Here is a 228,882-nt window from a genome sequence, read left to right on the forward strand (position 1 = left end):
GGGCAACAGCCCGGGGGGGGGGCGCCCCCCCGGGGGAAAAGCGGGGGGGGGGGGGGGGGGGGGGTTGTGGGCCCGGCGGTGGGGGGGCGGGGGGGCCGCGCCCGAGGGCTTTTACTGGCGCGGCAAAGCCTACCTGCTGGCCAGCAAGCTCAATACGCCGGCCGACGCGGCTCGCGTGCTGCACCACGAAGTGCTGGGCCACCATGGCCTGCGCGGCATGTTCGGCCCGGAGCTGAACAAGATCCTCAACCAGGTGGCCACCATGCGCCAAGCCGAGGTTGCGGCCAAGATCAAGGAATACGGCCTGCCGGGCGTCACGGACCTGAGCCGGCGCCACGCGGCCGAGGAAGTGCTGGCCGAGATGGCCGAGAAGACGCCGCAGTTGCATTTCGTGCGCCGCGCAGTGGCCGCCATCCGCAACTGGCTGAGGGCCAACGTGCCTGGGTTCAGGGGGCTGAAGCTCTCGGATGCCGACATCATCCAGGGCTACATCCTGCCGGCGCGCGATTTCGTGGAGCGCGGGCAGCGCGCCGTGTCCGACCGCGTCGAGCCTGTGTTCAGCCGCTCCGACTCGCCGTCCATCACGCCTGACGCAATCATTGGCAGCACGCTGGGCAGCGCATCGAAGCACCCGGACTACGCGGCGGCGAAGGGGGGGGATGTCGCAGCGGCTACACGGCTGGCTGTGGACCTCGTCACACCCGAGATGGTGGCGAAGGTCGCTGCTGCACTGGGTGGCGCCCGCCCGCGCGTGTTGCCGGTGGCGGCCGAAGAGGCCTCGGGGCGCAACAAGATCCCGCGCGCCGTGTCCGAAGTTCTGGCAGCGCGCCTGGGCCTGGAAACGGCGACAGGCATCGTGCAGGCGAACCGCGCGCGTCGCACCGGCCTGGATGGGCTGGACCGCATCTTTGCGCCCGTCGATTTCGCGGGCGCCGTGGAGCCTGGCGACTATCTGCTGGTGGATGACACTCTCACCCAGGGTGGCACGTTCGCGGCCCTGGCCAGCCACGTCCGCGAGGGCGGTGGCAACGTGGTGGGCGTGGTTGCGTTGACCGGCAAGCAGTACAGTGCAAAAATCCAGCCCTCTCCTGAAATTCTCGCAACTCTCCGGCAAAAACATGGTGACCTCGAAGACCAATTCCGTGCAGCCACAGGCTACGGATTCGACGCGCTCACCGAGTCCGAGGCCCGATACCTTGCGCGATTCGAACCGGCTGAGCGACTCCGAGATCGAATCGCTGAAGAAGGACGACGCGGAAGCGAGCGCGCAGATCAAGGCAATCCTCGCCAAGGCGATGACGCCGACGATCTGAGCTTCAGCCGCACGCGGCTTTCGGCGATCAAGGACAGCGCTCTGGACCAGCTCCAGAAGACGATGTCCCACCCGGGCAAGATCTCTGTCTGGGACAAGACCATCGGCACCATGCGGCACCTTGCCGAGCGCGTGCCAGAGTTCAAGCCCGTCTACGAGACTGCGCAGCAGAACATCGATGATGTGTCCATGCTGGCCAACGATGCGGCCGACCGCGCGCCGCGCCTGCTGCCGCGCGTGGACACCATCGGCGATCTGGTGGGCAAGAATCGCAAGACGCCCGTATCGGCTGCCGACAACAAGGCCGTGGCCAAGCCGCTGTTTGAAGGCACGCTGCTCTGGGGGCGTGACGTGGACGGCAAGGCCGTGCTGGTGGACGAGCTGGCCAAGAAGTACGGTAACCTGCCCGCCGACGACAAGGCCCAGTTGCTGCTGCGCGCCGGGCGGCTGGACGACCGCATGCTGGGCGCCTGGCGCGGCCTGCCGCTGGCCCAGTACGAGGCCAACGTGAATTCCCGCTTCGACAGCAAGATGCTGAAGGCCGGCACGGTCTGGACCGATGCCGAACTGCAGACCATGTTCGGCGCGACGCCCAACCAGATCGCGCTGTACCGCGAGGCCCGCGCGGCCATCGACCGCTCCATCGACATGACCGCTCGGGCGGACATGATGCGCGCCCTGGGCGACGAGTACGCCCCGATGCGCGACATGGTGCTGGATGCCCCCAAGCTGTCGGACGCCCTGGAACTACTGACCACCACGCTGCAGCACGATGCCAAGGCCAAGCCGGAGCTGGCCGACCGGTTGCTGCAGTTGAACAACCTGGTGGTGGACCGTGCCGCCACGGCCAAGGATCTGCAGGACGCCGGGTATGCCCCGCTTTCGCGCTTCGGCCGGTACACGCTGGACGTGGTGGATCAGGATGGCAACCGGCAGTATTTCGGCATGTACGAGTCCATGAAGGACTCCAACCTGGCCAAGATCCAGATGGCCCAGGCCTTCCCTGGCGCCGTCATCACGCAGGGAACCATGAGCCAGCAGTCCTTCAAGCTGTTCGCAGGCATAACGCCCGAGACGCTGGAGATCTTCAAGGACATGGTGGTGGGCAAAGAGGCTGACGCGGCCACGCGCAAGGTCTACGACGAATACCTGAAGCTGACCAAGAACAACCACAGCGCGCTCAAGCGCCTGATCCAGCGCAAGGGCATCGAGGGCTACAGCCAGGACGTGGGCCGCGTGGTGGCCAATTTCGTCTACAGCAATGCACGCCAGGGCGCGGCGGGCCTGAACGCGGGCACGATGGACCGCGCCATCAACGACATCCCGAAGGACCAGGGCGAGCTGAAGGACCTGGCCATGGGCCTGCGCAGCTACATCCGCGATCCGCAGGAGGAGGGCCAGGCTGTGCGCGGCATGCTGTTCGCGCAGTACCTGGGCGGTTCCCTTGCCTCGGCCTTCGTGAACATGACCCAGCCCTTTGCGGTCACGCTGCCATGGCTGAGCCAGTTCGGCGGCATCCGCGCGGCCAGCGGCCAGATGACACGGGCACTCAAGGACATGGGCACGCGCGGCATGAAGTACGAGACGGACCTGGCCCATGCCCTGAAATCGGCGGAGGACGATGGCGTGGTGTCGCCGCAGGAAGTGCACCAGTTGATGGCCCAGGCGCGCGGAGCGGGCGGCCTGCGTTCGGGCGACGGCACGCGGGCTGGCGATGCGCGCGCGGCGGCGGGCAATGCCTGGGAGCGCGCCAAGGTGGCATGGGGGCAGCCCTTCGCGTTGGCCGAGCAGTTCAACCGCCGCTCTACCTTCATTGCTGCATTCCGGATCGCCAGGGCCCAGGGCATGCCCGATCCCGGCGCTTTCGCGCGCAAGGCGGTGCTGGAGACGCAGTTCGTCTACTCGAAGGCCAACAAACCCCAGTGGGCTCGCGGCGCCGTAGGCGGCACGCTGTTCACCTTCAAGACCTATTCCGTCAGCTACCTGGAGTTGATGCAGCGCATGTGGAAGCAGGGCGGGCCCGAGGGCAAGCGCGCCGTGGGCTGGGCCCTGGCCATGCTGCTGCTGATGGGCGGTGCCGGCGGCGTGCCCTTCGCCGAGGATGTGGAGGACCTGATTGACGGCGCGGGCCAGCTGATGGGCTACAACATCAGCAGCAAGCAATGGCGCAAGCAGGCGCTGGCGGGGATCGTGGGCAAGGAGCTGGGCGAGTTCATGGAACAGGGCCTGTCTGGTCTGCCGGGCGCGCCCATCGATGTGTCCGGGCGCCTGGGCATGGGCAACCTGATCCCCGGCACTGGACTGTTCCTGACCAAACAGAGCCGCGAGCGCGACCTGCTGGAAGTGGTCGGCCCTGCCGGCGATCTGGTCGCGCGCGGTTTCACTGCTGGCCGCAAGGTTCTGACGGGCGACGTGGCAGGCGCGGCGCTGGAAGTGTCGCCCACGGCGCTGCGCAATCTGGCCAAGGGTGCAGACATGGCCACCACCGGCATGTACCGCGACCAAAAGGGCTACAAGGTGATCGACACCACGCTTGCAGAGGCGGCGGCCAAGGCCATCGGCTTCCAGCCCAAGAGCGTGGCCGAGGTCCAGGAGGCCAATAGCTTCATGCAGCGGTCCAAGAGCTTCTATACCCAGACCTCTTCGGACATCAAGGCGCAATGGGCCCAGGCTGTCTTCGAGAAGGATGACGCCGGCCTGCAGCGCGTGCGCGACCGGCTGGCCGATTGGAACAAGAACAACCCCGAGCAGCCCATCGTGGTCAAGATCCCCGACGTGATGAAGCGCGTGCGCGAGATGAACAAGGATCGCGCGGATCGGATCGCGGACACATCGCCCAAGGCTCTGCGTCAGCAAATGCGCGAGATGGCTGCGACCGTGGGGTGACGCTCCGGGCAGGGTGTGACTCGGACAGCATGCCTTGCCAAAGTCCTCGGCATGGCTGCAATCCGCTACTTCCGAGGCTTGAACAACGTCACCGATCCCATCCGGCTCGGCCTGTCGTGGTTCACCCGCGCCGACAACGTCGATGTGACGGAGTCGGGCGGGGTGCAGGTCCGCGTCGGCCGCTCGCTGGCGATGGCATGCACGCCCACTGGCATCTACTCCACGCGCGATTTCAGCCGCCTCTATGTGATCGACGGCGGCGAGCTGAGGCAGGTGCTGGATGACATGACGGTGCGCCCCCTAGAGCAGGGCCTGGGCCGCGATGCTTGGTGGGCTGAGATCAACGACCAGGTGCTGTACGTGGCCGGCGACGCGGCCGGGATCATCACTGCCGAGGGCGAGGTGCTGCCCTGGCGCCTGCCCGTGCCGGCCGAGCCGCGCGTGGTGGTGGGCGAGGGCGGCCAGTTGCCGGCGGGCCAGTACCGTGTCTGCGCCACCTTCATCCTGCCGGACGGCCGGGAGACACCGGTCAGCACGGCGGCCGAGGTTGTGGTGGAGCAGGGCGCTGCGCTGCAGATCAGCGGCATCGAGCAGCTGCCCGGCTGCGTGACGAGGGTCTACGTGGCGCCGGCCGACAGCACGGTGTTTCAGCTGGCCTTCGGTGCTGCTGGTCCTGTTGCCGTCTGGGCGCAGCCGCCCGAGGCCCTGGGCCAGGAGCTGCTGACCGATGGGCTGGACCCGCTGCCGCTGGGCGTGGACGTGATCGCCGAATGGAACGCCCGCATCTTCGCCGCCCAGTACCTGCCCGAGGACGACAAGACAGTCGTGTGGCGCAGCGAACCTCTGGCGGCGCACCTCTGGAATCTCTCCGAAGGCTTCTTCATGGTGCCCGGCCGCGTACACGCCCTGGCACCGAACAAAGCCGGGCTGGTGGTGGCCACCGACCGCGCCATGCATGCCCTCACGTCCGAAGGCATGGACCTGCTTGCCGACTACGGCACGGTGCCAGGCCTGCCGTGGGCTCTGGATGACAAGCGCACCTTGATCTGGTCGCAGCGTGGCCTGTGCCAGTTCCCTGCATTCACCAATCTGACCGCCTCGCACGTGAGCGTGGCGCCCGGCCTGCAGGCTGGCGCGGCCGTGCTCGAGATCGACGGTCAGACCCGTTTCCTTGCCTGCCTGAACGCGGGCGGCACTCCTTTCAATCAACGACGCGAGGTATCTCCATGACCGTCAAACTCTCTACCGGCCTGCGCAACGCCATGGCCGGCCTGGTCGGCTTTGCCGGCGCAATCAATGGCGGCGTGATCGAGGTCTACACCGGCCCCCAGCCGCTGACCGCTGATGCAGCTCCCACGGGCACGCTGCTGGGCCGAGCCACGCTCAACGGCGCAGCCTGGAATGCGGGTGACCCCACGAACGGCCTGGTGCTGGATGCGGCCGCGGGCGGCGGTGTGGCCAAGCCTTCAGGAGCGACCTGGAAGCTTGTGGGCCTGGCCGCAGGCAATGCGGGCTGGTTCCGCTTCCGCGCCAATGCCGTTGATGACGGCTCTGTCTCCACCACGCTGGTGCGCATCGATGGCGCCATTGCGGTGGGTGGCGGCGATGCGAAGTTCAGCACCGTGGCCATCACCGTTGGCCAGCCGGTCACCATCGACGTCTTCTCGTTCTCGATCCCCGCCCAGTAAGGCCTGCGCCATGGGAGCCGAGCACCTGCTGCTGGACAGCGCCGAAGCCGGGCAGGCCTTGCCCTTCGCGCGCGGCCGTGTTGTCGCACTGCGCGCGGCCGGCTTCCAGTATGTGACCCAGCGCTACGAGCTGTTGGGCCTGCAGGTGCGCGTGACGCTGCAGGGCGAGGATGCCTACATCGAGATCCGCGGCGGCCGTTGGGACTATCTGGTCTGGCCGACCAGCCTGGAGCACCCCAAGGGCGTGATCCTCAAGGAGGGTAAGGCCGTGGAGCCGCTGGCCGCGCTGACGCTCACCGGATCGGACAAGGGCCTGCGCCGCAAGGAGAACGTGGATCTGGTGGCCGGGCCGCACGACTGGATCAGCGCCGACCACAAGACGGTCCTCACCTATGACCACGGCCACGGCTTCCGCTATGCGCTGCAGGGCGCATATGAGGCGCCGCAGCCAAAGGCCGAGATCTGCCGAGCCGGCGCCCGTATCCGCGTGGCGCATGGTGTGCGCGGCTGCACCTTGTTCAAGGGCGAGCGCCCTGGCGGCGGCGCCGTGGAACACCTGGTCTATGCCGCCTACGAATTCCACCCGGATGATGCCGGCGACACGGTGGTGGTGCTGTACCGCGTGGATCCAAGGGACAAGGATGACGAGGGCGTGGCCGCTGGGGCGGAGTTCGCCCGGTGGCAGGCGCCCACCGACCTGGTGCTGGCCCAGCCGGTGTTTTTCGATGGCACGGGCCAGCGCTGCGTGGCCGTGCTGGAGACCGTGACGACCAGCGGCAGCCCGCCGGATGAGGTGGTGAACTTCGGCGCGCCCCGGTACGCGCTGCGCGGCACGCTGACCCTGGACAACAGCGGCCAGTTGCAGGCTCAGTTCGACCTGCAGCCGCTGGCCACCACGCCCAGCGAAGACGTGAAGACCGTGAACGAGCAGCGGCACAACCCTGCCGACGCCTTCTTCACCTGGGGCAGCCTGGCCAATGACTTCTACGACTACACCGACCAGTGGCCGAATCCCGACACGCGCGTAACCCACATGCGCAGCAGCTCGTCCGGCTATTCGCGGACGACCACGACGCAGCGCACTGCGCGACTGGTGGGGTTGGACATGGCGCCAGACGGTACTGAACTGCTGATTGAGCGGATCACCGACAGCTACGCCCAGACCTATCGGGAGGAAACCGAAGCGCTCGGGCACGACGACACCATGCTGTTCAACACGGACCCGGAAGACCGGTCTGTGGTGCTGTATTCGGGCAGCTCCTTCTACACGGACGTCCGGCGCGATGGCGGTGTGTCCAAGGTCACGCAGCGGTTCCTGGTCAATGGCGCGCTGCTGCATGCGCTGGAGGCCATGGAGGAGTCCAGCGATTTGACGGAGACGCGCAGCTGGACGCTGGCGTATGGGCCCACAGAGCATCCGCCGAGCCCGCCGCCGGCCACCCTGGTCACCACCAGTTCAGCGTCTACGGCACGGCGCACGTTCAGCCTGCGCGACATCGATGCCCGGTGGCAGGCCTTGGCCGCCGTGATCGGCGTACACCCGCAGCCCTTTGACGGCGCCCTGCGCGACTACACCGTCTCCCTGCACGGCCAGGCCCAGGGCCAGCAGTTCGACCGGGTGATTTTCGACGGCCAAGTCCATGACGCGCCGCCTGGCGCCACGCTGGACCGCATGCGCTACCGCTGTATCGCGTCTCGGCGCCCTGATGAGTTCGTGATCTGCCTGTCGCCAGAGCAGGGGCCCCATCAGGAGCCGGCCGACACCGAGTTTTTTGACCACCTGGCCCAAACCGGCGCGCCCGACCGCGCACCACTGCTGGTGATGCGCCGCAAGGGCAAGACCATCGCCCCCGGGCCCGACAAGTTTTCCATCGGCGAGGAGCCAGGCTTCCGCCTCGATCCCGTTCATCTCCTCTGAAAGGACCTTCCCATGACATACCGAGTTTCGACGGGCCTGCGCAACTACATGCTGGCGACAGGCTCCATGCGCCAGGCGCTGCAAAACGGCAAGATCATGCTCTACACCGGCCCTGAGCCCGCGAGTGCTGATGACGCTGCCACGGGCACGCTGCTGTGCACCATCGACAAAGACGGCGCAGGCGCAGGATTCACGCTGGACACCACCGCCGTGGGCGGCGTGATTGCCAAGGTGCCGGCTGATGTGCTGCGCGGCACGGTAGCGGCAAGCGGCACGCCGGGCTATTACCGCCATGTCGGCTCCGGCGATACAGGCGCTGCCTCGACCACCGAGCCGCGCGTGCAGGGCCGCATTGCCCAGTCGGGCGCCGAAGGCAACATCACAAACCTCCCCCTGGTGTCAGGTGCGACCCAGGATGCCGACGAGTACAGCATCGCGCTGCCCACGTTCTAAGGCTGGCAGATGGCAAACCTCGCGGGCTACATCTACTGCAGCCGGGCCGAACGCTGGTACACGCCTGCGGGCGACCCGGAGACCTGGCCTGCCCAGGTGCATGTGCATGCGGCCTATGACGATGGCACGAACAGCTATCTGGGCGTCGCCACCTATACGGCCTCCTATTCGGACTATTCCGGTATTGGCAATGGTTACCGCACAGAGCCCGATCTGGAGAGCCGGCCAGGCTATTACGACCTCGTGCCGCCAGCGCTGCGCCATGTCTCGCTGCCCCCAGAGGAGCAGCGGACTTATCGCTGGCACTCCAATCGCACCGGCGCGGACATTCTGGCCGCAATCGGCGATGAATTCGAGCTTGCCGACACCAGCGGCATCGACCCTGACGCGAACTATGCGATTTGGGTTTTCTGGGTGCCGCCCATTGACGAATATGGCTATTTTCAGCCGCCACACCGCATTGCCGCCCTGATACCGATCACGACGGCGCTGTGGCAAGGCATGCCTGTGAATGAGGAAGGGCATCGCTTTGCCTATGCTTCCGACGCGGGCGGCACGCCCTTGGCGTTCTGGACGGATCGCGTGGGCGTTCAGGAGGTGATCTGATGGCAAATGACCTGCTGAAGATCAGCGGCATCAAACTCACGCCCGAAGTGGCTGCTCAGGCTGCGCAGCCCTACCAGCCAGGCCGCGCCGCATGGACCGAGGTCAAGACCGAACGCATCTGCGAGCTGGTGACGACGCCCACTGGCGGCATGACGGCGGGCGTGGTCAAGGTGGTGTACTGGGAAGGCGGCAAGGCGACCGTGCGCTGGGAGTGGCAGCAGGCCACGCCACCCACCTACGTGACCACCCGGGTCTGCCGAGATACCCAGGTCACGATCTACCATCCGGCCCAGCCCGAGCAGAAGGCCCAGGAGGCCGTGGACTATCAGCCGCCTGGCGTGGTCGAGAACTTCCGCGTGGGCTGGAATGCTGGCGCCCGCTCCATCGACTTCTTGGCCGGCAGCGGCTATGCGGAGTTCTCGCTGCAGGGCATCGGTCTGGCTGTAGGCTTCAGCGCCCAGCCCGAGGGCACGCTGTGGACCGACATTGAGCACGCCTTCTACGCCACGCGGCGCACGCTCAAGATTGTGGAGCGCGGAGTCGAGAAGTTCGCGGCCGGCAGCTTCGAGGCTTCAGACGTGCTGCGCATCGAGCGCACTGGCGACCGGATCGAGTACCGCAAGAACGGCACGCTGCTCTACAAGAGCCAGCGCCCCAGCACCCGTCCGGTGTATCTGGACGCATCGCTGTACTCGGGTGGCGACACCGTGTCGAGCCCCCAGCTCAAGAGCACCACCAACAGCAATGGGCGCTTCGTGGCATCCATGCGGCCGCCGGCCGGGCTGCTATCGGACCGACCCTATGCGATCTTCAGGGCGGAAATGGCGGCGCTCACTGGCGAGCTGTCGGCGGTCCGCACGCGGTTCGCCGGCACCATGCGGCCTCTGGAAAGCATGTGGGCTGACCGGCCCTATGCGCGCTTCCATGCCAGCCTGCATCCCCTGACTGGGCAACTGGCCACCGGCCTTCCGCCCCCGGCCTACGCGTTGTTCACGGCCCAGATGTATCCGCTGCAGGGTGCGATGCACATCCTGTCCGGCGGGCTGTTCCGCGCGCACAACGTGATGACGCCGCCGGCCACCCTGTGGGCAGACCGCCCCTATGCCGCATTCCATGGAGAGATGTGCCCAGCCCTGGGGTCCTGGTTTGACTCGGGCTGGACGCAGAGGCCAGTCGTCCGCTTGCCGCGTGCCGGCCTGGTGCTGGCCGCCGGCACGCGCTTCGAGCTGGTCGGCCCGCGCGCCCAGATGCAGGTGGAGGCGCAGGACGTCTCCAGCCGTGTCGAGCTTGTGATGCCGGCTGCGTCGCTGCAGCTGCAGACAGGCGCCCAGGCGGCTCTGGCGGCTCCCGCTGCCCGGATGGCTCTTGAGGCGGACGTCGCTGCCATCGCGCGCTTCGAGCTCACCAGCCCGGCGGCCAGCATGCACCTGGAGGCTGTGGTTGACGCCCTGGTTGAGATCACCATGCAGGCGCCGGCCATCCGCGCCGAGATCGTGACGGGCGGCATGATCACCATGCAGGGCCCTGTGCCCACCATGCACGCGGAGGCGACCACCGAGGTGCTGGCCGAGATCAGCATGGTGGCGCCCGCCGCACGCCTCACCCTGGAAGCCCAGGGCGAAGCCACGGCGGAATTCGTGCTGCGCTCCCCGGCCATGGTGGCGAATGGCTGGGTTGAGGCGGTGCTGTTCATGCCGTTGGCGCGGGCTCGGCTGGAGGCCACGGTGGTGGTCCCAGTCTCCTACGAGGCCTATGCCATCAACCTGCGCACGCAGCTGGAGACCGGAGGCAATGAGGTCACGCGCTACACGGCGTTCCCGTTCACGCGCATCGTGCGCTGGCGCGGCCGCTACGTGGCCATGGCCGCCGATGGCCTGTATTTCCTCGGTGGCGACACGGATGCGGGCCAGCCCATTGCCTGGCACCTGCACACCGGCACCACCGATTTCGGCTCGGCCCAGCGCAAGGCCTGGATCAGCTGCTACGTCGGCGGCCGCATGCCGCCCTGCAGCCGCTTCACCGTGGCCGCGGGCGAGAAGTGCCAGGAGCGCTACCCCTACGACACGCCACGCGGTGCGACGGCGCAGAACTACCGCCAGAAGTTCGGGCGCGGCATGGATGCCCGGTACTACGCCCTGGAGCTGTCCGGCAGGGGCGCGCTGACCATTGATGACCTGGATTTCGAAGTCATCGCCAAGACACGGAGGATCTGAACATGGCGACCGCAGAAGAACTCATTGACGACGCCCGAGGCTATGCCCAAGGCGTTCTGACCGAAGCCCAAGCTGCGCTGGCTTCGGCCACGAGCACGATCACAGGCATCGGCTACGTCTCCCCGAACGTGGACGCCCCGACGCTGGACCAGCCGCTGGACCTGCCGGTGATCCGGTCGGTGCCGCAGATGTCGGATGTGGTGTTCGACCTGCCGACCAGCCCGGGCGAGGCGCCGGCTTATCAGGACATCGGCGCCATCGACATCAACGGCGCGCCCACCAGCACGGCCTCAGCACCATCGCTGATCATGCCGTCAATGCCCGCCAGCATGGAGGCGTTCCAGGGGCAGCTCCCCATGGTCTTCACGGCCATGTCCTTCCCGGATGCGCCAGACCAGCTCACCAACCCGCCGCCCAGCGAGCCCACCATCGTGGAGCGTCAGGCGCCCACGGCCCCCAACATCGTGCTGCCCACGTTCGACGCGGATGCGCCGATCTTCTCGGCCGTGGCGCCTACGGACCTGGCCGGCAAGATGGAGCAGACCTACTACGGGGCCAGCCCGGCCATGGTCAGCATGCTGGACGGCCAGGTCGATGCGCTTCTCGCCAAGTACTGCCCCGGCTACCAGGTCGGCATGGCCGCCATGGAGTCAAAGCTGGCCCAGCTGATGGCAGGCGGCTCGGGCTTCACGCCAGATGTGGAGCGCGCGGTCATGGAGCGCGCCAAGGACCGGAACCTGGGCGAGTACCGGCGCACGCGCGACGCGGCCTGGGCGGACGCTGCTGACCGCGGCTTCACGCTGCCCACCGGCGCGCTGCTTTCCGTGACCGCCAAGGCGCGCCAGGCCGCCGCCGACAACAACGCCCGCGCCAACGTCGAGCTGGTGGCCAAGCAGGCCGAGCTGGAGCAGCAGAACCTGCAGTTCGCCATCAGCACCTCGCAGGCACTGCGGCAGGGCGTGCTGTCGGCCATGCTGGGCTTTCACGGCAACCTCATCCAGATCAACGGCCAAGCCCTGGAGCACGCACGCAGTGTTGCCGGCCTGCTGTTGGAGACCTACAACACCCAGGTGAAGGCCTTTTCCGCGCAGCTGGATGCCTGGAAGGCAGAGGCCGGGGTCTACGAGGTGCGCCTGCGTGCCGCCACCGCGCTGATCGACGTCTACAAGGCCGAGATCGACGCATTGCAAGCGCTGTCGCAGTACGACATGGCCAAGGTCAACGTCTACCGCGCCCGCATCGACGGCATGCAGGCCCTGGCCAATGTCTACCGGGCCCGCATCGATGCCGTGGTGTCGCAGGCCCAACTGGAGCGCGTGAAGATCGACCGCTTTTCCGCTCAGGTACAGGCATACAGCGCCCAGGTGCAGGCCAAGGCAAACGAGTGGCAGGGCTACCGCGCCGCACTGGACGGCGAGCAGCTCAAGGTCCAGATCTTCGACAGCCAGGTGCGCGCCGAAGGCCAGGCTGCCCAGGTCTGGAAGACCAAGGTGGAGGCCATGGGCGAGGCAGTGCGCGCGGCAGCCCTGACCAATGACGCCCGCGCCCGCCAGTACGAAGTCCGGTGGCGCGCCTACACGGCCGAAGTGGCCGCGAAAGGGGAGGTGGCCCGTACGCAACTGGAGAGCGACCGGCAGCAACTGCTGGCATTCCAGGCTGAGACGCAGGCTGCCAGCACGTATGCGCAGGTCCAGGCCACGCATTACAAGGCCAAGGCGGACGTGGAGATCAGCTACATGGGCATGAAGCTGCAGGCACAGATGGGCCAGATCGACAGCATGCGGAACTTCCAAGGCACGCTGGCCGGGTTGTCCAATGCCAACGCGAGCATGAGCGGTCAGCTTGCCTCCATGTCGCTCAGCGGCATCAACACCCTGGCGTTCAAGGACAACTGACCGCCCCCCGGCTAGGGTTCGCGTCCAGCGAACCTGCCGGGAACACTGCGGGGCATGACAACCCCGGCCTGCCTCGACTACACCATCTACCAGGGCGCGACCTTCCGCACCGCCCTGGAGCGCTACAGCGTGGCCTATCCGGTGCGCGAGGAATGCGATGGGGTGGTGAAGGCATGCAGCGGCGAACCGGTGCCGGACGCCGACAAGGTGCCTGAGGATTACACGGGCTGCACGGCCCGCATGCAGCTGCGGCGCGAGATCGATGACCCGGAGGTGCTGCTGGAGCTGAGCACGGCGACCGGCGGGATCGAGTTGGACGGTGCTTGGCTGCGCCTGCTGATGACTGCAGAGCAGACCGCAGCCTTTGTGTACGGACCCATTGCGCCAGGCTGGACCTCCTGCATCGGCCAGATCGAGATCACGCGCCCGAATGGTGACGTGGAGCGGCAGTACGAGTTGCGCTTCGCCCTGTACCCGGAGAGCACCCGGTGACCACCTTCGTCTCTTCCGAACCCTCGGCCGCCGTCATTGAGCGGCAGACCTCGGTCGTGGTGACGCGCGAGGGTGGCAAGACCCATGTGGTTCAGCAGCCGGCGCCGCCCGCTGTCGTCGTGACGCGGGGCATTCCTGGCCCCCAGGGCCCCCAAGGCCCGCCCGGCGGCGGCGCTGGCGCGACATACACCCACACCCAGAGCGTCGCAGCAGCCGTCTGGACCGTTGCCCACAACCTGGGGCGCTACCCCTCCATCACCGTCGTGGACAACCTCGGCGGCCAGCTCTACCCCGATGTCCGCTACGTGGACGCCGACATCGTCCAGATCACCCACAGCGTGCCGCTGACCGGCCGCGCCTATTGCAACTGAGGGCCCAGCCATGAAGATCACGAACAACCTTGACGCCTCGGGCAACCGGGTCATCAACCTGGCCGACGCGGTCAACCCGCAGGATGCTGTCACCAAGGCCCAGCTCGACGCGGCAGTGCAGGGCTACAAATGGAAGGAGCCGGCGCGCGCGGCCACCACGGCCAACATCACGCTGTCGGGCGCCCAGACCATTGACGGCGTGTCCATCGTGGCCGGCGACCGGGTGCTGGTGAAGAACCAGACCACGGGCTCTGCCAACGGCGTGTACTTGGCCGCCTCCGGCGCATGGACACGGGCCACAGACTTCGATGCCGCCAGCGAGGTGTTGGGCGCCGCGGTCTTTGTCTCCGAGGGCACGACGCAGGGCAACCAGGTCTGGCTGATGACCACGGACGCGCCCATCACCATCGGCACCACGGCGCTGACGTTCGCCCAGGTCGGTGGCGGTGCAAGCTACACGGCTGGACTGGGCATCAGCATCAGCGCCGGCGTCATCGCTGTTGATACCGGCGTGGTGGCGCGCAAGGCCTCGGCCACCGTGGGCGATGGCACAGCCACGACCATCACCGTGACCCACAGCCTCAACACCCAGGACGTGGTGGTCAGCGTGCGTGAGACCGCGACGAATGCCGGCGTGCTGTGTGACTGGGTCGCCAACGGGGTGAACACAGTGCAGCTGACTTTTGCTGTGGCGCCGACCACGGGCCAGTACCGGGCCACTATCACGGGCTGATTCCATGAAGCACGTTGGCCGACGCACAGATGCCAAGGACATCGCATCCCAGGATCAGCTTGTTTTCCGCGAGTTGCTCACCGCCGCGCGCACCTACTACGTCCGCACCGATGGCAGCGACAGCAATGACGGCCTGAGCAATTCGTCGGTCGGGGCATTTGCAACAATTCAGAAAGCAATCGATGTGGTTGGAGGACTCGACGCAGGCATCTTTGCAATCACAATTTCTGTGGGGGCTGGGACATTCGCAGGACTGCTTCTGAAAGACCCATTAGGTGCCGGCAGTGTTACGATTCAGGGCGCAGGAGCTACGCAAACGATTCTCGAGACGACATCGACGCATACCATAAACACAGGCCTGTCTCGCAAGTACCAACTCATCGGGTTCAGAGTACAAAACTCTGGAGGAATTGCCCGAGGTTTGTTCTGCGGCCCTGGATCATCAGTGATTATAAATGGGCTGGATTTTGGGGCATGTGCTGCTTATCACATCGATTGCAGTGGAGGCATAGTCACGGCTGCAAGCTATTCGATTAGTGGGGGTGCTCTGATCCACTGGTATGCGGCCAATGGAGGGGCGATTGTATGTGCCGGGTATACCGTGACACTTACGGGATCCCCGAACTTCTCCTCTGCCTTTGCTGCGTGCGACATTGCGGCCATCCTACGCGTTAATACAAACACATTCGCCGGTATTGCAACAGGAAAGAGATACACCGTTGCTAACGGTGGGGTAATTTATGTTGCGGGGGCCGGAGAAAGTTATCTCCCAGGTAATTCGGCGGGGACTGTTGGTGTCGGAGGTCAATACGCATGACCACATACAAGCTCACAGGGGAGGGCTTCGTTTACCGCTTGCGCGACGGCGTGCGCGCGACTATCCCGCTTGCGGACGATCCGGGCCTGCCACCGAATCCCGATGCAGTCGAATACCGCGCCTGGCTCGCGGCCGGCGGCGTGCCGCTACCTGCCGAACTGCGGCCTGCTGCCGAAATTGCTGCGACCCTGCGTCAGGCCCTGGCCGTAGAGTACCGGCGCCGCATGCAAGTCATCGCTGCGGGCTACCCGCTGAGCGAGCGGGAATCCTGGCCGGTACAGACGGAAGAGGCGAGGGCGTTGGAGGCCGACCCCGCAGCCGCAACGCCCTGGATCGATGCCGCAGCGCTGGCGCGCGGGCTGGACCGCCTGGTGCTGGCCGAGCGCATCCGCGAGAAGGACGACAAGTACCGGCAGGTGCACGGGCTGCTGACTGGTACTCGGCAGCGGATCGAGGACCAGATCGACGCCGCCGCCGACGACGCCCTGGCGCTGTCGCAGATCGATGTCGCGGCCGGCTGGCCTTCGTCTGCCCCCGTCTAGGGTTCGACGGCGAGAGGGGGGCTCGGAAAACTCCGGGACATGTTTCAAGAACCCCTCCCGCTGGCCACCGTCAGCATCCAAGTACGGAGCTGACATGGACCGCGAAACCATTGTGCGAACCGCCCTCGTCGAAGGTGCGAAGGCCGCCCCTCCCGTCACCGTGGTGGCCAACAGCGTGGCGAATGGCTGGACCATGACCCACACGGCCACAGCGCTGACCATCCTCTACGTGCTGCTGCAGGCGGCATACCTGCTGTGGCGCTGGAGCAATGAGCGCGAGGACCGCCGCGCCAAAAAGGTGCGCGATCTCATCGACCAGGCCGAAGCCTGCAAGGTTCAGCCATGAGCGGGAGCCGAGTGCCTGCCGCAGGCCTGGGCATCGGCGCCGCCATCCTGGCGTCCTGGATCGCGGCCGAAGGGTTCAGCGCCGCGCCCATCATCCCGGTGCGCGGCGATGTGCCCACCATCGGCCATGGCGCCACGCGCTACGAGGACGGCACGCGCGTGACCATGGCCGACCCGCCCATCACCCGCGAACGGGCGCGCGAACTGGCCATCAACCTGCTGGAGCAGCAGTACGGGTCCTGTGTGCGCGATTCTCTGGGCGACGCGCTGGTGCACTCGACCGAGTTTGCCCAGGCCGTGGACTTCGCGGGCCAGTACGGCTGCGGCGCATGGCGCGGCTCCTCGATGCTGGCGCGCACACGGGCTGGGGACTATGCCGGGGCCTGCAATGCCTACCTGGCCTATCGCTACATGACCAGCGCCCAGCCGCTGCAGGGCTACAGCGCATACCAGTGGGATGCAGCTGGCCGCCCCAAGCGCTGGCGCTACGACTGCAGCACCCCAGGCAACCGCGTCTGTCGAGGCGTCTGGACCCGTCAACAGGCGCGGCATGCCGCGTGTATGGAGGCCCAGCAATGAACCCGATCCTCTGGGCAATGTGGTGGTACTGGTGGAGGGGCGGGCGGTGATCGGCATCACTCCGAAACTGCTTGCGGCCGCTGTCCTCGCGCTGCTGGCCAGCCTACTCGGCAACGCGCTGCTGGCCAGGGCCTACCTGGGCCAGCGCGACGCCGCCACAGCCGCGCGCGCCAGCGTGGGCGAGATGACCCAGCAGCGGGACGGCGCCCGCGACCTGGCCGCCGCCTGCAGCGATGCCGTCGATGACCTGCGCGATCTGGCCGACCGGCGCAAGAGAGAGGGCGATGCCGCGCGAACCAGCGCCGCCGCCCAGGCGCGGACGCACGAGCAGCGCGCCGACCAGATCCTGGCCGCTCCGCCGGCCGTGCCCGGCGATGCCTGCACGAGCGCCCAGCACCGGGTGGACAACTGGCTGCAGGGGAGGGCGAAGCCGTGAAATTGACAAATTGCTCAATTCGTCAATTCGCGGTGCTGGCTTCCCTGCTGGCCCTGGCCGGCTGCCAGACCGCGCCGACGCGAGTCGAGCTGCAGCGCGTGAATGTGCCCGTGCCCGTGGCATGCGACGAGCCGGTGCCAGAGCGCCCGGCCATGCCCACCGAGCAGCTGCGCCCAGGCGCCACGGTGGACCAGTTCACGCAGGCCGCCCAGGCCGAGATCGAGCGGCGCGAGGCCTACGAGATCAAGCTGGCCGCGGCCCTGGCCAACTGCCGCCGCCCCGTTTCCCCGAGCCTGCCGGCCGCAGGCACCACCCCCAACCACTGACATGGCATCCACCACCATCAAGTATTTCGCCCACGCTCACCTGCCTCCCAAGCTGCAGGCAGTGAGCCAGCCCGTGGGCCTGCTGGCCGAGCTGCTGGAAAAGCAGCTGCCCGATGGCCCCGAGAAAAGCGCCGGCATGCGCAAGCTGCTGGAGGCCAAGGACTGCTTTGTCCGCGTAGCGCTGGATATGCCCGAGCCGCTGGCCAGCACGCTGGCGCAGAAGAACGTGCTGGACCAGAAGATGGACTGCGACCAGGACATCAGCCGCCTGGACACGTTCATCCGCGAGAACGCCGCATTCCCCGCGCTGCCCGCCGACGAGCAGGCCCGCCTGCGCCGACAGCTGGACGTGATGCACGAGCTGTCCGCGATCCTGGGCGAGCGCATCGCCAGTTTCTGAGCCAGCTGGCCCGCACCGGCCGGCTGCCGGAAACTGGAGTACGCATGACCTTTCTGAAAAAACACTGGCAGGCCACTGCCATCGTGGTAATCGCCGCGCTCTTGACCATCTTCGGCTGGCGCATGTTCAGCCAGTCCGCCCAGATCATCGATCTCGGGATTTTCATGCTGCTGGGCACAGCGTTTCTGCTGATGCCGATTGCCGGTCTGGCTGAGCAGATCCTCCGCAAGCTCGGGGAGCAGACCGCTACCGCGCCACCGCGCGAGCGCACGCACCGCCAAGAGCTGGAGCTTGCGATGGCGCACGGCATGGGGGCATTGGTGGCCAATCCCAGCTACGCGGGCAAACTAGTGGGCAGCAACATCCGCGAGGCACTGGACGCCATGGAGCTGCAGGCTGCTTCGGCTGTCAGTTGCAAGGGGGCATATTGCGGCGCGACAGACGGCCGCCACTCGCGCGAATGCATCGCCGAAGCAGGTGCGACGCAAGGCTGGATTCCTACGGACGCCGACTATGCAAGCTGCAGCCCGTCGCGTGTGACTCCAGCTGACATCGAGGCCGAGATCGCTCGTGAGCACTATTTCACCGCCGAGCAGGGCGCCAAGCATCCTGACGCAGACGCAAAGCCCTACGACTTCGGCGATGTCTGGAAGAGCAGCAACCTGGGTGCCTTGACCTTCTGCGTGCTGGTCCTGAAGAACGGCACCAAGGTGGTCGGCATCAACTACGGCGCCATCGACCCGGCGCAGCACGACGCTGCCCGAGGCCGCCAAGAGGCACGCGCACAGGCCGTGGAGAAGGTCTGGGAACTGCTGGGCTTCCGGCTGCGCGACAAGCTGGCGGCCGGCGCCTAAGCTGCAGGCGCCGGCTGATCCGGTGCTATCGACACCACGGTCCCGTCGATCGCCACCATCTCGCCCTTGGTTGCGGGGTCCGCATCAAGCGGCACGCCCCACATCAGGCCTGGGTGCTCGCCCTTGTGCATGACGTGGTCCAGGTGATAGAGCTCCTCGGGCGGCAACTTGAACCGCTGGGGGTACTTGTCGCCGTGGGCCTTCCAATGTCCCATGAAGCCAGCGACGACGCGCTGGTGAACTGTGTGTTTTGGGTTTGTGGGATCGATTGCCATGTGCGGCATTGTGCCGTGCTCAATCCTCCGGGCATCGCTCCATGGCCCAGTCCAGTGCCGCCTCGGCCGTGTCGTGCGGCCCGTCGAATGCCCTGATGCCGCGCTCATCGTCCCAGAGGGCGCCTGTCCAGCGCCGGGCAGCAGGGAAGGGCAGGCGGCCGTAGTCCACCACGACCGCATACCAGCCCGGCGCCGTGGGGTGGCCGCCCCAGATCAGACTGTCAGCCATGGTGGGCAGGGAGGATCTGTACAGGCCCGAGGCCGCTGTGCACTATCCCCCCACTGGGGTCGCGCACCACGAACCAGTCCTTCGCCTGCTGCTCAACTCGGTAGTCCTCTGGTCGGCCTGGCAGCAACTCTTCCTCTGGCTGGCCGAACCAGGGGTGCATGCGGAGAATCGTCGGATAAATCAGCGGCGGGTGCATGACTGTCTCCTATCAGCGTGTGAACGGCATCTCGCGCCCTTGCTCTGCATACCACTGCGCGGCAACGCTGGGCGTCTCGGATCGAGGTGGGAGAGTGGCGGGCAGCTTCGGTGAAAAGCGGGTGGCATCGAACTTCGTCAGCGCAGGAGCATCCAGGGATTCCAGGGGGCGGATGAGCCACATCTGCTCATACTCGGCAATGCCCTCTTCGGTGCGAGCGCAGACATGGCCCCGCCAGAGCATTGCATCGCCCAGGACATCCAGCAGCACGGGCTCAAACATACGGGGGCCAGGTATGTGGTGGCCACTCCACTCGACCCAAAGGGACGCGACGCGCATGTTGCGCCTGCTGTTGTTTGTCTTGCCGTCGTCGTATGCAATGCGCAGGTCTCCCCGGACCGGCTCAGGCCAGTCTTTGGGTGCCAGACGGAGGCCAGCGCGACGGAGTTCGATGAGTTCGCAAAACACTGTGCAAATATACAGCTATAGGATTGGCATCGGAAAAGTTAGCATCCACTTATGTGCAATCGATATAAGTCGCCCCGCGAAGATGAGATCGAACGCATGTGGCGTGTGGGCCGCCAGGATCCGAACCGCTGGTGGGATGCCGATGTGTTCCCGCGAGGCACAGGGGCGTTCATCCGCAGGGCGCAGGACGACACGGGCTACAGCCGCGAGCTTGTCGCTGGGCAGTGGGGTCTCATCCCGTGGTTCGCGAAGGAGCCAAAGCTCAAGTACCCGACGAACAACGCGCGCTCCGAAGAACTGGCGGCCAAGGCCAGCTACAAACACCCGTGGGCACGCGGGCAGCGCTGCATCATCCCCGCGATGACGTTCGACGAGCCATGCTGGGAGAGCGGGAAAAACGTGTGGTGGAGGTTCGCCCGCGCCGATGGTGACCCGTGGGGGCTCGCCGGGCTCTGGAACTTGTGGGCCGACCCGGGCACGGGCCAGGTATACGAGAGCTACACGATGCTGACGATCAACGCCGACGACCACCCGCTGATGAGCCGCATGCACAAGCCTGACCCGAAGCTGCCGGCTGACCGCCAGGACAAACGAAGCGTGATCCCCATCGAGCTGGCCGACGTGGACCAGTGGCTTGCGGGGACAGTGGCCGAGGCCTCTGAGCTGCTGCGTGTGGCACCGGTCGAAGTGTTCAACGCCGGCCCTGTTGCCTAAGATTTGCGCGCCAGTCCCAGGGCGCCGTGGGCTCGGGATCAGACCACAGGCCCACGCGCTTGGCCTTGGCCTCTGTCTCCGCGAATTCGTACTGCCCGCGCTCCTGGGCAGACTGCTCGCGGGAGTAGTAGCGATACCACCATGCCATCCCCTGGGTGACCATGGCCAGGCCAGCGTCAAGCGTGCGCGGGCCATTGGGCGACGATGCCGGCGCGACCCAAACGCTGCAGACGTGGCGCTTGTACCTGTCGATCTTGTTGCAACGCAGCTCAGCCTCTTTCCGGTACGTCAGGTCGCTCAGGGCCTGCTTGGCACGCGCTCCGTGGGGCTGCCGGCTCTCCGGCGCATCAATGCCGCCCAGGCGGACCTTGACCTGCTGATATTCGCCCGGCTGGCCGCAGCGTGCAGTGAGGGTATCGCCGTCGCTGATGCCGACGACAAAGCAGAGGAGGGTAGCTGCGAGCATGCTGAATTCTGGGATGAATGACGCTTACAAAATGATGCAATAAGTCCGCAATTTCTGCAGCGCCGAGCAGATTGCCATAGGTTGCCACGGCTTGTTTTTAGAAATTGGGAAATTCACACCGGATTCACGCAGCCCAGCCACAAGGCGCGTGGATATTGGGTCGGACGCGGGTTCAATTCCCGCCAGCTCCACCATCCAAGACACCGCCACACACTGATGACCTCAGCGTGTGGCGGTTTTTTTTGTCTTCAAGTGTCCTGCGGTGTCGTCGGAATCGCACGGATTTCGCACGAGCTACGGGAAAGGGCTCGGCAAGGAGGCTGGCCCAGGGTTGATTCAGCTGCTGCCCATGTCGGGCATGGGCTGTTGCGACAGTTCCTGGATCAGCGTGAGGCGGAAATGCGCCAGGGCCTTGGCGCCGTGCTGTATGTGGTGCAGGTCTGCCACCCCGCCGATGCCCGAGACCAACAGCTCTGGTTTGTTGGACAGGATGACTTCTATGAAGTGGTCAGCCAGTTCTGCTGCCAACAGGGTTTCTGTGCTCTGTTTGCTCATGTGCGTTTCCTCCTTGTGTTGGAAATCGCATGGTATGGCAACGCGGCGAAATAGGGGGCGCCGACTGGGGGGCATGGCCGGCGCCCGGTGTCGATTCTCAGATGGCGAGGCTTGCGCGGTCCTTGCCTTCTATCCACTTGGGCGGCTTGCCGCGGCCTGTCCAGGTGGCGCCGGTTTCTGGGTTGCGGAATTTGGGCTCTCCCACGCTGTGCTTGCCGGGCTTGCCGGATTTGCTCTTGGCGGAGGGGAAGACATCCTCCTTCGTCAAACCATATTGCTGCACCATCGCCTTTGCTTCAGCGATCGCATCGGTTTTCGCGTGCTGGATGAGTGCGTCGATTTTTTTCTCAAGCTCGGCTTTTTGTTGCAGCAGGGCCTTGTAGTCGGATGTCATGGCAATGATGATTTTCAGTGGGAGATGCGCGTGTATATCACGGGTATGAATATTTTGTAAGTTATCAGTAAGAAAAAGAGTGTGCGAATGCAGGAACGGTCACCAGCGACGTGGCGCGTTCAGAACAGGTGATGGTGATGGTTGGGGCGATGAGGTGCGCCCAAGAAAAAGGCCAGCGCCTTGCGCTGGCCTGGGAAGAAAGAGCCGGTGCTTTTTGAAAGCTTCCTGGGGGAATGAGAGGGAGGGAGGAGGAAATGCCCCAGACCCGGCAATGAAACGGTGCAGAAACTGAAGGCGATGATGCCTGCCGTGCGCAGGCCGGCCGATGGGTGAGAGGCGAGTCTGCACGTAGGACAGGGGAGCATCTGCCGAGTCACAGGCTGGTCATCTCCATGCGCGATAAACCGGGAGTTGCGCAACCATGGGGGGGAGCGCATTGTTTTTTTATTGCGCATCCATGTCCATTGCTGCCACGCTGATTCCATTTGTTTTCAACCCGGCCAATCCGATGAGTGCGCCATTGCAGCGCCATCGTTGGCGCCTGTATGGTGCGGGCCTGCTTCTTTCGGCGTCTGCCGGGGTATGGGCGCAGGTTCCCTTCAACGGCACCTACACGCAGGATTTCGACACCCTGGCCGCGTCCGGGGCGGGGTTGGCCTGGGCCAATAACAGCACCTTGCTGGGCTGGTTTCTCTTCAACAAGAGCCTGGCATCCATCACCTCTTATGTGGCTGGCAATGGTGCCTCCAACACCGGCAGCTTCTACAGCCTGGGGCTGAGCGCGGACCGCGCCTTGGGGGGCGTGGCATCAGGCGGGGCCTACTTTGGCAGCCCGGCCCAGGGCGCTGTAGCGGGTTGGATCGCGCTGGCGGTGCGCAATGACACGGGTGGCTCGGTCGATGGCATCACCTTGCGATTCAACGGCGAGCAATGGCGCAATGGTGGCAATACGGAACGGCAGCCCATGGTGCTGGAGTACGGCATGGGAGCCACCTTTGCCGACGTGCCTGAATGGCTGCCTGCCGGCGCGAACTTCAATTGGCAATCGCCTGTTGCCACCGGCACTGCTGCCGCCGTGGACGGCAATGTGGCCGGGCGGGTGAACAATGTGGGCGGGGATCTGCGCGGCCTGGGCTGGGCGCCAGGTGCCACGCTGTGGCTGCGTTGGGTGGAACTCAATGATGTGGGCAACGACCACGGCCTGGCCATTGATGACGTCTCCATCACCCTGGCGCTGCCCGACACCACGGCGCCCACGCTGCAGGCAAGCATTCCCGCGGCGGCGGCGACCGGGGTGGCGCTGAATCCCGAAATCAAGCTGAGTTTCGATGAGGCGGTGAAGCCCGGTAGCGGCAGCTTCGAACTGCGCCAGGGCGGCACGGTGGTGGCAACGCTGCAGGCTGGCGATGCGGCGCAGGTGAAATTCAGTGGCTCGACCATCACGCTCAACGCGGGTGTGCGGCTGGCGGTCAATACGCCCTATAGCCTGGTTTCCGTGGGCGAGCCGGTGCTGGATACCTCGGGCAATGCGTGGACCGGCACGACGCTGGGCTTCACGACGGGAGGCGAGCCGCCGGTCACCAGGATTTCTGCGGTCCAGGGCTCTGGCGATCAGTCTCCGCTGGTGGGGCAGAAGGTGACGGTGAGTGCCGTGGTGACGGCCTATATGCCTGGACTGAGCGGCTTCTTCGTGCAGGAAGAGGCGGCAGACTCCGATGGCGATGCTGCTACCTCGGAAGGCATCTTTGTCTACTACGGCAACGCCAATCCTGGCGTGGATGAGAGCACGGTGGGCAAGCTGGTGCAGATTTCCGCCTCGGTGAGCGAGTTCCGCAATCAGACCCAGCTCAGCGCCATTACGGACTTCGTGGTCCGCGGCGCGGCGGCCTTGCCGGAGCCGGTGCGCATCACACTGCCTGTCAGCGACATGGGGCAATGGGAACGTCTGGAAGGCATGCGTGTGGAGGTGGCATCCGCCACCGCAGGCGGCAAGCTGGTGGTGAGCGACAACCGCACGCTGGGCCGCTACGGCAATGTCACACTGTCTGCCGATACGCCGTTGGCGCAGTACACCGAAGTCAACGCTCCCAGCGTGGCGGGCTATGCAGCCTACGTGCAGGCGCTGCAGCGCAGCCAGATCATTCTCGATGATCGCTCCGGGGCCCAGAATCCCGAGTTCGTGCCGGGTCGTGGCGGCTTGCCGCTGTCGGCGTCCAACACGCTGCGCGCTGGCGATGGCGTGGACCGCGTCATCGGCGTGCTCGACCAGTTCTTTGATGCTGCCGCCAGCGAGCCCTATCTGACCAGCTACCGCGTGCAGCCCACGCAGACGCCGCAGTTCACGGGAGCCGCGCGACCTTCAGCCGCCGAATTGCAGCAGGCCGTGGGAGCGGCCACGCTCAAGATCGCATCGGCCAACGTTCTCAATTTCTTCAACCTGACCGGCGCCACAAGCGGCTCTTCCCAGGTGATGTTCAACACGCCGCTGGGCAACCAGCAGGGCATTCGCGGCGCCAACAGCATTGCCGAGCTGGACAGGCAGCGCGCCAAGATCGTGGCCAATCTGCTGGGGCTGGGCGCCGATGTGTACGGCCTGATGGAGGTGCAGAACAATGGCTTTGGCCCGGGCAGCGCCATCCAGGATCTGGCCGACGCCTTGAATGCGAGTGCCGACAAGCCTGCCGGTGCCGTGTATGCGGTGGTCAAGGCGCCCTTCAGTGAGGCTGCAGGCACGGTGCCAGGTGCGGGCACGGTGCCAGGTGCGGGCACGGATGCCATTACCGTGGCCATCGTCTATCGCAGCGACCGCGTCACGCCGATGGGCAGCGCAGCGGCACCCAATGTCTCTACCTACGATGCCTTCAACGGAAGCATCGGCGGAGCCCGGGTGCCGATTGCGCAGACCTTTGCCGTGGGCGGCAGCACGGAGCAGTTCACGCTGGTGGTGAACCATTTCAAATCCAAGGGCAGCGTGCTCGGTGGCGCAGGCAATGCGGACGTGCTCGACGGCCAGGGCGCCAACAACGCGGCGCGCGTGAAGACGGCCCAGCAACTGAGCAACTGGCTGGCAACCCGGCCCACAGGCGCGACCAGCCCCCACGTGGTGCTGGTGGGCGATTTCAACGCCTATGCGAAGGAAGACCCCATCACCACGTTGGAGACCGGCGGCTATGTCAAGGTCTCCCAGGGGCTGTCCTATGCATTCGACGGAATGTGGGGTTCGCTGGACCATGTGCTGGTGAGCACCAGTCTGCAGCCCAGCGTGGGGCGTGCGGTCAAGTGGGCCATCAATGCCGAGGAGCCCGAGGTGCTCGACTACAACGTCGAGTTCAAGTCGCTCGATCAGCAGGCCAGCTTCTATGCGCCCACTGCCTATCGTTCCAGTGACCACAACCCCATTCTCCTGGGCCTGAATTTCGGTGGCCGGGCGCCCTCGTTCAGTGGCGTGCCTGCCAATGCGCAGGTCGTGGTGGTGGGGCAGGCGGCCGATCTGGCGGACGTGGTGGTGGCCGATGCCGACAGCCCCGTCGTCACACTGTCCATCGTCGCCAGCGGCGGACAGGTGCTGGGCCTGGAGGATGCAGATGCTGCACAGCCCGGCATACAACTGCGCGGCAGCCCCGAACAGGTGTCGCAGCAATTGCGCGCCGCCATGTACATGGCTTCGGTGGCCGGCCCGGCCAGCCTGCAACTGAGCGTGAGCGATGGTGTCCATGCGGCTGTGACGGCCACCTATCCGCTGCTGGCGACCGCAGCGGGCGCGGTGGACCCGGCCAATCGATTCAACATCACCGGAGCAAGCCAGATTGCGGTTGCGGGCGAGGTCGTGGGCGGTGGCGCCAACTGCCGCCTGACCGAGCCGCCGCAGGTCGTGGCGGCACCGGGTACTCCACGTCCTGGGGCCGTGGTGCCACACGGGCTGCTGAAGCTCAATACCGATGGCTGTGATGCGGGTGCGCTCGTGACGGTCAGGCTGACCTATCCGAACGATTTGCCCAGTGGTGCTGAATACTGGAAGTGGGGCCGCACGGCAGATAACACCACGCAGCACTGGTACCGCATACCTGCAACGCTGCAGGGGCGCGTCGTCTCCTTCGTGCTGCGCGATGGCGGCCTGGGCGATGACGATCTTCTGGCCAATGGCCGTGTGGAAGACCCTTCGGCCCTGGTGCTGCCTGCAGCGGTCGGTGGCGGTACGCCGGCGGCGATTCCGTCACTGAGCGAGTGGGCGGTCGCGCTGCTGAGCCTGATGATGGGTGGGCTGGCCATCCGTCTGCGCCGCCGCAACCCTTGATGCTGCCGTGAAAAAGGCCCGGTCTGCACCACGTGCAGGCCGGGCTTTTTGCATAGGGGCAGGGGAAACTGCGGACAGGCATTTTCCTGACTGCGTGCAAGAGGGATAGGTGGGAGAGGATCTTGGTGTGCAGCCGCAGGCCGATGCTTGATGATGGCCGGGTTGGGTGCAAAAGTGGCGCGTCTGCTGCTGCTGGCGCCGTCTCGGTGCAAGGAATGAGAGAGATATCCAGAAACGATCGTGCTTGAAAAAGAGCCTGGCTAACCGGCATACCGCTGGCTGGCAAAAACGACTGCAGGCTGAACTGGCCTGACGAGTCGCCCCACGATGAAACTGAACTGCTGCAACACCATGAATGCTGCAGCATGGGTTGAATGATATACGCAAACAAGAATCATTCTCAAATAAGCCCAGAACTTCTCTGGAATTAGAAAAAGCTTGTGTTTTGCGGTTTTCGCCTGCTGGGCTGGTATCTGACGTGGTGCCGCTCAAGAAAAAACGCCCCGGCTGCGGAGGCGGCCGGGGCGCTGAATGGAGCGTTCCATGCGATCAATCCAGGAAGGACACATGCTAGGGGTTTTGAATGAGAGCGCTTGCGTCTGCGTCTCCGGTCCTTCCTGGTTGTCAAGTGTAAATTGAAACAAGGTGCTTGATGGGGTCAAAGCAGCCGAAGTTGCATGCATCTGAGCCGTAAAGCTGTTTTTTTGTATTCCGATGCGACCGCCTCAAGCCAAATGCGCCGTGCAATGCAAAAAGCCCGCTGTGGAGCGGGCTTTTTTTCTGGGAATGTGGACGATGGCTCTTACGCGACCATCGTTTTACGGCAGAACGTCTCTGCGGCTGTCACCGTTGTTTTTTTCGTCGTAGTGCACGACGCGCCGGCGTGAGATACAGCATTGCCTGCGCAGACAACCACGAGATTATAGCAGAGGCAGAATTTGCCGCTGGAGCCATGGGCCTGTGTTGCCGCAGAAGGGGTTTGAAGATGAATGAAATGACGCAAAGGCTTGAGGGCCTGCTCGCATCCGGCAAGGACTCGGCCTTGTTGCGCTGTACCTTGGGCAAGACCTATCTTGAAAACGAGGCGCCTGAGGTGGCCCATTCACACCTGGAGCGGGCCATTGAGCTTGATCCCGGCTATTCGGTGGCGTGGAAGCTGCTGGGCCGGGCATTGCTGGCGCTGGGCGACGCTGCTGGAGCGCGGCGGGCGTGGAATACGGGATTGGCCTGCGCGCAGCAGAAGGGGGACGCCCAGGTCGTAAAGGAGATTGGGGTGTTCCTCAAGCGCCTGGACAGGCAGCAGGCGGCCTGAGTCGAGACGCTGCGCAAGGGTGGGTGCGGGTGCGGAGCGGGATTTACCCCTGCAAAAGAGCTTCCCTGGCCAGGGCGTCGGCCTCGGTGTTGCGGTGGCGGGGTATCCAGCGCAGTTGCACGTGCTCGAACCCGGTCAGCATGGTGCGGGCCTCGTCAAAGAGGTCTGCCAGGCGCGCGATGGGCTTGATGGGGCGTGGCGATGGAGTCAACTGCTCCACCAGGATGCTGCTGTCCGTGAAGATGCTCAGGCGGCGCGCCTGCAGGGCTTGCAGGGCCTGCAGCGCGGCCATCAGGGCGCGCAGTTCGGCTTCGTTGTTGCAGCCTCGCTCGGGGCAGGGCTCGGACAGAAGGTGGCGGCGTCCGTCGGGTGCGGTGATGACGGCGCCCATGGCCATGCGTCCGGGGTTGGGTACGGCGCTTGCATCGATGTAGGCAGTCCAGAGGTCGGCATCTGAGAGCGCGGGGTCGCAGGCGCTTGGGCGTGATGGGGGCTTTTCCAGAGGCATGCCTGCATCATGCGGCAGCGGTGGAGGTTCGGTCGCATTTCTTGTCGGATGGCGCGGGACAATGCAGGTCTGCAAATCACCGAAACTGAAGAAGGCAGCGAATGATCAGGATTCTGGGCAAGTCATCGTCCATCAATGTGCGCAAGGTGCTGTGGCTTTGCGTGGAGTTGGGAATTTCTTTCGACCAGGAGGAATGGGGTTCAGGCCATCGATCGACGCAAGAGCCGGGATTTCTGGCGCTCAATCCGAATGCGATGGTTCCCGTGCTGCTTGATGGACCGCTGGTGCTGTGGGAGTCCAATACCATCTGCCGCTACCTGGCGGCCCGCCATGACCGGCAGGACCTGCTGCCGGCAGCGCCCGCCGAGCGCGCGCTTGTCGAGCAGTGGATGGATTGGCAGGCCACCGAGTTGAACAATGCCTGGCGCTATGCCTTCATGGGATTGGTGAGAAACAGCCCTGAGCACCAGGACCCCGCGCAACTGGCTGGCAGCATGGCGAACTGGCATCGCCACATGCGCATTCTGGAGGACCAGTTGTCGCGCACCGGCGCCTTTGCTGCTGGCACGCAATTGAGCCTGGCCGATATCGTGCTGGGTCTGTCCACGCACCGCTGGATGTCGGCGCCCATGGAGCGCCCTGAATTGCCTGCAGTCCGCGCCTACTACGAACGGCTTTGCGAGCGGCCGGGCTTTCGCCTGCACGGCGCCAACGGCATGCCTTGATGGTGGTCTGGCGCCCTGCGTGACAAAGCCCGCCAGGTTTCCTGCGGGCTTTGGTTGTTGAAAGCGTGGGGTCAGGGGGCGACGCGCACCAGCATCATGTCGGCCTTCGAGCCTGCACCACGGGTCAGGACCGGGTGGACGGTGTCATTGATGAAGATGAGTTGGTTACCCTGGGTAATGCGTGAGGTGACCGTGTACTGCGAGGCAGGATTCAGGCGGCTGGGCTCGACGGGCAGCTTGAAGCTGTAGGGCGGCTTGAGGCCTTCGAGCCGCATGGACTGCTGGGATATCACCGGGGCGGGAGCATCGGCGCGCGAGGTGTCCTGCAATTCGACAACCAGCACGGCATCGGGCGCAAGCGGAGCGGGCTCCCTCAGGTCAACCGTTCCCATGACCGCAGTGACGGGCGCATTGGGCGCCGGCTGGGTCTGAGCGCATGCACCCAGCAGTGCTGCGGACATCACGAGGGCCAGGGCTGTGCGGCGCTGAAGGCTGTTGGAATTCATTGGAGCTCCTTCTTGATTTGGGAGTCCCAGTCTGGCCTGGCGTGGCTTGCGGGGCTGTAGGAGCAGGCTCAACGCAAGCTGCTGCCATTTCCCAAAGTCGCATGGGCCGATCTGCTGGCTGGTTGCCAGTCTTGGAGGCAAGGGTGTGAAAGGTTTGTGCCCGTGCTGTGGGCGCTGCGCTGGCGACGCTCGGTTGAACACTTGCGATCTGGATAGACAAAAGCCCCTGGCTCTTTCGAACCAGGGGCTTGAATCATTTGGTCGGAGCGGCGGGATTCGAACTCGCGACCCTCTGCTCCCAAAGCAGATGCGCTACCAGGCTGCGCTACGCTCCGACTAAAACGCTATTGTAGCGTCAAAAAAATGGGTATTTTCGCAATGGGCGAATTTTTTGCTCAACGCGAGCCAGGTCCCGGGCCGCGGTTGGCCAGGTGGCGGAAGGTGATGCGGCCCTTGGTCAGGTCGTAGGGCGACATCTCCAGCGATACCTTGTCGCCAGCCAGGATGCGGATGTGGTGCTTGCGCATCTTGCCGCCGGTGTAGGCGATCAGCTGGTGTCCGTTTTCCAGCGTCACACGAAAGCGAGAGTCAGGCAGGACTTCCGTGACGGAACCCTGCATTTCAATCAGTTCTTCTTTGGCCATGTGTTCAATCTCTCAGGTCTGGGTCGGTTGCGGCACTCACTTGTCGGAACCACGAAGGCCTTGCCTGGCCCACAGAACATGGGGTACGTGGGCCGAGGCTGAAAAAGCAGTGGATGTTCTGCGCAAGAGGCGCAGACCGAACGGAAGGCCAGGTCACAATGGTGTCGCAAAGGCAAAGCCCGGCAACAGCTAAACCTCCCAATTCTACAGCGTTGCATTCCTGCGCGTGCGCGGCCCAATGCGGCCGTCGCACGCAAAACACAGGTTGGATTTTTGCTGGAACGGTGCTGCCTTTGTCATCTGCGTTTCATCCGCGGCCTCCGGAAATCGTGCGCTTGGCTTCAAGGCGGGCGTGACAAGTGCTGAAAGCGGCGGGAGGAGTGGAGGGCGAAGGGTGTGGGTTGGCTAGAATCCGCCCACAACTTCTATTACTTTCATAGCAAAACCTCGATGTCTGATCGACTTGCCGTTCTCTCCCAGTATCTTTTGCCCAAGCAGGCGCTGACTGCCGTCATGGGGCGCCTGGCCCAGGCGCGTGCTGGCGACCTGACCACGGCAGTCATCCGGCGCTTCATTGCACGCTATGGCGTGGACATGTCGGAGGCGGCCGATTCCGATCCTGCGGCCTATGCCAGCTTCAACGAGTTCTTCACGCGGGCGCTCAAGCCCGGTGTGCGGCCGCTGGCTTCGGCCGACTGGGTCTGTCCGGTGGATGGGGCCATCAGCCAGATCGGCGCCATCGAGGGCGAGCAGATCTTCCAGGCCAAGGGACACAGCTACAGCGCCACGGCGCTGGTTGGCGGCGATGCGCAGTTGGCGCGGCAGTTCGACAACGGGCATTTCGCCACCATTTACCTGAGCCCGCGCGACTACCACCGCATCCACATGCCCTGTGCAGGCCGGCTGCGGCGCATGATCTATGTGCCGGGCGAACTGTTCTCGGTCAACCCGGTCACGGCGCGCGGCGTGCCGGGCCTGTTTGCGCGCAACGAGCGCGTGGTCTGCGTTTTCGATACCGACCACGGTCCCATGGTGCTGGTGCTGGTGGGGGCCACCATCGTGGGCAGCATGGGAACGGTGTGGCACGGCATCGTCAATCCGCCCCGTCCTGGACGCATCCAGGACTGGCGCTATGACGACCAGTCCATCGTCCTGGGCCAGGGCGAGGAAATGGGGCGCTTCCAGCTGGGCTCCACCGTCGTCATGCTGTTTCCCGCATCGGCAGGGCTTCGCTTCAACGAGCAGTGGACGCATGCTGCGCCCGTGCGCCTGGGCCAGAAGATGGCAGGGCGCAACGAGGCCTGAGCCTGGATGGATGATCGATGAAACCGGGCCCAGGCCCGGTTTCTTTCAAAGGATCCAGCTCAGGGCTTCAGGGCGCCGCTGTGTGGTGAACATCGAAGGCGTGATGCTCAGCCGTTCAGGCCTGACGGGGTCTTCATGGCCGACCAGGTAGACCATCAGTTCGCGGCGGCGCAATATCACGTGGCTGACCTTCTCGGCCTTGCCGTTTTGCGTGACATGCGTGCCGGGGCGAAACAGCGGCATCTGGAAGGTGAAGCTGCGCGGATCGGCCGGTGGCGCGATCGCGGTGCTGGGAGGGGCTTCGAGTGTGGCAACCATAGGCTTGATGTGCATGAGTGGACGCTGCCAACTCTATCGACACTGCCGCGCCAAACTGTAGGGCCGCCGGGGTGCGGCCACGAGCAATCATGTCTGCGGGTGGGAAACGCCGAGGATGGCGTGCAGACGTGCGCTGGTCGTCGTGTACTGCAGCAGCGGTTTTTCGCCCTGCAGATACTCGGCGGCGGCAAAGGCCGCCATGGTGGCTTCATGGAAGCCGCACAGGATCAGCTTGTGCTTGCCCGGGTAGCTGACGATGTCGCCAATCGCATAGATGCCTGGCGCATCGGTGGCCTGGGTTGCAGGGTTCACCAGCAGCTGCTTGCGTTCCATGGCCAGGCCCCATTCGGCGACCGGGCCCAGGCGGGGGGAGATGCCCAGGCAGACGACCAGTTGCTGCGCCGCCAGTTCGTGCTCCTGGCCTTCGCCATCCATCCATTGGACGGCGCGCAGTTGGCCTGCATCGGCATGCAGTTGCGTTATCTGGCCGATCACCACGCGGATGGCGCCGCTGTCGCGCAGCTCCTGCAGGCGCTCCAGCAGTGCGGCCGAAGCCTGGAAGGCGTCGCGGCGGTAGAGCAGGTAGGTGGCCTGGGCCCTGTCGGCGCAGGCAATGGCCGCGGCCACGGCCTCTTCGTCGCCACCGTGGACGATGGCGGTCTGGCCGCGCACCATTTCCAGATCGGCAGGATGGTAGTGAAGCTGGCCAGCAGCCAGCAGCTCCACGCCGGGCACCTTCAGCGCCTTGGGCACAAAGGCACCCACGCCAGCCGCAATGAAGACGCTGCGCGCGTGCAGTTCAAGGCCTTGCGAGGTCTGCGCCAGCCAGCGGCCATCGTCCATGCGCTGCAGCTGGGCGACCTGCTGGGAAAGGTGCAGTTGCGCATCCATGGGCGCGATCTGCCGCTGCAGCAGCTGGACCAGTTCATAGCCCGTGCATACCGGAATGCCCGGGATGTCGTAGATGGGCTTGTCGCCGTACAGCTGCGCGCACTGCCCGCCCACATGGGGCAGGGCATCGACGACATGGCAGCGAATGCCTTGCAGGCCCAGCTGAAACACCTGGAACAGGCCCGCCGGGCCCGCGCCTATGACGAGGGCATCGGTCTGGATCGGTTGCGTGCCGGAGGTGTCTTGCATGGGCTGCGCGGCTTCAGCGTTCGAGCTGGTCCAGCTTGCCGGGCTTGCCGTTCCAGTCGTCGGCGTCGGGCAGCGAGGCCTTGCGCTTGGTGATGCTCTTCCAGCCCTTTTCCAGCGACAGCTCGGCATTGAGCTTGATGAAGGCCAGTTGGTCGGCGGGGACGTCTTCCTCGGCAAAGATGGCATTGGCCGGGCATTCGGGAATGCACACGGCGCAATCGATGCACTCGTCAGGGTCGATCACGAGGAAGTTGGGGCCTTCGCGGAAGCAGTCCACGGGGCAGACATCCACACAATCTGTGTATTTGCACTTGATGCAGTTTTCGGTGACGACGTGAGTCATGGGAGTCTTTTATGGCAGTGTGAATGTCGGTATCAACCCGGGATTCTAAAATTTTTCAGGAGCCAGTCCCGCACATGGCAAGGATTCTGGCGCGGACTGCTGCGGTTTTCCGAAAGCCCACGAGCCGGCATGTGCCGGCTCGCGAAGCGGGACTGTCCAGTTGCTCAATCCAGCAGTGCAGCGCCTGCGGTAGCGTGGCTGGCCGTGTCCACAAGGATCAGCGCACCCAACTGGCGGGCCTGGGCGAAGGGCGCTGCGGGAATGCTTTCCTGCAGCAGCAGCTCCACGCGGCCGATGGCGTTGGGCTCCAGCTGGGTGGCCTCTTCCTGGGCCAGCGTGTGGATGTTCAGGCGGTGCACCACGCGGCGGGCCTTGGCCTTGATCCAGCGGTGGCCGTGCAGCGCCAGGTAGGTGCGGCCGGGGACCAGCGGCTGCTCGTCCATCCAGGCCACGGTGGCAGTCAACTCGCGCTTGCTGGGCCATGCGGGCTGCGCTTCCTGGGCGTCGAAGTCGTCATCGGCAGCGGCCGCTGCAGCCGCAGGGGCTGCGACGAGCCAGTCGCCGCGCGAGACATCGACCTCGCGGTCCAGCGTGATGCCGGCCGACAGGCCTGCGTCGATGGAGCCGGGAACGCGGGCATGGTCCAGCACCTGGGCAATCACGGCCTGCTGGCCGCTGGGCAGGATCTGCACGGCGTCGCCCACGCGTGCGCGGCCTGCGGCCACGCGGCCCCAGAACACGCGGCGGCCCTGGCTGGTATCGGCCGAGGACGAGAATTTCTCCACCCACTGCACGGGAAAGGCCAGCGCCAGGCCGGTGTCGGTCGGCGTGTTGGGCAACTGCTCCAGCAGTTGCAGCAGGCTGGGGCCGTCGTAGCCGGCCCAGCCGGGCTCGGCGTTGACCACGTTGAAGCCCTTGAGGGCCGAGACGGGTACGGTGGCTGCGGAGGCAATGCCGGCCTCGGCCGTGAAGCGCTCCAGCGCGCCGCGGATGTGGACGAAGGCCTGTTGCGGGTCTTCGACGGCGTCGAGCTTGTTGACGGCAAACACCAGCGAGTGCACGCGCAGCAGGTGGGCCAGCAGGCTGTGGCGGCGCGTCTGCGGCAGCAGGGTGAGCTGCGGGTTCTTCCAGTCGAGCTTGGTGGCATCGACCAGCACCACGGCGGCGTCGGCGCTGCTGGCGGCGGTGACCATGTTGCGCGTGTACTGCTCATGGCCCGGCGCGTCGCCGATGATGAACTTGCGGCTTTCGGTGGCGAAGTAGCGGTAGGCCACGTCGATGGTGATGCCCTGCTCGCGCTCGGCCGACAGGCCGTCGGTCAGCAGCGCCAGGTCGGTCTCGCCGCTCTTGGTGACGCCGGCCAGCTGGTCCTGCAGCACGGCGCGCGTGTCCACCAGCAGGCGGCCTATCAGCGTGCTCTTGCCGTCATCGACGGAGCCGCAGGTGATGAAGCGCAAGGCCGAGGCGTTGGCGGCAGTCTGCTGTGTGGCCTGGCTGGCCTGGCTGGCCTGGGTGGCCGTGGAATCCGCGACGGATGCGTCGGCGGCAATGCTTGCGGTGGTCATCAGAAATATCCGTCCTTCTTGCGCTTTTCCATGGAGGCGTCGCTGGTCTTGTCGTCCATGCGCGTGGCGCCGCGTTCGCTGACTTCGGCGGCCAGGGTTTCGAGCACGATGTCGGCCGCCGTGGCGGCTTCGCTTTCCACGGGGCAGGTGCAGGTGATGTCGCCCACGGTGCGAAAGCGCACGTCGCGCACCACGACTTCCTCGCCGTCGCGCGGGGGCGTGAGTTCGGTCACGGGCACCAGCAGGCCGCGGCGCTCCACCACTTCGCGCTTGTGCGTGTAGTAGATGCTGGGCAGGGCGATCTGCTCGCGCTCGATGTATTGCCAGACATCGAGTTCAGTCCAGTTGCTGATGGGGAACACTCGGAAGTGCTCGCCGGGGGCCAGACGCGTGTTGAACAGCGTCCACAGCTCTGGGCGCTGGGCCTTGGGCTGCCATTGGCCGAAGCTGTCGCGGTGGCTGAAGATGCGTTCCTTGGCGCGGGCCTTTTCCTCGTCGCGGCGCGCGCCGCCGATCAGGGCGTCGAAGCGGAATTCATCGATGGCCTCCAGCAGCGTTACCGACTGGTGGACGTTGCGGCTTTCGCCCGGATGGGCCAGGCGCACGGTGCCGCGTGCCATGGAGTCCTCGACGCTGCGCACGATGAGTTCGGCGCCGAGCTCCTTGGCACGCAGGTCGCGGAAATCGGTCACTTCCGGGAAGTTGTGGCCGGTGTCGATCATCAGCAGCGGGTAGGGGATGCGGCCCTTGCCGAAGGCCTTCTCGGCGCAGCGCAGCATGACCAGCGAGTCCTTGCCGCCCGAAAACAGCAGGGTGGGGCGCTCGAAGGCGGCGGCCACTTCGCGCAGCACGAAGATGGTTTCCTCTTCAAGGGCGTCGAGGTGGCGGTTGCTGAGATGGCTCAGCACGGAGGTGTCCACACGGGCATTCATTTCTTGGTTTCCAATCAGATCGGTGTCAAACCCTGCAGGCTTCACTTCTTGGCATGCAGGCCGCATTCCTTGGCCGCTTCATCCTCCCACCACCAGCGGCCGGCGCGGAAGTCCTCGCCAAGGCTGACGGCGCGCGTGCAGGGTGCGCAGCCAATGCTGGGATAGAACTGGTCGTGCAGCGGGTTGTAGTCCACGCCGTGGCTGGCGATGTAGTGCCAGACATCGCCCTGGGTCCAGTCGGTCAGCGGGTTGAACTTGGTCAGGCCCTTGGTCTCGACCTCGCTGCGGTCCACGGCGGGCACGTCGGCGCGGGCATTGGACTGCTCGCGGCGCAGGCCCGTGATCCAGGCGCTCTTGCCAGCCAGCGCGCGCGCCAGCGGCTCCATCTTGCGCACGCCGCAGCAGGCCTTGCGCAGCTCGATGCTGCGGTACATGGCGTCCTGGCCGTTGTCGCGGATGAAGTGGATCACCGATTCGAGCTGCGGCCGGTAGACCTTGACGCTCAGGCCGGGCAGCGCCTGGGTGCGTTCCAGCAGGGCCAGGGTTTCGGTGTGCAGCGCGCCGGTGTCCAGCACGAAGACGGGGATGTCCAGGCCCAGGCGGTGGATGATGTCGGTGATCACCACATCCTCGGCGCCCAGGCTGGAGGCCTGCGTCACGGCCTCGGCGCCCAGCGCCGCAGCCTCGCGCAGCAAGGCCTCGGTGGCGGCCAGCTTGTCGGCAAAGCCGCTGCTGGCACGGCCGTTGACCTCGGTGGCCTTGGCCGATGCCTGTCGCGACAGAAAGCTTTGCGCACCCATGTCAGGCCGCCTTGACGAAGTGGGGCTCGGGATGGACGGCATCACCCTGGTAGAAGCCGTGGAAGCGGTCGAGCTGGCGCTGGGCGTCGGCGATGTCCACGCCTTCGCGCAGCACGGCCACGTCGAAGCCGCAGCGCTGCATCTGCACCAGCTGGTCGATCAGCACGTCGCCCGTGGCGCGGATCTCGCCCTGGAAGCCCAGGCGCTTGCGCAGCAGGCGGGCCTGGCTGAAGGCGCGGCCATCGGTGAACTTGGGAAAGTTGAGGTCGATGCGCTGAACGCCGGTCAGATCCAGCGTGAAGGGATCGGCGTCATTGGCCGGGGCGATGATGGTCTGCTGGCCTTCGGCCGGGCTTTGGTGCTCTTGGGCGGCGATGATTTTCATGGGGATCTCCTGCGGCTCTCACCTGGGGTCAGGCGGCCGCTTCCTCGGTGTGCTTGGCGGGGTGGCGGGCGGCATTGCCGGCGGCCTTGAACGGGTCGATGCCCACGCGGCGCACGGTGGCGAGGAAGGTCTCGAAACGGCCGCCTTCGCTTTGGCGCTGCTCGCGGTAGGTGGCCAGCAGGGCTTCGATCACGCCGGGCACTTCGGCGGCGCTGAACGAGGGGCCGATGATCTTGCCGGGCGTGGCCGGGCCGGACAGGTGGGAGCCGTCGGCGCCGCCCAGCGTGATCTGGTACCACTCCTTGCCGTCCTTGTCCACGCCCAGGATGCCGATGTGGCCGCTGTGGTGGTGGCCGCAGCTGTTGATGCAGCCGCTGATGTGCAGGTCGATCTCGCCCAGGTCCCACAGCTCGTCCAGGTCCTGGTAGCGCTCGGTGATGGCCTCGGCAATGGGCAGGGAGCGTGCATTGGCCAGCGAGCAGAAGTCGCCGCCGGGGCAGGCGATCATGTCGGTCAGCAGGCCGATGTTGGGCTTGGCCAGGCCCAGGGCCTTGGCCGCCTTGTACAGCTGGGGCAGCTGGTCGCGGCGCACCCAGGGCAGCAGCAGGTTCTGCTCATGGGTGACGCGCATCTCGCCGGCCGAGAACTGGTCGGCCAGCGCGGCGGCGGCATCCATCTGGTCGGCCGTGGCGTCGCCCGGCGCGTAGCCCAGGCGCTTGAACGACAGCAGCACGGCGCGCAGTTGCGGGTGGCGGTGCGGGCGCACGTTGCTGATCAGCCAGCGGCCGAAGTCCTTGTCTTCCTCGGCGGCCGTGCGCAGCAGGGCCAGGGTCTCGGCCTCGGCATTGGCGGGCGACAGGTCCAGCTCGGGCTCGCGGAAATTGGCGGCCACGCGGTCGTACTCGGCTTGCGTGATGGTGTGGGGACCACCCTCGACTTCGACGATCTGGCGGAATTCCTCATCGACCTGGTCGATGAAGTTCTGGCCCTCGGACTTCACGAGGATCTTGATGCGCGCCTTCCAGGCGTTGTCGCGGCGGCCGTAGCGGTTGTAGACGCGGATCACGGCTTCCAGGTAGTTCATCAGCTGGTTCCAGGGCAGGAACTCGCGCAGCACCGGGCTGATGGTGGGCGTGCGGCCCATGCCGCCGCCCACGCGCACCTTGAAGCCCAGCTCGCCAGCCTCGTTCTTGAGCAACTGCAGGCCCACGTCGTACCAGCCCAGCGCGGCGCGGTCTTCCTCGGCGCCGCTGATGGAGACCTTGAACTTGCGCGGCAGGAAGCTGAACTCGGGGTGCAGCGTGCTCCACTGGCGCAGGATTTCGGTGAAGGGGCGGGGGTCGGCGATCTCGTCGATGGCAATGCCCGCCAGCGCGTCGCTGTTGATGTTGCGGATGCAGTTGCCGCTGGTCTGGATGCCGTGCAGGTTGACGCTGGCCAGCAGGTCCATCACGTCGGCGGCCTTGGACAGCGGAATCCAGTTGTATTGGACGTTGGTGCGCGTGGTGAAGTGGCCGTAGCCGAACTTCAGGTCGGAGCCGATGCGGCGGCCGTCGTGCAGCGGGATGTCGCCCAGCCGGTCCTGGGTGGCGCGGGCCTCGGCCAGCAGGGCGGCGTCGGGCTGGTCGTACTCACGGGCCACGCGGGCCAGCACGCGCAGCTGGGCGCTGGACAGTTCGCCGTAGGGCACGGCCACGCGCAGCATGGGCGCGTAGCGCTGCACATACCAGCCGTTTTGCAGGCGCAGGGGCTTGAACTCATCCTCCGAGAGCTTGCCGGCCTGCCAGCGTTCGAGCTGGTCACGGAACTGCTCGGCGCGCAGGCGGATGAACTGTTTGTCGAATTCGGTGTATTGGTACATGGCGCTTCGGATGTGGGGTCTTCGACTGCCGCCAGTGGCGGCGGTGCAGGGGTTCATTGCGTGGCACCGAGGCACTTGCGGGAAACGCGCGCAGAACCCTGCATGGACGGAAATGTAAGCAATGGCCTTATAGAAGCAAACGATTGTTTTGTCCTGCAAGTATGTGGATATGGATATAAGTGAATGGCAGCAGGCTTTGTGGGGCTGGGCATGCCAAACGCATGAGCGGCCGATATGCTTTTCGGCCAGAGGGAGGATTTCAGAATGCGAAACCGTTGTGCCGCCATCGGGCTGGCCTTGGCATTGGCAACTGCTGCTCAGGCGCAGGCCCAGAAGCCGGCACAGCCGCCGTCTCCGTTGTCAGCAGCGCACACAGCTGACACGCCTGAACCCGACGAATCCGCACAGGAATCGGCCTGGGATGCGTATCTGCATCGCGTGGCGGCGCAGTTGGCCGGTTCCGGCAGCGGGCGCGATCTGGCCTTTGCGGCCATCCTGATCAATCTGTCGCCCCGCGACAAAAGCGCTGTCAGCCAGGCCGAGGGCTGGCGCCAGGACGCGCTGGAGTGGGCAGGGCAGGATGCGCTGGCCTACCAACTGCTGGCCTCCAAGGCCCCTGAGGACGAAGGCGAAGTGCGCTCCGAGGCTGCGCGCCGCTGGCTGGCGCTGGAGCCCAGCAATTTCTCTGCGCTGATGCAGCAGGCGCTGGGACCGCAGGAACTGCTGGTTGCAGCGCGCGAAAGCCGCTACGCGGACCTGCACATGTATGACGGCGTGCGCTGGATGCAGTCCGCTTTGCTGCGCCATCCGCCCACGCCACAGGAGCTGCAGGCGCTGGGTGGCAGTCCGAACTACCGGCTCGAGGAAGGCGCGGTGATCACTGCAATAGGTATCTGGACAGCCTTTCCCTTGACGGGCTACAAGACGCTGCTGGATGCCAGCAAACCCGAAGCGATGGGCAAAACCCCGGCGCGCGAGGCCGACTGCCTGCATGTAGCCCACCTGCTGACGCAGCGCTCATCGACCGTGCTGGACGAGGGCTTTGGGCTGGCGATTCAACGCCGGCTGGCCAAAACCCCGACCGAGCGCGCCGCGGCCCAGGCCCGGCGCCGCCAGTTGGAGTGGCTGATGCAAGCGTCCGCCCCGCTCGGCATGCAGGACGGAGGAGCCCGGTTTGCCCGGCTGCTGGCCGATCCTTCCATCCACAGCGAGCAGCAATTGCTGCAGCGCTTGCTCAAGGATGCAGGCCGGCCCTTGACGCCACCGCCTTGCTGGAAGTGGCGCCCGCCCAGACCTTAGGGATTGCCGGCAGCCGCGCCGCCACCGCCGCCTCGCTCACCCCATAGAGCGCAGCGAGCGCGGCCGGTGTCGCCACTTGCGCCGCCGCACCGCAGGCCTGCAGGCCGCCGCGGCCCAGCAGGGCGATGCGGTCGGCCACCTGCAGCGCATGCTCGGGCTGGTGGGTGGACAGCAGCACGGCCATGCCGCGTGCACGCAGCGCGGCAATCTGGTCCAGCACGCGGATCTGGTTGCCGAAGTCCAGGCTGGCCGTGGGCTCGTCCATGACCAGCAGCGCGGGCTCCTGGGCCAGGGCGCGTGCGATCAGCACCAGCTGGCGCTCGCCGCCGCTCAGCTCGGTATAGGGGCGCAGCGCCAGATGGGCGATGCCCAACTGCTCCAGGCAGCCCAGCGCCAGGGCGCGGTCGGCACTTGAAGGCCGGGCCAGCGCAGGCAGGCGCGCGGCACGGCCCATGAGCACCATGTCCAGCGCTTCGAAGCCGAAGACGCCGGCCTGCGCCTGGGGCACATAGCCCACGCGCCGCGCAAACTCGGCACGCGGCCAGCTGTGCACGGGCTGGCCCTGCACGCGCACCTCTCCGGCCAGCGGCGCCAGCAGGCCCAGCACGGTGCGGAACAGCGTGGTCTTGCCGCAGCCGTTGGGGCCCAGCAGGCACAGCACCTCGCCTGCGGCAATGGCCAGGTCAAGCCCCTGGCTGACGCGCCGGCGCCCATGGCCCGTGGCCAGGGCCAGCGTCTGCAGCACGGGTGGGGCCTGCACTTCAGTCATTGCGCCCCGTGCGCGACAGCAGGTAGAGAAAGAAGGGCGCGCCGACCAGGGCCGTGAGAATGCCCAGCGGCAGCTCGATGCGCGTCGCGCTGCGCGCCAGGGTGTCGGCCGCAACCACGAAGCCCGCGCCCAGCAGCGCCGAGGCCGGCAGCAGGCGCACGAAATTGGGCCCGACCAGCAGGCGCGCCACATGCGGCACCACCAGCCCCACCCAGCCGACGATGCCGGCCAGCGACACGGCCGCCGCCGTGCCCAGCGTGGCACAGGCCACCAGCAGCAGGCGCAGGCGTGCCACGGGCACGCCCAGGGCCAGCGCCTCCTCGTCAGGCAGGCCCAGCAGGTTGATGCGCCAGCGCAGCAGCATCAGGGGCAGCAGGGCGCACAGCATCACGGGTGCCGTGGCACCCAGCTCGGGCAGGGTCACGGCGCTCAGGCCGCCCATGAGCCAGAAGGTGATGGATGGCAGCTGCGTATTGGGGTCGGCCAGCGTCTTGACCAGGGCGATGCCCGCGCCCAGCAGCGCGCCCAGCGCAATGCCGGCCAGCACCAGGACCAGCACCGGGTCATGGCGGCGCACGCTGGCGCTGATGGCCACCACCACGGCCACGGCGGCCAGCCCGCCGCCAAAGGCCAGGGCCTGCACGGCCGCCATGGTCCAGCCCAGGAAGATGCCCAGCACCGCGCCCAGGCCGGCACCGGCCGAGACGCCCAGGATGTCGGGCGAGACCAGCGGGTTGCGGAACATGCCCTGGTAGGCCGCGCCTGCCGCCGCCAGCGTGGCGCCCACGGCCAGGCCTGCGGCGATGCGCGGCAGGCGGATGTTCCAGAGCACGGTCTCGGCGCTGGCGGACAAGGGGGACGCCGTGCCCGTGGCGCGCGCCAGCAGCGACTGCCACAGCTGCTGCGGCGCGATGGAGAACTGACCTGCCGCCAGCGCCCACAGCAGCACGGCGGCCAGCAAGGCCAGCGCGAGCACCCACCCCATGCGGCCGCCTGTGGCAGGCATCAACGCGCAGTCTCCATCAGCCTGCCCAGCGCTGCGGGCGACAGGTCGGCGCCGTAGAACAGGCGGTAGAAGTCGCGCACCTCGCGTTCCAACGGCGGCAGTCCCTGCAGGGCCGGCGCCTGTGGGTGGAGTTTTTCCAGCAGCCAGCGCACACCGATCAGCCGGTTGACGCCGGGCGGCCCGTCCAGCCAGCCGAAGGGCCAGACCGGCGCGCAGTGCACGCGGCCCGAGCGCACGGCGGCCACGCCGCGCCACAGCGGGTCCTGGCGCATGCGCTCGGCAAGGCCGGGTTCCTGCGTGACGATGACCTGCGGGTCCCAGGCCAGGATCTGCTCCATGGACACGCGCGTGAGCCCGCCGCGCCCTGCATCGGCGGCCACATTGCGCCCGCCCGCGTACTCGACGGCTTCCACATTGATGGAGCCCGCCAACCCTGTTTCCAGCCCATTGGCGCTGCGCGCGAAATAGACGCGCGGGCGCTCGGCCGGTGCCATGCCCTGGGTGGCACGCTGCGCCAGCGCCGCCACGGCATCGGCATGGCGGGCCAGCGTCTCGCCACGCGCAGCCTCGCCCAGCAGGGCGCCGACCTCGCGCAACTGGCGTGCGTGGTCGGCCAGCGAGCCCTGGATCAGCACGCAGGGCAGGCCGGTCTGGCGCGCCAGCCGCTCGGTGGCCGAGATATAGGTGGCATCGGCCGTGCCGGCGTCCAGCACCAGGTCGGGCTGCAGCTTCAGCAGCGACTCCAGCGGCATGGTGCTGCCGCGCCCGGACAGGCGGCCCAGATGCGGCAGCGCCTGCAGTGTGGGCCCCAGATAGGCGCGCGAGACATCGTCCAGCTGCTGGGGCCAGCCCAGCAGCTTGTGCGGTGCCAGCGTGGCCACGAGCACGCCTGCGGGCGGTCCGGCCGCGAATACGCGGCGCAGCTTGGCGGGGTCCGGCATCTGCCCCATGCGGGCGGCAATCGTGGTTGCCTGGGCATGGCCGGGAACAAGAGCCGATGAGGCCAGTGCCGCCATGGCCTGGCCCAGCCAGCGGCGGCGGGTGAACAGAAGATCGGTCATGAAAATCAGGGGATGGGGCTGGCGCAGCCACGGCGCTCAAGCTGTGCCTGGCACCATTGCTCTATCTGCACCTCATCGGCTGCCAGCTCGGCATGCAGGCTGCCGGTGTACCTGCGCCAGTCTTCAAGATGGCGGGCTGCGACGGCCGTGAGCACGGGCGTGCCGGCCTCGACAAAGGCCGCGAATTCGGCGGCAAAGCCCTGGCCCGAGGCCTCGACGATGCCGAAGCGGTTGATGACCACCAGATCCACGCCATCGTCCAGCGCCTGGCGCAGCACGGCGCTGGCTTGGGCCAGGGCCTGGGGGTTGAGACTGCAGGCGCGCGAGGCGCAGCCCAGGTCCTGGGACAGCTCGAATTGGCGGTCACTGCGCAGGTCGAACAGCTGCATGCGCTTGTTGCCGTTGGCATAGCGGTCCTGGCGATGCACCAGGCCGCCCACGCGCCAGCCCGCGCCTTGCAGGCGGCGTGCCACGCGTTCGAGCAGCAGCTCCATTGCATGCTCGTCGTCGGGATGGACCAGAGCGGCCAGGGGCAGGGTGGCAGGTGAGTTCATGGCATGCGGTGCTTGTGGAATCCAGGCAGGTTTTTACTCCTGGCCGCCGCCGGTGTCGTTGACCAGGGGCATGCTGTCGCGCCCGAAGATCCAGGGACCTCCGGCTGCCACATTGGCCAGCGCCAGTTCCTGCTGGCCCGGTGCGGACAGCAGATGCTCGGCCAGCCGTTGCGCGCTGCGGCGCTGGCCAGCGTCGGCCGGATGGCGCGGCCCGGGCGTGAGCAGCACATAGGGCCGGCGCATCAGCGGGTCGCCGTGCAGCAGCAGCTCGATGCCGGGCGCGCCCATCTTGCCGAAATGCAGCGGGATATGGCCGACCACGGCATAGGCCTGGAGCTCGGCCGCCAACTGCAGCACGGCCTGGGGGCGCGGCCCGGTGTCGGCGCGCAGCCAGCGGGCGTCCGGCCGTATGCCGGCGCGGCGCCACAGGCGCTGGACCACGGTATAGCTGCCGGGGTCGCGCAGCGCGATGAAGGGCGAGCCGCTGGCAACGATGCGGCGCATGGCCTCCACGCCATCGGCCGCGCCGCGCACCCCGGCCGGATCATGCGCTGGGCCGGCGAACACATGCTCGTTCCAGCCCCAGACCCGCGCGGCCGATGCCAGGCCGGCAGCCTCCAGCGACATGGCTTCGTCGCTGGCGTGGATGAGCAGCAGCTGGGCGCGGCCCTGGGCCATGGCGGGAATCACGCCCTCCTTGGGCGCGGCAACGGCGGTGCGCACGGACAGGCCCAGGCTGCGGCCCGCCATGTCGGCCAGGCGCGGCCAGACGCCGCACAGCGACAGGCCGCCGACCACGGCCACGTCGACGCTGACAGCTTCTGCCGGCAGGCTGGCGCAGCCGCTCAGGGCGGCCAGCGCGGGCAGGGCACCCAGCAGGCGGCGGCGAGGGTGGCAGATCGGTTCCATGGAATCGGGCACGGGCACAGTCTCCGACCCGGCTTCAGAAGCGATAGCCCAGGTTGACATACCAGCTGCGGCCCGGCATGGGCAGGCCGTCATCGAACTGGTACCACTTGTCGCCGATATTGGCCACGCCAAAGTCCACGGTGATGTCGCTGCGCGGCTTGTAGCGTGCGCGCAGGTTGGCAATGCCGTAGCCCGACAGTTTGAGCGTCTGCAACTGGCCGCTGCCTGACAGCGGCACGTAGCGGCCCTTCTCGGTCTCGACCTCGGCATTGAATTCCCACTGCGCCAGCGGCCGCCACTGGACACCGGCCAGCAGGCGGTGGCGCGGCGTGTTGGTCAGCGTGATGCTGGAGTCGCTGGTGTTGCGGCGGTTCAGGTAGGTGTAGCCGGCGTTCACGCCCCATTGCGCGGACAGTTGCTGGGCCAGGGACAGCTCCATGCCGATGTTGCGCGTGCGCCCCACGTTCTGCGCCTGGTTGCAGGTGGTGCCGCCGCATTCGGCCGAGGCCACGACCACGGTCTGGATCTGGTTGCGCACGCGGCTGTAGAACAGCGCGGCCTGGCCCTGGCCGCCCTGCCAGGGCGAGCCGCTGACGCCCAGCTCCAAGTGGTTGGCCGTCTCGGGCTGCAGGTCGGGGTTGACCAGGGCCGTGCCCATGCGTGCCGAGTAGCGGTCCTTGATGGTGGGAAAGCGCGTCTTGTGCGAGGCGATGAAATACGCCTCGCTGCCGCCGCCCAGCGCATAGCCGAGCTTGGCCACGCCATTGGTGGCGCTGGCGGAGCCCGTGGGCCACTGGTAGACCTCGCGCGCATCGCGCTGGTCGTGGCTGAGCGCCAGGTTCAGGCTCCAGCGCTCGGCCAGGGAGATCGTGTCCTCGATCACCAGCGAGCGCGTCACGTCGCGGTAGTGCTTGCTGGGGTCCTTGGCCGAGGCGGCATCGGTGTGCTCGTCGATCTTGTAGTGCGCGCCCAGGCGCAGCGCATGGCCCTTGAAACTGTAGTTGGCCCACTCGATGCTGGCGCCCTGGCTCACGTCCTTGTAGCTGCTGGTGGGGTCATGGCGCGTGTAGCTCGCGTCCGTGTACATGTCCAGGCCGTTTTGGTAGGTGTCGTGGTAGATGCGCGTCTTGAGCAGGTTGTCGGCATTGATGCGCGTGGTGCTCAGAAAGTACACGCTGTCCTTGTCCCAATAGGGCCAGCGCCAGTAGCGGATGACGTTCTTGCCCGTGGCGCTGCCGGTATACACGGGGTTGCCCTTCTCGCCTTCCTGGCGCACATAGCCCAGCGCGTATTCGTCCGTGGCATTGGGCGTCAGGCCCAGCTTGAATGACAGCCGCTTGTCCGTGCGGTAGGCGTTGTCGCGGTAGTTGCCCGTGTCGGTCGGCTGCTTCTTGAAGTCCCTGAAGCCCTTGGGCAGCGGAAAACTGTCCGCGTCCAGGTAGGAGGCGCCAAGCTGGTAGTACCAGGTGCCCAGGTTGCCGCCCAGGTTCACGGCGGCCTTGCGTTCGCCGCCTGCGCCTGCGCCGATGCGCGCATCGCCCTCGAAGGATTTGACCGGCTTGCGCGTGACCAGGTTGATGGCGCCGCCCAGCGTATTGGGGCCATACATCAGCGAGGCGCCGGCCTTGGCCACGCGGATCTCGGACAGGTCGAAGGTGGTGAAGCGGCCGAAGTCCACATAGCCGTCATAGGGCACGTACAACGGCACGCCGTCCACGAAGACCGGCACCTGGCGCGGATCGAAGCCGCGCAGGTAAATCATTTCCTCGTTGCGATTGTTGCGCGACAGCGTGGCGCCCGGCAGCAGGCGCACGGCGTCGGCCACGGTGTCGGCATTGCGCTGGCGCATCTCGGCGGCGTCCAGTCGCTGTTCATCGCCGGATATGGCCTCGGCTTCATCACGCGCACCGTGCACATCGACCGTGCCCAACTGGAAGGTCTGCGAAGCCGGTGCTGCAGGCGTACCCGATTGGGCCTCGACCTGGGCTTGCGCCTGCGTGCTGGCGGCCAGGCCTGCGAGCAGCAGGGCGTGTGTCAGCGTGGAACGAAGGCGGAACGAGGGTGAGCAGAGGGCGGGTGAGGATGCGGGAGCGCAGGAGCGGGGCTGGCGGGTCACGGTTTCAGGTTCTTGTGTGGTTGAACGCGGGGAGCGGCTGGTTGTTTCCTTTTGAAAACAGGTTCCGGATTCTAGCGATATGCATTAACAAACATAACGAGTGACAAAAAACCGTCTGCGGGAAGACTCGGGTTTTCTTTCAGGCCGTTGTACCGCCCCGCCGGGGCAAGGGGGCGCGGGGAAACAGGGAACCCCCCCCCGCCGGTCCCCGGGGGGGGGGTAACAACGGCTCAGCGCCTGCGGCCCAGGCGCTCGCTGGCCAGGGCAGCCGCCAGCCTGGCGTCCAGGGGCAGCGGTTCGTCGTGCAGGCGTGCTGCCAGCAGCTCGCCGCACAGCAGCGACAGGGTGAGCCCGCGCGAGCCCATGGCCGTCATCGCCCACAGGCCGGGAGCCTGATCGGACACCGGTCCGACCACGGGCAGCCGGTCTGGCGAGGCCACGCGCACGGCGCCCCAGGTGGCGCGCGGTGGCGCGTCGAAGAAGCCTTGCAGGCCCTGGTAGGCACCTGGCAGCAGCTGCGCCAGCTTGGCGCCATTGGCTGCATGGGCGGCGGCCTGGTCTTCGGCACTGGGCGGCAGCGCGGTCTGGTCGCGCTCGAAGGTCGATCCCATGACCCAGCCTGGCCCGGCTGCATCGCCGGGCAGCGGCATGGCAGGCACCAGGTTGCCATGGCCGTTGATGGGAAAGGGCGGCATGGCCTGCGCGCTGGCCGGGGTGTGCACATCCCAGCTGACCTGGCCGCGAATAGGCTGCAGCGGCCAGGCGGCCTGGGCGCCCAGGCTGTGCTCCAGCAGCGTATTCGTTGCGGGGCCCAGTGTGAGAACGACCAGTTCAGCCTCGGCCAGCAGATTGCCCTGTGCATCCAGGGCCTGCCAGACGGGCGCGCCACCGGCTGTGTCGATGCATGCAAGACGCGCCACGCAGGCACGGCCCTGCCAGCGCACGCCGGGCAGCGCCAGCTGCGCCTGCACCAGCCGCGCCGGGCGCACCCAGCCGGCCTGCACATGCCAGCAGGCCGGGGCGTCGGCGGGCAGGCCGGCCGCCGAGAGTTGATCGGCGCTTGCGGGCCGGCTCCAGTGGTCGCCCGGGCCGGGGGATTGCCAGTCGCGCGGCAACCGCGGGGCGGCTTCCACGCCGTGCTCCAGCACGCCGGTATCGCACCAGTCCGTGCCCGGTTGCAGCAGGCCCTGGCCGGAGAGCATTTGCAGCTGCGCCAGGGTCAGGCGTGCGCCGTCGCGGCTCAGGCGGGACAGCAGGCTGTCATCGGGCGAGACATGGGGGCAGAACAGGCCTGCAGGCAGGGCGGAGGCGCCCGCTGCAGGCGTCTCGGCAGCATCCAGCACGGTGACCTGCCAGCCACGGCGCGACAGGCTGGCGGCAGCGGCCGCGCCGGCGATGCCTGCACCCAGCACCATGCAGCGCCGTGGGGTGATGGGTTCCTGCGGCTGTGCACGCGGCCCGCGCGGTTGCCAGGCCGGGTCAAACACGGCATGCAGGTTGTGGCGCTTGGGGCGCACGCCATCCACCTTGCGCACCTGAAAGCCGTGCTGGGCCAGGGCATCGCGCACCGTGCGTGCCACGCACCAGGTGGACAGCTGCGTACCGCGCCGGCAATGGCGCGCCAGCGCGCGCAGGGTGTCAGCACTCCAGAGGTCGGGGTTGAGTTCCGGCGTGAAGCCGTCCAGGTAGATGCTGTCGGCCGTGAGCTGCTGGCGCCGCAGCATGGCCTGGGCATCGCCGATGTACAGCGTCAGCAGCACGCGGCCCTGCTCGAAGGCGAGGCGGTGCACGCCGGGCAGCAGGCCCTGGAACCGGGTGGCCAGGTCTTCGGCCAGCAGGCGCAATCCTGGCTCGTGCGGCATGGCCTGGCGCATGGCGTCGGCACTGACGGGAAAGGCTTCGGCCGAGACGAAATGCAGCAGCCTCGGGCGCCGGGGATCGGCCTTCCAGGCTTCCCAGGCCACGAGGAAATTCAGCCCGAACCCGAAACCGGTCTCCAGGATGCGCCATTGCGGCGCATCGGCCCAGGCCGCCGGCAGGCCGCAGCCGCCCAGAAAGACGTGGCGGGCCTGGTCCAGGCCGCCGAGTTCGCTGTGGTAGCGGTCGCCGAAGCGCGGGCTGTAGGGCGTGCCATCGGGCAGCCAGTCAATGGGTTCGGACATGGGCAAGGGGCAGAACTACTCCTCCCAGCGCTGCTGGTAGGAGAACACGGGCAGCCGCCACTTGAAGCGGATGGCGGCCAGGCGCAGCGTGAGTCCGCCGGCAAAGCAGACGACGGTGCTGAGGTTGGAGCCCACTTCCAGCGTGCGCAGTCCCAGGAACAGCAGGCACACGGCCAGGGACACGCTGGCGTACAGCTCGCGCCGGAAGACGACCGGCACCTGGTTGCACAGCACGTCGCGCAGAATGCCGCCGCTGATGCCGGTCAGCATGCCCGACATCACCACCACCACGGGCGGGTAGCCCAGCTCCAGCGCCACGTTGCAGCCGATCAGCGAGAAGGCGATCAGCCCCATAGCGTCCAGCAGCAGAAAGACCTGCTTGAGATGGTGCATGTGGCGTGCCACGACGATGGTCAGCAGCCCGGCCGAGATGACCAGGTAGACATATTCAGGGTGCTGCGTCCAGCCGATGGGGTAGTGGCCCAGCACCATGTCGCGGATGGTGCCACCGCCCAGCGCGGTGACGAAGGCGATCACGGCCACGCCGAAGATGTCCATGTTGCGCCGGCCCGCCGCCAGCGCGCCCGACATGGCTTCGGCCGTGATGGCCACGAGGTAGATCACCAGCATGACGGTGAACTGCGATGCCTGGAACGATTCCAGCAGGGAGACGGATGGAAGCACGGAAAACCTCGGGTGAAGACCGGCCCGCGCCGCAGGGTGTGCGGCCACTGCGCCGTCCAGCGCAAGAAGGCGGGCATTGTAGGCGGTCTCTGGGCGGCGGCCGTTTGCGGTGCCGCAAATGAAACCGCCCCCGGCGCGGTGCGACGGGGGCGGTGAAAGGGCGCGAAGCGGCTCAGGCCGAAGGAGGCACGTAGCCGGCCGCAGCATCGGCGCCGCCGCCGAAGAAGTGGTTTTCCATCTGGCGGGCCAGGTACTGGCGGGCGCGTGCGTCGGCCAGGTTCAGGCGGTTTTCGTTGACCAGCATCGTCTGGTGCTTGAGCCAGTCGGCCCAGGCCTGCTTGCTCACGCCTTCGAAAATGCGCTTGCCCAGCTCGCCGGGGTAGGGCGGGAAGTCCAGGCCTTCAGCGTCAACGCCAAGCTTGATGCAGTGAACGGTACGTGCCATGGGGAATTGAGTCCTTGTCTTGTGGAGATTCAGATGTTTTGGGAATAACAAACTGAAATCTTATTGGTTTGAGTTTTAAGAGTTGGCTTTGAGAATGCTTTCCACGGCACCAGACCGTCGTCTCCACTCTCTACCGACACTCCAATGAAAATTCGCCGCCACTTTATCAAGTTTCCTGTCGCCGCCGGCCTGATCGCGGGCTTGACCCTGTCGGCTCTGCCGGCGTTGGCCCAGTCGGTGCAACTGCTCAATGTCTCCTACGATCCGACGCGCGAGCTGTACGTGGAATACAACCAGGCCTTCGCCAAGCACTGGAAGGCCAAGAGCGGCCAGGACGTGAGCGTCAAGCAGTCGCATGGCGGCTCGGGCAAGCAGGCGCGTTCCATCATCGACGGCATCGACGCCGACGTGGCCACGCTGGCGCTGGCCGGCGACATCGACGCCCTGGTCAAGAACGGCAACCTGCTCAAGGCCGACTGGCAAAAGCGCCTGCCGCACAACTCGGCGCCCTACAGCTCCACCATCGTCTTCCTGGTGAAGAAGGGCAATCCCAAGAACCTCAAGGACTGGGACGACCTGGTCAAGCCCGGCGTGCAGGTGATCACGCCCAACCCCAAGACCAGCGGCGGTGCGCGCTGGAACTACCTGGCCGCCTGGGAATTCGCCAAGCGCAAGTACGGCGGCGACGCACAGGCCAAGGACTTCATCGGCAAGCTGTTCAAGAACGTGCCCGTGCTGGACACCGGCGCGCGCGGCGCCACCATCACCTTCGTGCAGCGCGGCGTGGGCGATGTGCTGCTGGCCTGGGAGAACGAGGCCTTCCTGGCACTCAAGGAGTTCGGTCCCGAAAAGTTCCAGATCGTCGTGCCTTCGCTGTCCATCCTGGCCGAGCCTTCGGTGGCCGTGGTCGACAAGGTCGTGGACAAAAAGGGCACGCGCGCCGTGGCCGAGGAGTACCTGAAGTACCTGTACTCCGAGGAAGGCCAGCGCATCGCCGGCCGCAACTACTACCGTCCCACCGACGCCAAAGTCAAGGCCGAGTTCGCGGACAAGTTCCCCAAGCTGGAGCTGGTCACCATCGACCAGGCCTTTGGCGGCTGGGCCAAGGCCGACAAGGACCACTTTGCCGATGGCGGCAGCTTCGACCAGATCTACACCAAGAAGTGAGTGCGGCGCGCCGGCCCGGCCGGCGCCCACCCACTGAATTCACCCGCTTTCCCAGACCCCTGCCAACTACCACGATCCGCCATGTCCATCTTCCTGACCTCCCGCCACTCTTTGCAGGCCGCGCGCCGCATGGCGCAGGCAGGCGTGCGGATGCACAAGGCAGGAGTGGCAGGCAACGCAGGTGTGGCAGGCGTGGTGGCATCCAGCTCTTTTCTTCGCTTCGAGACCGTGGCCTTCGCCAGCCGGCGATGTAGCACCTGACGACTCCGTGCGGCGCGTCTGCAGGCCTGGTCCTGCAGGCGGCCGCCCCTTGCTCCGCCTTCCCTTTTTTTGTTTTCTGGCTGCATGCCGCGCGCATGCATGGGCAGCGCTTTGTCTGCGCCACGCACCACGCACCACTCTTCCAAGGATGTCCGTCATGGTCTCGTTTGATTCTTTCCCCCGACACACAGCCAACTGGCGCCGACGCCAACTGCTGGGCGCGGGCCTTGCCGCAGCAGTCGCCACGGTGGGCGGCCCGGTCCTGGCCCAGGACAAGGCGGGCGACCGCGTGCTGCGCGTGGGCCACCAAAAGGGCTGGCTGTCCATCCTGAAGAGCCGGGGCACGCTGGAAAAGCGGCTGGCGCCGCTGGGCGTGTCGGTGCGCTGGATCGAGTTCAACGCCGGCCCCGTGCAGCTGGAGGCGCTGAACGTGGGCTCCATCGACTTCGGCGATGTGGGCGAGGCCCCGCCCATCTTTGCGCAGGCCGCAGGAGCACCCCTGGTCTATGCGGGCGCCACCGTGCCGCGCCCCGGGCTGGAGGCGGTGATCGTGCCCAAGGACTCGCCCATCCGCAGCGTGCAGGACCTCAAGGGCAAGCGCGTGGCCTACAACAAGGGCTCGAACGTGCAGTACTTCCTGGTCAAGCTGCTGGAAAAGCATGGCCTGAAGTACGGCGATGTGCAGTCCGTCTTCCTGGCGCCGGCCGATGCGCGTGCCGCCTTCGAGCGCGGCTCCGTCGATGCCTGGCTGATCTGGGACCCCTTCCTGGCTGCCGCGCAAAAGACGCTGGACGCCCGCCTGCTGGCCGATGCGACGGGCGTGGTTAACAACCGCGCCTACTACTTCACCTCGCGCGATTTCGCCACGCGCAATGCCGATGTGCTGCGCATTGCCATCGAAGAGGTCGATGGGATTGACCGCTGGGCCTCGAAGAACCAGACGGCGGCGGCCGCCGAGCTGTCCAGCATCCTGGGGCTGGACAAGTCCATCACCGAGCTGTACCTGAGCCGCGCACGCTTCGGCACCTCGTCCGTGACGCGCGAGATCCTGGCCGAGCAGCAGCAGATCGCCGACACCTTCTTCGAGCTCAAGCTCATCCCCCGCAAGCTCAACCTGCTGCATGCCGCGCCGGTGGACCTGATCGCGTCGCGTCCCTGAGCCCACTGCAAGGAGTCCGCACCATGAACGCCATCCCCAAGAAGCCCCGCCTGGACCGCGTGCGCCGCCAGGCCCTGCAACTGCTGGGCACCACCGCCTTCAGCTGGAGCCTGGCCGGCCAGTACGCACGCGCCGAGACGCCGGCCGCCGTGGCCGGGCCCGAGCAGTTGCGCATCGGCTACCAGAAGTCGGCCGTCAACCTGGTCATCCTCAAGCAGCAGGGCGTGCTGGAAAAGCGCTTTGCGGGCACCAAGGTCAGCTGGCTGGAGTTTCCGGCCGGTCCCCAGCTGCTGGAGGCCCTGGCCGCAGGCAGCCTGGATTTCGGCCTGACCGGCGATTCACCCCCGGTCTTTGCCCAGGCCGCGGGCCGCGACCTGCTGTACGTGGGCGCCGAGCCGCCCAAGCCCGAGAGCTCGGCGATTCTCGTGCCATCGGACTCGCCGCTGCGCGCCCTGGCCGACCTCAAGGGCCGGCGCGTGGCGCTGCAAAAAGGCTCCAGCGCCCACTACCTGCTGGTGCGCGCGCTGGACAAGGCGGGCCTGGCCTGGAACGAGATCCAGCCCGTGTACCTCGCCCCGGCCGATGCGCGCGCCGCCTTCGAACGCAAGAGCGTGGACGCCTGGGCCATCTGGGACCCGTTCTACGCGGCCACCGAGCTGGCGATTCGCCCGCGCGTGCTGGCCAATGGCGAAGGCCTGTCGGGCAACGCCTCGTTCTACCTGGCCGCGCGCGGACTGGTGGAGCGTCATCCGCAGGTGCTGCGCGCGCTGTTCGACGAGCTCACGCGCGCCGATCGCCTGGCCCAGAGCGCGCGCCAGGAGGCCGTGGCCCTGGTGGCCGGCTTCAGCGGCCTGGATGCGGCGGTGGTCAGCCGCTTCATTGCGCGCCGGCCCAGCTCCCCCGTGGGCCTGCTGGCTGCGCAGACCGTGGTGGACCAGCAGCGCGTGGCCGATGCATTTTTTCGGCTGGGCCTGATTCCGCGCCAGGTACAGGTGGCCGACATCGTCTGGCGGCCCTCGGCGGCCGAGTACGCGCGGCTGGCCGAGCCTGCGGCGGCGCGGCCTTCTTCCGCCCTTTGATTTCCTTCCTCGATTCCGTCCCCTGACTGGAGCAGCGCATGCAGGTTTTCTGGTTCATTCCCACCCACGGCGACAGCCGCTACCTCGGCACGGCCGAGGGCGCCCGCCCGCTCAGCCACGACTATGTCAAGCAGGTCGCCATCGCGGCCGACAGCCTGGGCTACGAGGGCGTGCTGATTCCCACGGGCCGCTCCTGCGAGGACCCCTGGGTCGTCGCCTCCAGCCTGATTCCCGTTACCAAGCGCCTGAAGTTCCTGGTCGCCGTGCGGCCCGGCCTGCACCAGCCCAGCCTGGCGGCGCGCATGGCGGCCTCGTTCGACCGCCTGTCGGGCGGGCGGCTGCTGATCAACCTGGTCACGGGCGGCGACCGCGCCGAGCTGGAGGGCGACGGCGTCTTCCTCGACCATGCGCAGCGCTACGAGCAATCGGCCGAGTTCATCCGCATCTGGCGCGAGATCCTTGAGCGCAGCCATGAGGGCGGCACGCTCGACTACGAAGGTGAACACCTCTCGGTCAAGGGCGCCAAGCTGTTGTTCCCGCCGCTGCAAAAGCCGTATCCGCCCGTGTACTTCGGCGGTTCATCCGAGGCCGCGCACGACCTGGCCGCCGAGCAGGTCGATGCCTACCTGACCTGGGGCGAGCCCCCGGCCGAGGTGGCCAAAAAGATTGCCGATGTGCGCGAGAAGGCGGCGCGCCATGGCCGCAGCGTGAAGTTCGGCATCCGCCTGCACGTCATCGTGCGCGAGACCGAGGACGAGGCCTGGGCCGATGCCGATCGCCTGATCAGCCGCCTCAAGGACGAGACCGTGGTCCAGGCCCAGGCCGCCTTCGCGCGCATGGACTCGGAAGGCCAGCGCCGCATGGCCGCCCTGCATGCCGGCGGCAGCCGCCGCACGCGGGCCGAGCTGGAGATCAGCCCCAACCTCTGGGCCGGCGTGGGCCTGGTGCGCGGCGGCGCGGGCACGGCCCTGGTGGGCGATGCGCAGACCGTGGCCGACCGCATCAAGGAGTACGCGGACCTGGGCATAGACACCTTCGTGCTGTCCGGCTATCCGCACCTGGAAGAGGCCTACCGCTTTGCCGAGCTGGTCTTCCCGCTGCTGCCGCTGTCCGTGCGCGACAGGCTGGCTGGCGGCGTGGGCGGGCCCCTGGGCGAGACCGTTGCCAACCTGTACTCGCCGCGCGCGTCGCAAAGCTGAGGGAGCCACGCATGTCCGATGCACGTACCGTTACTGCGCTGCCGGCCTCTTCGGCCACCCCGGCCGGCGATTCCTGGTCGCCGCTGCTGCGCTTTGCGGCCGGCGTGGGCCGCCGCCTGGTGCCCTGGCTGGTGCCGCTGGCGCTGATCGCCGTCTGGCAGGCCGCCTCGGCCTTCGGCTGGCTGTCCACGCGGGTGCTGCCCGCTCCGCTGGATGTGCTGCGCGCCGCGCAGGCGCTGGCCGAGTCGGGAGAGCTGCTCAAGCATGTACAGGTGAGCGCGGGCCGCGCGCTGGGTGGCCTGGCCATCGGCGGCGGGCTGGGGCTGGCGCTGGGCCTGCTCACGGGCTCGCTGCGCTGGGCGGAGACGCTGCTGGACTCCACCATCCAGATGGTGCGCAACATCCCCGCGCTGGCGCTGATTCCGCTGGTCATCCTGTGGTTCGGCATCGACGAGAGCGCCAAGCTGTTCCTGATCAGCGTGTCGGTGTTCTTTCCCATCTACCTGAACACCTTCCACGGCATACGCAATGTGGACCCCGCGCTGATCGAGATGGGGCGCAGCTACGGCCTCACGCGCTGGCAGCTGTACCGCGAGGTCATCCTGCCGGGCGCGCTGTCCTCCATCCTCGTCGGCCTGCGTTTTTCGCTGGGCCTGATGTGGGTGATCCTGATCGTGGCCGAGACCATCTCGGCGCAGTCGGGCATCGGCTACCTGACCATGAATGCCCGCGAGTTCCTGCAGACCGACGTGGTGCTGGTCGGCATCCTGCTGTATGCCCTGCTGGGCAAGCTGGCCGACTGGTTTGCGCGTGCGCTGGAGCACTGGTGGCTGCGCTGGCATCCGGGCTACCAGCCCAAGTGACACAAGGAGCACGACATGAGCCGATGGAACCGTATGAAGACCACGCTGGCACAGGCCGTGGAGCTGAACACCACCGCGCCGGCGATGGCCTGGGAGGCCTCGTTCGATGCCGATGGCCTGGACGTCAGCGACCGCTTGGCCCAGAACGACGATGCGCCGCAGTCCGCATCCCCCCAATCCGCACCGCGCCGTGGCGTGCGCCTGCAGGCCGGCGGGCTGACCAAGCGCTACGGCCAGCGCGAGGTGCTGCACGAAGTGCAGCTGCAGGTGGAGCCTGGCGAATTCGTCGCCATCGTGGGCCGCAGCGGCTGCGGCAAGAGCACCTTGCTGCGCCTGGTCGCAGGCCTGGAGCAGGCCACGGCCGGCACCTTGCTGCTGGACGGCGAGCCCGCCCGCGCCGTGCAGGGCGCGCAAGGCGGCACGCGCATCATGTTTCAGGACGCGCGCCTGCTGCCCTGGCGGCGTGTGCTGGCCAATGTGACGCTGGGCCTGCCCGCCTCGGCCCAGGAGCGTGGCCGCGAAGTGCTGGCCCAGGTCGGCCTGGCCGACCGCGAGGGCGAATGGCCGGCGCGCCTGTCCGGCGGCCAGCGCCAGCGCGTGGCCCTGGCGCGCGCCCTGGTGCACCGCCCGCAACTGCTGCTGCTGGACGAGCCGCTGGGCGCGCTCGATGCGCTCACCCGCATAGAGATGCACCGCCTGATCGAAGGCCTGTGGCAGCGCCACGGCTTCACGGCCCTGCTGGTCACGCATGACGTGCAGGAGGCCGTGGCCCTGGCCGACCGCGTGGTGCTGATCGAGGACGGCCGCATCGCGCTGGATGAACGCATCGCTCTGCCACGGCCGCGCGTGCACGGCAGCGTGGCGCTGGCGGCCATTGAACAACGCATTCTCGACCGCGTGCTGCAAAAGCCCGCCGCCGAGCCCGAATCCAACCCGCTGACCGACACCACGGCCTGGCCCGGCGTACCGGCCCATGGCCTGCGCTGGGCCGTCTGACTTTCCGTTTTCCCCAACCTTCCTTTGATTCCTTTTGATCCCCAGGAGAAAAACATGTCCATTCAAGCCATCAACGTGCGCAACCAGTTCAAGGGCCAGGTGCGCGAAATCATCCGTGGTGACGTTGTCTCCGAAGTCGATGTGCAAACGCCCTGGGGCGTGGTCACCTCGGTGATCACCACGCGCTCGGTGGACGAGCTGGGCCTGGTCGTGGGCTCCGACGTGGTGGCCCTGGTCAAGTCCACCGAAGTGTCCATTGCCAAGCTCTGAGGCCAAGCTCTGAGGCCAGGCACTGAAGGCACTGCCGATGCTCAGCCGCCCCAGAGCATCGGCTTGTTGACCATGAGGTAGTAGGTCACGGCCATTGCAATGAAGGCCGGGTAGCCCAGTGCCTCCCAGCGCCGGGCGTAGACGGCATACAGCGCGGGCAGGGCGGCCTGCGCTGCGTGCGCGCCGCGCGCCATGGCGGCCATGCGCACCTGCAGCCAGACCACGGGCAGCCAGCAGGCGCCGGCCAGCAGGTACAGGCCCAGCGACAGTGCCAGCCACGGCGTGGTCAACGGCCAGCCCGCCATGTGGGCCAGGGCAATGCCGCTCAAGGGCTGTATGACCACGCAGGGCGTGGTGAACCACCAGTCCGCACGCACCACCAGGCGGCTGACCACGGCCTGGGCAGCGACGCTGCCGCTGCGGTTGGCGAAGAACATGTAGAAGGCCGAGCCCAGGCCGGTGCCGACCAGCAGCACGCTGGACGCGATATGCAGAGTCTTGAGCAACAGGTAGAGATTCATGCGGACTCCTTCGGGGTGACAGGTGCCGACATCAGGTGCAGCAGCATGGCTGCGATCGGCAGGTTCTTGAGCAGCGGCCCCAGCGGATGCAGCCACAGCGTGGGCTGCAGCACCGTGGCCAGCACCGTCATTGCAGCCATCAGCAGCAAAGCCGCCAGATAGCTCTCCCGGCCCGGCCGCAGCCACAGCGCCAGGCCCACGGCCAGGTCGGCGAGCAGGCCGCTCCAGATCAGGAATGTCTGCCAGCGCGCATCGTGGATGCCGGCGTCGGCAAGCACCTGCACGCTCAGGCCCCGGTGCTCGATGGCACTGACCAGGGCCGTGCCCAGCCAGACGGCGATCAGGCTCAAGTGCATGGTGCGCAGTGGCGCTGGAACAGGGCGGGAGCGGCGCTCATCCATGGCGCAAGGTGGACAGCAGTTGGGAGGGCGTAATGCCGTGCCGGCCCAGCAGGCCTTGCAGACCAGCCGGATCGGTGACGTTGTCGCTGGCCAGCAGCGCCAATGTCTCGCTGCACCAGGGCGAGGCGCTGACCCAGTCGCCAGCGCGTGCGCTGGCGCGGCTGAGCCAGCCGGGCAGCGTGCCCACGCGGGCGGGGGCGCGGCCCATTTGCGCGCGCAGGCTGGCAATCAGCGCGGCCAGCGGCAAGGGCAGGGGGCCACCGATCTCGATCACGCCCACGGGCTCGGGGCGCGTCACCAGGCCGGCCACGGCCTCGGCCAGGTCGCGCACGGCCACCGGCTGCACGCGGGCCTGCAGCACGGGGCGCGGCAGCAGCAGCGCCGGCAGGCGCGCCATGGACAGGAACATCTCGCTGCTGGCCCCGCCGGCGCCGAACACCACGCTGGGGCGCACCACGCAGCCTTGCAGATGGCCGGCTGCCGTGAGTGCCAGCAGATGCTCGTCAGCGGTGCGCTTGGTGGTGGCGTAGCGCGTGGCACTGCCCTCTATGCCCAGGGCCGATATCTGCACCACGCGCCGCACGCCGGCCGCCGCGCAGGCATCGAACAGGGCGATGGGGGCCTGGGCGTGCATTGCATCGATGGGCCGGGAGGCGCTGTCGCGCAGCACGCCCACGGCATTGACCACGGCATCCACGCCCGCCAGGTGCGGCAGCCAGGCGTCGGGCGTGGTGGCCTTGGCGTAGTCGAGCGCAGGCAGGGAATGGCGGCTGCGCGCCACGGGATCATGGCCGGCCAAGGCCAGCAGGTTGACGATATGGCGGCCGATGAAGCCGTTGCCGCCGCAGACCAGAATGCGCATGGTGACCTCCAGTTTCTCTTGTGACGGAAATTTCAGGCTCGGCGCCCGCGCTTGACGCGGGAGTCAGCGGCCTCGGAGCGCACGAAGCGCTGCACGCTGGCGCCCAGGCGCAGCAGCTTGTCCAGCGTGGAGGGCGACAGCCGCAGCATCTCGTCGGTCCAGATGCCCAGCGATTCCATGAGGCGCAGCGTCTCGTGCACGCGGTCCTGGGTGTCGGGGGATTCGGCATCGAAACCGGGCTCGGCGATCAGTTCTCGCAGCATCTCCGAGGTCGGGTCGAACTCGCGCTGCTTGCGCTCTCGCACGATGGTGCGCAGCAGCTCCCAGACATCGGACGAGGTCTCGAAGTAGTCGCGGCGGTCGCCAGGCCTGCGGCTGGTGCGGATCAGCTCCCAGCCTTGCAGTTCCTTGAGGCTGTTGCTCACGTTGGAGCGAGCGGCGCCCAGCGTGTCGGCAATCTCTTCCGCGTTGAGCGGGCGGCCATGGAAGAACAGCAGGGCGTGGATCTGGGCGACCGTGCGGTTCACCCCCCAGGAGCTGCCCATGTCGCCCCAATGGTGGATGAAACGGTGTGCGATGGGACTCAGTTGCATGGCCTCAGTGTCTGCAGGCCTGAAATTTCTGTCAAGAGAGAAATTTGAGAAAGCTGAAAAATCAAAACCGGCTGCAGCGCGGAGGCGGCGCCTGGCGGGGCGCGGCACGTGCTGCTCCATAATGCTGGGCAGCCTGGCCTGCCACCCAGTACATACACAGGCGGGCCGCCGTTTTGAGGGGAACACCATGACTGCTGTGCAAAACCTGCGTGCCATCACCGTGCTGGCCGCCTGCGCGCTGGCGCAGGCCGCGTCTGCCGCCTGCTATTCCGTCTACACGCCCGAGCAGGAACTGATCTACCGCTCCAACCGCCCGCCGGTGGACCTGACCTTGCCGCTGCACCAGACCGTGGACAAGATCGAGCGCGGTGCCACCATGGTGTTCACGCTGGACGAATTCAACTGCATCACCGAAATCAACCTGCTGGCCGAACGCGAGCAACTGGCCCGGGCGCGCCAGGAGCGGCAGCGGGACCTGGGCCGCAGCAGCACTCCGCGCTCCTGAGAGGCAAAAGCGAGTTGGGGGCTTTTTTGGGGAGCCGCCAACAGGGCAAGGGGAGAGCCTGAGACAATCGTGCCCCATGAGTGAACCCCGCGACAACAAGATCCCCGACAACCTGCCCGAAGCCGACATCGACGCCCCTGCACTGCCCGAAGGCTGGCTGCAGGTGCTGTCCATGGATATGGACGCCCAGGGCGTGGCCCGCAAGAGCGATGGCAAGGTGGTATTCATCGACGGCGCCCTGCCTACCGAACTGGTCAGCGCCAACACCCATCGCAAGAAAAACAACTGGGAAGCCGCCAGCCTGACGGCCATCCACCGCGAATCTTCCCAGCGCGTGCGCCCCGGCTGCCCGAATTTCGGTCTGCACGCCGGTGCCTGCGGCGGCTGCAAGATGCAGCATCTGCACGTGGGCGCCCAGGTGGCCATCAAGCAGCGCGTGCTGGAAGACAATCTCTGGCATCTGGCCAAGGTCAAGCCCGAGACGCTGCTGCGCCCCATCGAAGGTCCGTCCTGGGCCTACCGTTTCCGCTCGCGCCTGTCGGTGCGCTATGTGGCCAAGAAGGGCAAGGTGCTGGTGGGCTTTCACGAGCGCAAGAGCCGCTACATCGCCGACATGGAGACCTGCAAGATCCTGCCGCCCCATGTGGACGCCATGCTGCTGCCCATGCGCGCGCTGATCGCCTCCATGGATGCGCGCGAAACCTGCCCGCAGATCGAGGTTGCCTGCGGCGACTCCGTCACGGCCCTGGTGCTGCGCCATCTGGAGCCGTTGTCCGAGGACGACCAGGCCCGTCTGCGGGCCTTCGCAGTCGAGCACAACGTGCAGTGGTGGCTGCAGCCCAAGGGCCCGGACACCGTGCACCTCATGGAGCAGGGAGGCGCCCAGCTCGACTATGGCCTGCCCGATTTCGGCATCACCATGCCGTTCAAGCCCACGGACTTCACCCAGGTCAATCCGCACATCAACCGCGTGCTGGTCACGCGCGCGCTGCGCCTGCTGGATGTCAAGAAGGATGAGCGGGTGATCGACTGGTTCTGCGGTCTGGGCAACTTCACCCTTCCCCTGGCCACGCAGGCGCGCGAGGTGCTGGGCATCGAGGGCAGCGATACCCTGGTCAAGCGCTCCCATGAAAACTACGCGGCCAACAACGCACAGCGCGCAGAGGGCGACAAGCTCGCGCCCACGCGCTTTGTGGCGCGCAACCTGTTCGAGATGACGCCCGAGATGCTGTTCGCCGACGGCGTGGCCGGCAAGTGGCTGGTGGATCCGCCGCGTGAAGGCGCGTTTGCGCTGTCCAAGGCCCTGGCCGACATCCACCAGGCGCGCATCGGTGCCGAAGGCGCCGAGCCCCTGCCGGCAGGGCATGAGGCCTGGCGCTTTCCCGAGCGCATCGTCTATGTCAGCTGCAATCCCGCAACGCTGGCGCGCGATGCCGGCCTTCTGGTGCACCTGGCCGGCTATCGCTGTGTATCGGCAGGCGTGGTCAACATGTTCCCGCACACGGCCCACGTGGAGAGCATGGCGGTGTTCGAGCGCTGCGCAGACTGACGGCCTGGCTGCCTGCGCCATGAAAAAAGCCGTGGAGCCCTCGGGCGGCCACGGCTTTTTGACGGGCGGATCCAGATCTCAAATCCGGATCTCAAAAGGGGTCAGCTGCGATTGCGGCCTGAGGTCGGCTCGGCAGGCGCCTCGTCCTTGTCGCTGCGGCGGCGGTCGCTCTGGCCCAGGACCGAAGGCGTGCCTTCCATCTTGTTGGCGCGCATGTACTCGTCCATATCTTTCCAGCCTGCAAACACCAGGGCCTTGGACGATTTGGGGTTGAGCGTGTAGCAATCCTCCAGCCCGCGCAGGGCATGGCGGCACGCCCCGCCGATGGCCTTGGCCTCGGCCTCCTTGGCGACGGTGCGGGGGTCCGGTCCCAGGCCCGGAATATCATCCAGCTTGCAGCCGGCGAGCAGCGTGGGCAGCAGCAGGATGGCGAAGGTGCGGGGAAGATTAGGCATGGTCATCTTGAGGAGATTATCGGCAGGCCTCGGAAGAAGTTGAGTCCGCTTTGCACAAATGATGATCCCGGACATGCAAAAGGCCTCCCGAAGGAGGCCTTTGGTGTTGTGCAGCAGGGAAGGCGAAGCCTTCCGCGTGCGGCATCAGTCGCGTTCGCCGCCCATGATGCCCAGCAGGGCCAGCAGGCTCTGGAACACGTTGAACAGGTCCAGGTACAGAGCCAGCGTGGCACTGATGTAGTTGGTCTCGCCGCCGTCCATGATCTGCTTGAGGTCATAGAGCATGTAGGCGCTGAAAATGCCGATGGCCGCCACCGAGATCGCCATCATGCCGGCCGTGGAGCCGATGAAGACGTTGATGATGGAGCCCACGAACAGCACCAGCACGCCGACGAACAGGAACTTGCCCATGCCCGACAGGTCGCGCTTGATCACCGTGGCCAGCGAGGCCATGACCAGGAACACGCCGGCCGTGCCTGCAAAGGCGGTCATGATCAGCTCGGAGCCGTTCTTGAAGCCCAGGATCATGCCGATCATGCGCGACAGCATCAGGCCCATGAAGAACGTGAAACCCAGAAGCACGGGAATGCCGGCTGCCGAGTGCTTTGTCTTCTCGATGGCGAACATGAAGCCGAAGGCGCCGCCCAGGAAGACGATGAGCCCCAACCCGCCGCTCAGCGAGCGCGTGATGCCCGTGGCCACGCCCAGCCAAGCGCCCAGCACGGTGGGGAGAAGACTCAGGGCCAGCAGCCAGTACGTGTTGCGCAATACGCGATTGCGCTCTTGCTGCGAGACACCGTAGCCCGCAGAGCCCAGTGTGGTGACTTGATCATTCATGTGGCCAGTCCTCCGAAGGAGTGTTGTTGCGACTTGCCCATTCTAGGTGGCGGCTTGCGCGCGACTTGCAATACCCCGAGCCGCCGCCATGGTTTGGTTTCGAATGTTTTGTTCTGCGCATGCATTGTCAGTCCTCATACGATTGCTATGCTTATAGGACATTTGTGATGGAATGGATAATTGGAATCTTATGAAGACCAAGCATGAACTCGAACTGGCCGACGTGAAGGCCATTGCCGCCGCCGCAGAAGCCGAGGCGCTGAAGAACAAGTGGGCCGTGACCATTGCCATCGTCGATGACGGCGGCCACCTGCTGTGGCTGCAGCGCCTGGATGGCGCCGCTGCCGTGTCGGCCCACATCGCTCCGTCCAAGGCCCGCTCGGCGGCTCTGGGCCGCCGCGATACCAAGGGCTATGAAGACATGATCAACAACGGCCGCACGGCCTTCCTGAGCGCGCCCACGCTGGACGGCCTGCTCGAAGGTGGCGTGGCCATCATGAAGGACGGCCAATGCCTGGGCGCCGTGGGCGTCAGCGGCGTCAAGGCCAGCGAGGATGCGCAGGTTGCCAGCGCTGGCATTGCTGCTCTGGGCCTGTAATAGCTCCTGATGCACCCATGCTGCATGAATCGGTCCCTGGGGACTGATCCATGCAGCCAAGAAAAAGCCCCTGTGCCGATGGACAGGGGCTTTTTCTTTGGTCAATCTGCGCTGCAGCGTGGGAAAAAAATGCTTGGCTACGCAAAATCCGAAGATTTTGTTGGCTGGCTAATCGACCTCTGAGACTGGAAGTCCCAAGGTCGCCCCACGATGAAACGAAGAAGCCGCGGGTCGGGCATCCGACGACGGCCGGAATCTTGCTTATTTGGTCAGGATGAGCTTGCCCAGCTTGGTGGCCTGCAGGCGGTAGGGCGTGCCGTTGTGCACGATGGTCACAGCCTTTTGTCCATTGAGCAGCAGGGTGCTGTCGAGTCCGCTGGCGGCCCCGGTCAGGGCTGCAGATGCTGCGGCCTGCAGCGCTGCAAAGGCCTGGGCGTTGGAGTTGCCGGACAGATGCGAGGTGGCGGCGGAAGTGGCAGACATGCAGGGAATTCCTCAAAAATTGGAAAGTTTTGTGAATGATAACAATTCTCAATTGAAAATCAAGTGAGACTTACTCGCATTGTGGTTTCTGGGACCAGTCCTATCCCTGCGACTCGATGCACTGCCAGCGTAAAGAGAATGAAAAACGGCCCCGAAGGGCCGTTGTCGTTGATCGCCAGGCAAGGAATGCCTGCCACGGCCTACTTGGCCGGGTCCGTCACGAAGCCGATCTTGCGCACGCCTGCACGCTGTGCGGCGGCCATGGCCTGGGCCACGCGCTCGTAGCGCACTTCCTTGTCGCCCTGGATATGCAGGTCAGGTTGCGGCTCCTTGGCCGCCTCGGCCTTGAGGTTCTCCTCGAACTGCGTATCGCTGACGGCAACGCCATTCCAGTGGTACTGGCCATCGGCGGAGACGGCCAGGCGCACGGTGGCGGGCTTGACGTCCTCGGGCTGGTTGGTGGCGCGGGGCAGGTCCACGTTCACCGAATGCTTCATCACCGGCACGGTGATGATGAAGATGATCAGGAGCACCAGCATGACGTCGACCAGCGGCGTCATGTTGATCTCGTTCATCACCTCTTCGCCGTCATCGTCCATTGTTCCGAATGCCATGGCTTACGCGCCTTTCTTCAGCGGCAGCACGTTGCCGGCTTCCTTGCCGTCGATGGACACGCGGGCGCCGGTCACGAAGTAGGCGTGCATGTCGTGGGCAAAGCTGTTGAGGGCGTTGAGGATGGACTTGTTGCCACGCACCACGGCGTTGTAGCCGAGCACGGCGGGAATCGCCACGGCCAGGCCCAGGGCGGTCATGATCAGCGCTTCACCGATGGGGCCCGCGACCTTGTCGATCGAGGACTGGCCGGACAGGCCGATGGCGACCAGCGCGTGGTAGATGCCCCAGACGGTGCCGAACAGGCCGATGAAGGGAGCGGTCGAGCCCACGGAAGCCAGAATGGCCAGGCCCGATTGCAGGCGGGCGGTGAATTCGCTGATGCCGTTGCGCATGCAGCGGGTCACCCAGTCGCTGATGTCCAGCGTGTCATGCAGGTGGGCGCTGGTCTTGCGGTGGTGGGCGGTGGCTTCGCGGCCTTCGAGCACCAGGTAGCGGAAGGGGTTGGAGCGGTCATCGCCCAGCTTTTCCAGGCCGCTGGCCAGGTCGGGGCTGTGCCAGAAGTCCTGGGCGTTGCGCGCCAGCTTCTTGAACTTCACGATGTCCAGGGCCTTGATGATCATCACGAGCCAAGAGGCCACCGACATGGCCAGCAGGATGATGGCGACGGCACGGGTGACGAAGTCTCCCTGCGTCCAGACGTGGGCAATGCCGAATTGGGAATCCATGGATACTCCTGAGAATCAATTGAGGGTGAATTTGACCGGGACGGTGACCCACATGGGGGTTGGCGTGCCGTTGCTCTTGCCGGGGACGAATTTCCAGTTCTTGACGCCGTCCACGGCCTGCTGGTCCAGACGGTCGTAGCCGCTGGATTTGCTGACCTCGATCTTTTGAGGCAGGCCTTGCGCGTCCACGAAGATGCGCAGCGTGACCGTTCCCTGTTCCCCCATGCGCCTGCTGATGGCGGGGTAGTTGGGGGCCGGGTTGTTGAGGTAGGCCGCGTTGTTGGACGGCAATTCGATCTTGGGCGGAGCCGGTGGCGCCGGGGGAGCGGGAGGCGCTGGCGGCGCAGGAGGGGCGGGCGGTGCCGGCGGTGCTTCCACCACGGGCTTGGGCTCGTCGTCCAGCGTGCCGCGCGGCGCCGCAGGTGCGGGCTTGGGGTCGGCTATGGCCTTGGGCAGCGGCGGTGCCTTCTTCACGACCGGCTGCGGTTTGGGAGGCGGTGGCGGAGGAGGGGGCTTGGGTGCCTCGGGCTCGGGAGCGGGTGGCGAAATGAATTCCGCAATCACCTGGGCTGGCACGATGACCTCTTCGGGTGCGCGCTGGAGCAGTCCATGCTGCATCGCCCAAAGGGTTGCTGCATGCAAGACCACGACCGAACCCGCGATGGCCACGTTACGGCCAAGGCCCCCGGGGGGGCCAAAACGATCAGACTGGGACATAGAGACAGAAGGAGCGGTCAGCGTATGGGAGCCGGGTGCTGTCGCTCGGAAGACGGAGTATCAGCTGCGCAGAATCCACCAGGTGCATGTAACGACGAGGATCAGGCTGCCGACAAGTGCTGAGAGGAGGACCATGCTTTGCTCTCCAGAATGTTGTTGGCAAGCTGGACTGTCTGGGCCGCGACCTCGTTGTGGATGGCCGCCACGGGCTGGCTGGCGCAGCATTGCGCCACCACATCCCGGGCGCAGCTCTCGCAGCGGCCGCACTGCATGGCGATACCCAATTCGAATTGGATCTCGTCAAAGCTCATGCCCGCATGAGCGTGGCGTGCGATCTCACGGTCGGAAACCCGGCGGCATACACAGACGATCATGGCTACAGGCAGTAGTGGCTGGCTATTGATAGGATGAAAAATTATAAATGAGAATTCATCGCATTTGCAATTCTTGGTTGTCTGTAGGGCTGTATGGCGCTCGGCTTTACTCGGTATCCAGTAGTTCCACAGTGGCCTGGGCAAGGGTGGCACACCCTGTCAGCGCCATGGCGATCTCCAGTTCATCGCGCAGCAACCTGAGCACATGGGCCACGCCGGCGGCGCCCGCATTGGCCAGCCCCCAGAGTACGGGGCGGCCTATCAGAACCGCCGTCGCACCGAGGGCGATCGCCTTGAGCACGTCTGTGCCGCGCCGTATGCCCCCGTCGGCCAGCAAGGGGAGCTCGTGGCCCGCGCCGCGCACGGCCCTGGCCACGCGGGCTAGGGCTGTTGCCGTGGCCGGTGCGGTGTCCAGCGTGCGCCCTCCATGGTTGGAGACGATGATGCCCGCGACTCCCAATCTCGCGGCCTGCAGCGCATCGGCCGGGTGGAGCACTCCCTTGAGCAGCAGCGGCAGCCGTGTCTGCTGCTGCAGCCAGGCGACGTCATCCCAGGTGGGTGCATGGTGCAAAAGGCCGTCGAACAGGGGGCTCTGGCCTGGTGCAAGTTGCATGGCTGCAAGTGGCGCCATCCCCTGCAGATTGACGGCAGACACTCCCGGCGGAAGACAAAAGCGCGCGCGGCGTTCACGGTCCCGCACACCGCTGGTGGGCGCGTCCACCGTCAGCACCAGCGCTTCGTAGCCTGCGGCCTCTGCGCGCTTGATCAGTTGCGTGGTGAAGCCTCGGTCATGCTGCAGATAGAGTTGGAACCACAAAGGGCCATGGCCCGGCGTGAGCCGTGCGGCCTGTGCCACTGTCTCCAGCGGCAGGCTGGCCTGTGTGCTGAGCACCATGCCCGCCCCTAGCGCCGCTGCGGCATAGGCCGTTGCAAGCTCTGCATCCGCATGGGCCATGCGCTGAAAAGCCATGGGGGCCACCAGCAGCGGGCAGGTCAGCTCCCTGCCCAGCAACTGCAGCCGGGTATGACCGCCTGCAAGGGGGCGGAGCACGCGCGGCCACAGTGTGAGCGCGTCCCAGGCGCTGCGGTTGGCCGCAAGACTGCGCTCATCGGCCGCGCCGCCCGAGAAATAGGCCCAGGCGTTGTCGTCCATCCGCTGCCGCGCATGCGCCTCGTGGTCGGCCAGATTGATGATGCCGTCGGGAACGGCTTGCAGCGCGGGCACTTGACTCATGGCATTGGAATGTTGTCGGTGTGCAGCATCTCCGGCAAGAAGAGGAGATGGCATCCCGGAAAAAAGAAAAGCCGGCCCAGGGGCCGGCTTTCATCCGTCGTGGCGCGGGCCCGAGGATTACTTGACGTGCTTGCCGATCAGGCCAGCCATCTCGAACATCGAGACTTGGGGCTTGCCGAACACTTCCTTGAGCTTCGCGTCGGCGTTGATCATGCGCTTGTTGGCAGCGTCTTGCAGCTTGTTGGCCTTGATGTAGACCCACAGCTTGCTGATGATCTCGGTGCGGGGCAGGGGAGTGGAACCCACCACGGCAGCCAGAGCGGGGCTGGGGGTGAGGGGTTTCATGAAGGCGGCGTTGGGAGTGCGCTTCTTTGCGGGAGCTGCCGGAGCAGCCGTTGCCTTCTTTGCAGTTGCCATGTTGCTTGTTCCTAGTATGGAGTGGATTCTTTACCAGCGAAAAACCGTCGCTATCCACTGGCAGGCTGATGCTAATGGGAAAAAAACGCTCTTCCAAGCTTACCCGTCAAATTTTTGCCTCGATTTGTTGCTGTGGCGCTGTTTTTTGAGGAGTTTTTGCATTCTGGCTCGCTTTCGAGGGCCGCACTGGCAGGTTGGCCGTCGGCGGCAGCGTTTTCAGAAGGGGCTGGCACCGCTCGCGGAAGGGTGTTGTGCAAGGCGTTTTCTGCCCGGCCAGGTGGCCACGAGAATGCCCAGCAGGGCGATCGCAAAGGCCAGCGACTGCATGGATGTAACCCGTTCGCCCAGCACGCACATGCCGACCACGGCAGCGCTGATCGGCAGCAGTACCGTAAAGGTGCCGGCCTGGGAGGCTGGCACGTTGCGCAAGCCTGTCATCCACAACCACACGGTCCACACGCAGGCGGCAAGGGCGTAGAACAGCAACAGACCCCAGATGCTCCATGCCACGCTGCCGAAGTCGAAGCGCCACGCCAGATACAGCCCGAAGGGCGTTGACAGCGCAAATCCCCAGAGATTGACGATGGATGTGATGCGCTTGGGCCCCAGGGACGTGGTCAGGCGCTTGCCTATGACGGCGTAGAACGCCTCGCAAAGCACGGCACCGACCAGCAGCATCTGCCCCAGCCACGCCTGCGGTGAGGCTGATGCTGATGCTGCCGAGGCGGCGCCAGCGTCCGGGCGTGACAGTGCATACAGGCAGATGCCCGCCACGGCCAGCGCAATGGCCAGCCAGGTGCGCGCAGCCACGCGCTCGCGCAGAAACAGCCAGCTCATCAAGGCCACGGCAGCAGGGATGGCAGCCATGGTCACGCCGGCCGTGACGGCGCTCGTCAGGCTCACGCCGGTCACCATGCAGATGGTGAAGAGAAAGTTGCCGAACAGCGACTCAAGAAACAGCAGGCCCTGCGTGCGCCGAGACAGGGGTGCCTCGTCAGCCGGCTTGCGCAGCCAGCGCAGCATGGCGATGGCCCCGATGCCAAAGCGCAGCCAGGCCAGCAGCAGCACCGGAAAAATGGCCGCCAGAGGCTTGGAGAGGGCGACATAGCTGCCGACCAGGGACATGCTCAGCGCCAGGCAGGCATAGGCAGATCTGCGATGGGAGGTGTTCACGGCAAGTGCAGGTTTGAGAGGCGGGAGCGCCGCCTGAACGCGCGATGGTACCTGTGAGCGCGTCCGGTGTGCGTGACATGTGCCTGTCGCGGACGCTTGCCATGCTGTGGTGACTTTTCATGGCATGGAATTCATGTTTTGCATTGTGAAATATTGAAATGCTGCAATGCGCCAATTTTTCTCAATACGAGAAATGTGATTTCATATTGAAAAATATGAAAATAACTCGTTGATTTATATGATGAAAAATTTAGTCTTGTATAAGACACAAGATGTTGATGAGGTCTTCTATAAGACTTAAATTTGATCCCAAGGCCGACGCAAGAAAGCCGCTTGTTTCAACCACCTCCCAGGAGAGCAACATGCCCCAATCCCTGACCCAGCAACTGAGCCGTGAACAGCAGATTTCCGCCCTTGAGAAAGACTGGGCGCAGAACCCCCGTTGGAAGGGCGTCAAGCGCGGCTACAGCGCCGCCGACGTGGTGCGCCTGCGCGGTAGCCTGCAGCCCGAGTACACGCTGGCTCAGCGTGGCGCGGAACTGCTCTGGGAAAGGATCAACGGCGGTGCCAAGAAAGGCTATGTGAATGCCTTTGGCGCCATCTCCGCAGGCCAGGCCATGCAACAGGCCAAGGCTGGCCTGGAAGCGGTGTACCTGTCGGGCTGGCAGGTGGCTGCCGATGGCAACACCAGCGAAACCATGTACCCCGACCAGTCGCTGTACGCCTATGACTCGGTGCCCACCATGGTGCGCCGCATCAACAACACCTTCAAGCGTGCCGACGAAATCCAGTGGGGCCGTGGCATCAACCCCGGCGACAAGGAATTCATCGACTACTTCCTGCCTATCGTCGCCGATGCGGAAGCCGGTTTTGGCGGCGTGCTCAACGCGTTCGAGCTGATGAAGAACATGATTGCCGCTGGCGCAGCCGGCGTGCACTTCGAGGACCAACTGGCTGCCGTGAAGAAGTGCGGCCACATGGGTGGCAAGGTTCTGGTGCCCACCCAGGAAGCCGTCGAGAAGCTGATCTCCGCCCGCTTTGCCGCTGACGTGATGGGCGTGCCTACCATCGTGCTGGCCCGCACCGATGCTGAAGCCGCCAACCTGATCACCTCCGATCACGACGCCAACGACAAGCCGTTCCTGACCGGCGAGCGCACACAGGAAGGCTTCTACCGTGTCCGCAATGGCATGGAGCAGTCCATCAGCCGCGGTGTGGCCTATGCGCCCTATGCCGACCTGGTGTGGTGCGAAACCGGTGTGCCCGACATCGGCTTTGCCCGCGAGTTCGCCCAGGCCGTGCATGCCGCCTGCCCAGGCAAGCTGCTGAGCTACAACTGCTCGCCTTCGTTCAATTGGAAGAAGAACCTCAACGACAGCCAGATCGCCTCCTTCCAGGAAGACCTGTCTGCGCTGGGCTACAAGTTCCAGTTCATCACGCTGGCCGGCATTCACATCAACTGGTTCAACACGTTCAAGTTTGCCCACGCCTACGCCAACGGCGAAGGCATGAAGCACTACGTGAACATGGTTCAGGAGCCCGAATTCGCAGCCCGCGAACAAGGCTACACCTTCGTGTCGCACCAGCAGGAAGTGGGCGCAGGCTACTTCGACGACGTGACCACGGTGATCCAGGGCGGCTCGTCCAGCGTGAAGGCGCTGACCGGCTCCACGGAAGAGGAGCAATTCCACTGAAGCGCGGCTTCGGTGAGTGCAACTTCAGGTAGATAGGGGTGAGAAAGCGTCCGGGGCCTTGTGCTTCGGGCGCTTTTTCTTTGCTGGGGTTAAAATGGCGGAAGTTTTCAATTGACAACAACTGACAAGGGCGAGAAAGGCATCATGGTTATGACACCGCGAACTACATCGGAGATGTACACCGGCCGCTAGCGGCTGGCGGTTCGCGCCTGCACGAGATTCACTCGACCCCAAGAAAGCGCGGACCTGGCTCCGCGCTTTTTGCTTTTGGGGGATGCGCGCCCCCTGAGAAATATTTTAGGAATCCCATGATCCACATTACGCTTCCCGATGGTTCGCAACGTGAGTACCCCGGCCCGGTCACCGTGGCCGAAGTGGCCGCATCCATAGGCACAGGCCTTGCCAAAGCGGCACTGGCCGGCAAGGTGGGGGCTGGCGAGGACGCCAAGGTGGTGGACACCAGCTTCGTCATCGACAAGGACATGCCCTTGTCCATCGTGACGGCCAAGGACGCCGATGGCCTGGAGGTGATCCGCCATTCCACGGCCCACTTGCTGGCCTATGCCGTCAAGGAACTGTTCCCGGAGGCCCAGGTCACCATCGGTCCCGTGATCGAGAACGGCTTCTACTACGACTTCTCGTACAAGCGCCCCTTCACGCCCGAGGACCTGGTCGCCATCGAAAAGCGCATGGCCGAACTGGCCGCCAAGGACGAGCCCGTGGTGCGCCGCGTACTGCCGCGCGACGAGGCCGTTGCGTACTTCAAGGGCATCGGCGAGAACTACAAGGCCGAGATCATCGCCAGCATCCCCTCCAATGAGGATGTGAGCCTGTACCGCGAAGGCAGCTTCGAGGATCTGTGCCGCGGCCCGCACGTGCCCAGTACCGGCAAGCTCAAGTTCTTCAAGCTGATGAAGGTGGCTGGCGCCTACTGGCGTGGCGACCATCGCAACGAGATGCTGCAGCGCGTGTACGGCACGGCCTGGGCATCGAAGGACGACCTGCAGCAGTACCTGCACATGCTGGAGGAGGCTGAAAAGCGCGACCACCGCAAGCTGGGCCGCGAACTGGATCTGTTCCACATCGACGAGCATTCGCCGGGCACCGTGTTCTGGCACCCGAAGGGCTGGTCCCTGTGGCAAGAGGTCGAGCAGTACATGCGCCGCGTGTACCGCGACAACGGCTATCAGGAAGTCAAGGGTCCGCAGATCCTGGACAAGACCCTGTGGGAGAAGACGGGTCACTGGGACAAGTACCGCGAGAACATGTTCACGACCGAGTCGGAAAAGCGCGACTACGCGCTCAAGCCGATGAACTGCCCCGGCCACATCCTGATCTTCAAGCAGGGCATCAAGAGCTACCGCGACCTGCCGCTGCGCTACGGCGAATTTGGCCAGTGCCACCGCAACGAGCCCACGGGCGGCCTGCACGGCATCATGCGCGTGCGCGGCTTCACGCAGGATGACGGCCACGTCTTCTGTACCGAAGACCAGATCCAGCCCGAAGTGCTGGCCTTCACCACGCTGCTGCAAAAGGTCTACGCGGACTTCGGCTTCAGCGACATCATCTACAAGGTCGCCACGCGCCCCGAGGCGCGCATCGGCTCTGATGAAAGCTGGGACAAGGCAGAAGCTGCGCTGATCAACAGCCTGGAGGCTTCGGGCTGCGAGTACGTGATCTCGCCCGGCGATGGCGCGTTCTACGGCCCCAAGATCGAGTACACGCTCAAGGACGCCATCGGCCGCCAGTGGCAGTGCGGAACCATCCAGGTGGATTTCTCCATGCCCGAACGCCTGGATGCGGAGTATGTGGGCGAGGATGGCGACCGCCATCGCCCCGTGATGCTGCACCGTGCCATTGTTGGCAGCCTGGAGCGTTTCATCGGCATTCTCATCGAGCAGCACGCTGGCGCCATGCCGACCTGGCTGGCTCCCGTGCAGGCCGCCGTGCTCAATATCACCGATGCGCAGGCGGACTATGTGCGGGAAGTCGCACAAAAGCTGCAAAAAGCATTTCCGAATCAAGGCCTTAGGGTGGCGACAGATCTGCGCAACGAAAAGATTACGTATAAAATACGGGAGCATTCGTTGCAAAAGCTGCCTTACATCCTTGTTGCTGGCGACAAGGAGAAGGCCGCTGGTGCAGTGGCAGTGCGCGCACGGGGCAACAAGGACCTCGGTGTGATGTCGGTTGATGCGTTCATTGAACTCGTGGCCAAGGACATCGCGGCGAAGGCCTGATGGAGCATCTCCAAAGGCGGTAGCCGCATGCGTGTACTGCACACAAGCGGCTACGCTGTTGTAGCAACTTAAATCCAAGGGTGAGAACCATAGCTACTGAATTTCGTGATCGGCGCCACCGTGAAGAGCGCAAGCATCGTCTCAACCGTGAAATCATGGCGCCTGAAGTGCGTCTGTCCGGCCCGGAGAACGAGCCGCTGGGCATCGTGCCTCTGCAGGAAGCGCTGCGCATGGCGGGCGAACTGGACGTGGACCTGGTGGAAATCGCCGCCACTGCCACTCCACCTGTCTGCCGGTTGATGGACTATGGCAAGTTCAAGTACCTTGAACAGAAGAAGGCTGCCGAAGCCAAGGCCAAGCAGACCGTCATCGAAATCAAGGAAGTGAAATTCCGCCCTGGTACCGACGACGGCGACTACAACATCAAGCTGCGCAACATCCGCCGTTTCTTGGCCGATGGTGACAAGTGCAAGATCACGCTGCGGTTCCGCGGCCGTGAAATCACGCACCAGCAGATTGGTCTGGACCTGCTGAACCGTCTGCGTGACGATCTGGCGGATTCCATCCAGGTGGAGCAGTTCCCCAAGCTGGAAGGCCGCCAGATGGTGATGATGATCGCCCCTGCGCGCAAGAAGCCCACCGCTGGCGGCAAGCCGGCAGAAGTTTCTGCTGCACCTGCGGTGGCTGATAAGGCATAATCGCGGTTTCGCCCTTCGTTGAGGGGCGACAGAATTTGCAGGCCTTGCGCGAGTTGATTGCGCGGGGCGTGCGATGCAAGGGACATGGTTTTCATGTCCCTTGTTCTTGCCGGCCTCCGGGCTGGCACAGAAGTGTCTCGGGGCCAGCAAGTGCGCGCAGTGTTGCGAGCCGCCTCACGAGCACAAACAACAGGAGCATTCAAATGCCCAAAATGAAGACCAAGAGCAGCGCGAAGAAGCGTTTTCGCGTTCGTCCCGGTGGCACCGTCAAGCGCGGTCAAGCCTTCAAGCGTCACATCTTGACCAAGAAGACCACCAAGAACAAGCGTCACCTGCGTGGTGCAGTGTCTGTGCATGAGACCAACATGGGCTCTATCGCACAAATGCTGCCGATGGCTGGCCTGTAATTCACTGACGAACAAGGAGAAAACACATGCCTCGCGTCAAACGTGGTGTAACGGCCCGCGCCCGTCACAAAAAAGTTCTGGCCCTTTCCAAGGGTTTCCGCGGCCGCCGCGGCAATGTCTTCCGCATCGCCAAGCAGGCGGTGATGAAGGCTGGGCAATATGCCTACCGTGACCGCCGTGCCAAGAAGCGCGTGTTCCGCCGTCTGTGGATCGCCCGTATCAACGCCGCTGCACGTGAACTGGGCCTGACCTACAGCCAGTTCGCCAACGGCCTGAAGAAGGCAGCCATCGAGATCGACCGCAAGATGCTGGCCGATATCGCGGTGCACGACAAGGCTGCGTTTAGCAGCATCGTTGATCAAGTCAAGGCCAAGCTGGCTGCTTGAGATAACGGTCTGCGGCCATCCTCGTGATGGTCTGCAGCGCAAACAGCAAGGGCTAGGGCTTGAAAAGGCTGCTAGCCCTTGTTTCTTTTCACAGTCGATAAAGAGTCGATATGAACGAGTTGGATTCTCTGGTCGAGAGCGCGCAGCAGCTGTTCGCGCAGGCACAAACCCCCGCTGATCTGGAAAACGCCAAGGCGCAGTTTCTGGGCAAGTCGGGCAAGGTGACCGAGCTCATGAAGGGCATGGCGCAGCTTTCCGTCGAAGAGAAGAAGTCGCGCGGAGCCGCCATCAACGTGGCCAAGCAAGGCATCGAGGCCGCGCTGACCGCGCGCCGCAAGGCCCTGGCCGATGCCGAACTGCAGGCCCACCTGAAGGCCGAGGTGCTGGATGTGACCTTGCCGGGCCGTCGCCGTGGCCAGGGCGGCCTGCACCCCGTGTCGCTGACGCTGGAGCGCATCGAGGGCATCTTCGGCTCCATGGGTTTCGATGTGGCCGAGGGCCCCGAGATCGAGTCCGACTGGTTCAACTTCACGGCGCTGAACACGCCGGAAGACCATCCCGCCCGTTCCATGCACGACACCTTCTACGTGGAAGGCGGCACGGAACAGGCTCCCAATCTGCTGCGCACGCACACCAGCCCGATGCAGGTGCGCCACGCTGTGCAGCACGTCAAGAAATACCGTGAGCGGCTGGACGCCGGCCAGGGCATGCCCGAGATCCGCGTGATCGCGCCGGGCCGCACCTACCGCGTGGACAGCGATGCCACGCACTCGCCCATGTTCCACCAGTGCGAAGGCCTGTGGATCGGTGAGAACGTCAGCTTCAAGGACCTGAAGGTGGTCTTCACCGACTTCTGCAAGACCTTCTTCGAGAGCGACGACCTGGTGCTGCGCTTCCGCCCCAGCTTCTTCCCCTTCACCGAGCCCAGCGCCGAGATCGACATCCAGTTCCAGAGCGGCCCGCTGGCCGGCCGCTGGCTGGAAGTGGCCGGCTCCGGCCAGGTGCACCCCAACGTGGTGCGCAACATGGGGCTGGACCCCGAAAAGTACATCGGCTTTGCCTTTGGCATGGGGCCTGACCGCCTGACCATGCTGCGCTATGGCGTCAACGATCTGCGACTGTTTTTTGACGGCGATATCCGCTTCCTGTCGCAATTCCGTTGATCCGGCTGCAAGCCTTCGCCAAAGAGTCCGCCAGCGCCACGGCGCGCGGACTGAACCAACGCCAAAGAGTCTGATATGCAATTTCCCGAATCCTGGCTGCGCGAGTTCTGCAATCCGCCGCTGACCACCCAAGAACTGGCCGACACCCTGACCATGGCCGGCCTGGAGGTGGAGGAGCTGGAGCCCGTGGCGCCGCCGTTCACCAAGATCGTCGTCGGTGAGATCAAGGCTGCCGAGCAGCATCCCAATGCCGATCGCCTGCGCGTGTGCCAGGTCGATGTGGGCGGACCCGAGCTGCTGACCATCGTCTGCGGCGCGCCCAACGCGCGCGTGGGCATCCGCGTGCCCTGCGCCACGGTGGGCGCCGAGCTGCCGCCCGGTGAAGATGGCAAGCCTTTCCTGATCAAGATCGGCAAGCTGCGCGGTGTGGAGAGCTTCGGCATGCTGTGCTCGGCACGCGAGCTCAAGCTGTCCGAGGACCATGGCGGCCTGATGGAGCTGCCGCTGGACGCGCCCCTGGGCCAGAACATCCGCGAGTACCTGAACCTGGATGACACGCTGCTCACGCTCAAGCTCACGCCCAATCTGGCGCATTGCCTGAGCGTCTACGGCGTGGCGCGCGAAGTGGCTGCGCTGACCGGCGCGCCGCTCAAGCCCCAGTCGTTCACGCCTGCCGCCGTGGGCGTGCAGGACAAGCTGGCCGTGAAGATCGAGGCGCCCGACCTGTGCGGCCGCTTCTCGGGCCGCGTGGTGCGCAATGTCAACACCCAGGCGAAGACGCCGCAGTGGATGGTCGATCGCCTGGCGCGCTGCGGCCAGCGCAGCGTGGCGCCGCTGGTGGACATCTCCAACTATGTGATGTTCGAGCTGGGCCGTCCTTCGCACATCTTCGACCTGGACAAGATCCACGGCGGCCTGCAGGTGCGCTGGGGCAAGGAAGGCGAGCAGCTCAAGCTGCTCAACGGCAACACCGTCACCGTGGATGGACAGGTGGGCGTGATCGCCGATGACCGCGAAGTCGAGTCGCTCGCCGGCATCATGGGCGGCGACGCCACGGCCGTGTCCGACGACACGCGCCACATCTACATCGAGGCCGCATTCTGGTGGCCCAAGTCGATTGCCGGCCGTTCGCGCCGCTACAACTTCTCCACAGATGCGGGCCACCGCTTCGAGCGGGGTGTCGATCCCGAACTGACGGTCGAGCACATCGAGCGCATCACCGAGCTGGTGCTGCAGATCTGCGGCACGCCCGAGACCGTCTGCGGCCCCATCGACGACCAGCAGGCCAACATGCCCCAGCCCAAGCCCGTCACGCTGCGCGTGGCGCGTGCGGCCAAGGTCATCGGCATGCCGCTCACGCAGCAGCAGTGCCACGATGCGCTGGCCGGCCTGGGCCTGCCGGTGGAGCAGGGCGATGGCGTGCTCACCGTCACGCCGCCCAGCTTCCGCTTCGACATCAACATCGAGGAAGACCTGATCGAGGAAGTGGCGCGCATGGTGGGTTACGAGAACCTGCCCACGACCAAGCCGCTGGCGCCCATTGCGCCCAAGCTGCGCGCCGAAAACCGCCGCAGCCAGTTCGCCGTGCGCCGCGCGCTGGCCGATCTGGGCTACCAGGAAACCATCAACTTCAGCTTTGTGGAAGCCGCATGGGAGAAGGATCTGGCCGGCAACGCCAATCCCATCCAGCTGCTCAACCCCATCGCAAGCCAGCTCAGCGTGATGCGCTCCAGCCTCATCGGCTCGCTCATGCAGGTGCTCAAGTTCAATGCCGACCGCAAGGCCGAGCGCGTGCGCGTGTTCGAGCTGGGTCGTGTCTTCCTCAAGGATGACAGCGTTGTTGACAGCGACACCACGGTCAAGGGCTTCTACCAGCCCATGCGCGTGGCGGGCCTGGCCTGGGGCGCTGGAGAGCAGCTGCAGTGGGGCCGCGCCGAAGCCAAGGTGGACTTCTACGACGTCAAGGGCGATGTCGAGGCGCTGCTGGCGCCGCGCAAGCCCGTGTTCGAGCCGGCCGAGCATACGGCCATGCACCCGGGCCGCTGCGCGCGCGTTCTGCTCGATGGCCAGTCCATCGGCTTCATCGGCGAGCTGCATCCCCAGTGGCGCCAGCAATGGGATCTGGCCCAGGCGCCCGTGCTGTTCGAGCTGGAGCTCGATGCCGTGCTGGCGCGCGAGGTGCCGGTGTTCAAGCCCGTGGCCAAGCACCAGGCCGTGGAGCGCGACATTGCCGTGGTCGTGAACGAAAAGGCCACGCATGCCCAGCTGATGCAGGCGGTGGAAGCTGCCCAGACCGGCGGCCTGCTGCGCTCTGCCGTGCTGTTCGATGTGTTCCGTCCCAAGGCGCTCAAGGCCGGCGAGACAGCGGCACCGGGCGCGCTGGCACAGGATGAAAAGAGCCTGGCCGTGCGCCTGACTCTGGGCAATGACGACAGCTCGCTGACCGATGTGCAGATCGAACAGGCCGTGCAGGCCGTGCTCGAGCAGCTGCAGCAACGCCTGGGCGCGCGCCTGCGCGCCTGATGGAAGGCCCATGCCGTGAAAGGAGATCCCGTGATGGAACTGACGGTGGAAAGTCTTGATTCGCCCGCGCTGACCAAGGCGCAGCTGGCGGACCTGCTGTTCGACGAGATCGGCCTGAACAAGCGCGAATCCAAGGAAATGGTGGATGCGTTCTTCGAGCTGATCTCGCAAAGCTTGGTGACGGGCGAGGATGTGAAGCTGTCGGGCTTCGGCAACTTCCAGATCCGCACCAAGGCCCCGCGTCCGGGGCGCAATCCGCGCACGGGCGAGGCCATTCCGATCGAGGCACGCCGCGTCGTGACCTTCCATGCGAGCAGCAAGCTCAAGGAGCAGATCCAGGAAGGCACGACGGGCTCCGCGTCCTGAAGGGTCGTCCCCGGGGCCCGGCTTGCCGTGGCCCAGCTGTCGTCAGCCTGTCTGCCTTGCGGTGGATGGGCTGTTTTTACGACAGGGTGCTGGCCTGCAAGCGAGCTGTGCAGTAGGCTCGGCCTTCTTCCCGGATCGGCGTCCGCGCACCAGCGGCATTGCACATCCTGACCTCATCCACATTTGCCATGGCTTCACTTCTGCCCCAGATTCCCGCCAAGCGCTACTTCACCATCGGTGAGGTCGCGGATCTGTGCGACGTCAAGCCGCATGTGCTGCGCTATTGGGAGCAGGAGTTCACGCAGCTGCGTCCCATGAAGCGGCGCGGCAATCGCCGCTACTACCAGCACCACGAAGTGCTGATGATCCGGCGCATCCGTGAGCTGCTGTACGAACAGGGCTTCACCATCAACGGCGCGCGCAACCGCCTGCGCGAAGCCTCGGGGTCTGCCGTGGTTCCCGCGCTGCAGGCCGGTGTCGTGGTGTCGGCGCCGGCTGCCGCGCCGCTGCTCGGTGGCGATGCCGCGGCCAGCGTTCCGCTGGAGCCAGAGGCCGTGCGCGAGGAGCTTTTGCAGATTCGTGCGCTGCTTTCTATTTGAGAGCAAAAAGCTGTATATAATTGAATTCTTCGGCGTGTAGCGCAGCCTGGTAGCGCACTTGCATGGGGTGCAAGGGGTCGCGAGTTCGAATCCCGCCACGCCGACCATAAATGAATACGGACCACAGCTTCTGGCTGTGGTCCGTTTTTCTTTGTGCCGTCGCCAACCGCTACCAACCGCTAACAGGTGCTTCCGTGTGCCGCCAACCCCTGAAGGGGAGCGGCCGTTGCGCAGGAATCAACCCTCAGCGCAGGTTGCAAGCAGCCATTGCCGGAAGGCCGCCAGCGCCGGCAGTGTCGCGTTCCTCTCGGGATAGACCAGGTAGTAGCTGCGCTGGCTGGGGATGGCGTCTCCCACCACGTGCAGCTCACCGCGCGCTATCTCCTCTTCCACCAGCACCCGTGGCACCAGGCCCACGCCCATGCCTGCCAGCACGGCCTGTATCAGGTGCGAGGTCAGTTCGAAGCTGGGCCCTATCCGCATCTGCCGGTGATCGAGCCGATAGTGCGTGAACCACTCGCTCCAGGCCTGCCGGTTGCTGGCCACCGTGAGCAGCACCTGTTGGCCCGCCCAGTCCGGCGAGGCTGCTGCCTGCCCGGCCTGCTGCAGCGCCTGCGGGCTGGCCACCGCCACCAGAAACTCGTGGTACAGGCGATGCGCGGTCAGCCCGGGCCAGTCTCCCGTGCCCACGGTGATGGCGGCGTCTATCTCTGCGCTGTCGAAATCGATATCGCCGATGCGCGAGTGGATGTGCATCGTCACCCCGGGCTGCGCCTGGTAGAAGCCATGCAGGTGCGGCAGCAGCCATTTGGAGCCGAAGGTGGGCAGGGTGGCCAGGTTGAGCGTGCCACCGCCGGACTGGCGTGACATGGCCTGCAGGGTGGCGCTGCGTATGCGGCCCAGCGCGGCGCCCAGGTCGATGAAGTAGCGGCGTCCCACGTCGGTCAGGCGCACCGTGCGGCCCTCGCGGCGGAAGAGGCTGATGCCCAGCTGCGCCTCCAGTGTCTGCACCTGCCGGCTGATGGCGCTCTGGCTGAGCGACAGCTCCTCGGCCGCACGCGCATAGCTTTCGTGGCGCGCGGCCGCCTCGAAGACCAGCAGCAGGGACATGGAGGGCGTCAGGCGTCGGTAATTCATGAGTTTTATGCAGTGTTTGCGGCAGCAATTTTCGTTTGTTCCAGAGGAAGAGTGTAGAGATACTTGCGGCCATGGTCGGCCTGAAATCGTGTATTGCATGCATGGGTTTCCTGGGCTGATCGCCTGCAACAAAACTCCCCACCTTGCCCTCCATGTCGATTGCCCCACTGCCCCACGCCGGCGCCCCCGTGCCTGCCCAATACCTTGAGTTTCTTGAAGCACTGAAGGCCGCCGGCTTCGAGGGCGACGTGGACACGGACCATGCCAGCCGCACCGTGCTGGCCACGGACAACTCCATCTACCAGCGCATGCCGCAGGCGGCCATCTACCCGCGTCACGCCGAGGATGTGGCCAGGGCGGCGCAGGTGCTGGCGCGGCCTGAGTTCCGCGATGTGGTGCTGACACCGCGCGGCGGCGGCACGGGCACGAACGGGCAGTCGCTCACGCATGGCGTGACCATGGACTTGTCGCGGCACATGAACGGCATCCTCGAAATCAATGCCGAGCAGCGCTGGGTGCGCGTGCAGGCCGGCGTGGTCAAGGACCAGCTCAACGCCGCGCTCAAGCCATACGGGCTGTTCTTTGCCCCCGAGCTGTCCACCTCCAACCGCGCCACCATCGGCGGCATGATCAACACCGATGCCAGCGGGCAGGGCAGCTGCACCTATGGCAAGACGCGCGACCACGTGCTGGCGCTGGACTTCGTGCTGCTGGGCGGCGAGCGCCTGCACAGCGCGCCGCTGGATGCCGAGGCGCTGGAGCGCATGTGCGCCGATTCGGGGCGCATCGGCAAGGTGCACCGCACGGCGCGGCGCATCAGCGAGGACCAGGCGGAGTTGATCGAGGCGCGGTTTCCCAAGCTCAACCGCTGCCTCACCGGCTATGACCTGGCCCATCTGCGCGAAGGCGACGGGCGCTTCAACCTCAACAGCGTGCTGTGCGGCGCCGAAGGCTCGCTGGGCTTCGTGGTGGAGGCGAAGCTCAACGTGCTGCCCATTCCCCGCTACTCGGTCCTGGTCAACGTGCGCTATGCGGGCTTCATGGATGCGCTGCGCGATGCGCGCGCGCTGATGGCGCACCGGCCGCTGTCCATTGAGACGGTGGATTCCAAGGTGCTGTTGCTGGCCATGAAGGACTTCGTCTGGAGCAGCGTGGCCGAGTACTTCCCGCAGGACGGGCAGCGCCCCACGCTGGGCATCAACCTGGTGGAATTCAGCGGCGACGATCCGCAGGAGGTCGATGGCCGCGTGCAGGCCTTCCTCGCCCACCTGGGCGCGGATACTTCCGTGGAGCGGCTGGGCCACACGCTGGCGGCCGGCAATGCGGCGGTGCACCGCGTCTATGCCATGCGCAAGCGCGCCGTGGGCCTGCTGGGCAACGTGGCGGGCGAGGCACGGCCCCAGCCCTTTGTCGAAGACACGGCAGTGCCGCCCGAGAACCTGCCCGAGTTCATTGCCGAGTTCCGCGCGCTGCTGGACAGCCACGGCCTGCAGTACGGCATGTTCGGCCACGTCGATGCCGGCGTGCTGCATGTGCGCCCCATCCTGGACATGAAGAACCCCGTGGACGCCGCCCTGGTGCGCCCCATCTCCGACGCGGTGGCCGAACTCACGCAGCGCCATGGCGGCCTGCTGTGGGGCGAGCACGGCAAGGGCCTGCGCTCCGAATATGTGCCGGCCTTCTTCGGCGAGCTGTACCCCTCGCTGCAGCAGCTCAAGGCCGCCTTCGACCCGCACAACCAGCTCAACCCCGGCAAGATCGCCACGCCGCCGGCCAGCAAGACCTTGCTGCTCAAGGTGGACGGCGTCACCACGCGCGGCGAGCTGGACCGGCAGATCGACGAGCGCGTATGGCAAAGCTATGGCGCGGCCATGCACTGCAACGGCAATGGCGCCTGCTACAACTTCGATCCGGACGACGCCATGTGCCCTTCCTGGAAGGCCACGCGCCAGCGCGTGCATTCGCCCAAGGGCCGGGCCTCGCTGATGCGCGAATGGCTGCGCCTGCAGGGGCAGGCCGGCGTGAACGTGCTGGAGGTCGCGCAGCGGCCCCAGCCCTTCCTGTCCAGCCTGGCCGCGCGCTGGCGCAACAGCCGCGCGGCGCGCCGCGGCGAGGCCGATTTCTCTCACGAGGTCTATGACGCCATGGCCGGCTGCCTGGCCTGCAAGTCCTGCGCCGGGCAGTGTCCCGTCAAGGTCAACGTGCCCGAATTCCGCTCGCGCTTTCTGGAGCTCTACCACCGCCGCTACCTGCGGCCCGTGCGCGACTACCTGATCGGCTCGCTGGAGTTCACCATGCCGTGGCTGGCGCGCATGCCCGGGCTCTACAACGGGGTGATGGGCTCGCCATGGATGCGCGATGTGCTCAGCCGTCGCATCGGCATGGTCGATGGCCCGCTGCTGAGCCGGCTGGACCTGGCAGCCACCTTGCGGCAATGGAAGGTGCGCGCGGCCGATGCCCAGGCGCTGGCTGCGCTCACGCCCGAGCAGCGCGCACGCAGCGTGGTCATCGTGCAGGACAGCTTTACCCGCTACTTCGAGACCGGCCAGCTGCAGGTGCTGATCGAGCTGGCGGCGCGCCTGGGATTCCAGGTCTGGCTGGCGCCGCTGCTGCCCAATGGCAAGCCGCTGCATGTGCAGGGATTCATGGGCGCCTTTGCCAAGGCGGCCATCCGCAATGCCGCGCAGCTGGCGCAACTGGCGCAGTCCGGGGTTGCGCTGGTGGGGCTGGATCCGGCCATGACGCTGGCCTATCGGCAGGAATACCTCAAGGTGCCGGGCATGGGCGAGGTGCCGAAGGTCGCGCTGCCCCAGGAGTGGCTGCTGCAGGTGCTGCCCGAGGCAGTGACCAGCGTGGCCAGCGTGGCCTACCGGCTGCTGCCGCACTGCACTGAAAAGACCAATGCGCCCGACAGCGGAAAGCAGTGGACGCAGCTTTTCGAGCGACGGGGGCTGCGCCTGAGCGTGGAGGCCACGGGCTGCTGCGGCATGTCGGGCACCTACGGGCATGAGGCGCGCAACCTCGAAACCTCCAAGACCATCTATGCCCAGTCATGGGAGAAACAGATCGAGAGCAAGCAGAACCTGGGCGAGCCGCTGGCCACCGGCTACTCCTGCCGCAGCCAGGTCAAGCGACTGTCTGCACGGCAGGTGCGCCATCCGTTGGAGGCCTTGCTGGACCACGTGCGCGCCACGCATCAGGGGTGAGAAGATGCGGGGGGCTGATCGTCGCCATTTCAGGAATTTGCAGACATTTTTGAAAAATCTCTGCGTTTTCCCTGAAGGCCTGTTTTTAGTCCCTATAATTCAATGCTTCGGCGTGTAGCGCAGCCTGGTAGCGCACTTGCATGGGGTGCAAGGGGTCGCGAGTTCGAATCCCGCCACGCCGACCAAAACGCAAAGCTCCTGACGGAAACGTCAGGAGCTTTTTGCTTTGTACGTTTGTTTTTTTGCGCGTTCGATTTTGCGCGCGATGGCGCCTTGCGGCGAAGAGCAAGGGCAAGGGCAAGGGCAAGGGCAAGGGCAAGGGCAAGGGCAAGGGCAAGTGCAGCTTCGCCAGGCAGGTCCATCACGGATGGCGAGGGCAGCCAGCGCATGAAAAGTCCATGCACCGCGAAGATGCGCGTCCCGGTCTGGGCACGTAAAACCTGCACCTACAATGGCGTCTTTTGTAACTGACGATTTCTTCCTGGTCTCGCACATGATGGATGGACTGATTACCGGCAGACTCACCGGTACGCCCGAACACCGCAGCGACCGCAATCGGCGCCCCTTCATGGTGGCCCGCGTGCGTTCCGAGGCATCCGATGGCACCTCCATCCCGGTCAACGTGGTTGCATTCGATGCCCAGGCCTGCGAGGTGCTGCGCAATCTGATCGAAGGCGATGCCGTGGCGCTGCGTGGCAGCTTCACGCCCAAGGTCTGGATAGACCGGCAGGAGCAACCCCATCCCGTACTGGATGTCGTGGCCCACCAGGTGATGGCAACGCCCGAGTTCCAGGACCGCTGACGCCCGCGCCGCGGCGCCGGTTGTGAGCTACTGAAAAAACTGTCTAGCCGCAGTGTGCCGGGACGGCCGCCGCGCGCTGTGTTGGCGCTACAGTGTGCGCCTGTGTTTTTGACAGGTTACAAGGAACCGCATCCATGCCCACCAAGCGCCATTTCCTCCGCCGCACGCTCACGGCCGCCGCGATTGCCAGCACCGCCGCCATGACCCTGCTGGCCATGCCCGCGCAGGCGCAGGACAAGCCCATCAAGGTCGGCGTCACGGCCGGCCCGCACGCCCAGATCATGGAACAGGTCAAGAAGGTCGCCGAGAAGAACGGCCTGAAGATCCAGATCGTGGAATTCGGCGACTACGTGCAGCCCAATGCCGCGCTGTCTGCCGGTGACCTGGACGCCAACAGCTACCAGCACCGCCCCTACCTCGACGCCCAGGTGCGCGACCGCGGCTACAAGATCGGCTGGGTGGCCGACACGGTGAATTTCCCCATCGGCATCTATTCCAAGAAGATCAAGCAGCTGGCCGACCTGCCCCAGGGCGCCAAGTTCGGCATCCCCAACGATCCCACCAACGGTGGCCGCGTGCTGCTGCTGCTGCAGGCCCAGGGCCTGATCAAGCTCAAGGAAAGCGCAGGCCTGAAGGCCACGCCGCTGGACGTGGTCTCCAACCCCAAGAAGCTGCGCTTCGTGGAGCTGGACGCAGCCCAGCTGCCACGCTCGCTGGATGACCTGGACGCCTCGGCCATCAACACCAACTTCGCGATCTCGGCGGGCCTGAACCCCAAGACCGATGCCATTGCGCAGGAAAACGCCAAGAACCCCTATGTGAACATCCTGGTCGCGCGCGATGCCGACAAGGGCAAGCCTTGGGTGGCGCAGCTGATCAAGGCCTACCACTCCGATGAAGTGCGCCAGTTCATCGATGTGCAGTTCAAGGGATCGGTGATTCCTGCGTTCTGAAGAACGCACCCCCTGAGGCGCTGACGCGCCTTCCCCCTCTCTACCCGCTTCGCGGGGGGAGGGGGACGACACCCTCGGTGCGGGGCTGCCCTTCCTCGGTGTCCCCGAGTTGGGCCTTGGTGGTGCCATCGCCATGACCCGTACTAGTGGGCGCGAGCTCGCAAAGCTGCCGATTTCGGCAGCTTTTTTTATTCTCCCAGCACTCTGAAGTATTCGCCCAGCGGTGCGCGGGTGGTCTGGGTGCGGTTGACGGGGGCGGCCTCGTCGGGCCAGCCCAGGGCCAGGCCGCAGACGATGTGCTCACCGGGCGGCAGGTCGAGCACGCGGCGCACGGTGTCGGGGTAGGAGGCCAGGGCGCCGATGGCGCAGCTGCCCAGGCCCTGGGCGGCTGCGGCCATTTGCAGGCCGTACAGGGTCATGCCCAGGTCCATGTAGCCGCCTGCGCCGAAGCGGGCGTCAATGCTCACGACCAGGGCAACGGGCGCATCGAAGAAGCGGTAGTTGCGGCCGAATTGGGCGTCGCGCCCTGCGCGGTCCTCGCGGGCCACGCCCAGGGCGCTGTACAGGGCCTGGGCCGACGCCACCTGGCGCTTGCGCAGCGCCATGGGCATGGGGCGGGGGAAGTAGCCGTAGTCCTCGCGCTCAGGTGCTCCGCCTTGCCAGTCGGCCAGCAGCGCCTGTGTGAGTGCGCCGCGCAGGCTGCCGCGCACCTGGATGAACTGGCCGGGCTGCAGGTTGCCGCCGCTGGGCGCGCGGCGGGCCGAGTGCAGCAACTGGTGCAGCAGCGCGTCCGGCACGGGATCGGGCCGGTAGGCGCGCACGGAGCGGCGCGCGTGCACCAGGGCCTCATGCGCATCGCCAAACGGAAGGGTGTCGGACGGTGGGTTGGCGGACATGGGAAATGCGGAGTCCATGGATTCAAAGCGCCTGCACCAGGCAGGCCGCGCCTATGCCGCCCGCCCCTGCAATGGCGGCCAGGCCCAGGGCCGGTCTGTGGGCTGCTGGCGTGCGGTGCAGGTCGCAGAGCATGCGCACCAGCGCAACCGCGCCCGATGCACCTATGGGATGGCCGCGCGCCAGGCCACCGCCGCCAGCGTTGAGCTGCTGCAGCGGCAGGCCCAGGGTTTCGGCAAAGGCCAGGGCCTGCACGGCGAAGGCATCGTGCAGCTCCACAGCCTGGAGCTCTGCCGCAGTCAGGCAAGGCAGCTGCAGCGCTGCGGCTCCACGCTCCAGCACCTGCTGGGCCGCCAGTGCGGCGGCGACCAGCGGTGTTTCCGGCGCATGGCCCAGCGAGGCACTGGCAATCCATCGGGCGCGTGGCTGCAGGCCCAGGCGTGCGCAAGCCTGCGGCGTGGCCAGCAGCACCAGGGCTGCGCCATCGGCCTTGGGCGAGATGGTGGGTGTGCTCAGCGCATGGCGCTGGCGTGCATGGGCGTCAACGACGCCATCCGCTTCGGCCACCACGGGCATGCGGGCAACGCGGGCCGGGTTCAAGGCGCGCGGATAGGCGTCGTGGTCCAGCCCCGCCATGGGCACGATCTCTTGGGCCAGCCGGTCGCGGTGCGCGAGCGCCAGCGCGTGGCTGTGGATGGCATGGGCCTCCTGAACGGCGCGGGTGATGCCATGGGCCAGCGCGTGGTCGGCGGCCGATTGCAGCAGGTCCGGGTCGCGTGCGGGGTCGGGAGCGAAGGCGGGGCGGTCATAGGTGACGGGCAACTCGCCTGCATGGCGCGGGCGTGTCTGGCGGATGGGGGCACGGCTCCAGGCCTCGGCACCACCGGCCACCACGATATCGGCCTGGCCCGACAGCAGCAGGCCTGCGGCCAGGGCCACGCTGTCCAGGCCCGAGCAGCACTGGGTATCCACGCTGTGGGCCGCGCAGCGCTCCGGCAGGCCCGCAGCCAGGGCCAGCATGCGGGCCGGGTTGCCGCCTGCGCCCAGGGCGTTGCCTAAGACCACGGCATCCACGGCCCGGGCAGGCAGGCCGGCCCGGGCCAGCAGGGCCTGGAGCACGGGCGCGCCCAGTTCGTGCGCGGCAAGTTCGCGCAGCGCACCGCCCACGGGGGCGACGGGGCTGCGAGCCCAGGCCAGGATGACGGGGGCGTCTTGCGGGTTCATGGCAGGGGCAGCAGCGCGGGTTCGCCGGGCAGTGCCCGGCCAGTGTCCGTGTCCGTGGCGGTGGCAGTGGCCGCCAGCGCGCGCGCCAGCCGGCCGTGGTCGGTCTTGCCGCTGGCGGTCTGCGGCCAGTCGGTGCAGCTCCACCATTGGCGCGGCAGCTTGTAGCTTTCCAGCCGCTCGCGCAGCCAGGCCGCCAGCGCCTGTGCGGAGCCTGCGGGCGCGGCGCCGTGCCATTGCACGACGGCGTGCACCTGCATGCCGCGCAGGGCGTCGGGCAGGCCTTGGATGGAGACCTGGGCCACGCCCGGGTGCGCGGCCAGCAGGGTCTCGACTTCCTCGGGGAACAGGTTCTTGCCCTGGGTGACGAGCATGCGGCTCTGGCGTCCGGCCAGGCACAGCTGGCCGCCGGCATCGATATGGCCCATGTCGCGCACGGACAGCCATTCGCCATCGCGCAGCGCGGCCGTGCCATCGCGCGCCTCGCCCACATAGTCCATGAACAGCATGGGGCTGCGCATGTAGATCAGGCCGTCCTCGCCCGGCTGCAGGGGCTGGTCGCCGGGCTGCTGCGTGGCGGGGCGGATCTGCAACTGCACATTGCTGAAGGGCCGGCCCACGGCCTGGGGCGGGGCCTGTTCGTCGGCCTCCATCCAGGCGATGAAGCTGGCCTCCGAGGCGCCGTAGAACTCGATGATGCGTGCGCGCGGAAACAGCGCGCGCAGGGCCGGGGTCTGGGCGCGCATCCAGCGCGCGCCGCTGATCATGATCAGTTCCACCTCGGGGATGGGCGCCAGCGCGCGGTGTGAGGCCCATTGCAGCATCAGCAGCAACTGGCTGGGCACGGCGACCAGGCAGGGGGCTTCGCCGCGCGCCAGCGAGGCCAGGCAGCGCGCTGCCGAGAACCGCTCCTGCACCACGGCGCCTTCGCCGCACCACAGGCCCTGCATCACGCCGAACAGGAACAGCGAATGCGAGATGCGCCCGGGCGCCATGGTGCGCTGCGCGGCCACGGGGCCGAAGTCCTGCAGGCAGACGCGAAAGCTCTCTGTCCACGAACGGTGGTGGCGCATGAAGCCCTTGGGCAGGCCGGTGCTGCCCGAGGTGAAGCCGGTGTAGAAGGCGCCGGTGGCCGTGGCCTCGGCCAGTGGGCTGGGCGCGGTGGGCAGCCAGCCTTCGATGCGCTGGCGCACGGCCTCGGGCCAATCGGGGTCGGCCACGGCGGCGCAGCGGCCGCTGTGCAGGATGGCGAGGAATTCGACGATGGCATCCACGGTGCTGGCGCTGCCGCCCGTGTCCAGCAGCAGCATCTCTGGCGCCTGGCCGGCCACCAGCGCGGCCGAGCGCTGCAGCACGGCGGCATGCAGCGCGGCAAAGCTCCATTGGCCCGCCTCGCTTTGCAGCGCCATCGCATCGGGGTGTTGCCGGGCCCAATGCTCCAGCGGGCCATGGACCAGGGTCCACGGGTGCTGCAGCGGCGCGGCCAGCGGGTGGGGCGCGAGCGGCTCAACCATGCTGGCGGCCTCCGAACGGCCAATCCGGCATGCCGCGCGCCACCGTGTGCACCACCAGGGCGCACAGCACGCACTTGATCAGATCGCCGGGCACGAACAGCAAGGTGGCCATGAAGGCCTGCGACAGGCTGAGCTTGGCCATCAGCATGAGGCCCAGCACGCCAAAGGCATGCAGGGCCACCAGTCCGCCCAGCGCCGAGGCTGCAAAGGCGCTGAACGCCGCGCGCCGGGGCGAGCCCTGGGGCAGCGCACGCATGACCAGGCCGGCAATGCAGGCCGCCAGCGGGTAGCCCAGCAGGTAGCCGGCCGAGGGCGCCATGAAGACGGCAATGCCGCCGCGCCCGCCCGACAGCAGGGGCAGGCCCACGGCCACGGCCGCGAGGAACAGCAGCATGGACTGCATGCCGCGCCAGGGGCCGAGCATCACGCCGGCCAGCATCACGCCCAGCGACTGGATGGTGATGGGCACGCCCAGCGGCAGGTCGATCTTGGGAATCAGGCCCATGACCGCCATCAGCGCCGCAAACAGCGAGACCTGGGCCATGGAGCGCGCGGAGGCGCGTGAGACGGTGGAGGGGGCGGTCATGGACGGTTCTCGGAAGGTTCTCGCAAGGCTTTTGCGTATGGATCGGTCGGGAAATGGGGCAGGGCAGGCCTCAGCGGCCCAGGCGCGCCCACAGCGCGTCGGACACGCGGCGCGTGGCCTGCAGCATGTGGATGGTCAGCGGCGCAATCAGGCGCAGGCCGCCCGCGCGGCCCGTGCGCAGCCGGTGGGCATCGTCCATGCGCTTCCACTGCACAAAGAAATGCTCGGTGAAACGCAGCATCAATGCCAGCTGCAGGGCCACCTGTTCGGGGGAGATGCCGATGCGCTCCAGCGGCGCCAGCAGCCGCTCCAGCACATCGACCAGATCGCTGGGGCGTGTGCTCACGGTCAGCGCCATGCCCAGCGTGGAGGCGCAGACCAGGCGCAGCGCGCTGGCGGCGGCCAGGGCGTAGTGCTGCATCCACACATGGAAGGCCGCGACCAGCAAGGCGGCCACGGTGACCGACAGCATGAGCCGCCGTGCGCCCTCGGTGGCGCGTCCCAGCGACAGCCACAGCAGGCCGCAGGCGGCGCCGGCCAGGGCCAGCAGCCACGGTGAATCGATGAGGAACAGGCCCGTTCCCAGCAGCGCCATGAGCAGCAGCTTGCGGCCCGCGCTCCAGGCATGGAGCCAACTGGTGTATTCGCTGTAGAGACTTCCCATGGCGGCCGGCTCCTGCGTCAGTCCTGCGCTTGCAGCCGGCGGGCCACGTCGGCTTCATAGGCCGCGCAGACCGCGTGGCCGGGGCCGTCTGCGCGCACTTGGCCGCGCTCCAGCCAGAGCACGCGGCCAAAGCTGCGCACGTGGTCCAGCACGTGGGTGGAGACCAGGATCTGCTGGTCGGCGGCCGCGATGTCCCGGGCCAGCCGCGCCTGGCCCGGCAGGTCCAGGCTGGCGAAGGGCTCGTCCAGCAGCAGCACGCGCGGCGCGGCAATGAGCAGGGCCAGCCAGCACACCTGCTGGCGCTGGCCCTGGCTGAGTCCGGCCACGGCGCGCGGTGCCCAGTCGGCCAGGCCGCGGCTGGCCAGCAGGGCACGGGCGCGCTCCGTGGCCTCGCGCCGCGAGATGCCCGAAGGGCGCAGACCCAGGGCCAGCTCTTCCTCCACGGTGGGGAAGATGATCTGGTCGTCGGGGTTCTGGAACATCAGCCCGACCTGGCCCGGGCGCTGTGCACGGGCTTCGTGCAGTTCGGTGCCGTCCAGCAGCACGCGCCCGGCCTCGGGCGCATCCAGGCCGCACAGCAGGCGGAACAGGCTGGTCTTGCCGGCGCCGTTGTCGCCGATGAGGCCCACGCGCGGCTCGTCCAGCCGCAGGTCGAGGCCGTCAAAGACTGTTGTGATGCCGCGCCGCAGGCGCACGGCTTCCACGCGCAGGCTGGCGGTGCTGGCAGGGCGGTCGGCAGTTCGGGAGGATTCGGGCATGGCAAAGGAAAGCGGGCACTTACCTGTAATGCACGCAACCGCAAGGGATCTTGCCGTTGTACAGGCCTGTCGGGGGCGGATTCTAGCAATGCCGTCCAGGCCGTACATCAAGGCTTGAAAGACGGCAATCGATATAAGCACCGTATTTTTTATTCTTTTGTTTGAACAACGTTTTGCAACACACTCGTTAGAACACTAATGACGGCAGATCCTGGGGATTCGCCTGTGCTTGGCGACGACGCAAGACAACGCATGCCCATCGGCTTGCAACTGCGTCCAACTGCGCAGCACAGGGCCCGGAAATTGCGCGCCATTGCCTGGAGATGGCGGTGCAAAGGCTGCCGTTGCCGATCCCAGGACCGTTTTCACTGCCGAACCGAGACTCCATGACCGTCCAGACCGCCCATTTGGCCCCGGAAAACGCGCTGATCCGCCTGCGCGACCTGCAAAAGAAATTTGTAACAGCCGATGGCAAGCACTTCGATGCCGTGCGTTCGGTATCGCTGGACATCGGCCAGGGCACGGTCTTCGGCCTGATCGGCAAGAGCGGCGCGGGCAAGTCCACGCTGCTGCGCCTGATCAACCTGCTCGAGCGTCCCGACAGCGGCGAGGTGGTGGTGGCAGGCCAGCGCCTGACCGACCTGGGCCGCCGCGCGTTGCGCGAGGCGCGCCAGAACATCGGCATGATCTTTCAGCAGTTCAACCTGCTGCAGAACGCCACCGTGTTCGAGAACGTGGCCTTTCCGCTGCGCATCCACGGTGGCCATTCGCGTGCCCAGATCGAGCAGCGCGTGCGCGAGTGCCTGGACATCGTGGGCCTGACCGACAAGGCGGCCAGCCATCCTGCCCAGCTGTCGGGAGGCCAGAAGCAGCGCGTGGCGATTGCGCGCGCCCTGGCTCCGCGCCCGCAGGTGCTGCTGTGCGACGAGCCCACCTCGGCGCTGGACAGCGAGACCACGCGCTCCATCCTGGCTACGCTGGCCGACATCAACAGCCGCCTGGGCGTGACCATCGTCATCGTCACGCACGAGCTGGCCGTGGTCGATGCGCTGTGCAGCGAGGTGGCCATCATCGAGCAGGGCCAGGTGGCAGAACGCTTCACGCTGCCCGCCCTGCCGCAGGGCCGTGCCTACGAGGCGCCGCAGCGCGCCACGCTGCTGGGCAGCGAACTCGAGGCCCTGCGCGTGGAGCGCGCCGACAAGGCCCTGCGCGAGCGCGGCGCCACCCGCCCCGTAGTGCTGCGCGCCGTGGGTGGCTCCGAGCACTGATGGGGTCTTCGCCCCTTCCCGTTTTTCCCTTCTTTTCGATTCCGCATTCCCATGTCTGAAAACATCGTCGAAATCCTGCCCGAGCTGTGGCTGGCCATGGGCCAGACCCTTTTGATGCTGGGCATCGGCCTGTCGGCCGCCGTGCTCATCGGCGGCCCGCTGGGCGTGCTGCTGTTCCTGCTGGGCCCCGGCCAGTCGCTGGACAACCGCCCGGCCTTCGCCGTGCTGAACTGGACGGTCAACACCGTGCGGTCCTTCCCCTTCATCATCTTGCTGGTCGCGCTGGTGCCCTTCACGCGCTGGCTGGCCGGCACCTCCATCGGCCCGCTGGCTGCGGCCGTGCCACTGTCCGTGGCGGCCATTCCCTACCTGGCACGCCTGGTGGACCAGTGCCTGCGCGATGTGCCGCGCGGCGTGATCGAGGCCGCGCACGCCATGGGCGCCTCGGAGCTGCAGATCGTCTGGCGCGTGCTCATCGTCGAGGCGCGTTCGGGCCTGGTGCTGGCGCTGACCGTGCTGGCCGTGAGCTTTCTGTCGTACTCGGCCATTGCTGGCGTGGTGGGCGGCGGCGGCATTGGCGATCTGGCCATCCGCTACGGCTACTACCGCTTCCAGACCGATGTGATGGTGCTCACCGTGACCATCCTCGTGGCCATGGTCCAGGTCATCCAGTTCGTGGGCAACACGGCGGCCCGCCGCCTGGACAAGCGCGGCTGAGCGCGCTGTCCAGACCCGCTTTCTTCTTTCTTCCCGCTCTCTCCCAAAAAAAGGACTCCGACATGACCGCATCCCTTTCCTTCGTGCGCCGCCATCTGCTGGCCTCGGCCGCCGCCCTTGCCGCTGCCAGCGTGCTGGCGCTGCCCGCCCACGCCCAGGCCGACAAGAAGCAGCTGGTGATCGGCGGCACGGCAGGCTCCAACATCGACCAGCTCAAGCAGGGCATCGTGCCGCTGCTGCAAAAGAAGGGCTACCAGGTCAAGCTGGTGGAGTTCAACGACTACGTGCAGCCCAACCTGGCGCTGGCCCAGGGCTCGCTGGATGCCAACTTCTTCCAGCACCGTGTCTACCTGCAGAAGTTCGCGGCCGACCAGAAGCTGGACCTGGTGGAGCTGGTGCAAGGCCCCATTGCCCCGCTGGGCGTGTATTCCAAGACCCGCAAGACCCTGGCCGAGGCCAAGGAAGGCGACCGCGTGACCCTGCCCAACGACCCGAGCAACCTGGCGCGCGCGCTGGTGCTGCTGGAGCAGGCCGGGCTGATCAAGGCCAAGCCCGGCATCGATCCGCTGCGCGTGTCCGAAAAGGACCTGGCCGAGAATCCGCGCAAGCTCAAGTTCATCCCGCTGGAAGCCGCACAGCTGCCGCGTTCGCTGGGCGACACCGAGTACGCCATCATCAACGGCAACTTCGCCATCTCCTCGGGCCTGAAGCTGACCGAGGCCGTCTCGCTGGAAAAGACCCCCGACCACTACCTGAACGTGGTGGCCATCAAGAAGAAGGACCAGGGCACGGCATGGGCCAAGGACCTGGCCGAGGTCTACCGCTCCGCCGAATTCAAGGCCGTGGTGGACAGCAAGTTCCAGGGCTACGCCAAGCCCTCCTTCCTACAGTGAGCCCGCTGAAGGCGGCCACATAATGGCTGCTTGCGGGAGGTGCCCCTCCCGCCTCTTTTCCGCCCGTTTCCCGCCATTTCCTCCAGGAGCAATGCATGAGCCAGATCAAGGTCGCTGTCATCGTGGGCAGCCTGCGCAAGGATTCCTTCAACCGCAAATTCGCCGACGCCATTGCGCGCCTGGCGCCCGAAGGCCTGGTCTTCGAGCAGGTCGCCATCGACAACCTGCCCCTGTACAACCAGGACCATGACGGCAATGAGGTGGACGTGGTCAAGCAGTTCCGCGCCCAGATCCAGTCGGCCCAGGCCGTGCTGTTCCTGACGCCCGAGTACAACCGCTCGATTCCCGGTGTGCTCAAGAACGCGCTGGACCAGGGCTCGCGCCCCTACGGCAAGAGCGTCTGGGCCGGCAAGCCCGCTGCCGTGGCCGGCGTCTCCGTGGGGGCCATCGGCACGGCGCTCGCACAGCAGCATCTGCGCAATGTGCTGGCCTACCTCGACATGCCGACGCTGGCCCAGCCCGAGATCTTCATCCAGGCCAAGGACGGCCTGTTTGCCGAAGACGGCTCTATCGGCGCCGGCAGCCGCGACTTCGTGAACGGCTTCGTGCAGAAGTTCGCTGCCTGGGCGCGCAAGCACCAGTGAGCGGTGCGGCAAGGCCGCTCAAGACACAAAAAAGCCCGGCAATGCCGGGCTTTTGCGTTGCGGCTCCTGTGAGCGCAGAGGTCAGGAAGCGTCAGGAAGCGGGAGAAGGGTTGGCAATCGCCGCAGCAGGGCGTGCGGCGGACGATGCCTTCTCGCGCGCCTGGGCCTGGTCGATGGCGTCGATGATCACCACGCCCGTCGACTTGACGCCGGGCGCCGAAAAGCCCGCACCGGGCGTCACGCCGGGATGGGCCAGCAGCTTGCGCGTCATTTCCTGGTTCAGCTGCTGCTGGCTGGGCTTGGCGGGGGTGGGCGCTGCGGCGGGCTGCTCGGGCTCCTCGGGCGCAGGTGCCTCGTCGGTGTTGCGCACATAGCTGCGGTACACGCGCGAATTGAGCTGCTCCTGGTCCTGCTCGCGCTGGTACTGCATGAACTGGTAGACGCCGATGCCCACCACGGTAATGGCCAGCAGGGACACGGCGATCACCGTGATCACCAGGTTTTCATCGGACGGCGGGCGGACATGGACATGGACAGGGCCGCGGGGCCGGGCATGGGGACGGTGGCTTGTGGCTGGCATGGATGGAAGGCAGTGAATGCAATAAGGCTGCCTGGATATCGGCAGGTCCGCCGTCCTTCTGAAATACAGACGGTTCGTGTCGGACAAAGCCGCGAATAGGGCGGTGATGGTTCAGCCTACCAGCTTCGTGTGTCTGCGAAAGCCCATCGCGCATTGCTTTTTTCAAAGGAGGTGCAGAGGCGGATACCTCTTTTATTCGCCACAGTCCATTGGGAGCATTCCGGACGGCCCGGCACGTCCGCGCCGTGCTTCTCCAAAAGCAAAAGCGCCTGGGCCGAAACCCAGGCGCTTGTCCATTCATTGAGCAGGCAGCCCCTGCGGGCTGCAATGGCCCTCAGGCGGCGATGGCCGCTTCCTGATTGGCGGCAGCCGCTGCACGCACGATGTCGCTGCGGGCCGATTCCAGGGCCTTGGCCTTGGACTCATCGCCCATGGCCACGCCTTCTGCGCGCACGATGCTCACATCGGTGATGCCCAGGAAGCCGAACACCGTCTTCAGATAGCTTTCCTGGTGCTCCAGGGCCTGGCCCATTTCGCTGGTGGAGTACACGCCGCCGCGCGTGGAGGCCACGATGACCTTCTTGCCCTTGGCCAGGCCTTCGGGGCCGGCTGCGGTGTAGCGGAAGGTGCGGCCGCCCTGGGCGATGCGGTCGATCCAGGCCTTGAGCTGGCTGGAGATGGTGAAGTTGTAGAACGGAGCGCCGACCACGACCACATCGGCCGCCAGGAACTGGCTCACCAGGGCTTCGGAGATGGCGTTCTGTGCGCGCTCGGCTTCCGTCGTGGCGGCCTGGCCGGTGCGAAAGCCCATGGACACTGCGTTCAGGTGGTCGGGGGCGTTCACGGCCAGATCCAGGTATTCGACCTTGGCGCCGGGGTTGGCGGCGACCAGGGCAGCAACGGTCTGGGCGGTCAGCTGGCGGGACACCGAAGCGGCGCCGGTGATGGAAGAGTCGATGTGCAGCACTTGCATGGAAAAGCTCCTGAGATGTCGGTTGGGATCGCGGTTGGGATCGGCCACTCGGGAAAGCTTGTAGGGCCGACGATGGGATCAATTGTGAATTTGGACAGAGTCTTTGATAAGCCGCCGAAATTGCGATAGATTGTCCTGAATTTGCAGTCAATGAGCACAGGGGAGGGACGCGCGACATGATGGATCTCAACGACATGCTGTACTTCGCCGAGGTGGTGGAGCGCGGCGGCTTTGCCTCTGCCGGGCGGGCGCTGGGCATACCCAAGTCGCGGCTGTCGCGGCGCGTGGCCGAGCTGGAGGCCCGGCTGGGCGTGCGCCTGCTGCAGCGCACCACGCGCAAGCTCTCGCTGACCCAGGTGGGCGAGGCCTATCTGCGCCACTGCCAGGCCATGCGCGATGCGGCCCTGGCCGCCGCCGACACCGTGGCCGAGGTGCAGACCGAGCCGCGCGGCACCATCCGCGTGAGCTGCCCCGTGACCCTGGCCCAGACCGTGCTGGGCGAGCTCATGCCCCAGTTCCTGCAGCGCTGCCCGCTGGTGCATGTGGAGATGCAGGTGACCAACCGGCCCGTGAACCTGGTGGAGGAGGGCATCGACGTGGCGCTGCGCGTGCGCCCCAGTCTGGAGGACAGCGGCTCCATGGTCGTCAAGCGGCTGGATGTGGCGCGCCAGATCCTCGTGGCCAGCCCGGAGCTGCTGGAGCGCCAGGGCACGCCGAGTGCACTGGCCGACCTGCAGCACCTGGACAGCATGTCCATGTCGGCGGTGGATGGCCAGTCCAGCCTGCTGCTGGTCGGCCCCGAAGGCCGCGAGCAACGCCTGCAACTGCAGCCGCGCTATGTGGTGGATGACCTGCTCACGCTGAAATTCGCGGCGCTGGCCGGCAGCGGCATGTGCTGGCTGCCTGACTACATGTGCCACGAGGAACTGGCCGAGGGCCGGCTCGTGCACCTGCTGCCGGGCTGGGAGCCGCCCCAGGGCATCGTGCACGCGGTCTTCCCCTCGCGGCGCGGCCTGGCGCCGGCCGTGCGGCATTTCCTGGACTTCCTCGGCGAGACCGTGCCGGGGCGCAACAGCCATGCCACGCGCGAGCCGGCCGGACGCTAGGGTTGGGTTGCACCTCGCCACGCCATAAGAAAACAACAAAACGTTCGTTGGGATAGTTGGCGGTGTTCTCCACAATCGGGGCCCATGTCCAGCAATGGACAGTCCAGGAGAACCCATGAATCCCCACCGCATCATCATCGTGCCCGGCTGGCGCAACTCCGGTCCTGACCACTGGCAAAGCCTGTGGGCGCAGCAGCTGCCGCATGCCGAGCGCGTGGAGCAGGACGACTGGCTGGTGCCCCACCGCGATCCCTGGGTGGCCGCGCTGGAGCAACTGGTGCTGTCCCGGCCCGAGCCGGTGGTGCTGGCCGCCCACAGCCTGGGCTGCATCACGGCAGCGCACCTGGGCCCCGAGGCCAGTGCGCGCGTGCGCGGTGCGCTGCTGGTGGCGCCGGCCGATCCCGAGCGCCGTGCCCAGCTGGCCGACTTTGCGCCCGTGCCCTATGCGCCGCTGCCGTACCGCAGCGTGCTGGTGGCCAGCAGCAACGATCCCTACTGTCCGATCCGCCGGGCCGGCGCCTATGCGCGGGCCTGGGGAAGCGAGTTCGTGCGGCTGCAGAACGCGGGGCACATCAATGTCGAATCGGGCTTTGGCGACTGGCCCCTGGGCCTGGCGCTGCTGCAGTCGCTGATGCAGGGCGACAGCTGGCAGCCGGCCCAGCCCCGGCCTGCCGTGCGTTCGCCGCGCTCGCCGCGTCCGCCACGTGTGGCGGCTGCGCATGCCTCCGTCTCTGCGGGCACTGGCGCTGGCGCGCCATGGGCTGCCGGCCTGTGATGGGCCGGCGGGGGGCCGCGGGCAGGGCAGGTCCTTTATATGGTGACAGGCCATTAACAAACAAAAATATATTCTTTTGAGTTTTAAGTCAGCGTTCGCACAATGTGACTGTCTGTGAATACACCGCAGAGATGTCCACTAATAAAAGGCAGCGAACCATGCATTCTTTGAAGCTCAAGACTTTGTTGGCCACCCTGGCGCTGGCCGCCGCGGGAACGGTATCGGCGCAGAACCAGCTGCTCAACGTCTCCTACGACGTGGCACGCGAGTTCTACAAGGACTACAACGCCGCCTTCGTCGCCCACTACAAGAAGACCAAGGGCGTGGACATCAAGGTGGACCAGTCGCACGGTGGCTCCAGCGCCCAGGCGCGCGCCGTCAACGACGGCCTGGCCGCCGATGTGGTGACCTTCAACACCACCACCGACGTGCAGTTCCTGGCCGACAGCGGCGTGGTCGCCAAGGACTGGGCCAAGAAATTCCCCAATGACGCCTCGCCCACCACATCGACCATGCTGTTCCTGGTGCGCAACGGCAATCCCAAGAACATCAAGGACTGGAGCGATCTGATCCGTCCCGACGTGAAGGTCGTGGTGGTCAATCCCAAGACCGGCGGCAATGGCCGCTACGCCTACCTGGCGGCCTGGGGTTCGGTGCGCGAGAAGGGCGGCACCGACGCGCAGGCAGCCGAGTTCGTGCAGCAGCTCTACAAGAACGTGCCCGTGCTGGGCAAGGGCGGCCGCGACGCGACCAGCATCTTCCTGCAGCGCAACATCGGCGACGTGCTGATCACCTTCGAATCCGAAGTGGTCTCCGTGGACCGCGAATTCGGCAAGGGCAAGGTCGATGCCGTCCATCCCTCGGTGTCCATCGTGGCCGAGAACCCCGTGGCCGTGGTCGAGCGCACCGTGGCCAAGAAGGGCACGGGCCAGCTGGCGCACGACTACCTGGCCTGGTTGTACTCCGACGAAGCCCAGGAAATCGCCGCACAGCACGCGCTGCGCCCCCGCTCCGAGGCCGTGCTCAAGAAGCATGCCGATGTGTTCAAGCCCATCAAGCAGTTCACCGTGGCCAAGTATTTCGGCTCGCTGTCCGAAGCCCAGAAGGTGCACTTCAACGACGGCGGACAGTTCGACAAGATCTACGTCCCCGGCAAGTAAGCACGCAAGCAGGCATGAAGGCGGCGCAGTCCGCCTGAGGCCCCCTCCCCACACTGGCTGATTTGGAATCCAACATGGTGTCTGCCGTTCCGACCAGCCCAAGGCCTGGCGCCGACGCTCCTGTGCCCGCACCGTCCGGTGCGGCGCGCAAAGGGCGCGGCGCCAAGCGCGTTTTGCCCGGCTTCGGGCTGACCTTGGGCTATACGCTGTTTTATCTGAGCCTGATCGTGCTGATCCCGTTGTCGGCACTGCTGTTCAAGACCTTCTCGCTCACCTGGCCCCAGTTCTGGGAGGCCGTGGCCTCGCCGCGCGTGCTGGCCTCGTACCGGCTGACGTTTGGCGCCTCGTTTGCGGCGGCCTGCGTGAACCTGGTGTTCGGCCTGCTGATCGCCTGGGTGCTGGTGCGCTACAAGTTCCCGGGCAAGAAGATCGTCGATGCCCTGGTGGACCTGCCCTTTGCCCTGCCCACGGCCGTGGCCGGCATTTCGCTGACCGCCTTGCTGGCCGGCAACGGCTGGGTGGGCCAGTACCTGGAGCCCTACGGCATCCAGCTGGCCTTCAACCCGAACGGCGTGGTCATTGCGCTGATCTTCATCGGCCTGCCCTTTGTCGTACGCACGGTGCAGCCGGTGCTGGAAGACTCCGAGAAGGAGCTGGAAGAGGCTGCCACCAGCCTGGGCGCCTCGCGCTGGCAGATCTTCTACAAGGTAATCCTGCCGGCCATCACGCCCGCGCTGCTCACGGGCTTTGCCATGGCCTTTGCACGCGCCATCGGCGAGTACGGATCGGTCATCTTCATCGCGGGCAACATGCCCATGATTTCTGAAATCACACCGCTGATCATCATCGGCAAGCTGGAGCAATACGACTACGCAGGCGCCACGGCCGTGGCCGTGGTGATGCTGCTGTTCTCCTTCGTGATGCTGCTGGTCATCAACGCGCTGCAGGCATGGCAGCGCAAGCATTCGGGAGGGGCTTGAGATGGCGTTGTCTCCACAGGAAGCATTGCTTCTCAAGATCATTGGCGCGGTGCTGGTCGCCGTGCTGGTGCTGTACAGGCTCACCGCGCCCCCGAAGGGCCGGCGCGAAAAGCTCACCACCACCGAGCCGCGCGCCGTGCGCTGGATTCTCACGGGCATTGCGCTGATCTTCATCGGCCTGTTCCTCGTGCTGCCGCTGGCGGCCGTGTTCACCGAGGCGCTGCGCAAGGGCTGGGACGCCTATGTCGCCGGCCTGCAGGAGCCCGATGCCTGGTCGGCCATCAAGCTGACCCTGATCACGGCGCTGATCGCCGTGCCGGTGAACCTGGTGTTCGGCGTGGCGGCGGCCTGGTGCATCGCCAAGTTCGAGTTCCGGGGCAAGGCCTTTCTGATCACCCTGATCGACCTGCCGTTCTCGATCTCGCCCGTGGTGGCGGGCCTGATGTACGTGCTGGTGTTCGGTGCCCATGGCTGGTTCGGCCCCTGGCTGGCCGAGCATGACATCAAGATCATCTTCGCCGTGCCCGGCATCGTGCTGGCCACCATCTTCGTGACCTTCCCCTTCATCGCCCGCGAGCTGATCCCGCTGATGCAGGCGCAGGGCAGCGACGAGGAGCAGGCCGCCATCGTGCTGGGTGCCACGGGCTGGCAGACCTTCTGGAAGGTCACCGTGCCCAACATCAAGTGGGGCCTGCTGTACGGCGTGATCCTGTGCAATGCGCGTGCCATGGGCGAGTTCGGCGCGGTGTCGGTGGTCTCGGGCCACATCCGCGGCCAGACCAACACCATTCCGCTGCATGTGGAGATCCTCTACAACGAGTACCAGTCCGTTGCCGCCTTCGCTGCCGCCTCGCTGCTGGCCCTGCTGGCGCTGGTGACCCTGGTCATCAAGTCGGTGGCCGAGTGGCGTGCCGAGCAGCAGGCCAAGGCCGCTGCCGACCTGCCTCCCGAGCGCCCCACGGCGTCTTCCCAGGCATCCCAGGTGCCGCAGGTGTCCTGAACCCCGGCCCCGACCAGACAAAAGCAAGAGCAAGACCATGAGCATTGAAATACGCAACGTCAGCAAGCAGTTCGGCGATTTCCAGGCCCTGCGCGATGTGAGCCTGGACATCCAGTCCGGCGAACTCATCGCACTGCTCGGCCCCTCGGGCTGCGGCAAGACCACGCTGCTGCGCATCATCGCGGGCCTGGAGACGCCCGACGTGGGCAGCATCCACTTCAGCGGCGAAGACACCACCGATGTCCATGTGCGCGAGCGCAACGTGGGCTTCGTGTTCCAACACTACGCGCTGTTCCGCCACATGACCGTGTTCGAGAACGTGGCCTTCGGCCTGCGCGTGAAGCCGCGCAGCCAGCGCCCCAGCGAGGCCCAGATCCGCGAGAAGGTGATGAGCCTGCTCAAGCTGGTGCAGCTGGACTGGATTGCCGAACGCTTCCCGTCCCAGCTGTCGGGCGGCCAGCGCCAGCGCATTGCCCTGGCCCGCGCCCTGGCGGTGGAGCCCAAGGTGCTGCTGCTCGACGAGCCCTTCGGCGCGCTGGATGCCAAGGTGCGCAAGGAGCTGCGCCGCTGGCTGCGCCGCCTGCATGACGAGCTGCACGTGACTTCCATCTTCGTGACCCACGACCAGGAGGAGGCACTGGAGGTGGCCGACCGCGTGGTCGTCATCAACCAGGGCCGCATCGAGCAGGAGGGCACGCCCCAGCAGGTCTGGGACAACCCGGCCACGCCCTTCGTCTACGGCTTCCTGGGCGATGTCAACCTGTTCAAGGGCCGCGCCAGCGATGGCCGCGTCTACCTGGACGACGGCACCCAGCTGGACAGCCACGACGCCAAGGGCGCCAGCGACAGCAAGGCCTTCGCCTATGTGCGCCCGCACGATCTGGAGGTGGAGCGCTACTCGCCCGGCCAGAACCTGGACGTCCAGGGACGGCCCACGGGCATCGTCGTGCAGCTGGCCCGCGCCATCGTCGTGGGGCCCATTGCGCGCCTGGAACTTATTCCATCGGAGAGCACCGAAAGCACGGACAATGCCGAAGAGGGTGGCCTGATCGAGGCGCAGATTCCTGCGCAGCAGTTCAGGGACATGGCCCTGCGCGAGGGGGAAACCCTGGTGGTGACACCGCGCCGTGCCAAGGTGTTTCTGGACGAGGCGGCTGGCATCTGACGGCGCGGCAACGGCTTCCTGCACCCGCTGAACAGGGCTGCAGCGCCGGGCCGGCGCCGCAGCCCTGATTTCATTCAACCGGGTGACGAAAGACAAGAATGCTTCAATGGTTTGACAACGCTCCGCGCCGCATCCTGGCGCTCATCAGCCTGGCCTGCGTGGCCATGCTGGCCTTCGGCATGTATCTGCAGCATGTGGTCGGGCTGGAGCCCTGCCCGATGTGCATCGTGCAGCGCTATGCATTGATCGGCGTGGCCCTCTTCACGGGCCTGGGCAGTGTGCGCGGCGGCCGTGGCTGGCTGATCAGCTGGGGCGTGCTGGCGCTGGTGGCTGCAGGCTTTGGCGCCTTCGTCGCCGCGCGCCAGAGCTGGCTGCAGTGGTATCCGCCCGAGTTCGCCACCTGCGGGCGCGACTTCTACGGAATGATCGAGAACTACTCCATCAGCCGTGCCGTGCCCATGATCTTCCGTGGCTCGGGCGACTGCGCCGCCGTGGACTGGAGCTTCCTGGGCGGCTCCATCGCCAACTGGTCTTTCATCTGCTTCGCCATCATGAGCGTGGCCGTCTTGGTGCTGCTGGTGCGCGGCGCTGCCCGCAGGCGCTGAGCCCCTAGGCTGAGGCTTGCGCCAGTCGCCGCTGCAGCGACTGGGACATGGTGCTCAGGATGAGCCAGCAGGACGTGGCGCCCGCGTCCAGCACGCCGATGGAGCGCGGCCCCAGCCGGGCCGAGCGCCCGATGCGGGCCTGCAGGTGGCGCGTGGATTCCTTGCCCGCCTCGGCCGCGGCCTCCATGGCCTGCAGCGCCTCGCGGAAACCGGCGCCGGCCTGCAGCGATTGCCGGTAGGCCTGCAGGGCCGGGGCCAGCGTGTCGATGAGGGTCTTGTCGCCCACCTGGGCCTTGCCCATCTCCTGCACTTCGGCGACGGCCCGCGCCAGCGCCTGGCCGAACAGGATGGCATCCATCTCCTGCTCCGGCCCAAGAACATCGGCGAAGCCTTGGAAGAAGCTGCCGTACAGCGGGCCCATGGAGCCGCCGATATCGTCCATCAAGGCCTGGGACAGCTGCTGCAGCGCCGCAGGCAGCTGCGCTGCCTGGCTGGCGTCCATGGCATCGAGCCGTGCGCCGCAGCCGGAAAAGCCCTTGGCCATGTTGATGCCGTGATCGCCATCGCCGATCAGGCCGTCGATCTCGCTCAGGAACTCCCGGTGGCCGACGATGGCCGTGATCAGTTCACGCACGATGCTGCCCGCGCCATCGAGCGCAATGGCCGGCCCTTGGCTGGTGCGCCTTGCGGCTTGGGGGCGGGCGGTTTGTGCCTGTTCCTGCGCCTGCGCCGGCGTCCTTGCCGGAACAGAGGGCGGCGTTGGAATGGCCTCCTGCGGCTGGGGCGGCAGCCCGCCGGCCAGGGTCAGGGCGACTGACTGGCAGGGCGCCTCGAGGCAGGCCAGCAGCTCGTCGTCCAGCTGCATCAGCGTGAGTGTGATGCCCATCATCTCCAGCGACGTGAAGAGATTGCCCACCAGCCGGAAGGCCACCTGAATGCCGCGTTCTTGCAGGCGCCGGGCCACCTCGCCATAGAGGATGTACTGCTCCATCAGCGGCGTGGCGCCCAGGCCGGACAGCAGCACGGCCACGCGGTCGCCCGGGGCGAAGGGCAGGTCGGGCAGCAGGGTGTCCAGCATGCGCTCGGCCATATCGGCCGCCGTGGCCGTGCGGTGCACGGACATGCCGGGCTCGCCATGGTGGCCTATGCCCACTTCCATGCTGCCGCGCTCGATATGGAAGTTGGCCTTGCCCACGGCGGGAATGGTGCATGCCGACAGGCCGATGCCGATGCTGCGCGTGCGGGCCATGGCGTGCCGGGCGATGGCGATGACTTCGTCGAGGCTGGCGCCCATGGCCGCCCGGGCGCCCGCCACCTTCCACATCAGGATCTCGCCGGCCACGCCACGGCGGCTGGCCTCGTCGCCCCGCGCGGCTGAAGGCACGTCGTCGTTGGCCACCACGGTCCTGACCGCCATGCCTTCGGCCGCGGCCATCTGCACGGCCATGGCAACGTTCATGTTGTCGCCCGCGTAGTTGCCATACAGGCAGGCCACGCCGGCGCCGCCATCGGCTGCGCGCATGGCGTCGTAGAAGCTTCTGGCCGTGGGGGACGAGAAGACCTCGCCCACGGCGGCGGCGTCGCACAGGCCTGCGCCCACATAGCCCAGAAAGGCCGGCTCGTGCCCCGACCCGCCGCCCGTCACGATGCCCACCTTGCCCCTGCGTGGCGCGCCATGCAGGCGCACGACGCGGGCATTGCCGGCGTCGATGCGCAGGGTGTCGCCATGGGCGGCGATCCATCCCTGGAGCATGTCCTCCACCACCCGGTCGGGGTCGTTGATCACGCGGTTGGTCGTCATGCCTTTGTCTCCTCCAGGTGCAGTCGCGGCGGGTGTGCCGAGCACTGTTCATATGATCATTGAATGGTCATTTTTGATTTGTTGAAATTGGCATGTCAATGCCTTTTGGCTATTCAATAGCCAAGGGAAAACGATAGGATTTGATGGATTTTGTAGAAAATTCAACAGGTTATGTATTCATCTTGCCGACTCACATAGCTATCGTTGTTTGACAACTGCTCTTCGATTGAGAAGACTCTCAAAAAACATTGATCAAATGATCATGTGATGGTCTTTTGTAATGAAAGGGATGACATGAAGCTGGCCATCGGCTGCGACGAAGCCGCCTGCGACCTCAAGAACGCCGTGAAGCAGCATCTGCTGGCCCAGGGCCACGAAGTGGCCGACTTCGGCACGCACGACGGCGAGCCGGTGCTCTACCCCGACATCGGCATCGCGGTGGCGCAGGCCATCGTCCAGGGCCGCCATGAGCGCGGCGTTCTCCTGTGCGGCACGGGCATAGGCATGGCCATTGCGGCCAACAAGGTGGCAGGCATCCGCGCCGCGCAGGCCCATGACACCTATTCGGCCGAGCGCGCCAGCCGCAGCAACGACGCGCAGATCATCACGCTGGGCTCGCGCGTGATCGGGGTGGAGCTGGCCAAGGCCATCGTGGACCGCTTCCTCGCATCGCGCTTCGATGGCGGCAGCTCGGCCCTGAAGGTGGATGCCATCACCGGCTTCGAACGCTCGCAGGCCGCCGCGGCCGGGCGCGGGCAGGGCGCGTGACCATGGGCACCGGCACCGGCACCGGCACCGGCACCGGCACCGCACTGCTGCAGGCGCGCGGCGTGGCCAAGAGCTTCGGCGGCGTCCCTGCGCTGCGCAACGGCTGCCTTGAGCTGCAGGCGGGCAGCGTGCACGCGCTGTGCGGCGGCAATGGCGCAGGCAAATCCACCTTCCTGAACATCGTGATGGGCCTGTTGCGGCGCGATGCCGGCGAGATACTGCTCAAGGGCCGGCCGGTGGATTTCGCCACGCCGCACGAGGCGCTGGCGCACCGCCTGTCCATCATCACGCAGGAGCTGTCGCCCATCCCGGGCATGAGCGTGGCCGAGAACATCTTCCTGGGCCGCGAGCCCCGGCGTGCCGGCATAGTGGTCCGCCATGCCGCGCTGCTGGAGCAGGCGGATGCGCTGCTCAGGCAGCTGGGCTTCGATATCGATCCGCGTGCGCAGATGGGCCGCCTGAGCCTGGCGCAGACCCAGCTGGTGGAGATTGCCAAGGCCCTGAGCCGGCAAAGCGAGCTGATCATCATGGACGAGCCCACCTCGGCCATTGGCGAAAGCGAGACCGCCATCCTCTTCGACGCGATACGCCGCGTGACCGCGCAGGGCGCCGGCATCCTCTACGTGTCGCACCGCCTGACGGAGATCTTCACCATTGCCGACAGCTACACGGTGTTCCGCGATGGCGGCTTCGTGCAGACCGGCGCGCTGGCCGATATCGACCGGCGGCAGCTGGTGAAGCTCATCGTGGGCCGGGAAGTCCGCGCTGCCGCCAGCGAGCGCAGGGCTGCGGTGCCGGGCGAGCCGCTGCTGTCGGTGCAGGGGCTCACGCGCCGGGGCGAGTTCGAGGACATCAGCCTGGACGTCGCCCCCGGCGAGGTGCTGGGCATCTACGGACTGATGGGATCGGGCCGCAGCGAATTCCTCAACTGCCTGTACGGCCTCGCGCGCGCCGACCAGGGGCAGGCGAGCCTGGGCGGACGGCCCCTGCCGCGCGGCAATCCGGCGGCGTCGATCAAGGCGGGCCTGGCCCTGGTGACCGAGGACCGCAAGGCCACGGGGCTGGTGATGAGCTCCTCGGTGCGCTTCAACGCCAGCTTGCCCGCACTGCCGGGCCTGCAGCGCGCCGGGGTGGTGGATGGCGCGGCAGAGCGCGTGCTGGTGGGCGGCCTGCTGCAGCGCCTGCGCGTGAAGCTGGCCAGCCCGGCAATGCCGGTGTCGGGCCTGAGCGGCGGCAACCAGCAGAAGGTGGTGCTGGCCCGCTGCATGGCCACCAATCCCGTCTGCCTGCTGTGCGACGAGCCCACGCGGGGCATCGACGAAGGTGCCAAGCGCGAGGTGTACGCCTTCCTGGCCTCGCTGGCCGCGCAGGGCCATGCCGTGGTGGTGGTGTCCTCCGAGGCGCCGGAGCTGCTGGAGCTGAGCGACCGCATTGCCATCTTCCGCAAAGGCCGGCTTGACCGCGTGGTGGCCGGCCACGGCATCACGCAGGAGGCGCTGATGCACCTCGCGTCCTGAGCCCGGGCGCTGCCCGTGCTGCGTTTTTCCCCTTGCCTTTCACAACACACAGGAGACATGACCATGCCGTTTTTCCGCTTCACCATCGTGCTTGCCGCCGCGCTTGCCGGTGGGCTGTTCCTGGCCGCAGCGCAGGTCCGGGCCCAGGCTCCGGCCCCGCTGTCGGCGCCAGCACCAGTGCCATCGCCGGCCAAGCCCTACCGCATAGGCGCGGCCGTCTATGGGCTCAAGGGCGAGTTCATGCAGATGTGGACCAAGGAGCTGAAGGCGCATCCGGCCGTGAAGGACGGCACGGTGCAGATCACCGTGTTCGACGGCAACTACGACGCGCTGACGCAGAGCAACCAGTTCGACACCATGATCACGCAGAAGTACGACGGCATCCTCTTCGTGCCCATCGACCTGAAGGCGGGCGCGGCGCCTGTGCAGAAGGCGGTGAAGGCCGGCATTCCCGTGGTGGGCTCCAACACGCGCGTGCAGGGCGATGTGCTGACTTCCTACGTGGGCAATGACGATGTGGTGGCCGGCCGCATGCAGGCCGAGGCGCTGATGAAGGCCATCGGCGGCAAGGGCAATATCGTCGTCATCGAGGGGCCCATAGGCCAGTCGGCACAGATCGAGCGGGCGCGCGGCAATGACGAGGTGCTGGCCCGCCACAAGGACGTGAAGGTGCTGGCGCGCAAGACCGCCAACTGGTCGCGCGCCGAATCCATGGGACTGATGGAGAACTGGCTGACCGCATTCCCGGGCCAGATCCAGGGCGTGATCGCCCAGAACGACGACGAGGCCCTGGGCGCGGTGCAGGCCATCAAGACCAAGGGCATCGATATCAAGACCATCCCGGTGGTGGGCGTGGACGGCGTGGCCGCCGCCATCACGGCCGTCAAGCGCGGCGAGATGACCACCAATTTCCAGGATGCCCAGGCCCAGGCGCAGGGCGCGCTGGATGTGCTGCTGCGCCAGCTTGTCGGCCCGTCCTACCGGCCGCGCTCGGTGGTATGGAGCGAGTATGCCCAGGCCATGCCCTGGGGCGATGGCACGGCCAAATCCTACGAGGTGCCCTGGACAGCCATCGTGCCCGCCAATGCCGACGCCTTCTTGCAGAAGGTGCGCAAATGAGCGCCGACAGCCTGGAGCGGGACTTCGACGGCCGCACGGCCCTGGTCACCGGCGGCGCGGGCGGCATCGGCCTGGCGATTGCCCGGCAGCTCGCCGAAGGCGGTGCGCGTGTCGTCCTGGTGGACCTGGAGCGGCAGGCACTGGACGCGGCCGCTGCCAGCCTGGCGGAGCCCCGGCACCACCTGGCGCTGGCGGTGGATGTGACCAGGCCTGCGGGCGTGGAGCAGGTGGTGGCCACGGTGCTGGAGGCCACGGGCCGCATCGACATCCTGGTCAACAGCGCCGGCGTGGCGCTGCTGGAGCCGGCCGGCGAAGTCAGCGAGGCGGCGTGGGAGCGCACGCTGGCCGTCAACCTCACGGCGCCGCTGCTGCTGGCCCAGGCGGTGGCCCCGGCCATGCGCCGCCAGCGCCACGGACGCATCATCAACCTGGCCTCGCAGGCCAGCGTGGTCGCGCTCCGGCGCCATGCCGCCTATTGCGCCAGCAAGGCGGGCCTGGTGGGACTGACGCGCGTGCTGGCGCTGGAGTGGGCGACGGACGGCATTACCGTCAACGCCATCTCGCCGACGGTGGTGGACACGCCGCTGGGCCGCAAGGCCTGGGCCGGGCAGGTGGGGGAGGCCATGCGCGCACTCATCCCCACGGGCCGCTTTGCGCAGCCCGAGGAGGTGGCGCGGCTGGCCGTGTTCCTGGCCGGTACGCACGCCGGCATGCTGACGGGCGAGAACATCGTCATCGACGGGGGCTACTCCATCCAGTGAGCGGCCTGCCGGCCCCACGCCTTTCTTCCATCAACGCGGGAGTCTTCCATGACGAATCTTCAAGCCGCATCTTCGCCGCCGCTCTTGGGGCGGCGCGCGCTGGACCTGCGCAGCCTGCGCGAGCGCTACGGCGTGGTCATCGCGCTGGTTGCGCTGTGCGCCGCGCTGGCGCTGGCCAACCCCCATTTCATGACCTGGGGCAACTGGGCCGACATCCTGCGCCAGACCTCCATCAACGGCATCCTGGCCATCGGCATGACGTGCGTGGTGCTGACGGCGGGCATCGACCTGTCGGTGGGCGCCATCCTGGCGCTGGCCGGCATGGTCGGCGCCTGGCTGGCGGCCGATGGCCAGGGGCTGGCGGTGAGCGTGGGCGCCGGGCTGGGCGTGGGCATGCTGCTGGGCGGCGTCAACGGCCTGCTGGTGGCCTGGTTCGCGGTGCCGCCCTTCGTGGCCACGCTGGGCATGCTCAGTGCGGCGCGCGGCCTGACCTACATCTACAACGACGGCATGCCGGTGTCCGAGCTGCCCGACGGCTTTCTTGCCATCGGCGCCGGCCAGCTGGGACCCGTGCCCATGCCCATCGTGATCTTTGCCGTTGCCGTCGCGGTGTTCGCCTTCGTGCTGCGCTACACCGTGTATGGCCGCTACATCTACGCCGTGGGCGGCAACCTGCGCAGCGCCAAGACCAGCGGCATCAACACCCGCGCCATCGTGCTGCTGGTCTATGTGGTCAGCGGCCTGCTCGCGGGGCTGGCCGGCATTTTGCTGGCGTCGCGCACCACGGCGGCGCTGCCGCAGGCCGGCGTGTCCTACGAGCTGGACGCCATTGCGGCCGTGGTGATCGGCGGCACCAGCCTGTCGGGCGGCACGGGCAGCCTGGGCGGCACGGTCGTCGGCGCCCTGCTCATCGGCGTGATCAACAACGGGCTGAACCTGCTGGGCGTGTCCTCGTACTACCAGCAGCTGATCAAGGGCGTGATCATCGTCGGCGCCGTGCTGCTCGACAGTTCGCGCCGCAGGGCATGAAGCGCTGCGCCCACGTCCTGTCCACAACCTGCAACCCGGGAGAATTCCATGCAAAACACCCTGCCTGACGCCGCCGATACGAACATGCTGGCCGTGGTCTGCCACGGCCCCAGGGATTACCGGCTCGAACGCGTCGCGCGTCCGCAGGCCGGGCCGCGCGAGCTGGTCATCCGCGTGGCTTCCTGCGGCATTTGCGCGGGCGACTGCAAATGCTGGGCTGGCGCGCCGCGCTTTTGGGGAGATCCGGAAAAAGGCCGCCCCGCCTATGTGCGCCCGCCGGTGATCGCGGGCCACGAGTTCTGGGGCCATGTGGTGCAGGTGGGCGAGGGTGCCCAGGAGCACCACGGCGTGCAGCTGGGTGACCGGGTGATCGCCGAGCAGATCGTGCCCTGCCATGCCTGCCGCTATTGCAAGACCGGCTTTCGCTGGATGTGCGAGGTGCACGATGTCTACGGCTTCCAGGGCCAGGTGGCCGATGGCGGCATGGCCGAGTACATGCGCCTGTCCGCCCGCGCCGTGGTGCACCGGATTCCCGAGAGCGTGGCCTTCGAGGATGCGGCCATCACCGAGCCGCTGTCCTGCGCCATCCATGCCGTCAATCGCGGCGACATCCAGCTCGATGATGTGGTGGTCATCGCCGGCGCGGGCACGCTGGGCCTGCTCATGGCCCAGGTGGCGCGCCTGAAGACGCCGCGCAGGCTGGTGGTCATGGACCTGTCGGACCAGCGCCTGGCGCTGGCGCGCCGCTGCGGCGCCGACGTGACCATCAACCCCGCGCGCGAGGATGCCCGCGCCATCGTGCACGCACTGACCGACGGCTATGGCTGCGATGTGTACATAGAGACCACGGGCGCGCCCTCGGGCGTGACGCAGGGGCTGGACCTGGTGCGCAAGCTCGGCCGCTTCGTGGAGTTCAGCGTCTTCGGGCGCGAGACCACGGTGGACTGGTCCATCATCGGCGAGGAAAAGGAGCTGGACCTGCGCGGCGCCCACCTCAGCGCCCATTGCTACCCCATTGCCATCGACCTGCTGGCGCGCGGCCTGGTCACCTCCGAGGGCATCGTCACCCACCGCTATGCGCTGTCGGAGTGGGAGAGCGCCATCCGGGTGGCCGATTCCATGGACTCGGTCAAGGTCCTGCTGCTGCCCCACGCTGGCGAGGCCCGGTGAGCGGCGCTACACTGCGCGCCTTTCCCGGCACCCTTGGAGGCACCCTTGACTGAAAGCGACCTGACGCGACTGGCGACCCTGTACTACGTCGATGGATGCACGCAGGACCAACTGTCCAAGGAGTTCGGCATCTCGCGCGCCACCGTCGGGCGGCTGCTGCGCCGGGCGCAGGAAGAGGGCATTGTCGAGATCCGCGTGCGGCCGCATTCGCTGGTGTCCGCCGACCTGGAGCGGCAGCTGACCGAGCGCTTTCACATCAAGCGCGCGCTGATCGCGGTGGACCACAAGGATGCCGACCGGCAGCGCGAACTGCTGGCAGGGCTGGTGGCCAGCGAGCTGGAGCGCATCCTGGTCGATGGCTCCATCGTGGCCGTGGGCATGGGGCGCAACGTGTCCTCGGTCTCCGAGCACGCCCTGTCCGCCACACGGCGGGAATGCCACTTCGTCAGCGCCATCGGCGGCTCCTACCGTGGCGGGGAGGCGATGAACGCCGACCACATCGCGCGCCGCCTGGCCGCGCGCTTTGGCGGCAAGTCCGAATCGCTCTATGCGCCGGCCCTGGTGGGCGATCCGCAACTGCGCAAGGCACTGCTGGACAACGACACCGTCAGGCACACCCTGGACAAGGCGCGCCGCGCCGACATCGCCCTCATCGGCGTGGGCGATGTCAGCGTGGACAGCAACATGGCCCGCATGGGCTGGTTTTCCGCGCAGGAGATCTCGGACGCCCGGCGCGCGGGCACGGTGGGCGACATGATGGGCTACGACTTCATCGACATCCACGGCCAGCCGGCCGCCACCCCCATGCAGGACCGCGTCATCGGCCTGAGCCGCGAGGACCTGCTGCGCATACCCAACGTCATCGCCGTGGCGGCCGAATCCAGCAAGGTCACGGCCATCCTGGGCGCCCTGCGCACCGGCGCCATCGACACGCTGGCCACCACCACCGCCAACGCGGCGGCCGTGCTGCAGCTGGACGATGTCATGGGGACGACGCGCTGACGCAGTGGGGGAGGCGCGGCTCTTGGGCGGCGCGCCTAGTTCGACGCGCGGCGGTAGAAGGCCAGCGAGCCTGCCAGCGCCAGCAGCATGCCGCCGCACAGGCGGTCCAGCCACATCACGGCCCGCCCGCGCAGCAGCCGCGCGGCGCGTGATCCGGCGAAGGCATAGGCCAGCATCACCAGGAAATCGATGAGCGCGAACACCAGCGCAATGGCGATGTACTGCGGCGCCTGGGCTGCCGCCGGGTCGATGAACTGGGGCAGCAGGGCCGAGCAGAACAGGTAGCCCTTGGGATTGGTCACGGCGACCAGGAACGACTTGAGCAGCACGGTGCGGGCGCTGTAGCCGTCGGTGCCGGCCTCTGCCTTGCCGTCGCCCTGGGGTGCCGACAGCGATCCGCCCTGGCTGCGCAGCATGCGCAGGCCCAGCCAGGCCAGGTACGCCGCTCCCGCCCACTTGACCACCGAGAACCAGAACTCCGAGGCCGCCAGCAGCGCGCCCAGGCCCAGCGCGACCGCGCCGACCAGCACGAAGTCCGACAGCACGGCGCCCAGCATGCCGGGCAGGGCGCGGCGCACGCCGTGGCGCGAGCCATTGGCCAGGGCCAGAAGCACGGTGGGGCCGGGGGTGATGATCGCGATCAGTGCGACCAGGGAGAAGACGAGCAGGGTGGCGAGGGTCATGTCGGCGAAGGCTCATGCGGTTGGCAACAGCCTGCCACTGTGCCAGCTTTGCCTGCCTTGCGCAGCCCCTGCCGACCCGGGGCAGGGCAGGCGGGGCGGGCAGGCGTCAGTCGCTGCCCACGCCGCCGGCGGCAAAGACCGGGCCGCGGGTGCCGGGCACCCAGCCCGGGTAGGTTTCCATCACTTCGGCGAACAGGGCCGAGTCGATCCAGCGCTGCAGCCAGGCCTGCAGGTGCGGCCAGGGCTGCTCGTTCCATTGCGACTCGTCGATGCGCGCGTACTGGCGCACGAAGGGGCGCAGCGCCATGTCGGCCAGGCTGGGGTTCTGGCCGAACAGGTAGCCGGTGGCCTCCAGCTGGTCGTCCAGCTCGGCCAGCCAGGTCAGGGCGTCGGCCTGGGCGTGGTTGACCTCTTCGGCCGTATAGCGCTCGGGGTACTTGCAGCGGTCCAGGGCGTGCTTGAAAAAGCCGTCGTTGCGCTCGATCAGCGCCAGCATGTCCGGCAGCGAACCGCTGGTCGGTGCCAGCCAGCCATCCGGGTCATTGGCGCGCAGCGCGTGCAGCATGACATCCAGGCTCTGCTCGATCACGCGGCCGTCCTCCAGCACCAGCACGGGCACCGTGCCCTTGGGCGAGGCATCGAGCAGCGCCTGCGGCTTGTTGCGCAGGTTGATTTCGCGCAGCTCGCAGGCCAGGCCGGCATGGGCCAGCGCCAGGCGGGCGCGGATGGCGTAGGGGCAGCGGCGAAACGAGTAGAGAACCGGCAGGGTCTGGGTCATGGAGCGGGAACGGGGCTAGGGGCCAAAAGCGGCAGATGATAGCGCCGGGGCCAAAGTCAGGCGGCCTGCGGGTCTTGCCGCGGGCGTCCGTGGCTATTGCAGCTGCGCCAGCAGCCATTGCCTGAAGGTCTTGAGCGCCGCGCTGGGTGCGCGCGAGCGCAGATGGGTCAGCCAGTAGGCGCCCGTGTCCACCTCCTGCTCGAAGGGGCGCACCAGCCGGCCCTGCTGCAGCAGGTGCTGGAACATGCGCGCCGGCAGCAGGGCCACGCCCGCGCCCTGGGCCGCCGCCTCGGCCAGCGTCAGCGAGGAGTCGAACATGGCCCCGCGCGCCAGCGGCGCGCTCTGGTCCAGCGTGGCAAACCAGCTCTCCCACTCCTGCAGGCGGTACGAGCGCAGCAGCGTCTGCCCGGCCAGGTCGGCCGGCTGGCGCAGGCGCTGGGCCAGGGCCGGGGTGCACATGGGCGTCAGCGGCGCGCGCAGCAGCAGCTCGGCGCGCGTGCCCTGCCAGGCGCCGTCGCCAAAGCGCACGGCCGCATCCAGCCCTTCGCCGGCCAGGTCCACGCGGTTGTTGTGCGTGAGCAGTCGCAGGTCGATGTAGGGGTGCTGCTGCTGGAACTGGCCCAGCCTGGGAATCAGCCAGCCGATGGCGAAGGTGCCGACCACGCCCACGGTGAGGATCTCGCGCGGGCGCGGTTCGGCCACCTGCTGCAGCGAATGCTCTATGCGCGCAAAGCTCTCGGCCACGGCAGGCCACAGCGCATGGCCCTCGTCGGTCAGCGCCAGGCCGCGCGGCAGGCGCCGGAACAGCGGCTTGCCCAGGCGCTCCTCCAGGTTGCGGATGTGCTGGCTGACGGCGGCCTGGGTCACGCACAGCTCGTCGGCCGCCCGCGTCAGGTTGAGATGGCGCGCGGCCGCATCGAACATGCGCAGGGCATTGAGGGGCAGTTGCATGGTGAGCCAATAGTTTTTCTAAGGGATGCTGCCAATTATTCACGCTGGTCGCAGATTGGGCGCGGCGCTATCGTTGCGGTTGTCGATCTGCAACTGAAAAGGAAAAACAATGCAAAGACGCGATTTTCTGATGACGGGCGGCGCGGCCGCCTGGATGGCGGCCGGGCTGGCGGGCTGCGCCCTGCCATCAAAAAAACAGGGGGCTGCCGACCAGGCCTTCAGGACCGAGCTGGCGCGCATCGAGAAAAGTGTGGGCGGCCGGCTCGGCGTGGCCGTGCTGGAGGCGGAGTCGGGCGCCAGCGTGGACCACCGCGGCGATGAGCGCTTTGTCATGTGCAGCACCTTCAAGCTGCTGCTGGCCGCCCAGGTGCTGGACCGCGTGCAGCAGGGCGATGAGCGCCTGTCGCGCCGCGTGCACTACGCCAGCTCCCGGCTGGTTCCCTACTCGCCGGCCAGCGGCCCGCGTGCCGGTGATGGCGGCGGCATGACCATCTCCGAGCTGTGCGAGGCCGCCGTGGTGCTCAGCGACAACACCGCCGCCAACCTGCTGCTGGACGCCAGCGGCGGACCGCAGGCGCTGACGCAGTGGCTGCGCGCCAGCGGCGACGAGACCACGCGCCTGGACCGCATGGAGCCCGAGCTCAACGAAGGCCTGCCCGGTGACGAGCGCGACACCACCACGCCCCTGGCCATGGTGCAAAGCATGCAGCGCCTGCTGCTGGGATCGGTGCTGGACGGCCATGGCCGCGCCCTGCTGCAGCAGTGGCTGGTGGCCAGCCGCACGGGCGACAAGCGCCTGCGCGCTGGCATGCCGGCCGGCTGGCGCGTGGGTGGAAAAACGGGCACCGGCGATCGCGGCACGGCCAACGATGCCGTCATCGCCTGGCCCACGCCGCAAAGCGCACCGCTGCTGGTGACCGGCTACCTCACCGAATGCCCGGCCGACGCGCCACAGCGCGATGCGGCGCTGGCAGCGGCCGGCAAGGCGGCCGCACGCTGGCAGGCAGCAGTGCAAGGCTAAGTTGCGCCACCATGTCGCTTGATTTGGGCGATTTCAAAAAATTGGCGCGGCCTGAAGACGAGAGACACCGAGGAAGGGCCTGGGCCGGCCGCGCCGCCCCCCGCACCGAGGGTGTCGCCGGCCGCCCGTATGCCCCCCTCGTGAGGGGGAAGGCGCACAGCGCCTCAGGGGGTTACAACTTCTTGACCAGGACCTGACTTTTGCGGTCCCAGTTGTACTTGGCCTTGCGCGCCTCGGGCAGCCAGTCGGGGTCCACGGGCTGGAAGCCGCGCTTGATGAACCAGTGCATGGTGCGCGTGGTCAGCACGAACAGGCTGTCCAGGCCCTGGGCCTTGGCGCGCTGCTCTATGCGCTTGAGCAGCTTCTCGCCATCGCCCGTGCCCTGGCTCTTGGGCGAGACGGTGACGGCCGCCATCTCGGCGGTCCGGGCGCTGGGGTAGGGGTAGAGCGCGGCGCAGCCGAAGATCACGCCATCGTGTTCGATGATGGTGTAGTGGGCGATGTCGCGCTCGATCTCGGTGCGGCTGCGCTTGACCAGGGTGCCGTCCTTCTCGAAGGGCTCGATCAGCTGGATGATGCCGGCCACGTCGTCGGGCGTGGCCTCGCGCAGCTCTTCCAGCTTCTCGTCGATGATCATGGTGCCGATGCCATCGTGCACATAGATCTCCAGCAGCAGCGCGCCGTCGATCGCAAAGGGCAGGATGTGGCTGCGCTCTACGCCGTGCTCGCAGGCATGCACGCAGTGCTGCAGGTAAAAGCCCGTGTCCGTGGGCTGCTCGGGCGTGGGCAGCTCGGCCAGCATGCGGCGGGCCGTGGCCAGCGGCAGCTCGGTGTCGATGGGGTTGGTCTCGTCGGCCGGGCCCGTGGGGTCCATGCGGATGCCCGGCACCTCGGTCATGAAGATCAGCTTGTCGGCCTTCAGCTCGATGGCCACGCGCGTGGCCACCTCTTCCATGCTCAGGTTGAAGGCCTCGCCGGTGGGCGAGAAGCCGAAGGGCGACATCAGCACCATGGCATCCATGTCCAGTGCGCTGCGGATGCCGCTCACATCGACCTTGCGCACCAGGCCCGAATGCTTGAAATCCACGCCGTCCACGATGCCCACGGGCCGCGCCGTGAGGAAGTTGCCCGAGATCACCCGCACCCGCGCGCCGGCCATGGGCGTGTTGGGCAGGCCCTGGCTGAAGGCGGCCTCGATCTCGTAGCGCAGCTGGCCAGCGGCTTCCTGGGCGCAGTCCAGCGCCACGGAGTCGGTGATGCGCACGCCGCGCGAGTACTGGGCCTCATGGCCCTTGGCGGCAAGCTGTTCGTTGACCTGGGGACGGAAGCCATGGACCAGCACGATCTTCACGCCCATGGCCTGGATCATGGCCAGGTCCTGGACGATGGAGCTGAGCTTGCCCGATGCGATGGCCTCGCCCGTCAGTCCCACCACAAAGGTCTGGTGTCGGAACTTGTGGATATAGGGAGCCACGGACCGGAACCAGGGGACGAAGGTGAAGTTGAAGACGGTGGACATGGTGGTCAGTCGGGGCATCGGGCCGATGCCGGGCAGAAAAAAAAGGCCTGCGGACAGGTCCGCCAGGACATGCTCGCGCAGGCAGGCGCCAGTGTAGCGGCATGGCGCGGCACCTGCGCACAGAAATGGGATGGAACGCCACGCAAATCGGCCCTGCTGCACAGTGCCGGGGGCACAAGGCACAGGACCTTGTCCGACGGGGGCCCGCCTGCAAGCCCGTGTAAGCTTCGCCACCATCGGTGAACCACGCAAGGCGCCCCCCTTCATGCCATTGAGCGCTTCCATGTTTTTTCCGTTGCTTGCGCGGCCCGCGCGCCTTGTGCCGTGGCTGGCGGCGCTGGGCATGGTCGCAGGGGCGGCCCAGGCTGCAGGGGAGGCTCCGGCCTCCCAGGCTGCCGCCGCGATGAGCTTCGTGCAGGCCCGTCAGGCGCTGCTGCAGGGCTCCGACCAACTGGCCGCCTCGGCCAAGGCCGTGGAAAGCGCGCGGCTCAGACGCCAGGGTACGCAGGGGCTGGGCGGGCCTTCCGTGGCCATCACGGGCCTGGGCTACCGCTACTCGGCCAATGCCGACATCGATCTCGATCCTGCGCGGCGCACCCTGGACGGCGTCCTCGGCCAGCTGCCGCCCTCGGTGGGGCCGGCCATTCCCGCGCTGCCGCAACTGCCCACTTCCTATGCCTTGCAGCGCAAGAGCACGAATGCCTCGGCCAGCCTGTCCCTGGTCTGGCCGCTGTACCTGGGCGGCCTGTCCGATGCGGTACGCAGTGGCCTGGACGCTGCCACCGACGAAGCCCTGGCCGATGCCGCCAGCAGCAGCCACGCCCAGCATTCGCTGCTGGTGCAGCGCTACTTCGGCGCCCAGCTGGCCGAGCGGGCCGCGCGGCTGCGCGAGCGTGCGCTTGAAGGCGTGCGCGTGCATGACACGGCCGCGCAAAGCATGCTCAAGGCCGGCGTAATCTCCCGGCTGGAGCGCCTGCAGGCCCGTGCCGCGCTGGCCGACGCCGAGCAGCAGGCGCGCAAATCGCGCGACGACGCAGACCTGGCCGCAGCGGCGCTGGCGCGCACGGTCAAGGCGCAGCGGCAGGTACTGCCCAGCACGCCGCTGTTCGTCAGCAGCCGGCCCCTGCCGCCGCTGGACGGCTTTGTCACCGCGGCCCAGTCGCACCATCCGGGTCTGGACAAGGTGCAGGCCAAGAAGCGCCAGGCCGAGTCCCTGCACGACGCGCAGGAGGCGCTGCGCCGGCCGCAGCTGCTGGCCTTCGGTTCGCGCGAGGTCAATACCAGCGGCAAGCCCAACTGGGTGGCTGGCGTGGCCGTGCGCTGGACGCTGTGGGACAGCATCGACCGCGATGCGCTGGCCGCCTCCTCGCAGCGCAAGATCGAGCAGGCCGAGCTGACCGAAGTCCAGGCGCTCAGCGACATCGCGCTGCTGGTCGAAAAGAACTGGCTGGGCGTGGAGCAGGCACGCCGCCAGTACCAGGCCCAGCAGGCCCAGGAGGATCTTGCGCGCGAGCTGCTGCGGCTGCGCGAGGCCGGCCTGCGGGAAGGCACCAGCACCACGCTGGACCTGATCGATGCCAGCCTCAATCTCGCCAAGGTCCAGACCCAGCGTGCCGAACTGGCCAACCAGTATGTGCAGGCCCTGGCCGCACTGCTGGAGAGCACGGGCCAGAGCGAGGAATTCGACCGATTCATGGCCCAGGCCGACATACAGATCCCACCCGACGCACCATGAGCACAGCCACGCCCGACCATCCCCGCAGCGCCCCCGAAGCACCCGGCCCCGCGCCCGTGCCGCCGGGGCGCAGGCGCCCCTGGCTGGCCCTGGCCATCGTGCTGGCCGTGCTGCTGCTCGTGGCCTGGGGCTTTTGGCGTGCGGCGCAGCCCGCCCCCCTGTATTTCCAGGGCCAGATGGAGGCACGCGAGACCGACATCGCGCCCAAGGTCACGGCGCGCATCGCCAAGGTGCGCGTCACCGAAGGCCAGAAGATCCAGCCCGGCGATCTGCTGGTGGAGATGGACAGCCCCGAGGTGCGCGCCAAGCTGGCCCAGGCCGAGGCCGCGCGCGATGCCGCCCAGGCCCAGGCCGACAAGGCGCAGGCCGGCGCACGCCCGCAGGAAGTGCAGATGGCGCGCCTGAACTGGCAGCGCGCCCAGACGGCCGCCGACCTGGCCCAGACCTCGCTGCGCCGCGTGCAAAGCCTGTTCGACCAGGGACTGGTTGCGGCCCAGAAGCGCGATGAAGCCGATGCCAACTGGCGCGCCTCGCGCGACCAGGCGCTGGCCGCGCGCGCGCAGTATGAAATGGCGGCTTCGGGCGCGCGCCAGGAGGATCGCAGCGCTGCCCAGGCCCAGGCACGCCAGGTGCAGGGCGTGGTCGCCGAGGTGGAGGCCGCGCGCGCCGAGACCGAGCTGCGCAGCCCCGTGGGCGGCGAGGTGGTCCAGGTGCTGGCCCGCCAGGGCGAGCTGTCTCCGCAGGGCGTGGCCGTGGTCACCGTGGTGGACCTGGCCGACCAGTGGGTGGTGCTCAATGTGCGCGAGGACCAGCTTGCACGCTTTGCCCAGGGCAGCCGCTTCACCGGCCGCCTGCCGGGCCTGGACAACCGCGAGGCCGGCTTCGAGGTCTACTACCTGGGTGTGCTGCCCGACTTCGCCACCTGGCGCGCCACGCGCGCGGGCCAGGGCTTCGATGCGCGCACCTTCGAGGTCCGCGCGCGGCCGCAGCAGCCCATTGCAGGCGCGCGGCCCGGCATGAGCGTGGTCGTGGAAGGCGGCCGTTGAGCGGCCGGCGTCAGTGAGCGCGAACCCGCCCACGGCCTTTGCCGCCAGCCTGCGGCGCGAATGGCGTCTGCTGCGCGGGCGGCCCTGGGACCTGGCCATGGTCAGCTGGGTGCCGCTGCTGGCGCTGCTGCTCATGGTCTGGATCTTCTCGGCAGGCCTGGTCCAGCGCCTGCCCGTCGCCGTCTGGGACCAGGACCACAGCGCCCTGTCGCGCCAGCTGGTGCGCATGCTGGACGCCACGCCGGGCCTGGCCGTGCAGTCGCAGGCGCTCAATGCCTCGGAGGCGCAATGGGCGCTGCAGTCCATGAATGCCTACGCCGTGGTGCAGATCCCGCCCGGATTTGCGCGCGACATCAAGCGGGGCCAGGGGGCCGACGTGGTGCTCATGCACAACGCCCAGCTGGCCACGCATTCCAGCCTGATCCAGCGCGACCTGCGCCAGGTGGTGGGAACGCTGTCGGCCGGCGTGGAAATGCAGGCCCGTGCCAAGCGCGGCGACCCGGCTCAGGCGCTGCGCGTGCGCATGGAGCCCATACGCACCAACCTGGTGTCGCTGTTCAACATCTCCACCAATTACGAGCAGTTCCTGGCGGCGGCGCTGATTCCCGCGCTGCTGCACATCCTGGGCATGACGGCCGGCGCCTGGTCCGTGGGGCGCGAGCTGCGCGACCGCACGCTGGGCCAGTGGATGGCCGAGGCTGCGGGCCCGGGAAAGCCCGGCTGGAGCGCCATTGCGGGCGCCTTGGCGGGCAAGCTGGCGCTGTCGTGGGCCAGCCTGGGCCTGGGCGGTACGCTGGCCATGCTGTGGCTCACGGCCGGACGGGGCTGGCATCCGGGGCAGGGCGCTGCCAGCCTGGCCTGGGTGGCGCTGGCCCTGCTGCTGCTGATCGCCGTGAGCCTGGCGGCCGGGGCGCTGCTGGCGGCGCTCACGCTGTCGCTGCGCACGGCGCTGTCGGGCGCGGGCCTGCTGTCGGCGCCGGCCTTTGCGTTCAGCGGCGTGGGTTTTCCGCTGCTGGCCATGCCGGATTCGGCACGTGCCTGGGCCCTGTCCATGCCCTATACCCACTATGCGCGGCTGCAGATAGAGCAGTTGCAGATGGGCGCGCCCATCGTGCAGAGCCTGCCCGTGGTGGCCGGGCTATTGCTGGCCGCGCTGGTGTTGCTGCTGCTGGCCACGGCAGGCCTGGCGCGCGGCCTTTCCCGCCCCGACAAATGGGGAGGGCGCTGAGATGGCCAGGGGCTTTGCGCAAGACTTCATCAGCGCCCTGCGTGCCGTGTTCGGCGACGTGGGCGTGCTCATGCTGCTGGTGGGCGCGCCCGTGCTCTACGGCTTCTTCTATCCCTGGTTCTATGGGCAGGAGGTCGTGCAGCGCGTGCCCGTGGCCGTGGTGCAGCACGACGGCAGCGGCCTGGCACGCCAGATGCTGCGCTTTGCCCAGGCCAGCCCGCGCATCGAGGTGGCCCTGGTCACGGGCGACGAGGCCCAGGCGCAGCAGGCCCTGCTGGATGGCCGCGTCATGGGCTACGCGCTGCTGCCGCGCGACCTCAAGCGCCGCGTGGTGCGCAGCGAAGAGGCCGTGGTCCCCGTCTATGCCAACGGTTCCTACCCGCTGGCCGCCAAGCAGGTGCAGTACGGCTTTGCCGAAGCCTTCGGCACGGTCTCGGCAGGCGTGGAGCTGCGGCGCCTGACGGCCGGCGGACAGAGCGCACTGCAGGCCCAGGCCAGCCGCTCGCCCGTCAACCTGCAGATGCAGGCCCTGTTCAATCCGACGGAAGGCTACGGCAGCTTCGTCGTCGCCGCCGTGGCCATCATCATCCTGCAGCAGACACTGCTCATGGGCGGCGCGCTGCTGGTGGGAACCTGGCGCGAGCAGGGATTGGACAGGGCGCCGGCACGCACCTGGCTGGCGCGGCTGCTGGCGCTGTGCACGCTGGGCTGGCTCTCGGGTCTGTACTACTTCGGCTGGATCTTCGTCTGGCACGACTATCCGCGCGGCGGCAATCCCTGGGGCGCGCTGGCGCTGCTGGGCGTCTTCGTCCCGGCCGTGGCGGGCGTGGCGGCGCTGCTGGGCTGGTGGCTGGCCAACCGCGAGCGCGCCATGCAGGTGGTGCTGTTCACCTCCATCCCGCTGGCCTTCGTCGGCGGCTTCAGCTGGCCGGCCGAGGCCCTGCCGCAACTGCTGCAGGCGCTGCGCTGGCTGTCGCCCAGCACTGCCGCCATCCAGGCCTCGCTGCGCCTGAATCAGGCAGGCGCGCCGCTGGAGGCGGCGCTATGGCATCTGTCCGTGCTGCTGGCCCTGGCGCTGCTGGGCTGGGTGGCCGTGCTCTGGCTGGGAAGCCGCCGCATGGACCCTGGCGATTGACCGCTCGGGGCTTCAGGCCGGAGCGCCCGCGCCGCGACCCCGTCCCTGCACGGCCAGCATCAGCAGCACCACGCCCACGATGGGCAGCAGCCAAATGTTGATGCCGTCCCAGCCGGCCGTGTGCAGCAGTTGGCCCGAGCCGAACGAGGCCACGGCCACGGTGCCGAAGACCAGGAAGTCATTGAGGGCCTGCACCTTGGCGCGCTCGGCAGGGCGGTAGCACTCGGTCACCATGGCCGTGGCGCCGATGAAGCCGAAGTTCCAGCCCACGCCCAGCAGCACCAGGGAGCCCCAGAAGTGCAGCAGCTCCAGCCCCATCAGCGCCATCAGGGCCGAGGCGGCGATCATCACCAACCCCAGCGCCGTGATGCGGCGCTTGCCAAAGCGCGCGATCAGCCGGCCCGTGAAGAAGCTGGGCGCGAACATGGCCAGCACATGCCACTGGATGCCCAGCGCCGCCTCGCCCACCGTGTGGCCGCAGCCCACCATGGCCATGGGCGCGGCCGTCATCAGAAAGGCCATGAGACCGTAGCTGACCACGCCGGCCGAGGCCGCGACGATGAACTGGGGCGTGCGCGCAATCTCGGCCAGCGGCCGGGCCTCGCCCGCCACGGCGCGGGCCTGGGGCGGCGGCAGCTTCAGGCCCAGCAGCAGCGGCAGGGCCAGCAGGGCAAGCACGGCCTGGCTGTAGAAGCTGCCTGCGAACGGTGTCATGGGCAGGGCGTCGCGCGTCCAGATCACCACCTGCGGGCCGATGATGGCCGCGATCAGCCCGCCGATCATCACGCGCGAGATGGCGCGCGCCTGCTCGGAGGGGTCGGTCATGGCGTCGGTGGCGGCAAAGCGGTAGCTCTGCACGCAGGCCGCGTAAAAGCCCGCCAGCGCCGTGCCGATGCAGAAGGTCACGAAATCGGAGTGTGCAATGCCCTGGGCCGCGATCACGCCCGAGACCACGCCCAGGATGGCGCCCAGCACATAGGCCGTGCGCCGCCCCATGCGCTGCATCAGCCAGGCCGCGGGCAGCGTGGACAGCGCCAGGCCCAGCTGGTAGATGCTGACCGGCAGCGTGGTGGCCGTGGGATTGGTGGACAGCTGCTGGCCGACCAGGCCGCCCAGCGAAATGATGATGGGCGGCGACGCGCCCCCCAGCGATTGCGCGGCCACGAGCAGGCCGAGGTTGCGGCGCTGCAGCGCTGGAGTGTGTTGTTCTGGTGTCATGGCTTGTGCGGCGGAAAGACCGCATCTTCACCGAAAAGCATGAGGGCTGGGTTAAGCGTTGTTCCGTGTGCCAGCCCTGTCCAGGCGCTGCTGGAGCAGGGATTTGCTGTACGCCTCCTGGAAGATCTGGTGGATCAGCTCCCTGAACCATTTGTGCCCCGCGTCATGGTCGTTACGCGGATGCCAGACGGCGTCGATGGACAGGGCCAGCTCGGGCAGGGGCATGGGGCGCGCCACGCAGTTGGAGCCGGACAGCACGCTGTGCATCCAGTGCGCGGGCATGGCGGCCACCAGGTCGGTGGATTCGATGACGGGCACCATGCCCAGCCAGGTGGGCACCTGGAACATCACGCGCCGCGCCAGCCCGCGCTCGGCCAGGAGTTCGTCCACGATGCTGCTGCCCACGCCCGTGACCTTCAGGTGGCCCTGCTCCAGGTATTTCTCCAGCGTGAGCGGGGAGGCGGCGGCCGGATGGTCCTTGCGCATCAGCACCATCCACTGGTCGTCCAGCAGGCGGCGTGACGCCGACAGCACCGAGCGCCCGCGCGAGACGGAAAGGCGGATTTCCACGCCTTCGTACTCGACGCGGTCCGAGGGCTGGCGGCCGTCGAAGGACTGCACCGACAGGCTGATGCCTGGCGCCACCGCACGCAGATGGATGCACAGCTGCGGGAGCAGCAGCACGCCCACGTAGTCGGACAGGCGCAGGTGGAAATTGCGCCGCGCCGTGGCCGGATCGAAGCCCTTGCTGACCTCGATGGCGCTTTCGATCTCGCTGAAGGCCTTGCGGAAGCTGCGCGCCAGGCGCACGGCCTCGGGCGTGGGCGACATGCCTTCGGCCGTGCGCAGCAGCAGCGGATCGTTGAACTGGGTGCGCAGCCGGCGCAGCGCATGGCTGACGGCCGAGGAGGTGATGCCCAGCCGCGCGGCGGCCTTGCCCACGCTGCGTTCTTCTACCAGGGCCTCGAAGATCACCAGCAGGTTGAGGTCGATGCTGCGGAGGTTGACCGGAGCCCGGGGCGCGCCGTCTGCATGTTGAATACTGTTCATTTTGATGATGACAAAGATGAGCTTGACTGAATTTTACGTGCGTCACGACAATGCACCAGCTTTGAAATGAATGCCCATGAATTCACCCAGTTTCAACCGCTGTGCCGGTGATTGCGACGCAGTCGAAAATCCAGCGGAACAATATCTGTTTCCGGAAAATTCCTGCGATACCCATTTCCATGTATTTGGTCGTTCCGATGATTTTCCGTTGATTGCGGAACGTGCCTATACACCGGCCGTCGCGTCCATGGACGATTATTGGAAAGCCTTTCGCCCATTGGGTGTGGACCGCTGCGTTCTGGTCCAGCCCAGCGTGTATGGCCGCGATCACGGCCTTCTCAAGCAGACGCTGCGCCATGCCGAGGCGGGCCGCATGCGTGGCGTGGCCGTGATCTACGAGGACACGCCGGAGGCGGAGATCGAAGCGCTGCACGCCCTGGGCGTGCGCGGCGCACGGTGCAATGCGCTGTTTTCGGGCGGGGTCTCCGTCTCCAGCCTGCAGGCCGTGGCCGACCGCATCCGGGGCCTGGGCTGGCATGTGCAATTGCTGGTGAACGTGGATGAAGACCCTGGCCTGGCGCAGCGCGTGGCCGACATGGGCGTGGCCGTGGTGGTGGATCACTTCGGCCACCCGTCGCGCCAGTTGGGCGCCGGCGGGCCGGGCAGCCGCAACCTGCAGGCGCTGATGAAGGAAGGGCGGGCCTGGGTGAAGTTCTCGGGCGCCTACCGGATATCGGCAACGGCATCGGCCGTGGACCCGGCCGTGGTTCCCATTGCACACGCCCTGGTGCAGGCCAATCCGCACCGGATCTTATGGGGGTCGGACTGGCCGCATCCCGGAATAAAGGCCCGTTCGAATTCCGCTGGCGAATTGGCGCAGGCATTGGTGGATTGGGTTCCAGAGGAATACAGGCACACGGTATTGGTCGATAACCCCGCACGCCTGTATTGGGGTCATTGATTTTCAAATAGCAGGAGACAGAGAAAATGAATCGAATCACATCGGGCCGCAGAGGCTTTATCCGCACGGCGGTATCTTTCGCGGCGCTGGCTGCGGCATCGGCTGCATCGGCAGTGCAGGCGCGCGCATTTCCGGCCAAGCCGCTCACGCTGGTCGTGCCCTTTGCGCCGGGCGGCAACGTGGACATCGTGGCCCGCACGCTGGGCATTCCGCTGGCCCGGCATGCGGGGCAGTCCGTGATCGTGGACAACCGTGCGGGCGGCGGTGGTGCCGTGGGTTCGGGCTGGGTGGCGCGCGCCGAGCCGGACGGGCATACGCTGCTGGTGGCCACGCCGGGCCAGTTGGGCACCTTGCCCGAGATGATCAAGCTGCCCTACCGCGCCGACAGCTTTGCGCCCATTGCCGTGGTCAGCCGCACGCCCGTGGTCGTGGTGGTGCGCGCCAACGACGCGCGCTTCAAGACCGCTGCCGATTTCATCAAGGCGATGAAGGCCAAGGATGGCAGCGTGACCGTGGGCCATGCCGGGCCGGGCTCGCCCAATCACCTGGCCGTGCTGCAGTTGGAAGATGCCGTGAAGGTGCGCGTCAATCCCGTGCCCTACAAGGGATCGGGGCCGGCCCTGGTCGATTTGATCGGCGGGCAGATCGATGCCGTGGTGGACCAGATCACCAGCTCCACGCCGCATATCAAGAGCGGCGCCCTGCGCGCGCTGTTCGTACTGGGGCCGCGCGCCGGGGGCGGGCTGGCCGATGTGCCCGACCTGGCCCAGCTGGGCCTGCCGATGTTCGATGCCACCACCTTCGTGGGCGTGTTCGCGCCCAAGGGTGCGCCCACGGCCAGCGTGGACAGCCTGTATGGCTGGATCTCCCAGTCTGTGGCCGACCCGGAGTTCAGCCGCCTGATCCGCGAGCTGGGCAGCGAACCCTTCCCGGCCAGCGCGGCCGTGCTGCAGCGCCTGGTCAGCGAAGAGGCCGCGCTGGCGGCGCGGCTGACCCGGCAGGGGCGTCTGCGCGCGGAGTAGCCGCCGCGCACACTTTCCCGATCCTCTAGTACCCGGCCGCCAGCCCGTCGCGGCGCGGGTCGCTGGCGATCTGGTAGCCCTCCACGGCGGGATCGCCCATGCGCCAGATGAACTGGCCGGCGCCGAAGTCCTGGTAGGGGTCGTGGATGACCTCCACCTGGTGGCCCAGCGCCTGCAGGCCGGCGATGGTGGCCGGGTCCATGCCGCCTTCCACGTTGATGGCCAGGCCTTCGTTGACGCGCCAGCGCGGCGCATCGCAGGCCGCCTGGGGCGACTGGCGGTAGTCCAGCATGCGCACCACAGTCTGCATGTGGCCCTGGGGCTGCATGTTGCCGCCCATGACGCCGAAGCTCATCACGGGCTGGCCGTCGCGGGTCAGGAAGGCCGGAATGATGGTGTGGAAGGGGCGCTTGCCCGGGCCCACCAGGTTGGCGCGGTTGGGGTGCTGGGGGTCGGTGCCGAAGCCGTGGCCGCGGTTTTGCAGGCTGATGCCGAAGGTCGGCTCCACCACGCCCGAGCCAAAGCCCGAGAAGTTGCTCTGGATGAAGCTGACCATCATGCCGTTCTCGTCGGCTGCCGTCAGGTAGATGGTTCCGCCGCGCACGGGGTTGCCAGCCTTGAAGTCCTGCGCACGGCGCGGATCGATGAGCCTGGCGCGCGAGGCCAGGTAGGCGTCGTCGAGCATCTGTGCGGGCGTCACCTCCATGTCCGCGTCGGCCACGTAGCGGTAGATGTCGGCAAAAGCCAGCTTCATGGCCTCGATCTGCAGATGCTGGGAGGCCACGCCATCCACGGGCAGGCTGGCCAGGTCGAAGTTGGACAGAATGCCCAGCGCGATCTGCGCGGCAATGCCTTGCCCGCCCGGCGGGATCTCGTGCAGCGTGTGGCCGCGGTAGTCCTTGGCCAGCGGCTGCACCCATTGCACCTCGTGCGCGGCCATGTCGGCCATGCCCAGGCAGCCGCCGTGCTGCTGCACGAACGAGGTCACGGCCCGGGCAATTTCGCCCTCATAAAAGGCCTTGCCGCGCGTGGCACCAATGGCGCGCAGGGCGCGCGCTGCGGCGGGAAAGCGGAACAGCTCGCCCACCTCGGGCGCGCGGCCCCGGGGCAGGAAGCTTTCCCTGAACCCCGGCTGCGATTGCAGCTCGGGCGCGCCTGCGGCCCATTTCTGCTGGACCACGGGCGGCACCAGGTAGCCGCGCTCGGCGATCTCGGCGGCCGGCTCCATCAGCGCGTCAAAGGGCAGCTTGCCGAAGCGCTCGTGCAGGGCCACCCAGGCGCTGACGGCGCCCGGCACGGTGATGGAGTCCACGCCCCGGCGCGGCGGCTTGTCCTGGCGGCCGTAGCGCTGGTGGAAGTACTCGGGCGCCCAGCCCTGCGGTGCGCGACCGCTGGCGTTGAGCCCGTGCAGTTCCTTGCCATCCCAGAGGATGCAGAAGGCGTCCGAGCCCAGGCCGTTGCTCACCGGCTCGACGATGGTCATGGCCGCCGCCGCCGCAATGGCCGCGTCCACCGCGTTGCCGCCTGCCCACAGCATGCGCAGGCCGGCCTGCGCCGCCAGCGGGTGGGATGTGGACACGGCATTGCGCGCGAACACGGGCACCCGCCTGGAGTCGTAGGGATTGCCGGGAGTGAAGGGAGAGGAAGAGGCGTGCATGAAAGAACCTGCCTCAGTCGGCGGTGATGCCCATGGTCTTCACGTCGCGGCTCCAGCGCGTCAGCTCGCGGTCGATCTGCTGCTTGAAGGACTTGGGGTCGCTGGTCTCGGGGTCCAGGCCCTGGGCCTCGAACTGGGCCTGCACTTCGGGGCGCTCCATGATCTTGCGCACTTCCTGGGCCAGCCGCTCGACGATGGCCGGGTCCGTGCCGCCCGTGGTGAACAGGCCGTACCAGGACGTGAAGGCATAGCCTGGCAGGCCGGCCTCGGCGACGGTGGGCACGTTGGGCAGGTTTTTGACGCGCTGCTTCGTGGTCACGGCCAGGATGCGGGTCTGGCCGGTCTTGGCCGAGGTGATGGCGGGCGGAATGCCCGAGAAGATGGCCTGCACCTGGCCGCCCGACACATCGGTGATGGCCGGGCCGTTGCCGCGGTAGGGCACGTGCACCAGGTTCACGCCGGCCTGCTGGGCAAACAGCGCGCCTGCCAGGTGCAGCGTGGAGCCGTTGCCCGACGATGCGTAGTTGATGCTGCCCGGCGCCTTGCGCGCGGCCTCGATCATTTCCTGCACCGTCTTGTAGGGCAGGGCGGCGTTCACCAGCAGCGCATTGCCGGACTCGGCCACCAGGGTGATGGGCTCCAGGTCCTTGCGCGGGTCGAACGACAGTTTCTTGGCCAGCACGGGCGCCACGGTGTTGCTGCCGATGGAGCCCAGCAGCAGCGTGTAGCCGTTCTTGGGCGCCTTGGCCACCACTTCGCTGGCGATCAGGCCGCCCGCGCCGCCGCGGTTCTCCACCACCACGCTCTGGCCCAGGCGCTGCTGCAGCTCCTTGGCCAGGATGCGGGCCACGATGTCGTTGGCGCCGCCGGCGGCAAAGCCCACCATGATCTTCAGCGGCTGCGAGGGCCAGGCATCGGCGGCGGGCGCGGCCCAGCCGGGCGTGGCGCAGGTCAACAGGGCGGCGCAGCAGACAAGCAGGCGGCGGGACTCGGGTGCAGGCATGGAGATCTCCAGAAATCCGGGAAGTGGGAGGGTGCGATCAGGACGATCGGCTATCGGTTGCCAGCGATTTTGATGATAGAAACTGTTTGGTGAAAGCTGGAATTTCTTACGAATCTTGAAAGCAAAACTTTTATGCCAAGCCTGCGCATTCTTCGCACTTTTCTGGCCGTGGCGGCCGAGGGCTCCTTCACCGCCGCCGGACAGCGCGTGGCGCTGACCCAGGTGGCCGTGGGGCTGCAGATGCGCACGCTGGAAAACGACCTCAAGCGCAAGCTGTTCGCGCGCCAGGGCAAGCTGGTCACGCTCAACGAGCAGGGCCGGGCGCTGGTGCCCATTGCGACCCAGCTGGTGGCGCTGTACGAGCAGGCCAAGCACGGCACGCGGGCCGATGCACCGCTGGCCGGCACCGTGCAGTTCGGCTCCATCGTCTCGGCGCTGAGCCAGCTGGTGCGCGCCACGCTGGAGCTCAAGCGCCACCATCCGGCGGTGGACCTGCATGTGGTCTCGGGCAAGTCCAACCGGCTGATCGCCCAGGTGGAGAACCATGAGCTGGATGCGGCCGTGGTGGTCTACAACCCGGCCATCAAGCGCCCCTCGCTGGTGTGGACGCCGCTGTATGCCGAGCCCATGGTGCTGCTGGCGCCGCGCGCCGCCCGGCCCGCGGCGCCTGCCGACATGGTGGAGCGCTATCCCTTCATCCGCTTCGACCGCACCGAGCACACGGGCGAGCTGGTGGAGCGCACGCTGCGCCGCCTGCGTGCCAAGCCCCAGGAGTTCCTGGAGCTCAACTCCATCGAGACCATCGTGGAGCTGGTGCGCGACGGCATGGGCGTGGCCATGCTGCCCAATCTGGCGCGGCATGGCTGGGAGGGCGACCCGCGCTTGCGCGTGCTGCCCATTGCCCAGACCGCCGAGAGCCGGCAGATCGCCCTGGTGCAGCTGCGCACGGCGGCGCGCGCCGAGATCATCACCGCCGTGGGCCAGCAATTCGTGGCGGCGCTGGCGGTGCCGGCCTGAGCTCGGCGCTGTGGGTGTTGCGCCGATCCGCGTGTCTTAATTTGCGTATTGCGCGAGCCCGTGGCCCATGGACCAGTTCTCCTTGTCCACCTCGACCAGGTTGACGAACACGTCCTCGGGCCGCAGGCCGGGGCTTTCGACCAGCAGCTCGGCGATGCGGCTAAACAGCGCCTTTTTCTGCTCCAGGCTGCGGGTGTTGCTGACCGTCAGCTGCACCAGCACCAGATCGTCGCTGCGCGCCACTCCCAGGTAGGAGGCGCCGTAGCGGAAGTTGTCGCCGTCATGCTCGGTGATGGTCATGAACTGGTCGTCCTCCGGCACGTTGAAGGTCTCGCGCATGGCGCGGTAGAGGCTGTCGCAGATGGCCTGGCGGTAGGCGGGGGACTTGCCGGCGCGCATGTTGATCCGGGTCATGGGCATGGTGTGGCTCCTTTGCGTTGAGTTGAGTTGAGTTGCGTTGCTTTGCGTTGTGGGAGCCTCGAAGGTAGGCCGTGCCAGCTATTTTGAAAAGCCATGATTGACGATATCAGTGATAATGAATTGAAATGATTCAACGACCTCTGGACCTGGATGCCGTGCAAGGCTTCGTGCACATCGCAGACCTGGGCAGCTTCACGCGCGCGGCCGAAGCCATGCAGACCACGCAGGCCGCCGTCAGTCTCAAGCTCAAGCGGCTGGAGCAGCGGCTGGGCTGCCGGCTGGTCGAGCGCACGCCGCGCCACGTGCAGCTGTCGGCGCTGGGTGCCGACTTCCTGCCCCATGCGCGCGAACTGCTGCAGGCCCATGAGCGCGCACTGGCGCTGGCCGTCAGCACGCGCCAGCGGCTGACCATCGGCATCAGCGACCACGTGGCCGGGCCTGAGCTGCCGGCCCTGATCGCCCGCATGAATGCGCAGGACCCGCAGCTGCTGATCGACATCCGCATCGCATCGTCCGGCCCGCTGCTGCAGGGATTCGACCGGCGCGAGTACGACACGGTGATCGTTCGCACGCATGCCGGGCGTGACGACGGCGAGCTGCTGGCCGAGGAGCCCTTCGGCTGGTTTGCCGCGCCCGGCTGGCAGCACCGCGCGGGCGAGCCCCTGCCGCTGGCCACGCTGGCCGAACCCTGCGGCGTGCGCGCCATGGCCGGGCAACTGCTGGATACGGCGCGCATGCCGTGGACCGAGGTGTTCGTGGGCGGCGGCGTGGCCGCTGTCTCGGCCGCCGTCATGGCGGGGCTGGGCGTGGCCGCGCTGGCGCCGCGCATGCTGGCCCTGGGCGCCGTGGACGTGGGCCCGCGCCTGGGCCTGCCCACGCTGCCGCGCCTGCCCGTGCTGCTGCACACCCGCGTGCGCGAAGGCCGGCCGCGCGCGGCGCTGGATGCGCTGGGCGCCGCCTTCAAGTCCGCCGTGCGTGGCTAGCAGCCAACAATCGGCCCGGCATGGTGCGCAGCCGCTTGTGCCTGCGGGGCAACGGGCGATAGACTCGCACCCCTCCCATCCACCCTCACCCTTTCGAGGTGCACCATGCCCCGCCGCACAGCTTCCTGCTGAACGACTTCGTCACACGCTGATCCTGGCCTTGCCACGGATGTCTTTTGCGTGTGCGCTGCGGTGCGTGGCCTTTTGAGGGCTTGCGGCTGACCGTCCGGTTTGCGGACGGCCCCGACAGTCCTGCCATCTTCCCCTTCGACAGCCTGCCGGCCCGGCCACCACGGGCCAGGCCGCGCTGTCGCTGCATCCCCTGCATTGCGGCGCCTGGCGTCGTCGTCGGCTTTTCCCGCCCCATGGCATGGCGCCGTGGGGTGCTGCATCGTTTTCGGAAAGCACGACATGACCCCATCCATTGCCCAAGGCGCTCACTTTCTTTCGAGCGTCGAGATCCTCAAATACCCCCGCACGCCGCACCTGCGCGGCTCGCGCCTGCAGTCCGGTGACCAGGACGACGCCGTGCCCTATGAGCGGCTGGCCGGCCGGCACATCGTCGTCGAGGAAAAGCTCGACGGCGCCAACGCCGCGCTGAGCTTTGCCGGCGACGGCCAGCTGCTGCTGCAGTCGCGCGGCCACTACCTGGACAGCGAGCGGCCCGGTGGGCGCGAGCGCCAGTTCAACCTCTTCAAGCAATGGGCCCAGGCCCATGAAGGCGCGCTGCTGTTCCTGCTGGACGACCGCTACCAGGTGTTCGGCGAGTGGATGTACGCCAAGCACTCGCTGTTCTACGACGCGCTGCCGCACTGGTTCTGCGAGTTCGACATCTGGGACCGCTCGGCGCAGTGCTTTCTGGACACGCCGCGCCGCCATGCCCTGCTGGCCGGCGTGCCCGTGGTCTCGGTGCCCGTGCTCTACAGCGGGGCGGCGCCCCGGCGCATGCAGGACCTGCTGGCGCTGCTGGCCCCCTCGCTGGGCCGCAGCGCGCGCTGGCGCCAGGCCTTCGAGCAGGTGGTGGCCCGCCAGAAGCTGGACCTGCCGCTGTGCTGGCGGCAGACCGACGGCTCCGAGCTGGCCGAGGGCCTGTACCTCAAGGTGGAGGAGGACGGCCAGACCGTGGCGCGCTACAAGTTCGTGCGGCCGGACTTCGTGCAGGTCATCCTCGACTCGGGCTCGCACCACAGCGAGCGGCCCATCGTCCCCAACGGGCTGCGCGAGGGCGCAGACATCTTTGCGGCCGATATTTCAAAAAGCTGGTGAGGCCTGCAGCGCAGACCCATCGCAAGGAGATTTCCATGACGAACTGGAAACAGATCCAGTCCCTGGTGCCGCAGCCCGGCGCCGACCCCGACTTCGCGGCCTGCCTGGCCGCCTTCCCCCAGCTGGAGCAGGCCAAAACCACGCCGCAGGACCCCGTCTATCACGGCGAAGGCGATGTCTGGACGCACACGCAGATGGTGGTACGCGAGCTGCTGGCCGACCCCGGCCATGCGGCGCTCACCGACACCGAGCGCGAGACGGTCTTCCTGGCCGCGCTGCTGCACGACGTGGCCAAGTGCTCGACCACCGTGGTGGGCGATGACGGCCGCATCGGCCAGCCCGGCCATTCGCGCCGAGGTGCGCTGGATGCGCGGCTCATGCTCTGGGAAGCCGGCGCGCCCGTGGACAAGCGCGAGGCCATCTGCCGGCTGATCGCCGTGCACCAGGTGCCGTTCTTCGCCTTTGCCGACTCGCGCCGCGGCCTCTCGCCCGAGTTCATCGTGCGCGAGCTGTCCTGGCAGGTGGACCTGCACCTGCTCACCCTGCTGGCGCGGGCCGACATGCGCGGGCGCATCTGCCCGGACATTGCGTCCGTGCTCGTCAACATCGAGCTGGTGCGCGAGTTCGCGCTGGAAGAGGGCTGCCTGCGCACGCCACGCCGCTTTGCCTCGGCCGAGACGGCGGTGCGCTACTTCCGCGGCGCGCAGCTGCATCCCGACTATGCGCTGCACGCACAGGAAGGCTCGCGCGCCATCGTCATGTGCGGCCTGCCGGCCAGCGGCAAGAACACCTGGGTGGCCGCCCACCATGGCGACCTGCCCGTGGTCTCCTTCGACGATGCGCGTACGGAGCTGGGCCTGCGCCACGGCCAGAACGAGGGCGCGGCCGCCCACCACGCCGTGGACAAGGCCAAGGCCCTGCTGCGCGCGGGCCAGCCCTTTGTCTGGAATGCCACCCACCTGTCGCGCCAGATGCGCGGCAAGACCGTGGACCTGTGCCTGGCCTACGGCGCCCGCGTGGAACTCGTGCACCTGGAAGCCAGCCGCCCAACCCTGCTGGCCCGCAACCGCGCGCGCGACACCACGCTGACCAACGCGGCCCTGCTCGGCCTGCTGCAGCGCTGGGATGTGCCTTTGCCTACCGAGGCGCATGCGCTGTCGTTGGTGGTCAATGAGGGGTAGGTCGGGGGTGGGGGTAGGCCCCGCCTTTCGCTCAATCCCTTCGGATTCCGCGCTCCTTCACCAGCCGGCCCCACTTGGCGGCTTCGCTGTCGATGAAGGCGGCGAACTCCTGGCTGCTGCCGCCGCCGAACTCGTTGCCCTGGGAGACGATGCGTTCCCGGACTTCCGGGTGCTCCATGGCCTTGGCGAACGCCTTGTGGAGCCGGGCCACGATCTCGGGCGGCGTGCCTTTGGGCGCCACATAGCCCATCCAGTTGGAGACGGTGACCTGGGGGAAGCCGGACTCGGCGAAGGTGGGCACGTCAGGGAGCATGGCCAGGCGCTGTGCCGAGGTCACTCCCAGCGCGCGGATCTTGCGCGCCTGTATGGAGGGCGCGGCCGCACCGGTCTGCTCGAACATCAGGTCCACCTGTCCCGACAGCAGGGCGGTGGCGGCGGGACCACCGCCCTTGAAGGGCACGCCGACCATGTCCAGGCCTGCCGCCGCCTCGAAAAGCTCGGCCGAGAGATGGTGTGCGCCGCCCGGCCCTGCATTGGCGATGTTCAGCTGCCCCGGCCTGTCCTTGGCGGCCGTCACCACATCGGCCACGCTGCGATAGGGCTTGTCGGCGGGCGTGACCAGCACCAGCGGGCTTTTCTCCAGCAGGATGATGGGGACAAAGGTCTTGGGATCGAAGTTGAGCCTGGGATAGATCCAGGGATTGACGGCCAGCGGCCCGAAGCTGCCCATGGCGATGGTGTAGCCGTCGGCTGCGGCGCGGCCCACGAACTCCATTCCGATGTTGCCGCTGGCGCCGGGCTTGTTGTCCACGATCACGGGCTGGCCCAGTATCTGCGCCAGCTGCCTGGCCACGAGCCGGGTCTTGACGTCGGTGTTTCCGCCGGCCGCGAAGGGCACGACGATGGTGACGGCGCGGACCGGGTAGCCGTCGGGGGCGGTCTGGGATCGGGCCGTGGCCGAAGCCAGGACCAGGATGGCGGCGGCCGTGGCGGCCAGCGCGGGATGAAGCTGCATGTCGTCTCCTGTGGTTTTCTGAAGGGAAAGGCAAATGCCGGGAAAGGGCGCGCGCCCTCACTCGGCCACGATGCGTGCTGAGGTCACGATGGCGGCGTACCTGGCGGTCTCGGCGGCGATGAAGTCCCTGAACTGCTGCTGCGACATGGGAGCGGGCTCGCCGCCCAGTTCGCGCAGGCGCTGCGCCAGCGCGGGATCCTTGAGCGCATTGACCACCGCCGCATGCAGCCGCGCCTGGACGGCCGGCGGCGTGGAGGCGGGCGCGAAGAGGCCGAACCAGTTGTCCAGGTCGTAGGAGGCCAGGCCCGTGGACTCGGCAATGGCGGCAATGCCGGGGGCGAAGCTGGCGCGCTGCGCTGAAGTCACCGCCAGCGCCTTGACACGGCCGCTCTTGATGAAGGGCGCGGCCCCCGCGTAGCTGACGAAGGCCAGTTCGACCACGCCCGAGGACACGTCCACCAGCTGGTTGGCCGCGCCCCGGTAGGGCACGTGGTTCAGCCGGATGCCGGCCAGCGACTGCAGCAGCTCGCCATTGAGGTGCTGGGGATTGCCCACGCCGCTGGTGGCGTAGCCGAGCTTGCCGGGGCTGGCCTTGGCCAGGCGCACCAGTTCATCGATGTTGCCGGCCGGCAGGCCGGGCGAGGCCACCAGCACGTTGGGCACGCGCGTGACCAGGGTCAGGGGCGCCAGGTCGCGGGACGGCTGGTAGGGCATGCGGCCCTGGTGCACCAGCGGGGCGATGGCGGTTTCGCCGGCCGAGCCCAGCAGCAGCGTGTGGCCGTCGCCCGCCGCGCGTGCCACGGCGCCTGCGCCCAGCATGCCGCTGGCGCCGGGCCTGTTGTCCACCACCACCGGCTGCTTGAGCGTCACGCGCAGCCGCTCGGCCAGCAGCCGGGCCATGGCGTCGACGCCGCCGCCTGCCGTGAAGGGAACCACGAGAGTGATGCTGCGCTGCGGCGCGTCCTGGGCCGCAGCGGGCAGGCTGCCGATGAGGCTGATGAGGCCGGCGAGCAGCGCGGTGCCCAGGCTGCGCAGCAAGCTGCGGCGGGAGGGAGCGGACATGTCAAAACTCCTTGGCGGCCTTTTGGCCGGGGTTTCAGGGAAAGCGAGATGAGGCGTTTGATTGCATTTTAGAAATTCAAAATGCAAAATATCAGCTATGGAAAACACCGAGAACCCCTTTTCCCGCGTCCTTGAACTGGACGGAGTCCGCTACCACGCCGCCGATGTGCCGGGCGTGCTGGGCGAGTGCCTGCCGCGCCTGCCCATGGTGCTCAGGTTGTTGCTGGAGAACGTGCTGCGCCACATGGAGGGGCAGGAAAGGGACGCTGCCGTGGCTGCCCTGCGGGCCTGGCTGGAACATGGCAGCAGCGAGGCCGAGATCGCCTTCCAGCCGGGCCGCGTGCTCATGCACGACACCACCAGCACGCCAGCGCTGGTCGACATCGCGGCCATGCGCGATGCCCTGCACGAAGAGGGCGTGGATCCGGCCGTGCTCAATCCGGTGCTGCCCGTCGATGTGTCGGTGGACCACTCGCTGGCCGTGGAGGCCTATGCAGCGCCGGGCGCCGCCCAGGCCAACCTGGAGCACGAGATACGGCGCAATGCCGAGCGCTACCGCTTCCTGCGCTGGGCCTCCAGGGCCCTGGCCCATGTGACCATCCACCCGCCCGGCACGGGGATCATGCACACCATCAACCTGGAGCAGCTGGCCACCGTGGTGACCACCGAGGAGCGCGGCGGCAGGCTCTGGGCCGTGCCCGACATGATGCTGGGCACGGACAGCCACACACCCATGGTCAACGGCATCGGCGTGCTGGGCTGGGGCGTTGGCGGGCTGGAGGCGCAGACCGTGATGTTCGGCATGCCCACCATGCTGCGCATCCCCGACGTCATCGGCGTGCGGCTGACCGGCGCGCTGCGCCCCGGCGTGCAGGCCAGCGACCTGGCCCTGGTCGCCACCGAGCGGCTGCGCGCCCTGGGCGTGGCCGGCGAGTTCGTCGAGTACTTCGGCCCCGGCGTGTCCACGCTGACGGCGGGCCAGCGCAGCGTGGTGGCCAACATGGCGCCCGAGTACGGCGCCACCACGGGCTACTTCGCGGTCGATGGCCAGACGCTTGACTACCTGCGCGCCACGGGCCGCAGCCCACAGCGCGTCGCCCTGGTCGAGGCCTATATGCGTGCCCAGGGCCTGTGGTTCGATCCGCAGGCCCAGCCGCGCTACACACGCCAGATCGAGATCGACCTGGACACCGTGGGCTGGCACATTGCCGGTCCGCGCCGCCCGCAGGACCTGCTGGACTATGGCGACAGCGCCCGCGCGCTGCAGGCCGTGGGCTTTGTTGCGTCCGGCGCGAAGGCCGGGCTGCCGCGCCATGCCGTGGCGCTGGCCGCCATCACCAGCTGCACCAATACCTCGGATCCCGCGCTGCTGGTCGCCGCCGGGCTGGTGGCGCGCAAGGCGCGGGCGCTGGGGCTGAAGGTCCCCGCATGGGTCAAGACCTCGCTGGCACCGGGCTCGCCGGCGGCTGCCTCCTATCTGGCGCGCGCCGGGCTGCTGCAGGACCTGGAGGCCGTGGGCTTCGGCATCGTGGGCTACGGCTGCACCACCTGCATCGGCAACCCCGGCCCGCTGACGGAGCCGGTGCGCCAGGCCCAGCGCGCCGGCCAGGCCAAGGCCGTGGCCATTTTGTCGGGCAACCGGAATTTCCCGGGCCGCGTGCATCCGGACATCGAGCTGAGCTTCATCATGTCGCCGTCCCTGGTCATCGCCTTCGGCCTGGCCGGCGACGCGGCCCGCAACCTGCGCAGCGAGCCCGTGCAGCACCTGGCCGATGGCTGGCCCGTGTTCCTGGCCGACCTCATGCCCACCCGCGAGGAAGTCCAGGCGGCGCTGGCGCTGGGCATGCACCCGCAGGACTTCGGCCGCGACTTCGCGCGGGCCACACTCAACCCGGCCTGGCATGCGCTGAAGGCGCCCGAGGGGCCGTTGTTTCCCTGGGACGCGCGGTCCACCGCGCTGCGCCGCCCGCCCTTTGCCGCGCTGTCCGAGGGCAGCCAGCTGGGCCGCTACCAGGCCCACCCGCTGCTGGTGGTGGGCGACGACATCACCACGGACCATATCTCGCCGGCCAGCGCCATCCCACCCGACAGCCTGGTGGCCGATTTCCTGGTGGAGCGCGGCGACGACCGGGGCGATCTCAACGTCTTCGCGTCGCGGCGCGGCAACTGGGAGGTGATGGTGCGGGCGGCCTTTCACAGCAAGACGCTGAAGAACCTGCTGGCGCCCGGTGCCCCCGTGGCCCATGGCCTGCATGCGCCATCGGGCGAGATCGCGCCGCTGTGGGACATCGCGCAGCGCTACCGCAAGGCGGGCCAGTCCGTGGTGCTGGTGGCCGGCGAGCGCTACGGCACGGGCTCCTCGCGCGACTGGGCCGCCAAGGGCCAGCGCCTGCTGGGCATACGTGCCGTGCTGGCCCTGAGCTTCGAGCGCATCCACCGCTCCAACCTCATCGGCATGGGCATCGTGCCGCTGCGCTTGCCTGCGGGCATGGGGCCGCAGGAACTGGCGCTGCAGCCGGGCGACCGTATCGAGATCGATGCACCGTCCGACGCCCTGGCGCCGCGCTGCGCCGTGCCCGTGCGCATACTGCGCGGCGATGGAAGCGTGCAGGCGCTGCAGGCCACGGCCGCCGTGGAGACGCAGCTGGAGGCCGGGCTGCTGCGCAGCGGCGGCGTGATTCCTTCCATCCTGCGGCAGGCGGCCGGGCGCTGATGTGGCATGGCATGACAATGGGGGCATGAAGACCTCCACCCAGCTGTGCTCGCAAATCCTGGCACTGGCCCGTTCCGAACAATGGGACAGCGGAACCCACCTGGCCGCCCAGGGCCTGGCCGACCGGCTGCGCGTCTCCCGCCAGCCCGTCAACGAGGCCTTGCAGCAGCTGGAAGAGCAGGGTGTGGTGCGGCGCGAGCGCAACCGGGGGTTTTTCCTGGCCCTGCCGCATGACGGGATTCCGGACGAACTGCTGGCCGAGGCGGCGGCCGGCGACCAGGACCTGACCGAAGCCATCTACTTTCGCATCGCCGAGGACCGGCTGCGCGCCAGCCTGCCCGAATCCGTCACCGAGGCCGCGCTGCGCACGCGCTACGGCCTGAGCAAGGCCCAGCTGGCGGCCGTGCTCAACCGCATCGCGCAGGAGGGCTGGATCGAGCGCAAGCCCGGCTACGGCTGGACCTTTGCGGCCATGCTGACCACGCCCGACAGCCTGCTGCAGTCCTACCGCCTGCGTATGGCGCTGGAGCCGGCCGCGCTGCTGGAGCCCGGCTACCGGCTGGACCGCGCCGTGCTGCAACGCTGCCGCGCGGCCGAAATCCACTTGCTCGAAGGCGGCATCGCCACCGACCCGGCCGACCGCATCCACGACCGGGGGGTGAACTTCCACGAGTCCCTGGTCGAGGCCTCGGGCAACGTGTTCTTCATCGACACCATCCGCCGCGTCAACCGCGTGCGGCGCCTGCTGTCCTACCGCTCCATGCAGGACCGGGCGCGCTACCGCGAGCACTGCGAGCAGCATCTGAACATCCTGGAACTGCTGGGGCGCGAGCGCAACGAAGAAGCCTCCCTCGCCATGCGCGAGCACCTGGCGAGCACCTTGCGCAACCTGGCCAGCATCAGCGATCTCCTCGGTCCCGGCGCAGCGTCCCCGGAACCTTCGCGTACCCCTTCGCGTACCTCTTCCACGCCCCGGCGGGCATCCCGTTGACCCTTGAAGCGAGCCATCCATGAACCTTTCCTCCCAGCTGCTGTCCACCCTCGCGCCGCTTGGCCGCATCCGCGCATCCATCAACACCGGCAATCCCATCCTTGCGCGGCTGCAGGCCGATGGCCAGCCCGCAGGCGTGTCCATCGACCTGGCCCGGCGCCTTGCGCAGCAGCTGGGGCTGGAGCTGGAACTGGTGGTCTTCGATACGGCCGCCAAGTCGGTGGATGCCGTCACGCGCGAGGAGGCCGACTTCGGCTTCTTTGCCGTGGACCCCGTACGTGGCGCGGGCATCGGCTTTACCGCGCCCTATGTGCTGATCGAGGGCAGCTACCTGGTGCGCCAGGATTCGCCGCTGACCGACAACGCCCAGGTGGACCGGGCCGGGCACACCGTGGTGGTCGGCAAGGGCAGCGCCTATGACCTGTACCTGAGCCGCGAGCTCAAGCATGCGCAGATAGAGCGCGCCGTGTCCTCGCCCGCCGTGGTGCAGACCTTTGTGGAATCGACGGCCGACGTGGCCGCAGGCGTCAAGCAGCAATTGGAGGCCGATGCCGCACGCCTGCCCGGCCTGCGCCTGCTGCCGGGCCGCTTCATGGTGATCCAGCAGGCCATGGGCCTGCCCAAGGGGCGGGGCGATGAGGCCCTGCGCGTGCTGGCGGCCTTTGTGGAAGAGGCCAAGGCTTGCGGCTTTGTGGCCGAGGCGCTGCAGCGCCATGGCATTCAGGGCGCGGCCGTCGCACCGCTGGCGGGCGCATCGGCATGAGCACCTCAGCGTCGCGCCCCCTGTACGCCTACGTGGGTTCGCGCACCACGCGCGAGCGCGACGCACGTGGCGAGGGCATCACCGTCTATAGCGTGGACGAAGCCACGGGCGGCCTGCAGCATCTGCAGACCGTGGACGGGCTTGCCAACCCCTCGTTCCTGGCGCTCGATGCAGCCGGCACCCGGCTCTACACCGTGCATGGCGATGGCCATGAGGTCAGCGTCTTCGCACGCGATGCCGCAACGGGCCGCCTGGCGTTGCTGCAGACCCGGGACTGCGGCGGGCGCAACCCGGTGCACCTGGCCATCGCCCCGGGCGGACGGCAGCTGGTGGTCTCCGACCATCTGGGCGAGCCGGCTGCCAGCGACGGCCACCGGGGGTATGGCGGGCCAGGCGGTACGCTGGCCGTGATGTCGATCGCACCGGACGGGCGCCTGGGCTCCGTGCAGCAGCGGCTTGCGCTACCGGGCCAACCCGGGCCGCATCGCAAGGAGCAGCCGTTTGCCAAGCCGCACTTCAACCCCTTCTCGCCGGACGGGCGCTTCGTGCTGGTGCCTGACAAGGGGCAGGACCGGATCTTCATCTTCGCCTTCGAGCACGGGCGGCTGGTGCCTGCGCCCCAGCCCTGGCTGGACTGCCGCGAAGGCTCGGGCCCGCGGCATATCGCCTTCCATCCTGCGCTGGCCTGCGCCTATGTGGTCAACGAACTGGACAACACCGTGCTCACCTGCCGCTTCGATGCGGCCACCGGGGCGCTGCAGGGCTTGCAGATCCTGTCCACCCTGCCGGAGCGCTTTGTGGGCAACAGCCGGGCGGCGGGCATCGAGGTCTTGCGCGACGGCCGGCAGGTGCTGGTGTCCAATCGCGGCGCTGACGGCATTGCGGTCTTCGACGTCGATCCTTTGACGGGGCTGCTGCACGCCAGTGGCGGCTTCGCCTCGGGCGGGCGCACGCCGCGCTTTTTCACGGCTTCGCCCGACGGGCGCCTGCTCTATGTGCTCAACGAGGACAGCGACAGCATCGTCTGCCATGCCCGGGATGACGCCTGGCGCCCGCTGGCCAGCACCCACTGCGCCAGCCCGGTGTGCATGGTGTTCGCGCGGTAGCCGTCCGCGCTGCCCTCCGGGGCAGGATCAGGCGCCGCGCAGCACCAGCAGGTCGATGCTGGCCGGCACGCCCAGGCGCACGGCAAAGCCGGCCCACAGGCCTGCGCCGGCGCTGACGAAGAGCTTCATGGCGCCGACCTCGTACTCGCCGCGCACGAAGCCGTCGTTGGCGGGCGCCACCAGCCATTGGTCCATGCCCAGGATCAGTCCGCCGTGCGTATGGCCCGACAGCTGCAGGCCCACGCCGTGTGCCGCATTGTCGCGGGCGGTCTTGGGCTGGTGGGCCAGCAGCAGGTGGTATTGCGCACCGGCCTCTTTGGCCTGGCGGGCCACGGTGTCGATGTCGGGCGGCACGCCTTCGGCCACGGAGGGGTCGGTGTTCTGGCGCGACAGGCGGCCATAGGCCGGATCGCCGATGCCCGACAGCGCCAGGCGCGCGCCCTGCACATCGATCAGCTGCATGCGGTTTTCCAGCAGGTTCAGGCCCAGGCGGCGGAATTCGGCCATCCAGGCGTCGTAGCCGCTGTAGTACTCATGGTTGCCGGGCGCCGCCCACACGCCGTAGCGTGCCTTGAGCTGCGCCAGCGGCGCGACGTTGGCGCGGCCGCTGTCCACGTCGCCGTCCACCATGTCGCCGGGCAGCACGATGAGGTCGGGCCGCGCCTCCAGCGTGCGGTCCACGATGGTCTGCACATAGCGCGCGTCGTTGATGGGGCTGGCGTGGATGTCGGCCAGCACGGCCACGCGCAGGCCTTCCAGGCCGGTGGGCAGGCCGGGCAGGCGCAGCGTGCGTTCGTGCACCTCGGGGGGGCGCAGCGCATTGGCCACGCCCCAGGCCGACAGCAGGCCCGCCAGGGCCAGGGCGCCGGCCGTGAGCAGCGGCGCGTGCAGGCGCTGCTTCCAGTCCTCGCGCCGGGCCACGGCGGCCAGCGCCCAGAGGCCGTCGCGCAGCACGATGAAGACGGCCAGCATCAGCAGCATGGCCAGCACCCAGCCGCCCGGCACCTGCAGATAGGCCAGCGTGCGGTACTCGACCGTGCCCTCGCGCAGCAGCACCAGCAGCAGGGCGGGCGTGCAGCCCAGGGCCGCCGTGGCGACGGCCGCCATCAGGCGTGCGCGGCGCGGCATCAGGCGGACGGGCCACCACAGCCACAGGGCCAATAGCGGAATGACGAGGGCGGCAAGAGAAACCATGGGGAGCAGATCGAGGAAGGCGGGTGAGGTGGCCAGCGCCGGGCGCGGGCGGCAAGGCGAGCGCCGATTGTGCGCAATGCCTTGCATGCCGCTGGCGCACCCGGGCGAAGGCCCTGGCATGCGGAGGTTTTCATGCGGGCGGCACAGGGCAGGCGTATGGAAATCTGCAGCCGCGTGGCGCCGCCGGCATGGCGCGGGGATAATCCAGCCCCTTATGCCTTTGAAGATCAGCTTCCCTGAATCCCTGCCCGTATCCGCCCGCCGTGAGGAAATCATGGAGGCCATGGACCGGCACCAGGTCATCATCGTGTGCGGCGAGACAGGCTCGGGCAAGACCACGCAGCTGCCCAAGATCGCGCTGGCGCTGGGCCGGGGCAAGGTCAACGCCACGCCCGACGACAAGGGCCAGGTGCGCGGCCACCTGATCGGCCACACGCAGCCGCGCCGCATTGCCGCCAGCTCGGTGGCCAAGCGCATTGCCGAGGAGCTGAACACGCCGCTGGGCGATGTGGTGGGCTACAAGGTGCGCTTCCAGGACCGGCTGTCCAAGGACGCCTCGGTCAAGCTGATGACGGACGGCATCCTGCTGGCCGAGACGCAGACCGATCCGCTGCTCAAGGCCTACGACACGCTGATCATCGACGAGGCCCACGAGCGCAGCCTCAACATCGACTTCCTGCTGGGCTACATCAAGCAGATCCTGCCCCGGCGCCCCGACCTCAAGGTGGTGGTGACATCGGCCACCATCGATGCCGAGCGGTTCTCCAGGCATTTCGAAGGCCCCAAGGGGCCTGCGCCGGTGATCATGGTCTCGGGCCGCACCTACCCCGTGGAGATGCGCTGGCGCCCCTTCGAGGAAAAGCGCGACCACGACCTCAACGACGCCATCGCCGAAGGCGTGGACGAGCTGTGGTCCGGCGGCGTCAGCGGCGACATCCTGGTGTTCCTGCCCGGCGAGCGCGAGATCCGCGAGGCGGCCGACCACCTGCGCAAGCACCTGGCACAGCAGCCCGTGCTGCGCCATGCCGAGGTGCTGCCGCTGTTCTCGCGCCTGTCGCAGGCCGAGCAGGACCGCATCTTCGACAGCCACACGGGCCGGCGCATCGTGCTGGCCACCAACGTGGCCGAGACCTCGCTGACCGTGCCCGGCATCCGCTATGTGATCGATGCTGGCACGGCGCGCGTCAAGCGCTATTCCTTCCGCAGCAAGGTCGAGCAGCTGCTGGTCGAGCCCATCAGCCAGGCAGCGGCCAACCAGCGCGCGGGCCGTTGCGGCCGCGTGGCCAACGGCATCTGCATCCGCCTGTACGACGAGGCCGACTTCGGCACGCGCGCGCGCTTCACCGACCCTGAAATCCTGCGCTCCTCGCTGGCCGGCGTCATCCTGCGCATGAAGTCGCTGGGCCTGGGCGACGTGGTGAACTTCCCCTTCCTCGAATCGCCCTCGGGCCGCGCCATTGCCGACGGCTACCAGCTGCTGGGCGAGCTGGGCGCCGTGGACGAGCGCGGCGAGCTGCTGCCCATGGGCCGCGAGCTGTCGCGCCTGCCGCTGGACCCGCGCGTGGGCCGCATGATCCTGGAGGCGCGCACGCGCGGCGCCGTGGCCGAGGTGCTGGTCATTGCCTCCGCCCTGTCCGTGCAGGACGTGCGCGACCGGCCGCTGGAGGCCCAGCAGCAGGCCGACCAGCAGCACGCCAAGTTCGACGACGAGAAAAGCGAATTCAGCGGCTACCTGCGCCTGTGGAAATGGCTGCAGGATGCGCGCGGCGGCAAGGTGGTGGCCAAGAGCCGCAAGGAAATGGCCACGGCCCAGGCGCCTGCCGCCAAGCCATCGGCGCGCAATGCCGCCTTCCTGCCCGTGGCCCAGCGCAGCGGCGGGCAGAGCGTGGCCGCCCCGGCGGCCGAGGCGCTGGCGGCCTTCCATCCGCAGGACACCGGTCCCGGCACGGATGACGAGCCCTCTCACAAGCTCAGCAACCGCCAGTGGGAGCAGCTGCTGCGCCAGAACTTCATCAACATCCGCCGCGTGCGCGAATGGCGCGACATCCACTCGCAGCTGCTGACCGTGGTCAACGAGCACAAGTGGAAGATCAACACCGAGGCCGCAGGCTACGACGCCGTGCACCTGTCCATGCTGTCCGGCCTGCTGGGCAACCTGGGCTACAAGGGCGATGAAAGCGACGCCTACCTGGGCGCGCGCGGCATCCGCTTCTACCCGCACCCGGGCGCCCACCTGTCCAAGAAGCCGGGGCGCTGGATCGTTGCGGCCGAGCTGGTGGAGACCTCGCGCCTGTACGGCCGGGGCATCGCCGCCATCGATCCGCAGTGGCTGGAGGAAGTCGGCGCCCACCTGCTCAAGAAGCAGCTGCTCGATCCGCACTGGTCCAAGAACCAGGCCGACGTGGTGGCGCTGGAGCGCGCCACGCTCTACGGCCTGGTGATCTACAACGGCCGGCGCATGAGCTATGGCCGCATCGATCCGCAGTCCGCGCGCGAGATCTTCATCCGCCAGGCCCTGGTGGAGGGGCAGTGGGATACGCGCTGGCACTTCCTGCCCGCCAACCTCAAGCTGGTGCGCAAGGTCGAGGAGCTGGAGCACAAGAGCCGCCGCCAGGACGTGCTGGTCGATGACGAGCTGATCTACGCCTTCTACGACCAGCAGATCCCCAAGGACGTGTTCAGCGGCGCCACCTTCGACCATTGGTTCCGCGAGGCGGCCAAGGAAAACGCCGACCTGCTGCGCCTGTCGCGCGACGAGCTGATGCGCCACGAGGCGGCCGGCATCACCACCCAGGCCTTTCCCAAGGTGGTCAAGCTCGGCGGCGTGGACTGCACGGCCAGCTACCTGCACAGCCCGGGCGACGCGCGCGACGGCATCACCGTCACCGTGCCGCTGTTCGTGCTCAACCAGGTCAGCGACGAGCGCGTGGAATGGCTGGTGCCCGGCATGCTCAAGGACAAGCTCCAGGCCCTGCTCAAGAGCCTGCCGCAGCGCCCGCGCAGCCGCTTCGTGCCCCTGCCCGAAAGCGCCCAGCGCCTGGCCGAACTCTTCACCACGCCCGAACGCTGGGGCCAGGGATCGCTGATCGATGCCCTGCTCAAGCAGGTGCGCGACGAGACCTCGCTGGACGTCAAGCGCGCCGACTTCAAGCTGGACATGCTCAGCCCGCACCTGTTCATGAACTTCCGCATCACGGACGAGCATGGACGCCAGCTGGGCCAGGGCCGCAACCTGGGCGCGCTCAAGGCCGAACTGGGCGCCAAGGCGCGCGGCGCCTTCCAGGCGCTGGCCGCGCTGAAGGTGGCTTCGGTCACCGAGGCTCCTGCTGCACCCGCTGCCAACGCCGCCACCGCGCCCGAAACCGGCAGGAAGCCTGCGCCCGCTGCCAAGGCGGAAAAGCCCGACCAGGCCACGCCTGCCAGGAATGCCAAGCCCAGCCAGCCCGCCGACAGCCGCTACAAGGAATGGAGCTTTGGCGAGCTGCCCGAGCTGATGGAGATCGGCCGGGGCGGGCAGACGCTGATCGGCTTCCCTGCGCTGATCGACCACGGCGATGCCGTCGGCATCGAGGTCTTCGACGAGCCCGAGGTTGCGGCCGCACGCCACCGCGTGGGCCTGCGTCGCCTGTTCGCGCTGCAGATCCGCGACGCGCTCAAGTACCTGGAAAAGAACATTCCAGACCTGCAGAAGATGGCCGTCGCCTACATGCCGCTGGGCACGCAGGAGGAACTGCGCGAACAGATCATCGACGTGGCCATAGACCGCGCCTTCCTGCAGGAGCCGCTGCCCACCAACGACGCGCAGTTCAAGCAGCGCGTGCAGGACGGACGCGGCCGGCTGACGCTGATCGCCAACGAGGTGGCGCGCATGGCCTCCACCATCCTGGTCGAGTACGCGGCGGCCCAGCGCAAGATCAAGGACACCAAGAACGCGCCTGACGCCACGGCCGACGCCGCCCAGCAACTGCAGCGCCTGGTGCCCAAGAACTTCATCGCGGCCGCGCCCTGGACCCAGCTGCAGCACTACGCGCGCTACCTCAAGGCCATCACCAGCCGGCTGGACAAGTACCGCGCCGACCCGGCACGCGACGCCAGCCGCCTGACCGAGCTGCGCCCGCTGGAGCAGCGCTACTGGCGCCTGGTGGCCGAGCGCAAGGGCCACATCGATGCGCGCATGCAGGAGTACCGCTGGATGCTGGAGGAGCTGCGCGTGAGCTTCTTCGCCCAGGAGCTGCGCACGCCGTACCCGGTCAGCATCAAGCGGCTGGACAAGGTCTGGCAGCAGCTGCAGAACTAGCGCCGTGCCGGCCTGCGGCCCTTTCTTGAGCGGGAGGGCCGCAGGCCATGTTTCAACGCGGCATCGCCAGCTTCACCGGCACGCGGCCGGTTGGAGCGATGCAAGGCCCAAGGCCGTATGCGCCATCACAGAGATGGGGCATTTTTCAAAGCACGGGCGATCTGTGCAGAACCTGCACAGATGCTGGCCGCTCCATGGCGTTGCGGCGGGGCCTGTGCGTTTCTAGACTGCAGGCATCAACCACTTCCCGTTTTCAGGAGCACTGCATGTCACTCGCAGAACAGGCCAGCCAGGCCATCCAATCCACCAGCCATCCCACCCTCCGCGCCCTTTCAGGCGCGCCGGGGCGCAGCCAGTTGCCACGGGGTGCCACGGCGCTGCTGGTCATCGACTTCCAGAACGAGTACTTCAGCGGCCGCCTGCCCATCCCGCGCGGCCCGCAGGTCCTGGAGCAGGCCCGGCGCCTGCTGCAATGGGCCGATGCCGGCCAGGTTGCCGTGTTCCACATCCAGCACATTGCCCCTGAAGGTGCGCCCGTGTTCGCCGTCAATGGCAGCACCGTCCAGTTCCACCCCGGCCTGCAGCCGCGCGCGGGCGACACCGTGGTGCAAAAGCGCAGCGTCAGCGCCTTCGTCGGCACCGACCTGGCCGACCAGCTGCGCGCGCGTGGCATCACCACCGTGGTCATCTGCGGCCTCATGACCCACGCCTGCGTGGCCGGCGCCGCACGCGATGCCGCGCCGCTGGGCTTCGAGGTCGTCGTGGCCAGCGATGCCGTGGCCACACGTGCCATCACGCGCAGCAATGGCGAATCCGTGGACGCCGACAGCCTGCACCGTGCCGCGCTGGCCGAGATCGAGGATGTGTTCGGCGATGTCATGCCCACGGACGGCATCCTGGAGCTGGCGCTGCGCTGAGCGGGCTGGGCGGCATCGGCGGTCCATGCTCCACAATCCCCGCCAAAGGAGTGCATGAGCAATGGACAGATGGCAAGCCATGCGGGTGTTCTGCGGCGTGGTGGACGCGCAGGGTTTCACGGCGGCCCAGGACCGGCTGGGCATGACGCATTCCACGGCGTCGCGCCATGTCAAATGGCTGGAGTCGGAACTGGGCACGCAGCTGCTGCAGCGCAATTCGCGCGGGCTGAGCCTGACCGAGGCGGGGCGCAGCTACTACCTCAGTTGTGTGCAGTTGCTGGAGCAGCTCGATGCGGCCGAGGCCGCACTGGCGCAGCGCCGTGCGCGCGTGGCGGGCGTGCTGCGCATCACGCTGCCGCTGGCCGTGGGCGCCATCGAGCTGGGCGACTGGCTGCCCGAGTTCGAGCAGCAATTCCCGGATCTGGAGCTGCAGCTGCTGTGCACCGACCGGCTGGTGGACCTGGTGGCCGAGGGCGTGGATGCGGCCGTGCGCATCAGCCGCCAATTGCCGGACAGCGGGCTGCAGGCGCGGCTGCTCACGCATTCGCCGCTGGTGCTGGTGGCGTCGCACGCCTACCTGATGCGCCAGGGCGTGGTGCAGGCGCCCGAGCAATTGGCCGAGCACCGCGCGCTGGCCTTTGCGGCGGGCCCGGCCCCATTGCGCTGGAGCGTGGTGTCCGGGCAGGGCGCCGTGACCGAGGTGCAGCCGCACACGGCGCTGCGCACCGATTCGGTGGCCACCATCTTCGAGGCTGCACGCGCAGGCCGGGGCATTGCGGCGCTGACCTGGCATACCGTGCGCTCGGCCGTGGAGCGCGGCCAGCTGGTGCGGGTGCTGCCCTGTTTTCATCTGGGGCAGTACAGCTACCACGCGCTGTATCCGCGCACGCGGCATCTGCGCCCGGCCGTGCGCGCGTTTGTGGATTTCATGGCGCGGCGCTATCGGCAGGGGCCGGGCGGCTGAGCATGGTCTTCTGGAGCCGGCCACTGGATGCGCAGGAGCAGGCCTTTGTGCGCACGCATTTCGGCGCCTCGCTCGATGCGCTGCTGCCGCGCCTGCGCCTGTACCAGCGGCGCCTGGGCGATACGCGCAGGGCGCTGTCCATGAATGGCGGGCGCATCTTCATGCCGCGCGCCTTCTTCACGCAGTCCGATCCGCGCCAGCCGCTGCGCCTGTCGCATCCGCAGATCGCAGGCATCTTTGCCCATGAGCTGCTGCACCAGTGGCAGCGCCTGCAGGGCATGCCTGTCACGCGGCAGGCCGCCTGGCTGCAGTTCAAGGCGCTGTGCACGCGCAGCGATCCGTATGCCTATGAGCGCTGCGATGATCCCCGGCGCATGCTGCAGCGCTTTGTCCATGCCCAGGTGGAGCAGCAAGGCCAGATGTGGGAGGACCATGTGCGCGCCTGCGTGGCGGGGCAGGGCGATGCGGCGGGCGCCCTGATCGCGGCCCACGTGCGGGGCGCGTGAGTCAGCTGGCCTGGATGCTCAGTGCTTCGATCAGGTCATGGGCCGACACATCGCGCGCCGCGCCAAAGCCCGCCACGTGCCGGGCGATGGATGGCGTGATGCAGACAAAGCGGAAGTCGCCCAGATCGGTCATGAACGCGGCTTCGGGGAAGCGCAGCACATAGCTGTCGCGCGCGCCATCGGCCAGCACGCTGCCGGGCGGCGGTGTGCTGGCCACGCCTTCAATGGCCACGCGCTCCAGTGCATGCACGCCCTCGCCGTCCACTTCGGCCGCGCACACCAGCAGGCTGACGGCCGGGTGCAACTCCATGGCCCGCGTGTGCGCTGCCAGTGCGCTGACGTGCAGCACAAAGCAGCCAAACTGCGCATTCCAGGCCCAGGGCACCATGGACAGCCGGGGAGCGGGCAGTGCATCGCCAGCCCCGGGGGCAGGGGAGTCGGCGGGCTGGGTGGCCAGGGCCGCGCTGCGGTGGCGGGCCAGCAGATCGCGCAGCGACAGCTGCAGGCGGGACAGGTGGGGCATGGCGGGCGTGGAGGGCATGGCGCCATCGTACCTGTGGCGTACCTGTGGCGTACTTAAGGCGTGCCCGTGGCCGGCTTGCGAAAGCACAAGGCGAGTTGCGGTGCCAGCGGTATGCCATGGGCGCTCAAGCGTCACTTTGGCGACGATCTCCTGGGGCCTTCCCCAATGCCGGGAAGCGGGTGTGGGCCTAGCCTCGCTGGCAAGGCGGATTGCCGCCGTCCCTTCCACTCACCGACACTTCAAAGCCCATCCACCCATGCCCTCCCAGCCCGCGCACCACGCTTTCTGGCCCAGCCGCCTGCCCCATTCCATCACCGTGCCCGCTACCAGCGTCTGGGACAACCTGGCCGTCAATGCGCGACGCTACCCGGACAAGGCAGCCATCCGCTACTTCGGCAGCTCCATCAGCTACCGCGAGCTGTGCGAGGGCACGGAGCGCATGGCGGCCTACCTGCACAGCCTGGGCGTGCAGCGCGGCGACCGCGTCATTTTGCTGATGCAGAACACGCCGCAACTCATCCTGGCGCACTACGCCATCTTCCGCGCCAATGCGGTGGTGGTGCCGGTCAATCCCATGAACATGGCCGAGGAGCTCAGGCACTACATCACCGACGCCGACGCCAAGGTCGCCATCACCACGGCCGACCTGGCCCCCGAACTGGCCAAGGCCAGCAATGCGCTGGCGCCCGGCCAGCGGCTGGAGCACCTGGTCGTCACCCAGTTCACGGACGCCTTCGATGCCGGGGTGCAGGGCGACGACGCCCCGCCCGTGCAGTGGCACGACTGGCTGCTCACCCGGCGTGAGCCGGCCGTGCTCGATGGCGGCAGCGTCCACACCTGGCAGCAGGCCATGGCCTGCACCGAAGCCGCGCCGCCCCATGTGGTGGGCCGCGACGACATGGCCGTGCTGCCCTACACCAGCGGCACCACGGGCCACCCCAAGGGCTGCATGCACCCGCACCGCTCCATCAACCACAACGCCGTGGCGGGCAGCTACTGGGGCAGCGGCACCAGCGAGACCGTGGTCCTGGCCGTCGTGCCCATGTTCCACATCACGGGCATGGTCTCGGTGCTGCACACGGCCATCTTCGTGGGCGCCACCCTGGTCGTCATGCCGCGCTGGGACCGCGAGCTGGCGGGGCGGCTGATCTCTCGCTACCAGGTCACCAGCTGGACCAACATCCCCACCATGGTCATCGACCTGCTGGGCAGCCCCAACTTTGCGCAGTTCGACCTCACCAGCCTCAAGTACATCGGCGGCGGCGGTGCGGCCATGCCACAGGCCGTGGCCCAGCGCCTGCTGGAGCAATACGGCCTGCGCTTCAGCGAGGGCTATGGCCTGACCGAGACGGCCGCGCCCACGCACAGCAACCCGTTCGAGCATCCCAAGCAGCAATGCCTGGGCATTCCCTTCATGAGCACCGAGGCGCGTGTCATCGACCCCGAAACCGGCGCCGATGTCCCACAGGGCGAGCAGGGCGAAATCGTCGTCCACGGCCCCGAGGTCTTCGACGGCTACTGGAAGCGGCCCGACGCCACGGCCCAGGTCTTCATGGAGATCGATGGCAAGCGGTTCTTTCGCACCGGCGACCTGGGTCACGTGGACGAGGACGGCTACTACTTCATCACCGACCGCCTCAAGCGCATGATCAACGCCAGCGGCTTCAAGGTCTGGCCGGCCGAGGTCGAATCGCTGATGTTCCGCCACCCCGCCATCCAGGAAGCCTGCGTGATCTCCACGCGAGACGCCTACCGCGGCGAGTCGGTGAAGGCCGTCGTCGTGCTGCGCGCCGGCAAGGAAGACACTACGGCCGAGGACATCATCCAGTGGTGCCGCGAGAACATGGCCGTCTACAAGGCGCCCAAGATCGTGCAGTTCGTCAAGGCCTTGCCCAAGAGCGGCAGCGGCAAGGTGATGTGGCGGCAGCTGCAGGAGGCGGAGGCCCAGGCCTAGGAGCAGTCACAGTCCACAGGCCCAATGTCCGGGACCATGGTCTGCGACTTGCCCCTGATCCGCCGCTACGCCCCAGCCGACCTGCGGGGTGCCTATGAACTGCTCATTTCCAATGGCTGGGGCCATCGCATCGCCAGCCAGGACTATCTGGAGCGCCTAATCGGTGCGTCCCAGGCCGTGGAGGTGGCTGTGGCGGGCAACCAGGTGGTGGGTTTTGCGCGCGCCATCACGGACGGGCTGTCCAATGGATACCTGTCCATGGTGGTGGTTGCCCCCGGCTACCGGGGGCAGGGCATAGGGCGAAGGCTGGTCGAGGCCGTGACGGGTGCCGATCCCGGGATCACCTGGGTGCTGCGGGCCGGCCGTGAACAGGCCCCGCAGTTCTTTGCCAGGCTGGGCTTTGTCGCATCCGAAGAGGCGATGGAGCGCCGACGGGCTCGCGGCACATGACGGATTTCCAGGGCCACAGCCCGTCTATCATCGCGCGCCAGTCCTCATGAAACATTGATCAATGCGCCGATTCCTTCCCGTGGGTGCCGCAGTGGTGGCCGTGGCCTTTTTCTGCATTCCGGCCACCGCGCACGAACTGTGCACCCTCGTCGCCGATGCCGACACAGGCCAGTCCCTGGTGCACAGCGGCCCGGCCTGCGCCGAGCGGGTCACGCCGGCCTCCACCTTCAAGATCGCCATCAGCCTGATGGGCTATGACGCCGGCATCCTGCAGGACGAATCCCGGCCCGCGTGGCCGTACCAACCGGAGTATCCGGACTGGGGCGGCGATGCCTGGCGGCGCGAGATCACGCCCCAGGCGTGGATGAAGGACTCGGTGTTCTGGTACTCGCAGCAGGTGGCGCGGGAGCTGGGCCAGCAGCGGTTTGGCGCCTACGTGAGGGCCTTCCAGTACGGCAACGAGGATGTCTCCGCCGTTGCCGTGGCCCATCCCGGCCACAACGGCGCGTGGGTGGTGTCCTCGCTGCGCATCTCGGCGGCCGAGCAGGTGGCCTTCATGCGCAAGATCGTGCGCCGGGAATTGCCGGTGAGCAGTCAGGCCATCGCCATGACTGCGCGCATCACCCGGCACCCCGTGCCTGTGAATGGCTGGACCGTGCATGGCAAGACCGGCACCGGGTCGCCCGGCAGCGACAACCGCTACGATGCCAGCCGGGCCTACGGCTGGTATGTGGGCTGGGCCACCAAGGACCAGCGCAGGCTGGTGTTCGCCACGCTGATCCAGGATGAGCAGGCCCAAAAGCCCAATGCCGGTCTGCGCGCACGCGATGCCCTGCTGCAGCGACTGCCTGCCGCGGACCGCTGACAATGCACGGGCGTTTTCCTTTCCGCACCTCGCCCACATATCTCCCACACATCTCCCGCACCTCGCCCACATATCTCCCGCACAAGAGCGACAGACCGACACCCGATGAAGACCATTGACGAAATGCTGAACCTGGACCTGCTCACCCCCGAGCAGCACGTTGAGATCAGCGACTGGATTGCCCGCGCGAACTCCCCCGAGGAAATACTGCAGATGCCCGCCCCTCTTTGGCAGGCCGTGGAGCGGGCCAGCGAGGCCATGGGCGTCAATGCCGATCTTCTGCGGCCGCCCTCGCTGGATGCGGGCGGCGCCATTTTCGGATAGACCCAGCAGCGGGGATGGGCCGGCCCACCAGGCAACCGGCCCACCTGCGCACTCCCATGGCGTGCCGGCCAGGTCAGCTGGCCGGTGCCGGTGAGTCCTTGGTGTCCTGATGCGCCGGCTTGTCGCGCGGCGCGGACCACACACTGTCCTGCGGGCCGCTGCGCGTGCGCCGTGCCGTGGCACGCGCCATCCAGGCCAGGGCCAGCACGCCGGCCACGGCCGTCAGGTCCAGGCCGATCAGCGAGGTGTCCACCCACGCGCCGGTGCCTGGCGCCAGCCAGCCCAGCAGCGATGACAGCGCGATCGCGGCCGTGCAGGCAGCGGCCAGCCACAGCAAGGGCGGGGCCGCGCGCGCCGCGCCGCGAACGAAGGCCCAGGCCACGCTGGTGAAGAACACGGAGTAGTAGATGCCCATGTGCCATGCGGCCAGGTCATCGACGCGGCCCGGCAGCCACTTGGCGGCGGCAATGGTGGCGGAAATGCCGGCCACGCAGCCCAGGCAGACGCCGACGGTAGCCGAGGCCATGAGGGCCGTGTCGCGCCGCTGCACGGGCAAGTCTGCGCCCTTGCGCTGGGCCTTGCGCCGCGTCTCCACCCACAGCAGATTGCCGCCGTAGAACAGCCATGCGCCCGCCAGGCCCAGCAGGAAGTACAGCCACCAGACCGCGAGTCCGCCGAAGGAGGCCATGTGCAGCGCGAAGAAGCTGCTGATGAACAGGTTGGGCGTGCTCTGTCCGCCTGACAGGTAGTCGGCCGAGATCAGCTTGCCGCTGTACGGATCGAGCATGGCAAAGCCGCCCACGGCGCGCGGCGATACGGCCTGGGGATTCCTGCCCCAGACGCGCACGGTGGGCTTGAGGCCGGTGACCTGGGCGTACTGCAGTCTTTCGGGCTCGAAGCCGGGCGCGGCGGCCTTGACGATCTCCACCAGCTGCGAGGGTTTGAGCATGTCGGCCGGATTGCGTGCCGGCGCATCCGGGGCCTTGCCCGAGGGGCGCGAAAAGGTCTGGGTCCATTGGCCTTCGTGGATCAGCCTGTCCTGCACGTCGAAGATCTGGTCGTGGTAGGCGAAGACCACGGCGCTCAGGGCCATGACGATGTGAAAGGGCAGGCTGACGATGCCCACCACGTTGTGCGCGTCCAGCCACATGCGCTTGAGGTTCCTGCCCACGCGCAGGGCGAAGAAGTCCTTGACCAGCGAGGGCAGCAGGATCACCACGCCCGACACCAGGGCCAGGAAGTACAGGGCCGAGATCGCGCCCATGATCCAGCGGTTGGGGTCCGAGTCCACGGGCAGGCCGACCACGCGGTGCAGCACGTCGATGAACTCCACCAGGCGGGACGGGCGCTGCTCGCTGATCTGCACGCTGCCGTCGGCCGACAGCTGGGCCGTGTAGTGGCGTACGGCGCTTTCGTCATGGTCGTCGGCCTTGGAATCGCGCACCTGCCATTGCAGGCGCGGTATGGCGTTGTCGCCCTGCAGCTGCACGATGGCGCCGCGCGCGGCCGCCGGCGTGCTGGCCAGGGTCCGGGCGATCAGCGGCTGCACCTCGTCTATGGGCACGGCCTGCACCACGGCGGCCGGCGGCGTGGACCATCGCCGGATGGGTTCCTTGAACACCGTCAGCGCACCCGCGTAGAAGGCGATGAACAAGGCCATGCCGCTGAGGATGCCCGTCCAGGTGTGTACGGATTTGTAGATGCGGATGTGGTCGGCTCTCATGACAGGCCTCCTGCGCTGCTGTGCATTGCCGCGCGCACCAGCCACCAGGCGGCCAGGGCCAGCGCGTTGGCCCCGCCCAGCCAGGCCCAGGCGCGCAGGCCGCTGGAGAAGAAATACACCAGGGACTGCACCAGCAGCCAGACCGGCGGCACCAGCCACATGACCAGCTGCCCGCTCACCGCCAGCGGCATGCCGTGCAGCAGGGCGGCCAGCAGGCCACTGGCGCTGATCGCCAGGCCCAGGCCCAGCAGCAGGCCGGCCAGGGTCTTGGAGATCCAGTCCGGCCGGATGGGGGCCGGCTTGCGCGGGCGGGCCTCAGGGTGTGCGTCGGCCATGGAACAGCGCTCCGATATAGGGCAGCAGGGCGAAGGCCAGCATCAGCAGGGTGAGCCAGGTGAACGTGGCGGCCAGCGTCCGCATGTCCTGGGCGAATGCCAGCCAGCCCGCTACGAGCAGGCCGCCCCCAGCCAGGAGGGCAGGCCGGCGCGGCCAGGCGGCCGCCCATAGCCGCTGGTTGGGCGAGGCGGCGTAGATGCACAGGCAGGCCAGCGAGGTGGCAAGCAGGCCGGCGACGGTGAAGAACGGCATGGAAATTCGATCGTGGGATGCAAAAGACCCGGCGGGACACAACATGCGCCCCGCCGGGTGGCCCGCGCAGTGCGTCAGGCGGTCAGAACGACACGGTGGCCGACAGCCGGAAGGTGCGCGGTGCGCCGGGCATGACGAAGCCGTCGGTGAACATGCCGATCCAGTAGTTCTTGTCCGTCACGTTCTCCACGCTGGCATTGAAGCGCACGGGCGTGGCGCCGAACCTGGTCTCGTACTTGGCCATCAGGTCGAAGCGGTTCCAGGCCGGGGCGCGCAGCTTGTTGCCGGAGTCCACCCACTGCGAGCCGGTGTACAGCACGCGGCCGCCGACCGACAGGCCCTGCACGGGCGTTTCCCAGTCGATGCCGATGCGCGCGCGCAGCTTGGGCACGCCGTAGTTCTCACGGCCGGAGTTGATCTGGCGCGACTTGATGTACTCCACCCCACCCAGCAGCGACAGCGTCTGCGTGAGCTTGCCGAAGGCGCTCCACTCCAGGCCCTTGAGGCGCTGCTCGCCATCGAGCACCTGGGCATTGCCGCTGTTGGTGATGATGGACGGCTTTTCGATGCGGAAGGCGCTCAGCGTGTGCGTGGTCTGGCCCGCCTGCAGCTTCACGCCCACCTCGCCCTGCTTGGTCTGCATGGGCGCCAGGGTCTCGCCGGTGTTGGCAAAGCCCGCGCCCACGGTGCGGCCGGGCTCCAGGCCTTCGGTGTAGTTGGCGTACAGCGAGACGTTGTCGCCCCAGGGCCGCACGACCAGGCCGGCCATGGGCGAGACGCGGCTCTTGCTGTAGTTGGACGACACGCCGTTGACCAGCGGCGTCTTCACCGTCTGGTGGCGTGCACCCAGCGTCAGCAGCACCTTGTCGTTGGCGAAGCTCATCACGTCGGCCAGGGCCAGCGAGCGGAATTCGTTCTCGGTGGTGTAGCCCTTCCACTGCGGCGCGCCCGGGAAGGTGGGCGTCGTCGGCTCGTACATGTTGGTGGTGTAGCAGTAGTTGCAGGCCGTGTTGTAGGTGCCTTCCTTGTGCTTGAGGATGTTGAACGACAGTTGCAGACGGTGCTGCACGCTGCCCGTGCTCAGCTTGCCGATGACGCCGGCCTCGGCCGTGCGGCGCTCGGATTCGGTATGCACGTTGTAGATGGCGCCGCGCGTGGTGCCGTCCAGGCCCGTGACGATGGCGCGGGTGCCGAACAGCAGGCCCTTGCCCTGCGCCTCGGAGGCGCCGAAGGCGAAATAGCCCTGCCAGTTCTGCGTGAAGTCCACCTCGGCACGCGCCAGCAGGCCGCTGTTGTCGTACTGGCCGTGGGTGCCGCGGAACATGTTCACGTCGCCGCTGGGCGGTGCCAGCAGCCGGCCCACGCCGGGGATGGCCGCGCTGCCCAGGAAGCTGAACATGCCCGGGCTGCCGCCGTCGATCTTGGTGATGCTGTTGTACAGGTCCAGCGAGAAGCGGGCCCTGTCGCCCAGGTAGTCCAGGCCCAGGGCGCCCACGCGGCGCTTCTGGCTCTCATCCTTGGCGCCCATGTCGCCCGAGCCGTAGACGCCGTTGAAGCGCAGGCCCAGCCGCTGCTCGGGGCCGAAGCGCCTGCCCACGTCGGCATGCATCTGCAGGTAGGAGTCCGAGACGTAGGTGGCCGTCAGGTCGGCCATGGGCTGGGCCAGCGCGCGCTTGGTGACCATGTTGACGGAGCCGGCCACGCTGGCCAGCGGCGGCATGCCGGACAGCAGCACGTTGGGGCCGCGCATCACCTCCACTCGCTCGAACATCTCGATGGGCACCGAATTGGCCGGCGCCACGCCGTACAGGCCGTTGGTGGCGATGTCCATGGCGGTCACATCCAGGCCGCGCAGGTTGAAGTTCTGCAGCAGGTGTCCCTTGTTGGTGGTGAAGACCACGGCCGCATCGTTTTCCAGCACATCCTGCAGCGACAGGGCGGACCAGTCCTCGGCCAGCTCGCGGGTGTAGGCGTTGACATGCACCGGCGCGTCCACGATGGAGGTGGCGCCCAGAATGCCCAGGCGTGCACCCTTGGCGGCCTTGCGCCCCGGTGCCAGCGTGGGCAGGTCCTCGCGCTCGTACTTGTCGCGCACGTCGATCTGCGACAGCGTCGGCGTCGTTGCGGTCGGCGCCTGCGCTGCATCCTGTGCGATCGCCGTGGACCCGGCGCCGGCGGCCAGCATGGCCAGAACAATGGAGTTGAACCGCAGCGCGCGGCCGTTGGTGGTGTGCATGGACTGGACTCTTGATGTTGTGGATGTCAATGAGAATCAGTCTTAATTATATTTATGGATTTAGTTAGCATGGGAAGTTGTTGTATCCACGCATCGTCCGGCGGGCAGTTGATCTGCGTCCATGCACGGGCCCAAGGCCCGCCCCCATCACCACCCCATCACCACCCCATCATCGACCGGTGCGCGCCAATGCCTGCCATGGCGCCATCGCTCACCGCCATGGCCACGTTGCCGGCCGCGCGGGCCGCGTCGCCACAGGCGAACACGTTGGGGACGCTGGTGGCCTGGCCTTCCGCGACCTTGATGAAGGTGCCCATGGGGCCTTCTTCCAGGGCGCAGCCCAACTGCTCGGCCACGGGGCTGGCGATGCGGGTGCGCGGCTGGGTGAACAGGCCGTCCATCACCAGGCGGCGGCCATCCTGCAGCACCACGTCGGCCCGGCCTTCCAGGCGGGCGATGGGCGTGGTCTCCACCTGGGTGCCCCGGCGCGCAAGGGTGGAAAGTTCTTCGGCGCCGGGCGTGTAGGCGCCGTTGAGCAGCAGTGTGGTCTGGCCCCAGTCGGGCAGCATGACGGCGTGATGGTGGGCCAGGGCCGAGCTGGCGATGATGCCGATGCGGCCCGCATTCATCTCGTAGCCGTGGCAGTACGGGCAGTGAAAGACGCTGCGGCCCCAGCGCTCGGCCAGTCCCGGCACGGGCGGCAGGCTGTCATGCACGCCCAGCGCCAGGACGATGCGGGCGGCGCTGATGGCCGTGCCCGCTGCACGGAACTCCAGCCGGCCATCGGGCGCCACGCGGGCGTCCTCGGCCGTGCCGTCCAGCCACTGCACGGTGGGATAGGCCATCAGCTGCTGCCGGGCCTGGGCGGCGATCTGGGCGGGGGCCACGCCATCCTGGGTGAGAAAGCCGTGCGATGTCTCGCCGGCCTGGTCCACGAAGCGGTTGCGCCGCAGTCCGGCATCGACCACCAGCACCTGGCGGCGCGCGCGCGCCAGTTGCAGCGCGGCGGACAGGCCGGCATAGCTGCCGCCGATGACGGCGAAATCAACGTGTTTCATGCGAGTGCTCCTGCAGTTGGTGCCAACCCTGACCGCCTGCTGCGCGATGGCGGGCCAGGCGGGCGTGGAAGTCATGGGACAGGGCAGCCAGCGTCACCGTGCCCAGGCGTGCAAGCAGGGCGGCCTCGGCCTGCTGCACGGCGTTGCTCAGGGCTTCGTTCACGGCCTGGGCGACCAGGCATTCGGGCCGGTCTTCCCTGAAGCCCAGCGCCACCAGGCCGGGCGCGCCCAGGGCCTCATGCACGTCGCGCAGCGTGGTGCGGTCCAGATCGCAAGACAGCACCCAGCCCCCGCCATGGCCCTTGGCGGAGGTGACAAGGCCTGCATCGCGCAGGCCCGACATCAACCGGCGCAGCACGACCGGGTTGGTCTGCAGCGCGGCGGCGAGCATGTCGGAGGTGGCAGGTCCATCGCCCTCGGCCATGTGCAGCAGCACATGGAGGATGTCCGAGAATTGGCTGTTCTGTTTCATGCAACATTATTTGTTGCATGAGTGTGGCCTTGTCCCGTGAAGGGGAATGGGCCTGCCGCCGACTGATCAGGACTCTCCCGTGAACCCGATCTGCTTGACCAGCGAACTCCAGCGCTCGAACTCGGCCTGCTGGTCGGCCGCCATTTCCTGCTGCGTGCTGCCGCGCGCCAGCAGGCCCAGGGCGGCCAGCCCGTCGATCACGGCCTTGTCCTTGAGCGCGGCCGTGATGGCCGCGTTGGCGTTGGCAATGGTGGTGGCCGGGGTCTTGGCGGGAGCGTAGAAGCCGAACCATTCCTCCACCGTGACATCGGGGAAGCCCAGTTCGGTGAAGGTGGGCACGTCGGGCAGGAAGGGCGAGCGCTGCTTGCCCGAGGTGGCCAGCACGCGCAGGCGGCCCGCCTTCAGGTACTGCAGGTAGTCGCCGCTGGGGTTCATGGTGGCCGCGACCTGGCCGCCCACCAGGTCGGTGATGCTGGGTACGGTGCCGCGATAGGGCGCGTGCTTGAGTTCCACCCCCGAGCGCAGGCTCAGCAGCGCGCCCAGCAGGTGCGGCATGGAGCCCGCGCCCGGCGAGCCGAAGTTGGCCCGGTCGGGGTGGGCCTTGGCCCAGGCTAGGAAGTCCTTGAGGGTCTTGACCTCGGCCGGCACGGCAGGCCCCACGGCCAGGCCGTGGTAGATGACGGCGCCGATGGAGACGGGGATCGCATCCTCGGGCTTGTAGGTCAGCTTGGGGTAGATGTGCGGGTAGACCGAGAAGGCGGACACGGGCGCCAGCGCCAGCACCGAGCCGTTGGGCGGGGCGTTCTTCAGGGCCTCCACCGCGATGCGGCCACCGGCGCCGGGCTTGTTTTCCACAAAGCCCGGCCCTTTGCTGTAGGGCGTGCCGCCCAGCCGCTCGGCCACGCGGCGGGCCACGCTGTCGCCCGAGCTGCCTGCGGGAAAGCCGTACATGATCTTGACCTGGTCCAGTGCCTGGGCCAGGGCCTGCAGTGGCGACAGCGACCCCAGGGCGGCGGCGCTGCCCAGGGCCTGGACGAAATGACGGCGATGCATCTGCATGGATGTCTCCTGGTGAAATCGAAAAAAGGAAAAGCTGGAAAGAACAGGCTCAGAACATGTGGCGGATGCCGACGTTGATGCCGGTCTGCGAGCGGCCCGGCGCGGTGTTGCTGCCAGGGGCGCCGCCGCTGACCGAGACGGTGGCCAGGCGGTCGTTGCGGATGTGGCCGAGCTGGGTGTAGACCGCCGTGCGCTTGGACAGGTTGTAGATGGCGCGTGCCACCAGCAGGTCGGAGTCGTAGCCCGACACGCCGCGGTAGCGCAGCGTCAGCCACTGGGTTTCGAGCACCAGCGCCTCGGTGACCGGGTACGAGGCGCCCACGTACCAGAGGTTGCTTCGCGGCTTGACGGCGTCGCCATCGTTGTCGCGGCGCAGCAGGCCGCCGCCGACCTTCACGCCGGCCAGCTTGAAGTAGCCGCCCAGGTGCAGCCGCTCGTCATGCTTGGCGCTGGAGGTCATGCCGCCGAACACCGGGTCGGTGGACGAGGCCGGCGTGCGGCCGTTTTGCTGTTCGTAGCCCAGCGCCACGCCCCAGACGGGCGTGTCGTACTTGGCATACAGCGACCACTGGCGGCAGGCCTGCGTGTCCGATCCGCTCTCGCCCGGGCAGTTGGTGCCGGCCGGGCTGGGGCCTGCGTTGACGGCATCGCGCCCGAAGCTGTAGCCCGCGCCCAGCGCCAGGCCGCCGAAGTTGCCGCGCCAGGCCAGCATGTTGTCGGCGCGCGAGTTGGGAATGTAGGCGTCCAGCGAGCCCATGGCGAAGACGGCCGGGCCGATGATGTCCGAATCGAGCAGCGACCAGAACAGCATGGAGTTCTGGCGGCCCATGGTCAGGCTGCCCCAGTTGCCGCCCAGTCCCACCCAGCTTTGGCGCCCAAAGCCGCGCCCGCCCTGGTTGAAGGTGCCCTGGTCGGGCGCAAAGCCCGACTCCAGCGTGTAGATGGCCTTGAGGCCGCCGCCCAGGTCCTCGCTGCCGCGCAGGCCCCAGCGCGAGGGCACCAGGCTGGTGGTCGATGGCATGCGGCTGAGACCACCGCCCGCCGCCACATTGTTCACGTGCTCCACGCCCACATCGACGATGCCGTAGAGCGTGACGCTGGAAGTGCCTTGCGCGAAGGCGCCGAAGCTGGTGCTGGAGCCGGCCAGGGCCAGCACGGCGGCGGCCGCCAGGGTCAGCGGGGAAGGGGTTTTTTGCATGGTGATGTCTCCTCTGATTTGAAAAATCGTTGCCGTCTTGGCGTGGGTGTCCGCGCGCCTTTTTTTCAGGCGCAGCGGTGCCCGGCCCCGCCGGGGGCGGGACTGCGGACAAGGGGGTGGATGAGGGCGGAAGGGGGCGGACCGTTCAGGCGCCGCCCGCCGTCACGGCACGGTCAGCGGCAGCTGAAGCTGGCAGCGCTTTCCATGTCGCCGCTGCCGTTGTAGTGGGCGGCCAGCGGATGGGGGCACAGCGGCCGGGTGCGCGTGGGCGACCAGGTGGCGGGCAGGTCGGCGTTGACGCCGCCCGCATTGCCTGCGCCGCGCGCACTGGCGATCACGCGGTCTGGCGCCTGGCCTTTCTCCACCCAGGCCACGAGGGAGCTGAGCATGTCGAACTGCTCGGTGGCCGGGCCGCCGCTGCAGTGGTTCATGCCGGGCACCAGGTACAGGCGGGCGAAGTCGGCTGCGTCGCCATGGTTGCGGCGCAGCGTGTCGTACCACTGCACGGTGTCGTCGCTGGAGAAGATGGGATCGGCCGTGCCGTGGTAGACCATGAGCTTGGCGCCCCGGTTGCGCAGCACGGGCAGCTTGCCGTAGTCGGGCGGGAGCATGAAGGACAGCGCGCTTTCGGTGTACAGCGCCGTCGTGGCCTGGACCTTGGCCAGCATGCTGTCCACGCTGCCTGTCAGCGCGAACTGCGGGCCGTTGAAGCTGGCCGGGCTCTCCGGTGGCGCCTGCCAGACCAGGCCCACGGCGCCGGTGTCCAGGTTCAGCGAGTTGGAGAATTTCCAGCCGGCCCAGCCGGCCGTATCCAGGCCCGCGTCATACGGGAAGCTGCTGTAGATGCGGCTGCCGCCGCTGGTGGTGGCGCCCTTGAACAGGCCGGCAATGGTGCTCTTTTGCTCGGCGCTGAGGCAACTGCCGTCGCGCGCACCGCCGCAGGTGGGCACGTCGCGCGCCAGGTCGAAGCTCGCCTGGCAGGCTGCGCCGGCCTGCACCATGCCGTCGGTGGCGCCGTCCAGCGCATCGCACCGGGCCAGCACGGCCTGGCTGACCAGGCGGCGCTCGGCCTGGGTGAAGCCCGTGCCCAGGTCGGCGGGCGTGGTGGCCAGCTTTGCATAGCCCTGGGCGCCGGCAATGTTGGCAATGGCCGCCAGCGGCAGGCGCGTGCCGGGGTTGCCGGCGATGATGCCGTCGTACTGGTCGGCATAGCGCGAGGCCGCCACCATGGCGTGGCGCCCGCCGTTGGAGCAGCCGCCCAGGTAGGAGCGGTCCGGGCCCTTGCCATAGGCCGTCTGCAGCGCGCTGCGCGCCATGGGCGTGAGCTTGCCCACGGCCTGGTAGCCGTAGTCCAGCCGCGCCTGCGGGTCCAGGCCGAAGAAGGGCCCCAGGCTGCCTGCATGCCCGGCGTCGGAACTGAGCACGGCAAAGCCCATCTGCAGCGCATTGCCCAGCGGCCCGCCGCCCAGTGCGCCCACGGCCGTGCTCACGCTGCCATCCAGGCCGCCGTTGGCCTGGTAGAAAAAGCGCCCGTTCCAGTCGCGCGGCAGGCGCATCTCGAAGCCCACGGCGTAGCTCTGGCCATCGACGGTGCTGACGCGCTCGTGCATGCGGCCGGTCACGCGGCAGTGCTCGGCAATGGGCTTGCCTGCCACCGTCAGCGTGCTGGCTGCCACGGTCTCGGCGGCGGTGATGCGGGTGTTGGGAAACGAGATCTTGGCCGCCAGGTCGTTGCACGACAGCAGGCTTGCCGGACGGGCCTCGGCCAGTTGGGCAATGCCGTCGCTCGAGCCGCCGCAGGCCGACAGCAGCAGGGCGGGCAGGGCGGCGGCCAGCGTGGCCGGCAAGGCGCGGGAACGGGTCTTGTGGATCTTTCTGTCCATGTCTGTCTCCTCGGAAGGTGGTGTGAAGCCTCAGCGCGAAACCGTTGCGTGGCAGCCGTTGCCCGCATCCGCATCGCTTTCTGATGGCCGCGATTTTGGTTATATTTAATAACCAATTCAAGCGGCCTTTGCGAATTTCTTATTGGGACTTCCCCTTGATGCCGGGGCAGGCAGCAGGCCGCACAGGAGACAGACATGGACCACGAAAAACTCATTGCCATCGACATCCACACGCACGCCGAGGTGAGCTGCTGGAACCCGTTCGACAACTACGGCGAGGAGTACGACCGCGCCGCCGACAAGTACTTCGGCAACGGCAGGCGCCCGACCATCGCCGAGACCGTGGCCTATTACCGCGAGCGCAACCTGGGCCTGGTGATGTTCACGGTGGACAGCGAGTCGCAGCTGGGCCGGCGCCGCATTCCCAACGAGGAGATCGCCGAGGCCGCGCGGGCCAACAGCGACATGATGGTGGCCTTCGCCAGCATCGATCCGCACAAGGGCCGCATGGGTGCGCGCGAGGCGCGGCGGCTGATCGAGGAAGAGGGCGTCAGGGGCTTCAAGTTCCACCCCACGGTGCAGGGCTTCCATCCCTACGACCGCATGGCCTGGCCGATCTACGAGGTGGTGGCCGAGTACCAACTGCCGGCCATCTTCCACACGGGCCACAGCGGCATTGGCAGCGGCATGCGCTGCGGCGGCGGCCTGCGCCTGGCCTACAGCAACCCCATGCACCTGGACGACGTGGCCATCGACTTTCCCGACATGCAGATCGTGATGGCCCACCCCAGCTTTCCCTGGCAGGACGAGGCCCTGTCCGTGGCCCTGCACAAGCCCAATGTCTGGATCGATCTGTCGGGCTGGAGCCCCAAGTACTTTCCCCGGCAGCTGGTGCAGTACGCCAACACCCTGCTCAAGGACCGCGTGCTCTTCGGCAGCGACTATCCGCTGATCACGCCCGAGCGCTGGATGAAGGATTTCCAGGAAGCCGGCTTCAAGCCCGAGGTGATGCCCGGCATCCTCAAGGGCAACGCGGTGCGGCTGCTGGGGCTGGAGCCGCCGGCAGCGGAGAAGGCGGACTGAGCGCGCTCAGTTGTAGATCTTCTGCAGCAGCTGGATCAGCGTCCTGCGCTCGGCGTCGGTCAGGCGGTAGGTGGCATCCATTTCCAATTCCGACGCCGTTCTTTCCGCCCGGGCCGTGAGCTCGGCGCCGGCCGGCGTCAGGTGCACGCCCACGGCGCGGCGGTCGGTGGGGTGGGTGCGCCGCTCGATCAGCTTGCGGCGCTCCAGCGCTGCGATCAGGCCCACCAGGTTGGGCGGCATCACATCCAGCGCCGCGCACAGCTGGCGCGAGGTGATGCCGGGGTTGTGGGACACCAGGGAGAGCACGGAGAACTCCACCATCTTGAGATCGTGGGTGGCCATGCGCTCCACGAACACTTCGATGATGGACAGCGAGGCACGCCGGGCGTTGTAGCCCACGAGGGTGTGCAGGAAGGAGGCGTCGATGGACGGCCCCGGCGCTGCAGTGCTGGACGGGGCCGTGTTCTCTTCGGCAGGAGCGGGCTTGGGTGTGCGGGCGCGGGGCATGGGGACAAGGAACTGAAAGCCGAATCATAGTGGGGCGCGGCTGCCATGTCCCGATGCCGGCGCAGCGGACTTGCCCTGGTGCTAGAAGTCGAAAAGATCGGAGAGAAAGCCCTCGCGCTTCTTGCGGCGGTAACCATCGTGGCTGGAGTGCTCGCGCCGGTCATGGGATCCGTCAGGGCCCGCGCGCCGTTCCTGCGGGCGTTCATAGGCTGCTGGCGCTGTGGGCGCCTGGGCGGCGGAGCGCTCGATGAGCTTGTCCAGCTCTCCGCGGTCCAGCCAGACTCCGCGGCACTGGGGGCAGTAGTCGATCTCTATGTTCTGGCGCTCGGAGATGATGAGCGTGGCATCTCGGCAGGCGGGACATTGCATGACAGTTTCACCTTTGCCTGTTCAGGCAGTGGCTCCATCGGCAACGATGGAGTGTGGGCCGGGCTGTTATGCGTTGAGATCTCCAGCGAAGGCCGTTCGACTGCGGGGGCGATGGATAGTTCCGTCGCTCCAAGCGCCATCACCATCTCGTGCCAGTCCATCTCGTGCCAGTCCATGCCCCCGTGGTCCGAGGCCGAAGGCCGTGGCGACTGGCCGCGTTCGCCTTCAGCCTGTCTTCAGGCGCGCTTCAGCGCCACTTCAGCGCCCCTTCAGCCCCCCTTCAGCCTGTGCGTGCGCCATGTGCCCGGACGGTCCTACATTGCGGCCTGCCCCCTTGCGGGCATGACTGCATCAGCAACCAGGAGGACCATCCATGATGACTTTTCGCCATTCCCGCGCGTGGCTCGGCGCGGCCGGCATCGCCACCCTTGCCCTGGGCCTTGCGGCCTGCGGCGGGGGCTCTTCGGGCAGCACCAACCCCGGGCCGCGCATCTGGGGCTACATCCAGCTGCCTGACGGCAACAAGATGCGCTATTCGGTGGTCTTTCCCAAGGGGCCGGGGCCGTTTCCCGTGCTGATGGAGTACGACGGCTACGGATCGGGCTCGGTCACGGAACAGACCACCCAGGAGTGGACCAAGGAAGGCTATGCCGTGATGGGCCTGAACGTGCCCGGCACGGGCTGCTCCACGGGCGAGAACCAGTGGGCCGACGCCTCCGTGGGCGCGGCCGGGGCGCACGCGGTGGAGTGGGCGGCGCGCCAGGCGTGGTCCACGGGCAAGGTGGGCATGGTGGGCTATTCGTACTCGGGCTACGACCAGCTGTGGGTGGCGGCCCAGCGTCCGCCCAGCCTCAAGGCGATCGCGCCGGGCAAGAACGTGGCCGATCCCTACCGCGACGTGGCCTATCCGGGTGGCATCCAGAACATCGGCTTTCCCGCCAACTGGTGGCGGCAGTTCCCCGCGATATGGCGCAAGGCCGCCGACGATGCCAGGGCGCTGGACGGCGATACCGGATGCGCCCAGGTCGTGGAAGACAACATCCGCAAGATCCAGCGCCCCGACCTGGACATGGCGCGCTGGCTGGACGAGGACCGCTTCTTCGGCGCCCGCTACGCGCTCAAGAGCGCCATGAACTCCACGCACCGCATCGACATCCCCACGCTGGGCACCCAGTCCTGGCAGGACGAGCAGGTGGGCACCCGCATGGGCTACTACGAGGACAGCATCGCCCCGGACAAGATGTGGCTGATCAGCTCCAACGGCGACCACCACACCGACAACGCCCCCTTTCTGCGCGAGACCATGAAGCGCTTTTACGCGCGCTTTCTCAAGGGCGAGAGCAACGGCTTCGAGCACACGCCGCGCGTGCTGCTGGCGCAGGAAATGCAGTGGATGAACGGTGGGGGCGACTATGGGCAGCTGCGCCCCTCGGCCGTGGCCAGCTTTGACCGGCTGCCCGTGCGCGTCACGCCCATGACGCTGTGGCTGCAGCCGGGCGGCGGGCTGGGCGATGCGCCGCCGCAGGCCGAGCGCCAGTCGGCCAGCTACCGCTACCCGCTGCCGGGCGCCGAGGCCAACCATCCCGACGCGGATACCGAGTCCGGCGCGGGCCAATGGACGGCCAGTCCCGCCGGGCAGGGCCTGCTGCGCTTCACCACGGCCCCGCTGCCGCGCGCGCTGAGCTTTTATGGCGAGGCCTCGCTGGACCTGTGGCTCAGCGCCACGGCCGGCGACACCGATGTGCAGGTCACCGTCTCGGAGGTGCGTCCCGACGGCCAGGAGATGTTCGTGCAGCGTGGCTGGCTGCGTGCCTCCATGCGTGCGCTGGACGGCCAGCGCTCCACCGCCTTGCGGCCCTGGGGCGATTTCACCGAGGCCGCCGTGCGCCCGCTGCACCCCGGCGAGCCCACGCTGATGCGCGTGGAAATCCAGAAATTCGCCCATGTGTTCCGCGCGGGCTCCAGCCTGCGCGTGACCCTGGACACGCCTTCGCAGACCGGGTACTGGGCCTTCGACCATCTGTCCACGCCTTCGACCAACACCGTCTGGCTGGACCGCAGCCGGCCGTCGAAGATTGTGCTGGGCCACATCGCCTATGCCCATGAGCGGCAGCTGCCGGACTGCCGGCGCATGCTGCGCCAGCCCTGCAGGCCCAACGAGGAGGCCGTTCCTTCCGGCATGGGCCCCCTGCCGCCGCTGTGATTCCATGCCCCGGTGTTGACTGTGAATGAACGTTCGTTCATCATTCGGGCATGAAAAAGAAAGAAGACATCAGCGAGCGCCGGGCCGTCATCGTGGAGGCCGCCCTGCAGTGCTTCGTGGAGCGCGGCTTTCACTGCACCAGCATGCGCGATATCGCGCAGGCTGCCTCGGTGAGCCTGGGCAATCTGTACAACCACTTCGACAGCAAGCAGGCCTTGATTGCCGAGGTCGCCACGCAGGAGCAGACCGAGCTGCTGCCCTTGCTGCAGGCGCTGGAGCGGGCCGCAGCCCCTTCGCTGCCTGTGGTGGCGCAATTCCTGGCCGCCTACCAGGCGCTGTGCCGCCAGCGGGAATGGGCCGTGCTCAGCGCCGAATGCCTGTCCGAGATCGCGCGTTCGCCCGGGCTGGCGCCGGCCTTTGAGGCCAACCGCAGGCGCATGCTCGACGGCCTGGCAGGCTTCATGGAGCGCGGGGCGCAGCAGGGCCTCTTGCGGCCCGCCGTGCCCGTGCGCCTGGCCGCGCAACTGCTGCTGGATACCGTGGAAAGCGATGCGCTGCGCTTTGCGCTGGCGGTGACGCCGCAAGAAGACGCGGGGGCGGATGAAGGGGTCGATGTGCTGCATCCCGCCTTGCTGGCCTGCCTTCTTGGAGGCGAGGCACGGGGGGACGCGACATGAGGCACGCCACCGGCAGGGGCGCCCGACTGGCGGGGTTGGACCTGGCGCGCTACCTGGCGCTGGCAGGCATGGTGTTCGTCAACTTCAAGCAGGCCATGCATCCCGCGCTGCAGCAGCCTGGCTGGCTGCTGTCGTTCTTCCATTTTCTGGAGGGCAAGGCCTCGGCCACCTTCGTGGTGCTGGCAGGCCTGGGCCTGGTGCTGGCCACGCGCTCGCTGGAGCCGGCCACGGCGCGCCTCTGGACGCTGCGCCGCGCGCTGTTCCTGCTGGTGGCCGGTGGCATGAACCTGCTGATCTTTCCGGCCGACATCATTCACTACTACGCGGTGTATTTCGTGCTGGCCATCGCCTGGCTGCAGGCCGGCGCACGGGCGCTGCTCGCCGGCATGGCGGCCGTGGCCGTGCTGTCCACCTGGGCCTTGCTGCAGCTGGACTACAGCCAGGGCTGGGACTGGGCGAGCCTGTCCTACCAGGGCCTGTGGGAGCCGGCCGGCTTTGCGCGCAACCTGCTGTTCAACGGCTTCCATCCGGTGCTGCCCTGGTTTGCGTTCTTCCTCTGCGGCATGCTGCTGGCACGCCTGCCGCTGGCCGAGCCGCGCGTGCAATGGGGCCTGGTGGCTGCGGGCGGCTTGATGGTGGGCGCGGCCTGCGCCGTCTCGGCACTTGCGGCACAGAGTGAATGGGCTCCCTGGCTGGCCACCGGCCCCATGCCGCCCGGCCCAGCCTACCTGCTGATGGGCCTGGGCTGCGCCAGCATTGCCATCGGCGCCTGCCTGCGGCTGGCCGACCGCTGGCCCGCCGGACCGTGGCGCGGCCTGCTGCCGGCCGGGCGCATGACGCTGACCCTGTACCTGGCACACATCCTCATCGGCATGGGCCTGCTGGAAGCCATGGGCGCGCTGGACGGTTCACGCAGCCTGCGCGAAGTGGCCGTGGCCGCCGCGCTGTACGTGATCATCGCCAGCCTGGCCGCCTGGGCCTGGAGCAAGAAGGTGGCGCAGGGGCCCGTGGAGTGGGTGATGCGGCGGCTGACGGCACTGGATTGATCCACAGTTTGGAAATTGCGCTCGAATGAAGTCATCGTTTTGATGGCCGCAATGCCTTGTTTGTCTACACTTGCCCCCATTCAAAAATGGGGGAGATTCAATGGCTGAGGCGGTTTACAAGAAATGGCTCAGGGCTGTGATCGGCCTGCAATGCCTGTTGATCCTGGCCTTTGTCTTTCGGGGTTGGCTGTTGCCCGACCCATTGGGCCCCAGGCTTCCCTCAATCCAAGGCAATACAGTGTGGATTCAAAGCCATGGCGCTTTGCATCAGTTTGATCGGCAAGGCACACGCCTGCAGCGTCTGGAGTTGGCGCAATTGGGTTTGACCCCATCAGTCAGCAGCCTTCAGTTCATTGGAGAGAAGACGCTTTGGGCGCATGACCAGGGACGTGTGCATCGCTGCGATCTGGCAATGCAGCGCTGCGTGGCGCTGGATCTGCCCGATTTGTCCACACGCGGTGGCTATCGCTGGATGCGGGTAACGGCCGATGAAGCGCAGATTGTGGTCTCCGACGCATCCAATCACCGCGTTCTCGTTTACCAGCGCGACGCCGCTTCCAGTGCAGCGCAAGCCTATGTGCTGCTCAAGACCTACAGCGAAGGCCTGCGCTTTCCGAATCAGACGCTGCAGGTAGGCGAGCGCATGTGGGTGGCCAATACCAACCGCCATCAGATTGCGCAAATCGATACGGCACAGAGCACCCAGGCCGCGCCTGCCGTATTTCCCGTGGAATATGCGGGCCTGCGTTCCGGGCGCCGCTTCCCGTTCGCCATGCAGCTGGATGGCCAGCAGCGTCTATGGGTGCTGGTGGCAGACTCGAGCATGCGGGGAGCAGATCTGCTGTTGATGGATTCCCACCAGCTGAGGCCTGAAAGGGTGCTTCCGCTTTCGCCCGACCAGGACCCGAACGCCATCGCCATGGTGGGTCAGGAGTTGTTGCTGCCGGACATGACCCAATTCACCGTCCATCGCGTGGATCTGGACGGCCGCGTGCTGGAGCCTTTCGGGGATGCTCCATTCCGCGGCGAGCTGGCGTCTGCCCGCTCGTCCTATGAATGGGGCAGGCGGTTGCCTTCGTTCCTGCTGGGCAGCATCGGGGTATTGATGGCTCTGGGACTGTGGCTTGCCTGGAAGGCGGGGGAATTGCGCCAATTGGGCGGCAAGCGCTGGCAGGAAGTGGGCGACACCGAAGCCTCCAGCGCGGTCGTGGTTTCCTCACCGTCCCAGCACGCCGCGCAGGCTTCTCAAGCCTCGGAAGGAAAGCCGCTGGTCACTTCGGTCACGGCGCTTGCGGGCAGCACCGTGAGGCGCAGGCGTGCGCTTGCCATGGTTGGCGTTCTGCATTGCCTGGTTGCAGGGGGGATGGTCTACTGGTTCTTGCCGCTTTTGCACCAGCGCGACTGCGGTCCGGACAAATCGTGCGATCCAACGGGCATGCTCGGTGTCCTGCTGGTGCTTTTGGCCGTGTTGCCGCTGTGTTTGTATGCATGGCTCTGGCGCAAGCTCAAGCCGCTGGAGACCATGCGCATAGCCACGGACGGGCATCGGATTGCGGTACGCATTGCACGCAGGACCCGCAAATTCGATGCCAGTCGCGTCACCTGCACGCGCCAGCATCTGTGGATGGGCCTTCGCGCCATTCCCCTGCGACTCAATGGCAGCCCCCTGTTCGACGAGGCCGCGTTCAGGCGCGAGATCCTGGCGCGGTTGCCGCAGCTGCAGGTGCGCGATGGCGCCTGGGACTTCGCCGTGGCACGCCACTTCTGGTCTAACAGCGGTGTGCTGGGCAAAGCCTTGGTGCTGCTGTATGTCGCGACCTTGTTGGGTTTTGGGGCTCGCCTGCTGGCCTGACGGGTTTGGCGACCCTGCTGTAAGATAGCCCTCCGCTCCGGGGTGCACGCCAGTGCTGAGATCCACACCCGAGAACTTGAACCGGGTCATTCCGGCGGAAGAAGAGCTTGCACCCCTGCGTGGCCGCCCATGCGCCACGGGCGGGGGAGCCTTCGGAGCATCACGTCCCAGCTCTCGAAGGAATTCCATGGACAAGGCCCGGCCCCAGGCGGCTTCTCTGGTCGCAGACCTGCTTGCATTCATTGCCATGGACGGCTGCACCGACGAGCAGTTCGACGCACTGGCCCTGCGGCTGTTCGCCTACCAATACGAATCGAATGCGCCGTTTCGCAGCTTCTGCCAGCGGCGCGGCGCCACGCTGCGCAATGTGAAGACCTGGAGCGACATTCCCGCCGTGCCCATTGACGCGTTCAAGGCCATGGAGCTGCGCAGCGAGCCGGCCTCGCCCGCGGAGCGCGTGTTCATGACCAGCGGCACCACGGGCCAGGCCAAGGGGCTGTCTTCGCGCGGGCGCCACTTCCATCCCGCGCTTGATGTCTACGATGCGTCGATGACGCGCAACTTCGCGCAGCGCTTCATGGCCGGGCACGAGCGCCTGCCCATGGGCATCCTCTTTCCCGACGAGCAGGCCATGCCCAACTCTTCGCTGGCCCACTACCTGGCGCTGGCCAAGACGGAATTCGGCACCCCCGACAGCCGCTACTTCCTCACCCCCGACGGCCTGGACATGCCCGGCCTGTGCGCCGTGCTGCAGGAATCCGAGCGCAGCGGCCGCCCCTATGCGCTGCTGGGCGCCAGCTTCAGCCTGGTGCATGTGATGGATGCATTGCGCGAGCAGGGCCGCAGCTTTTGCCTGCCGCCGGGCAGTCGCATTCTGGACACGGGCGGCTACAAGGGCCAGTCGCGCGAGCTGCCGCTGGAGGATTTCTACGCCGACCTGTCCCGGTTGCTGGGCGTGCCGCGCAGCCACTGCATCAACATGTACGGCATGACCGAGTTGAGCACGCAGTTCTATGACGACGGCAATGCCACGCTGCCCTCGGTCAAGTCGGGGCCGCACTGGATACGTTCGCGCCTGGTCGAGCCCGTCACCGGCCGCAGCGTGGCGCCCGGCGAGCGCGGCATTCTCGTGCACTGCGACCTGGCCAACTACAACGCGGTCACCACCATCCTCACCGAGGACGTGGGCCTGTGGGCCGGCCATGGCGAGAAAGGCGGTTTCCTGTTGCTGGGGCGTGCCGAGGGTGCAGCGGCCAAGGGCTGCTCGCTGGCGGTCGATGAATTCGTGAAGGCCGCTGCTGCATGAACATCGAGCGGATCACGGCCGGCTACCTGCCCGAACTGCCTGGTTTGCGCGAGGCCGAGGTGCAGTGGCATGTGCTGCCCTTCGAACGCGGCGGCGTGCGGCTGGAAGTCTCCGTGCCCCTGCTGACCGGCCCGCAGATGCATGCGCTGGCAGCCCATGTGCGCCGTGCCGCCGACCGCCACCTCAGGGCCATGCCCGTGGCCGAGATCATCGACGCCATCGACCGCGCCATTGCCCGCCTGCTGGACCGCAGCGATCCCTATCGGCGCCAGGCCGAGACCTGGCTGCCCGTGGTCAGCGGCTATGACGCCGACATGGTGCGCCTGGGGATGACGGGCTTCTTCAAGACCTTTCGCGCCGCGCAGCTGCGGCGCTTCGTGGCCGAGGACTTTGCCAACCCGGCCGTGCTGGACGGCTTCCAGCCCGCGCCCAAGGGCGGCGCGGTGCGTGCCTTCGGCCCCGACCTGCTGATGCACAGCTGGGCCGGCAATGTGCCTGCGCTGTCCCTGTGGAGCCTGGTCTGCGGCCTGCTGGTCAAGGCGCCCGCCATTGGCAAGCTGGCCAGCGCCGAGCCGCTGTTCGCGGGCTGGTTCGCGCGGCTGCTGGCCGAGGTCCACCCGCCGCTGGCCGATTGTCTGGCCGTGGTGTGGTGGAGCGGTGCGGGGGGTGTGGATGGCGCGGGGGGCGCGGATGGCGTGGATGGCGGTGGTGCCGCCGCGCTCCATGCCGAGGCCGACACCGTGCTCGCCTACGGCGGCAACCAGACGCTGCAGGCACTGCGCCAGCGCCTGCCCGTGACCACGCGCTTTCTGCCACACGGCCACAAGCTGGGCTTTGGCATGGTGGGCACTGCCGCGCTGGACACGCTCAAGGCGCCCGCCGTGGCGCGGCTGGCGGCCTGGGACGTGATGCGCTACGACCAGCAGGGCTGCTACTCGCCCCATGTCTTCTACGTGGAGCGCGGCGCCCCCGTCTCTGCGCGTGCCTTTGCCGACTATCTGGCGGCCGAGCTGGCCAACCTGCAGCGGCGCTTTGCGCGCCGGCCGTTGGAGCTGGAGGAGGGCGCCGCCGTGGCCCGCTGGCAGCAGTCCGTGGAATGGTCGGGCGACGCGCAGCAACTGCTGGGCCCCGTTGACGCGCCCTGGAGCGTGGCGTACAGCGACAGCCTGCAGCCGCTGGCGCCCACGGCCCTGTACCGCACGATTGCCGTGGTGGGCGTGGACCGCCTGGATGACGCCGTGCCCGTGGTGGCCGCGCAGCGCGAATACCTGCAGACGGCCGGCATTGCCGCCTCGCCCGAGCAGCTGTACCGGCTGGCCGGCCTGCTGGGCGCGGCCGGCGTCACGCGCATCAGCGCCATCGGCTCCATGAGCATGCCCGAGGCCGGCTGGCACCATGACGGCCGCTTCAACCTGCTGGACCTGGTGCGCATGACCGAGATCGAGCAATCTGCCGAGGCGGCGGCGCAGCCGTTCGCCCCGTATGCGGATTGACATCCATGCACACCGGCACGACGGGCATGACGGGCATGACGGTCATCACAGACGGGACTGACGGCATGGCGTTTCTCGATATCGAACAGGTGGTGTTCACCTACCCGGGCCGCCCGCCGGTGGTGGACGGCGTGGACTGGCGCGTGCAGGCCGGTGAGATCCACTGCCTGCTGGGTCGCAGCGGCTGCGGCAAGACCACCTTGCTCAAGCTGGCGGCGGGGCTGCTCAGGCCGCAGTCGGGCCGAATCCTGCTGCGTGGCGCCGAGCTGGCCGAGCCCGGCCCGCAGCTGGGCTTCATGTTCCAGGCGCCCACGCTGCTGGAGTGGCATACGGCGCTGGGCAATGTGCTGCTGCCCGTGTCGCTGCAAAGGCACCCCGCGCCGCAGGACGAGCAGCGCGCCCTGGCGCTGCTGGAGCAGCTGGGCCTGGCCAGCCATGCGCAGCGCCATCCGCGTCATCTCTCGGGCGGGCAGCAAAGCCGCGTGGCGCTGGCACGGGCGCTGGTGCTCGACCCGCCGCTGCTGCTGCTGGACGAGCCCTTTGCTGCGCTGGACGCCATCACGCGCGCCGAGCTGCAGGACGACCTGCTGCGCACCTGCCGCGAGCGCGGCACCACGGTGCTCTTCGTCACCCACGACATCAACGAGGCCGTCTACCTGGGCGACCGCATCGCCCTCATGCACGGCGGGCGCATCGTGGCCGACATGGCGGTCGATCTGCCCGCGCCGCGCACCCAGGCCATGCGCCACGGGCCGGCGTTCAACGAGCACTGCGCCCGCGTGCGCGCAGCCATGGACAGGACGGCGGCATGACGGTGTCCTTGTTCCATGCCCGCCTGCTGGCCGCCGCGCTGGCGCTGGTCCTGCTGGGCCTGTGGGAGCTGCTGGTGCGGCAATGGGGCCTGTCCGCCCTGGTGCTGCCGGCGCCCTCGGCCATTGCGGCATCGCTGTGGACGGGGCTGGCCACGGGCTATTTCTGGCCGCACATCTGGGCGACGCTCCAGGCCCTGCTGCTGGGGCTGGCGGCCGGCAGCGCGATCGGCCTGCTGGCGGGCATGGCCCTGGCTGAATCCGAGCTGCTCGAGCGTGTGCTCAAGCCCTATGTGGTGGTCAGCCAGGTCGTGCCCAAGCTGGCGCTGGCGCCGCTGTTCGTGCTGTGGTTCGGCTTCGGCATGCTGCCCACGGTGCTGATCACGGCGCTGATCTGCTTTTTCCCGCTGATGGAAAACACCTTGACCGGCCTGCGCCAGGTCGATGCCCAGCGGCTGCAGCTGTTTCGCATGCTGGGCGCCACGCGGCTGCAGACGCTGCTGCGCCTGAAGCTGCCCACGGGTCTGCCCGCCATTCTTGCGGGCCTGCGCGTGGCCGTGGTGCTGGCCCTGGTCGGCGCCGTGGTGGCCGAATTCATGGGCGCCAGCCGCGGCCTGGGCGCTGTGGTCATTGCCGCCCAGGGAATGATGGACACCACCCTCATGTTTGCGGCCCTGGTGCTGATCGCCGCCATGGGCCTGCTGCTGTACCAGGCCTGCCTGGTGCTGGAGCGCCGGCTGCTGCGCTCGCGCGCCGCCTGACCATCCTGAACACTTCCGAAACCTTTTCCCCAAGCGCCATGCACACACCGCAATCTCCCTTCCTCACCCGCCGCAGCCTGCTGGGCGCCTCTGCCGGTTTTGCCGGCCTGGCGCTGGCCGGCAATTGCCTGGCCGCTCCTGTGCAAGGCAAGATCCGCCTGGCGGGCTGGAGCAAGCCCATCAGCGAGATCACCAACATCCTGGCCGAGCCCGACAAAGGCTTCTTCAAGGCCCAGGGCGTGGAGCTGGCCTACCTGCCCGGCGCAGGCGGCGGCGACGCCATCCGCAACATGCTCAGCGGCCAGGCCGATGTGGCCTTCACCGATCCCGGCTCCTTCTTCATGGCGCTGGACAAGGGCGAGAAGCTGGTCGCCATCTACGACATCTATCCGCAGAACGTGTTCAACGTGGTCTCGCTCAAGTCGGCCGGCATCCGCAAGCCGGCGGACCTCAAGGGCAAGAAGATCGGCGTCTACAGCCTGTCCAGCGGCACGCGCCAGAACCTGCTGGTGATGCTGCACCAGGCCGGCCTCAAGGAGTCGGACGTGACCATCGTCGTCACCGGCCTGCTCAACTTCGCGCCGCTGATGCAGGGCCAGGTCGATGCCACGGCCGCCACCGACACCGGCCTGGCCGTGGGCCTGCGCAAAGGCATTGGCGAGGTCGATGTGATGCAGGTGCGCGATCACCTGAACATCTCCAGTGACATGTTCGTGGTGCGCGAGGACACGCTGCGCGACAAGAAGGACCTGCTGCGCGCCTTCCTCAAGGGCTACCGCGACAGCGCCGCCTGGATGATGGCCAACCCCGATGAGGCCGCCACGCTGGCCGGCAAGCACGCCATCGACGGCACGCAGCGCGACATCAACCTGGACGTGATCCGCCTGCGCAATGCGTCTTCGCAGCCGCTGCAGGCCGGCAAGCCGCTGGGCAGCTTCGACCTGGCCGCCCTGCAAAAGGGCGCCGACGCCTACCGCGCGCTGGGCATGGTGCAAAGGCAGATCAAGGTGTCCGACGTGGTGGACACCAGCCTGCTGCCCGGGGCCTGAGATGGCACAGCCGTCTTCCCTGGGCCTGCAAGGCAAGGTGGTGCTGGTCACCGGCGCCGGCCGCGGCATAGGCGCTGCCATTGCCATCGCCTTTGCGCGCGAGGGTGCCACCGTGGTGGTCAACCACCTGTCCAACGACGAAGCCGCCGCCCGCACCGTGGCGGCCTGCCAGGCAGCGGGCAAGCAGGCCGGAGGCGATGCCTGGGCCATCAAGGCCGATGTGGGCTCGCAGCCCGCCGTCCAGGCCATGACCGAGGCCATTGCACGCGAGGCGGGCGCCATCGACATCGTGGTCAACAACGCCTTCAAACCCTACGCCTTCGACCCCGAGCGCCGCCGCCTCTTCGACGACCTGCAATGGAGCGACTACCAGGCCCAGTACGACGGTGCCGTGGGCGCGGCCTTCAATGTCTGCCGCGCGGTGCTGCCGCAGATGCGCCAGCGTGCGCGGGGCAGCATCGTCAACATTGCCAGCAATTTGGTGGAGCACCCCGTCGTGCCCTACCACGACTACACCACGGCCAAGGCCTCGCTGGTGGCCTTCAGCCGCAACCTGGCCAGCGAGCTGGGGCCCGTGGGCATACGTGTCAACTGCGTCGCGCCGGGGCTGGTCTATCCCACGCAGGGCACGCAGGACACGCGCGAGTCCTTCCGCGAATCGCTGATGGCCGCCACGCCGCTGCGCCGCTTGGCGAGCCCCGAAGACGTGGCGGGGCCGGTGCTGTTCCTGGCCTCGGAACTGAGCGGCTTCATGACGGGACAGGTACTGTTCGTCGATGGCGGCCTGGTGATGCGTTGAGCCTGTTTTAGAACTGCTCCCACTCCTCCGCCATCTCGGCCGCCGTGGCGCGGCGGGGTGCCGTGGTCCTGGCGGGCAGCGCCACAGGCGCGCTGGAGGCCGCAGCCGTTGCCGCGCGCAAGGGCTTGGCGGGGCGGGGCACGGCAGGGGCCAGCGCGGGAGACGGCCTGGCGGTCTGTGCCCGGGCCTCGCTTTCATCCAGCCGGAACACGCTGACCAGTTGCACCAGTTGCGCCGCCTGCTTGTTCAGGCTGTCGGCAGCGGCGGCGGACTCTTCCACCAGGGAGGCGTTTTGCTGCGTCACCTGGTCGAGCTGCTGCACGGCGTCGCTGACCTGGGTCACGCCCTGGGACTGCTCCTGCGTGGCGGCACCGATGTCGGAGATCAGTTCGGCCACGCGGTGCGTCTGGGTGACGATGTCGTTCATGGTGTTGCCGGCCTCGGCCACCTGGCGGGAGCCGGCGGCGACCTTGCCCACGCTCTCGCTGATCAGGCCCTTGATCTCCTTGGCCGCGTTGGCGCAGCGCTGGGCCAGGGAGCGCACCTCCGAGGCGACCACCGCAAAGCCCTTGCCCTGTTCCCCGGCACGCGCGGCCTCCACGGCGGCGTTGAGCGCGAGGATGTTGGTCTGGAACGCAATGGCGTCGATCACGCCGATGATTTCCTCGATCTTGCGCGAGCTGTGCGTGATGTCCTCCATGGTGCTGACCACGCCATGCACCACCTCGCCGCCGTGCACGGCCGTGGCGCTGGCCGACTGGGCCAGGCCCGAGGCACTGCGCACCGTGTCCACGTTCTGCTGAATGGTGGCGGTCATCTGCTCCATGGAGGCTGCCGTCTCCTCCAGGTTGGCGGCCTGCTCTTCCGTGCGAGCGCTCAGGTCCGCGTTGCCCGAGGCGATCTGGCTGGCGCCCGTGGCAATCGATTCGCTGCTGTGGCGCACCTGGCTGACGATGTCTGCCAGGCTCGCGCGCATGGAGTTCAGCGCAGCCAGCAGGCTGGTGGTGTCACCGGGCCGCAGCGCCACGGCCACCGCCAGGTTGCCCCTGGCGACTTCCTGCGTGATCTGCGCCGCGTAGGCGGGCTCCCCGCCCAGCAGGCCCGTGATGCGCCGCGTGATGGCCCAGCCCACCAGCGCGCCTATGGCCAGTGCGGCCAGCGCCAGGGACAGCATCAGCCGCCCGGCAGCCAGGGATTTGTCCTCGGAGGCCTGCGCCGTTTCCGTGGCACGCACCTGCTGGTGGGCCAGGATGTCATTGATGGAGTTGAAGAACGCGTCCTGGCGTTTGCGGAACTCCCCGCTTTCGCCAAGCATGGCCGAGACGGCCTGCAGGTCGTGGCGCGTGGCCGCCTCCATGAATTGGTCGAGCAGCGGCAGATAGGCAATGCGCGCGTTCTTCATGTTGTCGTACAGGGCAATGCCCTGCGGTGTGCTCAGGCCTTCGCGGAATTTCTCCATCAGCTGGCTGATCTTCTGGCGCTGTGCATCCAGTGCGGCCTTGGCCAGCTTCTTTTCCCCGGCGTCCTCCATCAACGCCATGCTGCGCACGCCGCGAAAGATGAACTCCACCGAGCCCTTGATCTCCACCAGCCGGAGCAGGCTGGTGATCCGCTTGTCGGCCAGGTAGGCCACATCATCGGAGGCCTGTACCAGCTGGGCGCGGCCATACAGCGCAATCGACAGCGCGATGGCAATCAGAATCGAAAATCCCAGACCCAACATGGAGCCCGTCTTCATGTTTTTCAGGTATTTCATGCGTATTCCTTTCAGTATTCAATATGGCTGCGTGCCACGCAATCGGGCCGCATCGCATAAAAATCCGGATCACGCCAATCGATGATGACGGACCCAGACAGACGGCGGTATTCCATAATGTCCGGAGAAATCTCTGGAAAATGATGAGAGCGAGGAATAACCAAGCTGCGAGGAAATCTGTCCTATGCTCTGGTCGGTGGTCAGCAGCGATTCGGCCGCAAGATGAATGCGGCTTTGCCTTATATATTCACCGATGCTGCACGACCGGCTGTTGCGAAAGGAAACCTCCAATGTGCGCCGGCTGACGCGGCAATGGTCGGCAATGGTCTGGATCGGTAGTTTCTTGTCCAGGTTTTCCTGTATGTATTGGAGGGCGCGCTTGACATAGGCGGGTTCCAGATCGTGCAGCCGTGCCTCGTCCATGGCCGTGAATCTGGATTTCTCCAGATAGGGGCTGATGGCCATGCTCTTGAGCCGCATGATGTTCAGCGCCTTCAGCGTGGACAGGGCGCCTGCAAAATCGCCCTGCGTTTCCTGTATGTGGTACTCGTAGACCAGGGCATTGCGGCACAGGCCTTCGAGCTGGTAGGTCTGGGCCGTGGACTTTGCCAGCATCACCGCCTGCAGGGCCTGGGCATATTGGCGCTTGCTGCAGTGCACCAGTGCGCTGCTCAGCCAGGCCCAGCCGGCAATCGGCGGGTTCTTGATCTGGTGGCGGACGCCGATGCGTTCAATGGCACGGATCACGCCAGCGGCTTCGCGGCGGCCCGCATCCAGCCCTTTGACCGAGAGCTGCAGCAAATCGCTGTAGGGCCAGGCCAGGCCCGTTGGCAGCTGGCGGCCGACCCGCTCCAGCAGCGCCTGCAGGTCGGCGCTGTCGGGTGCCGCGGCACCGAGCTGGACCAGGCCTGAATCCGGGGGCGGCCCGCACCACAGATTCTGGTGATTCTTGTAGAGATAGATCTTCCACAGAATCTGCGCTCTGGCCCAATTGATCAGGGCGGACAGCCAGGGCGTGATGCCCGGCGCCATCAATGCGAAATCATGGTCCTTGCCGTCGATCAATTGCAAGGCGGTATCGAGCTCGCCCAGCCGGCTGTGCGCCAGCGCCCTCACATAGGTGGCGCAGGCCATGGATTCCGGCTGCAGCAGTGCGGGATTGGCCATTGCGGCAGTGGCCAGTGCAATCGCATTGCGCTCTTCGCCCAGCTGGCAATGGATGAAGGCGGCTGCAATACGGCATGAGACCACGCGGTCGGGCATGCGGTGCAGCTCGAAAATGGCCTGCGCTTCCTGCACATATCTGAGCACCAGCAGGGGATATATGGAAGGCTCTGGCCATTTGCAGGCCTGTAGCAATTCCTCGGCCCGGCTGATTTTGTTATATCCAGTATCGGCTTGCTGGTGATGGGCGGATATTATTCTCCATAATCTGGATGCGCTCTCATCTTGGTGGCCGTGGATGTGGTGCGTCAAAAGATTGAATGAGTAAGAATTCTTATATGAAAAAATCAATGGCCAGGCAGGTGCGATGCATTTTCCCGATGAATGCATCGGCAAGGTGCTTCACAACACCCTCCTGGGGAAACACTGATTGACTGGAAGAATCTTACAGGCCAGATAAACAATTGTTTACATTTGGATTTTATTTTTCTTGCCGGATCACGCAGGCACTTGTCTTTTTGCGAAACTTTCTCTCTTGCAAATCTCCTAATTCGCTGATTGGACAGACTTTTTCTGATTGGAAAAATCCATTCAAATAGGCGAATATTCCCTGGATTTCATGGGGTTGTTACAGCGGCCAGACTCCAGCCGGGCCGCCCTGTCGGCATGGCAGGCGCTGGCCGCGCCTGTCTCGGCAATCAGAAGGCGTGCGATATGCCAAGCACCACCGAGCTGGGCCGGCTGCCTGCCTGGACCACCGGCCCCGCATTGCTGGCGGTGTTGATGGTGAAGGCGGCACCCGCCTCGTTGTGGATGCGGCCCACGCCCGCATAGAGCTTGGTGCGCTTGGACAGCGAGTGGTCGTAGCGCACGCTCAGCGCACGCGCATCGCTCTGGGCGCGAGCCTGTCCGTGGTAGGTGCCATAGGACAGCAGCCACTGCCCCGCCATGCCCATGGGCACGGTCACGCTGGCCTCGTAGAAACGGCCCTGGCCGCTGGTGGCGGCAGGCAGGTCGTCGCGCCGCGTGGACAGCAGCAGCGCCGCGCGCGCCACGCCGAAGTCATAGGCCGCGCCCAGCAGCGCATAGCGGTCGGTATTCACGGCCGTGGTGCGCCGCTGCATCCACGATGCACCCAGTGCCCAGGGCCCGGCCGCATAGTCCACGGAGCCGCCGTACAGGCTGGCCACGCTGGAGCCCGCCGCCTCGCCGAACGAATACATGCCGCGCACCGTGAAGCCGCCCATGTTCGGCGACTGGTAGCGCAGCGAATTGCTGGCGCGCAGCACCGTGCCGTCGCGGAAATAGTTGGCCGCGTTGCCCCAGATCAGGCCGGTGAGCGCATAGCTGGCCAGCGAGGTGTGCAGCGTGGTGTAGTGGCGCCCGGCCGTGAGCTGGCCCCAGCCGCCGCCCAGGCCCACGAAGACCTGGCGACCAAAGGCGAGGCCGCCCTGGCCGCTGGCACCCGTGTCGCCGTTGAAGCCGGCCTCCACCACATAGAGCGCGCGCTGGCCGCCACCCAGGTCCTCCGTGCCGCGCAGGCCCCAGCGCGACCCGGCGATCACGCCGCTTTCCAGCCGCTGCAGGCCGCCATTGCCCGTGCGCGCCGACTCCACCGCCATGTCCACGACGCCGTACAGCGTCACGCTGCTGCTGGGGATCGCGGGCGGGGCCGATGTCTGCGTCTGTGTTTGCGCCTGTGTCTGTGTCTGTGTCTGCGCATGCACCTGGCTTGCCAGGGCCAGGGCTGCGGCGCCCACGGCCCAGCCTCCTCGTTGCAAGGTCTTCATGATGTCTCCTCTATGGGGTATGGAAAAAATGGGGCGCTGGCCGTTGCTTGCTGCCTGGTGCTGCAGGTGCCGCCTCGGTTGGCGCTGTCCGCTCAGTCGAGCCGGATGTTCTTCTTGGCGATCAGCGCGCCGTAGGTGCGGTTGTCCTGCGCCATGCGTGCGGACAGGGCAGCGGGGCCGACATCGTCCACGCGCCAGCCCTGGGCCAGCAGCTTGTCGCGCACTTCGGGCGAATGCAGGATGCGCTCCAGCGCCTGTGACAGCCGGGCGCGGTGGGCTGCGGGCATGGAGGCGGGCGCCATCACGGCATTCCACACCTCGATGTCCACCGCGCCCGCACCGATCTCGCGCATGGACGGCACGCCGGGCGCCAGCGGGCTGCGTTCGCTGGAGGTCACGGCCAGCGCCGCCAGCTTGCCCGACTGCACCAGCGGCATCACGGTGGAGGCCGGCAGCAGCGCCATCTGTACCTGTTCGCCCAGCAGGGCGTTCACCACGGCCGGGCCGCCGTTGTAGGGCACATGGGCCAGGCGCAGGCCCATGGATTCCTTGATCAGCTCGGCTCCCAGGTGCGTGCCCGAGCCCTTGCCGACCGAGCCGAAGTTGAACTGCCCGTTCTCGGAACGCAGGGACTGCAGGTAGGCCGCCGTATCGGTGGCGGCGGCGCGCGGCGCCACCCAGACCAGCGGCGCCGATCCGATCATGGCGATGGGCGCAAAATCCCGCCCCGGGTCGTAGGGCAGCCGGGCGTAGAGGTATTTGGAACTGGTCAGCGGGCCGTTGCCGATCACGCCCAGCGTATGGCCGTCGCCGGCCTTGGCCACGGCATCGGCGCCGATGTTGCCGCTGGCGCCGCCCTTGTTCTCCACCACCACGGGCTGGCCCAGGGCGCGGCCCAGCGGCTCGGCCAGCAGGCGCGCCTGCACGTCGGGGGAGGAGCCGCTGGCATAGCCCACGATCAAGCGCAGCGGGCGCGTGGGCCACGCATCCTTGTCGCCTGCGGCATGGGAGGGGAAGACCGGCGAGAGCGCGGCAGCGCACCACAGCAGGGCGGCGCGGCGCGTTGACGACCGCAGCAGCGGCTGCCTGCTTGTCTGGGGCTTGTTCATGTTCTTGTCTCCTGGAATGTTCATCTGCAATCTGGCTTCAGCGCGAAAAATACCGGTCCATGGGTCCCAGGCGCGGCGGCAATCGGGAGTGCGGCCGCTGTGACACATCCGCAGGCAGGTCGCTGCGCACCACCTGGCTTTGCAGCACAAAGGATTCGGCCTGCACGCCCGGCAGGCTCCAGGGCGCAAGCCGCTCCAGCAGCCACTGCGCACCCTGGCGCGCGCCCTCGGCCGTGCAATGCTCGGCCAGCAGCACCACCGTGGTCTGGCCGGTCACGGCCTGGGCAATGCGTTCGCCGCCCACGGGGTAGGCCAGGTCCAGCGCGGGTGGCACGGCGCCCGCGCTGGCGCGCACCAGCAGGGCGCTGTCCTCGGCCTCGGCCAGCGCCTGCGTGGTTGCGGCGGACCAGCCGGGCAGGTCGGCGGTGGTGGCGCGCACCGCCACCAGGTGCGCGGCGGTGGAGGCGCCTGCCGTGGCCACCAGTGCGCAGGGCCGGCGCACAAAGGCGCTCAGCCGGGGCCGCATGCGGGCGGACCAGGGCGTGGGATGGGCGATCACATCGGCATACTGCGCGGTCTGCAGCGCATCCAGCCCCTGCAATCCATAGACCGTGAAATAGCTGCTGCCTGCGGCAGATGGCGCACCGCCTGCATCCGAACCGCGTACATAGCGGCGCCCCCACAGAAATCCCGGCAGGCCCACGCGCTCGGGCACATGTTCCATGGCGTGCCAGGCCTCGTATTCCTCGCGCGCATCGCTGCGGTCCAGTCCGTTCCACAGCGCAAGAAAGGCGTTGCTGCCCCTCATGCCTGGTGCTCCGGCTGTACCAGTACCTTGCTGGCATGGCGCGCGCGCGCCAGCGCAAAGCCTTCCTCGGCACGCGACAGCGGCACGCGGTGCGTGATCATCTGGCGCAGCAGGGGCTGGTGCTCCTGCATGAAGCGCACGACCTCGGGCCAGGCGCTCTCGGGCGCGCGGTAGGAGCCGCGCAGCTCCTGGTGGTTGCGCACCAGCGCCGTCAGGTCGATGGGCACGGGCGCCGCATGGATGCCCGTGATCACCAGCACGCCATGCACCTTGAGCGCGCGCAGCGCCGGCGCAATCACGGCGGCCGCGCCCGTGGCTTCGATCACGGCATCGAACCGGCCCCGGGCCAGATAGGGGGCAAGGGCCGCATCCATATCGCTGCCCTCGAAGTCCAGCACATCATCAAAGCCCATGGCGCGCAACACCGCCAGGCGCGGCGCATCGCCATGCCCGGCCACCACCACCTGGGCGGCGCCTGCGGCCCGCGCAAACAGCGCAATGCCCTGGCCGATGTTGCCCGGCCCCAGCACCAGAACGCGGTGGCCGGGGCGCACGCCGGCCGTGCGCACGGCCTCATGGCTCACGGTCAGCGGCTCGGCCAGCGCGGCCACGTCGCCCTGCACACCGGCCGGGACCGGCACGCAGTTGCGCAGCGGCACGGCGGCCCAGGGTGCAAAGCCGCCATTGCGCAGCACGCCAATGCCGCGCCGCGTGGTGCAGCCATCGAAGTTGCCGCTGGTGCAGGCCGCGCAGCGGCCGCAGGTGACCGAGGGCCGCACGGCCACCATCTGGCCCACGGTCAGGCCCGGGGCCAGGTTCCCGGCACCTTCGCCCAGCGCGGCAATCTCGCCGCTGAACTCGTGGCCGATCGTCACGGGCAGGGCTGGGGTCAGGAAGTGGTAGCTGCGGGTCCATTCGGCAATGTGCAGATCGGTGCCGCACACACCGGCCGAATGCACGCGCAGCAGCACTTCGCCAGGGCCGGGCGCGGGCATGTCCGCTTGGGTCAGTGTCAGGCCGTGGCTCGGCTCGGTCTTGCGCAGTGCTTGCATGGCGTGGGGGCCGCTGGCCCGTTGGAAATTGGCGATGGCGGCAGTGTCTCCATACGCCAGAGGTATGTCCAAGACTGAATTAGTATCTGAAGCATACGAAGCAAGTATGTTTTCAAAGGGTGAACACCTATGGAATTGCGCCACCTGCGCTATTTCGTCGCCGTGGCCGAGCAGGGCAACGTCAGCCGCGCCGCTCGCAAGCTTTTCATTGCCCAGCCGCCGCTGTCGGCCCAGCTCAAGCAATTGGAGGAAGAGGTGGGCGCAGCCCTGTTCACACGGCTGCCGCGCGGCGTGCGGCTCACGCCTGCGGGCGAGTCCCTGCTGGAGGACGCGCGCGCCATTCTTGCGCGCGCCCAGCAGGCCCCGCTGCGCGCTCGCGAACGCCAGCAAAGCCGCCAGGGCGTGGTTCGCCTGGGCCTGGTTCCGTCGGCCATGCACTCGGTGCTGCCCGGCCTGCTGCGCCGCATTGCCGACGCCGGCTGGAACCTGCGCGTGGAAGCCCGCGAGATGATCACCTCGCAGCAACTGCGCGCCCTGCGCGCCGGAGAGCTGGACCTGGGTTTTGGGCGCCCCGGCAAGGGCGAGCCACTGGCCGAGGAAGTGGCCGGCATGGACGATCCCTACTGCCTGGCCATGGCGCCGTCCCATCCGCTGGCGGCTGGCGAAGGCGCGCTACCGCTGCAATCGGCTGCGCATGAGCCCTTCGTGGGCTTTGCGCGCTACGAGGATGCCGACTACTTCGACCGCACCGTGGCCCTGTGCCTGGACGCGGGCTTCACCCCTTCCATACGCCACGAGGCCGGCCAGTTCGTCAACGTGCTCGCCCTGGTGGCCTGCGGCCTGGGCGTGGCCATCGTCCCCTCGTCCTTTGCCTCGCTGTACCGGGGCAAGCTGGTGTTCAGACCGCTGCAGGAATCGCGCTACCAGAGCCGGCTGGCGGTGCTGGCTGTGGCCGGGGCGGCTGAACAGGACAGTGAAAGCGATGCAGGGCACGTGGCGCAGGCTGCGGCGCTGGAGTTGAAGCATTTCGGGCGAAGGTTGGCGCGGTTGCGGTGAGCGCAACGGCAGGCTTGCGATCCAAACGCCGGCAATGCCTCCGTTTCCACATGCTCAAGTCGATTCTGTCAATCGCGGCGATGCAGTGAAATGAATAATATGGAGCGATGTATTGCGTTGATTGCCTTTTGACAGTCGGCGCTGCCTTGATCCATGGGCTGTTGCTGCATTGCTCAATTCAGTGATATGCTTCGCACAAAGCGTTACGTATAAAGCTTTTTGTTGTCACCATGACCGTATTTCGCAGTCCATGGCTCCATGCCATGGACTGCTTTCAGGCGTGTGGGTCATTTAAGTCGATAAGTCAAGAGGCATGTTGCCGGGCGAATCCTTCGATCGTGACCCTGAGAAAAATAGTAGGCAGTTGCCAGCTTTTTGCTTAGGGAACAAGCAAAAAGGTGCATGGCATCGCGGAGGAGAAGATGGAAAGTATAGAGAGGGGCATTCCAGCCTTTGTGTCGCTGGCAATGCTTTGGAGAGGAGTTCTGAAAAAATTCTGGCGGGTTGCGATGTTTGCCACCAGGCGCTCGGTGGTGTTCGCTGTTTGGCCAGTCAACTTATCGGGCGCCTCAGCATCTGCTGCACTGACATTGTTGATGTTTGCGGCGTGTTGGCTACCGTCAATGGCATCGGCCCAGCTTGCACAGCCAGGCGAATCCGGGGTTGCAATCAATCGCTGGCGCTGGGCAGTCGCCGATCAGACCGAATTGCGCGTGGTCGCCCTGGATGCGAGGCGTCAGCAGGTGGTGGTCAAGTGGGGCGCGAACGATCTGACCGTACTCCGAAGAGGAATGCAGGTCCCCGGGTTGGCTGTGGCTTTGGAAGAGGTTTCCGGCAATGTGGCAGTGTTCCTGCCTGTGAATCTGCCTGGGCAGGAGGCTGTCGAACGGATCGAGATCGCCTTGGTGGATGGCCTTCAGACGACACGGCTGATTCGGTTCCAAGCCCCCGCTCGTTCAATGAAGGACGGATGGATGGTCGTGTCGCCATGATGCGGGCGGCGGTGCGCGGTTTTCAGATTGCACTTTGCAAGACCGGGATTCACAGGGCAGGGATTGGTGTGGCCCGCACTTCGATGGCGCACGGCAGGCATTCGTTGACAGCGCTGAAAAGTGATTCTCCGTACTGGCCCGCTTGCGTGTGGCTGATGGGGTTGGTGTGCAATGTCGTTGCGCTCCTTGCTCTTATGTCGCTTCCGGATTTTTTGCAAAGCGCTGCCGCATCTTCGCAATTACATCCAGCATCGTCTGGCGTGCGAAGAGCGTCTGGCGATGCCCCCGGTCTGGCCCGCTTTATCCGCGACGAGAAAGGCGTCAGCATCATCGAGTTTTCCGGTGAATACGGCATCGATCTGGTGGCGCCCTCGGAAACGGTAGGCAAGGAGTTCTTTCGCACGCATGCCGATGTCTATGACTTCCTTGTGGTGTTTTCGAGCTTCGAATACCCCACTGCCTCAGCCGACGGAGAGAACGCGTTGGCTTTTCACCGGGGCGTGCGCAACGACACCGCTGGCATAGGCATCAAGCAATTTGACAACTCACAGGCGTATGGCAGCAAGGGCGTGTTGCAAAGCTATATCGACATGGCAGCGGCTTCCCGCTGGGCAAGCGCGACGTCCAGTGCCGACTATGAATCCATGCTGTCCACCTTTGCGCATGAGCTGCAGCATCGCTGGGGTAGCCACGTCAAATTCCGCGATTGGAATGGACAGATCAGCTCTGCCTTGGTAGGGAAGGATGGCTCCCACTGGAGCTATCTGCTGGACAGCCAGGGCTCGGTGCTTTATGGCGCGAGCTGGCGTGACAACGGCGAGGGCTCCTTCACAGCGATTGACACCCAGAGCAGGTACAGCCCGCTGGACTTGTACCTGGCTGGATTGATCGGCAAGGACAAGGTTCCTCCCTTCTTCCTCATCGAAGCGCCCGACGTCGATGGCAACGCCCTGCCTGCCCCGTTGGGAACCACCGTTCGGGGCACCAAGCGAATCGTCACGATAGACGACGTCATTGCCGCTGAAGGCCCGCGCATCCCTTCTGCCGACGTATCTCAGAAGACGTTCCGATTCGGCTTCATCTATCTGGTACGGCCTGGGGAAACCATCGATCCCGCAGACCTGGATGTGGTGGCTCAGGCTCGCCGGCAGGTCGGCCTGCGTTACAACGCTCTGACCCATGGCCTGGGCGTGGCCAATGTCTTTGCCGAGCCGCCGCAGACCACCTCTCCGGGTGTCCCCGGCACCACCTTGCCTCCCGATGTGCCGGGCCCCGCCAACCCCGGCAACAATGCAGCCGGACTTTCCTGGCTGAAAGCGCAGCAACGGTCCGACGGCTCCTTCATGGATGCAGCCGGACTTGCGCCGCGTGACACGCTGCTGGCCCGTTCGTTTTTGCGTGCCTCAGACCCCGTCTACAGGGGGCTGGGGCCGGCCGGCGCCTGGATAGCGGCCCGGCCACCGGGCAACACCGATTTTCTGGCCCGCAGGCTGATCGAGAGCACGGCCGGCGAGCGCCGGGCCGAAGATATCTCGGCCCTGCTGGCCACCCGCAACCAAGACGGCGGGTGGGGCTTGGGCGAACGCCTGCGCAGCAATCCGCTGGACACTGCACTGGCGGTCCAGGCCCTGCGCTTGGTCAACGCCGATGAGAGCGTGCTCAGGCCTGCCGTGCAATTGCTGGTGTCTTGGCAGAACCCGGACGGCGGATGGGGCAACGCGGCCGCCAGTCCCAGCCGTGTCCATGTTTCGGCCCAGGTTCTCAAGGCCCTGGCGGGCTTGGCCAGTGCCCAGGCGCCGATCGCCAGCGTGCAGCCTTTTCTCAAGAGCCGGCAAAACACCGACGGCGGCTTTGGCGACGGTGCCAGCTCCATTCACGACACGGCCCATGCCTCCATGGCCATGGCCGCTGTAGGCTTCGGCTCCGAGATCAATCTGTCTGCAGCGCAGCGCTTCGTTGCCGAGAGCCAGCGGATGGACGGGAGCTGGCAGGGCAGCGTCTACAACACCGTGCTGGCGCTGCAAATGCTGCGCAGCGCCGCCAGTGCCAACCTCGCGATCGGCAATCTGCAGGCCTCTTCGCTCCCGATTTTCGATGGGCAGCGGGTGACCCTGTCTGCCAGGGTCGTCAACGCAGGTTCCCTCCAGTCAGAGGCCAGCACGGTCCGCTTCTTTGATGGGGACCCCGCCGCAGGAGGTATCGCCATCGGCGCTCCCATTCCCATCGCGGCCCTGGTAGGTGGAGACGGCACCACTGTTCAAGCCACTTGGAACACGACGTCGCGCGCCGGCCCGCGCATGGTCTTCGCAGTCGTGGATTTCGAACAGGCGACCGCCGACTTGAGCCGGCAGGACAACGTCACCTCGCTGTCGCTGGTGGTGGAGAGTGCCAATCCGCTGGCGGACCTGCTGCTGGGCGATGGCGATGTGCTGGCAACGCCCTCGACGGTGAAGAACCTGCCGGCGGCCCTCCAGATCGACGCACTCGTCAGCAATGCCGGCATGGCCGCCGTGAAACAGGCCAAGGCCGTGCTGTGGAGCGGCACCGGAGCCGACCGCGTGCGCCTTGCAGAGACCGCCTTCGACCTGGCCGCGCGCGCCACGACGGCGTTGCAGTTCAAACCCACGCTGTCCGAGCCGGGGGTAACGGTCTACACCGTGGAGCTGGACCCTGATGGCCTTGTCAAGGAAGCCACGCGCGCCAACAACAGCAGTTCCGTGACGGTCAGGACGGCCGGCGGAGTTTCCCTGGCGGTGAGCAAGGCCGATATCTCCTTGAACCCCAACGCGCCACGGCCCGGTGCGGACGTGGTGTTCACCGCGCGCCTGCGCAACTCCGGCACGCAGGACTCGTCGTCCTTCAATGTGCGCTACGGCATCCAATCGGGCGCGGGCACCACGGTGTTGCTGACCAATGTGGTGCAGATCGCAGCGGGCAGCACCGTGGAGCAGCAGATTCCCTGGCGCGCGGGACCGGGCGGCGACTACAGCTTCATCGTCGAGATGGATCCGGAGAAGGCGAGCGGTGACGGCGACACTTCGGACAACGCTGCAGCGCTGGCCTTCAAGGTGGCTGCGAAGGCAGGCCTGAACCTGGCGGTCAGCTACAGGGATCTGGCGTTCTCACCCAGCCCTGCGCTCGAAGGCTCGGTCATGACGCTGAGTGCGCTCGTGCGCAATGTGGGCGATATGGACGCCACCGGCTTTGATGTGGAGTTCTTCGACGGCGACCCGGCTGCCGGAGGTATCTCCCTCGGCGCCACGCGCGTGGCTTCCCTGGTTGCAGGCTCCAGCACCACGGCGACCGTGAACTGGGAAGTTCCCAATGCCAGCGAACGCCTGATTTTTGCCGTGGTCGATCCGAAGCGCTCCCAGCCGGAGGAGATCACGCTCGACGACAACGTGGCCTTTGCGTCGCTGAGGGTGTTGACGCTGCCGGACTTTGCGGTTTCTCAGGGCGCATTGAGCCTGGCGCCGCCATTGCCCAAGCCGGGCGAGGCCGCCACCCTTGCCGTCACGGTTGCAAATCTGGGCGACCAGGGCGCCCGCAATCTGGTGGTGAGCGCCTTCAACGGAAGCCCGGCCGCAGGCATCCGGCTGGCGCCCGATGTGACGGTGCCCGTATTGGCCGGAAAGGCCGGCACGACGGTGCATTTCTCGTTCGATGCTCCGGCTGGTGCAGGCCTGTCCTCCGTCACGGTGGTCGTGAACCCCGACGCTGCCATCAAGGAGCGTGTGAAGGACAACAATACGGCGACCATTTCTCTGGCCACCCAGGCTGGCGACTATGCGGTGTCGGAGGCATTCATCTCGCCCAATGGGGATGGCGTCAAGGACAGCACGGTGTTCAGCTACCGTCTGCCAGCGGCCATGGCCGTGACCATCCAGGTATCGGACGACCAGTTCCGGCTGGTGCGCACGGGCCGACCGGCCGGCTCCGGTGCCTCCGGCTCGTGGTCCTGGGATGGGCTCGACGATGAGGGCCGGCTGGTGCCGGATGGTCGGTACGAGCTGGCGGTGCGCAATGCGGACGGTCTGGTTCTGGGTGGCGCCACGGTCGAGATCGACACCAACCGCAGCTCTCTGCTGTCGGTCATGGGAACACCGCTGGGCATCAACGCCGGCCTGACCTGTTCCCTGCCCAGAAATGTTCCCGTGGAGTCGATACGCGAAGGCTCGGGTTTCTATCTGAATGTGCCCACCGCGCATGATGTCGCCATCGACCTGCCCGCCGGCATCTACCGCCAGGACGATTGGGGTCGGGGAATGCATCTGGTGCTAGGTGGCCTGTCCCTGCCGAACGATGTTTCCGGCGTTCCCACCGGGTGGCACTCCTTTGTCGCCGACGAGCAGGGTACGCGCCTGGTGGCATACAACTCCGATCTGGGCCAATTGGTCGTGGCCGGCGGGGAGGGCGAGGGGCGCAAGCTCATTTCCACCCCGGCTCTGCGCTCCCTGATCGGTCTGTCCCATGACAACAGCGAGGTGTTCGTCCAGCGGGCCGACGACAGCCTGGGCGCAATTCACACCGGCACGGGTGCCGTGCGTGCACTGGGGGCGGAATCTGTCTACGACGTACGACTTTCACCCGACAGGACACGATTGCTTGCCGATGCCAGCGCTATCGGCACGCTGTTGGTCAACCTGGTGAACGGCCATGTGAGGGCATTGCCGAATGACCACCGATACTATTGGTCGCCCGATGGGCGCCTGGTGGTGGGCCAGACGCCGACCGAACTGCTGGTGCTGAATGCCGACGGCAACGAGTTGCGTCAGGTCAGCCTGGAAAACGTGGTTGGGCAGGAGGCATGGTCCGAGGATTCTGCAGAGCTCTACCTTCCCGTTGCGCCGGACTGCGCCGTCTCGGAAGATGGCGCTTCCAGGCGCTGTGCCATCACGATCCGCCGCATTGAAATCGTGTCCGGCCGCGTGACCGATATCCCGCCGTTCGTCGAAACCTTTGACACGGCCAATGGCCGCAAGGGCCTGCTGATTGTGCATTTGGTGGCTGTACCGGGCCGCCATGAAGTGCTTGCCAGCGTGAGCATGGGGGGTGACATCGGCGTGTCTCGAAGTGCTGTACCAGTCACCGCCAGTGGAGCCGTCGTGCGTGCGCAAAGCGGCCAGGACGCTCCCCGTTACCGCCTGATCGATCTGCGAAGCCCCCATGCGGTTTCCTCCCTGGCTTTCGGCGAAGCGCCGCCCTTCGTCCAGCCGGGATATGAGGGACGCGACCGCAGTGGCGTGAGCCGATTCATCGAATATGGCCGAGGGATGCAGTACGAAGCCTGGGACAACCCGGGGCGATTGTCCTCATGTGTTCCCTTTGGTGATCGCCAGCCGCAGGACACCTACGTTTTCCGTACCCTTGCCAACCTGCAGACCGACCTCGTTTTGTCGCGGCGCGCCGATGGTGTGTCTGTCAAGGTGCACGGGGGCGTGGCGGACAGGAACTTCGCTCGCTATTGGCTTGACTATGCCAGCGATGATGCGCCTGAGACTTGGCATCCCATCGCCCCGCCCAGCTCCACGCCCCTATGGGACAAGGATCTTGCCATGTGGGTTTCGCCGGGCGTGGGCCGCTATACCGTGCGGCTGATGGCGGAGGACCGTGCCGGCAACCGCCGGCAGAAGCTGCGCCGTGTTGCCATTGCCCAGGCAGGTCCGCCGATTACCAATGTGGTGCGCGAGCCGTCCCATTTCTCGCCCAATGGCGATGGCACCAAGGACGTGATGAGTCTCAGCTACCGGGTCCTGGAGCCCGTGAATCTGGAGTTCAGTGTCTTCAATCGCCAGGGTGGCCTGGTTCGGACCTTTTCACGCAACCATCCGGCCGGCAATGTGGATGGCTCCATTGTCTGGGATGGCAGGGACGACAACGGCCAGATCGTGGCGGATGGCGAATACAGAATCAACGTGGTGGGCTTTGATTTCTTTGTCCATCTGGACAACTCGGCACCTGTCATCCATGAGTTGAAGAACGAGGCACCGTTCTCCGACTGTGGAGTCATCCGCTGCCGGAGGACACAATTGAGCTGGGACGTATCGGACACCCATTTCGATTCAGTGCAGCTGGAGGTGAGTGACAGCACCATTCCGGGACGCTGGAGCCCCTATGGACTGGGCGGCGACAAGCACAAAAATCAACGCCATTTGCACCTTCTGTCCCTGGCGGAATATGTAGGAAAGCTCTACCGGCTGACTGTCGTCGATCTGGCCGGCAATCGCACGGTTGCGCAGTTCGCGCCTGCCCGGCAGGACCTCCGGCTGATTCTGGCCGGACAGATTCTTGCCAGGGATTTGCAGGAGGGGGAGGTACCTGTGCCACCGAGCCTCCACGGACAAATGGATGACGAGCGGGATGTGGCGCTGCGTCCTGCTGCGGGCATCGCACTGATTTTTGCGGAAACGCTTGATGATCCGGTGGTGTCCGTGTCCTTGCAGTTCAATGAAGAACAGCTCGCGAAAAAGGGCGAGTGGCTTGAGCAGCCCCATCTGCAGGTGTATCCCATAAAGGATGGTCAGGGCGTGCCGGTGGAGACACGCAACGAAAAAAATCAGGTCAAGCCGGTATGGATGCCAGAGCGTTCGTTTCTCGAGGGTGACGGGCCCATTCCCCAGAACTATGGTCTGGTCGGGTTCTACAACTCCGGCATTGCCGTGGACAGGGGTGTGAGCATGCGTCTGAAGCTCACCGGAAAAAGCGGGACCCAGTACTTCACGAATGAGATCGTGACGAAATCCGACAACAAGCTGTCAATCAAGGCCACCGGTCTGGATGAGAACATGCTGGGCGGGATTGTCTATCTGACAACAGGCCGGGTGGCCAAAAAACTGGAGGTCTTTGTCTCCAGCCGGACCGATGCCTATCACGCCATCGAACGACGCATCCTGCTGCAGGAGCTCAACTCCCTTGTTCCGCCTGGTACCAGCTTCGGATTCCAGCAAAGCGGCCGCTACGTGTCCTGTGCCGCGTATAGGGTGCGTGCGCTGGTCACATTCGACAATGGCAGCACGATGCAGGCGGAAGACAGCATCCAGGATTGTGGTGGTGTCGATTTCCAGATCAGACCGAATTTCGCCGCCTCCTGCGAGGCAGATGCCCCGCACCAGTTGCATGGCGTGGTGAGACCCATTCCTGCGGAGTTGGTTACAACCCCCTTGCTGTCATTGGAGGTCTTTGCCGACGTTCCCACCGGCGGGCGGCAACTGGTTTTCAACGTGGTCAATCCGCGGTACCAGGACTATGAATTCACCTTTGACCACCGTGGCCTGCCGGAGGGAGAGGGGGTCTTCACGGGAATCACGACGGACCGCGATGGCGTGAAGCGCCATGGCTCGTTCAAGGCACCCGTGGACCACTCGCCTCCCGCATGGCGCATTACCTATCCGCAGGAAAACCAGCGTGTGTGTGCGGTTCCTGAATTGCACAAGGCCGGCAGGGACAGGGAGGACAAGATAGTCAACGCCCTGCGGCCCGAAGTGGAAATCGATGATGCCGCCGGTTTTGACTACCAGCAGGAGTTCCGTCTCGGTGATGATGAAAACGCACCCTGGCAGCCGGTCGATGGAGCCCTGCCCAGCATTCATGGGCCGGACCCCCGTGATGGAGAAGGGTCGCGGGCAAATATGCCGTATGTCTCGCAGGAGTTTGCCGCTTCGTCCAAGAAATCGCGTTCATACATGAGCGGCAGGCGCCTTGCCGGCGCACTGGGCCCGATCGTGAATATCTCCGGTCAGGTGACAAGCCGCGTGACGGTCTTTGACTGGTCGGGCGCGCAGTCTTGCCGACAGGTCAGGTTCTATCTGGATGGAACGCTGGAGGCCGGACCGGCCTCCGTGGACAGGCGGCTGTTTTCGCCAGGCACTGCCAGCACCCTGCATTCGATGATCCTGACCCTCCAGCCTCTGGAGCCGATGGTGGTGACTGTCGCGGTGCGTCGTGTGGAGCAGGGCTCGCTGGTGCCTATCGAGAGCGGCGGGCTGGTGCGGCAACTGACCAACAGGCTGTCGGTGTCCGCAGGTGCCCGTGACATTGTCTGGGATGGGCGCAACGATGCGGGCCAGTACGTGGAAGATGGCTACTACACCTTCGACGTCACTTACGAGGATGGCTGTGGCAACCTGAAAGCCCCGAATCCCGACAACGTACTGAATCTGCTGCGCAGCAGCCTGCAGGTCGAGGTGGACAGGACGGTGCCCGCGCTGCTGCTGGACAAGCCATTGGCTGGAGAGGTCACGCAGTCGTTCCTGGACATTGTCGGCAGTGCCACAGACAAGAACCTGCTGCAGTGGATTCTGGACTACAGCCAGGGCGACGCTTGGACCGCACTGGCTTCGCAGACCTCGGGAGTCGATCTGCGCAAGCTTGCAGCGCTGGATGCAAGTTCGCTGGAGGGCGTGGTCACGCTGCGCCTGCGGGCTTTCGACCGAGCGGAACTGAGCTCTGAGCTCACCCGCGACCTGAAGCTCAAGGCCCCCGTGGCACTGCTTCGCAAGTTCTCCGTGACACCCGACACCTTCTCCCCCAATGGAGATGGCCGGCTGGACAGCGTGCGCGTGACCTATGACGTGCTGCAGCCGGCGTTTGTCGATTTGACAATCCGGCGAGGTGCTTTGGTCGTGCGCCGTCTGGTGTTCCAGTCCCTGGCATCTCCCGGCGAAACCGTGGTGATCTGGGATGGTCTCAATGACGCGCTCGCACCCGCTCCCGACGCGGAGTACACGGTGGAGATCCGGGCCACTTCCCGCGCCGACCAGACCAACGTCCAGAAGGAGGAAAGTGCGGTGCTGCTGGACGCCACGCCACCGCTGTTCACGCTGGATTCGGTGCTGGGCGAATTCATGCCTGGAAATGCTGGACTTGTGGGCTCCGTGTCCGACAGGATGCTGCGTGACTATCAGATCTTCGTCGAGGGCCCGCTGCCATCGACCAAGCGGGCATTGATGGCCGAGGGGTCCGAGGTCCTGGTCAAGTCTGCGCTGGGCAGCCTTCAGCAACTGGGCCTGGATGACGCCCGCTATCGCCTCAAGGTCATCGCCAGCGACGAGGCAGAGAATGCCTCCAGCTACCAGTCTGCAGAATTCGAGCTGGACTCGAAGCTCCCCGAGGTCTCGTTTTCCAGTCCGGCACCGGGCACCTTTGTCAGCCGGGTGCGGCCGGCAGATGTGGCCGGCCTGGTGGCCGACCACAATCTGGCGAGTGCGCAACTGATGATCAATGGACACGCCGTTCAAGCGGTGCCCGTCGTGTCCTCGCCGGCAGCCCTGTCCCTGGCCTTCGATGGTGCGGCCCTGCAGGACGGCCGCTACAGCATGCAGCTGGTAGGCACCGACAAGGCCGGCAATGTGGGCCAGGCCACCGTCAGTATCAATGTCGACCAAACGCCGCCTGTGGCGCAGATCACCGCGCCCGTGGCCCATGCCGCCATCGGCACGATGGTGCCGGTGGTGGGTACGGCCAGCGATGAGCATATGGACTCGTGGACGCTGGAGCTGGGCAGCGGTGTTGGCGAGACGCTGGACGCTCTTACAGTCATAAGCCGCGGGACGGCCAATGTGGTCAATGGGGAACTCGCCAGATTGGTGGGCCTGCCGCCCGATGGACCGGCCACTTTGCGTCTGACGGTGCTGGACAAGGCCGGCAATGCCTCCAGGTTCAATGTGCCGCTGCAGATCGATGCCACACCGCCCCGGCCGCCGGTATTGTCGGCACGGCGCGAACAGCGTAGCGACGTCCGCCTGGCCTGGCTGCCGAACAACGATGTGGAGCGAATCATGGGCTACCGCATCTATCGCAATGGCCAGAAGCTCAATGGGCAACCTTGGCCGGGCACCGAGTATCTGGATGCCGGCCTGATTGACGGAGACCATGCCTACACCGTGACCGCGCTTTCCCGCAGCGGCGTGGAAAGCGCGCACTCCAATGTGGTCCAGGTCCGCATCAAGGCTTCGGGCCCCTTGGCGCATATCAGCAAGCCTGCGACCGAATCGGCAGTGGGTGGTCTGCTGTCCATCGAGGGCAGCGCCTATGCGCTGACCAACTTCCTGGCATACCAGGTCTCAGTCGGAGAGGGGGCATCGCCCAAGGAATGGAAAGTACTGCGCACCTCCGCACTGCCGGTGCAAGGCGATGTGCTGGCCAGCTGGCCCACTGCCGGCTTGCCGGAGGGCGCCGTCTACACCATCCGGCTCGAGGCCCAGGACACCGAAGGCGGCCTGTCAAGCGCCCAGGTGCGGGTGCTCGTGGACAACCTGCCGCCGGCCAAGCCCTTGGGGCTGCGCGCGCAGCTGTCCGGCACGCAGGATGTAAGCCTGACCTGGACGGCCAGCACGGAGCCCGATCTTGCAGGCTACCTGCTGTACCGCAACGGGCAGTTGGTGAATCAGTCCGACCCTGGCGACAACGCCATCCGTCCCTATCTGATCAATGCAACGAGCTATCTGGACAAGGCCTTGCCCGATGGCACCTTCGTCTACACCGTGGTGGCCGCCGACAAGGCGGACAACCTGAGCGGCCGCTCCGATCCCGCCAGCGTGACGGTGGACAACCGGCCGCCCAAGGCGGTCATCGTTCAGCCGTCCAATGGCGCCAACGTCGATGGCGTGACCTATGTGCGCGCAGAAAGCCCGGATTTGGACATCGCCTCCGTGCGGTTCGAGTACAAGGCAGTTGCCGATGCCGACTGGACCTTGATCGGCACCACCAGCACCAAGGCCCCCTACAGCGTGAACTGGGACACCAAGGCGCTGACGCCTGGCAGCTACCAGTTGCGTGCCGTGGCCACGGACCTTGGCGGCCGCACCGATCCCGCGTCCGCATCCATCAGCGTGGTCCGCAAGAATCTGCAGCGACCCAAGCCGGCCACCGACCTCATTGCGCAAGTGGACGGTGGCGATGTATCCCTGCGCTGGACGGCCAGCCCGAGCAGCAGCGTGCAGGGCTACCATGTCCAGCGCATCGATGCGGCGGGCGACATCACCCGTGTGACGACCGCTCCCGTGGTGGCCACGCAACTGGTGGACGCAGGCCGCCCCGATGGCCGACATGGCTACCAGGTGCTGGCCGTGGACCAGGACGACAACGAGTCCGATCCCTCGCCCGAGGCGAAGGCCTGGGTCTACACCACCGCGCTCAAGCAGCCATACACTCCGCTGGCATTGGCGGCGACCCCCCTGCGAGGCCAGGGTCCTGATGCCGTGCACGCCGTCGCGGTGACAAGCGCGCCGGAGACCGGCGCACCCGCGAAACTGTCTCTTTCCCCAGATGTCGAGGGAGGATTCCAGGCCGACGCCGTGCCCCTGGCCATGGGCGCCAACATCATCACGGCGCGCCAGACCGACGAAGCCGGCAATCGCAGCCGGGCCGGTCAGGTGCGTGTGGCGCGAGGAGATCCGCCGGCAGCGCCCGGACAGTTGCAGGCTGTGGCGTCTGGCGGCGTGCTGCGCGCCACCTGGTCCGCCAGCAGCAGCATCGATGTGGCGGGCTATGTGGTTCGTGTGGACGGCAAGCCCGATCCCCGGCCGTTCGAGTTCGTTGCCGCCGTGGCCAGTACCGAGGAGGGCAGCTATGCCCGGGCCGGTCGGGTCATCGATGGCAATGACGACACGGCCTGGCGGCCCGACGAACAGGACCCTGCCCCCTGGATTGAGCTTTCGGCGGCACGCAAGGAGCTTGTGCAAGAGCTGTCCATTGTGTGGAGTACCTACATGGAGCCTCCGACCAGCTATGCCGTCGAGGCCTGGGATGGTTTTGTCTGGGTGCCGCTCAAGCAGGACAACGCCAATGCAGAGCAGAGTCTGCAGCTTGCGCTGGAGCCGCCCTATTTCACGGATCGCATTCGCATATCCCTGGGTGCGGCTGCCGATGGGGTTGCTGCGGGGCGGGTCGGCGAGGTGCGAGGCAGGTCGCTGGCCGTGCTGGGCGGCACAGAGGCCGATGTCGCGGTGCCCGGCGGTCGGCACACGGTTTCCGTGCAGGCATTGAGCCAGCTGGGCCTGCTGGGGACTGCGGCCAGTGCCAGCCCTGCAGGTATCGGCGACATCACGCCACCGCCTCCGGTGCAGACCCGTGTCGAAGTGGACGGGGCCATGGCCACGGTGAGCTGGACCGAAAGCGCCGCTGATGACCTGGCCTCGTATGAGGTGCTGCGCGACGGCGTGGTGATTGCCACGGTGGTGGCCACCAAGCCAAGGCTGCATGTGGATGGCCCCCTGGCCAATGGCTCTTATGCCTATACCGTGCGTCCGGTGGACGTCGCCGGCAATGCGGGCGAACTGTCCAATGAGGCCGTGGCGCAGATTGCCTCCGTGCGTCCAGGTGCTCCCTTGCAACTTGCACTGGTGGCGCCTGCTGCTGGCGGTGAACTGCGGCTGTCCTGGCAGGCGCCAGCGTCGGCGGACGGCACGGCATCCTACGTGCTGTACCGCGCCACAGCGGTGGGAGGGCCCTACAGCGCCATCGCCAGGACGGATGCCCGGACCCTGGCGTATTCCGACCATGAGGTGGTCAACGGAGTGCGGTACTACTACGTGGTGCGGTCGCGGGATGCAGCAGGCAACGAGGGGGATGCCTCCAACGAAGTGGATGGCGTGGCGCTCGATCGCATGGGGCCTTCTGCCCCCCTGATCTTTCATCCCACCGACAGCGCACATCCTCTTGTGGTGTCGCAGTCCAGCACGGCCGTTCGTGTCTTCAGCGAGCCTTCTGCGCGCGTGCAGTTGAGCCGCGATGGTGTCGCGGTGGCATCGGCCAATGCCCTGGCAGGCCTGCGCAAGACACGCGTGTTCGATCGCCAGCAGGCCATGACGCTGGCTTCCAGGGCCGACCTTGTGGCAACGATATCCTTCGACGGACTGAGCATCCTCCATGTGCCGCCGCTGCTTGATGGCAGCGCAGCACCTGCCACTTTGCACAAGGTGTCGGGCGCCGGCATTGGCGGCATTCCAGTGTGGTCGCCCGATGCCTCTCAACTGCTGTTGCAAAGCGGTGGAGGCTCGGTCAGGCTTGTGCGTGTGGCGGACGGCAGTGTGTCCGAGCCGGAGCTGGATGGCTTTGTCCAGATGCTGGATTGGCATCCAGACGGCAAGCGCTGGCTGGGTGTTACGAACGGTGGCGAAGCGCTGGTAGAGGTGCCGGTGGACGGCGCAGCCAGCCGTACCGTGGCGCGTGCATCCCGATGGTTCAGCAACTTCGCGATTGCTCCCGACGGGCAGCATGTGGCGGCCGTCGATGGCGGGCAACTCGTCCTGCTGTCACTGCCGGACGGGCATGTCCTTGCGCAGTCCCAGCCGGGAGCAGACGACTACGAGCCGCTGCAATGGTCGTCGGATGGGCAGTCTGTCTATTTCCTTGCCAGGCAAGGCGATGCGCAGGCCTACCAGGTGCATCTCCAGCAGGTGGGCCAGGCGGCGCCTGTCGTGGTGACGGCCCATGAAGAGGGTGTGGACCACTTCTCCCTGTCTCCCACCGATGTGCTTGCCTTTGTGCGTGGCACTCAGCTTCATATCGTGGACGCCGCCGGTGCGCCACCGCGGTCCATTGACATGGGCATCCATCCCGAAAGCATGGCGTGGGCCCGCTCGGGGCTGCTGTTCGTCACGGACTCGGATGGCGTCACATCCCTGGCATTGCCTGGAACGGCCCTGTTCCCGCCCATCGCACTGCGAGCCGGCAGAAATCTGCTGGTCGCGCAGGCCACGGACCTTGAGGGAAATGCCGGAGCGCAGTCCGCTGCCATCAGCGTGACCTACGACGCCCAGGCGTCCGCCTTGCCCGATTTTTCCGTTCAGGGCGCCGATGTCACGATACTGCCCCAGATCCCCCGGGCTGGCGAGGCAGGCCGTGTCACTGTGGTGGTGAACAACGTGGGCATCGCCGACGCGCCTGGCGCCCGTGTGCGCATGCTGGCCACCTCGCCTGGCGGAACGCGTGTCGAACTGCTGAGCACCCGCACCACGGCCATGGCGGCGGGCGGCAGCCAGATACTGCGAACCGATGCCGTTTTCGACACGGCAGGCGATTGGCAGTTGAGCATCGCGGTCGATGCCGACGATGAGGTACAGGAAGTCTCCGAGGACAACAACGTGCTGGTGTTGCCCGTGCGCGTTGTGGGGGCGACTGCCTTGCGGACTCTGGCGGCCGGCGTCGCCAGTCCTGCCTATCCCGTGGGGGCCATGCTGAGCGGCAGTGTCACGCTCTTCAATGGCGGCGCTGACATATCGGGGCAGCTTCGGTTGCGCATCGAAGATGCCCAGGGGGATGCCGTTGCCACGCTGCCGTCGCAAAGCCAACCCCTGCTGCCGTACGGACAAAGCCGGAGCGTGGACTTCAACTGGAGCGTTCCGGCCATCTTCGACGGCCCGTACAAGGTGCGAGCATCCTGGGTGGATGGCTCGGTCGTGCTGGCGCAGGCAACGGCGTCCTTCCTGGTCAAACCCCATGTCCAGATCGATGCCAGGGTCCGCAGCGACAGCGCCTCGTATGCGCCAGGCACCGTGGCGCGCATCGTGGCGCAGGTCGATCCTGCGGGCTCCTCCCCGACCCTTGGCAAGGCGCAGTCCTTCGTCCGCGTACTCGACCCTGCCGGCAAGGCCGTGCTGGAAGCTACGGACGAGGTCGGGCTTGTCGCCGTCACCCAGATGGCCAGGACGATGGACACAGCCGGCCTGGCCCAGGGCGCCTACACGGCCGATCTGTGGGTTGTGTTCGAGGGCAGGGAAGTCGCCCGAAGCAGCACCACATTCGACATCGTGGCTGACACCAATCCAGTGGCATCGCTGACGGGCGACATCGTGCTGGACCGTAGCAGCCTGCCCTACACGGGCAGCATTGCCGGCACGGCCATCCTGACAAACAGCGGGCAGACCGATCTGAGCGACCTGCAGTATGAGGTGGTGGTGCTGGAGCCCCGCTCGAACACGGTGCTGGCGCGCTCGTCGCACGGCATTGCCTCCTTGGCGCGTGGTACAGAAACGCGCTCGGCTTTCAGTTTTTCCGCGCAGGGCATGCCCATCGGCGCGCTGTGGATCCAGTTGCGCACCTCGCTGGCATCTCCGCCTGGAGCGGGGCGGATGTCCATCGCCAGCGCACCGCAGCCGAATTTGCTCAGGCAACGTGAAGTGGCGGTGTTCGAGCTGGATCCACCGACGGTTGTGATCAGGCAGCCCGTGCAGGGGGTCCATCTGCGTGCGGCGCAGTCGGTGCAGGTTGCGGCAACGGATCTGCTGTCCGGTGTGCGCACGGTCGAGTTCCAGGTCGATGGTGGCGGCTGGCAGGCAACGACACTGTCGGACCCGGTCAGCTCTAGCTATGTGGGGGTATTGCCATCCCTGGCAGACGGAGCACACCAGCTCGCAGCGCGTGCCACCGACCATTCCGGCAACGTATCGCAGCCCGTGCAGCGCAGCTTTGTTCTGGACAGCCAGCCTCCGGTCATCGCCATTTCCGGCGTTGCGGAAAACGCGTATGCGAACCCCGTGACGCCCTCCATCGTGGTGACCGATCCGAACCTGTCCGTGTCGCAGATCCGTCTCGATGGTTCCCCCTTTGCATCGGGCACGCGCATCAGCGACCCGGGCTCCCATGTGCTCCAGGTGGATGCCCTCGACCTGGCTGGCAACACCGCCAGCCGCACGGTGCGCTTCAGCATCCAGTCCACGGCAGGCGATATCACGGCGCCCGTGATCGACATCAGAACGCCAGCGGCCGGCGCCTACCTGCGGCGAGCCACCAGCGGCCTGACCGCCACCATCGTGGACGCGGAATCTGGCGTGGCCGAGGCGCAGTTCAGCATCGACAGCGGCGCCTTTGCGCCCCTGGCCGTGGACGCCACCCAAAACGACGCCAGCCTGTATGCCGCCTCACTGGACACGTTGACCGATGGCGCGCACAGCGTCGTCGTTCGCGCCAGGGACACTCAGGGCAACGAGGCCATGACCGATGCACGCAGCTTCACTGTGGACAACACGCCTCCCGTGATCACCATCTCCGGTGTCGCCGCGGGGCAGTACGTTGCGGCGGTGACCCCTGTGATCAGCGTGACCGACCTGGCGTTGCTCGGCAGCTCCATCACGCTCAACGGTGCTGCCTATGTCAGTGCAACGCCTGTGACCGCCAGTGGTGACTATGTCCTGAGCGTCGATGCCGTGGACAAGGCCGGCAACAGCGCGGCATCCACGCTGCAGTTCTCCATCCGCCTGCCCGTGGCCGACACCACACCGCCTGCCGTTTTCATCGAGCAACCGGTCGAAGGTGCACATGTGCGCCGTGCGGCCGTGCTGAGCGTTGCGGCCACGGACACCGGCTCCGGCGTGTCTTCGGTGGAGCACCGCCTGGATGGGCAGCCGCAATGGAGTAGCCTGGCCCTGTCGGCCACCACCGGCAGGTACATGCTGGACGTGGGCGGACTGCCGGATGGCGCGCACGCCGCATCGGTGCGCGCCACTGACAACGCCGGCAATGTCTCGGATGTGCAGTTGCGCCGCTTCATCGTGGACAACACGGCACCCCAGGTGGTGATCACGGGCGTGGCCGAAGACGGGGTGTATGCCGGCTCCGCCAACGCCTCCATTGCGCTCAGCGACACCCACCTGGCCAGCAGCTCCATCATGCTCAATGGTCAGCCCTATGTCTCTGGTCAGTCCATCGCCACGCCAGGCACCTACGCCCTGACAGCTGCGGCGCGCGATATCGCGGGCAATGAAACCGTCGTGGCGGTCAGGTTCCGGGTGACTGCGGGCAGCAGCGGCACGCCCGTCGTCACCATCACGGCGCCTGAGGCCAACGCCGTTGTCCAATCCGGAGTGCCTGTGCTGGCCAGGGTCGTGCCTGCCGAGAATATCAGCCGCCTGGAGATGGCCGTTGCTGCTGGTGCCTCCTACACCGCCATGGCCTCGCGTGGCAGTGGAGCCCATGAGGCAATTCTTGCCCAACTGGCCGATGGCCCTGTCCTGCTGCGCGTGCGTGCTGTCGACAGCCAGGGCGTCAGCCATCCCGACGTGGTCCGCACGGTGACGGTGGACAACACGCCGCCTGCCATCGAGCAACTCAGCATTGCAGATGGCGGCAGCTATCCCGCCGGCCAGGCCATCTCGTTCAAGGTCATCGACGCGCACCTGGAAAGCGTCGCCAGCACCCTGGATGGACAGCCATTCAGCCAGGGCCAGCGCGTGGGCAGCCCTGGCTCCCATGTGCTGCAGATCACCGCCCGCGACCGTGCAGGCAACCAGGCGCAGCGGACTGTCATCTTCACGGTGCTCGGCACCGCAGTGCAGGAACCTGTTGCGGTGCCTGCCTGGCCCTCGGACCGGGCCATGCTGGTCCTGATGTGCCTGGCCATGGCATTCGTTGCCCATCGCGCTCTCGGAAAAACACGAAAAAAATGATGTCTTCAGTCTCCTTCTCCGCCCGTGTCAACACCTCGGCCTGGCTGCGCCACCTGTGGGCCGCCATGGTGCTGGTCACTTTGCTGGTGGAGAGCGCGTCGGCCAGGGCTGCACAGCCGTCGGCCCCTGCACCCGTGACGCAGGAGGACGTGATCAACGCCATCTCGGCAGGCCGAGATGCCTCGGCGCTGCTGGGCAGCGTGGACAACCGCACAGGCGGCGGCATTGCCATGCGCAACACCACGGGCAAGCAACTGGCCCAGGCCCTGGCAGCCATGGCCGATGCCTTGGCCGCCGGTGATACCTCCCGCATCCGGCAGGCCCATGAGCACGTGCGCGCCAGCGCCATGCTGTTGAAAGAGGACAGCATGGATCTCAAGGGCCGGCTTGCCGATCCTTCGCTGCCCTCATCCTTTGAAGCGCGCCGTGCCGCGGTCCAGGTGCAGATCGACCAGCTGCTGCAGAAGCTGGCCGCCGCCATGCCGGGGCTGGATGGAGACAGCCAGCAAAAGGCCCAGGCCGTGGGGGCGTTGCGTGAAGCGCTTCAGGCCACTGGCCAGGCGCAGGGCAATGCACCGGTGCTGCGTGCCGCGATGCTGCCCGTACGGCCTCTGGGCCTGGCCGTGCGCGCGCCAGTGAGCGCTCCGGTCATCCTGCCCAGCTACGAAGCAGGGCAGGAGATTGCAGCCATGCCGGAAGACGTGGCCGACGCACCGGAGGCACCGCTGAACGAGGAAATTGTCGCCAAGGCCAAGGAACTCGACTACGACTATGTGCGCATCTACGAGTACGTGCGCAACGGCATTCGCAGCGAGTGGTACAGCGGCAGCACCAAGGGTGCCCTGGGCACCTTGCGCACGGGCGCAGGCAATGCGGTGGACCAGGCCTCGCTGCTGGTCGCCATGCTGCGCGCCGCGGGTGCGCCTGCCCGCTATGTTCACGGCGTGGCCGAAATCGGCGTGGACGGCATTGCCAGCGCTGCCGGCCTGGGCGATCCCGGCTTGGTGCCGGAAATGCTGGCCAAGGCCGGCATTGCCTACTCGCCCGTTGTCCAGGGCGGACGCGTCGCCCTGGTCCGCATGGAACACACCTGGGTGGCCGTGCAGGTTCCCTACACCAACTATCGCGGCATCGTGCTCGATGCCTCTGGCAAGACCTGGCTGCCTCTGGACGTGTTCCACAAGACCCTGCAGCCCAGGCCCGCCGGTGCCGGCTTGGCGGACCTTGGACTGGATCTGCAGCAGCTTGCCACACAGTACCGCTCCAAGGTGCAGTCGGTGGACTTCGGCAGCTTCGTGCGCGAGCAGGTCGATGCGGCCCTGCAGCCGAAATCCTCCAGTTACGAAGGGGCCGTGGCACCCATGCCCATCCGGGCCCAGGCGTTGGGGTTGCTGCCCAACACCCTGGCCTTCACCGTCGTGGCCGCTACGGCGGAATCAGCGGCACTGCCTGATGCAGTGCGATCCACGGCCCGCCTGCGCCTGTTCAACGACGCGACCGGCGCCGGGGAGGCCGGCCTGGACATCAGCCTGCCCGTGCACGAGCTGTTCAACCAGCGCGCCACCATCAACTACATTCCGGCCGAACTGGCCGACCACCGCGCCATTTTGCTGGCGGGCGGTCTTGACCTGGCACCGCTGTATCTCTACCAGCTGCGTCCGGAACTGCGGCTGGATGGATACCAGCGCAAGGTGGGCCTGGCTCCGCTGGCAGGTGGCAGTCAGGTCAAGTTCCGCCTGGACATCCAGAACCCGGCGAACACACAGACCGTGGAGCAGAGCTTCCTCGTCGGTGCCTACCACGCCATTGGCGTGGGGCAGTCCGGTGTGGCCCGCAGCGCCACGCCTTCGGCACGAGACGGCGAATACGATGCTGCCCGATTGCTGGACGGCATCATCCAGCGCTACGAATCGCAGTGGAATGCCTTCGAAGCAGGGGCTGCTGCGTTGAGCGGAGCGGCCGTCGTGCATCCCGCGCCGTCCGTGACCATTGTCAGCAATGCCCTGAACGCCTACGGCGTCAATGGCGTGCCCTACACGCTGGAGTGGAAGGGCGTCACCATCGACGCCGCAGCACACCCTACGGAGGTCATTGCCTCCGATGCGGCCGGCGCACGCCGGCTACAGGCTGCTATCGGACTGGCGGGCTCCTCGCTGGAACACAGCGTCTTCCAGTCGCAGTTCGGCGCCGAGTCCGTGTCCGCAGACAAGCTCATCGCGTTGGCACGGTCCCGGAACGCCACCGTGCTCACGCTCACCTCCCCCAACGCGCCTGAACTGGCCACGCTGCCGGTGGCACAGGGCACAAGAGCCGAGCTGCGATCCTGGCTGCAGTCGGGCCACAGTGTCGAGATCACCGCGCAAAGCGTTGCCCATGGCGCATGGAGCGGCATGGGCTGGATCGTCAGCGATCCCGCCACGGGCGCCAGCGGCTACTTCCTTACCGGCGGCATTGCCGGCGGTGCTACGGTGCAGAGCCCCTGGACGCTCCAGTTCCTGGCCGATGCCCTGGCCGGGGCGCATACCGATGCGCCCAACAACGACCCATCCTCGGGCACCAGCGTTGAATGGCTGAATGCCGATGCCGATCTGCAAGGTGTGGTGGGGCAGGCCCTGCCAGGGCCGATGAGCGTGCGTGTGCGTGATCGCGATGGGCGGCCCGTCAAGGGTGCAAGTGTGAGCTTTATGGCCGTGAAGGGCGGAGGCCGGGTCCACCCGGCTACCAGCACCACCAATGCCCTGGGCGTGGCCACAGCCACCATGACTCTGGGCCAATCCACTGCAGCATCTCCCATCTATATCTTGCGAAGGAAAACGGATAAGTACGTCACACAAGCCGGTTTGAACGTCTTTGACGCCTCAGCTGCATCCGCTTCTGGAACGCTCAAGCCCGCAACGCCCCTGTGGACCACGGCGTTGCCGGATGTGCCTGCCACGCTCAATGCAAAAAAGCTGCTAGAGGGCGATGCCACCCCGGGCATGGCCTCTTTGCAAAGCGCGTACTCCATAGAAATACTGGACAAATTCTCCAACCCGGTGGCCAACATCAAGGTCACGGGGACTGGTCTGGCGGCCAGCGCGAGCTGCGACCCTGCTGTCCGGCCCACACCGGCCACCGTCAATGGACCCTATGACAGCGATACCCATGGCGTAGCCTTTCTGTCGGTCACGCCCGGGCCGACCAATGGCACCGTCTCGCCGGTTGAAGTCACTGCGGGTGGTCTGTCCACCACTTTGCAGGTCCGCGTGGATGCACCCTGCACACGGCCTCCGACGGCGATCACTCTGGCGTGGGCGTATGTCGACAAGGATGGTCTTGCCGATGCCGCAACGGGTCTAGGCAAGCGCTATGGCCGGCCATTCAGCCTGGAGCTTCTGCAGGAGCGAGCCAGCGTGGGCTGGAATTCGGCCCGTGTCTGTGTCTACCAGGGCACGCGTACTTTCGAGCCAATCACGACAGCCTCTGTCCAGCCCCGGGTGTTCGGCGGCGGCAGTGCGCTGGACTTTGCCGGAGCAGGTGCGGGCGCATGGCAAACCCATGTTCTTACAGGCCCCAGTCCCGCCCTCAATCAACTGAGCTGGAGCGTCGGCGGTACCTACATCACTGACCGCATGGACACGCGCGACAAAAAGTGCACTTCCGAGCCTGTGGAAGAGCCGCTGGCCATGAACGTCACCTCTGGTGTCAGCTCCGTATACGGCGTGCGCATCCGCATCAATGCGGTCACCTCGGGCGACACCGATGCCAATACGGACCCCAATCGCCTGTATCTGTCAGATGCCGGTTTGAATGTCTACCCGATCAAAGTCGATTTCAAGCTCGAACCCGAGGCCTACAAAGCCTCCGCCGTACAGGTGCGCGTGTTCGAGGATGGCCAACTTGTCGCTGTGCGCCCTTCGGGCAGCAAGCAAAAACAAGGCGATGTACAGATCGAGCGCGGCAACCGCTTCGACATCGTCAAAACCTACCAGGCCGACGCCTACGTCAGCGACGACATCATCTCCGAGAAGATGGAGCTGCCCTTCAGGCAGCGCATCGTCACCAGCTACGACCGCGTGCTGCGCCTGATGCGCGACGTGGATATTGCCAATGACCGCTTCTGCGCCCAGGGCAGTGCGCTCAACTTCATCCTGAGCCAGAACGCCAGGATCACGCTGGAGGCCACCCGCCTCAGCGATGACGACAATCCGGTGCCCACGGGCAGCCCCGTGCGCCTGGTCGATGGCCAGGCATTTGCCATGGGCGCCAACAGCATCACGCTGGCGCCCGATGCCCTGCTGCCTGCCAGGAACGGCTATGCCTTCACCCTCACGGCCGTCAGTGACAAGGATGGATCGGTCGAGCCCAACCAGGGCCTGGTCATCTCCAAACTGATGCTCAACGATGCCTTGCCGGTGGGCAACATCCTCATCCAGGGCGTCAATGTCAAATCCGGCCGCATCAACCTGTCCGGCATGGGAATGGGCGTGGCCGCACGCGGGCCGCAGCTGGCGCTGCGCCCGTCCTACTCTTCCGGGGGCTCGGGCAGCGTCGGCGTGCTGGGCGTGAACTGGGGGCACAACTTCGATGCCTCACTGTCCACCACGGCCTGCGGCGACATCCTGGTCAATGCCGGAGACGGCGGCTTCATCCGCTTCCTGCCCCAGGGCAACGGCACGCTCACACCGGCCAAGGGCTACCACGGCACTCTGATCGCCAACAACGGCGACCGCAGCTACGACTTCTATTCCAAGGATGGCACGCGCTATCACTTCGGCTTCATCGGCGGCAAGCGCCAGTGGGCCCTGCAGTCCATCACCGACACCAACGGCAACGCGCTGACCCTCACCTATGACATCGGCGTGGATGCGCCCCTGTTGCAGGTACAGAACGCCTATGGGCAGTCCCTGCAATTCTTCTACCAGACCCGGGCCTTCGTGGGCTCGGGCGCTGCGGTCAACGTCCTGCAAAAAGTGCAGGGCCCGGAGGACATGGGGCTGGCATTCGAATACGACGCCGCAGGCAACCTTGTCAAGATCACCCGCACCGACGCGCCGGAGGCCACCGAGAGCTATAGCTACAGCGACCACACCGGCCCGCTGGGCATGTCCAACCTGCTGCTCAGCCACACCAACGCGCTGGGCCAGGCCACGCAGTTCAAATACCACTCCGGTCCCGTCCTGCGCCAATTCGGCAATGGCCAGATCCCTTCGTTCGAATCCACCGTCATCGGCGTCACCGCCGCCGATGGCGCCCACACCGCCTTTGCCTACAACGCCAAGCCGGAAGAACCGGCCACGGATGTCACCGACGCCCGTGGCAAGCTGACCCGCTACGCCTTCAACAAATACGGCAACCCGCTCAGCATTGCCGGCCCAGCGGGTACCACGTCCATGACCTGGGCCGTGAACGACGTGCTCATGCTGAGCAAGACCGATGCCAACGGCGTCGTCACCCGCTACACCTATGACGCCAACGGCAACCAGACCAGCGAGCAGGTGGGTGGTAGCGGCGGCACCCAGGCCGTCTCCACATCGCAGACCTGGCTGGCTCAGTCCGCGCCGCCCTTCATCAAGAACAAACGCCTGAGCTTCACGGACCGCCGTGGACTGACCTCCTCGGCCAGCTTCGATGCACGCGGCAACCTGACCGGCGAGCAAATGCCCGATGGCAGCCGCATCAGCCACAGCGTCGCCGCCAACGGGGACCGCCAAAGCACCACCGATGTGCGCGGCAATACCACCCACATGCGCTACGACGCACGCGGCATGCGCAGCGCCGTCGTCGATGCACTGGGCGGCACCACCGCCGTGCGCCATGACAACCGGGGCCGGCAGATCGCCGTGGTCGATGCCGAAGGCCGCGCCAGCGAAATGCAATACAACACCCTGGACCAGCTGACCCGGATCACGCTGGCCGCAGGCACGGCCGACGCAGGCCAGCGCACCCAGACCTGGGATGCGCTGGGCAACAAGCTCAGCGAAACCGATGAAGAAGGCCGCACCACCAGCTACCAGTACGACGCCATGGGCCGCGTGCTGCGCAAGAGCCTGCCCTCGGGCGCCATCGTCATCACCTATGACCTGCTGGGCAACAAAACCAGCGAGACCAATCTGCGTGGCGACAAGACCACCTACGCCTACGACGACGCAAACCGCCTGGTCCTGCGCACCGAACCCGCCACCCCACCCAAGACCACCGGCTACGCCTATGACGGCGTGGGCAACATCACCACGGAAACCGACGCGCTCGGCCGGCAGACCACGCATACCTACAACCATCTCAACCAGCGCACGGCAACCAAATTTGCCGACGGCACCACCAGCACTGCCGTCCATGACGGCAACGGCAACAAGACCAGCGAGACCGATGCGCTGGGCCGCGTCACCACCTATGTCCATGACGCGCTGAACCGGCTGCTCAGCCAGACCATCGCGGGCCGCAGCAAGCGCAGCATGGTCTATGACGCAAGCGGCAACCTCCTCAGCCGCACGGATGCCAACGGCAACACCAGTGCCTTCGCCTACGACGCCCTCAACCGTGTGGTGGCGGAGACCGATGCCCTGGGCCGTGTCACCCACACCGACTACGACAAGGTCGGCAACAAACTGCAGGTCACCAACCCGCTGCGCCAGACACAGAAATGGCTGTACAACGCGCGCAACTGGATCGTGGCGCAGCAGGACGGCGAAGGCCACCAGACCCATTACGGCCACGACAAGGTCGGCAACCGCGTGACGGAAACCCGGCCCAACGGCAACATCGTCAACTTCGAGTACGACGCGCTCAACCGGCTCATCCGCAGCGAGGACTCCATCGGCCTGCTCGGTACCACGGCCTATGACGCCGACGGCCACATCACCAGCCAGAGCGACGGGCGCGGCAACGCCACCAGCTTCACCTGGGACGCCATCGGCCGGCAACTCAGCCGCAGCCAGCCTACAGCTGCGGGCAATGCCGTCACTTCCACCGTTTATGACGCAGCCGGCAACATCGTCAGCGTGACTGCGCCTGGCGGCAACGTCATCACTACGAAATACGACAACCGCAACCGCCCCATCGAAGTCCGCGACAGCCTGGGCATCGCCAGCGCCACCACCTATGACGCGGTCGGCAACCCCCTGACCCAGACCGATGGGCGGGGCAGGGTGCTGACCCACCAGTACAACGACTTCAACCTGCGCACGGCCACCAGCGACGGGCTGGGCCAGGTCGGCACGGTCGAATATGACCTGCACGGCAACAAGACCAGCGAAACCGACGCCAACGGCCACGCCACCAGCTACCAGTACGACGCGCTCCACCGCGTCATCGCCACCACCCGCGCCGGCATCCAACTGCAAAAGACCGAATATGACGAAGCCGGTCGCATCCAGTTTGAAACCGATGCGCGTGGCAACAAGGTCGGCTACGAATACGACAAGCGCGGCCTGCTCGTCAAAACCAACCGCAGCCTGGGCGCCATCGACCTGTTGCAGCGCGACAGCATGGGCGACGTCACCCTGGCCACCGACTCCGAAGGCCGTACCACAACCACCGGCTACGACAAGCGCCGCCGCGCCATCAGCGTGGCAGACGGCCTGGGCAACACCACCCACAGCACGTTCGACCTGGCAGGCAACCTCACCGAGGCCAATGCACCCAACGGTGCCACCGTCAGCTACGCCTACGACCCGGCCAACCGCCTGGCCACCATCACCCAGTCCCTGGACAGCGGCCAGGCGCAGGCCACCATCACCTACGACACCAGCGGCAACCTGCTTGAACAACGCGATCTCAACGGCCAAAGCACACGCCATGCCTACGACGCGCGCAACCGCCGCATCCGCACCACACTGCCCGCTACCCAGGCCGGCGAAGCCGTGCAGACCAATGGCTACGACAACGCAGACGGCCTGACCGAACATACCGACGCCAACGGCAACCGTTTCGTCCACACCCTGGACATCCGCGGGCGGCGCACGCAGACCGTCACCACCGTCAGCCAGGGCAACGGCCCGGGCAGCGTGCTGCAGACCACCTTCGGCTATGACGCCAACGGCAACCTGACCAGCACCGCCCAGACCGACAGCCAGGGCACGCGTACCGAAACCACCACCTACGACGCCTTCAACCGGCCCGTCAAGGCCACTGACGCCTGGGGCAACAGCCTCACGCACAGCTACGACCCCCAGGGCAACCGCATCGGCACCACGGCCGCCACGGCATCCGCCCTGGGCGGCAGCGTCACCACCATCGAGTACGACGCCCTCAACCGCCGCACCAGCCAGAGCGGGGCAGGCGGCACCACCCGCATCAGCTACGACAGAACCAGCCGCGTCACCCAACTGCTGCACCCCGATGGCAGCAGCACCGGCACCCGCTACGACAAGGCCGGCCGCGTGGCTGGCGAAACCAGCAGCACCCAGGCCACGGCAGGCGCAGGCAACACCCTGCTGGACGTTGCCTACACCTACGACGTCAACGGCAACCGCATCGGCAGCAGCAGAACGGAATCCCTGTCTGCCGCCAACCGCAGCGCGGCCCTCAGCGCCCATCTGCCCGGTGGCAGCAACAGCGCCAGCCACAACCGCACCCGCGTGGAAAGCTGGACCTACGACGCCCAGGATCGCCTGACCAGCCACACCACGCCCGAGCGCCGCACCACCTGGCAACTGGATGCGGGAGGCCGGCGCATCCAGCAGAACGTGGTCGCCACCGTCGGTGCCACGGGGCCGCCTGTCGGCAGCCCCAACGGCCTGGAAACTGGTGCCTCGGCACCTGAAGGCACGCTGGACTACCGCTACAACGGCCGTGACCAGCTCGTGCAGATCAGCGGTGCGGCCAGCGCCAGCTACACCTACGACGCCAACGGCAACCGCCTCACGCAGGCGCAGACAAAGGGTGCCGTCACCTCCACCACCAGCTACCACTGGAACGCCCAGGACCAGCTCGTCCGCGTGGACCAGGACCAAGGCAGCGGCGCACAGACCCTGGCCCAGTACCGCTACAACGCAGGCAACCTGCGCGCAGAAAAATTCCTCAGCAACGCGGGCCTGAACAAGGCCACGCAAGGCCGCACGGCCACCTACAGCCCGCTGCCCTATGAGCGCATCCAGTGGGATGGCCTGCACGCCCGGCGCAGCTTCGAGATCAGCGGCGCCGACAACCGGCAGACCCTGCACAGCGACACCGACGCGGCCGTGCTGGCTGGCAACACCGCCCCCTGGCTGTTCAACCGCACGCAATACGCCAACGGCCTGGGCAGCACCAGCAGCACCACGCAACTGCATGCCGACAGCAACGGCAACCTGGTGGCCACCGTTGCCAGCGAAGGCGGCACGGCCAAGGCGGACAGCCTGCTGCTGTACGGCGCCTACGGCAGCGTGGACAGCGAAGCCAGCGGCAACGCGGGTACTGGAATCCGCAGCAACGGCCACAGCTTCGGCAGCTACTACGCAGATCCGGAGACGGGCCTGCTGTACGCCAGGGCACGCTACTACGACCCGGCCAGCGGCCAGTTCATCAGCCGTGACCCGGTGGAGGGTGAGGCGAGGCTGCCGATCACCTGGGGTGCGTACCAGTACGGCAGGTACAACCCGTATCGGTATGTGGATCCGAATGGGGAGCAGTCGACCTCCACCCTGATCGACAACGCTGCAGAAGGATGTGGCCGCTTCACCTGCGCCCTCTACGCCCTGGGCAAAGGCCTATACGTGGCCTCCACGCTGGGCTTTGCCAGCGTGCACGACCCCATGCGAGATGCCTACGACGAGGGCAAGATCAGCCAAGGTCAGTATTGGGGTGCAGGCGTGGGCGGCGGGCTGGCCGTGGCGGGACTGAACGTGGCTACTGGAGCTGCTGGAGGTGCCTTGGTGGGCGCAGCCAGCAGCACCGCAGGAAGAGTAGCAGTGGCTGCTGTTGTAGGAGCCAGCAGCGGCGCGGCAGGCGATGCTGCCACGCAGGCGGCGCACATGGGTGGTGGCATCCAGAGCGGCTATGACCTGCAGCAAACGGCCACGTCAGCGGGCGTGGGTGGTGCGTTGGGGGCCGGATCGGTACCTCTGGCAAATGCCATCAAAAGCAGCCTGGATCGGAGGACCGTAGCAAGAGCACTGGCAAAGGAGCTCCAGACCACAGAGCCTGTGCTGTCAGCTAAGACGCCGACCATAGAAGCGGCAAAAGTCCGGCCAGAGGTGAGCGATACAACGCCGACACTGGTGGCCGAAGGGCCCAGGCTCCGAGCGACAGGAGAAGGGCAGTCGGCCACCAGGACAGCGAGGGCTGTACCTAGCGAAGGTCCCTGCTGCTTTGCGCCGGGCACGCTGGTCTCCACGGAGGAGGGCGACAGACCTATCGAAACCATCCAGGTGGGCGACCGTGTCTGGACGCGCATGGAGGACGGCTCAGGCGAAGCCTTCCTGGCGCCGGTGACCGCAACGCATATCCGTGATGACCGTCCAATTCTGCGCCTGACAGTCGAGCAGGTTGCACTGCCGGGCGAGGAGACCGCACAGACTCGCACGGAAGATCTTCTGGTCACTCCCGGCCACCCCTTCTATGTTCCGGTGCGCGGCTTCGTGAGCGTGGAAGAACTGCAGGTGGGGGACGAACTGGTATCCCTCGCCACGCAAACCCACTTGCGCATGCGCGCTCTGCGCCTGGAATCGCCTCAGGGGACGACATACAACCTGACGGTTGAGACGGGGCACACGTTCTTTGTGGGGGGGCTGGGGACCTGGGTGCACAACGTGGGGCCGTGTGCAACATGTGCTAATGGCGCCTGTGAGGTGCACCCACAAAATAGTGCTCTTGTACCTGGTGACCATGAATTTGTTGGTCCAACGCCGACTGGTAGTTGGAGGCTAGCTGCTGAAGGTGACGGTGCCCATCTTGTAGAAAGAGCAAACGTTCGAGGAAGATCAAACTTGTCTCATTTTGACCAACCCGATACTCCACGCTACTATCCATCGGGTTCTGCAGAATCCGCTGGACAGGCACATATTCGTTTGCATAGAGCTACAAAGGCAGAAAATATCAAGCTACGTGGTAATCCTTCTATGACAGACGATGATCTTATTGAAGCATACAGACGTGCTTATGCAAGGCCGGAGATACAGGGAATTATTGGTGATGTCAGGACTCCAAAAGGCCAGGCGATATCTAATGGATCTGGTGTTACACCAATACAGGCGTTTGAAGCATTGTTGAAGAAATATGAATAAGCTAAAAACAATACATATGTCTATCATAGGAATGGGGTTGATATTTTATTCTCCATTTTCCACGAAAGATATCAAGGAGGGCGATGACTATCTCTCATCAGATTTCGAGAATCCAGAAAAAGTACAGGAGCAAGCTATGAGTGGCAGGATTGTTGCTATTAATGTCGGCTCTCCTGGGGAATATGTCCTGAATATTTATTCAGGCTACCCCTCTGAAGAATTTATAAAATCCCGATCTTTGAAATTTAGATTGGGGATCGAGATAAGGGATGAGTTACTTTGTGTTAGAGATCTGTTTGATCTTATTGATTGGGAGGAAGAAGTTGCTGAGGAGCAAGTTTTAAGGTTATCAAACGGATATTATCACATGACTTTTTTGAGTGAAGTTCCTGATTCAGGGGTCCATGGTGATAATCAAGTTATTGATTTGTATCTTCAGAAATTGAATGGAATGCCGAAACTAAGATTTAAAGGTGTTCCAATGTTATTTTGAATTTATATTATATTTAAGGCTGTTTGATTTTTGATGGATTTATTTGGCTTGGCGAAATTTTGCTGCTTGAGATTTTTGTGGCTCTCTAGAGCGTGTCATGCACTTTTAAGTACCCGAGTTGGCTCTGCGCACAGATCCAACGCGAAGGGAAAGCCGGGGGCGTCTAGCTGGGAAAGGGGCCCGGCTTTCGCGGGCACGTAAAAGTTAATAGCACGCTCTAAGGTGATTCCAAAAATATTCCTCTGTTTCCTCAGCCTGAGCTCACAGTGCAGCTTGAATGCGCCTGGAGTGCGGTTACAGAGTCAAGCAGCTGGGTGCCGGAGGCCGGCGCATCCAGCAGACCGTCGTCGCCACGGTCGGTGCCACCCAATGGCAGCCCCAACAGCCTGGAAACCAGCTCATTAGCACCCGAAGGCACGCTTGACTACCGCTACAACGGCCGTGACCAGCTCCGTGCAGATCGGCGACGCAGCCAGCGCCAGCTACACCTACGACGCCAACGGCAACCGCCTCACGCAGGCGCAGACAAAGGGTGCCGTCACCTCCACCACCAGCTACCACTGGAACGCCCAGGACCAGCTCGTCCGCGTGGACCAGGACCACGGCAGCGGTGCGCAGACCCTGGCCCAGTACCGCTACAACGCAGGCAACCTGCGCGCAGAAAAATTCCTCAGCAACGCGGGCCTGAACAAGGCCACGCAAGGCAGTGCGGCCACCTACAGCCCGCTGGCCTATGAACGTATCCAGTGGGATGGCCTGCACGCCCGGCGCAGTTTCGAGATTCGCGGGACAGACAACACCCAGACCTTGCACAGCGACACCGACGCAGCCGTGCTGGCTGGCAACACGGCTCTCTGGCTTTTCAACCGCACGCAATATGCCAACGGCCTTCAAGTGGCGTGTGCCAGGAGGGCTTCTCAGCTGCCAATTACCTGCTTTCAGGGATATGCGCTGCGCAGGCCATCGTCTAGAGTAAGAAATTGTCAGCAGCGCAGTCATTTGTGGCCTGCCTGAAGGCAGTGGCGGGGACCGCTCCCCGCCTGTTCGGATCTTCGGATCTTTTCTTCCAGGCCAGACCCATGCTGCAACTTATCCAATTCCTTGCCCGTGGCACGGGGCTCGCACAGGCGTTGGGCGCCTTGGCCGTGGCCTGTGCCGTGCCGGCAGCCCGGGCGCAGAGCATCACTACGGCACCGCTGGCAGCCGTGGCGCCGGCGGCGATTCCTGTGGACCACCCTGGCGCTCTTGCGCTGCTGGCGTTGGCTTTGGGGGCCTGCCTTGTGCGGGGTGTGCAAAAAGGGCGGATCTCCCTGGTCGGCCTGCGTGCCTGGGCCATGGGCGGTGCTGTTGTCGTGACCGCAGCCACGGCGGTCTGGGGCGAGCGGGTGCAGGCCCAGATTCAGGAATTGCAGGAAGCCTTCAACCAGGCCGCAGGCGAGACGCTCACCGTTCCCGTGCAGACGACAGCGCTGGGTGCCGACGGCGCACCGCAGGGATTCCTGCCCGTGGTCTATCGCAACCAGACGTCGGTGCGGCTGAAAATCACCGGCATCACGGACCCTGTGTGGAACATCTGCTTTCCGCTGGGCGTGCCCGGCGCGATTCCCACGACGGCCGCGCGTCCCGGCAGCGCCTGCGCGGTCGGCGCCACGCTGGAGGCGGGCGGCTCCTGCTGGGTGGACGTGGCGCAACTGTGCGCCGAGGCGGCGGACACCGTGCGCGGCAGCCATCCCAGCGTGCTTGCGCCCGACAGCGTGCAGGTGGACACGGCCGGGCAGCGCACGGGCAATGTGCTGTCCAACGATTCCGATGCCGATGGGGCGCTCGTGGTCGCCAGCTTCACCTATGAAGGCCAGACCGTGGCGGCCGGCAGCTCCCGGAACGTGGCGGGGCGCGGGACCTTCGCGCTGCAGGCAGACGGCAGCTTCACTTTCCAGGCGGATGCGAACTACAGCGGCGGCCATCCGCTGGCCATCGGCTACACCGTGCAGACCGGCGCGTCCAGCACGCTGAGTGTTTTCGTGAACCGGGTGCCCGTGGCCGGCAACGATACGGCCACCACCGATGCCGATACATCCGTCACCATCGCCGTGCGCGGGAACGACAGCGATGCGGATGGGGACAGCCTGACCGTTTCCGGCATCACCCAGGGCACCCACGGTTCCGTGGTCGTGGATGCCGTCACGGGCAATCCGGTCTACACGCCGAACGCCAACTTCACCGGCAGCGACAGCTTCACCTACACCATTGGCGACGGCAGGGGCGGTTCTGCCACGGCCAGCGTGTCGGTGACGGTTGCTGCTGCGCCCTCCGGCAATCAACCGCCAGTGTCTGTCTCCGATGCGATAGTGGTGGCCGAGGGCGCTGTGGCCACGGTCCTTGCCAGCGGTGCAACCAGCGTGCTGGCCAACGACACGGATCCTGACGGCAATCCGCTCGTCGCGGTGCTGGTGACGGGTCCTGCACATGGAACCTTGACCCTGAATGCGAATGGCACCTTCAGCTACACCCACAACGGCAGCGAGACGACTACCGATAGCTTCACCTACCGTGCCAGCGACGGGCAGGCCATGGGAAACATCGCCACCGTTTCCATCACGGTCACTCCCGTGAACGATGCACCGGTTGCCGTGGCAGATCAATTGATGGTTGCCACGGACATCCCGCTGAGCATCAGCTTTGCCACGCTGCTGGCCAATGACACGGATGCCGACGGCGACAGCCTGACCATCACCTTGGCTCATTCGCCGGTCAATGGCAGCCTTGCATTGCAGGCGGGCGGGGTGCTGTTCACGCCCGCTGCAGGCTACGAAGGACCGGCCAGCTTTCTCTACGACGTCAGCGATGGGCGCGGCGGCACCAGTATCGGCACGGTCAATCTGTCGGTTGGAACGGCCAGCGCTCCTTCGGTCGTTGTCCTGAAGTCCCTGCTGGCCATCGCACACGGCACAGGCGGGACCAGCGTCAGGTTTCCGATAACCACGAAGCTGGTGGATACGGATGGCTCGGAAACCCTGTCGATCAGGATCAGTGGACTGCCCACCAATCTGTCCTTCAATGCGGGTATGAACCTGGGTGGTGGTGTCTGGCAATTCACCGAGGCCGACCTGCCCAATCTCATCCTGAATCTGCCTGGCAGCTACACCACGAACGCCACGCATCTCACGGTCCAGGTCACGGCGACGGAGGTCAGCGGCGGCTTCACGGCATCGACATCCACCGTGGTCACGCTCAAGGCCTCATATACGACCGTGGATATCACCACGACCGAGAGCGGCAACCATACGGGCAACTCGGCCAACGAATACATCACCGGTGGCAACGGCGCCAACACCATCAACGCCGGCAGCGGAAACAACATCGTTTTCGGGGGCGGTGGCGACGACAACCTGTCGGCGGGCTCGGACTCCGATGTGCTGATCGGCGGCAGCGGCAACGACACCCTCAACGCGGGATCGGGCACGGACCGGCTGATCGGAGGCTCCGGCGACGACCTGTTGATAGGCGGCGATGCGGGCGAGAACTTTGTGGATGTCTTTGTCTGGTTGCTGGGAGATCAGGGGGCGGCGGGAACGCCGGCCTTGGACCGGATCCAGAACTTCTCCACGGCGGCAGCAGGAACCAACGGCGCAGGCGGTGATGTACTGGACCTGCGCGACCTGCTGCAGGGTGAATCCGCAGGCCCCAGCAATGCCGCAGGCAACCTGGCCAACTACCTGCACTTCGAGATCACGGGAGGCGATACCTGGGTCCATGTCAGCCACACGGGCGGCTTCGGTGCAGACTCCCATGCGGTGGGTGCAGGCTACTCGGCATCGGCCGAGACACAGCAGATCATCCTGGAAGGCGTGAATCTGCAGACGCTGTATTCCGGTGCCGCCACGGATCAGCAGATCATCACGCAGCTGCTGAACAACAATAAATTGATCGTGGATTGAGGCTGCTGTTCGGGCCTCGCCGTGCGAGAAATGCTCCCGCAGCTCAACGCCGCTCTTGCGCAGGCGCAGACTGCTCCTGGCCCGCCTTGGTCGCGCGGGGCGGCGCCACCGGCATGGGAAACCCGACAAGCGCAAGCGCCACTGCGAAAGGCAGCAGGCAGTAGAAGAGCACGCGCTTGAGCTTCATTCGCCGGAATTGAGGGTGCTTGCGCAGCCTTCAAGTGGACTGTTCCCCGTCTACATGAAATTCCTCGTATGCAACGAAGCCAGCCGCTCTGCGTGTTCCCGCTCGAACCCCAGCCGCAGCAGCTTGGAAAACCGGCCGTCGGCCATGTCGCGCATGAGCTGCTGCACGCGGGCGGCGCCGCGGGCCAGGGCTTCGGGGGTGAGGGCGCCGGCGGCGATGAGGATCAGGGCGTCGAAGACTTCCTCGTTCAGGCCCGAGGTGCCGGCCAGGTTGTCGAAGCGCTGCTCCACGGCCTGGGCCAACTGGTGCTGGAAGCCGGGCTCGTGCTGCAGGCGGTACAGCAGGTGGGACATGCCCAGGGCCACATGACGCGCCTCGTCGCGCGCGGCCAGGCGGCAGATCTGGCGTGTGAGGGGGTCGGGCGCCTCGGTCTGCAGGAACTGCAGCAGGTGCACGAAGGTGCCTTCGCCCAGCACCGACAGCAAGAAGCCCGCCACGGAAAAATCCGTCTCGTCCAGCAGGCTCTTGAGCGAGGCCTGTCCACCCGCCGTGGACAGCGCGGGCTCGCGGCCGTGGCGGCGGATGCGGCGCGTGAAGACATCGATGTGCCGCGCCTCGTCGGCCACCTGGATGGCCAGCGCCGCCTGCAGCTCGCGGTAGTGCGGGTGCAGCTGGCCCAGAAAGCGCGCAGGCACCAGCAGGGCCGCGTTCTCGTTCTCCACCATGTAGGTCATGAGCTGGACGATGGCGTCCTCCACGGGCGCGGGCAGCTCGGGTGCATCGCACCAGTCGATATCGGTGTCGGCATTCCACTGCGCGGCCACGGCCTGGGCGTAGAGGTCGGCGGCGCTGTCGGTCCAGACCTGCAGCTTGTCGCTGAGCCGGAAATGGAAGGCCGGCGCCCCGGCTTCCACCTGCGCGCCACGCGCGGCCAGGCCCCAGAAAGGCTGGGCCTGCGCGGCCACGGCATCGCCGCCCGCGCGCGCATCGCTGCGGCCCGTCTGCGCCGCGCCGCGCCAGCGCCCGGACTGCGCGCCGCCGCGCGCCACGATGGCCATGGCCTGTGCAGCACCCGCGCCGTCCTCCCAGCGCAGGCCGTGGCCCTGGTCGCTGCACCAGCCCGACAGCTGGGCCTGCCAGCCCGGCGCGCTGCCGGTCACGCGCAGCTGCCCGCCCACGGGCAGGGCGGCCAGCGCGTGCTTGACCAGAAGATGGGCACCGGCATCGAAGCCCAGACCCTGCAGGTCGATGACAGGCAGGGTGGAGGCGTGCAGGGCGCCGCTGTCGGAATCAGGCATGGCCATGGCGCGTGTCAGTAACGGTAGTCCCGCACGGTGATGTGGCCGTCGGCGTCGTAGAAGGCCTCGTCCGTCACCGCGCGCTCCAGCAGGCCGTAGCCCGTGCCGCGGCCCGGGTGCCAGACCTTCAGGCCTTCCAGTTCCAGCAGCGGGCGCACGGCCGCGTCGTCCCAGGACATGGCCAGCAGGATGTCGCGGAAGGCGGCGGCGCGCCCGGCATCGATATGGGGGCCCGCCGTCATGTTGCAGTGGTCGAAGGCGCCCGAGGTGGCCAGCACGCGCGTGCCGCCGGCCGGCAGCGTGCCTTCGCGCGCAAAGGCCTGGTAGTTCTTGCCCACCATCCAGGAAGCCTGTATCTCGCCGGCCACCATGGCGGCGGCGGCCAGGCGCTCGCCGCCGATGTGGTCGCCGTGCTTGCCGCCCAGCACGTCAAAGCGGCGTGCCGTGTAGTCGCGCCCGGCCACCAGCCCTTCCTGGCGCAGATGGTCCAGCGGGATCAGCGTGGCCTGGGGCGAGTCCACCGCACCGAAGCCCACGGTCTTGCCGCGCAGGTCCTGCACGCTCTGGATGGGGCTGTCGGCGGGCACGACCAGCAGCGAATGCAGGTCCAGGTCGGTGTCGCGCATGGCGATGGATTCCACGCGCAGGCCGCGCGCGCGGGCCATGCGGTCGGCGCGGACAAAGGCCAGCGGCGAGTTCCAGGCCAGGTGCACATCGCCTGCGATCAGCGCCTCGGTCAGCGACTCGTAGTTGGAATAGAGCACGTAGTCGAAGTAGTAGCCGCGCTCGATGAAATACGCCTTGAAGCCTTCCCAGATGGTGATCACCTTGGGGGCGTAGGCCACGGCGCCGAGCTTGATCACGGGGGCGGTTGTCGTCATTCGGAAGTCCTTTGCTGGATGGGGAAGGGGATTGAGGCTATCGACAGGATCTGCGGCGCAGGTTCAGGCAGCGGCTTCGCACATGGCTTTACCCAGCATGTCGTAGATCACGTCGGTGGTGGGCGCCATGACCGAGGCGGCACGCGCATCGCGGAACAGGCGCTCTATGCCCAGCTCCTTGCGGAAGGCGGCGCCGCCGCACACGCGCATGGCAATGTCGGTCACCTCCAGCGCGGCTTCGGCGGCGGCGGCCTTGGTCTGCAGCAGGCGCGTGCGCGTGTCGGGGCGGGCGGCCTGCACGGCGGCCACGGTGTCGTCGCGCAGCAGGCGCGCCTGCTCCAGGCGCAGCTGGGCGCGGGCCAGGTAGGCGCGGATGGTGGGCAGGTCGGCCAGCGAGCTGCCGCTTTCCGCAAAGCGCGTGCCCGCCACATGGGCCACGGCGCGGCGCAGTGCGCCCTGCATCAGGCCGATGGAGGTGGTGGCGATCAGCGTGGGGAAAAACGGCATCAGGTGGCGGCCCTTCACGGCCTCGCCCTCGCCATCGGCGCCCAGCATGCGGGCGCGCGGCACGCCCACATCGCGCGCCTCGATGGGCGACGACGCATTGCCGCGCAGCCCCATGCCGTTGAAGCGCCCGGGAATGGACAGGCCCGGCAGGCGGCTGTCCACCAGCCACAGCGTATTGCCCTCGCCCTGCGTGGCGCGCGAGATCCAGACATAGGAATCGGCCTCGCCGGCCGAGGTGATCATGCTCTTTAGCGCATTCAGGTGGATGACATCTTCAGCGGCGGTGGCCGTGCCCGTGGGCGCCCAGATATGGCTGCGCGAGCCGGCCTCGGACACGGCCAGCGTGGTGATGTGGCGGCCGGCGGCAATGTCGCGGCGCACCTCGTCATCGGCAAAGGGCTCGATCAGCGCCACGCCGCAGTAGTGCATGGTCAGCACCATGGCCGTGCAGGGGCAATCCTGGGCAATGCGTTCGATGACCTGCACCGCCTCGGCCAGGCCCTTGCCCCGGCCGCCCACCTCGCTGGCGCTGATCAGGCCCAGCAGGCCGGCTGCGGCTAGCGCATCCAGCGCAGCGCGCGGGTAGCGCGCCTGCTCGTCAATCTGCGCGGCCTGGGGCGCGATGATCTCGCGCATGAGGGGGTCGAGTTGCTGCAAAACTTCCATCTGGGTTCACCGTAGGCATGCCCATGGCCGCCTGCCGAGAGGCACTTGCTGGAAGTCTGGGGAAATGCTGGAGCGCCGCGATGGCCGCTGGGCGCGCCTGCCGCATGCAGACCTGCAATGGCGGATGGGCTGGGGGAAAGAATGCGAAAGATTATGCGCCGGGTGCGCGGCGGCCGGGCGCAATTGCCGGTGGCGCTTGATTTCGGTCAATTGGTGGCTGGGTACTGCCTTCGGCGGTTTCGGCCAACAGGCGGCCGGCAGCCAGACGAGGATGCCTGCAGGAAGATCGTGGCCTATATTGCAGCGCCCATTGCCAGCGCCTCTTGCGGCCCTATCGGCTTGGCAAAAAAGTAGCCCTGGGCCAAATCCACGCCCAGGCTCGCCAGAGTGTTGAATTCCTCGGCTGTCTCCACACCCTCGGCAACCACCACGCTTCCTATCTCGTGCGCGAAGCTCGTGAGGCCCTTGGCCAGCGCACGGCGGCTGCGGTCGGTATCGACATCGTGCGTGATGCTCATGTCCAGCTTGATCATGTCTGGTTGCAGATGCAGGATGTGCCGCATGCTGGAGTAGCCGGCCCCCGCATCGTCGACTGCCAAGGTCGCGCCCCGGCGCCGCAGCGGCGCCAGTGCATCGGCCAAAGCCCTGTAGTCATCCACGGCGGCATGCTCCGTGATTTCCAGCGTCACGCGCGAGAGATCCCGGTCCGAACCCAGAAGCCTGGGCAACTGCCCCGACTGGATCAGCTGCGGCGAGCAGTTGACGGCGAGCAGCCAGTCGGTGGGCAGGCTGCCAAGTGCGCCAAGCGCTGTGTCGATCGCATGGCGCTCCAGCTCCAGCCCCAGCCCCACCTCATGCGCTGCCTTGAACCACTGGTCGGGCGGGCGACGTGGCTCCAGGTCAAAGCGTGACAGACATTCGAAACCGTGCAGCTTGCCGGTCGCGATGGTGTATACGGGCTGAAATACGGGGCGCAGCGCATTGCCTTGCATTGCAAGTCGAATTTCGTGCGTCACTTTGTCTCTTGCATGCCGGACGGCAGAAGTCGCACTGAAATGAAGTCCCAATAAATCGGAGAATGCCCGCAGCAGTGACATATCGTGCGCATTCAGCGCAGGATTGGGCTGGTGGCTGAAGCAGCACAAGGTGCCGAACAATTGGTTGTCATCCAGGCGGATGGGAACGCTCAGGTGCGAGCCGATAGGAATCGTGTGCGTTTCCGGTATCTCCTGGGCAGCGGCCAACAGGGAGGTGTCGGGAATCAACTCCGGCAACTCGCCATTGACCACTTTCTGGCAATAGCCCTCGCTCAATGGAATCTTCTGATGCTGAAAAATCACTCCGGCAGTGCTCTCGTCCACATGCTCCAGCACCCGATCCTCTTCCCGGAATCGGGCCACAAAGGCGACATCCATGCCGAGATGCCGACGAACGACAGACAGAACACGGTCGACTCCATCCAGTTCAATGGCAAAAGCGAAAATTCTGCTCAAAGGTGCGAATGTGGATTTACGAAGGGTCATTTCGTTGATCTGCTCTATCAGATGTGTACGCACATTGAATTCACACGCTGCCTGCGGGCTGGCTATCCTCGGTTCCGAGTGCGATGGCCAAGCGGTGCGATATGAATTGATAAAAGGAATGAATTATCATTAACCCGCTCCATTGACCGATACGCGGTAAATCGTGGTTGCCGCGCGATAGAAAATCCCAATCGAACCACCAGTTGCAACCTCATTGGCAACCCCGTTTGCAACCAAAAGCAGTAGTGAGAAGAACAGACTTAAGTATGCGCGGTTGAAGTGCGCAGGTCGAGTCCGTCTGTTCGGATTGACAATAGTTATGAAAATCCAACACGGGCAGCTGAAAGGGCCCGGCACTCCCTGGAAAGCCTGTCAAGCCCTATGTCCTGGCTGTGGCTATGGCTGTGGCTGTCTCAGGTGCTCCATCGGTCATTGCTTGCCCGTGTGACGAATGCGGGCCAGGTACTGGCTGGGCGTCAACCCCAGAGTCTTGCGGAAAGCGGCGCCCATGTGCGACTGATGGCTGAAGCCGCAATCGTGGGCGATACCCGCCAGGGAATGGGTGTCTGCCCGCATCATGGAGCGGGCCGCCTGTACGCGGGTTTCCACAAGAAAGGCATGCGGCGTCATGCCCAGCAGCTGGGAAAACTCGCGCAGAAACTGCAGCGGCGTGCGCTGGATCATGCGGGCCAGCTGGGCAATGCTCAACGGCTGCGCAAACTCGGCCGCCATGCGCCCCAGGACAGGGCGGTACACCGGGCGCAAGGCCTCGACGTGGGCGGTGGGCGCGTGGCATTGACGGGCCATGAAGCACAGCGCGGCCTGCTCGATGGCCAGCGTGTCCGGTTCGGTGCTCAGCAGCAGCTGGCGCAGTTGGTGCGCCATCTGCAAGGCGCTGCGCTGCCCGGGCGTCACAACGCGCCGTGCCTGGGTTGCAGACGCGCCGTCGCTGAGCCATTGTTCCCAATGCGCCTGGGTGCAGCGAACCACCAGGTACTCGCCGCCCGTGGCCGATTCGGAAAACACGTCGACGCCCGGCGGCGTGCATGCCACCGTCCCGGGCCAGGTATCGAAGTCGACGCGGCGATCGCTGGCAATGGCATGCACGCCTTGCTGGCGCTCCAGCGCGATGCCCAGCGAATGCAGGCGGGTCGGGTCATGGCTGCTGTAGGGCGTGCGGCCCAGCAGCTGCACCTCGAATCCCGGTGGTTCGTGATCTGTCATTGCTGTAGTGCCTTGTGTGGCCCTTGCCTTGCGTTCCTGAACTGAAATTTCCTGATAGACGCGAAATCGGCCGCTGCCCACACTGCGGGCATGAACTCAAACCACACGGAAATTCACCGCGTCATCGGTCTCATCGGTGGCATGAGCTGGGAGTCCAGCGCCGAGTACTACCGGCTCATCAATCAGGGCGTGCGTGACAGGCTGGGCCCGCTGCGCTCCGCAAAACTGCTGATGTACAGCGTGGATTTTGGCCCCATCGAGCAGGCCCAGCATGAAGGCCGATGGGACGACGCCGCCGCCTTGCTGGAGGATGCCGCGCGGCGGCTGCAGCAGGGCGGGGCGGACGGCGTGCTGCTGTGCACCAACACCATGCACAAGCTGGCAGACCGCATTGCGGCAGCGGTGCGCATCCCTTTTCTTCACATTGCCGACCCGGTAGCCGACGCAGCCCGCACACGCGGCTACCGGAAGCTGGGGCTGCTGGGCACACGCTTCACCATGGAGCAGCCCTTCATGCGCGAGCGGCTGCAGCAGCAGGGGTTGGAGGTGCTGGTGCCGCAGGAGGCAGACCGCGCCGAGGTGCACCGCATCATCTACGAGGAACTGTGCACGGGCCGGATTCTTGAAGGGTCGCGGCGCACGTATCAGCGCATCATGGCGCAGCTGGCCGGGCAGGGTGCGCAGGCCATGGTGCTGGGCTGCACGGAAATCAGCCTGCTGGTGCGGCAGGAGCATTGCCCTGTGCCCGTGCTGGATACCACCGCCCTGCATGCGCAGGCGGCGGTGGACTTCGCTCTGGAGCCTTGAGCGGCCAGCGAGCCATGCCCAGGCCTGCTTTCAAAGGCGTGCACCCCCCGGGTTGCCGGGCGCCTTGAGCCGTTGCGGCAACCCATCGGCACAACGCCTCACGCCTCACGCCTCACGCCTCGATGCGCGCTGAACCGCTAAACCACGGCGGCGCTGAACGACTCGGGCAGGCGCGCAAGCAGATGCGACAGCCGTTGAAGACCCGCCTGCAGGCGCCCACGGTCCTTGATGCTGCCCAGGGAGATGCGGATGGCATTCACGGATTCGCCTCCGGTGGCGAAGGCCTGCGCCGGCGTGACGGCGATGCCCTCGCTGTCGGCGGCACGCGCAAGCTGCGACGGGCTCCAGTAACTCGGCAGCTCCAGCCATACATGCAGGCCGTCTCCCGCGCCGCTGTACCGGCCGGCCAGCACATCCCTGGCCATCCGGTGGCGCAGGCGCGCCTCCTTGCGCACGCCTTCCATCAATTTTCCGGCCGAACCGTCGAGGATCCACTGCGTGGCCAGGGCGGCCGTCAGCGGCGTGGCCATCAGCGCAAACGATCTCAGCGCGACCAGGAAACGCTGGCGCTCGTGCGGGTCAGGCAGGAGCACAAAAGCCACCCGCAAACCGGGCGTCAGGCATTTCGAGAGGGTGGAGATGTAGTACACCTGCTCCGGGGCAAACCTGGCGATCGGCGGCGGCGGGGCATCGGCCAGCAGCCAGTAGGGATCGTCCTCGACGATGCGCACATGGCAGCGCTTTGCGATGCTGGCGATCTCCTGGCGCCGGTCCTCGGCAAGCGTGATGGCGGTCGGGTTCTGCAGCGTCGGGTTCAGGTAGACCAGCCCGGGCCTGTGCTGGCGGCATGCCTGCTCAAGCCGCTCGGGCATGATCCCCTGGCTGTCCGCTTGCACCGCAATGATGCGCCGGCCGAACTGGGCCGCTGCGGCACGCAGGCCGGGATAGCTGGTGGGCTCGGTCAGGATCACATCGCCCGGTTCCGTCAGCGCAAGCACCAGGGCGGCAATCGCCGCCTGCGCGCCCGGGCAGACCACCAGCTGCCGGGCATCCACATCTCCGAACATGGGCTGCAGCCACCTGGCGCCCGCCTTGCGGTCGGAGTCGCTTCCCCCGCCCAGGTGGTAGGTCATCAGCAACTGGGCATCCGCACCCATCAGCACTTGCGACAGGCCCTGCTTCAACATGTCGTCCAGGTCCACGCCAGCCGGCGGTGGCGGGGTGTTCATGCTCAGGTCCAGCACGGCGTTCAGCTCCACCTTGGGCGCCGCGACATAGGTGCCTCTGGCGCCGCGTCCCTCCAGCAGCTGGCGGCGCCTGGCTTCGTCGTAGGCGCGCGTGACCGTCGTCAGGTCCACATCCAGCTGGGCCGCCAGCCGGCGTTGTGGGGGCAGGCGGTCACCGGGCTTCAGCGATCCGTCTGCCAAGGCTGCCTGCAAGGCATCGGCGATCTGCAGGAATCGGGGGCCGCCCTGCACGGCCAGTTGCGGCAACCAGAGGGGTAAAGGCTCATCTTGCATGGATTTAAGCGGCGACGTATGGGCTCATGTATGGAAATTGCTTTTGGGTAGTATGCGCCACAAGGTGTGGCAGCACCGTGCTTGCATGGCCGTCGCTGACGCTCTCGCCTCCCATGTCCGGGAGGGAGGCTCCCCACCATGGACAGTGCCAA

At 66.8% G+C, this 228,882-nt stretch carries 198 protein-coding genes and 3 tRNA genes; 112 read left to right on the forward strand and 89 right to left on the reverse strand.

Annotation, left to right across the window (positions count from 1 at the left end; genetic code table 11):
• The first annotated feature begins 64 nt into the window (after positions 1-64).
• The 19 genes from IAE24_RS03605 to IAE24_RS03695 all read left to right on the forward strand — a co-directional run bounded on the left by IAE24_RS03605 (position 65) and on the right by IAE24_RS03695 (position 18,866).
• The gene (locus tag IAE24_RS03605; RefSeq protein WP_200016352.1) at positions 65-4,198 is read left to right on the forward strand and encodes a phosphoribosyltransferase; all 4,134 of its coding nucleotides are present in this window, start codon (positions 65-67) and stop codon (positions 4,196-4,198) included.
• Positions 4,199-4,249: 51 nt separating this feature from the next.
• Positions 4,250-5,428, forward strand: a complete 1,179-nt coding sequence (locus IAE24_RS03610; RefSeq protein WP_199961170.1) for a hypothetical protein — start codon at positions 4,250-4,252, stop codon at positions 5,426-5,428.
• On the forward strand, positions 5,425-5,886 hold the full coding sequence (locus IAE24_RS03615; protein ID WP_199961169.1) for a hypothetical protein: 462 nt from the start codon (positions 5,425-5,427) through the stop codon (positions 5,884-5,886). The genes IAE24_RS03610 and IAE24_RS03615 overlap by 4 nt, the downstream gene beginning before the upstream one ends.
• A 10-nt stretch (positions 5,887-5,896) precedes the next feature.
• Positions 5,897-7,804, forward strand: coding sequence for a hypothetical protein (locus tag IAE24_RS03620; protein ID WP_199961168.1), 1,908 nt, complete (start codon positions 5,897-5,899; stop codon positions 7,802-7,804).
• 12 nt (positions 7,805-7,816) lie between these two features.
• On the forward strand, positions 7,817-8,257 hold the full coding sequence (locus tag IAE24_RS03625; protein WP_199961167.1) for a hypothetical protein: 441 nt from the start codon (positions 7,817-7,819) through the stop codon (positions 8,255-8,257).
• Between the two features lie 9 nt (positions 8,258-8,266).
• Positions 8,267-8,863, forward strand: a complete 597-nt coding sequence (locus IAE24_RS03630) for a hypothetical protein (protein ID WP_199961166.1) — start codon at positions 8,267-8,269, stop codon at positions 8,861-8,863.
• The gene (locus IAE24_RS03635) at positions 8,863-11,076 is read left to right on the forward strand and encodes a hypothetical protein (protein WP_199961165.1); all 2,214 of its coding nucleotides are present in this window, start codon (positions 8,863-8,865) and stop codon (positions 11,074-11,076) included. Before IAE24_RS03630 ends, IAE24_RS03635 begins: the two co-directional genes overlap by 1 nt.
• A 2-nt stretch (positions 11,077-11,078) precedes the next feature.
• The gene (locus IAE24_RS03640; RefSeq protein ID WP_199961164.1) at positions 11,079-12,971 is read left to right on the forward strand and encodes a hypothetical protein; all 1,893 of its coding nucleotides are present in this window, start codon (positions 11,079-11,081) and stop codon (positions 12,969-12,971) included.
• A 54-nt stretch (positions 12,972-13,025) separates the two neighbouring features.
• Positions 13,026-13,463, forward strand: coding sequence for a hypothetical protein (locus IAE24_RS03645; protein WP_199961163.1), 438 nt, complete (start codon positions 13,026-13,028; stop codon positions 13,461-13,463).
• Positions 13,460-13,834: a hypothetical protein gene (locus tag IAE24_RS30190; RefSeq protein WP_233626252.1), complete on the forward strand. Its 375-nt coding sequence runs from the start codon at positions 13,460-13,462 to the stop codon at positions 13,832-13,834. The genes IAE24_RS03645 and IAE24_RS30190 overlap by 4 nt, the downstream gene beginning before the upstream one ends.
• A 10-nt stretch (positions 13,835-13,844) precedes the next feature.
• Positions 13,845-14,567, forward strand: a complete 723-nt coding sequence (locus IAE24_RS03655; RefSeq protein WP_199961162.1) for a head decoration protein — start codon at positions 13,845-13,847, stop codon at positions 14,565-14,567.
• A 4-nt stretch (positions 14,568-14,571) separates the two neighbouring features.
• Positions 14,572-15,384 (forward strand): hypothetical protein, encoded by an 813-nt coding sequence (locus IAE24_RS03660; RefSeq protein WP_199961161.1) that lies wholly within the window; start codon positions 14,572-14,574, stop codon positions 15,382-15,384.
• A 50-nt stretch (positions 15,385-15,434) separates the two neighbouring features.
• Positions 15,435-15,926 carry a hypothetical protein gene (locus tag IAE24_RS03665; protein ID WP_325100502.1) on the forward strand — a complete coding sequence of 164 codons (492 nt, stop codon included), beginning with the start codon at positions 15,435-15,437 and terminating at the stop codon, positions 15,924-15,926.
• Between the two features lie 94 nt (positions 15,927-16,020).
• The gene (locus IAE24_RS03670) at positions 16,021-16,272 is read left to right on the forward strand and encodes a hypothetical protein (protein WP_199961159.1); all 252 of its coding nucleotides are present in this window, start codon (positions 16,021-16,023) and stop codon (positions 16,270-16,272) included.
• A complete protein-coding gene (locus tag IAE24_RS03675) occupies positions 16,269-16,850 on the forward strand; it encodes a glycoside hydrolase family protein (RefSeq protein ID WP_199961158.1) in 582 nt (193 codons plus the stop codon). The genes IAE24_RS03670 and IAE24_RS03675 overlap by 4 nt, the downstream gene beginning before the upstream one ends.
• A complete protein-coding gene (locus tag IAE24_RS03680; RefSeq protein ID WP_325100503.1) occupies positions 16,822-17,286 on the forward strand; it encodes a hypothetical protein in 465 nt (154 codons plus the stop codon). Before IAE24_RS03675 ends, IAE24_RS03680 begins: the two co-directional genes overlap by 29 nt.
• Entirely contained in the window at positions 17,283-17,612 is a 330-nt protein-coding gene (locus IAE24_RS03685; protein WP_325100504.1) for a hypothetical protein, read from the forward strand. The genes IAE24_RS03680 and IAE24_RS03685 overlap by 4 nt, the downstream gene beginning before the upstream one ends.
• 1 nt (position 17,613) lies before the next feature.
• Positions 17,614-18,012, forward strand: coding sequence for a crAss001_48 related protein (locus IAE24_RS03690; RefSeq protein WP_199961157.1), 399 nt, complete (start codon positions 17,614-17,616; stop codon positions 18,010-18,012).
• 44 nt (positions 18,013-18,056) lie between these two features.
• Entirely contained in the window at positions 18,057-18,866 is an 810-nt protein-coding gene (locus IAE24_RS03695; RefSeq protein WP_199961156.1) for a Gp49 family protein, read from the forward strand.
• Here IAE24_RS03695 and IAE24_RS03700 read toward each other — a convergent pair.
• Genes IAE24_RS03700 through IAE24_RS03715 form a run of 4 tightly spaced genes read right to left on the reverse strand, consistent with a single transcriptional unit; the run spans position 18,863 to position 19,848 of the window.
• Positions 18,863-19,141, reverse strand: coding sequence for a hypothetical protein (locus IAE24_RS03700; RefSeq protein ID WP_199961155.1), 279 nt, complete (start codon positions 19,139-19,141; stop codon positions 18,863-18,865). The two genes, IAE24_RS03695 and IAE24_RS03700, sit on opposite strands and share 4 nt — an antisense overlap.
• 19 nt (positions 19,142-19,160) lie before the next feature.
• The gene (locus IAE24_RS03705; protein WP_199961154.1) at positions 19,161-19,370 is read right to left on the reverse strand and encodes a hypothetical protein; all 210 of its coding nucleotides are present in this window, start codon (positions 19,368-19,370) and stop codon (positions 19,161-19,163) included.
• Positions 19,363-19,566: a hypothetical protein gene (locus IAE24_RS03710; protein WP_199961153.1), complete on the reverse strand. Its 204-nt coding sequence runs from the start codon at positions 19,564-19,566 to the stop codon at positions 19,363-19,365. The genes IAE24_RS03705 and IAE24_RS03710 overlap by 8 nt, the downstream gene beginning before the upstream one ends.
• A 12-nt stretch (positions 19,567-19,578) precedes the next feature.
• Complete coding sequence (locus tag IAE24_RS03715) at positions 19,579-19,848, reverse strand: hypothetical protein (RefSeq protein ID WP_199961152.1); 270 nt, start codon at positions 19,846-19,848, stop codon at positions 19,579-19,581.
• A gap of 237 nt (positions 19,849-20,085) precedes the next feature.
• Between IAE24_RS03715 and IAE24_RS03720 the strand changes: the two genes are divergently transcribed.
• Positions 20,086-20,748: an SOS response-associated peptidase gene (locus IAE24_RS03720; protein ID WP_199961151.1), complete on the forward strand. Its 663-nt coding sequence runs from the start codon at positions 20,086-20,088 to the stop codon at positions 20,746-20,748.
• On the opposite strand, the gene IAE24_RS03725 is transcribed toward IAE24_RS03720, so the two are convergent.
• The 3 genes from IAE24_RS03725 to IAE24_RS03735 form a co-directional block, all read right to left on the reverse strand.
• Positions 20,726-21,214 (reverse strand): thermonuclease family protein, encoded by a 489-nt coding sequence (locus IAE24_RS03725; protein WP_199961150.1) that lies wholly within the window; start codon positions 21,212-21,214, stop codon positions 20,726-20,728. The two genes, IAE24_RS03720 and IAE24_RS03725, sit on opposite strands and share 23 nt — an antisense overlap.
• 336 nt (positions 21,215-21,550) lie before the next feature.
• Positions 21,551-21,769: a hypothetical protein gene (locus IAE24_RS03730; protein ID WP_013801634.1), complete on the reverse strand. Its 219-nt coding sequence runs from the start codon at positions 21,767-21,769 to the stop codon at positions 21,551-21,553.
• Between the two features lie 97 nt (positions 21,770-21,866).
• Complete coding sequence (locus tag IAE24_RS03735; RefSeq protein ID WP_071956406.1) at positions 21,867-22,163, reverse strand: H-NS histone family protein; 297 nt, start codon at positions 22,161-22,163, stop codon at positions 21,867-21,869.
• Positions 22,164-22,620: 457 nt separating this feature from the next.
• On the opposite strand from IAE24_RS03735, the gene IAE24_RS03740 reads away from it, so the two are divergent.
• The 3 genes from IAE24_RS03740 to IAE24_RS03750 all read left to right on the forward strand — a co-directional run bounded on the left by IAE24_RS03740 (position 22,621) and on the right by IAE24_RS03750 (position 27,769).
• Positions 22,621-26,457 carry an ExeM/NucH family extracellular endonuclease gene (locus IAE24_RS03740; protein WP_199961149.1) on the forward strand — a complete coding sequence of 1,279 codons (3,837 nt, stop codon included), beginning with the start codon at positions 22,621-22,623 and terminating at the stop codon, positions 26,455-26,457.
• A 677-nt stretch (positions 26,458-27,134) separates the two neighbouring features.
• Complete coding sequence (locus IAE24_RS03745; protein WP_141441583.1) at positions 27,135-27,344, forward strand: hypothetical protein; 210 nt, start codon at positions 27,135-27,137, stop codon at positions 27,342-27,344.
• A 98-nt stretch (positions 27,345-27,442) separates the two neighbouring features.
• Entirely contained in the window at positions 27,443-27,769 is a 327-nt protein-coding gene (locus IAE24_RS03750) for a tetratricopeptide repeat protein (protein WP_013801637.1), read from the forward strand.
• Between the two features lie 43 nt (positions 27,770-27,812).
• On the opposite strand, the gene IAE24_RS03755 is transcribed toward IAE24_RS03750, so the two are convergent.
• A complete protein-coding gene (locus tag IAE24_RS03755; RefSeq protein ID WP_199961148.1) occupies positions 27,813-28,277 on the reverse strand; it encodes a ribonuclease HI family protein in 465 nt (154 codons plus the stop codon).
• Between the two features lie 101 nt (positions 28,278-28,378).
• Here IAE24_RS03755 and IAE24_RS03760 point away from each other — a divergent pair, with 101 nt between their 5' ends.
• Positions 28,379-29,002: a glutathione S-transferase family protein gene (locus tag IAE24_RS03760; RefSeq protein WP_099733205.1), complete on the forward strand. Its 624-nt coding sequence runs from the start codon at positions 28,379-28,381 to the stop codon at positions 29,000-29,002.
• 71 nt (positions 29,003-29,073) lie between these two features.
• Here the strand turns inward: IAE24_RS03760 and IAE24_RS03765 are convergent, their stop codons facing one another.
• The 3 genes from IAE24_RS03765 to infA form a co-directional block, all read right to left on the reverse strand.
• Positions 29,074-29,508, reverse strand: coding sequence for a YbaY family lipoprotein (locus tag IAE24_RS03765; RefSeq protein WP_013801640.1), 435 nt, complete (start codon positions 29,506-29,508; stop codon positions 29,074-29,076).
• Between the two features lie 258 nt (positions 29,509-29,766).
• Positions 29,767-29,843: transfer RNA gene (locus IAE24_RS03770), tRNA-Pro, on the reverse strand.
• A 60-nt stretch (positions 29,844-29,903) separates the two neighbouring features.
• On the reverse strand, positions 29,904-30,152 hold the full coding sequence (infA, locus tag IAE24_RS03775) for a translation initiation factor IF-1 (protein WP_012206460.1): 249 nt from the start codon (positions 30,150-30,152) through the stop codon (positions 29,904-29,906).
• 450 nt (positions 30,153-30,602) lie between these two features.
• Here infA and asd point away from each other — a divergent pair, with 450 nt between their 5' ends.
• Positions 30,603-31,457: an archaetidylserine decarboxylase gene (gene asd, locus IAE24_RS03780; RefSeq protein WP_065345055.1), complete on the forward strand. Its 855-nt coding sequence runs from the start codon at positions 30,603-30,605 to the stop codon at positions 31,455-31,457.
• Positions 31,458-31,502: 45 nt separating this feature from the next.
• Here the strand turns inward: asd and IAE24_RS03785 are convergent, their stop codons facing one another.
• The 8 genes from IAE24_RS03785 to IAE24_RS03820 all read right to left on the reverse strand — a co-directional run bounded on the left by IAE24_RS03785 (position 31,503) and on the right by IAE24_RS03820 (position 38,801).
• Entirely contained in the window at positions 31,503-31,775 is a 273-nt protein-coding gene (locus tag IAE24_RS03785) for a hypothetical protein (protein ID WP_224986237.1), read from the reverse strand.
• Between the two features lie 87 nt (positions 31,776-31,862).
• Entirely contained in the window at positions 31,863-32,915 is a 1,053-nt protein-coding gene (locus IAE24_RS03790; RefSeq protein WP_199961147.1) for an NAD(P)/FAD-dependent oxidoreductase, read from the reverse strand.
• A gap of 13 nt (positions 32,916-32,928) precedes the next feature.
• Complete coding sequence (gene fdxA, locus IAE24_RS03795; RefSeq protein WP_012206456.1) at positions 32,929-33,258, reverse strand: ferredoxin FdxA; 330 nt, start codon at positions 33,256-33,258, stop codon at positions 32,929-32,931.
• A gap of 164 nt (positions 33,259-33,422) precedes the next feature.
• On the reverse strand, positions 33,423-34,823 hold the full coding sequence (locus tag IAE24_RS03800) for a sulfate adenylyltransferase subunit 1 (RefSeq protein ID WP_199961146.1): 1,401 nt from the start codon (positions 34,821-34,823) through the stop codon (positions 33,423-33,425).
• Entirely contained in the window at positions 34,823-35,755 is a 933-nt protein-coding gene (cysD, locus tag IAE24_RS03805; RefSeq protein WP_013801646.1) for a sulfate adenylyltransferase subunit CysD, read from the reverse strand. The genes IAE24_RS03800 and cysD overlap by 1 nt, the downstream gene beginning before the upstream one ends.
• A gap of 41 nt (positions 35,756-35,796) precedes the next feature.
• On the reverse strand, positions 35,797-36,555 hold the full coding sequence (locus tag IAE24_RS03810) for a phosphoadenylyl-sulfate reductase (protein ID WP_199961145.1): 759 nt from the start codon (positions 36,553-36,555) through the stop codon (positions 35,797-35,799).
• Between the two features lies 1 nt (position 36,556).
• Positions 36,557-36,940, reverse strand: coding sequence for a DUF934 domain-containing protein (locus tag IAE24_RS03815; protein ID WP_012206452.1), 384 nt, complete (start codon positions 36,938-36,940; stop codon positions 36,557-36,559).
• A 28-nt stretch (positions 36,941-36,968) separates the two neighbouring features.
• Positions 36,969-38,801, reverse strand: coding sequence for a nitrite/sulfite reductase (locus IAE24_RS03820; protein ID WP_199961144.1), 1,833 nt, complete (start codon positions 38,799-38,801; stop codon positions 36,969-36,971).
• A 264-nt stretch (positions 38,802-39,065) separates the two neighbouring features.
• Here IAE24_RS03820 and IAE24_RS03825 point away from each other — a divergent pair, with 264 nt between their 5' ends.
• Positions 39,066-40,100: a hypothetical protein gene (locus tag IAE24_RS03825; RefSeq protein WP_199961143.1), complete on the forward strand. Its 1,035-nt coding sequence runs from the start codon at positions 39,066-39,068 to the stop codon at positions 40,098-40,100.
• Here IAE24_RS03825 and IAE24_RS03830 read toward each other — a convergent pair.
• The 9 genes from IAE24_RS03830 to IAE24_RS03870 form a co-directional block, all read right to left on the reverse strand.
• Positions 40,036-40,869 (reverse strand): ABC transporter ATP-binding protein, encoded by an 834-nt coding sequence (locus tag IAE24_RS03830; RefSeq protein WP_199961142.1) that lies wholly within the window; start codon positions 40,867-40,869, stop codon positions 40,036-40,038. The two genes, IAE24_RS03825 and IAE24_RS03830, sit on opposite strands and share 65 nt — an antisense overlap.
• The gene (locus IAE24_RS03835) at positions 40,862-41,875 is read right to left on the reverse strand and encodes a FecCD family ABC transporter permease (protein ID WP_199961141.1); all 1,014 of its coding nucleotides are present in this window, start codon (positions 41,873-41,875) and stop codon (positions 40,862-40,864) included. The genes IAE24_RS03830 and IAE24_RS03835 overlap by 8 nt, the downstream gene beginning before the upstream one ends.
• Complete coding sequence (locus tag IAE24_RS03840) at positions 41,875-42,936, reverse strand: iron ABC transporter substrate-binding protein (protein ID WP_199961140.1); 1,062 nt, start codon at positions 42,934-42,936, stop codon at positions 41,875-41,877. Before IAE24_RS03840 ends, IAE24_RS03835 begins: the two co-directional genes overlap by 1 nt.
• A 5-nt stretch (positions 42,937-42,941) precedes the next feature.
• The gene (locus IAE24_RS03845; RefSeq protein ID WP_034395316.1) at positions 42,942-43,490 is read right to left on the reverse strand and encodes a DUF2478 domain-containing protein; all 549 of its coding nucleotides are present in this window, start codon (positions 43,488-43,490) and stop codon (positions 42,942-42,944) included.
• Between the two features lie 33 nt (positions 43,491-43,523).
• Positions 43,524-44,411: a tungsten ABC transporter permease gene (locus tag IAE24_RS03850; RefSeq protein ID WP_325100505.1), complete on the reverse strand. Its 888-nt coding sequence runs from the start codon at positions 44,409-44,411 to the stop codon at positions 43,524-43,526.
• 22 nt (positions 44,412-44,433) lie between these two features.
• The gene (locus IAE24_RS03855; RefSeq protein ID WP_199961139.1) at positions 44,434-46,515 is read right to left on the reverse strand and encodes a TonB-dependent receptor plug domain-containing protein; all 2,082 of its coding nucleotides are present in this window, start codon (positions 46,513-46,515) and stop codon (positions 44,434-44,436) included.
• 230 nt (positions 46,516-46,745) lie between these two features.
• Entirely contained in the window at positions 46,746-48,677 is a 1,932-nt protein-coding gene (gene mnmC / locus IAE24_RS03860) for an FAD-dependent 5-carboxymethylaminomethyl-2-thiouridine(34) oxidoreductase MnmC (RefSeq protein ID WP_199959834.1), read from the reverse strand.
• A gap of 15 nt (positions 48,678-48,692) precedes the next feature.
• Complete coding sequence (locus IAE24_RS03865) at positions 48,693-49,361, reverse strand: trimeric intracellular cation channel family protein (RefSeq protein WP_012206442.1); 669 nt, start codon at positions 49,359-49,361, stop codon at positions 48,693-48,695.
• 172 nt (positions 49,362-49,533) lie between these two features.
• The gene (locus tag IAE24_RS03870; protein ID WP_013801659.1) at positions 49,534-49,806 is read right to left on the reverse strand and encodes an oxidative damage protection protein; all 273 of its coding nucleotides are present in this window, start codon (positions 49,804-49,806) and stop codon (positions 49,534-49,536) included.
• A 144-nt stretch (positions 49,807-49,950) separates the two neighbouring features.
• Between IAE24_RS03870 and IAE24_RS03875 the strand changes: the two genes are divergently transcribed.
• The 8 genes from IAE24_RS03875 to IAE24_RS03910 all read left to right on the forward strand — a co-directional run bounded on the left by IAE24_RS03875 (position 49,951) and on the right by IAE24_RS03910 (position 56,800).
• Positions 49,951-50,973, forward strand: a complete 1,023-nt coding sequence (locus IAE24_RS03875; protein WP_013801660.1) for a sulfate ABC transporter substrate-binding protein — start codon at positions 49,951-49,953, stop codon at positions 50,971-50,973.
• An 81-nt stretch (positions 50,974-51,054) separates the two neighbouring features.
• Entirely contained in the window at positions 51,055-51,234 is a 180-nt protein-coding gene (locus IAE24_RS03880; protein WP_199959826.1) for a hypothetical protein, read from the forward strand.
• Positions 51,235-51,391: 157 nt separating this feature from the next.
• A complete protein-coding gene (locus IAE24_RS03885) occupies positions 51,392-52,393 on the forward strand; it encodes a sulfonate ABC transporter substrate-binding protein (RefSeq protein WP_170962019.1) in 1,002 nt (333 codons plus the stop codon).
• Between the two features lie 23 nt (positions 52,394-52,416).
• Entirely contained in the window at positions 52,417-53,472 is a 1,056-nt protein-coding gene (locus tag IAE24_RS03890; protein ID WP_013801662.1) for an aliphatic sulfonate ABC transporter substrate-binding protein, read from the forward strand.
• 38 nt (positions 53,473-53,510) lie between these two features.
• Positions 53,511-54,671 (forward strand): FMNH2-dependent alkanesulfonate monooxygenase, encoded by a 1,161-nt coding sequence (gene ssuD, locus IAE24_RS03895; protein WP_034395335.1) that lies wholly within the window; start codon positions 53,511-53,513, stop codon positions 54,669-54,671.
• Between the two features lie 11 nt (positions 54,672-54,682).
• Positions 54,683-55,534 carry an aliphatic sulfonate ABC transporter permease SsuC gene (gene ssuC / locus IAE24_RS03900; RefSeq protein WP_199959824.1) on the forward strand — a complete coding sequence of 284 codons (852 nt, stop codon included), beginning with the start codon at positions 54,683-54,685 and terminating at the stop codon, positions 55,532-55,534.
• Between the two features lie 15 nt (positions 55,535-55,549).
• Positions 55,550-56,530 (forward strand): ATP-binding cassette domain-containing protein, encoded by a 981-nt coding sequence (locus IAE24_RS03905; RefSeq protein WP_199138146.1) that lies wholly within the window; start codon positions 55,550-55,552, stop codon positions 56,528-56,530.
• A gap of 54 nt (positions 56,531-56,584) precedes the next feature.
• Complete coding sequence (locus tag IAE24_RS03910) at positions 56,585-56,800, forward strand: TOBE domain-containing protein (RefSeq protein WP_012206434.1); 216 nt, start codon at positions 56,585-56,587, stop codon at positions 56,798-56,800.
• 41 nt (positions 56,801-56,841) lie between these two features.
• Here the strand turns inward: IAE24_RS03910 and IAE24_RS03915 are convergent, their stop codons facing one another.
• The 4 genes from IAE24_RS03915 to IAE24_RS03930 are packed head-to-tail and all read right to left on the reverse strand — an operon-like array spanning position 56,842 to position 59,177.
• Positions 56,842-57,321: a DUF2269 family protein gene (locus IAE24_RS03915; protein ID WP_034395341.1), complete on the reverse strand. Its 480-nt coding sequence runs from the start codon at positions 57,319-57,321 to the stop codon at positions 56,842-56,844.
• Positions 57,318-57,722, reverse strand: coding sequence for a DoxX-like family protein (locus tag IAE24_RS03920; RefSeq protein WP_034395344.1), 405 nt, complete (start codon positions 57,720-57,722; stop codon positions 57,318-57,320). The genes IAE24_RS03915 and IAE24_RS03920 overlap by 4 nt, the downstream gene beginning before the upstream one ends.
• Complete coding sequence (locus IAE24_RS03925; RefSeq protein ID WP_199959822.1) at positions 57,715-58,584, reverse strand: NAD-dependent epimerase/dehydratase family protein; 870 nt, start codon at positions 58,582-58,584, stop codon at positions 57,715-57,717. The genes IAE24_RS03920 and IAE24_RS03925 overlap by 8 nt, the downstream gene beginning before the upstream one ends.
• A gap of 32 nt (positions 58,585-58,616) precedes the next feature.
• A complete protein-coding gene (locus tag IAE24_RS03930) occupies positions 58,617-59,177 on the reverse strand; it encodes a GbsR/MarR family transcriptional regulator (protein WP_199959814.1) in 561 nt (186 codons plus the stop codon).
• 187 nt (positions 59,178-59,364) lie between these two features.
• On the opposite strand from IAE24_RS03930, the gene IAE24_RS03935 reads away from it, so the two are divergent.
• Positions 59,365-59,682, forward strand: a complete 318-nt coding sequence (locus IAE24_RS03935; RefSeq protein WP_013801667.1) for a hypothetical protein — start codon at positions 59,365-59,367, stop codon at positions 59,680-59,682.
• Positions 59,683-59,758: 76 nt separating this feature from the next.
• Positions 59,759-61,231 carry a 23S rRNA (uracil(1939)-C(5))-methyltransferase RlmD gene (rlmD, locus tag IAE24_RS03940; protein ID WP_034395354.1) on the forward strand — a complete coding sequence of 491 codons (1,473 nt, stop codon included), beginning with the start codon at positions 59,759-59,761 and terminating at the stop codon, positions 61,229-61,231.
• A 101-nt stretch (positions 61,232-61,332) separates the two neighbouring features.
• Here the strand turns inward: rlmD and IAE24_RS03945 are convergent, their stop codons facing one another.
• Both IAE24_RS03945 and IAE24_RS03950 read right to left on the reverse strand, forming a co-directional pair.
• Entirely contained in the window at positions 61,333-61,761 is a 429-nt protein-coding gene (locus IAE24_RS03945; protein WP_013801669.1) for a hypothetical protein, read from the reverse strand.
• A 69-nt stretch (positions 61,762-61,830) separates the two neighbouring features.
• Positions 61,831-62,523, reverse strand: a complete 693-nt coding sequence (locus IAE24_RS03950) for a Bax inhibitor-1/YccA family protein (RefSeq protein ID WP_012206426.1) — start codon at positions 62,521-62,523, stop codon at positions 61,831-61,833.
• 190 nt (positions 62,524-62,713) lie between these two features.
• Between IAE24_RS03950 and IAE24_RS03955 the strand changes: the two genes are divergently transcribed.
• Both IAE24_RS03955 and IAE24_RS03960 read left to right on the forward strand, forming a co-directional pair.
• Positions 62,714-63,121 carry a GlcG/HbpS family heme-binding protein gene (locus tag IAE24_RS03955; RefSeq protein ID WP_063325750.1) on the forward strand — a complete coding sequence of 136 codons (408 nt, stop codon included), beginning with the start codon at positions 62,714-62,716 and terminating at the stop codon, positions 63,119-63,121.
• A gap of 24 nt (positions 63,122-63,145) precedes the next feature.
• Positions 63,146-63,304 carry a hypothetical protein gene (locus IAE24_RS03960; RefSeq protein WP_199959804.1) on the forward strand — a complete coding sequence of 53 codons (159 nt, stop codon included), beginning with the start codon at positions 63,146-63,148 and terminating at the stop codon, positions 63,302-63,304.
• A 78-nt stretch (positions 63,305-63,382) separates the two neighbouring features.
• Here IAE24_RS03960 and hemP read toward each other — a convergent pair whose 3' ends face one another.
• The 8 genes from hemP to IAE24_RS04000 form a co-directional block, all read right to left on the reverse strand.
• Positions 63,383-63,604, reverse strand: a complete 222-nt coding sequence (gene hemP, locus IAE24_RS03965) for a hemin uptake protein HemP (RefSeq protein ID WP_012206424.1) — start codon at positions 63,602-63,604, stop codon at positions 63,383-63,385.
• 200 nt (positions 63,605-63,804) lie between these two features.
• Positions 63,805-64,218, reverse strand: a complete 414-nt coding sequence (locus tag IAE24_RS03970; RefSeq protein ID WP_013801671.1) for an ExbD/TolR family protein — start codon at positions 64,216-64,218, stop codon at positions 63,805-63,807.
• A 3-nt stretch (positions 64,219-64,221) separates the two neighbouring features.
• The gene (locus tag IAE24_RS03975) at positions 64,222-64,944 is read right to left on the reverse strand and encodes a MotA/TolQ/ExbB proton channel family protein (protein WP_012206422.1); all 723 of its coding nucleotides are present in this window, start codon (positions 64,942-64,944) and stop codon (positions 64,222-64,224) included.
• Positions 64,945-64,959: 15 nt separating this feature from the next.
• Positions 64,960-65,661, reverse strand: a complete 702-nt coding sequence (locus IAE24_RS03980) for an energy transducer TonB (RefSeq protein ID WP_013801672.1) — start codon at positions 65,659-65,661, stop codon at positions 64,960-64,962.
• Positions 65,662-65,762: 101 nt separating this feature from the next.
• On the reverse strand, positions 65,763-66,035 hold the full coding sequence (locus tag IAE24_RS03985) for a (2Fe-2S)-binding protein (protein WP_012206420.1): 273 nt from the start codon (positions 66,033-66,035) through the stop codon (positions 65,763-65,765).
• Positions 66,036-66,141: 106 nt separating this feature from the next.
• Positions 66,142-67,269, reverse strand: a complete 1,128-nt coding sequence (locus IAE24_RS03990) for an alpha-hydroxy acid oxidase (RefSeq protein ID WP_199959802.1) — start codon at positions 67,267-67,269, stop codon at positions 66,142-66,144.
• Positions 67,270-67,386: 117 nt separating this feature from the next.
• Positions 67,387-67,686 carry an SWIB/MDM2 domain-containing protein gene (locus tag IAE24_RS03995; RefSeq protein WP_012206418.1) on the reverse strand — a complete coding sequence of 100 codons (300 nt, stop codon included), beginning with the start codon at positions 67,684-67,686 and terminating at the stop codon, positions 67,387-67,389.
• Positions 67,687-67,902: 216 nt separating this feature from the next.
• Positions 67,903-68,859, reverse strand: coding sequence for a DMT family transporter (locus IAE24_RS04000; protein ID WP_199959801.1), 957 nt, complete (start codon positions 68,857-68,859; stop codon positions 67,903-67,905).
• 362 nt (positions 68,860-69,221) lie between these two features.
• Between IAE24_RS04000 and aceA the strand changes: the two genes are divergently transcribed.
• From aceA to IAE24_RS04050, 10 genes are all read left to right on the forward strand, one after another.
• Positions 69,222-70,553, forward strand: a complete 1,332-nt coding sequence (gene aceA, locus IAE24_RS04005; protein WP_199959797.1) for an isocitrate lyase — start codon at positions 69,222-69,224, stop codon at positions 70,551-70,553.
• 308 nt (positions 70,554-70,861) lie between these two features.
• Positions 70,862-72,793 (forward strand): threonine--tRNA ligase, encoded by a 1,932-nt coding sequence (gene thrS / locus IAE24_RS04010; protein ID WP_034395367.1) that lies wholly within the window; start codon positions 70,862-70,864, stop codon positions 72,791-72,793.
• Between the two features lie 80 nt (positions 72,794-72,873).
• Positions 72,874-73,491 carry a translation initiation factor IF-3 gene (gene infC, locus IAE24_RS04015; protein WP_012206414.1) on the forward strand — a complete coding sequence of 206 codons (618 nt, stop codon included), beginning with the start codon at positions 72,874-72,876 and terminating at the stop codon, positions 73,489-73,491.
• 203 nt (positions 73,492-73,694) lie between these two features.
• Entirely contained in the window at positions 73,695-73,898 is a 204-nt protein-coding gene (rpmI, locus tag IAE24_RS04020) for a 50S ribosomal protein L35 (RefSeq protein WP_012206413.1), read from the forward strand.
• Positions 73,899-73,924: 26 nt separating this feature from the next.
• Positions 73,925-74,284, forward strand: coding sequence for a 50S ribosomal protein L20 (gene rplT / locus IAE24_RS04025; RefSeq protein ID WP_012206412.1), 360 nt, complete (start codon positions 73,925-73,927; stop codon positions 74,282-74,284).
• A 110-nt stretch (positions 74,285-74,394) separates the two neighbouring features.
• The gene (gene pheS / locus IAE24_RS04030; protein ID WP_012206411.1) at positions 74,395-75,447 is read left to right on the forward strand and encodes a phenylalanine--tRNA ligase subunit alpha; all 1,053 of its coding nucleotides are present in this window, start codon (positions 74,395-74,397) and stop codon (positions 75,445-75,447) included.
• 75 nt (positions 75,448-75,522) lie between these two features.
• Positions 75,523-77,970 (forward strand): phenylalanine--tRNA ligase subunit beta, encoded by a 2,448-nt coding sequence (gene pheT / locus IAE24_RS04035; RefSeq protein ID WP_199959795.1) that lies wholly within the window; start codon positions 75,523-75,525, stop codon positions 77,968-77,970.
• Positions 77,971-78,003: 33 nt separating this feature from the next.
• On the forward strand, positions 78,004-78,336 hold the full coding sequence (locus IAE24_RS04040; protein ID WP_012206409.1) for an integration host factor subunit alpha: 333 nt from the start codon (positions 78,004-78,006) through the stop codon (positions 78,334-78,336).
• 188 nt (positions 78,337-78,524) lie between these two features.
• On the forward strand, positions 78,525-78,935 hold the full coding sequence (locus IAE24_RS04045) for a MerR family transcriptional regulator (protein ID WP_013801679.1): 411 nt from the start codon (positions 78,525-78,527) through the stop codon (positions 78,933-78,935).
• Positions 78,936-78,965: 30 nt separating this feature from the next.
• Positions 78,966-79,042, forward strand: a tRNA-Pro gene (locus tag IAE24_RS04050).
• 130 nt (positions 79,043-79,172) lie between these two features.
• Here IAE24_RS04050 and IAE24_RS04055 read toward each other — a convergent pair.
• Positions 79,173-80,171 carry a LysR substrate-binding domain-containing protein gene (locus IAE24_RS04055; RefSeq protein WP_199959793.1) on the reverse strand — a complete coding sequence of 333 codons (999 nt, stop codon included), beginning with the start codon at positions 80,169-80,171 and terminating at the stop codon, positions 79,173-79,175.
• A gap of 53 nt (positions 80,172-80,224) precedes the next feature.
• Between IAE24_RS04055 and ydiJ the strand changes: the two genes are divergently transcribed.
• From ydiJ to IAE24_RS04075, 4 genes are all read left to right on the forward strand, one after another.
• A complete protein-coding gene (gene ydiJ, locus IAE24_RS04060) occupies positions 80,225-83,278 on the forward strand; it encodes a D-2-hydroxyglutarate dehydrogenase YdiJ (RefSeq protein WP_199959791.1) in 3,054 nt (1,017 codons plus the stop codon).
• Positions 83,279-83,386: 108 nt separating this feature from the next.
• Positions 83,387-83,463: transfer RNA gene (locus IAE24_RS04065), tRNA-Pro, on the forward strand.
• A gap of 266 nt (positions 83,464-83,729) precedes the next feature.
• Positions 83,730-84,080: a single-stranded DNA-binding protein gene (locus tag IAE24_RS04070; protein ID WP_012206405.1), complete on the forward strand. Its 351-nt coding sequence runs from the start codon at positions 83,730-83,732 to the stop codon at positions 84,078-84,080.
• A 134-nt stretch (positions 84,081-84,214) separates the two neighbouring features.
• Positions 84,215-85,033: a MetQ/NlpA family ABC transporter substrate-binding protein gene (locus tag IAE24_RS04075; protein ID WP_012206404.1), complete on the forward strand. Its 819-nt coding sequence runs from the start codon at positions 84,215-84,217 to the stop codon at positions 85,031-85,033.
• 188 nt (positions 85,034-85,221) lie between these two features.
• Here IAE24_RS04075 and IAE24_RS04080 read toward each other — a convergent pair whose 3' ends face one another.
• The 6 genes from IAE24_RS04080 to IAE24_RS04105 form a co-directional block, all read right to left on the reverse strand.
• Positions 85,222-85,947, reverse strand: coding sequence for a nitroreductase (locus IAE24_RS04080; protein WP_199959790.1), 726 nt, complete (start codon positions 85,945-85,947; stop codon positions 85,222-85,224).
• A 4-nt stretch (positions 85,948-85,951) separates the two neighbouring features.
• On the reverse strand, positions 85,952-87,151 hold the full coding sequence (locus IAE24_RS04085) for a thiolase family protein (RefSeq protein ID WP_199959788.1): 1,200 nt from the start codon (positions 87,149-87,151) through the stop codon (positions 85,952-85,954).
• Positions 87,148-88,662: an AMP-binding protein gene (locus tag IAE24_RS04090; RefSeq protein WP_199959786.1), complete on the reverse strand. Its 1,515-nt coding sequence runs from the start codon at positions 88,660-88,662 to the stop codon at positions 87,148-87,150. Before IAE24_RS04090 ends, IAE24_RS04085 begins: the two co-directional genes overlap by 4 nt.
• Positions 88,655-89,248 (reverse strand): biotin transporter BioY, encoded by a 594-nt coding sequence (locus IAE24_RS04095; RefSeq protein WP_013801685.1) that lies wholly within the window; start codon positions 89,246-89,248, stop codon positions 88,655-88,657. Before IAE24_RS04095 ends, IAE24_RS04090 begins: the two co-directional genes overlap by 8 nt.
• A 70-nt stretch (positions 89,249-89,318) precedes the next feature.
• On the reverse strand, positions 89,319-89,912 hold the full coding sequence (locus tag IAE24_RS04100; protein ID WP_043820550.1) for an energy-coupling factor transporter transmembrane component T family protein: 594 nt from the start codon (positions 89,910-89,912) through the stop codon (positions 89,319-89,321).
• 17 nt (positions 89,913-89,929) lie between these two features.
• Positions 89,930-90,670 carry an energy-coupling factor ABC transporter ATP-binding protein gene (locus IAE24_RS04105; RefSeq protein WP_199959784.1) on the reverse strand — a complete coding sequence of 247 codons (741 nt, stop codon included), beginning with the start codon at positions 90,668-90,670 and terminating at the stop codon, positions 89,930-89,932.
• 386 nt (positions 90,671-91,056) lie between these two features.
• Between IAE24_RS04105 and IAE24_RS04110 the strand changes: the two genes are divergently transcribed.
• The 4 genes from IAE24_RS04110 (at position 91,057) to IAE24_RS04125 (ending at position 94,192) form a co-directional block, all read left to right on the forward strand.
• Entirely contained in the window at positions 91,057-91,938 is an 882-nt protein-coding gene (locus IAE24_RS04110) for a methionine ABC transporter ATP-binding protein (protein ID WP_034395395.1), read from the forward strand.
• Between the two features lie 51 nt (positions 91,939-91,989).
• Complete coding sequence (locus IAE24_RS04115) at positions 91,990-92,655, forward strand: methionine ABC transporter permease (protein ID WP_012206396.1); 666 nt, start codon at positions 91,990-91,992, stop codon at positions 92,653-92,655.
• Positions 92,656-92,717: 62 nt separating this feature from the next.
• A complete protein-coding gene (locus IAE24_RS04120; protein ID WP_013801689.1) occupies positions 92,718-93,548 on the forward strand; it encodes a MetQ/NlpA family ABC transporter substrate-binding protein in 831 nt (276 codons plus the stop codon).
• Positions 93,549-93,643: 95 nt separating this feature from the next.
• On the forward strand, positions 93,644-94,192 hold the full coding sequence (locus IAE24_RS04125; protein ID WP_012206394.1) for an NADPH-dependent FMN reductase: 549 nt from the start codon (positions 93,644-93,646) through the stop codon (positions 94,190-94,192).
• A gap of 91 nt (positions 94,193-94,283) precedes the next feature.
• Here IAE24_RS04125 and IAE24_RS04130 read toward each other — a convergent pair whose 3' ends face one another.
• Positions 94,284-94,772, reverse strand: a complete 489-nt coding sequence (locus IAE24_RS04130) for a hypothetical protein (RefSeq protein WP_199959782.1) — start codon at positions 94,770-94,772, stop codon at positions 94,284-94,286.
• A 334-nt stretch (positions 94,773-95,106) separates the two neighbouring features.
• Positions 95,107-95,745, reverse strand: coding sequence for an FMN-dependent NADH-azoreductase (locus IAE24_RS04135; RefSeq protein WP_012206392.1), 639 nt, complete (start codon positions 95,743-95,745; stop codon positions 95,107-95,109).
• Positions 95,746-95,921: 176 nt separating this feature from the next.
• Between IAE24_RS04135 and IAE24_RS04140 the strand changes: the two genes are divergently transcribed.
• From IAE24_RS04140 to IAE24_RS04170, 7 genes are all read left to right on the forward strand, one after another.
• Positions 95,922-96,851, forward strand: coding sequence for a LysR family transcriptional regulator (locus IAE24_RS04140; RefSeq protein WP_199959780.1), 930 nt, complete (start codon positions 95,922-95,924; stop codon positions 96,849-96,851).
• Between the two features lie 115 nt (positions 96,852-96,966).
• Positions 96,967-97,626 carry an RBBP9/YdeN family alpha/beta hydrolase gene (locus IAE24_RS04145; protein WP_013801694.1) on the forward strand — a complete coding sequence of 220 codons (660 nt, stop codon included), beginning with the start codon at positions 96,967-96,969 and terminating at the stop codon, positions 97,624-97,626.
• Positions 97,627-97,784: 158 nt separating this feature from the next.
• Positions 97,785-98,786, forward strand: a complete 1,002-nt coding sequence (locus tag IAE24_RS04150; protein WP_013801695.1) for a sulfate ABC transporter substrate-binding protein — start codon at positions 97,785-97,787, stop codon at positions 98,784-98,786.
• Positions 98,787-98,860: 74 nt separating this feature from the next.
• Positions 98,861-99,766, forward strand: coding sequence for a sulfate ABC transporter permease subunit CysT (gene cysT, locus IAE24_RS04155; protein WP_013801696.1), 906 nt, complete (start codon positions 98,861-98,863; stop codon positions 99,764-99,766).
• Position 99,767: 1 nt separating this feature from the next.
• Positions 99,768-100,766 carry a sulfate ABC transporter permease subunit CysW gene (cysW, locus tag IAE24_RS04160; protein ID WP_083571227.1) on the forward strand — a complete coding sequence of 333 codons (999 nt, stop codon included), beginning with the start codon at positions 99,768-99,770 and terminating at the stop codon, positions 100,764-100,766.
• Between the two features lie 37 nt (positions 100,767-100,803).
• Positions 100,804-101,931 carry a sulfate/molybdate ABC transporter ATP-binding protein gene (locus tag IAE24_RS04165; RefSeq protein WP_013801698.1) on the forward strand — a complete coding sequence of 376 codons (1,128 nt, stop codon included), beginning with the start codon at positions 100,804-100,806 and terminating at the stop codon, positions 101,929-101,931.
• Between the two features lie 98 nt (positions 101,932-102,029).
• Positions 102,030-102,536 (forward strand): disulfide bond formation protein B, encoded by a 507-nt coding sequence (locus IAE24_RS04170; protein WP_012206385.1) that lies wholly within the window; start codon positions 102,030-102,032, stop codon positions 102,534-102,536.
• Between the two features lie 4 nt (positions 102,537-102,540).
• On the opposite strand, the gene dhaL is transcribed toward IAE24_RS04170, so the two are convergent.
• On the reverse strand, positions 102,541-104,337 hold the full coding sequence (gene dhaL, locus IAE24_RS04175) for a dihydroxyacetone kinase subunit DhaL (protein WP_199959778.1): 1,797 nt from the start codon (positions 104,335-104,337) through the stop codon (positions 102,541-102,543).
• Positions 104,338-104,631: 294 nt separating this feature from the next.
• On the opposite strand from dhaL, the gene rpiB reads away from it, so the two are divergent.
• The 7 genes from rpiB to IAE24_RS04210 all read left to right on the forward strand — a co-directional run bounded on the left by rpiB (position 104,632) and on the right by IAE24_RS04210 (position 111,703).
• Entirely contained in the window at positions 104,632-105,105 is a 474-nt protein-coding gene (gene rpiB, locus IAE24_RS04180) for a ribose 5-phosphate isomerase B (protein ID WP_012206383.1), read from the forward strand.
• Positions 105,106-105,107: 2 nt separating this feature from the next.
• The gene (locus IAE24_RS04185; RefSeq protein WP_199959775.1) at positions 105,108-106,622 is read left to right on the forward strand and encodes a sugar ABC transporter ATP-binding protein; all 1,515 of its coding nucleotides are present in this window, start codon (positions 105,108-105,110) and stop codon (positions 106,620-106,622) included.
• 63 nt (positions 106,623-106,685) lie between these two features.
• Entirely contained in the window at positions 106,686-107,741 is a 1,056-nt protein-coding gene (locus tag IAE24_RS04190; protein ID WP_199959773.1) for a substrate-binding domain-containing protein, read from the forward strand.
• Positions 107,738-108,502: a GolD/DthD family dehydrogenase gene (locus IAE24_RS04195; RefSeq protein WP_199959772.1), complete on the forward strand. Its 765-nt coding sequence runs from the start codon at positions 107,738-107,740 to the stop codon at positions 108,500-108,502. Before IAE24_RS04190 ends, IAE24_RS04195 begins: the two co-directional genes overlap by 4 nt.
• A gap of 48 nt (positions 108,503-108,550) precedes the next feature.
• On the forward strand, positions 108,551-109,531 hold the full coding sequence (locus IAE24_RS04200; RefSeq protein ID WP_016448253.1) for an ABC transporter permease: 981 nt from the start codon (positions 108,551-108,553) through the stop codon (positions 109,529-109,531).
• Between the two features lie 48 nt (positions 109,532-109,579).
• Positions 109,580-110,701 (forward strand): alcohol dehydrogenase catalytic domain-containing protein, encoded by a 1,122-nt coding sequence (locus tag IAE24_RS04205; RefSeq protein WP_180319177.1) that lies wholly within the window; start codon positions 109,580-109,582, stop codon positions 110,699-110,701.
• A gap of 45 nt (positions 110,702-110,746) precedes the next feature.
• Positions 110,747-111,703, forward strand: a complete 957-nt coding sequence (locus tag IAE24_RS04210) for a sugar-binding transcriptional regulator (protein ID WP_012206377.1) — start codon at positions 110,747-110,749, stop codon at positions 111,701-111,703.
• A gap of 35 nt (positions 111,704-111,738) precedes the next feature.
• Here IAE24_RS04210 and IAE24_RS04215 read toward each other — a convergent pair whose 3' ends face one another.
• The 3 genes from IAE24_RS04215 to IAE24_RS04225 form a co-directional block, all read right to left on the reverse strand.
• Entirely contained in the window at positions 111,739-112,386 is a 648-nt protein-coding gene (locus IAE24_RS04215) for a LysE family translocator (RefSeq protein WP_199959770.1), read from the reverse strand.
• 106 nt (positions 112,387-112,492) lie between these two features.
• Complete coding sequence (locus tag IAE24_RS04220; RefSeq protein ID WP_013801706.1) at positions 112,493-113,164, reverse strand: glutathione S-transferase; 672 nt, start codon at positions 113,162-113,164, stop codon at positions 112,493-112,495.
• Between the two features lie 93 nt (positions 113,165-113,257).
• Positions 113,258-114,115 carry a LysR family transcriptional regulator gene (locus IAE24_RS04225; protein WP_016448249.1) on the reverse strand — a complete coding sequence of 286 codons (858 nt, stop codon included), beginning with the start codon at positions 114,113-114,115 and terminating at the stop codon, positions 113,258-113,260.
• 109 nt (positions 114,116-114,224) lie between these two features.
• Here IAE24_RS04225 and bla point away from each other — a divergent pair, with 109 nt between their 5' ends.
• Positions 114,225-115,136 carry a class A beta-lactamase gene (bla, locus tag IAE24_RS04230; RefSeq protein ID WP_012206373.1) on the forward strand — a complete coding sequence of 304 codons (912 nt, stop codon included), beginning with the start codon at positions 114,225-114,227 and terminating at the stop codon, positions 115,134-115,136.
• Positions 115,137-115,308: 172 nt separating this feature from the next.
• On the opposite strand, the gene argA is transcribed toward bla, so the two are convergent.
• Positions 115,309-116,655 (reverse strand): amino-acid N-acetyltransferase, encoded by a 1,347-nt coding sequence (gene argA, locus IAE24_RS04235; protein ID WP_012206372.1) that lies wholly within the window; start codon positions 116,653-116,655, stop codon positions 115,309-115,311.
• Between the two features lie 283 nt (positions 116,656-116,938).
• Between argA and IAE24_RS04240 the strand changes: the two genes are divergently transcribed.
• Genes IAE24_RS04240 through IAE24_RS04255 form a run of 4 tightly spaced genes read left to right on the forward strand, consistent with a single transcriptional unit; the run spans position 116,939 to position 121,799 of the window.
• Positions 116,939-118,390, forward strand: a complete 1,452-nt coding sequence (locus IAE24_RS04240) for a TolC family protein (protein ID WP_199959768.1) — start codon at positions 116,939-116,941, stop codon at positions 118,388-118,390.
• Positions 118,387-119,436: an HlyD family secretion protein gene (locus IAE24_RS04245; protein ID WP_013801710.1), complete on the forward strand. Its 1,050-nt coding sequence runs from the start codon at positions 118,387-118,389 to the stop codon at positions 119,434-119,436. The genes IAE24_RS04240 and IAE24_RS04245 overlap by 4 nt, the downstream gene beginning before the upstream one ends.
• A gap of 13 nt (positions 119,437-119,449) precedes the next feature.
• Complete coding sequence (locus IAE24_RS04250) at positions 119,450-120,664, forward strand: ABC transporter permease (RefSeq protein WP_047219430.1); 1,215 nt, start codon at positions 119,450-119,452, stop codon at positions 120,662-120,664.
• A gap of 1 nt (position 120,665) precedes the next feature.
• Positions 120,666-121,799: an ABC transporter permease gene (locus IAE24_RS04255; RefSeq protein WP_199959766.1), complete on the forward strand. Its 1,134-nt coding sequence runs from the start codon at positions 120,666-120,668 to the stop codon at positions 121,797-121,799.
• Positions 121,800-121,811: 12 nt separating this feature from the next.
• Here the strand turns inward: IAE24_RS04255 and IAE24_RS04260 are convergent, their stop codons facing one another.
• Positions 121,812-123,017, reverse strand: coding sequence for an MFS transporter (locus tag IAE24_RS04260; protein ID WP_199959764.1), 1,206 nt, complete (start codon positions 123,015-123,017; stop codon positions 121,812-121,814).
• Between the two features lie 51 nt (positions 123,018-123,068).
• Positions 123,069-124,067, reverse strand: coding sequence for a LysR family transcriptional regulator (locus IAE24_RS04265; protein WP_012206366.1), 999 nt, complete (start codon positions 124,065-124,067; stop codon positions 123,069-123,071).
• 76 nt (positions 124,068-124,143) lie between these two features.
• Here IAE24_RS04265 and IAE24_RS04270 point away from each other — a divergent pair, with 76 nt between their 5' ends.
• Positions 124,144-125,028 carry an amidohydrolase family protein gene (locus tag IAE24_RS04270; RefSeq protein ID WP_193760886.1) on the forward strand — a complete coding sequence of 295 codons (885 nt, stop codon included), beginning with the start codon at positions 124,144-124,146 and terminating at the stop codon, positions 125,026-125,028.
• Between the two features lie 26 nt (positions 125,029-125,054).
• Positions 125,055-126,050, forward strand: a complete 996-nt coding sequence (locus tag IAE24_RS04275; RefSeq protein WP_199959762.1) for a tripartite tricarboxylate transporter substrate binding protein — start codon at positions 125,055-125,057, stop codon at positions 126,048-126,050.
• 25 nt (positions 126,051-126,075) lie between these two features.
• On the opposite strand, the gene IAE24_RS04280 is transcribed toward IAE24_RS04275, so the two are convergent.
• The gene (locus tag IAE24_RS04280) at positions 126,076-127,707 is read right to left on the reverse strand and encodes a gamma-glutamyltransferase family protein (RefSeq protein WP_088164266.1); all 1,632 of its coding nucleotides are present in this window, start codon (positions 127,705-127,707) and stop codon (positions 126,076-126,078) included.
• Positions 127,708-127,720: 13 nt separating this feature from the next.
• Complete coding sequence (locus IAE24_RS04285) at positions 127,721-128,710, reverse strand: Bug family tripartite tricarboxylate transporter substrate binding protein (RefSeq protein ID WP_199959760.1); 990 nt, start codon at positions 128,708-128,710, stop codon at positions 127,721-127,723.
• Between the two features lie 132 nt (positions 128,711-128,842).
• On the opposite strand from IAE24_RS04285, the gene IAE24_RS04290 reads away from it, so the two are divergent.
• Positions 128,843-129,727 (forward strand): LysR family transcriptional regulator, encoded by an 885-nt coding sequence (locus IAE24_RS04290; RefSeq protein WP_043822811.1) that lies wholly within the window; start codon positions 128,843-128,845, stop codon positions 129,725-129,727.
• Between the two features lie 36 nt (positions 129,728-129,763).
• Here IAE24_RS04290 and IAE24_RS04295 read toward each other — a convergent pair whose 3' ends face one another.
• Positions 129,764-130,147, reverse strand: coding sequence for a tautomerase family protein (locus tag IAE24_RS04295; RefSeq protein WP_199959751.1), 384 nt, complete (start codon positions 130,145-130,147; stop codon positions 129,764-129,766).
• A 125-nt stretch (positions 130,148-130,272) separates the two neighbouring features.
• On the opposite strand from IAE24_RS04295, the gene IAE24_RS04300 reads away from it, so the two are divergent.
• The 3 genes from IAE24_RS04300 to IAE24_RS04310 all read left to right on the forward strand — a co-directional run bounded on the left by IAE24_RS04300 (position 130,273) and on the right by IAE24_RS04310 (position 133,577).
• Entirely contained in the window at positions 130,273-131,130 is an 858-nt protein-coding gene (locus IAE24_RS04300; protein WP_016448234.1) for a LysR family transcriptional regulator, read from the forward strand.
• 411 nt (positions 131,131-131,541) lie between these two features.
• Complete coding sequence (locus tag IAE24_RS04305; protein ID WP_199959749.1) at positions 131,542-132,396, forward strand: RNA ligase family protein; 855 nt, start codon at positions 131,542-131,544, stop codon at positions 132,394-132,396.
• Positions 132,397-132,431: 35 nt separating this feature from the next.
• Positions 132,432-133,577, forward strand: a complete 1,146-nt coding sequence (locus IAE24_RS04310; RefSeq protein WP_199959747.1) for an AAA family ATPase — start codon at positions 132,432-132,434, stop codon at positions 133,575-133,577.
• A gap of 31 nt (positions 133,578-133,608) precedes the next feature.
• Here IAE24_RS04310 and IAE24_RS04315 read toward each other — a convergent pair whose 3' ends face one another.
• Positions 133,609-134,592 carry a Bug family tripartite tricarboxylate transporter substrate binding protein gene (locus IAE24_RS04315; RefSeq protein WP_199959745.1) on the reverse strand — a complete coding sequence of 328 codons (984 nt, stop codon included), beginning with the start codon at positions 134,590-134,592 and terminating at the stop codon, positions 133,609-133,611.
• Positions 134,593-134,649: 57 nt separating this feature from the next.
• Positions 134,650-135,654 (reverse strand): Bug family tripartite tricarboxylate transporter substrate binding protein, encoded by a 1,005-nt coding sequence (locus tag IAE24_RS04320; RefSeq protein WP_192366511.1) that lies wholly within the window; start codon positions 135,652-135,654, stop codon positions 134,650-134,652.
• 97 nt (positions 135,655-135,751) lie between these two features.
• Here IAE24_RS04320 and IAE24_RS04325 point away from each other — a divergent pair, with 97 nt between their 5' ends.
• From IAE24_RS04325 to IAE24_RS04340, 4 genes are read left to right on the forward strand one after another with little or no spacing between them, the layout of a single operon-like run.
• The gene (locus IAE24_RS04325; RefSeq protein ID WP_199959742.1) at positions 135,752-138,367 is read left to right on the forward strand and encodes an aconitate hydratase AcnA; all 2,616 of its coding nucleotides are present in this window, start codon (positions 135,752-135,754) and stop codon (positions 138,365-138,367) included.
• A 25-nt stretch (positions 138,368-138,392) separates the two neighbouring features.
• Positions 138,393-139,358 carry a GntR family transcriptional regulator gene (locus IAE24_RS04330; protein WP_199959740.1) on the forward strand — a complete coding sequence of 322 codons (966 nt, stop codon included), beginning with the start codon at positions 138,393-138,395 and terminating at the stop codon, positions 139,356-139,358.
• 19 nt (positions 139,359-139,377) lie between these two features.
• Positions 139,378-140,121, forward strand: a complete 744-nt coding sequence (locus IAE24_RS04335) for an ABC transporter substrate-binding protein (protein WP_012206352.1) — start codon at positions 139,378-139,380, stop codon at positions 140,119-140,121.
• Positions 140,118-141,227 carry a lactonase family protein gene (locus tag IAE24_RS04340; RefSeq protein ID WP_199959738.1) on the forward strand — a complete coding sequence of 370 codons (1,110 nt, stop codon included), beginning with the start codon at positions 140,118-140,120 and terminating at the stop codon, positions 141,225-141,227. Before IAE24_RS04335 ends, IAE24_RS04340 begins: the two co-directional genes overlap by 4 nt.
• Before the next feature lie 27 nt (positions 141,228-141,254).
• On the opposite strand, the gene IAE24_RS04345 is transcribed toward IAE24_RS04340, so the two are convergent.
• Positions 141,255-142,421 carry a metallophosphoesterase gene (locus tag IAE24_RS04345; RefSeq protein WP_180288439.1) on the reverse strand — a complete coding sequence of 389 codons (1,167 nt, stop codon included), beginning with the start codon at positions 142,419-142,421 and terminating at the stop codon, positions 141,255-141,257.
• Positions 142,422-142,635: 214 nt separating this feature from the next.
• On the opposite strand from IAE24_RS04345, the gene hrpA reads away from it, so the two are divergent.
• The 4 genes from hrpA (at position 142,636) to IAE24_RS04365 (ending at position 149,105) form a co-directional block, all read left to right on the forward strand.
• Positions 142,636-146,718: an ATP-dependent RNA helicase HrpA gene (gene hrpA / locus IAE24_RS04350; RefSeq protein WP_199959736.1), complete on the forward strand. Its 4,083-nt coding sequence runs from the start codon at positions 142,636-142,638 to the stop codon at positions 146,716-146,718.
• A gap of 266 nt (positions 146,719-146,984) precedes the next feature.
• Positions 146,985-147,635, forward strand: coding sequence for a cysteine hydrolase family protein (locus IAE24_RS04355; RefSeq protein WP_199959726.1), 651 nt, complete (start codon positions 146,985-146,987; stop codon positions 147,633-147,635).
• Between the two features lie 61 nt (positions 147,636-147,696).
• Entirely contained in the window at positions 147,697-148,599 is a 903-nt protein-coding gene (locus IAE24_RS04360; RefSeq protein ID WP_199959724.1) for a LysR family transcriptional regulator, read from the forward strand.
• 2 nt (positions 148,600-148,601) lie between these two features.
• Positions 148,602-149,105, forward strand: a complete 504-nt coding sequence (locus tag IAE24_RS04365; protein WP_065345108.1) for a hypothetical protein — start codon at positions 148,602-148,604, stop codon at positions 149,103-149,105.
• Position 149,106: 1 nt separating this feature from the next.
• Here IAE24_RS04365 and IAE24_RS04370 read toward each other — a convergent pair whose 3' ends face one another.
• Positions 149,107-149,646 (reverse strand): pyridoxamine 5'-phosphate oxidase family protein, encoded by a 540-nt coding sequence (locus IAE24_RS04370; protein WP_065345109.1) that lies wholly within the window; start codon positions 149,644-149,646, stop codon positions 149,107-149,109.
• 238 nt (positions 149,647-149,884) lie between these two features.
• Here IAE24_RS04370 and IAE24_RS04375 point away from each other — a divergent pair, with 238 nt between their 5' ends.
• From IAE24_RS04375 to IAE24_RS04390, 4 genes are all read left to right on the forward strand, one after another.
• A complete protein-coding gene (locus IAE24_RS04375) occupies positions 149,885-151,582 on the forward strand; it encodes a long-chain fatty acid--CoA ligase (RefSeq protein WP_199959722.1) in 1,698 nt (565 codons plus the stop codon).
• Between the two features lie 24 nt (positions 151,583-151,606).
• The gene (locus IAE24_RS04380; RefSeq protein WP_228676871.1) at positions 151,607-152,032 is read left to right on the forward strand and encodes a GNAT family N-acetyltransferase; all 426 of its coding nucleotides are present in this window, start codon (positions 151,607-151,609) and stop codon (positions 152,030-152,032) included.
• 61 nt (positions 152,033-152,093) lie between these two features.
• Positions 152,094-152,897, forward strand: coding sequence for a class D beta-lactamase (gene blaOXA, locus IAE24_RS04385; RefSeq protein WP_199959720.1), 804 nt, complete (start codon positions 152,094-152,096; stop codon positions 152,895-152,897).
• 105 nt (positions 152,898-153,002) lie between these two features.
• Positions 153,003-153,221: a hypothetical protein gene (locus IAE24_RS04390; protein WP_013801743.1), complete on the forward strand. Its 219-nt coding sequence runs from the start codon at positions 153,003-153,005 to the stop codon at positions 153,219-153,221.
• Positions 153,222-153,294: 73 nt separating this feature from the next.
• Here the strand turns inward: IAE24_RS04390 and IAE24_RS04395 are convergent, their stop codons facing one another.
• The 9 genes from IAE24_RS04395 to IAE24_RS04435 form a co-directional block, all read right to left on the reverse strand.
• Positions 153,295-154,944 carry a PepSY-associated TM helix domain-containing protein gene (locus tag IAE24_RS04395; RefSeq protein WP_199959719.1) on the reverse strand — a complete coding sequence of 550 codons (1,650 nt, stop codon included), beginning with the start codon at positions 154,942-154,944 and terminating at the stop codon, positions 153,295-153,297.
• Entirely contained in the window at positions 154,941-155,279 is a 339-nt protein-coding gene (locus IAE24_RS04400; RefSeq protein WP_097201948.1) for a hypothetical protein, read from the reverse strand. The genes IAE24_RS04395 and IAE24_RS04400 overlap by 4 nt, the downstream gene beginning before the upstream one ends.
• Positions 155,260-155,532, reverse strand: a complete 273-nt coding sequence (locus tag IAE24_RS04405) for a hypothetical protein (RefSeq protein WP_199959717.1) — start codon at positions 155,530-155,532, stop codon at positions 155,260-155,262. The genes IAE24_RS04400 and IAE24_RS04405 overlap by 20 nt, the downstream gene beginning before the upstream one ends.
• Before the next feature lie 82 nt (positions 155,533-155,614).
• A complete protein-coding gene (locus tag IAE24_RS04410; RefSeq protein WP_013801747.1) occupies positions 155,615-157,768 on the reverse strand; it encodes a TonB-dependent receptor in 2,154 nt (717 codons plus the stop codon).
• Between the two features lie 158 nt (positions 157,769-157,926).
• The gene (locus IAE24_RS04415) at positions 157,927-158,826 is read right to left on the reverse strand and encodes an NAD(P)/FAD-dependent oxidoreductase (RefSeq protein ID WP_141831295.1); all 900 of its coding nucleotides are present in this window, start codon (positions 158,824-158,826) and stop codon (positions 157,927-157,929) included.
• Positions 158,813-159,298, reverse strand: coding sequence for an Rrf2 family transcriptional regulator (locus IAE24_RS04420; RefSeq protein WP_199959709.1), 486 nt, complete (start codon positions 159,296-159,298; stop codon positions 158,813-158,815). The genes IAE24_RS04415 and IAE24_RS04420 overlap by 14 nt, the downstream gene beginning before the upstream one ends.
• Before the next feature lie 66 nt (positions 159,299-159,364).
• On the reverse strand, positions 159,365-160,357 hold the full coding sequence (locus IAE24_RS04425) for a tripartite tricarboxylate transporter substrate-binding protein (protein WP_034395494.1): 993 nt from the start codon (positions 160,355-160,357) through the stop codon (positions 159,365-159,367).
• Between the two features lie 49 nt (positions 160,358-160,406).
• On the reverse strand, positions 160,407-161,555 hold the full coding sequence (locus IAE24_RS04430) for a porin (protein ID WP_088164286.1): 1,149 nt from the start codon (positions 161,553-161,555) through the stop codon (positions 160,407-160,409).
• Positions 161,556-161,728: 173 nt separating this feature from the next.
• Positions 161,729-163,438: a tannase/feruloyl esterase family alpha/beta hydrolase gene (locus tag IAE24_RS04435; RefSeq protein ID WP_199959707.1), complete on the reverse strand. Its 1,710-nt coding sequence runs from the start codon at positions 163,436-163,438 to the stop codon at positions 161,729-161,731.
• 195 nt (positions 163,439-163,633) lie between these two features.
• On the opposite strand from IAE24_RS04435, the gene IAE24_RS04440 reads away from it, so the two are divergent.
• Positions 163,634-164,521, forward strand: a complete 888-nt coding sequence (locus IAE24_RS04440; RefSeq protein ID WP_199959700.1) for an amidohydrolase family protein — start codon at positions 163,634-163,636, stop codon at positions 164,519-164,521.
• A gap of 6 nt (positions 164,522-164,527) precedes the next feature.
• Here the strand turns inward: IAE24_RS04440 and IAE24_RS04445 are convergent, their stop codons facing one another.
• Both IAE24_RS04445 and IAE24_RS04450 read right to left on the reverse strand, forming a co-directional pair.
• On the reverse strand, positions 164,528-165,028 hold the full coding sequence (locus IAE24_RS04445) for a MarR family winged helix-turn-helix transcriptional regulator (RefSeq protein WP_099733267.1): 501 nt from the start codon (positions 165,026-165,028) through the stop codon (positions 164,528-164,530).
• A gap of 81 nt (positions 165,029-165,109) precedes the next feature.
• Complete coding sequence (locus IAE24_RS04450; protein WP_012206334.1) at positions 165,110-165,397, reverse strand: TFIIB-type zinc ribbon-containing protein; 288 nt, start codon at positions 165,395-165,397, stop codon at positions 165,110-165,112.
• Between the two features lie 373 nt (positions 165,398-165,770).
• Here IAE24_RS04450 and IAE24_RS04455 point away from each other — a divergent pair, with 373 nt between their 5' ends.
• From IAE24_RS04455 to IAE24_RS04500, 10 genes are all read left to right on the forward strand, one after another.
• Entirely contained in the window at positions 165,771-167,600 is a 1,830-nt protein-coding gene (locus tag IAE24_RS04455; RefSeq protein ID WP_199959692.1) for a CocE/NonD family hydrolase, read from the forward strand.
• Positions 167,601-167,650: 50 nt separating this feature from the next.
• A complete protein-coding gene (locus IAE24_RS04460; RefSeq protein WP_199959684.1) occupies positions 167,651-168,277 on the forward strand; it encodes a TetR/AcrR family transcriptional regulator in 627 nt (208 codons plus the stop codon).
• Entirely contained in the window at positions 168,274-169,323 is a 1,050-nt protein-coding gene (locus IAE24_RS04465; RefSeq protein ID WP_199959683.1) for a DUF418 domain-containing protein, read from the forward strand. The genes IAE24_RS04460 and IAE24_RS04465 overlap by 4 nt, the downstream gene beginning before the upstream one ends.
• Before the next feature lie 100 nt (positions 169,324-169,423).
• On the forward strand, positions 169,424-171,175 hold the full coding sequence (locus IAE24_RS04470) for a YncE family protein (protein ID WP_199959681.1): 1,752 nt from the start codon (positions 169,424-169,426) through the stop codon (positions 171,173-171,175).
• A 187-nt stretch (positions 171,176-171,362) separates the two neighbouring features.
• Positions 171,363-172,481, forward strand: a complete 1,119-nt coding sequence (locus tag IAE24_RS04475) for a LuxE/PaaK family acyltransferase (RefSeq protein WP_199959680.1) — start codon at positions 171,363-171,365, stop codon at positions 172,479-172,481.
• The gene (locus IAE24_RS04480; RefSeq protein ID WP_199959674.1) at positions 172,478-173,974 is read left to right on the forward strand and encodes an acyl-CoA reductase; all 1,497 of its coding nucleotides are present in this window, start codon (positions 172,478-172,480) and stop codon (positions 173,972-173,974) included. Before IAE24_RS04475 ends, IAE24_RS04480 begins: the two co-directional genes overlap by 4 nt.
• Positions 173,975-173,979: 5 nt before the next feature.
• Positions 173,980-174,786 (forward strand): ABC transporter ATP-binding protein, encoded by an 807-nt coding sequence (locus IAE24_RS04485; protein ID WP_442778724.1) that lies wholly within the window; start codon positions 173,980-173,982, stop codon positions 174,784-174,786.
• Positions 174,783-175,544, forward strand: coding sequence for an ABC transporter permease (locus tag IAE24_RS04490; protein ID WP_016450562.1), 762 nt, complete (start codon positions 174,783-174,785; stop codon positions 175,542-175,544). Before IAE24_RS04485 ends, IAE24_RS04490 begins: the two co-directional genes overlap by 4 nt.
• 38 nt (positions 175,545-175,582) lie before the next feature.
• Entirely contained in the window at positions 175,583-176,593 is a 1,011-nt protein-coding gene (locus IAE24_RS04495; protein ID WP_126312081.1) for an ABC transporter substrate-binding protein, read from the forward strand.
• A gap of 1 nt (position 176,594) precedes the next feature.
• A complete protein-coding gene (locus IAE24_RS04500) occupies positions 176,595-177,392 on the forward strand; it encodes an SDR family oxidoreductase (RefSeq protein WP_192366529.1) in 798 nt (265 codons plus the stop codon).
• A 7-nt stretch (positions 177,393-177,399) separates the two neighbouring features.
• Here IAE24_RS04500 and IAE24_RS04505 read toward each other — a convergent pair whose 3' ends face one another.
• From IAE24_RS04505 to IAE24_RS04530, 6 genes are all read right to left on the reverse strand, one after another.
• Positions 177,400-179,148 (reverse strand): methyl-accepting chemotaxis protein, encoded by a 1,749-nt coding sequence (locus IAE24_RS04505; RefSeq protein ID WP_199959672.1) that lies wholly within the window; start codon positions 179,146-179,148, stop codon positions 177,400-177,402.
• Positions 179,149-179,217: 69 nt separating this feature from the next.
• Positions 179,218-180,702 carry a helix-turn-helix domain-containing protein gene (locus IAE24_RS04510; protein ID WP_233626113.1) on the reverse strand — a complete coding sequence of 495 codons (1,485 nt, stop codon included), beginning with the start codon at positions 180,700-180,702 and terminating at the stop codon, positions 179,218-179,220.
• Between the two features lie 308 nt (positions 180,703-181,010).
• A complete protein-coding gene (locus IAE24_RS04515; protein WP_199959670.1) occupies positions 181,011-182,102 on the reverse strand; it encodes a porin in 1,092 nt (363 codons plus the stop codon).
• Positions 182,103-182,194: 92 nt separating this feature from the next.
• Positions 182,195-183,211 (reverse strand): Bug family tripartite tricarboxylate transporter substrate binding protein, encoded by a 1,017-nt coding sequence (locus IAE24_RS04520; RefSeq protein WP_199959669.1) that lies wholly within the window; start codon positions 183,209-183,211, stop codon positions 182,195-182,197.
• A 37-nt stretch (positions 183,212-183,248) separates the two neighbouring features.
• Positions 183,249-184,019, reverse strand: coding sequence for a hypothetical protein (locus IAE24_RS04525; RefSeq protein ID WP_199959667.1), 771 nt, complete (start codon positions 184,017-184,019; stop codon positions 183,249-183,251).
• A complete protein-coding gene (locus IAE24_RS04530) occupies positions 184,016-185,071 on the reverse strand; it encodes a zinc-dependent alcohol dehydrogenase (protein ID WP_156897996.1) in 1,056 nt (351 codons plus the stop codon). Before IAE24_RS04530 ends, IAE24_RS04525 begins: the two co-directional genes overlap by 4 nt.
• 129 nt (positions 185,072-185,200) lie before the next feature.
• On the opposite strand from IAE24_RS04530, the gene IAE24_RS04535 reads away from it, so the two are divergent.
• The 7 genes from IAE24_RS04535 (at position 185,201) to IAE24_RS04565 (ending at position 220,117) form a co-directional block, all read left to right on the forward strand.
• A complete protein-coding gene (locus IAE24_RS04535) occupies positions 185,201-186,127 on the forward strand; it encodes a LysR substrate-binding domain-containing protein (RefSeq protein WP_071956299.1) in 927 nt (308 codons plus the stop codon).
• Positions 186,128-186,525: 398 nt separating this feature from the next.
• Positions 186,526-187,119, forward strand: a complete 594-nt coding sequence (locus IAE24_RS04540) for a hypothetical protein (RefSeq protein ID WP_199959665.1) — start codon at positions 186,526-186,528, stop codon at positions 187,117-187,119.
• On the forward strand, positions 187,098-204,503 hold the full coding sequence (locus tag IAE24_RS04545) for a CARDB domain-containing protein (protein ID WP_199959663.1): 17,406 nt from the start codon (positions 187,098-187,100) through the stop codon (positions 204,501-204,503). The genes IAE24_RS04540 and IAE24_RS04545 overlap by 22 nt, the downstream gene beginning before the upstream one ends.
• Positions 204,503-215,686, forward strand: coding sequence for a polymorphic toxin-type HINT domain-containing protein (locus IAE24_RS04550; RefSeq protein ID WP_199959653.1), 11,184 nt, complete (start codon positions 204,503-204,505; stop codon positions 215,684-215,686). The genes IAE24_RS04545 and IAE24_RS04550 overlap by 1 nt, the downstream gene beginning before the upstream one ends.
• Entirely contained in the window at positions 215,679-216,179 is a 501-nt protein-coding gene (locus IAE24_RS04555; protein ID WP_199959645.1) for a hypothetical protein, read from the forward strand. The genes IAE24_RS04550 and IAE24_RS04555 overlap by 8 nt, the downstream gene beginning before the upstream one ends.
• Positions 216,180-216,599: 420 nt before the next feature.
• Positions 216,600-217,193 (forward strand): hypothetical protein, encoded by a 594-nt coding sequence (locus IAE24_RS04560; protein ID WP_199959643.1) that lies wholly within the window; start codon positions 216,600-216,602, stop codon positions 217,191-217,193.
• A gap of 65 nt (positions 217,194-217,258) precedes the next feature.
• Positions 217,259-220,117 carry a midcut-by-XrtH protein gene (locus IAE24_RS04565; protein WP_199959641.1) on the forward strand — a complete coding sequence of 953 codons (2,859 nt, stop codon included), beginning with the start codon at positions 217,259-217,261 and terminating at the stop codon, positions 220,115-220,117.
• A 43-nt stretch (positions 220,118-220,160) separates the two neighbouring features.
• Here the strand turns inward: IAE24_RS04565 and IAE24_RS04570 are convergent, their stop codons facing one another.
• The 6 genes from IAE24_RS04570 to IAE24_RS04595 form a co-directional block, all read right to left on the reverse strand.
• Entirely contained in the window at positions 220,161-220,304 is a 144-nt protein-coding gene (locus IAE24_RS04570) for a hypothetical protein (protein ID WP_183021820.1), read from the reverse strand.
• Positions 220,305-220,354: 50 nt separating this feature from the next.
• The gene (locus IAE24_RS04575; protein WP_199959639.1) at positions 220,355-221,608 is read right to left on the reverse strand and encodes a ferritin-like domain-containing protein; all 1,254 of its coding nucleotides are present in this window, start codon (positions 221,606-221,608) and stop codon (positions 220,355-220,357) included.
• A gap of 8 nt (positions 221,609-221,616) precedes the next feature.
• Complete coding sequence (locus IAE24_RS04580; RefSeq protein ID WP_199959637.1) at positions 221,617-222,483, reverse strand: phosphate/phosphite/phosphonate ABC transporter substrate-binding protein; 867 nt, start codon at positions 222,481-222,483, stop codon at positions 221,617-221,619.
• Positions 222,484-222,546: 63 nt separating this feature from the next.
• Positions 222,547-223,656, reverse strand: coding sequence for an acyl-CoA dehydrogenase family protein (locus IAE24_RS04585; protein ID WP_199959635.1), 1,110 nt, complete (start codon positions 223,654-223,656; stop codon positions 222,547-222,549).
• A gap of 293 nt (positions 223,657-223,949) precedes the next feature.
• Complete coding sequence (locus IAE24_RS04590) at positions 223,950-225,179, reverse strand: sensor domain-containing phosphodiesterase (protein ID WP_013801771.1); 1,230 nt, start codon at positions 225,177-225,179, stop codon at positions 223,950-223,952.
• Positions 225,180-225,608: 429 nt separating this feature from the next.
• Positions 225,609-226,403 (reverse strand): AraC family transcriptional regulator, encoded by a 795-nt coding sequence (locus IAE24_RS04595; RefSeq protein ID WP_199959634.1) that lies wholly within the window; start codon positions 226,401-226,403, stop codon positions 225,609-225,611.
• A 90-nt stretch (positions 226,404-226,493) separates the two neighbouring features.
• On the opposite strand from IAE24_RS04595, the gene IAE24_RS04600 reads away from it, so the two are divergent.
• Positions 226,494-227,210, forward strand: coding sequence for an aspartate/glutamate racemase family protein (locus tag IAE24_RS04600; protein WP_199959626.1), 717 nt, complete (start codon positions 226,494-226,496; stop codon positions 227,208-227,210).
• Between the two features lie 137 nt (positions 227,211-227,347).
• Here the strand turns inward: IAE24_RS04600 and IAE24_RS04605 are convergent, their stop codons facing one another.
• Entirely contained in the window at positions 227,348-228,730 is a 1,383-nt protein-coding gene (locus IAE24_RS04605) for an aminotransferase-like domain-containing protein (RefSeq protein ID WP_013801774.1), read from the reverse strand.
• Positions 228,731-228,882: the final 152 nt, after the last annotated feature.

The sequence above is a fragment of the Delftia sp. S65 genome, assembly GCF_016516495.1.
GTDB classification, from domain to species: Bacteria; Pseudomonadota; Gammaproteobacteria; order Burkholderiales; family Burkholderiaceae_C; genus Comamonas; species Comamonas acidovorans.

Coding starts and splice junctions, on each gene's coding strand:
- IAE24_RS04565 (WP_199959641.1), top strand. CDS start 217,259: ATGCTGCAACTTATCCAATTCCTTGCCCGTGGCACGGGGCTCGCACAG.
- IAE24_RS03935 (WP_013801667.1), top strand. CDS start 59,365: ATGACTGCTGTGCAAAACCTGCGTGCCATCACCGTGCTGGCCGCCTGC.
- IAE24_RS04395 (WP_199959719.1), bottom strand. CDS start 154,944: ATGAGAGCCGACCACATCCGCATCTACAAATCCGTACACACCTGGACG.
- IAE24_RS03995 (WP_012206418.1), bottom strand. CDS start 67,686: ATGGCAACTGCAAAGAAGGCAACGGCTGCTCCGGCAGCTCCCGCAAAG.
- IAE24_RS04220 (WP_013801706.1), bottom strand. CDS start 113,164: ATGACCCAGACCCTGCCGGTTCTCTACTCGTTTCGCCGCTGCCCCTAC.
- IAE24_RS04515 (WP_199959670.1), bottom strand. CDS start 182,102: ATGAAGACCTTGCAACGAGGAGGCTGGGCCGTGGGCGCCGCAGCCCTG.
- IAE24_RS04310 (WP_199959747.1), top strand. CDS start 132,432: ATGACGAACTGGAAACAGATCCAGTCCCTGGTGCCGCAGCCCGGCGCC.
- IAE24_RS04205 (WP_180319177.1), top strand. CDS start 109,580: ATGCAAAACACCCTGCCTGACGCCGCCGATACGAACATGCTGGCCGTG.
- IAE24_RS04100 (WP_043820550.1), bottom strand. CDS start 89,912: ATGGGAAGTCTCTACAGCGAATACACCAGTTGGCTCCATGCCTGGAGC.
- mnmC (WP_199959834.1), bottom strand. CDS start 48,677: ATGTCCGAACCCATTGACTGGCTGCCCGATGGCACGCCCTACAGCCCG.
- cysT (WP_013801696.1), top strand. CDS start 98,861: ATGGTGTCTGCCGTTCCGACCAGCCCAAGGCCTGGCGCCGACGCTCCT.
- IAE24_RS04170 (WP_012206385.1), top strand. CDS start 102,030: ATGCTTCAATGGTTTGACAACGCTCCGCGCCGCATCCTGGCGCTCATC.
- IAE24_RS04520 (WP_199959669.1), bottom strand. CDS start 183,211: ATGAACAAGCCCCAGACAAGCAGGCAGCCGCTGCTGCGGTCGTCAACG.
- IAE24_RS03760 (WP_099733205.1), top strand. CDS start 28,379: ATGATCAGGATTCTGGGCAAGTCATCGTCCATCAATGTGCGCAAGGTG.
- IAE24_RS04585 (WP_199959635.1), bottom strand. CDS start 223,656: ATGGAAGTTTTGCAGCAACTCGACCCCCTCATGCGCGAGATCATCGCG.
- IAE24_RS03975 (WP_012206422.1), bottom strand. CDS start 64,944: ATGGATTCCCAATTCGGCATTGCCCACGTCTGGACGCAGGGAGACTTC.
- IAE24_RS04430 (WP_088164286.1), bottom strand. CDS start 161,555: ATGCAAAAAACCCCTTCCCCGCTGACCCTGGCGGCCGCCGCCGTGCTG.
- argA (WP_012206372.1), bottom strand. CDS start 116,655: ATGTCCACCGTCTTCAACTTCACCTTCGTCCCCTGGTTCCGGTCCGTG.
- IAE24_RS04200 (WP_016448253.1), top strand. CDS start 108,551: ATGACGAATCTTCAAGCCGCATCTTCGCCGCCGCTCTTGGGGCGGCGC.
- IAE24_RS04435 (WP_199959707.1), bottom strand. CDS start 163,438: ATGGACAGAAAGATCCACAAGACCCGTTCCCGCGCCTTGCCGGCCACG.
- dhaL (WP_199959778.1), bottom strand. CDS start 104,337: ATGACGACCAACCGCGTGATCAACGACCCCGACCGGGTGGTGGAGGAC.
- IAE24_RS03675 (WP_199961158.1), top strand. CDS start 16,269: ATGAGCGGGAGCCGAGTGCCTGCCGCAGGCCTGGGCATCGGCGCCGCC.
- IAE24_RS04575 (WP_199959639.1), bottom strand. CDS start 221,608: ATGGCCATGCCTGATTCCGACAGCGGCGCCCTGCACGCCTCCACCCTG.
- IAE24_RS03765 (WP_013801640.1), bottom strand. CDS start 29,508: ATGAATTCCAACAGCCTTCAGCGCCGCACAGCCCTGGCCCTCGTGATG.
- rlmD (WP_034395354.1), top strand. CDS start 59,759: ATGAGTGAACCCCGCGACAACAAGATCCCCGACAACCTGCCCGAAGCC.
- thrS (WP_034395367.1), top strand. CDS start 70,862: ATGATCCACATTACGCTTCCCGATGGTTCGCAACGTGAGTACCCCGGC.
- rplT (WP_012206412.1), top strand. CDS start 73,925: ATGCCTCGCGTCAAACGTGGTGTAACGGCCCGCGCCCGTCACAAAAAA.
- IAE24_RS03790 (WP_199961147.1), bottom strand. CDS start 32,915: ATGCAAGACACCTCCGGCACGCAACCGATCCAGACCGATGCCCTCGTC.
- IAE24_RS03815 (WP_012206452.1), bottom strand. CDS start 36,940: ATGAAAATCATCGCCGCCCAAGAGCACCAAAGCCCGGCCGAAGGCCAG.
- IAE24_RS03905 (WP_199138146.1), top strand. CDS start 55,550: ATGAGCCGATGGAACCGTATGAAGACCACGCTGGCACAGGCCGTGGAG.
- IAE24_RS04370 (WP_065345109.1), bottom strand. CDS start 149,646: ATGCCCTCCACGCCCGCCATGCCCCACCTGTCCCGCCTGCAGCTGTCG.
- IAE24_RS03990 (WP_199959802.1), bottom strand. CDS start 67,269: ATGAGTCAAGTGCCCGCGCTGCAAGCCGTTCCCGACGGCATCATCAAT.
- IAE24_RS04320 (WP_192366511.1), bottom strand. CDS start 135,654: ATGTCCGCTCCCTCCCGCCGCAGCTTGCTGCGCAGCCTGGGCACCGCG.
- IAE24_RS04315 (WP_199959745.1), bottom strand. CDS start 134,592: ATGCAGCTTCATCCCGCGCTGGCCGCCACGGCCGCCGCCATCCTGGTC.
- IAE24_RS03660 (WP_199961161.1), top strand. CDS start 14,572: ATGAAGCACGTTGGCCGACGCACAGATGCCAAGGACATCGCATCCCAG.
- IAE24_RS04465 (WP_199959683.1), top strand. CDS start 168,274: ATGAGGCACGCCACCGGCAGGGGCGCCCGACTGGCGGGGTTGGACCTG.
- IAE24_RS03725 (WP_199961150.1), bottom strand. CDS start 21,214: ATGCTCGCAGCTACCCTCCTCTGCTTTGTCGTCGGCATCAGCGACGGC.
- IAE24_RS04070 (WP_012206405.1), top strand. CDS start 83,730: ATGGCGTCTTTTGTAACTGACGATTTCTTCCTGGTCTCGCACATGATG.
- hemP (WP_012206424.1), bottom strand. CDS start 63,604: ATGTCTGCCACTTCCGCCGCCACCTCGCATCTGTCCGGCAACTCCAAC.
- IAE24_RS04165 (WP_013801698.1), top strand. CDS start 100,804: ATGAGCATTGAAATACGCAACGTCAGCAAGCAGTTCGGCGATTTCCAG.
- IAE24_RS04365 (WP_065345108.1), top strand. CDS start 148,602: ATGGTCTTCTGGAGCCGGCCACTGGATGCGCAGGAGCAGGCCTTTGTG.
- IAE24_RS04580 (WP_199959637.1), bottom strand. CDS start 222,483: ATGACGACAACCGCCCCCGTGATCAAGCTCGGCGCCGTGGCCTACGCC.
- IAE24_RS04195 (WP_199959772.1), top strand. CDS start 107,738: ATGAGCGCCGACAGCCTGGAGCGGGACTTCGACGGCCGCACGGCCCTG.
- IAE24_RS03845 (WP_034395316.1), bottom strand. CDS start 43,490: ATGAACTCACCTGCCACCCTGCCCCTGGCCGCTCTGGTCCATCCCGAC.
- IAE24_RS04080 (WP_199959790.1), bottom strand. CDS start 85,947: ATGGACTCCGCATTTCCCATGTCCGCCAACCCACCGTCCGACACCCTT.
- IAE24_RS04535 (WP_071956299.1), top strand. CDS start 185,201: ATGGAATTGCGCCACCTGCGCTATTTCGTCGCCGTGGCCGAGCAGGGC.
- IAE24_RS03910 (WP_012206434.1), top strand. CDS start 56,585: ATGTCCATTCAAGCCATCAACGTGCGCAACCAGTTCAAGGGCCAGGTG.
- IAE24_RS04375 (WP_199959722.1), top strand. CDS start 149,885: ATGCCCTCCCAGCCCGCGCACCACGCTTTCTGGCCCAGCCGCCTGCCC.
- fdxA (WP_012206456.1), bottom strand. CDS start 33,258: ATGACTCACGTCGTCACCGAAAACTGCATCAAGTGCAAATACACAGAT.
- IAE24_RS04090 (WP_199959786.1), bottom strand. CDS start 88,662: ATGGTTGAGCCGCTCGCGCCCCACCCGCTGGCCGCGCCGCTGCAGCAC.
- IAE24_RS04145 (WP_013801694.1), top strand. CDS start 96,967: ATGAATCCCCACCGCATCATCATCGTGCCCGGCTGGCGCAACTCCGGT.
- IAE24_RS04470 (WP_199959681.1), top strand. CDS start 169,424: ATGGCTGAGGCGGTTTACAAGAAATGGCTCAGGGCTGTGATCGGCCTG.
- ssuC (WP_199959824.1), top strand. CDS start 54,683: ATGTCCGATGCACGTACCGTTACTGCGCTGCCGGCCTCTTCGGCCACC.
- IAE24_RS04475 (WP_199959680.1), top strand. CDS start 171,363: ATGGACAAGGCCCGGCCCCAGGCGGCTTCTCTGGTCGCAGACCTGCTT.
- IAE24_RS03695 (WP_199961156.1), top strand. CDS start 18,057: ATGACCTTTCTGAAAAAACACTGGCAGGCCACTGCCATCGTGGTAATC.
- IAE24_RS03720 (WP_199961151.1), top strand. CDS start 20,086: ATGTGCAATCGATATAAGTCGCCCCGCGAAGATGAGATCGAACGCATG.
- IAE24_RS03875 (WP_013801660.1), top strand. CDS start 49,951: ATGAAAATTCGCCGCCACTTTATCAAGTTTCCTGTCGCCGCCGGCCTG.
- IAE24_RS03970 (WP_013801671.1), bottom strand. CDS start 64,218: ATGGCATTCGGAACAATGGACGATGACGGCGAAGAGGTGATGAACGAG.
- IAE24_RS03945 (WP_013801669.1), bottom strand. CDS start 61,761: ATGTCCGGGATCATCATTTGTGCAAAGCGGACTCAACTTCTTCCGAGG.
- IAE24_RS04305 (WP_199959749.1), top strand. CDS start 131,542: ATGACCCCATCCATTGCCCAAGGCGCTCACTTTCTTTCGAGCGTCGAG.
- IAE24_RS04285 (WP_199959760.1), bottom strand. CDS start 128,710: ATGCCTGCACCCGAGTCCCGCCGCCTGCTTGTCTGCTGCGCCGCCCTG.
- IAE24_RS04490 (WP_016450562.1), top strand. CDS start 174,783: ATGACGGTGTCCTTGTTCCATGCCCGCCTGCTGGCCGCCGCGCTGGCG.
- IAE24_RS03870 (WP_013801659.1), bottom strand. CDS start 49,806: ATGGCACGTACCGTTCACTGCATCAAGCTTGGCGTTGACGCTGAAGGC.
- IAE24_RS04525 (WP_199959667.1), bottom strand. CDS start 184,019: ATGAGGGGCAGCAACGCCTTTCTTGCGCTGTGGAACGGACTGGACCGC.
- bla (WP_012206373.1), top strand. CDS start 114,225: ATGCAAAGACGCGATTTTCTGATGACGGGCGGCGCGGCCGCCTGGATG.
- IAE24_RS04605 (WP_013801774.1), bottom strand. CDS start 228,730: ATGCAAGATGAGCCTTTACCCCTCTGGTTGCCGCAACTGGCCGTGCAG.
- ydiJ (WP_199959791.1), top strand. CDS start 80,225: ATGTCGATTGCCCCACTGCCCCACGCCGGCGCCCCCGTGCCTGCCCAA.
- IAE24_RS03655 (WP_199961162.1), top strand. CDS start 13,845: ATGAAGATCACGAACAACCTTGACGCCTCGGGCAACCGGGTCATCAAC.
- IAE24_RS03680 (WP_325100503.1), top strand. CDS start 16,822: ATGCCGCGTGTATGGAGGCCCAGCAATGAACCCGATCCTCTGGGCAAT.
- IAE24_RS03980 (WP_013801672.1), bottom strand. CDS start 65,661: ATGTCCCAGTCTGATCGTTTTGGCCCCCCCGGGGGCCTTGGCCGTAAC.
- IAE24_RS03820 (WP_199961144.1), bottom strand. CDS start 38,801: ATGTACCAATACACCGAATTCGACAAACAGTTCATCCGCCTGCGCGCC.
- IAE24_RS03755 (WP_199961148.1), bottom strand. CDS start 28,277: ATGCCTCTGGAAAAGCCCCCATCACGCCCAAGCGCCTGCGACCCCGCG.
- IAE24_RS04325 (WP_199959742.1), top strand. CDS start 135,752: ATGGAAAACACCGAGAACCCCTTTTCCCGCGTCCTTGAACTGGACGGA.
- IAE24_RS03700 (WP_199961155.1), bottom strand. CDS start 19,141: ATGGCAATCGATCCCACAAACCCAAAACACACAGTTCACCAGCGCGTC.
- IAE24_RS04115 (WP_012206396.1), top strand. CDS start 91,990: ATGTCTGAAAACATCGTCGAAATCCTGCCCGAGCTGTGGCTGGCCATG.
- IAE24_RS04260 (WP_199959764.1), bottom strand. CDS start 123,017: ATGACACCAGAACAACACACTCCAGCGCTGCAGCGCCGCAACCTCGGC.
- IAE24_RS03840 (WP_199961140.1), bottom strand. CDS start 42,936: ATGACCGATCTTCTGTTCACCCGCCGCCGCTGGCTGGGCCAGGCCATG.
- IAE24_RS04270 (WP_193760886.1), top strand. CDS start 124,144: ATGAATTCACCCAGTTTCAACCGCTGTGCCGGTGATTGCGACGCAGTC.
- IAE24_RS04190 (WP_199959773.1), top strand. CDS start 106,686: ATGCCGTTTTTCCGCTTCACCATCGTGCTTGCCGCCGCGCTTGCCGGT.
- IAE24_RS03785 (WP_224986237.1), bottom strand. CDS start 31,775: ATGGTTGCCACACTCGAAGCCCCTCCCAGCACCGCGATCGCGCCACCG.
- infA (WP_012206460.1), bottom strand. CDS start 30,152: ATGGCCAAAGAAGAACTGATTGAAATGCAGGGTTCCGTCACGGAAGTC.
- IAE24_RS04130 (WP_199959782.1), bottom strand. CDS start 94,772: ATGCCAGCCACAAGCCACCGTCCCCATGCCCGGCCCCGCGGCCCTGTC.
- IAE24_RS04125 (WP_012206394.1), top strand. CDS start 93,644: ATGAGCCAGATCAAGGTCGCTGTCATCGTGGGCAGCCTGCGCAAGGAT.
- IAE24_RS03745 (WP_141441583.1), top strand. CDS start 27,135: ATGCATCTGAGCCGTAAAGCTGTTTTTTTGTATTCCGATGCGACCGCC.
- IAE24_RS04555 (WP_199959645.1), top strand. CDS start 215,679: ATGAATAAGCTAAAAACAATACATATGTCTATCATAGGAATGGGGTTG.
- IAE24_RS03915 (WP_034395341.1), bottom strand. CDS start 57,321: ATGAATCTCTACCTGTTGCTCAAGACTCTGCATATCGCGTCCAGCGTG.
- IAE24_RS04095 (WP_013801685.1), bottom strand. CDS start 89,248: ATGACCGCCCCCTCCACCGTCTCACGCGCCTCCGCGCGCTCCATGGCC.
- IAE24_RS04255 (WP_199959766.1), top strand. CDS start 120,666: ATGGCCAGGGGCTTTGCGCAAGACTTCATCAGCGCCCTGCGTGCCGTG.
- IAE24_RS03835 (WP_199961141.1), bottom strand. CDS start 41,875: ATGCCTGCCACAGGCGGCCGCATGGGGTGGGTGCTCGCGCTGGCCTTG.
- IAE24_RS03715 (WP_199961152.1), bottom strand. CDS start 19,848: ATGTTTGAGCCCGTGCTGCTGGATGTCCTGGGCGATGCAATGCTCTGG.
- IAE24_RS03610 (WP_199961170.1), top strand. CDS start 4,250: ATGGCTGCAATCCGCTACTTCCGAGGCTTGAACAACGTCACCGATCCC.
- IAE24_RS04390 (WP_013801743.1), top strand. CDS start 153,003: ATGAAGACCATTGACGAAATGCTGAACCTGGACCTGCTCACCCCCGAG.
- IAE24_RS04550 (WP_199959653.1), top strand. CDS start 204,503: ATGTCTTCAGTCTCCTTCTCCGCCCGTGTCAACACCTCGGCCTGGCTG.
- IAE24_RS04545 (WP_199959663.1), top strand. CDS start 187,098: ATGGATGGTCGTGTCGCCATGATGCGGGCGGCGGTGCGCGGTTTTCAG.
- IAE24_RS03920 (WP_034395344.1), bottom strand. CDS start 57,722: ATGGATGAGCGCCGCTCCCGCCCTGTTCCAGCGCCACTGCGCACCATG.
- IAE24_RS03810 (WP_199961145.1), bottom strand. CDS start 36,555: ATGGGTGCGCAAAGCTTTCTGTCGCGACAGGCATCGGCCAAGGCCACC.
- cysW (WP_083571227.1), top strand. CDS start 99,768: ATGGCGTTGTCTCCACAGGAAGCATTGCTTCTCAAGATCATTGGCGCG.
- IAE24_RS03885 (WP_170962019.1), top strand. CDS start 51,392: ATGGTCTCGTTTGATTCTTTCCCCCGACACACAGCCAACTGGCGCCGA.
- IAE24_RS04380 (WP_228676871.1), top strand. CDS start 151,607: ATGTCCGGGACCATGGTCTGCGACTTGCCCCTGATCCGCCGCTACGCC.
- IAE24_RS03890 (WP_013801662.1), top strand. CDS start 52,417: ATGAACGCCATCCCCAAGAAGCCCCGCCTGGACCGCGTGCGCCGCCAG.
- IAE24_RS03985 (WP_012206420.1), bottom strand. CDS start 66,035: ATGATCGTCTGTGTATGCCGCCGGGTTTCCGACCGTGAGATCGCACGC.
- IAE24_RS04105 (WP_199959784.1), bottom strand. CDS start 90,670: ATGCCCGAATCCTCCCGAACTGCCGACCGCCCTGCCAGCACCGCCAGC.
- IAE24_RS04040 (WP_012206409.1), top strand. CDS start 78,004: ATGGAACTGACGGTGGAAAGTCTTGATTCGCCCGCGCTGACCAAGGCG.
- IAE24_RS03800 (WP_199961146.1), bottom strand. CDS start 34,823: ATGACCACCGCAAGCATTGCCGCCGACGCATCCGTCGCGGATTCCACG.
- IAE24_RS03710 (WP_199961153.1), bottom strand. CDS start 19,566: ATGCACCCGCCGCTGATTTATCCGACGATTCTCCGCATGCACCCCTGG.
- IAE24_RS04330 (WP_199959740.1), top strand. CDS start 138,393: ATGAAGACCTCCACCCAGCTGTGCTCGCAAATCCTGGCACTGGCCCGT.
- IAE24_RS04290 (WP_043822811.1), top strand. CDS start 128,843: ATGCCAAGCCTGCGCATTCTTCGCACTTTTCTGGCCGTGGCGGCCGAG.
- IAE24_RS03880 (WP_199959826.1), top strand. CDS start 51,055: ATGTCCATCTTCCTGACCTCCCGCCACTCTTTGCAGGCCGCGCGCCGC.
- IAE24_RS04240 (WP_199959768.1), top strand. CDS start 116,939: ATGTTTTTTCCGTTGCTTGCGCGGCCCGCGCGCCTTGTGCCGTGGCTG.
- IAE24_RS04295 (WP_199959751.1), bottom strand. CDS start 130,147: ATGCCCATGACCCGGATCAACATGCGCGCCGGCAAGTCCCCCGCCTAC.
- IAE24_RS04275 (WP_199959762.1), top strand. CDS start 125,055: ATGAATCGAATCACATCGGGCCGCAGAGGCTTTATCCGCACGGCGGTA.
- IAE24_RS04590 (WP_013801771.1), bottom strand. CDS start 225,179: ATGACCCTTCGTAAATCCACATTCGCACCTTTGAGCAGAATTTTCGCT.
- IAE24_RS03630 (WP_199961166.1), top strand. CDS start 8,267: ATGGCAAACCTCGCGGGCTACATCTACTGCAGCCGGGCCGAACGCTGG.
- IAE24_RS03690 (WP_199961157.1), top strand. CDS start 17,614: ATGGCATCCACCACCATCAAGTATTTCGCCCACGCTCACCTGCCTCCC.
- IAE24_RS03930 (WP_199959814.1), bottom strand. CDS start 59,177: ATGCAACTGAGTCCCATCGCACACCGTTTCATCCACCATTGGGGCGAC.
- IAE24_RS03960 (WP_199959804.1), top strand. CDS start 63,146: ATGAATCGGTCCCTGGGGACTGATCCATGCAGCCAAGAAAAAGCCCCT.
- IAE24_RS04405 (WP_199959717.1), bottom strand. CDS start 155,532: ATGCCGTTCTTCACCGTCGCCGGCCTGCTTGCCACCTCGCTGGCCTGC.
- IAE24_RS04595 (WP_199959634.1), bottom strand. CDS start 226,403: ATGACAGATCACGAACCACCGGGATTCGAGGTGCAGCTGCTGGGCCGC.
- cysD (WP_013801646.1), bottom strand. CDS start 35,755: ATGAATGCCCGTGTGGACACCTCCGTGCTGAGCCATCTCAGCAACCGC.
- IAE24_RS03615 (WP_199961169.1), top strand. CDS start 5,425: ATGACCGTCAAACTCTCTACCGGCCTGCGCAACGCCATGGCCGGCCTG.
- IAE24_RS03750 (WP_013801637.1), top strand. CDS start 27,443: ATGAATGAAATGACGCAAAGGCTTGAGGGCCTGCTCGCATCCGGCAAG.
- IAE24_RS04265 (WP_012206366.1), bottom strand. CDS start 124,067: ATGAACAGTATTCAACATGCAGACGGCGCGCCCCGGGCTCCGGTCAAC.
- IAE24_RS04445 (WP_099733267.1), bottom strand. CDS start 165,028: ATGCCCCGCGCCCGCACACCCAAGCCCGCTCCTGCCGAAGAGAACACG.
- rpiB (WP_012206383.1), top strand. CDS start 104,632: ATGAAGCTGGCCATCGGCTGCGACGAAGCCGCCTGCGACCTCAAGAAC.
- IAE24_RS04340 (WP_199959738.1), top strand. CDS start 140,118: ATGAGCACCTCAGCGTCGCGCCCCCTGTACGCCTACGTGGGTTCGCGC.
- IAE24_RS03740 (WP_199961149.1), top strand. CDS start 22,621: ATGTCCATTGCTGCCACGCTGATTCCATTTGTTTTCAACCCGGCCAAT.
- IAE24_RS04135 (WP_012206392.1), bottom strand. CDS start 95,745: ATGCAAGTGCTGCACATCGACTCTTCCATCACCGGCGCCGCTTCGGTG.
- IAE24_RS04300 (WP_016448234.1), top strand. CDS start 130,273: ATGATTCAACGACCTCTGGACCTGGATGCCGTGCAAGGCTTCGTGCAC.
- IAE24_RS03705 (WP_199961154.1), bottom strand. CDS start 19,370: ATGGCTGACAGTCTGATCTGGGGCGGCCACCCCACGGCGCCGGGCTGG.
- IAE24_RS04345 (WP_180288439.1), bottom strand. CDS start 142,421: ATGGTTTCTCTTGCCGCCCTCGTCATTCCGCTATTGGCCCTGTGGCTG.
- IAE24_RS04335 (WP_012206352.1), top strand. CDS start 139,378: ATGAACCTTTCCTCCCAGCTGCTGTCCACCCTCGCGCCGCTTGGCCGC.
- blaOXA (WP_199959720.1), top strand. CDS start 152,094: ATGCGCCGATTCCTTCCCGTGGGTGCCGCAGTGGTGGCCGTGGCCTTT.
- IAE24_RS04480 (WP_199959674.1), top strand. CDS start 172,478: ATGAACATCGAGCGGATCACGGCCGGCTACCTGCCCGAACTGCCTGGT.
- IAE24_RS03735 (WP_071956406.1), bottom strand. CDS start 22,163: ATGACATCCGACTACAAGGCCCTGCTGCAACAAAAAGCCGAGCTTGAG.
- IAE24_RS04505 (WP_199959672.1), bottom strand. CDS start 179,148: ATGAAATACCTGAAAAACATGAAGACGGGCTCCATGTTGGGTCTGGGA.
- IAE24_RS04450 (WP_012206334.1), bottom strand. CDS start 165,397: ATGCAATGTCCCGCCTGCCGAGATGCCACGCTCATCATCTCCGAGCGC.
- IAE24_RS04355 (WP_199959726.1), top strand. CDS start 146,985: ATGTCACTCGCAGAACAGGCCAGCCAGGCCATCCAATCCACCAGCCAT.
- IAE24_RS04120 (WP_013801689.1), top strand. CDS start 92,718: ATGACCGCATCCCTTTCCTTCGTGCGCCGCCATCTGCTGGCCTCGGCC.
- IAE24_RS03830 (WP_199961142.1), bottom strand. CDS start 40,869: ATGACTGAAGTGCAGGCCCCACCCGTGCTGCAGACGCTGGCCCTGGCC.
- IAE24_RS04500 (WP_192366529.1), top strand. CDS start 176,595: ATGGCACAGCCGTCTTCCCTGGGCCTGCAAGGCAAGGTGGTGCTGGTC.
- IAE24_RS03635 (WP_199961165.1), top strand. CDS start 8,863: ATGGCAAATGACCTGCTGAAGATCAGCGGCATCAAACTCACGCCCGAA.
- IAE24_RS03925 (WP_199959822.1), bottom strand. CDS start 58,584: ATGCGCATTCTGGTCTGCGGCGGCAACGGCTTCATCGGCCGCCATATC.
- IAE24_RS03620 (WP_199961168.1), top strand. CDS start 5,897: ATGGGAGCCGAGCACCTGCTGCTGGACAGCGCCGAAGCCGGGCAGGCC.
- IAE24_RS04400 (WP_097201948.1), bottom strand. CDS start 155,279: ATGGCCGACGCACACCCTGAGGCCCGCCCGCGCAAGCCGGCCCCCATC.
- IAE24_RS04225 (WP_016448249.1), bottom strand. CDS start 114,115: ATGCAACTGCCCCTCAATGCCCTGCGCATGTTCGATGCGGCCGCGCGC.
- IAE24_RS04530 (WP_156897996.1), bottom strand. CDS start 185,071: ATGCAAGCACTGCGCAAGACCGAGCCGAGCCACGGCCTGACACTGACC.
- IAE24_RS04460 (WP_199959684.1), top strand. CDS start 167,651: ATGAAAAAGAAAGAAGACATCAGCGAGCGCCGGGCCGTCATCGTGGAG.
- IAE24_RS04185 (WP_199959775.1), top strand. CDS start 105,108: ATGGGCACCGGCACCGGCACCGGCACCGGCACCGGCACCGCACTGCTG.
- rpmI (WP_012206413.1), top strand. CDS start 73,695: ATGCCCAAAATGAAGACCAAGAGCAGCGCGAAGAAGCGTTTTCGCGTT.
- IAE24_RS04425 (WP_034395494.1), bottom strand. CDS start 160,357: ATGCAGATGCATCGCCGTCATTTCGTCCAGGCCCTGGGCAGCGCCGCC.
- IAE24_RS04360 (WP_199959724.1), top strand. CDS start 147,697: ATGGACAGATGGCAAGCCATGCGGGTGTTCTGCGGCGTGGTGGACGCG.
- IAE24_RS04045 (WP_013801679.1), top strand. CDS start 78,525: ATGGCTTCACTTCTGCCCCAGATTCCCGCCAAGCGCTACTTCACCATC.
- IAE24_RS04410 (WP_013801747.1), bottom strand. CDS start 157,768: ATGCACACCACCAACGGCCGCGCGCTGCGGTTCAACTCCATTGTTCTG.
- aceA (WP_199959797.1), top strand. CDS start 69,222: ATGCCCCAATCCCTGACCCAGCAACTGAGCCGTGAACAGCAGATTTCC.
- IAE24_RS04485 (WP_442778724.1), top strand. CDS start 173,980: ATGCACACCGGCACGACGGGCATGACGGGCATGACGGTCATCACAGAC.
- IAE24_RS03955 (WP_063325750.1), top strand. CDS start 62,714: ATGAAGACCAAGCATGAACTCGAACTGGCCGACGTGAAGGCCATTGCC.
- IAE24_RS04215 (WP_199959770.1), bottom strand. CDS start 112,386: ATGACCCTCGCCACCCTGCTCGTCTTCTCCCTGGTCGCACTGATCGCG.
- IAE24_RS04600 (WP_199959626.1), top strand. CDS start 226,494: ATGAACTCAAACCACACGGAAATTCACCGCGTCATCGGTCTCATCGGT.
- IAE24_RS03730 (WP_013801634.1), bottom strand. CDS start 21,769: ATGAGCAAACAGAGCACAGAAACCCTGTTGGCAGCAGAACTGGCTGAC.
- asd (WP_065345055.1), top strand. CDS start 30,603: ATGTCTGATCGACTTGCCGTTCTCTCCCAGTATCTTTTGCCCAAGCAG.
- IAE24_RS03645 (WP_199961163.1), top strand. CDS start 13,026: ATGACAACCCCGGCCTGCCTCGACTACACCATCTACCAGGGCGCGACC.
- IAE24_RS04510 (WP_233626113.1), bottom strand. CDS start 180,702: ATGCATTCATCGGGAAAATGCATCGCACCTGCCTGGCCATTGATTTTT.
- IAE24_RS04280 (WP_088164266.1), bottom strand. CDS start 127,707: ATGCACGCCTCTTCCTCTCCCTTCACTCCCGGCAATCCCTACGACTCC.
- IAE24_RS04415 (WP_141831295.1), bottom strand. CDS start 158,826: ATGAAACACGTTGATTTCGCCGTCATCGGCGGCAGCTATGCCGGCCTG.
- IAE24_RS04440 (WP_199959700.1), top strand. CDS start 163,634: ATGGACCACGAAAAACTCATTGCCATCGACATCCACACGCACGCCGAG.
- IAE24_RS04110 (WP_034395395.1), top strand. CDS start 91,057: ATGACCGTCCAGACCGCCCATTTGGCCCCGGAAAACGCGCTGATCCGC.
- IAE24_RS03950 (WP_012206426.1), bottom strand. CDS start 62,523: ATGAATGATCAAGTCACCACACTGGGCTCTGCGGGCTACGGTGTCTCG.
- IAE24_RS04140 (WP_199959780.1), top strand. CDS start 95,922: ATGATGGATCTCAACGACATGCTGTACTTCGCCGAGGTGGTGGAGCGC.
- pheT (WP_199959795.1), top strand. CDS start 75,523: ATGCAATTTCCCGAATCCTGGCTGCGCGAGTTCTGCAATCCGCCGCTG.
- IAE24_RS03640 (WP_199961164.1), top strand. CDS start 11,079: ATGGCGACCGCAGAAGAACTCATTGACGACGCCCGAGGCTATGCCCAA.
- IAE24_RS04245 (WP_013801710.1), top strand. CDS start 118,387: ATGAGCACAGCCACGCCCGACCATCCCCGCAGCGCCCCCGAAGCACCC.
- IAE24_RS04150 (WP_013801695.1), top strand. CDS start 97,785: ATGCATTCTTTGAAGCTCAAGACTTTGTTGGCCACCCTGGCGCTGGCC.
- IAE24_RS04075 (WP_012206404.1), top strand. CDS start 84,215: ATGCCCACCAAGCGCCATTTCCTCCGCCGCACGCTCACGGCCGCCGCG.
- ssuD (WP_034395335.1), top strand. CDS start 53,511: ATGCAGGTTTTCTGGTTCATTCCCACCCACGGCGACAGCCGCTACCTC.
- IAE24_RS03670 (WP_199961159.1), top strand. CDS start 16,021: ATGGACCGCGAAACCATTGTGCGAACCGCCCTCGTCGAAGGTGCGAAG.
- IAE24_RS04570 (WP_183021820.1), bottom strand. CDS start 220,304: ATGAAGCTCAAGCGCGTGCTCTTCTACTGCCTGCTGCCTTTCGCAGTG.
- IAE24_RS03825 (WP_199961143.1), top strand. CDS start 39,066: ATGCGAAACCGTTGTGCCGCCATCGGGCTGGCCTTGGCATTGGCAACT.
- IAE24_RS04055 (WP_199959793.1), bottom strand. CDS start 80,171: ATGCAATACACGATTTCAGGCCGACCATGGCCGCAAGTATCTCTACAC.
- IAE24_RS04420 (WP_199959709.1), bottom strand. CDS start 159,298: ATGAAACAGAACAGCCAATTCTCGGACATCCTCCATGTGCTGCTGCAC.
- IAE24_RS03625 (WP_199961167.1), top strand. CDS start 7,817: ATGACATACCGAGTTTCGACGGGCCTGCGCAACTACATGCTGGCGACA.
- IAE24_RS04455 (WP_199959692.1), top strand. CDS start 165,771: ATGATGACTTTTCGCCATTCCCGCGCGTGGCTCGGCGCGGCCGGCATC.
- IAE24_RS04085 (WP_199959788.1), bottom strand. CDS start 87,151: ATGAACCCGCAAGACGCCCCCGTCATCCTGGCCTGGGCTCGCAGCCCC.
- IAE24_RS04495 (WP_126312081.1), top strand. CDS start 175,583: ATGCACACACCGCAATCTCCCTTCCTCACCCGCCGCAGCCTGCTGGGC.
- pheS (WP_012206411.1), top strand. CDS start 74,395: ATGAACGAGTTGGATTCTCTGGTCGAGAGCGCGCAGCAGCTGTTCGCG.
- hrpA (WP_199959736.1), top strand. CDS start 142,636: ATGCCTTTGAAGATCAGCTTCCCTGAATCCCTGCCCGTATCCGCCCGC.